General features: G+C 73.7%; 197 protein-coding genes, 4 pseudogenes and 1 riboswitch (1 of these 202 only partly in view). Of the genes and pseudogenes, 107 read left to right on the forward strand and 94 right to left on the reverse strand.

The annotated features are described in order from the left end of the window. Positions 1-92: 92 nt before the first annotated feature. The gene (locus ACIGO8_RS27065) at positions 93-446 is read right to left on the reverse strand and encodes an ArsR/SmtB family transcription factor (protein ID WP_399735855.1); all 354 of its coding nucleotides are present in this window, start codon (positions 444-446) and stop codon (positions 93-95) included. 150 nt (positions 447-596) lie between these two features. Between ACIGO8_RS27065 and ACIGO8_RS27070 the strand changes: the two genes are divergently transcribed. From ACIGO8_RS27070 to ACIGO8_RS27090, 5 genes are all read left to right on the forward strand, one after another. Continuing rightward, a complete protein-coding gene (locus ACIGO8_RS27070; RefSeq protein ID WP_399735858.1) occupies positions 597-1,682 on the forward strand; it encodes an NADH:flavin oxidoreductase/NADH oxidase in 1,086 nt (361 codons plus the stop codon). 109 nt (positions 1,683-1,791) lie between these two features. Then, on the forward strand, positions 1,792-2,880 hold the full coding sequence (locus ACIGO8_RS27075; RefSeq protein WP_399735861.1) for a WD40/YVTN/BNR-like repeat-containing protein: 1,089 nt from the start codon (positions 1,792-1,794) through the stop codon (positions 2,878-2,880). 57 nt (positions 2,881-2,937) lie between these two features. Further along, positions 2,938-3,615, forward strand: a complete 678-nt coding sequence (locus tag ACIGO8_RS27080; RefSeq protein WP_399735864.1) for a uracil-DNA glycosylase — start codon at positions 2,938-2,940, stop codon at positions 3,613-3,615. Next, entirely contained in the window at positions 3,612-4,601 is a 990-nt protein-coding gene (locus tag ACIGO8_RS27085; protein WP_399735867.1) for an N-acetylglucosamine kinase, read from the forward strand. Before ACIGO8_RS27080 ends, ACIGO8_RS27085 begins: the two co-directional genes overlap by 4 nt. A 98-nt stretch (positions 4,602-4,699) precedes the next feature. Then, the gene (locus tag ACIGO8_RS27090) at positions 4,700-5,617 is read left to right on the forward strand and encodes a hypothetical protein (protein WP_399735869.1); all 918 of its coding nucleotides are present in this window, start codon (positions 4,700-4,702) and stop codon (positions 5,615-5,617) included. Positions 5,618-5,741: 124 nt separating this feature from the next. Here the strand turns inward: ACIGO8_RS27090 and ACIGO8_RS27095 are convergent, their stop codons facing one another. Beyond that, positions 5,742-6,788: a lactonase family protein gene (locus ACIGO8_RS27095; protein ID WP_399736408.1), complete on the reverse strand. Its 1,047-nt coding sequence runs from the start codon at positions 6,786-6,788 to the stop codon at positions 5,742-5,744. A gap of 139 nt (positions 6,789-6,927) precedes the next feature. Then, entirely contained in the window at positions 6,928-8,496 is a 1,569-nt protein-coding gene (locus ACIGO8_RS27100; RefSeq protein WP_399736410.1) for an FUSC family protein, read from the reverse strand. Between the two features lie 291 nt (positions 8,497-8,787). On the opposite strand from ACIGO8_RS27100, the gene ACIGO8_RS27105 reads away from it, so the two are divergent. The 3 genes from ACIGO8_RS27105 to ACIGO8_RS27115 all read left to right on the forward strand — a co-directional run bounded on the left by ACIGO8_RS27105 (position 8,788) and on the right by ACIGO8_RS27115 (position 10,558). Next, entirely contained in the window at positions 8,788-9,261 is a 474-nt protein-coding gene (locus tag ACIGO8_RS27105; RefSeq protein ID WP_399735871.1) for an Lrp/AsnC family transcriptional regulator, read from the forward strand. A gap of 149 nt (positions 9,262-9,410) precedes the next feature. Beyond that, positions 9,411-10,037, forward strand: coding sequence for a DinB family protein (locus ACIGO8_RS27110; RefSeq protein WP_399735874.1), 627 nt, complete (start codon positions 9,411-9,413; stop codon positions 10,035-10,037). A 68-nt stretch (positions 10,038-10,105) separates the two neighbouring features. Further along, a complete protein-coding gene (locus ACIGO8_RS27115; RefSeq protein ID WP_399735876.1) occupies positions 10,106-10,558 on the forward strand; it encodes an SRPBCC family protein in 453 nt (150 codons plus the stop codon). Positions 10,559-10,592: 34 nt separating this feature from the next. Here ACIGO8_RS27115 and ACIGO8_RS27120 read toward each other — a convergent pair whose 3' ends face one another. Then, positions 10,593-12,653 carry a SpoIIE family protein phosphatase gene (locus tag ACIGO8_RS27120; RefSeq protein ID WP_399735879.1) on the reverse strand — a complete coding sequence of 687 codons (2,061 nt, stop codon included), beginning with the start codon at positions 12,651-12,653 and terminating at the stop codon, positions 10,593-10,595. 363 nt (positions 12,654-13,016) lie between these two features. After that, on the reverse strand, positions 13,017-13,727 hold the full coding sequence (locus ACIGO8_RS27125; RefSeq protein ID WP_399735882.1) for a VC0807 family protein: 711 nt from the start codon (positions 13,725-13,727) through the stop codon (positions 13,017-13,019). Positions 13,728-14,171: 444 nt separating this feature from the next. Here ACIGO8_RS27125 and ACIGO8_RS27130 point away from each other — a divergent pair, with 444 nt between their 5' ends. From ACIGO8_RS27130 to ACIGO8_RS27150, 5 genes are all read left to right on the forward strand, one after another. Continuing rightward, a complete protein-coding gene (locus ACIGO8_RS27130) occupies positions 14,172-16,136 on the forward strand; it encodes an amino acid transporter (protein ID WP_399735885.1) in 1,965 nt (654 codons plus the stop codon). Positions 16,137-16,169: 33 nt separating this feature from the next. Then, complete coding sequence (locus ACIGO8_RS27135) at positions 16,170-16,961, forward strand: SGNH/GDSL hydrolase family protein (RefSeq protein ID WP_399735888.1); 792 nt, start codon at positions 16,170-16,172, stop codon at positions 16,959-16,961. An 80-nt stretch (positions 16,962-17,041) separates the two neighbouring features. Further along, entirely contained in the window at positions 17,042-18,028 is a 987-nt protein-coding gene (locus ACIGO8_RS27140) for a glutathione S-transferase family protein (protein ID WP_399735890.1), read from the forward strand. A 257-nt stretch (positions 18,029-18,285) separates the two neighbouring features. Continuing rightward, the gene (gene abc-f / locus ACIGO8_RS27145; protein WP_399735892.1) at positions 18,286-19,941 is read left to right on the forward strand and encodes a ribosomal protection-like ABC-F family protein; all 1,656 of its coding nucleotides are present in this window, start codon (positions 18,286-18,288) and stop codon (positions 19,939-19,941) included. Positions 19,942-20,126: 185 nt separating this feature from the next. Further along, a complete protein-coding gene (locus ACIGO8_RS27150) occupies positions 20,127-21,317 on the forward strand; it encodes an exo-alpha-sialidase (protein ID WP_399736412.1) in 1,191 nt (396 codons plus the stop codon). Between the two features lie 68 nt (positions 21,318-21,385). Here the strand turns inward: ACIGO8_RS27150 and ACIGO8_RS27155 are convergent, their stop codons facing one another. From ACIGO8_RS27155 to ACIGO8_RS27165, 3 genes are all read right to left on the reverse strand, one after another. Continuing rightward, positions 21,386-22,429, reverse strand: a complete 1,044-nt coding sequence (locus ACIGO8_RS27155; protein WP_399735894.1) for a M4 family metallopeptidase — start codon at positions 22,427-22,429, stop codon at positions 21,386-21,388. 159 nt (positions 22,430-22,588) lie between these two features. Next, on the reverse strand, positions 22,589-23,911 hold the full coding sequence (locus ACIGO8_RS27160; RefSeq protein ID WP_399735897.1) for a glycoside hydrolase family 6 protein: 1,323 nt from the start codon (positions 23,909-23,911) through the stop codon (positions 22,589-22,591). A gap of 116 nt (positions 23,912-24,027) precedes the next feature. Beyond that, entirely contained in the window at positions 24,028-24,915 is an 888-nt protein-coding gene (locus tag ACIGO8_RS27165; protein ID WP_399735900.1) for a glycosyltransferase family 2 protein, read from the reverse strand. Between the two features lie 407 nt (positions 24,916-25,322). On the opposite strand from ACIGO8_RS27165, the gene ACIGO8_RS27170 reads away from it, so the two are divergent. The 8 genes from ACIGO8_RS27170 (at position 25,323) to ACIGO8_RS27205 (ending at position 37,134) form a co-directional block, all read left to right on the forward strand. Then, entirely contained in the window at positions 25,323-26,738 is a 1,416-nt protein-coding gene (locus tag ACIGO8_RS27170) for a sugar transferase (protein ID WP_399735903.1), read from the forward strand. A gap of 40 nt (positions 26,739-26,778) precedes the next feature. Next, the gene (locus tag ACIGO8_RS27175; RefSeq protein WP_399735905.1) at positions 26,779-27,888 is read left to right on the forward strand and encodes a Gfo/Idh/MocA family protein; all 1,110 of its coding nucleotides are present in this window, start codon (positions 26,779-26,781) and stop codon (positions 27,886-27,888) included. Further along, on the forward strand, positions 27,885-30,080 hold the full coding sequence (locus ACIGO8_RS27180; RefSeq protein ID WP_399735907.1) for an aminotransferase class I/II-fold pyridoxal phosphate-dependent enzyme: 2,196 nt from the start codon (positions 27,885-27,887) through the stop codon (positions 30,078-30,080). The genes ACIGO8_RS27175 and ACIGO8_RS27180 overlap by 4 nt, the downstream gene beginning before the upstream one ends. Next, the gene (locus tag ACIGO8_RS27185) at positions 30,077-30,886 is read left to right on the forward strand and encodes an acetyltransferase (protein ID WP_399735910.1); all 810 of its coding nucleotides are present in this window, start codon (positions 30,077-30,079) and stop codon (positions 30,884-30,886) included. The genes ACIGO8_RS27180 and ACIGO8_RS27185 overlap by 4 nt, the downstream gene beginning before the upstream one ends. Beyond that, a complete protein-coding gene (locus ACIGO8_RS27190; RefSeq protein ID WP_399735913.1) occupies positions 30,886-32,001 on the forward strand; it encodes a DegT/DnrJ/EryC1/StrS family aminotransferase in 1,116 nt (371 codons plus the stop codon). Before ACIGO8_RS27185 ends, ACIGO8_RS27190 begins: the two co-directional genes overlap by 1 nt. A 58-nt stretch (positions 32,002-32,059) precedes the next feature. Further along, on the forward strand, positions 32,060-35,314 hold the full coding sequence (locus ACIGO8_RS27195; protein WP_399735916.1) for a DUF4082 domain-containing protein: 3,255 nt from the start codon (positions 32,060-32,062) through the stop codon (positions 35,312-35,314). 47 nt (positions 35,315-35,361) lie between these two features. Beyond that, positions 35,362-36,408 (forward strand): glycosyltransferase family 2 protein, encoded by a 1,047-nt coding sequence (locus ACIGO8_RS27200; protein ID WP_399735917.1) that lies wholly within the window; start codon positions 35,362-35,364, stop codon positions 36,406-36,408. Positions 36,409-36,525: 117 nt separating this feature from the next. Continuing rightward, the gene (locus ACIGO8_RS27205) at positions 36,526-37,134 is read left to right on the forward strand and encodes an acyltransferase (RefSeq protein ID WP_399735919.1); all 609 of its coding nucleotides are present in this window, start codon (positions 36,526-36,528) and stop codon (positions 37,132-37,134) included. Here the strand turns inward: ACIGO8_RS27205 and ACIGO8_RS27210 are convergent. Next, entirely contained in the window at positions 37,109-37,768 is a 660-nt protein-coding gene (locus ACIGO8_RS27210) for a hypothetical protein (RefSeq protein ID WP_399735922.1), read from the reverse strand. The genes ACIGO8_RS27205 and ACIGO8_RS27210 overlap by 26 nt on opposite strands. Before the next feature lie 56 nt (positions 37,769-37,824). Here ACIGO8_RS27210 and ACIGO8_RS27215 point away from each other — a divergent pair, with 56 nt between their 5' ends. After that, positions 37,825-39,870, forward strand: a complete 2,046-nt coding sequence (locus ACIGO8_RS27215; RefSeq protein WP_399735925.1) for an O-antigen ligase family protein — start codon at positions 37,825-37,827, stop codon at positions 39,868-39,870. Further along, a complete protein-coding gene (locus tag ACIGO8_RS27220) occupies positions 39,870-40,829 on the forward strand; it encodes a glycosyltransferase family 2 protein (protein ID WP_399735928.1) in 960 nt (319 codons plus the stop codon). Before ACIGO8_RS27215 ends, ACIGO8_RS27220 begins: the two co-directional genes overlap by 1 nt. On the opposite strand, the gene ACIGO8_RS27225 is transcribed toward ACIGO8_RS27220, so the two are convergent. The 9 genes from ACIGO8_RS27225 to ACIGO8_RS27265 form a co-directional block, all read right to left on the reverse strand. Beyond that, positions 40,793-41,611, reverse strand: a complete 819-nt coding sequence (locus tag ACIGO8_RS27225) for a glycosyltransferase family 2 protein (RefSeq protein WP_399735929.1) — start codon at positions 41,609-41,611, stop codon at positions 40,793-40,795. The two genes, ACIGO8_RS27220 and ACIGO8_RS27225, sit on opposite strands and share 37 nt — an antisense overlap. Then, on the reverse strand, positions 41,611-42,273 hold the full coding sequence (locus tag ACIGO8_RS27230; protein WP_399735932.1) for a class I SAM-dependent methyltransferase: 663 nt from the start codon (positions 42,271-42,273) through the stop codon (positions 41,611-41,613). Before ACIGO8_RS27230 ends, ACIGO8_RS27225 begins: the two co-directional genes overlap by 1 nt. Before the next feature lie 133 nt (positions 42,274-42,406). Next, complete coding sequence (locus ACIGO8_RS27235) at positions 42,407-43,489, reverse strand: hypothetical protein (protein WP_399735935.1); 1,083 nt, start codon at positions 43,487-43,489, stop codon at positions 42,407-42,409. 1 nt (position 43,490) lies between these two features. Next, entirely contained in the window at positions 43,491-45,119 is a 1,629-nt protein-coding gene (locus tag ACIGO8_RS27240) for an oligosaccharide flippase family protein (RefSeq protein ID WP_399735938.1), read from the reverse strand. A 14-nt stretch (positions 45,120-45,133) separates the two neighbouring features. Continuing rightward, positions 45,134-46,006, reverse strand: coding sequence for a chain length determinant protein (locus ACIGO8_RS27245; RefSeq protein ID WP_399735941.1), 873 nt, complete (start codon positions 46,004-46,006; stop codon positions 45,134-45,136). 112 nt (positions 46,007-46,118) lie between these two features. Then, the gene (gene wecB / locus ACIGO8_RS27250) at positions 46,119-47,222 is read right to left on the reverse strand and encodes a non-hydrolyzing UDP-N-acetylglucosamine 2-epimerase (RefSeq protein ID WP_399736414.1); all 1,104 of its coding nucleotides are present in this window, start codon (positions 47,220-47,222) and stop codon (positions 46,119-46,121) included. 5 nt (positions 47,223-47,227) lie between these two features. Further along, positions 47,228-48,484 carry a nucleotide sugar dehydrogenase gene (locus ACIGO8_RS27255; protein ID WP_399735943.1) on the reverse strand — a complete coding sequence of 419 codons (1,257 nt, stop codon included), beginning with the start codon at positions 48,482-48,484 and terminating at the stop codon, positions 47,228-47,230. Beyond that, positions 48,484-49,266: a WecB/TagA/CpsF family glycosyltransferase gene (locus tag ACIGO8_RS27260; protein ID WP_399735946.1), complete on the reverse strand. Its 783-nt coding sequence runs from the start codon at positions 49,264-49,266 to the stop codon at positions 48,484-48,486. Before ACIGO8_RS27260 ends, ACIGO8_RS27255 begins: the two co-directional genes overlap by 1 nt. Then, positions 49,263-50,456 (reverse strand): hypothetical protein, encoded by a 1,194-nt coding sequence (locus tag ACIGO8_RS27265; RefSeq protein WP_399735949.1) that lies wholly within the window; start codon positions 50,454-50,456, stop codon positions 49,263-49,265. Before ACIGO8_RS27265 ends, ACIGO8_RS27260 begins: the two co-directional genes overlap by 4 nt. Positions 50,457-51,049: 593 nt before the next feature. Here ACIGO8_RS27265 and ACIGO8_RS27270 point away from each other — a divergent pair. Together ACIGO8_RS27270 and ACIGO8_RS27275 are read left to right on the forward strand one after the other, a co-directional pair. Beyond that, positions 51,050-52,309, forward strand: a complete 1,260-nt coding sequence (locus ACIGO8_RS27270) for an MFS transporter (RefSeq protein ID WP_399735952.1) — start codon at positions 51,050-51,052, stop codon at positions 52,307-52,309. Next, complete coding sequence (locus ACIGO8_RS27275) at positions 52,306-53,355, forward strand: TolB-like translocation protein (protein ID WP_399735954.1); 1,050 nt, start codon at positions 52,306-52,308, stop codon at positions 53,353-53,355. The genes ACIGO8_RS27270 and ACIGO8_RS27275 overlap by 4 nt, the downstream gene beginning before the upstream one ends. 48 nt (positions 53,356-53,403) lie before the next feature. Here the strand turns inward: ACIGO8_RS27275 and ACIGO8_RS27280 are convergent, their stop codons facing one another. From ACIGO8_RS27280 to ACIGO8_RS27325, 10 genes and pseudogenes are all read right to left on the reverse strand, one after another. Next, a complete protein-coding gene (locus tag ACIGO8_RS27280) occupies positions 53,404-54,108 on the reverse strand; it encodes a helix-turn-helix domain-containing protein (protein WP_399735957.1) in 705 nt (234 codons plus the stop codon). Between the two features lie 60 nt (positions 54,109-54,168). Further along, entirely contained in the window at positions 54,169-55,593 is a 1,425-nt protein-coding gene (locus ACIGO8_RS27285) for a nucleobase:cation symporter-2 family protein (protein WP_399735959.1), read from the reverse strand. Between the two features lie 351 nt (positions 55,594-55,944). Further along, positions 55,945-57,975, reverse strand: coding sequence for an alpha/beta fold hydrolase (locus tag ACIGO8_RS27290; protein WP_399735962.1), 2,031 nt, complete (start codon positions 57,973-57,975; stop codon positions 55,945-55,947). Continuing rightward, a pseudogene (locus ACIGO8_RS27295) lies at positions 57,948-59,733 on the reverse strand (N-acetylglutaminylglutamine amidotransferase). The gene ACIGO8_RS27290 and the pseudogene ACIGO8_RS27295 overlap by 28 nt, the downstream one beginning before the upstream one ends. Before the next feature lie 358 nt (positions 59,734-60,091). Next, entirely contained in the window at positions 60,092-61,231 is a 1,140-nt protein-coding gene (locus tag ACIGO8_RS27300) for a glutamate--cysteine ligase (RefSeq protein WP_399735965.1), read from the reverse strand. A 172-nt stretch (positions 61,232-61,403) separates the two neighbouring features. Continuing rightward, complete coding sequence (locus tag ACIGO8_RS27305; protein WP_399735968.1) at positions 61,404-62,624, reverse strand: amidohydrolase; 1,221 nt, start codon at positions 62,622-62,624, stop codon at positions 61,404-61,406. Positions 62,625-62,829: 205 nt separating this feature from the next. After that, positions 62,830-63,375: a hypothetical protein gene (locus ACIGO8_RS27310; protein WP_399735970.1), complete on the reverse strand. Its 546-nt coding sequence runs from the start codon at positions 63,373-63,375 to the stop codon at positions 62,830-62,832. Next, the gene (locus ACIGO8_RS27315; protein WP_399735973.1) at positions 63,372-64,025 is read right to left on the reverse strand and encodes a hypothetical protein; all 654 of its coding nucleotides are present in this window, start codon (positions 64,023-64,025) and stop codon (positions 63,372-63,374) included. Before ACIGO8_RS27315 ends, ACIGO8_RS27310 begins: the two co-directional genes overlap by 4 nt. Before the next feature lie 25 nt (positions 64,026-64,050). Then, positions 64,051-64,422: a hypothetical protein gene (locus tag ACIGO8_RS27320; RefSeq protein ID WP_399735974.1), complete on the reverse strand. Its 372-nt coding sequence runs from the start codon at positions 64,420-64,422 to the stop codon at positions 64,051-64,053. A gap of 225 nt (positions 64,423-64,647) precedes the next feature. Next, the gene (locus ACIGO8_RS27325) at positions 64,648-65,208 is read right to left on the reverse strand and encodes a hemerythrin domain-containing protein (protein WP_399735976.1); all 561 of its coding nucleotides are present in this window, start codon (positions 65,206-65,208) and stop codon (positions 64,648-64,650) included. A 190-nt stretch (positions 65,209-65,398) separates the two neighbouring features. Between ACIGO8_RS27325 and ACIGO8_RS27330 the strand changes: the two genes are divergently transcribed. Beyond that, on the forward strand, positions 65,399-65,917 hold the full coding sequence (locus tag ACIGO8_RS27330) for a hypothetical protein (RefSeq protein WP_399735979.1): 519 nt from the start codon (positions 65,399-65,401) through the stop codon (positions 65,915-65,917). A 334-nt stretch (positions 65,918-66,251) separates the two neighbouring features. Further along, the gene (locus ACIGO8_RS27335; RefSeq protein WP_399735981.1) at positions 66,252-68,492 is read left to right on the forward strand and encodes a sulfatase-like hydrolase/transferase; all 2,241 of its coding nucleotides are present in this window, start codon (positions 66,252-66,254) and stop codon (positions 68,490-68,492) included. A 79-nt stretch (positions 68,493-68,571) separates the two neighbouring features. Here ACIGO8_RS27335 and ACIGO8_RS27340 read toward each other — a convergent pair whose 3' ends face one another. The 5 genes from ACIGO8_RS27340 to ACIGO8_RS27360 all read right to left on the reverse strand — a co-directional run bounded on the left by ACIGO8_RS27340 (position 68,572) and on the right by ACIGO8_RS27360 (position 74,819). After that, complete coding sequence (locus tag ACIGO8_RS27340; protein WP_399735983.1) at positions 68,572-69,471, reverse strand: formylglycine-generating enzyme family protein; 900 nt, start codon at positions 69,469-69,471, stop codon at positions 68,572-68,574. Between the two features lie 81 nt (positions 69,472-69,552). Next, entirely contained in the window at positions 69,553-70,962 is a 1,410-nt protein-coding gene (locus ACIGO8_RS27345; RefSeq protein ID WP_399735986.1) for a sulfatase, read from the reverse strand. Positions 70,963-71,294: 332 nt separating this feature from the next. Beyond that, positions 71,295-72,539: an MFS transporter gene (locus tag ACIGO8_RS27350; protein ID WP_399735989.1), complete on the reverse strand. Its 1,245-nt coding sequence runs from the start codon at positions 72,537-72,539 to the stop codon at positions 71,295-71,297. Positions 72,540-72,726: 187 nt separating this feature from the next. Next, positions 72,727-73,908, reverse strand: coding sequence for a hypothetical protein (locus ACIGO8_RS27355; RefSeq protein ID WP_399735992.1), 1,182 nt, complete (start codon positions 73,906-73,908; stop codon positions 72,727-72,729). Between the two features lie 320 nt (positions 73,909-74,228). Continuing rightward, positions 74,229-74,819: an isochorismatase family protein gene (locus tag ACIGO8_RS27360; RefSeq protein ID WP_399735994.1), complete on the reverse strand. Its 591-nt coding sequence runs from the start codon at positions 74,817-74,819 to the stop codon at positions 74,229-74,231. A gap of 159 nt (positions 74,820-74,978) precedes the next feature. Here ACIGO8_RS27360 and ACIGO8_RS27365 point away from each other — a divergent pair, with 159 nt between their 5' ends. Continuing rightward, positions 74,979-75,965: a GlxA family transcriptional regulator gene (locus ACIGO8_RS27365; protein WP_399735997.1), complete on the forward strand. Its 987-nt coding sequence runs from the start codon at positions 74,979-74,981 to the stop codon at positions 75,963-75,965. Between the two features lie 156 nt (positions 75,966-76,121). On the opposite strand, the gene ACIGO8_RS27370 is transcribed toward ACIGO8_RS27365, so the two are convergent. Continuing rightward, on the reverse strand, positions 76,122-76,538 hold the full coding sequence (locus tag ACIGO8_RS27370) for a YjbQ family protein (protein WP_399735999.1): 417 nt from the start codon (positions 76,536-76,538) through the stop codon (positions 76,122-76,124). Between the two features lie 92 nt (positions 76,539-76,630). Here ACIGO8_RS27370 and ACIGO8_RS27375 point away from each other — a divergent pair, with 92 nt between their 5' ends. The 6 genes from ACIGO8_RS27375 to ACIGO8_RS27400 all read left to right on the forward strand — a co-directional run bounded on the left by ACIGO8_RS27375 (position 76,631) and on the right by ACIGO8_RS27400 (position 82,154). After that, positions 76,631-76,714, forward strand: coding sequence for a putative leader peptide (locus ACIGO8_RS27375; RefSeq protein ID WP_399736417.1), 84 nt, complete (start codon positions 76,631-76,633; stop codon positions 76,712-76,714). An 89-nt stretch (positions 76,715-76,803) separates the two neighbouring features. Further along, entirely contained in the window at positions 76,804-77,664 is an 861-nt protein-coding gene (locus ACIGO8_RS27380; protein WP_399736002.1) for an ABC transporter permease, read from the forward strand. Beyond that, positions 77,637-78,590, forward strand: coding sequence for an ABC transporter ATP-binding protein (locus tag ACIGO8_RS27385; RefSeq protein WP_399736005.1), 954 nt, complete (start codon positions 77,637-77,639; stop codon positions 78,588-78,590). The genes ACIGO8_RS27380 and ACIGO8_RS27385 overlap by 28 nt, the downstream gene beginning before the upstream one ends. Positions 78,591-78,623: 33 nt before the next feature. Continuing rightward, on the forward strand, positions 78,624-79,664 hold the full coding sequence (locus ACIGO8_RS27390; RefSeq protein WP_399736007.1) for an ABC transporter substrate-binding protein: 1,041 nt from the start codon (positions 78,624-78,626) through the stop codon (positions 79,662-79,664). Beyond that, positions 79,664-80,890: an LLM class flavin-dependent oxidoreductase gene (locus ACIGO8_RS27395; RefSeq protein WP_399736010.1), complete on the forward strand. Its 1,227-nt coding sequence runs from the start codon at positions 79,664-79,666 to the stop codon at positions 80,888-80,890. Before ACIGO8_RS27390 ends, ACIGO8_RS27395 begins: the two co-directional genes overlap by 1 nt. Before the next feature lie 106 nt (positions 80,891-80,996). After that, positions 80,997-82,154: an NAD(P)-binding domain-containing protein gene (locus tag ACIGO8_RS27400; protein ID WP_399736013.1), complete on the forward strand. Its 1,158-nt coding sequence runs from the start codon at positions 80,997-80,999 to the stop codon at positions 82,152-82,154. On the opposite strand, the gene mltG is transcribed toward ACIGO8_RS27400, so the two are convergent. Both mltG and ACIGO8_RS27410 read right to left on the reverse strand, forming a co-directional pair. Next, entirely contained in the window at positions 82,111-82,989 is an 879-nt protein-coding gene (gene mltG, locus ACIGO8_RS27405; protein ID WP_399736015.1) for an endolytic transglycosylase MltG, read from the reverse strand. The genes ACIGO8_RS27400 and mltG overlap by 44 nt on opposite strands. A gap of 306 nt (positions 82,990-83,295) precedes the next feature. Further along, the gene (locus ACIGO8_RS27410; protein ID WP_399736019.1) at positions 83,296-85,131 is read right to left on the reverse strand and encodes an ABC transporter ATP-binding protein; all 1,836 of its coding nucleotides are present in this window, start codon (positions 85,129-85,131) and stop codon (positions 83,296-83,298) included. A 92-nt stretch (positions 85,132-85,223) separates the two neighbouring features. Between ACIGO8_RS27410 and ACIGO8_RS27415 the strand changes: the two genes are divergently transcribed. Together ACIGO8_RS27415 and ACIGO8_RS27420 are read left to right on the forward strand one after the other, a co-directional pair. After that, positions 85,224-85,691 carry a MarR family winged helix-turn-helix transcriptional regulator gene (locus tag ACIGO8_RS27415; RefSeq protein WP_399736023.1) on the forward strand — a complete coding sequence of 156 codons (468 nt, stop codon included), beginning with the start codon at positions 85,224-85,226 and terminating at the stop codon, positions 85,689-85,691. A 51-nt stretch (positions 85,692-85,742) separates the two neighbouring features. Further along, positions 85,743-88,667, forward strand: a complete 2,925-nt coding sequence (locus ACIGO8_RS27420; RefSeq protein ID WP_399736025.1) for an FAD-binding and (Fe-S)-binding domain-containing protein — start codon at positions 85,743-85,745, stop codon at positions 88,665-88,667. A 73-nt stretch (positions 88,668-88,740) separates the two neighbouring features. Here ACIGO8_RS27420 and ACIGO8_RS27425 read toward each other — a convergent pair whose 3' ends face one another. Continuing rightward, positions 88,741-89,592, reverse strand: coding sequence for an RCC1 domain-containing protein (locus ACIGO8_RS27425; RefSeq protein WP_399736028.1), 852 nt, complete (start codon positions 89,590-89,592; stop codon positions 88,741-88,743). 226 nt (positions 89,593-89,818) lie between these two features. Between ACIGO8_RS27425 and ACIGO8_RS27430 the strand changes: the two genes are divergently transcribed. Then, a complete protein-coding gene (locus ACIGO8_RS27430) occupies positions 89,819-91,264 on the forward strand; it encodes a Gfo/Idh/MocA family protein (RefSeq protein ID WP_399736031.1) in 1,446 nt (481 codons plus the stop codon). Positions 91,265-91,373: 109 nt separating this feature from the next. Here the strand turns inward: ACIGO8_RS27430 and ACIGO8_RS27435 are convergent, their stop codons facing one another. Continuing rightward, entirely contained in the window at positions 91,374-92,981 is a 1,608-nt protein-coding gene (locus ACIGO8_RS27435) for a peptide-N4-asparagine amidase (protein ID WP_399736034.1), read from the reverse strand. Positions 92,982-93,174: 193 nt separating this feature from the next. On the opposite strand from ACIGO8_RS27435, the gene ACIGO8_RS27440 reads away from it, so the two are divergent. After that, a complete protein-coding gene (locus ACIGO8_RS27440) occupies positions 93,175-95,052 on the forward strand; it encodes an ABC transporter transmembrane domain-containing protein (RefSeq protein ID WP_399736036.1) in 1,878 nt (625 codons plus the stop codon). Further along, positions 95,049-96,830 (forward strand): ABC transporter ATP-binding protein, encoded by a 1,782-nt coding sequence (locus ACIGO8_RS27445; protein ID WP_399736039.1) that lies wholly within the window; start codon positions 95,049-95,051, stop codon positions 96,828-96,830. Before ACIGO8_RS27440 ends, ACIGO8_RS27445 begins: the two co-directional genes overlap by 4 nt. 108 nt (positions 96,831-96,938) lie before the next feature. Here ACIGO8_RS27445 and ACIGO8_RS27450 read toward each other — a convergent pair whose 3' ends face one another. After that, positions 96,939-97,730, reverse strand: a complete 792-nt coding sequence (locus ACIGO8_RS27450) for a metal-dependent hydrolase (RefSeq protein WP_399736042.1) — start codon at positions 97,728-97,730, stop codon at positions 96,939-96,941. Between the two features lie 96 nt (positions 97,731-97,826). Here ACIGO8_RS27450 and ACIGO8_RS27455 point away from each other — a divergent pair, with 96 nt between their 5' ends. Then, on the forward strand, positions 97,827-100,400 hold the full coding sequence (locus tag ACIGO8_RS27455) for a DEAD/DEAH box helicase (RefSeq protein WP_399736045.1): 2,574 nt from the start codon (positions 97,827-97,829) through the stop codon (positions 100,398-100,400). Between the two features lie 23 nt (positions 100,401-100,423). Continuing rightward, positions 100,424-101,287: an acyl-CoA thioesterase gene (locus tag ACIGO8_RS27460; RefSeq protein WP_399736047.1), complete on the forward strand. Its 864-nt coding sequence runs from the start codon at positions 100,424-100,426 to the stop codon at positions 101,285-101,287. Positions 101,288-101,365: 78 nt separating this feature from the next. On the opposite strand, the gene ACIGO8_RS27465 is transcribed toward ACIGO8_RS27460, so the two are convergent. Then, on the reverse strand, positions 101,366-101,584 hold the full coding sequence (locus ACIGO8_RS27465) for a DUF6011 domain-containing protein (protein ID WP_399736050.1): 219 nt from the start codon (positions 101,582-101,584) through the stop codon (positions 101,366-101,368). Positions 101,585-101,619: 35 nt separating this feature from the next. Between ACIGO8_RS27465 and ACIGO8_RS27470 the strand changes: the two genes are divergently transcribed. Both ACIGO8_RS27470 and ACIGO8_RS27475 read left to right on the forward strand, forming a co-directional pair. Next, a complete protein-coding gene (locus ACIGO8_RS27470; protein WP_399736053.1) occupies positions 101,620-102,102 on the forward strand; it encodes a glutathione peroxidase in 483 nt (160 codons plus the stop codon). Further along, positions 102,095-102,901: a putative protein N(5)-glutamine methyltransferase gene (locus ACIGO8_RS27475; RefSeq protein ID WP_399736056.1), complete on the forward strand. Its 807-nt coding sequence runs from the start codon at positions 102,095-102,097 to the stop codon at positions 102,899-102,901. The genes ACIGO8_RS27470 and ACIGO8_RS27475 overlap by 8 nt, the downstream gene beginning before the upstream one ends. A gap of 66 nt (positions 102,902-102,967) precedes the next feature. Here ACIGO8_RS27475 and ACIGO8_RS27480 read toward each other — a convergent pair whose 3' ends face one another. From ACIGO8_RS27480 to ACIGO8_RS27490, 3 genes are all read right to left on the reverse strand, one after another. Continuing rightward, complete coding sequence (locus tag ACIGO8_RS27480; protein ID WP_399736059.1) at positions 102,968-104,086, reverse strand: Kelch repeat-containing protein; 1,119 nt, start codon at positions 104,084-104,086, stop codon at positions 102,968-102,970. Positions 104,087-104,322: 236 nt separating this feature from the next. After that, a complete protein-coding gene (locus tag ACIGO8_RS27485) occupies positions 104,323-105,633 on the reverse strand; it encodes a hypothetical protein (RefSeq protein ID WP_399736062.1) in 1,311 nt (436 codons plus the stop codon). Positions 105,634-105,714: 81 nt separating this feature from the next. Next, positions 105,715-107,097 carry a cytochrome P450 gene (locus ACIGO8_RS27490; RefSeq protein ID WP_399736065.1) on the reverse strand — a complete coding sequence of 461 codons (1,383 nt, stop codon included), beginning with the start codon at positions 107,095-107,097 and terminating at the stop codon, positions 105,715-105,717. Positions 107,098-107,223: 126 nt separating this feature from the next. Here ACIGO8_RS27490 and ACIGO8_RS27495 point away from each other — a divergent pair, with 126 nt between their 5' ends. Continuing rightward, positions 107,224-107,691, forward strand: coding sequence for a VOC family protein (locus ACIGO8_RS27495; protein WP_399736067.1), 468 nt, complete (start codon positions 107,224-107,226; stop codon positions 107,689-107,691). 55 nt (positions 107,692-107,746) lie between these two features. Here the strand turns inward: ACIGO8_RS27495 and ACIGO8_RS27500 are convergent, their stop codons facing one another. Continuing rightward, a complete protein-coding gene (locus ACIGO8_RS27500; RefSeq protein ID WP_399736070.1) occupies positions 107,747-108,973 on the reverse strand; it encodes an acyl-CoA dehydrogenase family protein in 1,227 nt (408 codons plus the stop codon). A gap of 174 nt (positions 108,974-109,147) precedes the next feature. Here ACIGO8_RS27500 and ACIGO8_RS27505 point away from each other — a divergent pair, with 174 nt between their 5' ends. After that, positions 109,148-109,798, forward strand: coding sequence for a TetR family transcriptional regulator (locus tag ACIGO8_RS27505; RefSeq protein ID WP_399736073.1), 651 nt, complete (start codon positions 109,148-109,150; stop codon positions 109,796-109,798). Positions 109,799-109,947: 149 nt separating this feature from the next. On the opposite strand, the gene def is transcribed toward ACIGO8_RS27505, so the two are convergent. Continuing rightward, a complete protein-coding gene (def, locus tag ACIGO8_RS27510) occupies positions 109,948-110,508 on the reverse strand; it encodes a peptide deformylase (RefSeq protein WP_399736075.1) in 561 nt (186 codons plus the stop codon). A 114-nt stretch (positions 110,509-110,622) separates the two neighbouring features. Between def and ACIGO8_RS27515 the strand changes: the two genes are divergently transcribed. The 5 genes from ACIGO8_RS27515 to ACIGO8_RS27535 all read left to right on the forward strand — a co-directional run bounded on the left by ACIGO8_RS27515 (position 110,623) and on the right by ACIGO8_RS27535 (position 115,289). Beyond that, positions 110,623-111,864, forward strand: a complete 1,242-nt coding sequence (locus ACIGO8_RS27515) for a MurT ligase domain-containing protein (protein WP_399736078.1) — start codon at positions 110,623-110,625, stop codon at positions 111,862-111,864. Between the two features lie 31 nt (positions 111,865-111,895). Further along, a complete protein-coding gene (locus ACIGO8_RS27520; protein WP_399736081.1) occupies positions 111,896-112,624 on the forward strand; it encodes a type 1 glutamine amidotransferase in 729 nt (242 codons plus the stop codon). Positions 112,625-112,885: 261 nt separating this feature from the next. Continuing rightward, positions 112,886-113,914: a 6-phosphofructokinase gene (locus ACIGO8_RS27525; RefSeq protein ID WP_399736084.1), complete on the forward strand. Its 1,029-nt coding sequence runs from the start codon at positions 112,886-112,888 to the stop codon at positions 113,912-113,914. 116 nt (positions 113,915-114,030) lie between these two features. Continuing rightward, the gene (locus ACIGO8_RS27530; protein WP_399736087.1) at positions 114,031-114,981 is read left to right on the forward strand and encodes a cytochrome c oxidase assembly protein; all 951 of its coding nucleotides are present in this window, start codon (positions 114,031-114,033) and stop codon (positions 114,979-114,981) included. 98 nt (positions 114,982-115,079) lie between these two features. After that, positions 115,080-115,289 (forward strand): hypothetical protein, encoded by a 210-nt coding sequence (locus tag ACIGO8_RS27535; protein WP_399736439.1) that lies wholly within the window; start codon positions 115,080-115,082, stop codon positions 115,287-115,289. A gap of 54 nt (positions 115,290-115,343) precedes the next feature. Here ACIGO8_RS27535 and ACIGO8_RS27540 read toward each other — a convergent pair whose 3' ends face one another. Then, positions 115,344-116,345, reverse strand: coding sequence for a DUF3048 domain-containing protein (locus ACIGO8_RS27540; protein WP_399736090.1), 1,002 nt, complete (start codon positions 116,343-116,345; stop codon positions 115,344-115,346). Positions 116,346-116,420: 75 nt separating this feature from the next. Between ACIGO8_RS27540 and ACIGO8_RS27545 the strand changes: the two genes are divergently transcribed. Both ACIGO8_RS27545 and ACIGO8_RS27550 read left to right on the forward strand, forming a co-directional pair. Beyond that, the gene (locus ACIGO8_RS27545; RefSeq protein ID WP_399736093.1) at positions 116,421-117,134 is read left to right on the forward strand and encodes a lysophospholipid acyltransferase family protein; all 714 of its coding nucleotides are present in this window, start codon (positions 116,421-116,423) and stop codon (positions 117,132-117,134) included. A 64-nt stretch (positions 117,135-117,198) separates the two neighbouring features. Further along, positions 117,199-118,230 carry an NAD-dependent epimerase/dehydratase family protein gene (locus tag ACIGO8_RS27550; RefSeq protein WP_399736096.1) on the forward strand — a complete coding sequence of 344 codons (1,032 nt, stop codon included), beginning with the start codon at positions 117,199-117,201 and terminating at the stop codon, positions 118,228-118,230. Positions 118,231-118,282: 52 nt separating this feature from the next. Here the strand turns inward: ACIGO8_RS27550 and ACIGO8_RS27555 are convergent, their stop codons facing one another. From ACIGO8_RS27555 to ACIGO8_RS27590, 8 genes are all read right to left on the reverse strand, one after another. Beyond that, entirely contained in the window at positions 118,283-119,878 is a 1,596-nt protein-coding gene (locus ACIGO8_RS27555; RefSeq protein WP_399736099.1) for an alpha/beta hydrolase, read from the reverse strand. Between the two features lie 139 nt (positions 119,879-120,017). Continuing rightward, positions 120,018-120,764, reverse strand: a complete 747-nt coding sequence (locus ACIGO8_RS27560) for an urease accessory protein UreD (protein WP_399736101.1) — start codon at positions 120,762-120,764, stop codon at positions 120,018-120,020. Beyond that, positions 120,761-121,438 carry an urease accessory protein UreG gene (gene ureG, locus ACIGO8_RS27565; RefSeq protein WP_399736104.1) on the reverse strand — a complete coding sequence of 226 codons (678 nt, stop codon included), beginning with the start codon at positions 121,436-121,438 and terminating at the stop codon, positions 120,761-120,763. The genes ACIGO8_RS27560 and ureG overlap by 4 nt, the downstream gene beginning before the upstream one ends. 18 nt (positions 121,439-121,456) lie before the next feature. Next, positions 121,457-122,131, reverse strand: coding sequence for an urease accessory protein UreF (locus ACIGO8_RS27570; protein ID WP_399736107.1), 675 nt, complete (start codon positions 122,129-122,131; stop codon positions 121,457-121,459). Positions 122,132-122,177: 46 nt separating this feature from the next. Continuing rightward, positions 122,178-123,899: an urease subunit alpha gene (locus tag ACIGO8_RS27575; RefSeq protein ID WP_399736110.1), complete on the reverse strand. Its 1,722-nt coding sequence runs from the start codon at positions 123,897-123,899 to the stop codon at positions 122,178-122,180. Continuing rightward, on the reverse strand, positions 123,892-124,227 hold the full coding sequence (locus ACIGO8_RS27580; RefSeq protein WP_399736113.1) for an urease subunit beta: 336 nt from the start codon (positions 124,225-124,227) through the stop codon (positions 123,892-123,894). The genes ACIGO8_RS27575 and ACIGO8_RS27580 overlap by 8 nt, the downstream gene beginning before the upstream one ends. A gap of 14 nt (positions 124,228-124,241) precedes the next feature. Then, on the reverse strand, positions 124,242-124,544 hold the full coding sequence (locus tag ACIGO8_RS27585; RefSeq protein WP_399736116.1) for an urease subunit gamma: 303 nt from the start codon (positions 124,542-124,544) through the stop codon (positions 124,242-124,244). A 166-nt stretch (positions 124,545-124,710) separates the two neighbouring features. Further along, entirely contained in the window at positions 124,711-124,995 is a 285-nt protein-coding gene (locus tag ACIGO8_RS27590; RefSeq protein WP_399736119.1) for a type II toxin-antitoxin system Phd/YefM family antitoxin, read from the reverse strand. 55 nt (positions 124,996-125,050) lie between these two features. Here ACIGO8_RS27590 and ACIGO8_RS27595 point away from each other — a divergent pair, with 55 nt between their 5' ends. The 3 genes from ACIGO8_RS27595 (at position 125,051) to ACIGO8_RS27605 (ending at position 126,986) form a co-directional block, all read left to right on the forward strand. Beyond that, positions 125,051-125,680, forward strand: coding sequence for an ATP-dependent Clp protease proteolytic subunit (locus ACIGO8_RS27595; RefSeq protein ID WP_399736122.1), 630 nt, complete (start codon positions 125,051-125,053; stop codon positions 125,678-125,680). Positions 125,681-125,687: 7 nt separating this feature from the next. Beyond that, a complete protein-coding gene (locus ACIGO8_RS27600) occupies positions 125,688-125,993 on the forward strand; it encodes a hypothetical protein (protein ID WP_399736124.1) in 306 nt (101 codons plus the stop codon). A gap of 328 nt (positions 125,994-126,321) precedes the next feature. Further along, a riboswitch (cyclic di-AMP (ydaO/yuaA leader) is annotated at positions 126,322-126,506 on the forward strand. A gap of 3 nt (positions 126,507-126,509) precedes the next feature. Then, a complete protein-coding gene (locus tag ACIGO8_RS27605) occupies positions 126,510-126,986 on the forward strand; it encodes a C40 family peptidase (protein WP_399736127.1) in 477 nt (158 codons plus the stop codon). Positions 126,987-127,098: 112 nt separating this feature from the next. Here ACIGO8_RS27605 and ACIGO8_RS27610 read toward each other — a convergent pair whose 3' ends face one another. Then, positions 127,099-127,533 (reverse strand): ATP-binding protein, encoded by a 435-nt coding sequence (locus ACIGO8_RS27610; RefSeq protein ID WP_399736129.1) that lies wholly within the window; start codon positions 127,531-127,533, stop codon positions 127,099-127,101. A 193-nt stretch (positions 127,534-127,726) separates the two neighbouring features. Here ACIGO8_RS27610 and ACIGO8_RS27615 point away from each other — a divergent pair, with 193 nt between their 5' ends. Further along, positions 127,727-128,134, forward strand: a complete 408-nt coding sequence (locus tag ACIGO8_RS27615; protein ID WP_399736132.1) for a VOC family protein — start codon at positions 127,727-127,729, stop codon at positions 128,132-128,134. Positions 128,135-128,174: 40 nt separating this feature from the next. Further along, positions 128,175-128,417, forward strand: a complete 243-nt coding sequence (locus ACIGO8_RS27620; protein WP_399736135.1) for a hypothetical protein — start codon at positions 128,175-128,177, stop codon at positions 128,415-128,417. On the opposite strand, the gene ACIGO8_RS27625 is transcribed toward ACIGO8_RS27620, so the two are convergent. The 3 genes from ACIGO8_RS27625 to ACIGO8_RS27635 all read right to left on the reverse strand — a co-directional run bounded on the left by ACIGO8_RS27625 (position 128,405) and on the right by ACIGO8_RS27635 (position 131,307). Next, positions 128,405-129,205: a DUF817 domain-containing protein gene (locus tag ACIGO8_RS27625; RefSeq protein ID WP_399736138.1), complete on the reverse strand. Its 801-nt coding sequence runs from the start codon at positions 129,203-129,205 to the stop codon at positions 128,405-128,407. The two genes, ACIGO8_RS27620 and ACIGO8_RS27625, sit on opposite strands and share 13 nt — an antisense overlap. 147 nt (positions 129,206-129,352) lie before the next feature. Beyond that, on the reverse strand, positions 129,353-129,967 hold the full coding sequence (locus tag ACIGO8_RS27630) for a hypothetical protein (RefSeq protein WP_399736141.1): 615 nt from the start codon (positions 129,965-129,967) through the stop codon (positions 129,353-129,355). 101 nt (positions 129,968-130,068) lie between these two features. Then, entirely contained in the window at positions 130,069-131,307 is a 1,239-nt protein-coding gene (locus tag ACIGO8_RS27635; protein ID WP_399736144.1) for an 8-amino-7-oxononanoate synthase, read from the reverse strand. Positions 131,308-131,449: 142 nt separating this feature from the next. Between ACIGO8_RS27635 and bioB the strand changes: the two genes are divergently transcribed. From bioB to mug, 11 genes are all read left to right on the forward strand, one after another. Further along, on the forward strand, positions 131,450-132,730 hold the full coding sequence (bioB, locus tag ACIGO8_RS27640) for a biotin synthase BioB (protein WP_399736147.1): 1,281 nt from the start codon (positions 131,450-131,452) through the stop codon (positions 132,728-132,730). Continuing rightward, positions 132,723-134,003 (forward strand): adenosylmethionine--8-amino-7-oxononanoate transaminase, encoded by a 1,281-nt coding sequence (locus tag ACIGO8_RS27645; RefSeq protein WP_399736150.1) that lies wholly within the window; start codon positions 132,723-132,725, stop codon positions 134,001-134,003. Before bioB ends, ACIGO8_RS27645 begins: the two co-directional genes overlap by 8 nt. A gap of 761 nt (positions 134,004-134,764) precedes the next feature. Beyond that, complete coding sequence (gene bioD / locus ACIGO8_RS27650) at positions 134,765-135,481, forward strand: dethiobiotin synthase (RefSeq protein ID WP_399736153.1); 717 nt, start codon at positions 134,765-134,767, stop codon at positions 135,479-135,481. 18 nt (positions 135,482-135,499) lie between these two features. Continuing rightward, on the forward strand, positions 135,500-135,844 hold the full coding sequence (locus ACIGO8_RS27655) for a VOC family protein (protein WP_399736156.1): 345 nt from the start codon (positions 135,500-135,502) through the stop codon (positions 135,842-135,844). A 40-nt stretch (positions 135,845-135,884) separates the two neighbouring features. Further along, on the forward strand, positions 135,885-136,772 hold the full coding sequence (locus ACIGO8_RS27660) for a TIGR03621 family F420-dependent LLM class oxidoreductase (protein WP_399736158.1): 888 nt from the start codon (positions 135,885-135,887) through the stop codon (positions 136,770-136,772). 43 nt (positions 136,773-136,815) lie between these two features. Beyond that, positions 136,816-137,244 (forward strand): GNAT family N-acetyltransferase, encoded by a 429-nt coding sequence (locus ACIGO8_RS27665; RefSeq protein WP_399736161.1) that lies wholly within the window; start codon positions 136,816-136,818, stop codon positions 137,242-137,244. A gap of 277 nt (positions 137,245-137,521) precedes the next feature. Continuing rightward, positions 137,522-138,862: a hemolysin family protein gene (locus ACIGO8_RS27670; RefSeq protein WP_399736164.1), complete on the forward strand. Its 1,341-nt coding sequence runs from the start codon at positions 137,522-137,524 to the stop codon at positions 138,860-138,862. Continuing rightward, a complete protein-coding gene (locus tag ACIGO8_RS27675) occupies positions 138,859-139,875 on the forward strand; it encodes a hemolysin family protein (RefSeq protein WP_399736167.1) in 1,017 nt (338 codons plus the stop codon). The genes ACIGO8_RS27670 and ACIGO8_RS27675 overlap by 4 nt, the downstream gene beginning before the upstream one ends. Positions 139,876-139,960: 85 nt before the next feature. After that, positions 139,961-140,743 carry an SGNH/GDSL hydrolase family protein gene (locus tag ACIGO8_RS27680; protein WP_399736170.1) on the forward strand — a complete coding sequence of 261 codons (783 nt, stop codon included), beginning with the start codon at positions 139,961-139,963 and terminating at the stop codon, positions 140,741-140,743. A gap of 242 nt (positions 140,744-140,985) precedes the next feature. Next, entirely contained in the window at positions 140,986-142,428 is a 1,443-nt protein-coding gene (purB, locus tag ACIGO8_RS27685) for an adenylosuccinate lyase (RefSeq protein WP_399736173.1), read from the forward strand. Further along, positions 142,425-142,997, forward strand: coding sequence for a G/U mismatch-specific DNA glycosylase (gene mug / locus ACIGO8_RS27690; protein WP_399736419.1), 573 nt, complete (start codon positions 142,425-142,427; stop codon positions 142,995-142,997). The genes purB and mug overlap by 4 nt, the downstream gene beginning before the upstream one ends. Positions 142,998-143,011: 14 nt before the next feature. On the opposite strand, the gene ACIGO8_RS27695 is transcribed toward mug, so the two are convergent. Next, the gene (locus ACIGO8_RS27695) at positions 143,012-143,449 is read right to left on the reverse strand and encodes a hypothetical protein (RefSeq protein WP_399736177.1); all 438 of its coding nucleotides are present in this window, start codon (positions 143,447-143,449) and stop codon (positions 143,012-143,014) included. A 175-nt stretch (positions 143,450-143,624) separates the two neighbouring features. On the opposite strand from ACIGO8_RS27695, the gene ACIGO8_RS27700 reads away from it, so the two are divergent. Then, the gene (locus tag ACIGO8_RS27700) at positions 143,625-144,782 is read left to right on the forward strand and encodes an ROK family transcriptional regulator (protein WP_399736180.1); all 1,158 of its coding nucleotides are present in this window, start codon (positions 143,625-143,627) and stop codon (positions 144,780-144,782) included. 165 nt (positions 144,783-144,947) lie between these two features. On the opposite strand, the gene ACIGO8_RS27705 is transcribed toward ACIGO8_RS27700, so the two are convergent. After that, complete coding sequence (locus ACIGO8_RS27705; protein ID WP_399736183.1) at positions 144,948-145,688, reverse strand: GntR family transcriptional regulator; 741 nt, start codon at positions 145,686-145,688, stop codon at positions 144,948-144,950. 260 nt (positions 145,689-145,948) lie between these two features. Next, a complete protein-coding gene (sigJ, locus tag ACIGO8_RS27710; RefSeq protein ID WP_399736186.1) occupies positions 145,949-146,845 on the reverse strand; it encodes an RNA polymerase sigma factor SigJ in 897 nt (298 codons plus the stop codon). Positions 146,846-146,971: 126 nt separating this feature from the next. Here sigJ and ACIGO8_RS27715 point away from each other — a divergent pair, with 126 nt between their 5' ends. Continuing rightward, on the forward strand, positions 146,972-147,808 hold the full coding sequence (locus ACIGO8_RS27715; protein WP_399736189.1) for an alpha/beta fold hydrolase: 837 nt from the start codon (positions 146,972-146,974) through the stop codon (positions 147,806-147,808). 195 nt (positions 147,809-148,003) lie between these two features. Here the strand turns inward: ACIGO8_RS27715 and ACIGO8_RS27720 are convergent. Continuing rightward, positions 148,004-148,795, reverse strand: a pseudogene (locus ACIGO8_RS27720) (EamA family transporter); the annotation flags it as partial. 200 nt (positions 148,796-148,995) lie between these two features. Between ACIGO8_RS27720 and ACIGO8_RS27725 the strand changes: the two are divergent. Further along, positions 148,996-149,640, forward strand: coding sequence for a response regulator (locus tag ACIGO8_RS27725; RefSeq protein WP_399736421.1), 645 nt, complete (start codon positions 148,996-148,998; stop codon positions 149,638-149,640). 76 nt (positions 149,641-149,716) lie between these two features. Here the strand turns inward: ACIGO8_RS27725 and ACIGO8_RS27730 are convergent, their stop codons facing one another. The 4 genes and pseudogenes from ACIGO8_RS27730 to ACIGO8_RS27745 all read right to left on the reverse strand — a co-directional run bounded on the left by ACIGO8_RS27730 (position 149,717) and on the right by ACIGO8_RS27745 (position 153,230). Continuing rightward, complete coding sequence (locus ACIGO8_RS27730) at positions 149,717-150,388, reverse strand: sensor histidine kinase (RefSeq protein ID WP_399736423.1); 672 nt, start codon at positions 150,386-150,388, stop codon at positions 149,717-149,719. 100 nt (positions 150,389-150,488) lie between these two features. Continuing rightward, positions 150,489-151,103 (reverse strand): annotated as a pseudogene (locus ACIGO8_RS27735) (sensor domain-containing protein); the annotation flags it as partial. After that, positions 151,096-152,472, reverse strand: a complete 1,377-nt coding sequence (locus tag ACIGO8_RS27740; RefSeq protein WP_399736192.1) for an FtsX-like permease family protein — start codon at positions 152,470-152,472, stop codon at positions 151,096-151,098. The pseudogene ACIGO8_RS27735 and the gene ACIGO8_RS27740, both read right to left, overlap by 8 nt. A gap of 5 nt (positions 152,473-152,477) precedes the next feature. Then, entirely contained in the window at positions 152,478-153,230 is a 753-nt protein-coding gene (locus ACIGO8_RS27745; protein ID WP_399736195.1) for an ABC transporter ATP-binding protein, read from the reverse strand. 166 nt (positions 153,231-153,396) lie between these two features. On the opposite strand from ACIGO8_RS27745, the gene ACIGO8_RS27750 reads away from it, so the two are divergent. The 5 genes and pseudogenes from ACIGO8_RS27750 to ACIGO8_RS27770 all read left to right on the forward strand — a co-directional run bounded on the left by ACIGO8_RS27750 (position 153,397) and on the right by ACIGO8_RS27770 (position 162,445). Further along, positions 153,397-154,812 carry a PLP-dependent aminotransferase family protein gene (locus tag ACIGO8_RS27750; RefSeq protein WP_399736197.1) on the forward strand — a complete coding sequence of 472 codons (1,416 nt, stop codon included), beginning with the start codon at positions 153,397-153,399 and terminating at the stop codon, positions 154,810-154,812. Positions 154,813-155,085: 273 nt separating this feature from the next. Beyond that, positions 155,086-156,684, forward strand: a complete 1,599-nt coding sequence (locus ACIGO8_RS27755; protein WP_399736200.1) for an alkaline phosphatase D family protein — start codon at positions 155,086-155,088, stop codon at positions 156,682-156,684. A 118-nt stretch (positions 156,685-156,802) separates the two neighbouring features. Then, a pseudogene (locus ACIGO8_RS27760) lies at positions 156,803-158,184 on the forward strand (SWIM zinc finger family protein); the annotation flags it as partial. 66 nt (positions 158,185-158,250) lie between these two features. Beyond that, a complete protein-coding gene (locus ACIGO8_RS27765) occupies positions 158,251-160,929 on the forward strand; it encodes a DUF6493 family protein (protein ID WP_399736426.1) in 2,679 nt (892 codons plus the stop codon). A gap of 76 nt (positions 160,930-161,005) precedes the next feature. After that, a complete protein-coding gene (locus tag ACIGO8_RS27770) occupies positions 161,006-162,445 on the forward strand; it encodes a GNAT family N-acetyltransferase (RefSeq protein ID WP_399736202.1) in 1,440 nt (479 codons plus the stop codon). A gap of 211 nt (positions 162,446-162,656) precedes the next feature. Here the strand turns inward: ACIGO8_RS27770 and ACIGO8_RS27775 are convergent, their stop codons facing one another. Further along, complete coding sequence (locus tag ACIGO8_RS27775; RefSeq protein WP_399736205.1) at positions 162,657-163,862, reverse strand: trans-sulfuration enzyme family protein; 1,206 nt, start codon at positions 163,860-163,862, stop codon at positions 162,657-162,659. A gap of 60 nt (positions 163,863-163,922) precedes the next feature. Between ACIGO8_RS27775 and ACIGO8_RS27780 the strand changes: the two genes are divergently transcribed. From ACIGO8_RS27780 to ACIGO8_RS27790, 3 genes are all read left to right on the forward strand, one after another. Next, positions 163,923-164,420, forward strand: a complete 498-nt coding sequence (locus ACIGO8_RS27780; protein ID WP_399736208.1) for an Lrp/AsnC family transcriptional regulator — start codon at positions 163,923-163,925, stop codon at positions 164,418-164,420. Between the two features lie 49 nt (positions 164,421-164,469). Beyond that, on the forward strand, positions 164,470-166,188 hold the full coding sequence (locus ACIGO8_RS27785) for a DUF885 domain-containing protein (protein WP_399736211.1): 1,719 nt from the start codon (positions 164,470-164,472) through the stop codon (positions 166,186-166,188). Positions 166,189-166,309: 121 nt separating this feature from the next. Next, positions 166,310-166,759, forward strand: a complete 450-nt coding sequence (locus tag ACIGO8_RS27790) for an Lrp/AsnC family transcriptional regulator (RefSeq protein WP_399736214.1) — start codon at positions 166,310-166,312, stop codon at positions 166,757-166,759. Here the strand turns inward: ACIGO8_RS27790 and ACIGO8_RS27795 are convergent. Genes ACIGO8_RS27795 through ACIGO8_RS27805 form a run of 3 tightly spaced genes read right to left on the reverse strand, consistent with a single transcriptional unit; the run spans position 166,749 to position 171,778 of the window. Beyond that, positions 166,749-169,925: an AAA family ATPase gene (locus tag ACIGO8_RS27795; RefSeq protein ID WP_399736217.1), complete on the reverse strand. Its 3,177-nt coding sequence runs from the start codon at positions 169,923-169,925 to the stop codon at positions 166,749-166,751. The two genes, ACIGO8_RS27790 and ACIGO8_RS27795, sit on opposite strands and share 11 nt — an antisense overlap. Then, on the reverse strand, positions 169,922-171,097 hold the full coding sequence (locus ACIGO8_RS27800; RefSeq protein ID WP_399736219.1) for an exonuclease SbcCD subunit D: 1,176 nt from the start codon (positions 171,095-171,097) through the stop codon (positions 169,922-169,924). Before ACIGO8_RS27800 ends, ACIGO8_RS27795 begins: the two co-directional genes overlap by 4 nt. 54 nt (positions 171,098-171,151) lie before the next feature. Next, the gene (locus ACIGO8_RS27805; protein ID WP_399736222.1) at positions 171,152-171,778 is read right to left on the reverse strand and encodes a YigZ family protein; all 627 of its coding nucleotides are present in this window, start codon (positions 171,776-171,778) and stop codon (positions 171,152-171,154) included. Between the two features lie 112 nt (positions 171,779-171,890). Here ACIGO8_RS27805 and ACIGO8_RS27810 point away from each other — a divergent pair, with 112 nt between their 5' ends. Further along, positions 171,891-172,334 (forward strand): CoA-binding protein, encoded by a 444-nt coding sequence (locus ACIGO8_RS27810; protein WP_399736225.1) that lies wholly within the window; start codon positions 171,891-171,893, stop codon positions 172,332-172,334. A 79-nt stretch (positions 172,335-172,413) separates the two neighbouring features. Here ACIGO8_RS27810 and ACIGO8_RS27815 read toward each other — a convergent pair whose 3' ends face one another. Both ACIGO8_RS27815 and ACIGO8_RS27820 read right to left on the reverse strand, forming a co-directional pair. Beyond that, positions 172,414-172,986, reverse strand: a complete 573-nt coding sequence (locus ACIGO8_RS27815; protein ID WP_399736228.1) for a YbaK/EbsC family protein — start codon at positions 172,984-172,986, stop codon at positions 172,414-172,416. 43 nt (positions 172,987-173,029) lie between these two features. Further along, complete coding sequence (locus ACIGO8_RS27820; RefSeq protein WP_399736231.1) at positions 173,030-173,602, reverse strand: helix-turn-helix domain-containing protein; 573 nt, start codon at positions 173,600-173,602, stop codon at positions 173,030-173,032. Positions 173,603-173,706: 104 nt separating this feature from the next. On the opposite strand from ACIGO8_RS27820, the gene ACIGO8_RS27825 reads away from it, so the two are divergent. Next, the gene (locus ACIGO8_RS27825) at positions 173,707-174,576 is read left to right on the forward strand and encodes an EamA family transporter (RefSeq protein WP_399736429.1); all 870 of its coding nucleotides are present in this window, start codon (positions 173,707-173,709) and stop codon (positions 174,574-174,576) included. Between the two features lie 50 nt (positions 174,577-174,626). Here ACIGO8_RS27825 and ACIGO8_RS27830 read toward each other — a convergent pair whose 3' ends face one another. Next, positions 174,627-175,394 carry an acyltransferase gene (locus ACIGO8_RS27830; protein ID WP_399736234.1) on the reverse strand — a complete coding sequence of 256 codons (768 nt, stop codon included), beginning with the start codon at positions 175,392-175,394 and terminating at the stop codon, positions 174,627-174,629. Positions 175,395-175,516: 122 nt separating this feature from the next. Here ACIGO8_RS27830 and ACIGO8_RS27835 point away from each other — a divergent pair, with 122 nt between their 5' ends. Together ACIGO8_RS27835 and ACIGO8_RS27840 are read left to right on the forward strand one after the other, a co-directional pair. Continuing rightward, positions 175,517-176,059, forward strand: coding sequence for a gamma carbonic anhydrase family protein (locus ACIGO8_RS27835; protein WP_399736237.1), 543 nt, complete (start codon positions 175,517-175,519; stop codon positions 176,057-176,059). Between the two features lie 599 nt (positions 176,060-176,658). Next, the gene (locus tag ACIGO8_RS27840) at positions 176,659-177,600 is read left to right on the forward strand and encodes a RimK family alpha-L-glutamate ligase (RefSeq protein WP_399736239.1); all 942 of its coding nucleotides are present in this window, start codon (positions 176,659-176,661) and stop codon (positions 177,598-177,600) included. A gap of 70 nt (positions 177,601-177,670) precedes the next feature. Here the strand turns inward: ACIGO8_RS27840 and ACIGO8_RS27845 are convergent, their stop codons facing one another. Together ACIGO8_RS27845 and ACIGO8_RS27850 are read right to left on the reverse strand one after the other, a co-directional pair. Next, on the reverse strand, positions 177,671-178,354 hold the full coding sequence (locus tag ACIGO8_RS27845; RefSeq protein ID WP_399736242.1) for a DedA family protein: 684 nt from the start codon (positions 178,352-178,354) through the stop codon (positions 177,671-177,673). Between the two features lie 200 nt (positions 178,355-178,554). After that, positions 178,555-178,992, reverse strand: a complete 438-nt coding sequence (locus ACIGO8_RS27850; protein ID WP_399736431.1) for a DUF4442 domain-containing protein — start codon at positions 178,990-178,992, stop codon at positions 178,555-178,557. Between the two features lie 234 nt (positions 178,993-179,226). Here ACIGO8_RS27850 and ACIGO8_RS27855 point away from each other — a divergent pair, with 234 nt between their 5' ends. Both ACIGO8_RS27855 and ACIGO8_RS27860 read left to right on the forward strand, forming a co-directional pair. Next, complete coding sequence (locus tag ACIGO8_RS27855) at positions 179,227-180,303, forward strand: hypothetical protein (RefSeq protein ID WP_399736245.1); 1,077 nt, start codon at positions 179,227-179,229, stop codon at positions 180,301-180,303. Next, the gene (locus ACIGO8_RS27860) at positions 180,300-181,622 is read left to right on the forward strand and encodes an MFS transporter (protein ID WP_399736248.1); all 1,323 of its coding nucleotides are present in this window, start codon (positions 180,300-180,302) and stop codon (positions 181,620-181,622) included. Before ACIGO8_RS27855 ends, ACIGO8_RS27860 begins: the two co-directional genes overlap by 4 nt. Positions 181,623-181,726: 104 nt before the next feature. Here ACIGO8_RS27860 and ACIGO8_RS27865 read toward each other — a convergent pair whose 3' ends face one another. The 3 genes from ACIGO8_RS27865 to tuf all read right to left on the reverse strand — a co-directional run bounded on the left by ACIGO8_RS27865 (position 181,727) and on the right by tuf (position 184,888). After that, positions 181,727-182,572, reverse strand: coding sequence for a spermidine synthase (locus tag ACIGO8_RS27865; RefSeq protein ID WP_399736251.1), 846 nt, complete (start codon positions 182,570-182,572; stop codon positions 181,727-181,729). A gap of 4 nt (positions 182,573-182,576) precedes the next feature. Further along, positions 182,577-183,434 (reverse strand): patatin-like phospholipase family protein, encoded by an 858-nt coding sequence (locus ACIGO8_RS27870; RefSeq protein WP_399736254.1) that lies wholly within the window; start codon positions 183,432-183,434, stop codon positions 182,577-182,579. A 275-nt stretch (positions 183,435-183,709) separates the two neighbouring features. After that, positions 183,710-184,888 carry an elongation factor Tu gene (gene tuf, locus ACIGO8_RS27875; protein WP_399736257.1) on the reverse strand — a complete coding sequence of 393 codons (1,179 nt, stop codon included), beginning with the start codon at positions 184,886-184,888 and terminating at the stop codon, positions 183,710-183,712. 346 nt (positions 184,889-185,234) lie between these two features. Between tuf and ACIGO8_RS27880 the strand changes: the two genes are divergently transcribed. Then, positions 185,235-185,627, forward strand: a complete 393-nt coding sequence (locus ACIGO8_RS27880; protein ID WP_399736260.1) for a hypothetical protein — start codon at positions 185,235-185,237, stop codon at positions 185,625-185,627. Positions 185,628-185,631: 4 nt separating this feature from the next. Here ACIGO8_RS27880 and ACIGO8_RS27885 read toward each other — a convergent pair whose 3' ends face one another. Continuing rightward, the gene (locus tag ACIGO8_RS27885; RefSeq protein WP_399736262.1) at positions 185,632-186,351 is read right to left on the reverse strand and encodes a DNA alkylation repair protein; all 720 of its coding nucleotides are present in this window, start codon (positions 186,349-186,351) and stop codon (positions 185,632-185,634) included. Between the two features lie 160 nt (positions 186,352-186,511). On the opposite strand from ACIGO8_RS27885, the gene ACIGO8_RS27890 reads away from it, so the two are divergent. After that, positions 186,512-187,216: a TVP38/TMEM64 family protein gene (locus ACIGO8_RS27890; protein ID WP_399736265.1), complete on the forward strand. Its 705-nt coding sequence runs from the start codon at positions 186,512-186,514 to the stop codon at positions 187,214-187,216. Between the two features lie 179 nt (positions 187,217-187,395). Here the strand turns inward: ACIGO8_RS27890 and ACIGO8_RS27895 are convergent, their stop codons facing one another. After that, positions 187,396-188,565 (reverse strand): thiolase family protein, encoded by a 1,170-nt coding sequence (locus ACIGO8_RS27895; protein ID WP_399736267.1) that lies wholly within the window; start codon positions 188,563-188,565, stop codon positions 187,396-187,398. Between the two features lie 112 nt (positions 188,566-188,677). Here ACIGO8_RS27895 and ACIGO8_RS27900 point away from each other — a divergent pair, with 112 nt between their 5' ends. Next, entirely contained in the window at positions 188,678-189,139 is a 462-nt protein-coding gene (locus ACIGO8_RS27900) for a winged helix-turn-helix transcriptional regulator (RefSeq protein WP_399736270.1), read from the forward strand. Between the two features lie 111 nt (positions 189,140-189,250). After that, complete coding sequence (locus ACIGO8_RS27905; RefSeq protein ID WP_399736273.1) at positions 189,251-190,126, forward strand: undecaprenyl-diphosphate phosphatase; 876 nt, start codon at positions 189,251-189,253, stop codon at positions 190,124-190,126. Between the two features lie 23 nt (positions 190,127-190,149). On the opposite strand, the gene ACIGO8_RS27910 is transcribed toward ACIGO8_RS27905, so the two are convergent. Then, positions 190,150-191,649 carry a cryptochrome/photolyase family protein gene (locus tag ACIGO8_RS27910; RefSeq protein ID WP_399736276.1) on the reverse strand — a complete coding sequence of 500 codons (1,500 nt, stop codon included), beginning with the start codon at positions 191,647-191,649 and terminating at the stop codon, positions 190,150-190,152. A gap of 353 nt (positions 191,650-192,002) precedes the next feature. Here ACIGO8_RS27910 and ACIGO8_RS27915 point away from each other — a divergent pair, with 353 nt between their 5' ends. The 3 genes from ACIGO8_RS27915 to ACIGO8_RS27925 all read left to right on the forward strand — a co-directional run bounded on the left by ACIGO8_RS27915 (position 192,003) and on the right by ACIGO8_RS27925 (position 195,253). Then, positions 192,003-192,581, forward strand: a complete 579-nt coding sequence (locus tag ACIGO8_RS27915) for a fasciclin domain-containing protein (RefSeq protein ID WP_399736279.1) — start codon at positions 192,003-192,005, stop codon at positions 192,579-192,581. 142 nt (positions 192,582-192,723) lie between these two features. Beyond that, on the forward strand, positions 192,724-194,238 hold the full coding sequence (locus ACIGO8_RS27920; protein WP_399736282.1) for an SDR family oxidoreductase: 1,515 nt from the start codon (positions 192,724-192,726) through the stop codon (positions 194,236-194,238). Positions 194,239-194,332: 94 nt separating this feature from the next. Next, the gene (locus ACIGO8_RS27925) at positions 194,333-195,253 is read left to right on the forward strand and encodes an SDR family oxidoreductase (protein ID WP_399736284.1); all 921 of its coding nucleotides are present in this window, start codon (positions 194,333-194,335) and stop codon (positions 195,251-195,253) included. On the opposite strand, the gene ACIGO8_RS27930 is transcribed toward ACIGO8_RS27925, so the two are convergent. Beyond that, entirely contained in the window at positions 195,210-196,091 is an 882-nt protein-coding gene (locus ACIGO8_RS27930; protein ID WP_399736286.1) for an oxygenase MpaB family protein, read from the reverse strand. The genes ACIGO8_RS27925 and ACIGO8_RS27930 overlap by 44 nt on opposite strands. A gap of 216 nt (positions 196,092-196,307) precedes the next feature. Between ACIGO8_RS27930 and ACIGO8_RS27935 the strand changes: the two genes are divergently transcribed. The 6 genes from ACIGO8_RS27935 to ACIGO8_RS27960 all read left to right on the forward strand — a co-directional run bounded on the left by ACIGO8_RS27935 (position 196,308) and on the right by ACIGO8_RS27960 (position 202,893). Continuing rightward, positions 196,308-197,681 (forward strand): cryptochrome/photolyase family protein, encoded by a 1,374-nt coding sequence (locus tag ACIGO8_RS27935; RefSeq protein ID WP_399736289.1) that lies wholly within the window; start codon positions 196,308-196,310, stop codon positions 197,679-197,681. Between the two features lie 239 nt (positions 197,682-197,920). Continuing rightward, positions 197,921-198,583 carry a sigma-70 family RNA polymerase sigma factor gene (locus ACIGO8_RS27940; protein WP_399736292.1) on the forward strand — a complete coding sequence of 221 codons (663 nt, stop codon included), beginning with the start codon at positions 197,921-197,923 and terminating at the stop codon, positions 198,581-198,583. Between the two features lie 98 nt (positions 198,584-198,681). Beyond that, complete coding sequence (locus ACIGO8_RS27945; protein ID WP_399736294.1) at positions 198,682-199,938, forward strand: NAD(P)/FAD-dependent oxidoreductase; 1,257 nt, start codon at positions 198,682-198,684, stop codon at positions 199,936-199,938. Next, entirely contained in the window at positions 199,938-200,693 is a 756-nt protein-coding gene (locus ACIGO8_RS27950) for a DUF1365 domain-containing protein (protein ID WP_399736297.1), read from the forward strand. Before ACIGO8_RS27945 ends, ACIGO8_RS27950 begins: the two co-directional genes overlap by 1 nt. Then, positions 200,690-202,090, forward strand: a complete 1,401-nt coding sequence (locus tag ACIGO8_RS27955; RefSeq protein ID WP_399736300.1) for a class I SAM-dependent methyltransferase — start codon at positions 200,690-200,692, stop codon at positions 202,088-202,090. The genes ACIGO8_RS27950 and ACIGO8_RS27955 overlap by 4 nt, the downstream gene beginning before the upstream one ends. After that, positions 202,087-202,893 (forward strand): DUF1295 domain-containing protein, encoded by an 807-nt coding sequence (locus ACIGO8_RS27960; RefSeq protein ID WP_399736302.1) that lies wholly within the window; start codon positions 202,087-202,089, stop codon positions 202,891-202,893. The genes ACIGO8_RS27955 and ACIGO8_RS27960 overlap by 4 nt, the downstream gene beginning before the upstream one ends. A gap of 7 nt (positions 202,894-202,900) precedes the next feature. Here the strand turns inward: ACIGO8_RS27960 and ACIGO8_RS27965 are convergent, their stop codons facing one another. Together ACIGO8_RS27965 and ACIGO8_RS27970 are read right to left on the reverse strand one after the other, a co-directional pair. Next, positions 202,901-204,085 carry a MerR family transcriptional regulator gene (locus ACIGO8_RS27965; RefSeq protein WP_399736305.1) on the reverse strand — a complete coding sequence of 395 codons (1,185 nt, stop codon included), beginning with the start codon at positions 204,083-204,085 and terminating at the stop codon, positions 202,901-202,903. Between the two features lie 68 nt (positions 204,086-204,153). Continuing rightward, positions 204,154-204,591 carry an SRPBCC family protein gene (locus ACIGO8_RS27970; protein WP_399736307.1) on the reverse strand — a complete coding sequence of 146 codons (438 nt, stop codon included), beginning with the start codon at positions 204,589-204,591 and terminating at the stop codon, positions 204,154-204,156. A 144-nt stretch (positions 204,592-204,735) separates the two neighbouring features. Here ACIGO8_RS27970 and ACIGO8_RS27975 point away from each other — a divergent pair, with 144 nt between their 5' ends. After that, positions 204,736-205,173 (forward strand): nuclear transport factor 2 family protein, encoded by a 438-nt coding sequence (locus ACIGO8_RS27975; RefSeq protein ID WP_399736310.1) that lies wholly within the window; start codon positions 204,736-204,738, stop codon positions 205,171-205,173. 64 nt (positions 205,174-205,237) lie between these two features. Beyond that, positions 205,238-207,064 carry an apolipoprotein N-acyltransferase gene (gene lnt, locus ACIGO8_RS27980; RefSeq protein WP_399736313.1) on the forward strand — a complete coding sequence of 609 codons (1,827 nt, stop codon included), beginning with the start codon at positions 205,238-205,240 and terminating at the stop codon, positions 207,062-207,064. Positions 207,065-207,147: 83 nt separating this feature from the next. Here the strand turns inward: lnt and ACIGO8_RS27985 are convergent, their stop codons facing one another. Then, on the reverse strand, positions 207,148-208,053 hold the full coding sequence (locus ACIGO8_RS27985) for a Gfo/Idh/MocA family protein (RefSeq protein WP_399736315.1): 906 nt from the start codon (positions 208,051-208,053) through the stop codon (positions 207,148-207,150). A gap of 73 nt (positions 208,054-208,126) precedes the next feature. Continuing rightward, positions 208,127-209,338, reverse strand: a complete 1,212-nt coding sequence (locus tag ACIGO8_RS27990; RefSeq protein WP_399736317.1) for an FAD-dependent oxidoreductase — start codon at positions 209,336-209,338, stop codon at positions 208,127-208,129. Positions 209,339-209,449: 111 nt separating this feature from the next. Between ACIGO8_RS27990 and ACIGO8_RS27995 the strand changes: the two genes are divergently transcribed. The 3 genes from ACIGO8_RS27995 (at position 209,450) to ACIGO8_RS28005 (ending at position 211,318) form a co-directional block, all read left to right on the forward strand. Further along, on the forward strand, positions 209,450-210,064 hold the full coding sequence (locus tag ACIGO8_RS27995) for a TetR/AcrR family transcriptional regulator (protein WP_399736319.1): 615 nt from the start codon (positions 209,450-209,452) through the stop codon (positions 210,062-210,064). Between the two features lie 43 nt (positions 210,065-210,107). Continuing rightward, positions 210,108-210,644 carry a DinB family protein gene (locus ACIGO8_RS28000; protein WP_399736321.1) on the forward strand — a complete coding sequence of 179 codons (537 nt, stop codon included), beginning with the start codon at positions 210,108-210,110 and terminating at the stop codon, positions 210,642-210,644. Between the two features lie 194 nt (positions 210,645-210,838). Then, positions 210,839-211,318, forward strand: coding sequence for a hypothetical protein (locus ACIGO8_RS28005; RefSeq protein ID WP_399736323.1), 480 nt, complete (start codon positions 210,839-210,841; stop codon positions 211,316-211,318). Here the strand turns inward: ACIGO8_RS28005 and ACIGO8_RS28010 are convergent. From ACIGO8_RS28010 to ACIGO8_RS28040, 7 genes are all read right to left on the reverse strand, one after another. After that, a complete protein-coding gene (locus ACIGO8_RS28010) occupies positions 211,306-211,749 on the reverse strand; it encodes a hypothetical protein (RefSeq protein ID WP_399736434.1) in 444 nt (147 codons plus the stop codon). The two genes, ACIGO8_RS28005 and ACIGO8_RS28010, sit on opposite strands and share 13 nt — an antisense overlap. 125 nt (positions 211,750-211,874) lie before the next feature. Next, positions 211,875-212,558, reverse strand: a complete 684-nt coding sequence (ung, locus tag ACIGO8_RS28015) for a uracil-DNA glycosylase (protein WP_399736326.1) — start codon at positions 212,556-212,558, stop codon at positions 211,875-211,877. Between the two features lie 148 nt (positions 212,559-212,706). Further along, positions 212,707-214,287, reverse strand: coding sequence for an ABC transporter substrate-binding protein (locus tag ACIGO8_RS28020; protein ID WP_399736328.1), 1,581 nt, complete (start codon positions 214,285-214,287; stop codon positions 212,707-212,709). Between the two features lie 148 nt (positions 214,288-214,435). Continuing rightward, positions 214,436-215,203 carry an SDR family oxidoreductase gene (locus ACIGO8_RS28025; RefSeq protein WP_399736330.1) on the reverse strand — a complete coding sequence of 256 codons (768 nt, stop codon included), beginning with the start codon at positions 215,201-215,203 and terminating at the stop codon, positions 214,436-214,438. A gap of 38 nt (positions 215,204-215,241) precedes the next feature. Beyond that, on the reverse strand, positions 215,242-216,003 hold the full coding sequence (gene fabG / locus ACIGO8_RS28030) for a 3-oxoacyl-ACP reductase FabG (protein WP_399736332.1): 762 nt from the start codon (positions 216,001-216,003) through the stop codon (positions 215,242-215,244). A gap of 192 nt (positions 216,004-216,195) precedes the next feature. Continuing rightward, a complete protein-coding gene (locus ACIGO8_RS28035; protein WP_399736334.1) occupies positions 216,196-216,579 on the reverse strand; it encodes a DUF3037 domain-containing protein in 384 nt (127 codons plus the stop codon). Next, on the reverse strand, positions 216,576-217,436 hold the full coding sequence (locus ACIGO8_RS28040) for a HipA family kinase (RefSeq protein WP_399736336.1): 861 nt from the start codon (positions 217,434-217,436) through the stop codon (positions 216,576-216,578). Before ACIGO8_RS28040 ends, ACIGO8_RS28035 begins: the two co-directional genes overlap by 4 nt. A gap of 505 nt (positions 217,437-217,941) precedes the next feature. Here ACIGO8_RS28040 and ACIGO8_RS28045 point away from each other — a divergent pair. Together ACIGO8_RS28045 and ACIGO8_RS28050 are read left to right on the forward strand one after the other, a co-directional pair. Continuing rightward, on the forward strand, positions 217,942-219,741 hold the full coding sequence (locus ACIGO8_RS28045) for a DUF4157 domain-containing protein (protein WP_399736338.1): 1,800 nt from the start codon (positions 217,942-217,944) through the stop codon (positions 219,739-219,741). A 110-nt stretch (positions 219,742-219,851) separates the two neighbouring features. After that, positions 219,852-221,951, forward strand: coding sequence for a DUF4157 domain-containing protein (locus tag ACIGO8_RS28050; RefSeq protein ID WP_399736341.1), 2,100 nt, complete (start codon positions 219,852-219,854; stop codon positions 221,949-221,951). Between the two features lie 324 nt (positions 221,952-222,275). On the opposite strand, the gene ACIGO8_RS28055 is transcribed toward ACIGO8_RS28050, so the two are convergent. Then, a complete protein-coding gene (locus ACIGO8_RS28055) occupies positions 222,276-223,595 on the reverse strand; it encodes a hydrolytic protein (RefSeq protein WP_399736344.1) in 1,320 nt (439 codons plus the stop codon). A gap of 180 nt (positions 223,596-223,775) precedes the next feature. Here ACIGO8_RS28055 and ACIGO8_RS28060 point away from each other — a divergent pair, with 180 nt between their 5' ends. Both ACIGO8_RS28060 and ACIGO8_RS28065 read left to right on the forward strand, forming a co-directional pair. Next, positions 223,776-224,465: a response regulator transcription factor gene (locus ACIGO8_RS28060; protein ID WP_399736347.1), complete on the forward strand. Its 690-nt coding sequence runs from the start codon at positions 223,776-223,778 to the stop codon at positions 224,463-224,465. A gap of 229 nt (positions 224,466-224,694) precedes the next feature. Further along, on the forward strand, positions 224,695-226,830 hold the 5' portion of the coding sequence (locus tag ACIGO8_RS28065; RefSeq protein WP_399736350.1) for a hypothetical protein. Its footprint extends 1,014 nt past the window's final position; the window shows 2,136 of its 3,150 coding nt (coding positions 1-2,136); the start codon lies at positions 224,695-224,697; its stop codon lies beyond the right edge, outside the window.

Raw genomic sequence — 226,830 nt, forward strand, 5'->3', positions numbered from 1 at the left:
GTGTGCGGTGAAGCCTAGACACCTCCACCACACCGGAGGTCTTCGCCATGATCAAGACCCGCGACTGTCAACAACGCTCGTGATCAATACACCTAGGGCGCGCCGAGGCGGTCGGCCTGGGCCTCGGCCGCGGCGAGGACGCCGTCGAGGAGACCGGGGAAGAGCGCGTCGAGGTCGTCGCGGCGGAGCATGTTCAGCTTGGCGGTGCCCCGGTAGAGCTGCCGCACGACGCCGCTCTCGCGCAGTACGCGGAAGTGGTGCGTACTGGTCGACTTGGTCACCGGCAGGTCGAAGTACGAGCAGCTGAAGGCGTCCGCGCCGCCGCGGGCCATGGCGCGCACGATGCGCAGCCGTACCGGGTCCGAGAGCGCGTGCAGCACGGCTTCGAGGCGGATCTCCTCGCGCGCGGGGTGGTCCAGGACCCGGGCGTTGGTCGCGGTCGTCACGGCGGCGGCTCCACGGCTCTCGGGGATGATGCGCACCATTGTACGAGAAGCCTCGTAGTTTGACAGTCGCCGTACTACGATGGGTATCGTACGAGTGCCCCGGCAGCCAGCCCCCGGCAGCACCTGTCACGCCGAAAAACGGAGTCCGCCATGAGCGCCGCCCTGTTCGAGCCCCTCACCCTCCGGTCCGTCACCTTCCCCCACCGCGTCTGGATGGCACCGATGTGCCAGTACTCGGCGGAGCCGACGGGACCGGGCGCGGGCGCGGCGCGCGACTGGCACTTCGCGCACTACGCGGCCCGCGCGACCGGTGGGGCCGGACTGATCCTCCTGGAGGCGACCGCCGTCGCGCCCGAGGGCCGGATCAGCCCGTACGACCTCGGCATCTGGGACGACGCGCACATCGAGGGGCTGCGCCGGATCACCGGCTTCCTGACCGCGCACGGCACCGTGCCGGGCATCCAGATCGGCCATGCCGGCCGCAAGGCCGCCACCCGGCGCCCCTGGGAGGGCAGCGGGCCCGTCGACCCCGACTCCGGGCTGTCCTGGCAGCCGGTCGGTCCCAGCCCGGTCGCCTACGACGAGCGGCACGTCGAGCCGGCCGAGCTGACGGTCGAGCAGATCCGTGAGATCACGGGGCAGTTCGTGGACGCGGCGCGGCGGGCCCTCGCGGCCGGCTTCCGGGTCCTGGAGGTGCACGGCGCCCACGGCTACCTGCTCGGCCAGTTCCTCTCCCCGTACAGCAACCGGCGCACCGACGCGTACGGCGGCTCGTTCGAGAACCGTACGCGCCTGGCCCTGGAGGTCGTCGACGCCGTGCGCGCCGTGTGGCCCGAGGAACTGCCCCTCTTCTTCCGCGTCTCGGCCACCGACTGGCTCGAGGAGCAGGGCTGGACGGCGGACGAGACCGTGCGCCTGGCCGCCCTGCTGCGCGCGCACGGCGTCGACCTGCTCGACGTGTCCACCGGCGGCAACGGCGGCCCCGCCCGCATCCCGGTGGGCCCGGGCTATCAGGTGCCCTTCGCCGCCCGCGTGCGCGAGGAGACCGGGCTGCCCGTGGCGGCCGTGGGTCTGATCACCGAGAGCGAGCAGGCCGAGAAGATCGTCGCGAACGGCGAGGCGGACGCCGTCCTGCTCGGCCGCGAGCTGCTGCGCGACCCGTCCTGGCCGCGCCGCGCGGCCCGCGAACTGGGCGCCGAGGTCGCCGTCCCGCCCCAGTACGCGCGCGCCCACTGAGCCCGCAACACGCCTCCCACCTGCGGCGCAGCCGCCTCCGGGGGCCGTTGTCAGTGGTCGGGTGCAGACTGGCCCGTATCTGAGACAACGGCGTCCTGGAGGTGTCGGCATGACCGACGTGCTACTGACCGTGGGCACCCGCAAGGGTCTGTTCGTCGGCCGCGGGCGAGACGGCCGGTGGGAGTTCGACGACGAGCCGTACTTCAACGCGCAGGCGATCTATTCGGTCGCGATCGACCGGCGTCGGACCACGCCCAGGATCCTCGTCGGCGGGGACAGTTCGCACTGGGGGCCCTCGGTCTTCCACTCCGACGACCTGGGCCGGACCTGGACGGAGCCGAGCAGACCGGCGGTCCGGTTCCCGCAGGACACCGGCGCCTCCCTGGAGCGGGTCTGGCAGCTGCACCCGGCGCCCGCGCACTCCCCCGACGTCGTGTACGCGGGGACGGAGCCGGCCGCGCTCTTCCGGTCCACCGACGGCGGCGAGTCCTTCGAGCTGGTGCGCCCGCTGTGGGAGCACCCGACGCGCGACCGGTGGGTGCCCGGCGGTGGTGGCGAGGCGGTGCACACCGTCGTCACCGACGCCCGCGACCCGGACACGGTGGCGGTCGCCGTGTCGACCGCGGGCGTCTTCCGCTCGCGCGACGGCGGCGCGAGCTGGGCGCCCGCCAATCAGGGCGTGTCGGCGGTCTTCCTGCCCGACCCGAACCCGGAGTTCGGGCAGTGCGTGCACAAGGTCGCCCAGGACGCCGGCGACCTCGACCGGCTCTATCTGCAGAACCACTGGGGCGTCTTCCGCAGCGACGACGGAGGCGGCCGGTGGACCGACATCGGTGACGGGCTGCCCTCCGACTTCGGCTTCGCCGTCGCCGCCCACCCGCACCGGCCGGACACCGCCTACCTCTTCCCGCTCAACGCCGACTCCGACCGTGTGCCCGCCGGCCGGCGCTGCCGCGTCTACCGGACCACCGACGCGGGCGCCAGCTGGGAGCCGCTCTCCAAGGGGCTTCCCGAGGGCGACCATTACGGCACGGTGCTGCGGGACGCGCTGTGCACGGACGACGGCGACCCGGCCGGCGTCTACTTCGGCAACCGCAACGGCGAGGTGTACGCGAGCGCGGACGACGGGGACAGCTGGCAGCTGCTCGCCGAGCACCTGCCGGACGTGCTGTGCGTCAGAGCGGCGGTGATCGGCTGAAGCCGGGCGGGCCCGCGGCCGGACGGGAGTGCCGCGGTGCGCCAGTAGAGTGACGGCGTGGCAGCACGACCGTTGAACGAAATCGTCGAGGCCGGGTGGGCGCACGCGCTCGCGCCGGTGGCCGAACGCATCGCCGCGATGGGCGACTTCCTCCGGCAGGAGATCGCCGCCGGGCGGACCTACCTGCCGGCGGGAGCGAACGTCCTGCGGGCGTTCCAGCAGCCCTTCGACGAGGTGCGGGTCCTCATCGTCGGCCAGGACCCCTATCCGACGCCCGGCCACGCCGTGGGCCTGAGCTTCTCCGTGGCGCCGGACGTGCGTCCGCTGCCGCCGAGCCTGGAGAACATCTTCCGGGAGATGAACACCGACCTGGGCCTCCCGCGGCCCTCGAACGGCGATCTGACGCCGTGGACCCGGCAGGGCGTCCTGCTGCTCAACAGGGCGCTCACCACGGCGCCGCGCCGGCCGGGCGCGCACCGGGACAAGGGCTGGGAGGCCGTCACGGAGCAGGCGATCCGGGCGCTCGCCGCGCGCGGCAAGCCGCTGGTGTCCGTGCTGTGGGGCCGGGACGCCCGCAATCTGCGGCCGCTGCTCGGCAATCTGCCGGCCATCGAGTCCTCGCATCCCTCGCCCATGTCCGCCGACCGCGGCTTCTTCGGCTCCCGGCCGTTCAGCCGCACCAACGAACTGCTGCTGCGCCAGGGCGCCCAGCCCGTGGACTGGCAGCTGCCGTGACGGCCGCGCCCGGACGGGACCTCGTCGTCGGTGTCGACTCCGGCGGCTCGGGCCTGCGGATCGCGCTCGCGCGGGCCGAGGACGGCCGGGTCCTGGAGACGGTCACCTCGCGCGAGCCGGTGCCGACCGGCGCCGGCGGGATCGACGCCGGGCACCTGCTGGAGCGGCTGCTGCCCGCGGTCGACGCGATGGCGCACGACGGCCGGGACCGGGGCGGCGAGCGGATCGTCGCGGTCGCCGTGGGCGCGGCCGGGATGGCGACGCTCGGCGACCGGTTGCGGGCCGAGCTGCCCGGCGGGCTCGAACGGGCCTGGGGCGTACGGCGGCTCGCGCTGGCGGCCGACGCCGTCACCGCGTACGCCGGAGCGCTCGGTCAGCGGCCGGGCGTGGTCGTCGCGGGCGGCACCGGTCTGATCGCGCTCGGCACCGACCTGTCCGGCTGGCGCCGGGCGGACGGCTGGGGCCATCTGCTCGGCGACTGCGGCAGCGGCGCCTGGATCGGCCGGGCGGGCCTGGAGGCCGCGATGCGGGCGTACGACGGGCGGCGCGGCGGCTCGGCGCCCTTGCTCGCGCGCGCCGAGGAACTCTTCGGCCCCGCGGCCGGGTTGCCGGCGGCGCTCTACCCGCGCACCGACCGGCCGGCGGTCCTCGCCTCGTTCGCGCCGGAGGTGGCCGGCCGTGCCGTCGCCGGCGACCCGGTGGCGGCGGACATCCTGCGGCGGGCGGCCCGCCATGTCGCGGAGGCCGCCGCGGCCGCCTGTCCCACCGGCGCCCCGGCCGAAGTGGCGCTGACCGGCGGCCTGTTCGCGATGGGCGAGCCGCTGCTCGGGCCGCTGCGCGAGGAACTCGCCCTGCTGCTGCCGGACGCACGGGAGGTGCCGGCGGCGGGAGATCCGACGGCCGGGGCGGTGGCGATCGCGGTCGCGCTCGCGCAGGAAGGGCTCCGTCTGCCGGAGGATCCCCGCCTGCTCCAAGTCACCAGGTAAACGGCGGTTCCCGGCCAGTTCGGACATAGCGGGGCAGACGTCGCTCGACCGCACCTCAGCGCACGGGACGGCGGGCGAAACCAGTAGCATGCGGCGCCATGAGCTCCCCCACTGGGCCCACTCCCGGCCTGCCCGTACGAATGCCGCGACCCCGACAGTCCGGACGGCACCGTCGCCCTGAACCCGTGGTGGCGCCCGAGGGCGCGGCGGCACTGGTTCTCGCCGTCCCCGGCGTGCCGTCGGCCGCCATACGCTCGCTGGCCGAAGAGGTCGTGAGCATCGCCCGCTCCGAGCTGCCCGGCCTGGAGGCCGTGATCGGCTGGCTGGACGGCGACGACGCCGAGTACCCGACCCTCACGTCGGTGCTGACGCGGGCCTCGGCCCTGCGCACCGAGCGGTACGAGATCGCCGTGGCCGCGGGCCGCGAGGTCGCCGCCCCGGAGGGTCCGGCGGCAGTCGTGGTCCCGCTGCTCGCGGGTCCCGACAGCGCGCTGACCCGGCAGATCCGCCAGGCCGTCATGGACGCCGGCAACAACGCCGAGCTGACCGACGTGCTCGGCCCGCACCCGCTGCTCGCCGAGGCGCTGCACGTGCGGCTCTCCGAGGCCGGTCTGGCCCGTGCCGACCGCGCCCGGCTGTTCACGGTCGCCACGGCGGCCGACGGCATCATCCTGGCCACGGTCGGCGGCGAGGAGGCGGTGCAGGCCGCCGGGATCACCGGCATGCTGCTGGCGGCCCGGCTCGCGGTGCCGGTGATGGCCGCGGCGCTGGACCAGGAGGGTTCGATCACCGCGATCGCCGAGCAGCTGCGCGGCGCGGGTTCGGAGCAGCTGGCGCTCGCCCCGTACCTGATCGGTCCCGAGCTGGCCGAGGGGCTGCTGGACGCGGCGGCGAAGGAGGCGGGCTGCGCGGCGGCCGAGGCGCTGGGCGCGTACCCGGCGATCGGCCGGCTGGTGCTCTCGCAGTACATGGCGGCGCTCGGCATCGCCCCGCAGCAGGGTTCGCCGGTGCACTGAGTGCGCCGAGGTCGTCTCGACCGCGTGACCGTGACGGGAAGGGCCCGCACCGGAGGAATCCGGTGCGGGCCCTTCCCGTACACGGTCCCGTACACGTCACACGCCTCGTGCGTCGGGCGCGCGGTCAGCCGAAGACGACGCAGGAGGCGGCCGGTGCCGGGATCGCGCCGACGCGCTCGGGCAGGCCGGTCGCCGGGTCGAGCGAGAACCAGGTGACGTCGCCGGAGCGCTCGTTCGCCGCGTAGAGGTGCCGCCCGGTGGGGCCGAGGGCGAGGTCGCGCGGCCAGTGGCCGCCGCAGGGCACCGAGGCGGTCAGCCGGGCCGTGGCGCCGGACGCGTCGAGGGCGAGGACGGCGAGGGTGTCGCCGCCGCGTACGGCGGCCCACAGGAAACGCCCGCCGGGGTCGGCGACGATCTCGGACGGGTACTGCGGGCCGGTGGCGCCGTCGGGCACGACGGGCGTCTCGCCGAGCGGCGTGAGGACGCCGCCGGCGGCGTCCCAGCGGCACACGGTGAGCGTGGGCTCCAGCTCGTTGAGGACGTAGGCGTGGGTGCCGGCCGGGTGGAAGGCGAGGTGGCGCGGTCCGGTGCCGGGCCGCAGCGCGGTCGTCGCGTGCGGGCTCAGGGCGCCCGTGGCGGGATCGAGGGCGGTGACGGTCACGGAGTCGGTGCCGAGGTCGACGGCGAGGACCCAGCGGCCGCTCGGGTCGGGCAGGACCTGGTGGGCGTGCGGGGCGCTCTGGCGGTCGGCGACGGGACCGGAGCCCTCGTGGCGCACCCGGCCGGAGACGGCGCCGGGCCCGCCGTCGGCGGTGAGGGACACGGCGGTGACGCTGCCGGAGGTGTAGTTCGCGGTGAGGACGTGCCCGGCGACGACGGCGAGGTGGGTGGGACCGGCCGCGTCGAGGGCCACGGGCGGGCCGAGCGGGCGGGGCGCGGGGCCGGTGACGTCGAAGGCGGCGACGGCGCCCTGCTCGGTCTCGGAGACGGCGTAGAGGACGGCTCCGCCGCCGTGACCGCCGAGCGCGAGGAAGGAGGGATCGGCGACCGCGTCGCTCGACCCGGTGACGGTGAGCGCGCCGCTCGCCGGGTCCAGCTCGGCGGTCATCACTCCTCGGCCGCCCGCCGACGTGAACGAGCCGACGAACGCCCGCGTCCGTGTGCCATCCACAGTGCTCACAGCGCCTCCCCTGTCCGGTGACCGGGCCGGCCCGGCGGACCGGCCGTTCTCCGGGCCGACGTTAGCAGGCGCGGTCTAGACCAGGTGAGACTCCGGGAGCTCCATGGAGAGGCGGGGAGACCCGGAGAGGTCAGGCGGCGGGCGCGAGCGGCGCGCGCGGAGAGGTGCGCAGCGGCGTCGCCAGGGCGACGAGGGCCTGCTCCAGGCTGTGCAGATGGGTCAGGGCCGCCTCTGCGCCCGGGTGGTGGGAGGGAAGGTCGTGCGGCAGGTCCGGCGTGGCGGCGGGCTGCGGCACGGCCGCGGTGTCCGCCACGGCTCCGAGGTCCGGCGCGGCCGGCTGCGGGCGGCGCGGCGGGACGGCGGCCGGGACCAGGGCGTGCACGGCGGCCTCGACGCGCCAGGCGGCCGCCACGAGGCGGGCGTCGTGCGAGGCGTCGGGATCGGCGGCGACGGCGGCCAGGCCGCGGATCTCGCGGGCGCAGTCGTCGAGCAGCGCGAGCACCCGGCGGGCCCGGGCCTTGCGGGCGCGCAGCGGGCTGAGCGGGTGGACCAGCGGAGCCAGGGTGAGGCGCGCGCGGGCCAGGAGCAGGTCGAGGTCGGCGGCGTGCCGGGCCGGATCGGCCTCGGGGGCGCCGGCGAGGCGCCGGGCGGCCGCGGTGGTGCAGGCGTGCACGCAGGTCACGGCCCGCTGGATCCAGGCGTTGGTGGCCGCGTGGGTGGTGATCGGCAGCAGGGCGACGCCGACGGCCGCGCCGAGGGCGCCGGCCGCGGTCTCCTCGAAGCGGAGCAGCAGCAGGCCGGGGTGCAGGACGCCCATGAGCCCGTACAGCAGTCCCGCCATGACGGTCACGAAGAACATCATCCAGCTGTACGAGAGCGGCGCGGTGTAGAAGATGCCGAAGACGCAGACGGCGACGAGGGCGGCCGTCGGGGCCGGGGCGCCGCCGAGCGGCAGGGCGACGAACAGTCCGGCGGCGATGCCGGTGACGGTGCCGACCACCCGGCGAAAGCCCCGGACGAGCGTCTCGCCGCGCGAGGCGGTGTTGACGAAGATCCACCAGGCGGTGCCGACGGCCCAGTACCAGCGCTCGTGGGACACGATCTGGCCGGCGGCGAGCGCGATGGCACAGGCGGCGGTGGCCTGGAAGGCCTGCCGGGTGGTGGGCCGGTGCAGGCCGGTGCCGGGCAGCGGCTCGGGGGCGGCGGGCGGCGGCACCCGCCGCTCGACGCACCAGAGGACGAAGCGGACCGTGCCGACCGTGCCCAGGGCGAGCAGCACGGCGGCGTACAGCTCGGGCAGCTGGGCCGGCAGCGCGTGCAGGAACTGGGTGACGAAGAACTGCATGAAGGCGAAGATGCCGAGGGCGTGGCCGCGCGGTCCCCAGCGCCGCGCGTACACGCCGGCGAACACGACGAGCAGCCAGGCGGCGTCGCGCAGCGCGGGCGCGCCGTGCAGGGCGGTCGCGAGCGCGAGGACGGGGAAGCCGGCGAGCGGCAGCAGGGCGGTGGTGACCGCCTGGCGGCGCACGGTGGGGTCGCCGACGGTGAAGAGCGCGAGGAGCGCGGCGAGGCCGGCCGTGATGGAGGCGGTCAGCGAGAGCCCGGCCAGCTCGGCCACGGCGACGGAGAGGCCGACGCCGAGGACGGCGCGGCTCGCGATCCGCAGCCGCACCTTGCCCGGGTCGGGCGCGACGCACATGCGCCGCAGGATGCCGGTCGTCACCGCAAGGCTCTTCTTCACGACGGTCACTCCGCCCCCGCTGTCGTACACACACCCTCTTCGTCGTCGTACGCCGTCCGGACATGGCGATGGCGCCGCGGGTCCGGATCCCGGCCACCTCGCCGGTCCGGCGCGTGCGCGGCGCCATCTGTCCAACTCTGTTCAAGAGGAAAGCACTCTTCCACCCACTGGCTCAACCGACGACCGATGAGCTGGGCCATTGGTACAGTGGATGACAGGAAGGCCCAGCCAGAAGGAGGCCAACGGACCATGGCGGTGGACGAGCTCGACACCCGCATCCTCCGGCTCCTCATCGAGCAGCCGCGGACCAGCGTGCGCGAGTACGCGCGGATCCTGGGCGTGGCCCGGGGCACCGTGCAGGCGCGGATCGACCGGCTCGAACGGGACGGGGTGATCACGGCCACCGGCCCCGTCCTGTCCCCCGCCGCCCTCGGGCACCCGGTGCTCGCGTTCGTGCACATCGAGGTGACCCAGGGCCATCTGGACGAGGTCGGCGACGCGCTCGCCACCGTCCCGGAGATCGTGGAAGCGTTCTCGATCACCGGCGGCGGCGACCTGCTGACGCGAGTGGTAGCGCGGGACGCGGGGCATCTGGAGGACGTGATCCAGCGCCTGATCCAGCTGCCCGGGGTGGTCCGCACCCGGACCGAGATCGCGCTCCGCGAGCGGGTCCCGCACCGGCTGCTGCCGCTGGTCGAGGCGGTGGGACGCGGCGCGGGCTGAGGCGGGACCTGGACGGGCGGGACTCCGTGGCCGGCGGCGGGCCGCGGGACGGGCGACCGCTGCCGCCGGGTCGGGCGAAATCCCGTGGCCGGGGCGGGAGTTCTGTGCAAGGGTGCGGGGCGCACCGATCCTCTGGCCTGGAGCGTCTCATGCCCCTTCCGTCCCGCCTCGTCCCTCTCCTCGAGCAGTTCGACTTCGCGCGCGAGCGACTGGTGAACCGGCTCACCGGACCCGTGGTGAACAGCGGAAACGGCACGGACGTCCCCGTCGGACCGATGACCGACGAGGAGTACCGGTGGGAGCCGGTGCCGGGCTGCTGGTCGGTACGGCGTCACGAGGACGGGCCGGGCCCGCGCGCCACGCTCCTGGTCGGAGCCGGCGACTGGGGCCGGGACACGACGCCTCCGCCGCACCCGGACCCGGCGCCGTTCACGACGATCGCCTGGCGCCTGAACCACCTCGTCGAGATGTTCGCGCTGCGCACCGAGTACACGACGGGCGACCGTCGGCTCACCCGGGACGACGTTCCGGGTCGTGGTGACGCCGCCTCGGCCGTCGCCGACCTCGAGGAGGCGACGCACGGCTGGCGCAAGACGCTGCTCGCGGTCACCGACGCCGACCTGGACACGGTGGGCCTGAGCACCTACCCGTACGGCAGCGACGCCGAGAACCCGTTCCTCGACATCGTCTGGTGGATGAACCAGGAGCTGCTCCACCACGGCGCGGAGATCGCCCTGCTCAGGGACCTGTACCGGGCGCGCGGCGAAGGCCGCTGACGCTGCGGGGCGACGGTCCCGCGTGGGAAAATGGGACATGTCCATCCTCGCGCACGCAAGGAGGCGACATGTCCAGGATCAACGCCTCCGTCGACATCTCCCGTCGCCCGGAGGAGGTCTTCCGTTATCTGACGAACCCCGAGCACCTGCCGGAGTGGCAGAAGAGTGCGGTCAGGGTCCGCCGGATCAGCGGGGCGCCGGGCCAGGCCGGGGAGAAGGTCAGGGTGACCCGGCACATGGGGCGGCGTGATTTCGACACGGACGTGGAGCTCACCAAGGTGGACCCGCCGCGCAGCTGGCACGTGCACGGCACCGAGGGGCCCGTCCGTCCCGACCTCGAGGGCACCGTCGAGCCGCTCGACGGCGGCCGGCGCTCGCGGGTGACGTTCTCGCTCGACTTCGAGGGCCATGGGATGGGGAAGGTGCTCGTCCCGCTGGTCGTCAAGCCGGGCATCCGCAAGGAGATGGCCCGCGACGAGCAGACCCTGAAGGAGATTCTCGAGCGCGGCGCCACCGGCTGACGTCGGTCCCTGCCCTGCTCCCTCCCTCGGGGCGTCAGTCCTTCTTCGTACGGGCGATCAGCATCGCCACGTCGTCCTGCGCCGGGCCCTCGGGGAGCCCGGCCAGGACCTCGTCGCACAGCTCGTCCAGCGGCCGGTCCATGTTCCGCAGTGCCCGGGCGAGCCGGGCCATGCCCTGGTCGAGATCGCGGTCCCGGGACTCGATGAGGCCGTCGGTGTAGAGGACGAGCAGCCCACCGGCCGGGAGCGCGACCTCCTCGGTGCCGAACGCGTGGGCTCCGGTGCCCAGCGGCGTGCCGGGCGGGCCGTCGAGGAAGCTGATGTCTCCGTCGGGCGTGACGACGGCGGGCGGCGGGTGCCCCGCCCGGGCGATGGTCCACACCTCCGTGGCCGGGTCGTGCACCGCGTACACGCAGGTGGCCATCTCGTCCTCGCCCAGGTCGGCGATGACGGCGTCCAGGGAGCTCAGCATGCGCTCGGGTGCGATGTCGTGTCGGGCCAGGGTGCGGACGGCGGTGCGCAGCTGCCCCATGACGGCCGCCGCGTGGATGCCGTGGCCCATGACGTCACCGATGACCAGGCCGGTGCGGCCGCCCGGCAGTGCGACCACGTCGAACCAGTCGCCGCCGACGTCGTGGTCGCTGGCCGGCAGATAGCGGCCGGTGAGCTCCAGGCCGGTGACATCGGGCAGGGCGTTGTTGGTGAGGCTGCGCTGGAGGGTGCGGGCGGCCTGCCGCTGGGTGGTGTAGAGGCGCGCGTTGTCGATGTTGAGCGCGGCGCGGGACACCACGTCGTTGATCAGGACCCGGTCCTCCTCGTCGAAGGGTTCGCGGGTGCGCAGCCGGGTCACCGAGACCGTACCGAGCACCTTGCCGCGGGCGACCAGCGGGATCAGCCGGGCCGAGCCGATGCGGGTGGCGAGATAGCGACGCAGGGCCTCGAGCCGCGGGTCGCGGATGAGGGCGGGGATGTCGCCGACGGTCAGGTCCATGGCGCGGGCCTCGGTGATGACCTCCTCGTACACCGAGTCCAGCGGGATCTGGAAGGTCTGGCCGACGGCGAGGAGGGCGGTGGGCGCGGTCGGGTCGGGGAAGCGGACGGCGAGGCGGCGCAGCACGCCGCGGGTGGCGGCGGTGGACTCGTCGGGGTCGAGGACGGATTCGAGGAGCTGGACGTCGGCGGAGTCGGCGAGCTGGGGCACCAGGAAGCTCGCCACCTCCTCCGCGGTCTGCCGCAGGTCGAGGGTGGTGCCGATGCGTTCGCCGGCCTCGGCGAGGAGGGCGAAGCGGTGCCGGGCGCGTTCGACCTCGATGTGGGCCTGCTGGCTCTCGGTGATGTCGATGAGGGAGGCGATGATGCCGAGAGGGCGGCCGCCGTGGTCGAGGAGCGGTGCGTAGGAGTTGGACCAGATGTGGTCGTGGTCGGGGTCGGCGGGCGTACGGCCGGCCCGGCGGGCGTCGACGACGGCGACGCCCGTGTCGAGGACGCGCCGCATGAGGGCTTCGAGGGCGCCGGCGTTGACGCCGGGCACGACCTCGGTGAGGCGTCGGCCCACGTGGGCGGAGGGCGGCATGCCGTTCATCCGGGCGAGGGCGTCGTTGACGCGGACGAAGCGCAGGTCGGGGCCGAGGGTGGCGAGGCCGATCGGCGACTGGGTGAAGAGGGACTCGAGGGCGGCGAGCGAGTCGCGCATCTTCAGGACCTGCGAGGTCTCGAAGGCGATCAGCATGGCGCCGGGCCGGCCCTCCGGATCGGCGGCGGGCACGATCCACATCTCCATGGCGATGGAGTGGCCGTCGCGGTGCCGGACGGGCAGGGTGCCGACGACGGTCTCGCCGGCCTGGACCTGGCGGGTCAGGCGTTCGGCCAGCTCCCGGTTGGCGTCGGGCACGAGGAGCGGGGTGGCGAGCCGGCCGATGACGTCCTCGGCGCGGTGTCCGAGCAGGTCCTGCGCGGCCAGCGACCACTCGACGATGCGGCCGTGCGCGTCCTCGCGCCACAGCGCGATCGGCAACAGGTCGTTGAGCACGCCCGCGTAACCGACGGCCGCCCGGGGCGGCTGCGGAACCCTGCTCGGCGACTGGTGAGTGTCCAACGCATCGACCTACGCATCGGCCGGGCCCCGTGGGGCGAAATCCCGCGATTCCTATCGAATCACCCTATATGAGACGTCAGGGGTGGGCGCTGCGCGGATCGGCCGGGCGTGAACTTCCGAGGGCGGCGATACGGGCCCGAGGGCGCCCGTACGGGCCCGGCGGCGCCGGTACGGACGTGCGGGCAGGGCGTACGGGACGTGTGGGGCGGCCGCGTGGGGCCGGGCGCGGAGGCCGGGCCGGCGCGGGCGGCCGGGCGCGGCGAGGGGCCGGGCGCGGCAAGGGGCCGGGCGCGGCAAGGGGCCGGGCGCGGCAAGGGGCCGGCGGCCCGGGCTTCCGGAAAGCCGGCCCCTCGCCCGCGCGGGTCAGGCCTTCGCGCCGGCCGCCGCGGCCGTGGCGGCCGCCTCCGCGGCCCTGGCCTCGCCTTCCGCGCGGGAGCGCTTGGCGGTGCGGACGGTCCACAGGACGAGCAGGCCGAGCGTGCCGTAGATGAGGAACGGGTTCACGACCACCATCGTGTCGGTGGACAGCACGTAGGAGAGCACGATGCGGACGGCGGCCTCGACGAGGTAGGCGGTGCCCCAGACGATCGTCATGAGGCGCATGACGGCCCGGAAGCCCTCGAGGTGCCACAGGCCGTTCCACCAGGCGTGGCTCTCGGGCGTGCCGTCGGTGGAGAAGCGCCGGCCGAAGTAGAACATGAGCGGCTTGGGCGCCAGCAGGGTGCCGAGACACAGGATGCCGAAGAGGCCGGTCACGGCCGAGTCCTTGACGAGCAGGGCCCGGGTGGAGTGGGCGCCGACGAGCGAGACGACGGCCGTGAGGGCGAGCAGGAAGAGCGTGACGACCGCGAACTCGTCCATCTTCCGGTGCCAGACGAGATGGATCACGGTGTCGAGAACCGGCCACGCGCCGCTGACGAGGAGCGCGGAGAACTCACTCCAGCCGCGGTCCTCGAGGGCCCCGTACGTGAGGATGGGCGCCACGACGTTCAGGCCGATGGTGAGCAGCCAGCCGATGGCGACGGCTGCGCCCGAGCGCGCCGGGGCGGCGGGTTGGGCGTGTGGTGCGGACATGGTTCCCCCTGAGGTGGTGCTGGTCGGTGCGGCATCGGCACGCTAGGCGCGGCGGAGCGGGCGTCACAAGGTGCATCCGACCAAAATGATCTTCAAGCTGTCCGGAGGGCGGAGCTCCGATTCTTTTCCGCCATGTCGGCGGGGCCGCCCGGAGGGACGCCCCGGACGGGACGGCGCACCGGTCGCGCGACCGGCCGCGGCGGGCGAACGGATTCGGCGGGCAAACGACTCGGCGGGCGAACGGATTCGGCCGGACGGCGCGGGTCGGCGCACCGGTCGCGGCCGGTGTGACGAGGGCAACGCCCGCAGGGGCGATCTTGACGCTTTCCTGACGGGCTCCGGACCGTCGCGGACGCGTGCCGTGCGTACGCTGACTCGGCCGCCGTCCGTGCGATGGCCGAAATCCGACTACCACGTCGCCCACCGGACAGCAGGAGTCTTTCCATGGCCACCCCGCCCGCCGACCGAACCAGCCGCCTGCGCGCATGGATGCTGGAGGGGCTGTCCGACATGGGCAAGGCGCGGTCCACCGCCACGGCCCCGCCCGAGGCCGCCGAGCCGGCGCCCGAGCACAAGGGCCAGCCCTGGTGGCGGGTCATGTGCCTCACCGGTGTCGACTACTTCTCGACCCTCGGCTACCAGCCGGGCATCGCCGCCCTCGCGGCCGGTCTGCTCTCTCCCGTCGCGACGGTCGTGCTCGTCGTCGTCACCCTGGGGGGCGCGCTGCCGGTCTACCGCCGGGTGGCGGAGGAGAGCCCGCACGGCGAGGGCTCGATCGCGATGCTCTCGCGGCTGCTCTCCTTCTGGCAGGGCAAGCTGTTCGTCCTGACCCTGCTGGGCTTCGCCGCGACGGACTTCCTGATCACGATCACGCTCTCGGCGGCGGACGCCTCCACCCACCTGGTGGAGAACCCGCACCTCGAGAACGCCCTTCACGACAAGCAGGTGCTGATCACGCTGATCCTGATCGCGCTGCTCGGCGCCGTCTTCCTGAAGGGCTTCCTGGAGGCCATCGGCGTCGCGGTCGCGCTGGTCGGCGCCTATCTGGCGCTGAACGCCGTCGTCGTCGTCACCGGTCTGTGGCACGTGGTCACCGAGGGCCATGTCGTCACCGACTGGTCCGCCGCCCTGACCACCGAGCACGGCAACGCCTTCGCGATGATCGGCGTCGCGCTCGTCGTCTTCCCGAAGCTGGCGCTCGGCCTGTCCGGATTCGAGACCGGCGTCGCCGTCATGCCGCACGTCAAGGGCGCCGAGGACGACACCGAGGCCCGGCCCGCCGGCCGGATCCGCGGCACGAAGAAGCTGCTGACCACCGCCGCGCTCGTCATGAGCGTCTTCCTCATCTGCACCAGCTTCATCACCACCGTGCTCATCCCGCACGAGGAGTTCGAGTCCGGCGGCAAGGCCAACGGCCGCGCGCTCGCCTACCTCGCCCACGAGTACCTCGGCAACACCTTCGGCACCGTCTACGACGTCTCCACGATCGCGATCCTGTGGTTCGCGGGCGCCTCCGCCATGGCCGGCCTGCTCAATCTGATGCCCCGCTATCTGCCCAAGTACGGCATGGCCCCGCACTGGGCCCGCGCCGTGCGCCCCATGGTCATCGTCTTCACGCTGGTCGCCTTCCTCGTGACCTGGCTCTTCGACGCGGACGTCGACGCGCAGGGCGGCGCGTACGCGACCGGTGTGCTGGTGCTGATCTGCTCCGCGGCCATCGCCGTGACCATCGCCGCCCGCAAGGCCGGGCAGCGCGGCTGGGCGATCGGCTTCGGCGTCATCTCGGCCGTCTTCCTCTACACCACGGTCGTCAACGTCATCGAGCGCCCGGACGGCGTGAAGATCGGTGCCTGCTTCATCGCCGGCATCATCCTCATCTCCCTCCTCTCCCGGCTCGGCCGCGCCTTCGAACTGCGCGTCACCCATGTCGACCTGGACGAGACGGCCGAACGCTTCGTCCGCGACATCGCGAGCCGCACACCGCGCTTCATCGCCAACGAGCCGGACCAGCGGGACGTCGCCGAGTACCGCGACAAGATCGAGCAGATCCGCACCGACAACGACCTGCCGACCACCGAGGACTTCGTCTTCGTCGAGGTGACGGTCACCGACCCGTCGGAGTTCGAGGCCGGACTGACCGTCCGCGGCGAGGTGCTGCACGACCGCTACCGCGTCCTCACGCTGGAGAGCTCCTCGGTCTCCAACGCGCTGGCGGCCCTGCTCCTGCACGCCCGCGACCTCACCGGCACCCGTCCGCACATCTACTTCGAGTGGACCGAGGGCAATCCCTTCGCCAACTTCGTCCGCTTCTTCCTCTTCGGCCAGGGCGAGGTCGCCCCGGTGACGCGCGAGGTGCTCCGCGAGGCGGAGCCCGACCGGGAGCGCCGTCCGCGCGTCCACGTCGGCTGACGCCCGCGCACCCACTCCCCTATAGTCAACAAAGTGAATAATGAACGAGGCTATCTTCGGTATGTCGCCCTCGGCGACAGCCAGACCGAAGGCGTCGGCGACGGCGACGACACCCGCGGACTGCGCGGCTGGGCCGACCGGTTCGCCGAACTGGCCGCCCGTACGAGTCCTGAGCTGCGCTACGCCAACCTGGCCGTACGAGGACGGCTCGCCGGCCAGGTGCGGGCCGAGCAGCTCGCGCCGGCCCTCGCGCTGGAGCCGGACCTCGCGACGGTCGTCGCCGGCGTGAACGACCTGCTGCGGCCCCGCTTCGACGCGGACGAGGTCGCCGGGCACCTCGCGGCGATGTTCGCCGCGCTCACCGCCGCCGGGGCCCGGGTCGTCACCCTCACCTTCCCCGACCTGACCAGGATGATCCCGGTCGCCCGCCCGGTCGCGCCCCGGATCGCCGCGCTCAACGCGCGCGTCCGGGAGGCGGCCCGCCCGTACGACGTGCTGGTCGTCGAGACCGGCCACCATCCGGTCGTGAACGATCCGCGGCTGTGGAGCCCCGACCGCCTGCACGCGGCTCCGCTCGGCCATGCCCGGATCGCCGCCGCCGTCGCCCACGCGCTCGGCCTGCCGGACTGCGACGACTCCTGGACCCGCCCGCTCCCGCCGCCCGGTACGCGCCCGGCGACCGGGCTGCGCGCGGCGGGCGTGGAGCTGGCCTGGGCGGCCGCCTTCCTCGGCCCCTGGCTGGGCCGCCGCCTGCGCGGCCGCTCCTCCGGGGACGCCCGTACGGCCAAGCGGCCCGCCCTGCTGCCGGTGGCGCCCTCCCGATGAGCCCGGCGGGTCTTCCCGATCCGGCCGGCGGGTCCTCCCGATCGGGCCGGATCGGCGAGAGACCGCCTACGCTCGGAGGCATGGCTGAGGACGGCGAGTTCGAGCGGGACCAGAACTACATCACGACGCGGATCACGGCCGACGGACGGGACGGATTTCCCGTCGAACCCGGGCGCTACCGGCTGATCGCCGCCCGCGCCTGCCCGTGGGCGAACCGGGCGGTGATCGTCCGGCGGCTGATGGGCCTGGAGGACGTGCTGTCGATGGGCATCGCCGGACCGCTGCACGACGAGCGCAGCTGGGCCTTCCACCTGGATCCCGGCGGCAGGGACCCGGTCCTCGGCATCGAGCGGCTGCAGGAGGCGTTCCTCGCACGGGATCCCGACTACGATCGCGGCATCACCGTGCCCGCGATCGTCGACGTCCCGACCGGCGAGGTGGTCACCAACGACTTCGCGCAGATGACGATCGACCTGGGCCACGAGTGGGCGGCCCACCAGCGCGACGGCGCACCGGACCTCTATCCCGAGAAGCTGCGCGACGAGATCGACGACGTGGCGGCGAAGGTCTTCCGGGACGTCAACAACGGCGTCTACAAGTGCGGCTTCGCCACCACGCAGAAGGCGTACGACGCGGCCTACGAGAGGCTGTGGGACCGTCTCGACCAGCTGGAGGAACGGCTGACGCACCGCCGTTACCTGGTCGGCGACACCCTCACCGAGGCCGACGTCCGGCTCTTCACCACCCTGGTCCGCTTCGACGCGGTCTACCACGGCCACTTCAAGTGCAACCGGCAGAAGCTGACCGAGCTGCCCGCGCTCTGGGCCTACGCGCGGGACCTGTTCCAGACGCCCGGCTTCGGCGACACCATCGACTTCGACCAGATCAAGGCGCACTACTACGTCGTGCACCACACCATCAACCCGACCGGCGTCGTCCCGAAGGGCCCGGACACCCGCGGCTGGCTCACGCCGCACGGGCGGGAGGCCCTCGGCGGGCGTCCGTTCGGCGACGGCACGCCGCCCGGGCCGCCGCCCGAGTCGGAGCGGGTCCCGCCGCCGGCCTGACCGCGGGGAGCAGGAACCGGCGCGGGACCGGCCCGCGGTCCGGTCCGTGCCGGACGGCCCGCGAAAAATCACGGGCGGGTCTCCGGGCTCCCTGTTACCGTCCCTCCCATGGGTTCGTACACGTATTACTTCTTCCGCTGATCCAGGCCACGGACACGGTCTGAACCGCCGGCGCGCCTTCGCGGCGCCGTCGTGCGGCGGGCTGCGGTGTCCGGGCACGTCCTGATCAGCCGAACCCACCCTCAGGGACCTTCACCATGCGCGAACGCGCCCAGCTCACGTTTCACCATGTCTCGCTGTCCTACGGCGAGCGTCAGATCCTCGACCAGGTCTCCTTCACCGTCCGGCCCGCGGAGCGCGCCGCCGTCGTCGGCGAGAACGGCTCCGGGAAGTCGACGCTGCTGCGCCTGATCGCCGGGGCCGAGGCCCCGGACGCCGGCGAGGTCACCGTCCGCTTCCCCGGTTCCGTCGCCCGGCTCGCCCAGACGCTGGGCGAGACCTACCCCGTCGGACCCGACGACACCGTCCAGGACGTGATCGACGCGGCGCTCCACGAACTGCGCTCCATGGCGGCGGAGTTGCGCGCCGCCGAGGAGGGCCTCGCGGACGCGGGCGCCGAACAGCTCGCCGCGTACGGCGCGTTGCTGGACCGCTTCGAGGAACGCGGCGGCTACCGCGCCGACGCCGACATGGCCGCCGCGCTGCACGGCCTCGGCCTGGCCTCCGTCCCGTACGACCGCCGGATCGGCACGCTGTCGGGCGGTGAGCAGTCGCGGCTCGCGCTGGCCTGCGTCCTGGCCTCCGGGGCCGAGCTGCTGCTGCTCGACGAGCCGACCAACCACCTCGACCGCGGCGCCGTCCGCTGGCTCCAAGGGCGGCTGCGCGCCCACCGCGGCACCGTCGTCGTGGTCACCCACGACCGGACGTTCCTGGAGGCGGTGGCCACCACGATCCTGGAGGTCGACCGGGACACCCGCTCCGTCGCCCGCTACGGCGACGGCTGGTCCGGATACCGTACGGCCAAGGCGGCCGCCCGCCGCCGGCAGGCGCAGGAACACCAGGAGTGGCGGGACGAACTGGCCCGCACCGAGGAGCTGGTGACCGGTGCCGCGCAACGGCTCGCCGCCACCGGACGCGATCCGGGCCAGGGCTTCGGCAAGCACCGGCGCTCCAGCGAGAGCAAGCTGTCCGGGCAGGTCAGGGCGGCCCGTGTCCGGCTCGACGAGCTCCGCGCCCGACCCGTACCGCCGCCGCCGGAACCGCTGCGTTTCCACGCCCGGTTCGCCGCCGACGCAGGAGCGGACGAGCACGGGGAAACGGGAAGGGAGACGGCGCCGGGCGCGGACGTCGCCGAGCTGAGCGCGGTGGCCGTCGGCGACCGGCTGGCCGTGGACGGGCTGCGCGTCGGGCCCGGCGGGCGGCTGCTGGTCTGCGGCCCGAACGGCGCCGGCAAGACCACGCTGCTCAGGGTGCTGGCCGGTGAACTCGTGCCGGACGCGGGCACCGTGAACCTTCCGGCCCGGATCGGCCACCTCCGTCAGGAGCTTCCGGCGGTCGCCGCTCCGGAACCGCTGCTCACCGCCTACGCCCAGGGCCGCCCCGGCCCGCCCGAGGAGCACGCGGAGGAGCTGCTCGGTCTCGGCCTGTTCCGCGAGGAGGACCTGACGGTCCCGGTGCGGGCCCTGTCCGTGGGCCAGCGGCGGCGCCTGGAGCTGGCCCGTCTGGTCACCCGGCCCGTCGACCTCCTCGTCCTCGACGAGCCGACGAACCACCTGGCCCTGTCGCTGGTCGAGGAGCTGGAGGCGGCGCTCGCCGTCTACGCGGGCGCGGTGGTCGCCGTCTCCCACGACCACCGCTTCCAGGAGGCCTTCGGCGGCGCCCGCCTGGAGCTGCGCGGCGGACGCGCCGTGTGACCCCTGCCGCACCGTCTCTTCGCCCGCCGGCTCCCGCCCGTTGACGGTGTGTTGGGTGCGGCGCCGCTCCACCGATGTGCGGTGGGCGTATGGGCGGCGGGCGACAGGGACGACAGGGACGGCACGGCCGGGGGACGCGGGGGACGCGGGTGGCGGCGGTGGCCGTCGCGGGCGCGGTGGTGGGCATGGCCGTCGCCGTGGCGGGCGACGCGCCACGCGACCCCGGGCGCCCGCACCGGCCCGGCCTCGCGCAGGGCGGATGCCGGTCCTCCGTGCCGTACGCCTCGGGCACCGGCGGCTACGCCGCGTACCGCATCCCGGCCGTCGTCCGCACCCCGGCCGGCACGCTGCTCGCCTTCGCCGAGGGACGGGTGCACGGCACCGGCGACTCCGGCGCGGTGGACGTGGTCCTGCGGCGTTCCGCCGACGGCGGCTGCACCTGGGGCCCGCCGCTGGTGGTCGCGGCGGGACACGGGGACACCCGCGGCAATCCGGCGCCGGTGGTCGATCCGCGCAGCGGTGACGTCGTCCTGCTCACCACGGGCAACGACGGCGCCGTGACCGAGGGCGCGATACTCCGGGGCGAGGTCCCGGCCGCCCGCGGCCGGCGGGTGTTCGCCCAGCGCGGCACGGACGACGGACGGTCCTTCTCCGCGCCCCGGGACATCACGTCCTCGGTGACGAAGGACGGCTGGCGCTGGTACGCGACCGGGCCCGGGCATGCCCTCGCCCTCGCCCACGGCCGGTACGCGGGCCGGCTGGTCGTCCCCGCCGACCACTCGGCCGCTCCCCCGCCCGGCTCCTTGGACACCGGCCGCGAGCCGCGCTACTACGGCGCGCACGCGCTGCTCAGCGACGACGGCGGGCGAAGCTGGCGGATCGGTTCCACGGACGAGGCGTACGACGGTGTCGTCAACGCCAACGAGACCGCCGCGGCCGAACTCCCCGACGGCCGGATCTGGTTCAGCACCCGCGACCAGCACGGCACCGGCCCGGGCCACCGCGCCGACAGCCGCTCCGACGACGGCGGCGCCACCCTCGACCGTCCCTACGCGCCGCAGCCGGCCCTGGCCGAGGTGCCGATCGTGCAGGGCAGCGCGCTGTACGTGCCGGGGCGGCCCGGGCTGCTGCTGTTCTCGGCGCCGTCCGTGCCCACCGCCCGCACCGCGCCCGCCCTGTGGACCAGCACGGACGGCGGCCGCACGATGACCCGCGCGCTCACCCTCTCGGGCCGCCCCGCCGCCTATTCGGACCTGGTCCGGGTGGACGAGGAGACGATCGGCGTGCTGTACGAGACGGGTGCGCGCGGCCCGTACGAGACGATCGCCTTCCGCCGCGTGCCCCTCGCCTCGCTCATGCCCCGGGCAGGGCGGTGAGGACGCGCGGAGCGCCACGGCCCCGCGGGCGTGCCGCGGGGCGTGGGGCCGTGGGGCGGCCGGAGGCGTCAGATCCCGGGGATCTGGCGGGCCTGGAAGGCGGCGCGGACGGCGTCCGCCGCGCCCTGGCCGTACATCCGCTGGGCGGTCGCGATCGTGGTCTTCGCCGCGTCCGAGAAGGAGGTGCCGGGCGCGAAGCCGAACTGGGCGTTCACGATGATCCGGTCGGCGGTCCGGGCGCCGAGGGCGCCGCGGATGTCCCACAGGGCGCGGGACCAGATCTCGCCGTCCGCGTGGACCTCGCCGACCCGGTCCGCGTAGACCTTGTCGCCGTCGACCCGCCGCAGGCAGTGCGGGGCGGCGCTGTACGGGACGGAGTCCCAGTCGGCGACGCAGGCGGCGTCGGTCCTGACCGGCCAGCCGTAGCGGTGAGCGGCGTTGCCGCCGACCTCGACGGCCAGGTAGTCGCCGAAGGCCTCGCCTATGGCGCCGGCCTCGGGCGAGGTGCCGAAGCCGGGCACCTGCGCCTCGTGCACGGCGTGCCCGTACTCGTGCACGATCACCTCGGCGTCCTCGGCGTCGTCGACGCCGCCCTTGCCGAAGCGGATCTCGTCCTTCTTGTCGGTGAAGAAGGAGTTGTCCGCGCCCCACTGGTCGATCCGGACGGGCTGCGGCCGGTTGTTGGCGCCGGGCAGTTCGCTGCCGAAGCCGAGGCTCTGCAGGTACTCCTGGGCCTCGTTCACCCAGAAGTACGCCATGACCTGCTCGAACTGGTCGTCGTGCCGGTCGTAGGCGCCGGCCGAGGCGGTCTTCGCCGAGGCGCCGGTGTCGGACCTGACGTAGGCCCAGCGGCCGGACAGGCCGCCGGCGCCGTCGAGGTTGCGGAGCGTGACGGTGGCGTAGGCGGAGGCGGGCACCGCGGCGGCGGCGTCCTTGGCGTCCACGAGCGACTGGTCGCCCGAGGACTGCACGGGGTTGACCATGAAGATGCGGGCCTGCGGTCCGGCGGCCACGGGGGCCTGCCCGGAGGCCGAGGCCGCGCCGGCCGCGGCGATCAGCGCCGCGGTGGCGGTGGCCGCGGCTGTCAGGCCGCGGGATGTGCGGCGAGCCATCAACGTCCTCCCGGTGAGGGATGCGAGGGGGTGGGGGGTGGCGTGGTGCGGGCGTGATCATCGCGCAGCGCCGGGCCCCGCGTCGAGAGCCGGGAGCGAACCGGTCCGAGCGGACCGGTCGGGCCGGGCCCGCCGAGCGGGCCGGGCGGGGCCGGTGGCTCAGGGCAGCAGGGCCGGTTCGGCGTTCCGGGCGAGGGTGTGGGCCAGGGCCGGCCACCAGCCGCCGGCGGGCGGGTCGACGACGCCGTACTCCGGGTCGACGGGGCCGCCGGTGCCGCGGGTGCAGCTGCCGTCGGACTCGCCGATCGTCTTCACGTACAGATAGGCGTCGACGAGCGGGTCGCCGGTGTCGGCGGTCGGGCGCGGGCCCATGCCGCGGCCGGGCGGGTTGCACCAGGTCTCGGGATCGCCGTAGGTGCCGGGCGCGGGCTGCCAGGGGCCGCGGCCGTTGCGGCTGGTGTCGATCACGAAGTGGTGCAGTGCGGTGGCGGCGGGGCTGCCGACGGCCTGGTCGTACCAGGCGTCGGTCCAGTGCCAGGTGGACGGGTCGCCGGCGGAGACCGCGTTGCCGGGCCGGCCGTCGTTCGGGGCGGCGGCGGAGTAGTACTGGTTGGCGCACCAGTCGGTGTGGCCGCGTGCCCAGTCGGGCCCCTCGGTGGCGAACCAGACGCACTTGGACACCCAGGTGCCGTAGCGGGTGAGCTGGTCGGTGGGCTGGAAGTTGGAGACGTTGAGGGCGAAGCCGTCGGCGCGGGCGGCGCCGGCGTCGATCAGGCGCTGCGCGATGTCGCCGACCGCCCGCCACTGGCTGTTGCCCGCGTCGAGGTAGACCGCGGTGCCGGGCCGCCGCTTGAGCGTCGTGACGGCGAAGTCGAGATCGGCGAGCCGGGCGGTGCTCAGCTCGCCGGTCGGGTCGGCCGAGCCGGCGCAGTCCTTGGGCAGCAGGGCGAGTCCGTCGGGCTCGACGAGGACGACCGCCGGGCGGTCGCCGACGCCGTCGGCGAGGGCGGAGACCCAGGCCCGGTACGCGGCGGAGGAGGCGGCCCCGCCGCTGGAGTAGAGCCCGCAGTCCCGGCCGGGCACGTTGTACGCGACGAGCACGGGCACCTGCCCGGCGGCGGCCGCCCGGTCCACGAGCCCTCCGGCCTCGGCCCGGACCTGCTCGGGAGTGCCGCCGGTGAACCAGGCGGCCTGCGGCAGCGCGGCGAGCCGCCGCATGTACGCGGCGTTCTCGGTGTCGCCGGCCTCGGCGTCGGCGACCGCCTGGCGGGCCGCGCCGCCGGCCGGGTCCACGTAGAACCGGGTCTCGGGCGTGAGGACGCGGCCTGCCGGACCTGCGGCCGGCTCGTCGGCCACCGCCGCCGGCGTGCCGGCGAGCCAGCCGGCGCACACGGCGAGCGCCGTCGCGAGCGCGGCGGCGCGTCGGCCCCGTGTCCGGTGTGCCGTCCGGCGTGTCGTCCGCTGTGTCGTCCGGTGCGTCATGCGAGGCCCTCCCGTGGCGTGATCATGTGCAGCGTAGGCGGCGGTGATCACCGACGGGCGGGAACGGGAGATCTCCCGTCGACCCGCGCTCGGGTCCCGGCGGCTGCGGCCCGCGCTCAGTCCCGGCGGCTGCTCTCGTCCCGGAGCCAGGTGGCGTAGTCGCCCGCCGCGACGGCCTTCCGGGCGCCGCGGCGGGCCGCGAGGGCGGCGGTGAGGAAGACGAGCAGGGCGGGCAGCAGGGTCGGGTCGGCGCGCAGCAGGGCGCGGAGGTCGCCGAGGCCGGTGCGGGCGGAGGGCGGCGCGGCCGGCGACTCGGCGGCGGCCTCGCGCTGGTGGTCCTCGAGTTGGGCCGTCGAGGTGGCCGCGCGGACGCGCCGGCGGATCAGGTCGGCCCAGGTGCGGGGCGGGCGGACGACGACGCGGGCGGCCGGGACGACGGCGCGTTCGGCCGGGGCGAAGGCGAGCGAGGCGGCCAGGTCGTCGGCCATCAGCGGCGGCAGGGCGGCGATCCGGGCGTGGCCCTCGCCGGACAGGGCGATCACACCGCGTCCGAACAGGCCCTCGCGTACGGCGGGCAGCCGCTGCCAGACCCGGTAGTAGGCGCGGACCGGCCAGGAGCAGCCGGTCATCGGCAGCTCGCGCTCGGGCGCGGCGGCGAGCACGCCGCCGGGTCCGGACAGGGCCGCGGTCAGGGCGCGGACGTCGGCGGCGCCGAGCTCGACGTCGGCGTCCACGTAGATCCGCGGGAAGCCGTCGGTGTGGCGGTCGCCGAGGCGCAGGGCCTCGTGCTTGGAGGGCACGGGTGTCTCCACGACCCGCACGCGCGGGCCGCGGGCGGCGGCGACGGCGGCGGTGTCGTCCGTACAGCCGTTGCACACCACGAGGATGTCGAACTCTCGCTCGGCGCCGCTGTCCGGGGAGGCTTCCAGGAGACCGTCCAGGAGGCGGCCGAGGGTGCGTTCCTCGTTGTGCGCGGGAATCACGATGCTGGGACCGTCGGGCATGCGGCCAGTATGACCAACCCGTCCGACTCTTACAGTTCCTTCAACTATCGGTAGGAGTTTCACACAACTCCTGGCTGGCCTGCCCCAGTTGGTCTAGATTGAGCGTCGCCGAACCCGCTCGGTCGCGAACACCTCGTGTCCCGGGCGGTTTCTGCGTCCTGTGCGGACCCGGTCGTGGCTGGGGAGACTTGCGACCTCGGTCCGCGCGTTCAGTCAGGCGGAAGAGCCGCGTACCCTCGTCGACCGTCGCCGCCCTTCCCCTGCCCGTGAGTCGTGCGCTCATGGGCGAACCGGGGGACGGGCAGCGGGGGTTGTGCGGGGTGCGCGCGAAGCGCCCTTGGGGGGAATGGATGACCGTCCTGCCGGTCACGCATGAGCGGCACCGTGTCGAATCCACACACGTCGACGTGCCTCGCCCGTGGTGGCGAAGGAGACATCAACTCGTCCTGCTGGCCGCGGACGCCGCCGCGGCCGGTGCCGCCGCGCTGCTCGTGCAGCGGGCGGGCGGTCACTGGCCGGTGGTCCTCGGACTGCCGCCGGCCTGGGTGGCCGTGCTGTACGCCCATCGCGCCCATGCGCGCGGCGCGCTCGGCTCCGGGACGGAGGTCTACCGGCGGGTGCTGCGCGCGGCGCTGGTCCTGCCGGCCCTGGCCGCGGTCCTCGGCTGGGGCCTCGCGGAGGACACCGAGCTGGTCCACGGCATGGTCCTGGGCGTGCCGCCGGCCGCCGCGCTGTCCCTGACCGCGCGGTTCGTCCTGCGGCGCCGGCTGCGCCGCCGCTGGGCGCTGGGCATCGGCCGGACGACCGCGGTCCTGGTGGGGCCCTCGGCGGCGGTGGCCGAGCTGCTCGGTGTGCTGCTGCGGGACGCGCGGCCCGGTGCCCCGGCGGCGGCCGTGTTCCAGGGCATGGACATCGCCGGTGTGTGCCTGACCGATCCTGTGAACGCGCAGGCCGTGGACGCCTTCGGCGTGCCGGTGCTCGGCGGCGTCGACGAGGTGCCGGACGTGCTGCGCGGTTTCGGCGGCTCGTCGGCGCTGGTGGTGCTGCCCGCGCCGGAGATCGACGCGCCGCTGCTGCGCCGGCTCTCCTGGAGCACGGCCGCGGCCGGCGCGGACTTCCTGCTCGCGCCGGCGTTCGGTGACGTGGCGCCGGAGCGCCTGGAGGTCCGGCCGGTCGGCGGCGTCCCGCTGATCCACGTGCGGGCGCCCCGGCTCTCGCGGGTCGCGCGAATCCCGAAGGAGCTGGCCGAGCGGCTGATCGCCGCGGTGCTGCTGGTGCTGCTGTCCCCGCTGATGTGCGCGGTGGCGCTGACGGTACGGCTCGGCAGCCGGGGCCCGGCGCTCTTCCGGCAGGTCCGGGTGGGACTGCACGGCAAGCAGTTCACGATGCTGAAGTTCCGGACGATGCTGCAGGACGCCGAGGCCCGCCGGGCGGAGCTCGCGCACGCCAACCACAACAGCGACGGGCTGCTGTTCAAGGTCCGCGACGACCCGCGGGTCACCCGGGTCGGCGCCACCCTGCGCCGTCTGTCGCTGGACGAACTCCCGCAGCTCTTCAACGTGCTGAGCGGCCGGATGTCGCTGATCGGGCCGCGGCCGCCGCTGCCCGAGGAGGTCGCCGGCTACAGCAACGAGGTCCGCCGCCGGCTGCTCGTCAAGCCCGGGCTCACCGGCCTGTGGCAGGTCAGCGGCCGCTCCGACCTGCCGTGGGAGGAAGCCGTGCGGCTCGACCTGGCGTACGTGGACAACTGGTCGCTCGGCCTGGACGCGGTGATCCTGCTCCGCACCGGTCCGGCCGTCCTGCGCGGAACGGGGGCGTACTGAGATGCCCGCCGAGACACCGACCGACATGGAGGGGAACACCGTGAACGACGCCGACCGACCCGACGAGCGGCTGGGAGTCGCCGTCATAGGCGCCGGCTACTGGGGCCCCAATCTCGTGCGCAACTTCCAGGCCAGCGACCGGTTCCGGCTGCGCTGGCTGTGCGACCTGGACGTCACGCGCGCCCAGCGGGTCCTCGGCGGCTACTCCACCGTGCAGGCCACCGCCGACTACGCGGCGGTGCTCGCCGATCCCGAGGTGCGGGCGGTCGCCGTCGCCACACCGGCCGGCACCCACCTGGACGTGGCGCTCGCCGCGCTGCGCGCCGGCAAGCACGTGCTGGTCGAGAAGCCGCTGGCCACCACCTACGCCGACGGGGCGCGGCTGGTCGCCGAGGCCGAGGAGCGCGGCCTGACCCTGATGTGCGACCACACCTACTGCTACACCCCGGCCGTGGCGAAGATCCGCGAGCTGGTGCACGAGGGCGCGCTCGGCGACATCCACTACGTGGACTCGGTGCGGATCAACCTCGGTCTGGTGCAGAAGGACATCGACGTGCTGTGGGACCTGGCGCCCCACGACCTGTCGATCCTGGACTTCATCCTGCCCGAGCACGTGGAGCCGGTGGCGGTGGCCGCGCACGGCGCGGACCCGATCGGCGCGGGCCAGGACTGCATCACGTACCTCACGCTCCAGCTGAACACGGGCGCCATCGCGCACGTGCACGTCAACTGGCTGTCGCCGACGAAGGTCCGCACCACCATGGTCGGCGGCGCCAAGCGCACCCTGGTCTGGGACGACCTGAACCCGGCGCAGCGGGTCGCGGTCTTCGACCGGGGCGTGGACCTGGCGACGAAGCAGGAGCTGGGCGCGGACGAGCGCCGGGAGGCCCTCATCTCGTACCGCAGCGGCGACATGGTCGCGCCGGCGATCGGCGAGAAGGAGGCGCTGCGCAGCATGGTCGACGAGTTCGCGGCGGCGATCACGGAGGGGCGGGCGCCGCTGACCGACGGGCGGGCGGGCCTGAGGGTCCTGGACATTCTGGAGGCGGCCTCGCGGAGCCTGGAGTTCCGTGGCGCGGTCGTCGGCCTGCGGACCGGCGCCGACCGGTCCCTGAAGCACGCGAACGAGGCACTGGGAGAACGGCGTTGAGCGACATTCGGGGCAAGCGGATCCTGGTCACCGGCGGCGCCGGCACCATCGGCTCCCATGTGACGGACCTCCTGGTGGAGGGAGGTGCGCGCGAGGTGGTCGTGCTCGACAACTTCGTGCGAGGCCGCCGGGCCAACCTCGCCCGGGCGACGGCGAGCGGGCTGGTCAGGCTCGTCGAGGGCGACATCCGGGACGCGGCGACCGTGCGCCGGGTGACGGCGGGCGCGGACCTCGTCTTCCATCTCGCGGCGATCCGCATCACCCAGTGCGCGGAGGAGCCGCGGCTCGCCAACGAGGTGATGGTCGACGGCACGTTCAACGTCCTGGAGGCCGCGGCGGCGGCCGGCGTAGGCAAGGTGATCGCCTCGTCCTCGGCGTCCGTCTACGGCCTGGCCGAGTCCTTCCCGACGACCGAGCGCCACCACCCGTACAACAACGACACGTTCTACGGCGCCGCCAAGGCCTTCAACGAGGGCATGCTGCGCAGCTTCCACGCCATGTACGGCCTGGACTACGTGGCCCTGCGCTACTTCAACGTCTACGGCCCGCGGATGGACATCCACGGCCTGTACACGGAGGTCCTGATCCGCTGGATGGAGCGGATCGAGGCGGGCGAGCCGCCGCTGATCCTCGGCGACGGCACCCAGACGATGGACTTCGTCGACGTCCGCGACATCGCCCGCGCCAACATCCTGGCGACCCGCGCGGACCTCACCGACGAGGTGTTCAACGTGGCGAGCGCCACCGAGACCTCGCTGCGCGAGCTCGCCGACGCGCTGCTCGACGTGATGGGCTCCGACCTGGAACCGGTGCACGGCCCGGCGCGCGCGGTCAACGGCGTGACCCGGCGGCTCGCCGACACCACGCTCGCCGAGCAGCGGCTCGGCTTCAAGGCCGAGATCGACCTGCGGACCGGTCTGAAGGACCTGGTCGACTGGTGGCGGGCGGAGAAGGGCGCGACGGCCACGGACGCCGAGCGGGCGGAGAAGGACGCGGCGGCCACCGACGCCGAGCGGGCGGAGAAGGACGCGCCGGCCACCGACGCCGAGCGGGCGCCCGCGCGGATCCCGGTCATGGTGCCGTGGCTCGGCGAGGAGGAGGCGACCGCGGCCGCCGAGGCCGTGCGCTCGGGCTGGGTCGCCCAGGGCCCGCGGGTCGCCGCCTTCGAGCAGGCCTTCGCGGAGCGGGTCGGCGCCCGGCACGGCGTGGCCGTCAGCTCCTGCACGACGGCGCTGCACCTGGCGCTCGTCGCGCTCGGCATCGGCCCCGGCGACGAGGTCGTGGTGCCGTCGCTGTCGTTCATCGCGACCGCCAACGCCGTACGGTACGTGGGCGCCGCCCCGGTCTTCGCGGACGTCGACCTGGCCACCGGCAATCTGACGGCGGCCGGCGTGGACGCGGTGCGCACCGCGCGCACCAAGGCCGTGCTCGTCGTCCACCAGGGCGGGGTGCCCGCGGACGTCGCCGCGCTGCGGGCCGCCTGCGACGGCTGGGGTCTGCCGCTGGTGGAGGACGCGGCCTGTGCGATCGGCTCGACCGTCGACGGCGGGTCCGTCGGGCGCGGCGCGCTGCTCGCGGCCTGGTCGTTCCATCCGCGCAAGCTGCTCACCACCGGCGAGGGCGGCATGGTCACCACCGACGACGCCGCGTGGGCGGCGCGGCTGCGCCGGCTGCGCGAGCACGGCATGAACGTGTCGGCGGCCGAGCGGCACGCGAGCGGCACGCCGGTCCTGGAGAGCTATCTGGAGACCGGGTTCAACTACCGGATGACCGACATCCAGGCGGCGGTGGGCCTCGCCCAGCTGGAGAAGCTGGACGCGCTGGTGGCCCGGCGCCGTGAACTGGCCGCGCGCTACGGCGCGTTGCTCGCCGACGTGCCCGGCCTGCGGCCGGTGGAGGACCCGGCGCACGGCACGAGCAACTTCCAGTCGTACTGGGTGCTGCTCGCCGAGGACTTCCCGGTCGGCCGCGACGAGCTGCTCGGCATCCTCGCCGAGGCCGGCGTCTCGGCCCGCCGCGGGATCATGGCGAGCCATCTGGAGCCCGCCTACGAGGGCCACCCGGCCGGGCCGCTTCCGGTGACCGAGCGGATCAGCCGGGACTCGCTGATCCTGCCGCTGTTCCACACCATGACCGAGGAGCAGCAGGACCGCGTGGTCGCCGTGCTGCGGGAAGCGGCGGCGCGCGGGTGACCGAGCTGGTGATCATCGGCGCCGGGGGCTTCGCGCGGGAGACCGCGCAGGCCGCCCGGGCCGCCGGCCTGCCGCTCGCGGGCCATCTCGACGACGATCCGGCGCTGCACGGCGCCGAGGTCGACGGCGTACCGGTGCTCGGCGGCACCGAGCGGGTGGCGGAGCTGCCGGACGCCTCCTTCGTGGTGTGCGTGGGCAGTCCGCGCGACTACGCCTCGCGCGCCCGGGTGGTGCGGCGGCTCGGCCTGCCGGCGCACCGCTACGCCACCGTGCTGCACCCGACCGCGGTGGTCTCGGCGAGTTCCGTGGTCGGTCCGGGCACGGTGCTGCTGGCGCACACCGTGCTGACCGCGTCGGTGCGGGTGGGCCGGCACGTCGCGGTGATGCCGCAGACCGTGCTCACCCACGACGACGAGGTCGCGGACTTCGCCACGCTCGCCTCCGGGGTGCGCCTCGGCGGCGGCGCCCGGATCGGCCGGGGCGCCTACCTCGGCGCGGGCGCGCTGGTCCGCGAGGGCACGGCGGTCGGCGCCTGGTCGCTGGTCGGGATGGGTTCCGTGGTCCTCGGCGACGTCCCGCCCGGCGAGGTGTGGGCCGGCGCGCCGGCCCGCCGGCTGCGCCGGGCCCCACGCACCGCGCTCGAGGAGCTGGAGCGGCTCGACTCTCCCGAACCCGTCGAGCGGCCCGAACCTCTCGACCCGCTCGAACCCGTCGAACCCGTCGACCGGCCCGACCGGCCCGGCCGACCCGAAGACACGTCCCACCAGGGGGACCGCCCGGTCCCGGCACGAGGAGTGAACGGCTGATGAACCAGATTCCCCTGGTCGATCTGAAGGCGGCCCACGCGGAGGTCGCCGAGGAGATACGCGCCGGCTTCGACCGGGTCCTCGCGAACACCGCGTTCATCGGCGGCGAGGAGGTCGCCGCCTTCGAGCGCGAGTACGCGGAGTTCGGCGGCGTGGCGCACTGCGTGGGCGTCGCCAACGGCACCGACGCCCTGGAGCTGGCCCTGCGGGCGAGCGGCGTCGGGGCGGGCGACGAGGTGGTGCTGCCCGCGAACACCTTCATCGCCACCGCCGGCGCCGTCGCCCGGACGGGAGCCCGTCCGGTCCTGGTCGACTGCGAGCCCGAGACCCTGCTGATCGATCCCCGGGCCGCACTGGCCGCGGTCGGCGAGGCCACGAAGGCCGTGGTGCCGGTGCACCTGTACGGGCAGAGCGCCGATGTCGCCGCGCTCGCCGAGGCGCTGCCCGGGCACGTGCGGATCGTGGAGGACGCGGCCCAGAGCCAGGGCGCGAGCCGGCACGGCCGTACGCCCGGCAGCGGCGGGATCGCCGCGACCAGCTTCTACCCGGGCAAGAACCTCGGCGCGTACGGCGACGCGGGCGCGGTCCTCACCGACGACGCCGAGGCCGCGGCCCTGGTCCGGGCCGTCGCCAACCACGGCGGCGTCCACAAGTACCGGCACGACGTGCCCGGTTTCAACAGCCGGCTCGACGGCCTCCAGGCCGTCGTGCTGCGGGCCAAGCTGCGGCGGCTCGCCGCCGGCAACGAGGCCCGGCGCGCCGCGGCGGCGCGCTACGACGAGCTGCTCGCCCCGCTCGCCGAGGCCGGCCGCGTGGTCCGCCCCACGACGGCCGACGGCAATGTGCACGTGTGGCACCTGTACGTGCTGCGGGTGCCGGACGCCGACCGTGACGCGCTGGTGGGCAAGCTGAACGCGGGCGGCATCGGGGCCGGGGTGCACTACCCGGAGCCGGTGCACCTGACGCCCGCGTACCGCTCCCTCGGTCACGCGCGCGGGGACTTCCCGCACGCCGAGCGGGCGGCCGGCGAGATCCTGTCGCTGCCGCTCTTCCCGCAGATCACCCACGACCAGCAGCGCCAGGTCGTGGACGCACTGGTGAACGCCCTGAACTAGGGCTCCCCCACCCCGGCCTCGCGGGCCGGGATCTGTACTGCCCGTGAAAGGTACAGCGATGCAGAACCACTTCCGCCGGGCCAGGGCTGCCGTGTTCGCCCTGGCCGCGGTGCTGACAGCGATCTTCCTGCCGCCGGCCGGCGAGGCGAGCGCCCTCGCCGATCCGTGCGGAGCGGGCAGCAATCCCGTCGTCTGCGAGAACTCCAAGCCGGGCACGCCCATGTCCGACTGGTTCGCGGGCAGCTCCTGGGGCGACATCGCCGGCTTCCCCACCAAGATGAGCCTCCAGGCCGGCGAGACCCTCCAGTTCAAGGTCCAGTCTCCGTCCGCGTACCACGTGCGGATCTACCGGCTCGGCTGGTACGGCGGTGACGGCGCGCGGCAGATCTCCACGGAGGCCCAGGCGGCCCAGACCTATCCGGCCACCTATCTCACCCAGCGCCCCAGCTGTGCGAAGGACCAGCCGACGGGCCTGATGGACTGCGGCAACTGGCCCACCACGGTGAGCTGGACGGTGCCGAGCGACGCGGTCTCGGGCCTGTACGTGGTCAACTTCGACCAGGCGGACGGCAACGGCCTCATGCCGTACCCGTTCGTGGTGCGCAACGACGCGAGCCGTTCCGAGATCGTGGTGCAGACCTCGGACCAGACCTGGCAGGCCTACAACGACTGGGGCGGGACCAACCTCTACGACGGGCAGGGCCCGGCGCCCGACGGGCGGGCGTACAAGGTCAGCTACAACCGTCCGATGGACATCGGCGGCGAGAACGGCATCTACGGCTCCGAGTACGAGATGATCTCCTGGCTGGAGCGCAACGGCTACGACCTGAGCTACGTCGCCGGTCTGGACACCGCCACCCGCGGCGCGGCCCTGCTCGCGAACCACAAGATGTTCATGTCGCAGGGGCACGACGAGTACTGGACGCAGGAGCAGTTCACCAATGTGCTGAACGCGCGCAAGGCGGGCCAGCACCAGACGTACTTCTCCGGCAACGAGGTCTTCTGGAAGACCCGGCTCGAGCCGAGCATCGACGGCAGCGGCACACCGAACCGGACCCTGGTCTGCTACAAGGAGACCAAGCTCAAGTTCCCGACCCCGAACGGTGTCCCGGACCCGAGCAACGTGTGGACGGGGACCTGGATGGACCCGGACAGCACCAAGGAGGGTGAGCCCTACCGGCCGCAGAACATCCTCACCGGCTCGTTGTTCCAGGTGAACGGTCCCCGCAACGACGCCATCACGGTGCCGGCCGCGTTCGCGCGGATGCGGCTGTGGCGCAACACCTCGGTCGCCGCCCTGACCGGCAGCCAGGTCGCCACCTTCCCGCAGGGCACCCTCGGCTACGAGTGGGACAGCGACGTCGAGAACGCCTCCCGGCCGGCCGGCCAGATCAGGCTCTCCTCCACCACCGTCGACGTCAACGACGGCAACTACCTGCTCGACTGGGGCAACTACTACGGCAACGGCACCGCGACCCACAGTCTCGTCGCCTTCCGTGACCAGACCTCGAACGCCCTGGTCTTCGGCACCGGCACCGTGCAGTGGTCCTGGGGCCTGACCAACGTGCCCACGGCCGACCCGAACGGCGGCGTGGTCACCGAGGACAAGCGGATGCAGCAGGCCACCGTGAACGTCCTGGCCGACATGGGCATCCAGCCCAAGACGCTGCAGTCCGGGCTGGTCACCGCCACCGCCTCCACCGACACCACCGGGCCGGCGGTCACCGTCACGAGCCCGGCCGCGAACGCCTCCGTCCCGGCCCTGCGCCAGATCACCGTCACCGGTACCGCCGCCGACACGGGCGGCGGCGTGGTCGCCCGGGTGGAGGTCTCCACCGACGGCGGCACCACCTGGAAGGCGGCCGAGGGCACGGGCTCGTGGAGCTACAAGTGGACGCCGATCGCCGAAGGACCGGTGCAGCTGAAGGTCCGGGCCGTCGACGACAGCGTGAACATCGGCGCGGTCACCACCGTCCCGCTCACCGTGGCCCAGCAGCAGTGCCCGTGCACGGTGTGGCCGGCGACGGCGGCCCCGGCCAAGCCGAACGGCGGTGACGGCAGCGCCGTCGAGCTGGGCGTGAAGGTGCGCAGCTCGGTGCCCGGCACCATCACCGGTGTCCGCTTCTACAAGTCGGCCGCCAACGTCGGCACGCACAAGGGCAGTCTGTGGTCGGCGACCGGCCAGCTCCTGGCGACCGGCACGTTCACCAACGAGACGGCGTCCGGCTGGCAGGAGCTGAAGTTCGCGAGCCCGGTCCCGGTGAAGGCCAACACCACCTACGTCGCCTCGTACTTCGCGCCGAACGGCGGTTACTCCTACGACGCCCACTACTTCACCGACAAGGCGGCCGGCCTCGCGCCGCTGACGGCCCTGCAGTCCGGCACCGACGGCGGCAACGGCGTCTACAAGTACGGTGCTGCCAGCGGCTTCCCCAACCAGGCGGCCGCGGGGAGCAACTACTGGGTGGACGCGATCCTGGAGACCGGCTCGGCCAGCACCGCGCCGCCGACCGTCACCGGCCGCACGCCGGCCGCGGGCGCGACCGGAGTGTCGATCACCGCCCCGCTGTCCGCCACCTTCAACCAGAGCATCGACAGCGGCACGCTGGTCTTCACCGTGAAGGGCCCCGGCGGCACCACCGTCCCGGGCCGGGCCACCCTCGACGGCGACGGCAAGACCGCCGCCTTCACCCTCAACAGCCAGCTGGCGCTCGGCACCACGTACACGGCGTCGGTGCAGGCCGCCGACCTGTGGGGCAACGCGATGGCCGATCCGGTCACCTGGACCTTCACGACCAGCTCCACTCCGCCGGCGACCGCCTGCCCGTGCACCCTGTGGAGCGCGGGAACCGTGCCGCTGAAGGCCGCGGAGACCGGTGACGGCAACTCCCTGGAGCTGGGCACCCGCTTCCAGACCGCGCTGGACGGCAAGGTCACCGGCATCACCTTCTACAAGGGCGCGACCAACACCGGCAGCCACACCGGCAGCCTGTGGACGGCCGACGGCACCCTGCTGGCCACCGGCACCTTCACCGGCGAGACCGCCACCGGCTGGCAGAAGCTGACCTTCGCCTCCCCGGTCACCGTCACCGCGGGCACCACCTACGTCGCCTCCTACCACGCGCCGAACGGCAACTACGCCTCGGATCCCGCGTACTTCGCGGGCACGCACCTGAACTACCCGCTGTCGGCGCCCGCCGACACGAGCGGCAGCGGCAACGGCCTCTACAAGTACGCCGCCTCGGCCGTCTTCCCGAACAGCTCCTACAACTCCACCAACTACTGGGTCGGACCGGTCTTCACGACGAACTGACCCGCCGACCGGCCGATCCGCCCGACCGAAAACGGGGAACGCACCACATGAGCTCTGTCAGCGTCGTGATCCCCTGCTACAAGTACGGCCACTTCCTGGCCGACTGCGTACGCAGCGTGCTCGACGAACAGCCCGGCCTCGACGTGCGGGTGCTGATCATCGACGACGCGTCGCCCGACGACTCGGCGGAGGCGGCCAGGAAGCTGGCCGCCTCCGACCCGAGGATCGAGGTGCGGGTCCACGAGACGAACAAGGGCCACATCGCCACGTACAACGAGGGCCTGCTGGAGTGGGCGGACGGCGACTACGTCGTGCTGCTGTCCGCCGACGACCGGCTGGTGCCCGGTGCGCTCGTGCGGGCCGTGGCCCTGCTCGACGCCCACCCGGAGGCGGGCTTCGCCTACGGCAGGCCGCTGCGGTTCCGGCACGGCGGGCCGCTGCCGGCGGCCCGCACCCGGAGCACCGGCTCGGTGGTCTATCCGGGCCACTGGTGGCTGGAGCGCCGCTTCCGCGAGGGCACCGGCTGCATCACCTCGCCCGAGGTGGTGGTCCGCACCAGCCTCCAGCGGAAGGTCGGCGGCTACGACCCGGAGCTGCCGCACGCCGGCGACATCGAGATGTGGATGCGGCTGGCCGCGCACGCGGACGTCGGCTATGTGCGCGGCGCGGACCAGGCGTTCTACCGGGTGCACGGCGGCAACATGTCCACCACGGACTTCGGCGGACAGCTCGACGACATCCGGCAGCGCCGGGCGGCCTTCACCGCGGTCCTCGACAAGTGCGGCGACCGGCTGCCGCAGGCCGACCGGCTGGCCCGCCTGGTGGACACCCGGCTGGCCCGCCAGGCGCTGCGGCGGGCCTACCGGGCGTACGACCGGGGCCGGACGGACGTGGTGCCGGTGGACGAGCTGGTGGCCTTCGCCCGCGACTGCCGGCCGGACGCCGAGACGCTGCCGGAGTTCCGGGCGCTGCGGCTGCGCCGGCGGATCGGCGCCCGTGCCATGCCGTACCTCCAGCCGCTCGTCCTGTCGGCGGTGGCCGAGCGGGGCCGCGAGTGGCTGTGGTGGCAGTCCTGGAAGCGCCGCGGACTGTAGCGGCCGCACCGGCCGGCCGCTCCGGTCAGCCGCCTCGGCGGGCCGCCGCGAGGCCGCCGCCCGGCCGCCTCCGGGCCGCCGCCTTGGTTGTTTTCTCTCCGAAAGAAAGGAACGTCAGTGAACTACCGGGTCCAGCCCACCGCCCAGGTCGACGAGCGGGCCGTCGTCGGCGCCGGCAGCAGCGTGTGGGAGCTCGCGCAGATCCGCGAGGACGCCCGCCTGGGCGAGAACTGCGTGGTGGGGCGCGGGGCGTACGTGGGTCCCGGCGTAACCGTCGGCGACAACTGCAAGCTGCAGAACTACGCCCTGGTGTACGAGCCGGCGGTGCTCGGCGACGGTGTCTTCATCGGCCCCTCGGCGGTCCTCACCAACGACCACCACCCGCGGGCCGTGGACCCGGACGGGAAGCTGAAGCGGGGCGGCGACTGGGAGCCGGTCGCCGTCCGGATCGGCGACGGCGCCGCGGTCGGCGCCCGCTCGGTGTGCGTCGCGCCGGTGACGATCGGCCGCTGGGCGCTGGTCGCGGCCGGTTCGGTGGTGACCGCCGACGTGCCGGACTTCGCCCTGGTGATGGGAGTCCCGGCCCGGCAGGCGGGCTGGGTCGGCCGGGCGGGTGTCCGGCTGTCCGCCCACTCCGAGCGGCCGGGCATGTGGGAGTGCCCGGAGACGGGCGAGCTGTACGAGGAGCGGGACGGGCGGCTCACGGAGTACGGTGCCGCGCACTGAGCCCGGAGGCGGACCGCCGGCGCCGGCGTGCCGTCGCCGCGCGCTCGGCCCACAACGCGCCCGTCACTCCGGCGAGGGTGCCCAGCGCGCCCACTCCGGCCACCGCGCGGGTCCGGTTGGGCGGCAGGGCGACGGTGCCGGGGCGGTTGACCAGGTCGACGGTGAGGAGGGTGGCGGCCGGCACCTTCTGTTCGGCCTGGAGGGCGGCGAGATGGCGGTCGTACACCTTGATGATCAGCTGCACCACACGGTCGGCCTCCTCGGGCGCGGTCTGCTCCGACTCGACCTGCAGGGTGGGGATCGAGTAGTACGGCGTGGCGCTGGTGCCGCTGTTGCGGGGCGTGATCCGGTAGGTGCCGTGCACGCCCGCCGCCGTCAACTCGGCCTGGCCGGCGGGCGACCGGAGCTGCTGGACGACCGCGTAGGAGACCATGGCGAGCGAGGGCTGGAGGTTGGTCAGCTGGTTGGGCTGGTTGTCGGTCCGCGGCGGCTTGACCACGAGCACGGCCGAGCTCAGATAGCGGGGAGCGGGCCGCAGCGCCGGGTAGCAGGCGGCGCCGGTCACGAGCACGGCGAGGACCAGGACGTACCAGCGGCGCAGCAGCACGCGGGCGAGTCCTTCGGGAGTCAGCACGTCTCTTTCCATCACGACCGATACTGGCAGCACCGAGGGGAACGGGGGGAGGGTTCGTGAGCATCGCCGAGATCTTCCGTGTGCTGGGCCGGCGGTGGTACGTGATGGTGCCGCTGACCCTGCTCAGCCTGCTGGCGGGCGGCTATCTCTACGCGACCGTGCCGGTGACCTACGAGTCGCAGAGCCAGCTGGCGCTGCTGAACTCCAGCAAGGTCGCCAAGCCGGCGCCCAGTTACGGCAACACCCTGGCGTACGCGAGCGGTTCGCTGATCGGCACCGCCGACGTGCTGATCCGCGCGCTGCAGTCGCCGGAGACGGCCCAGGTGCTGCGCGGTCACGGCGTCACCGACGAGTACGCGGTCGACTTCGCCGCCCAGGCGGAGGGGCCGCTGCTCACCCTGACGGTCAAGGGCGAGGACCGGGCGCGGGTGCTCGACGAGACCCGGAAGATCACCGACTTCGCGGGCGAGCAGCTCCAGACGCTGCAGCGGCAGGCCCGGGTGCCGGACGGCTACTACGTGCACTCGGCGCGGATCGTGCCGCCGCAGAAGCCGGTCTCGCAGCCCAAGTCCCGCTATCAGAAGGTGGCGGCCGTGGTGGTGTTCGGCGTCACCGGCGGCTTCCTGCTGTCCTTCGTGGTGGAGACCTGGTCGGCGGCCCGGCGCCGTGCCCGGGGCCTGCCCGGGCCGCTCGACGTCCCACCGGCGCCGCGGCCCGGTGCCGGCCGGCTGCGCACCCTGCTGACGCGGCCGCTGGACGCGACCGCCGTCCTGACCGGCTATCTGGCGCTCGCCCTGTTCCTGCCGTCGAACCTGGCGCTGCCCGCGCTCGGCGGCGCGGGCACGCCGGCGAACGTCTTCGCGCTGCTCGGCCTGTTCTGGTACCTGGCGACCTGGTGCGCCGGGCGGATCGCGCCGGCGCCCGGCACGCGCACGATGCGCACGGTGCTGCTCGTGCTGGCCGTCACGGTGCTGCTCTCGTACATCGCGAACCAGGACCGGATCAGCTCGCAGAAGGAGATCCTGGCGGCCGACCGGGGCCTGATCGTGCTCCTGGTGTGGGTGTCGCTGGTCGTCCTGACGACGGCCGGGATCCAGGACCGTGAGCGGCTCGACGTGCTGCTGCGGCGGCTCGTCGTGATGGGCTCGGTGGTGGCCGCGCTGGGCCTGTACGACTTCTTCACCGGCACCAACATCGCCGACTCGCTGCGCATCCCGGGTCTCAACTCCAGCACGGCGAGTGTCACGGTCATGGACCGCGGCTCCTTCACCCGGCCGCGCTCGCTCACCGCGCACCCGCTGGAGTTCAGCGGGATGCTGGCGATCCTGCTGCCGTTCGCGATCTGGCACGCCTTCGACCCGGCGCGGCGGCATCTGGGGAAGGTCAGGCGCTGGGCGCCGGTGGTGCTGCTCGGCGGCGGGCTGCCGCTGACGGTGTCGCGGACGTCGATCATCGGGATCGTGGTGGTCGCGCTGGTGATGGTGCCGCGCTGGAAGCCCGAGCGGCGCTGGACGGCGATCGGGATCCTCTTCGGCTCGGTGGCGGTGTTCAAGGTCCTGGTGCCCGGTCTGATCGGCACCATCACCGGACTGTTCTCGGGCAGCCTCAACAACGCGGACAGCAGCACCCAGGCCCGCACGGTCAAGTATCCGAAGATCTACGAGTACTTCGTGCAGGATCCGGTCTTCGGCCGGGGTTTCGGCACCTTCACGCCGGAGCGCTACTTCTTCACGGACAACCAGTACCTGCTCACGCTCGCCGAGCTGGGCGCCCTCGGCGTGGCCTGTCTGCTGCTCCTGGGCCTGGCCGGGGTGCACAACGGCGGCTCGATCCGGCGGCTGGCCCGCGACGAGCCGGACCGCGAGCTCGGCCAGGCGTTCTTCGCCTCGGCGACGGTCGCCCTGGTGATCAGCGCCACCTTCGACACCCTCGGCTTCCCGATGTTCGCCGGAGTGTTCTTCCTGCTCCTCGGCGCGGGCGGCAGCTGTCTGGGCTTCGTCCGGCGCGCGGCGGCCGGGCCGCCGCCGCCCGTGACGTCCGCGCCGGCGACGTCCGCGCCCGCCGCCCGTACACCCGACTCCCAGCGTCTCGTGGAGATCTGATGTTCCCTCAGTCCCCGACGCCGGGCGGCACCGTCGCCGTCGTCGTCGTCACCTGGAACAGCGCGGCCGTGCTGCCCGGCTTCCTCGCCTCCCTGCCGAAGGGCATGAAGGGCCTCGACTGGCGGCTGGTCGTCGCCGACAACGACTCCTCCGACGACACCGTCGCCGTGCTGCGCGAGCTGGCGCCCGAGGCCACCGTGGTCGAGACCGGCCGCAACGGCGGCTACTCCTTCGGGATCAACGCGGCCCTGCGTGCCGCCGGCGCCCGGGACGAGGGCTGTCGCGCCGTCCTCGTCTGCAATCCGGACGTCCGGATGAGCGAGGGCTGCGCCGCGCGGCTGGTCGACGGCCTCGGGGGCCCGCTGCCGGACGGCACCGCGGTCGGGATCTCGGTGCCGCTGCTGTACGAGGAGGACGGCGCCCTCGTCCACTCGCTGCGCCGCGAGCCGAGCCTCGGCCGGGCGCTCGGCGAGGCGGTGCTCGGCAATCGCCGGGCCGGCCGGTTCGCGCCCTTGGGCGAGCTGGTCACCGCACCGGCCGCCTACACGGCGCGGACGACGGCGGACTGGGCGACGGGCGCGCTGATGGCGCTGTCCCGGGAGTGCGTGGCGGCCTGCGGGCCGTGGGACGAGTCCTTCTTCCTCTACTCGGAGGAGACGGATTACTGCCTGCGGGCCCGCGACCTCGGGCTGCGCACCCGGCTCGAACCGGCGGCGCGGGCGACCCACTTGGGCGGCGACTCGCGGGTGTCGCCGCGCCTGTGGTCGCTGCTCGTCGTCAACCGGGTGCGGCTCTACCGGCGCCGCCACGGCCTGGCCGCCACGGCGGCCTTCCGCGCGGCGGTGCTGCTGCGCGAGCTGTCCCGGGCGGCGCTCGGCCGGGAACCGGCACGGGCGGCCGTGGCGGCGCTGCTCGGCCGGCCTCAGTCCTGGATCGCCGGGTCCCGCCAGGCGGTGTAGAAGCTGCCGGGGTTGACCAGATAGCGCACGGTGGGCCGGGCGAGGTGGGCGACGCGGTGCCCGCGGCCGTAGCGGCGGATCAGCTCCCAGTCCTCCCGGGGCAGCACCTCGGGCGTGCGCCGCAGCCGGCTGAAGCGCAGGGCGGGCACGCGCCGGGCGACGAAGGCGTTGGTGTCGAGGAAGGCCTGGTGCGCGGCCCTGCGCCGGTCGAACGGCACCGACAGGACGTCCATGTCGCTGCCGTCCGGCCGTACCCGCCGCAGTGCCGTGTAGACGGCGTCCGGGCCGCCCGAGGCCTCCAGGGCGGCCAGGGCCGCCTCGAGGTGGTCGGGCTCCCACAGGTTGTCGTCGTCGAGGAAGGCGACGTAGGCGGAGTCGGTCAGCCGGATGCCGACGTTGCGGACGACGCCGGCGACTCCGGTGTTGCGGGCCAGTGACACCGCGAACAGCCGTGGGTCCTGCGGGAGTTCGGGCAGACCCGCGCCGTCGTCGACGACGATGACGACCTGGTCGGTGACGGTCTGCGCCAGGGCCGAGCGCACGGCCCGCAGCAGCGGCTCGGGGCGCCGGTGGGTGGCGATGACGGTCGCGACCCGGGCCGCGGGCCGCCGCCCGAGGACCCGGGCGAGGCGGGCGGTCTCGGCGTCCTCGACCCGGCGCAGCCGCCGGGCGGTGGGCGCGAGCAGGACCTTGTTGCGCAGCTCGTACAGGACGAGCCAGCCGAACCGACGCTTGAGCAGCTCCCACGGTGCCCTGAGGACCCGGCGCGGCAGGCCGTTCATCAGGCCCGCGTACGGACGGCCGTGAGCGACTTGGTGAGTCCGGCCACCCGCTCGCTGAGGATCACGGACCGGGGGAAGAGGTAGCGCATCTCGGCGCGGGTGAGCAGCTCGATGTTGATGACCGCGTCCATGCCCTCCTCCGGGGTGCCGGGGCGGCTGTGGGTGAGCGGCCAGTGGCGTACGAGCTTGGCCTGGGCGGCGAGCGGCAGGAACTGGAAGCCGGGAGCGAGGAAGTGGGGCTCCACCGGGAAGTAGCGGTAGGGCGTCTGCACCCAGTGGCGCGGGGCCAGCTGCTCGATGGCGCTGACGAAGCGGCGCCGCTGGCTGGGGCCGCCGACGTGCTCGATGGTCGAGTTGGACACGACCAGGTCGAACTCGCCGAGCTTGGCCGGGATGTCGGGGTCGGTGACGTCGGCGACCTCGGCGGTGATCCAGTCGGGCAGCTCGGCCGGGTGCTCCTCCAGGTTCACCAGGTGCACGTGCCGGGGCCGCAGCGGGGAGCGCGTCCAGTGGGAGGCGGTGCCGCCGAGGTCGACGACGCGCATGCCGGCGATGCCGGGGAAGCAGGTGCGGAACCGCTCCCAGCGGGCCGCGCGGAACCGTTCGCCGAGCGAGTCGGGCGCGTCGACGAAACGATTGCGGAGGGCACGGATGCCGGACATCGCATCAACCACCTGGGGTTCGGAGAGAGGGTGGGGTCTGGCCCCAACCCTATGCGGAGCGTGGGCATTTATCAGCAGATCTGCCGATCTGATGAGGCCCTGACGTGCGGGTGCGCGGGCCGGCCCCGCGCGCTCACGGCTGGTCCGGGACGACGGGCGTGCCGTTCGCCATGCGGTTGCCGCGCCACACGTTGCCCCGGCCCGTCGGGTTCCAGTAGGCGACGGCGCCGTACTTGCCGCCGTTCGGGTGGTACTGCGGCGAGAACACGTTGTCGGTGACCTCGATGCCGCTGGAGTCCTTGCCGCCGGCGTAGAGCGCGTAGGCGCCGCCGGCCAGCCAGTTGTCGTCCACGAGCGTGTTGGTCACGGGCGCGCTGTCGGCGAAGAGGCCGACGGCCGCGGAGGCGCCCTGGTCGACGGGAGTCGGGTTGAGCAGCGTGTTGTGCCGGATGATCAGTCTGCCCTTGCCGCCGCCGTTGCTGATGACGGCGTTGGTGTGCTGCCACTGGCCGTCCAGGTTCTTGAACGGCTCGATGTCGTGGACGTAGTTGTCGTGGAGGTTGCCCTGGCCCATGGACAGGGCGTCGCCGAAGACGGAGACGTCGCAGAAGGCGACCTCGACCGAGCTGGTGCTCATGTTGGAGACGGCGTAGTCCGAGCCGCCGTTGTTCGGTCCCTTGCCGGGGACGGCGGTGATGGTGGTGTGCAGGACGCGCAGGCCGGAGTAGCCGGGGCGGAGGTTGATGCCCCACCAGTTGGTGGAGGTGATGCGGCTGTCGACGACGGTGACGTCGTTGGCGTAGATGTCGAGCGAGCCGGTGATGTCCCAGCCCTTGATGACGGTGCCGTCGGTGCGGATGGCCGCGTTGCCGGTGTTCTGCGGGGTGAGGGCGGCGGTCCTGGGCCCGGTGCTGCCGGCGTGGGGAAAGCCGCAGGCCGCGGGGCTCGCGCAGCCCTTGGGCGCGGCCTTCCCGCCGCCCTTCGCGCCGCCCTTCGCGCCGTCGGTGCCGCTCCCGCTCCCGGGCGAGGCGGTGGCGCCGGGCGTGGTGATGGCGCGGGAGTCGCAGAGCGCCGCGCCGCCCAGGCACAGCACCTGCTGGCCGAGTCCGGTGAAGGTGAACAGGGAGAAGAGCAGGACGGCGGCGAGCAGGGCCGCGCCGAGGGTCGTGCGGCGGCGGCCGCGGGCGGACGGGCCGGGTCGGTCCAGAGGACTCACCTCATCGTTCACGGGCCGGGGCGGCCGGCCGCTTCTGTGCCGGCACGGAGGGGAGGGCGGGCGTCCCGTCGGTGGCGGGCGCGTCGTCTCCCGTCGGCGCGCCGTCCGGGGCGGGCGCGCTGCCGGCCGCGGGCACGGCTGCCACTGCTGCCACGGCCGTCCCGGCGGTCGCCGGGTCCGGGCGGAGCCGGGCGAGCGCGCCGCGTACCAGTGTGCGGGTGGGCAGGGCGCACAGCCCGTACGCCACGAGGGCGAGGACACTCGTGGCGCACAGCGCGGCCAGGCCCTCCCCGAGGCGCGGGCGGAGGAGCAGGAGGACCGCGGCCATCACGGCGCCGCCGAGCACCGGCCGGACGCAGACCCGGGCGAGGGCACGGGTGGCGACGCCGCCGCGCCGCAGGGCGAGGAGGAAGGCGGGCAGGACGACGGCTCCGGCGACCACGACATGGCCGGCGGCGACGGTCTCGATGCCGCCGGCGCGGGCCGCGAGGATCAGTACGGGCACCAGGGCGGCCAGCCACAGGCCCTGAATGAGCAGGAGCGAGCGGCGGCGGCCGACGGCGACGAGGCAGTCGTACGTGAGCTCGGCGGCGATCCTGGCGAGGCCGAGGGCCATCAGCCAGGGCAGCGCCTCCGCGGCGGGCCGCCACCGGGCCCCGTACACCAGCTCGATCAGCGGCCCGGCGAGTGCGCCGAGCAGCACGCAGGCCGGGACGGTGGCGGTCATGAGGGCGCCGAGGGCGCGGGCGAAGCCGTCGGAGAGGGCCTTCGGCGAGTCGGCGAGCCGGGAGAAGCCGGCGAAGGAGACCCGGCGGGCCGTCTCGGAGATGACGCGGACCGGCCAGCCGGCCATGTTGAAGGCGAGCATGTAGAAGCCGAGGGCGACGTTGCCGAGGATCGCGCCGACGATCATCGCGTCGGCGTTGACGACGGCGAGGGCGAGCATGCTGGCGCCGGCGAGCGGCAGCCCGAACCGCAGCAGGGCCGCGGCCTGTGCGCGGTCCCAGCCGAAGCGCAGCATGCCGGGCGCGGCGAGGGCGCAGCCGGCGAGGGCGACCACGTTGCCGGCGACGGCTCCGCAGGCGAAGCTCATGGCGCCCCAGCCCTGGAGGGCGAGGACGAGGGTGACGGTGGTGCTGACGACGAAGTTGAGGGCGTCGATGACCATCCGGCGGCCCTGGCGGAACTCGCGGGTGAGGACGCCGGCGGGCACCTGCGAGAGGCCGTCGAGCACCAGGCACAGGCACATCACGCGCAGCACGGCGGTGGCCTCGCCGGAGCCGAGCAGCGCGGCGACGGCCGGGGCGGAGGCGAACAGCGCGAGATACAGCAGGCCGCTGGAGAGCGCGCTCAGGCTGAGCACGGTCGGCGCGAACCGGCGGACGTCGCCCTCCCAGCGGACGACGGCGAGGGTGACGCCGAGTTCGTTGGCGGAGAGCAGCACCATGAGGACGGTCTGGGCGACGCCGTACACGCCCCAGGCGGCGGGGTCGAGGACGTAGCGCACCAGGACGATGCCGGTGGCGAAGTTGCCGAGCCGCATCACCATGGTGTTGACGAGGCTCCAGCGGGTCGCCGAGCGGACCTTGGTCCCGAGGGACGCCTGGCCGTCGGCGCTTGCGGACTCCATCGAGGGGCTCCTCGTCACTTCACCCACGACGGCGGCCGCTTGGCGGGCCGCCGCTCGGAGACGGGCAGTACGGGCAGCTGGACGGTGGGCTGATCGGTGGGCGTTTCCTGGGGCTGCTCGTGGAGCTGCTCCGGGAACCGCTCCTGCGGCTGCTGGTGCGACTGCTCCGGCGAGTGCTCCTGCGGCTGCTCGTGGAGCTGCTCCGGAAACTGCTCCTGCGGCTTCCGGTGCGGCCGCCGCTCTTCGGCAGGCGCTTCGGGCAGGTCGTCGCCGGCCCGCTCCCGCCCTGCACGGCCGCGGCGGCGCGCCTCGGCGAAGAAGGTGGCCACCAGGCTGAGGACGACGCCGAGGCCCCCGGCCATGACCAGGTACTGCACCTTGGACTTGAGCTTGGCCTCCGGGTCCTGCGGCGGGACGATCGTGGTGATGCGGATCATGGAGTCCGCCGGCACCGACTGGTCCGCCTGGAGGTCCTTGAGGCGCTGGCCGGTGAACGCCATCAGCGTCTTGTTGCCCTGGAGGACCGCGTCCGGGTCGTCGCCGGTCACGGTGAGCCAGAGCAGCGGGCCCTGGGCGTTGTCCGCGATCTTGGCCTCGTACTTCAGGTCGAGCCCCTTGGCCTTCAGCTCCGCCTTCGACGCGTCGGAGTTCACGTTGCGGGCGAGGCTGTCGGCCATGCCGGTCAGCGAGGGCTCCATGCTGAGGAAGGGATTGCCGTCGGCGGCCGCGCCCTTGCGGGAGTTGAGCATGGCGACGGTGCTCTGCGACTCGTACGACACGGGCACGAGCAGCCACGCGCCCGCGGTGAGTCCGGCGGTGAGCAGCAGCCCGGGCACCAGGACGTACCACCGTCGGCACATGACCCGGAAGATCTCTGCGAGGTCCATGGCGTTCCCCCTTGCGCGCCCCGTCAGGCGGCTGCTCAACTGCCTTGCCGCAGATGAGGATAGGTGGGATCGCGTCAGGTTGTGAGCCCTTCGCGATCACCACGTTCTGCGGTCAGCGGTGGTCGGTCGGCCGCGGACGGCCGCTCGCCGTCCCGCCCTCCAGGAGGACGCGGGCGATGCGCTCACCGGCCCGTCCGTCCCACAGTTCGGGCCGGCGGGGCGGCGGCGGGTCGTCGAGGAGCCGCAGGGCGGTGGAGACGATCCGCTCCGGGTCACGGCCGGCCAGCACGTTGGTGCCCTGCTCGACGGTGATCGGGCGCTCGGTGTTGTCCCGGAGCGTCACGCACGGGACGCCGAGCGCGGTGGTCTCCTCCTGGACGCCGCCGGAGTCGGTGAGCACGATCCGGGCGCCGGCCTGGAGCGCGATGAAGTCCAGGTAGCCGGCGGGCGGAACGAGCCGGATCCCGCCCGGCACGCCGAGCGCGTCGAGTTTCTCGGCGGCCCTGGGATGCACGGGCAGCACGAGCGGCAGGTGGGCGGCGACCTCGCCGAGCGCCTTGAGGAGCCCGGCGAGGATCTCCGGGTCGTCGACGTTGGCGGGCCGGTGCAGCGTGACGAGTCCGTACGCGCCGGCGGCGACGCCGAGGTCGTCCAGGACGGGTGAGCGCTCCGCGCGCTCCAGGTTGGCGAAGAGGGTGTCGATCATGACGTTGCCGACGACGTGGATCTGGTCGTCGTGGTAGCCCTCGGCGCGCAGGTTGTCGGCGGCGTCGTCGGACGGCGCCAGCAGATAGTCGCTGATCCGGTCGGTGGCGACCCGGTTGACCTCCTCGGGCATGGACCAGTCGCGGCTGCGCAGTCCGGCCTCGACATGGGCGACGAGCGGGCCGGCCTTGGCGGCGACCAGGGCGCAGGCCAGCGTCGAGTTGACGTCGCCGACCACCACCACGAGGTCCGGGGCGAGTTCGTCGACGAGCGGCTCGAAGGCGGCCATCACCCGGCCGGTCTGGGTGGCGTGGCTGCCGGAGCCGACGCCGAGGAAGTGGTCGGGCGGCCGCAGGCCGAGGTCGCGGAAGAAGACGTCGTTCATGGCCGGGTCGTAGTGCTGTCCGGTGTGGACGAGGCCGACCTCGGCGCCTCGCGCCTCCAGGGCGTCCATGACCGGTTTGATCTTCATGTAGTTGGGTCGCGCGCCCGCGACGCAGATGATCCGCATGGGGGTCACAGCACCTCGATCCTGGGACCGCTCAGCCGGCGCCGGCAGTCGAGTACGTAAGCGGCGTGGGCCTCGACGAGTCCGTAGTCGAAGGCGTCGTGGTCGGTGAGCAGCACCACCGCGTCGGCGGCGGCGAGTTCCTCCTGGGTGAGCTCGACGCGTACGAGCCGGGTGTCGACCTGGTGGCCCTCGACGACGTGCGGGTCGGCGGCCCTGACCTCGGCGCCCATGTCGAGGAGGAGCTGGGAGATGCGCAGCGAGGGCGACTCGCGGGCGTCGCCGGTGTTCTTCTTGTAGGCGAGGCCCAGGAGCAGGATCTTCGAGCCGTTGACGGCCCGCTTGCGCGTGTTGAAGGCGTTGACCAGGCGCCGGGTGACGTAGTCGGGCATGTGGTTGTTGATGTCGTTGGCGAGTTCGACGAAGCGGAAGCTCTGGCCGAGTTCGCGCTGGACCCGCCAGGAGAGGTACGACGGGTCGATGGGCAGGCAGTGGCCGCCGACGCCGGGCCCGGGGGTGAAGCGCATGAAGCCGAAGGGCTTGCTGGAGGCGGCGTCGATGGCCTGCCACACGTCGATGTCGAGGTGGCGGGCGAACATCGCTATCTCGTTGACGAGGGCGATGTTGACGTGCCGGAAGGTGTTCTCCAGGAGCTTGGCCAGCTCGGCCTCCTTGGGCGAGCCGACCGGCACCGTGGTGTCGACCAGGCCGTCGTAGAAGTCCTGGACGGCCTTGAGCGAGGCGGCGTCCACGCCCGAGACGACCTTGGGCGTCTGCTCGAAGCCCCAGACCGGGTTGCCGGGGTCGATGCGCTCGGGGCTGTAGCCGAGGTGGAAGTCGGCTCCGGCGACGAGGCCGGAGCCCTCCTCGAGGAGCGGTCCGAACAGTTCCTGGGTGGTGCCGGGATAGGTGGTGGACTCCAGGATCACCGTCGCGCCGGGGCGCAGGTAGCGGGCCAGGGAGCGGGCCGACTCCTCGATGTAGCGCAGGTCCGGCGTGCCCTCGTGCAGCGGGGTCGGGACGGTGACGACGGCGACGTCGAAGCCGCCGCAGTCCCGTACCGAGTCGCTGGCCCGGTAGGTGCCGGCCTCGAGGGCGGCGCGGATGCGTTCGGCCGAGACGTCCTCGACGTACGACTCCCCCGCGGCGAGGCTCTTGACCCGCTCGGTGTCCACGTCGTAACCGATGACCTCGTGCCCGGTCTCGGCGGCCCGGATGGCGAGCGGCAGACCGACGTATCCCTGTCCGACGACGACGACGCGCATCAGGACTCCCCCCTGCTGATGGTGTTCGCGGCGCCGATCGACGGTGTACGGCGCAGCAGCTCCCGTCCCGTCATGAGGGCGAAGGAGACGTTGGTGGTGAGGTAGCGGCGGCCGAGGCGGCGCGGCTCCTGGAGGGCGCGGTAGAGCCATTCGAGGCCGAGCCGCTGCCAGCGCTCGGGGGCGCGGCGGGTGATTCCGGCGAGGATGTCGAAGGAGCCGCCGACGCCGTGGACGAGAGCCACCTTGCTGCGCTCGCCGTAACCGGCGGTGAAGATCTCCTTCTTCGGGGAGGTCATGCCGAGGAACAGCATGTCGGCGCCGCTGTCGGCGATGGCGTCGGCGACGGCGGCCTGCTCGCTGTCGTCGAAGTAGCCGTTGCGGCTTCCGGCGACGCGCAGGCCGGGGTGGCGGACGGCGACCTGGCGGAGCATCTTCTCCAGGACGTCCTGCCGGGCGCCGAGGAAGTAGACGGAGAGTCCTTCGCGTTCGGCCTCGCGGAGCAGGCGGGTGAACAGGTCGATGCCGGCGACGCGTTCGGGCAGCGGGCGGCGCAGCAGCCGGCCGGCCCAGACGACCGCCTGGCCGTCGGCGAGGACGAGGTCGCAGCCGGAGACGGCCCGGGCGAGGGCCGGGTCGCGGCGCATGTTGACCAGTTTGGCGGCGTTGACGACGCCTATCTCCAGGCGTTCGCCGGCGCGGACGGCGGCCAGGCAGCGGGTCACGGTCTGGTCCATGGTGAGCGCGTCGAGGGTGACGCCGAAGAGGTTCTGACGTGTCGTCATCTCGCGGCCTCCTCCTTCCCGGTGGTGACGTCGGAGCCCGCGTCGCGCAGCGAGCCGAGCCAGGCGAAGAGCATCCAGCCGAACTCGTACGGGCGGCACTCGCGGTCCACGGCGGCGGGGCGGAACAGCGAGTCGAGCGCTCCGAGGCGCAGGCCGGGCGCCACCCGGGTGGTGAGCCCGCGGGCGGCGCGCACGGCCTTCTTCGGGTCGCCTCGGTGGACCTTGCGCCAGGTGACGCCGAGGTCGTCGAGGATCATCGGCTCGGGCGCGCCGGCCCGGGCGAGCTCGGGGACCTCGGTCATCCAGCGCAGGCCGCGGCGGATCGGCTCGCCGAAGTCGGTGCCGCCGGCCTCGGCGAGGTCGAGGAGCGCGGTGGGGGCCATGGCGTGCTGGTGCACGCTGTAGACCGGATAGCCCTCGACGACGGTGCCGCGGCGGGCGTCGTAGTGCCACCACCACTGGCCGCCGTCACCCTGGAGGGCGCAGATGCGGGTGGCACAGGCGTCGGCCGCCTCCAGCGCCCGAGGGTCGCCGTCCCCGCTCGCGTGCGCGCGGGCGAGCGCCTGGAGCGGGTACGTCTGGTCGGCGAAGCAGCCGATGTGGTCGCGGTACCAGGGAGTGAGGCCGGGGCCGGTGGCGTGGGGGAAGAGCGGGCTGCCGGCGGTCCGGGCGCGCAGCAGCCGGTCGCGGGCGGCGGCCAGGCGCTGCTCCACGTCGACGGTGGCGCGGGCGGCGGCGAGCGCCGAGAGCACCCAGGCGGCCTCGACGGTGTACTGGGGCCGGCCGGGCACGTCCAGGGCGGCGACCCGGTCGAGCGCGTCGGCCAGCTTGGGCTGGCCGGTCTCGGCGGCGGCCCAGGCGACGAGGGCGGCGTCGCCGAGGTTGCGCACTCCGGGCAGCCGCTCGACGAGCAGTCCGGTGAACTCCTCGGCGGTGTGGCCGCCGAGGACCGCGCGCTGCCGGCCGGCGGGCAGGAAGCGGGCGCCGAGGGCGGTGATGGCGGCGTAGCGGATGCTGTGCCCGCGCTGTTCGAGGCTCCAGGTGCCGTCGGCGGCGGGGCGCGCGGCGCGGGTGAAGACGAAGCCGGTCCCGTCCGGCAGGAGCATGCGCGGCAGTCCGTGCTCGGCCACCGTGAGCAGCCGGGTGGCGAGGCCGTGGAGCGGTCGGTCCGCTCGGGCGAGCCCGGTCATCCGTGAACTGCGTGGACTGTCGGGTGTGTTGGCAGGACGATCGGACACACCCACCCCCCTCGGGTCGGTCGGTCCCGGGCCAGAGCGGCTGGCCCGGGTCGGCTGGCTAGTGGCACGCGTGCGATGAGAGTGCGGCGGACTGCGGTGGACGCCGCGGTGAAGCGTGGAACGGCGGCACGGGTCGTCCGGCGCCGGGGCAGGACGCAGCAGCGGCAGCCCGGAGGGATGCCACTCCCGTGCGTCGGCGCGGCTATCCGGCGGACTCCCGGTTCTCGGGCATGCCGGTGCGCGATCGGACCCGGGCCTGACGGACCCGGGCATGATGAGAAGGACAGTCGGCGACGAAGCGACGACGCTTCGGCCTCCTGCCGGTGAAACCCCCCACGACACCCCCAGCGCACAGCGCGAACGTTGTGCTCAACTCGCAGCGTACAACGGGAAGATAGGCGCACAACACGGTGACGATGAGGCCTTTCGCGGAATTGGTGGCAAGCAGTCGCTAAGCCGCACCGATCGCGCCCTTCCGACGGGGCCGCAGCGGTTACAGTGGGCGCGCGTTCACCCGCTCACGCCGGCAGCTGGAGTCCTTGACCGTGTATCTGGCCGATCGCTCACCGCAGCCCGGGACGTCCTCGGCGCCGGACCGCGTGCGCGGCACGGTGCGGGCGGTGTCCCCGACCGTGCTCGCGCTGGGCACGGTCAGTCTGGTCACGGACGTCTCGACGGAGATGGTGACGGCCGTCCTGCCGCTGTACCTGGTGATGGGGCTCGGGCTCAGCCCGCTGGGATTCGGTCTGCTCGACGGCGTGCAGAACGGGGTGAGCGCGCTGGTGCAGCTCACCGGCGGTCATCTGGCCGACCGGGTGCGCGGCCACAAGCTGGTGGCCGGGATCGGTTACGGCCTGTCGGCGCTGTGCAAGCCGCTGCTGCTCGTGCACGGTCTGGGCGCGCTGGGCGCGGCCCTCGCCCTGGACCGTACGGGCAAGGGACTGCGCACCGCCCCGCGCGACGCCCTGATCTCGCTGTCCGCGCCGCCGGAGCGGCAGGGCCGGGCGTTCGGTGTGCACCGGGCCATGGACACGACGGGCGCGCTGCTCGGCCCGATCGTCGCGTTCCTGATCCTGGGCGTGGCGGCGGGCGGTTACGACGCGGTGTTCGCGGTCAGCGGGTGCGTGGCGGCGCTCGGCGTGCTGGTCCTGCTCCTCTTCGTCCCGGGCGGGAAGAAGGCTCCGGCACGGCGGGCGGAGGCGGCGGAGCCGCGGGCGAGCCTGCGGGCGGCGTTCGGTCTCCTCGGCGGCCGGCGGCTGCGGATGCTGTTCGGCTGCGCGGTGCTGCTCGGTCTGACCACGGTGAGCGACGCGTTCGTGTATCTGCTGGTGCAACGCCGTACGGGGATCGACGAGCAGCTCTTCCCGCTGCTGCCGCTCGGCACGGCCGCGGTGTTCCTGCTTCTGGCGCTGCCGCTGGGGCGGCTCGCCGACCGGGTCGGGCGCCGGGCGGTGTTCCTCGCCGGGCACGCCGGGCTGCTGCTCGCGTACGGCCTGCTGCTGTGGGCGCCGGGCACGCCGGCCCTGCCGTATCTGGTGCTCGTGCTGCACGGCACGTTCTACGCGGCGACCGACGGGGTGCTGCCCGCGGCGGTCGCGGCCGTGGTGCCGGAGCGGCTGCGGGCCAGCGGCATCGCCCTGGTCGGCACCGGCCAGGCGCTGGCCCGCTTCTGCTGTTCGCTGGCCTTCGGCGCCGCCTGGGCCGCGTGGGGCGACGGTCCCGCGCTCGCCGCGGCGGCCGCCGGCCTCGCCTGCTGCGCGGTCGTCGCCGGCGCCGCCCTGCGTCCCTCGGGAGATCCGCGATGACCCTCACCCCGCTGCGCCGCGTCCTCGTCCTGCTCGCCGGGCTGCTGCTGCTCGGCGGCGTGGGCGCCTGGTCCGTCCTGTCGGCGGCCGACCGGGCCGCCGAGGAGAACAAGCCCCGGCCGGGCGGCCCGGCCTTCGCGAACGGGAAGGTGTCCCTGGACGAGCCGGGCCGGCTGGTCTTCCGCACCACGGCGGCCGGCCCGCACCGCGACCGGCTCGTCTCGGTCCCGGCGGACGGGGCGGCGGGCGCCACGCGCACCGCGTCGGACGTGTCCTGTCTGCGGTTCCACTCCGCCGCGGGCACGGGTGTGTGCCTGCAGGCCACCACGGTCCTGGGCCGTCCCGCGTACCGCGCGCAGATCCTGGACCGGGACCTGGCCACGCTGAAGTCCTTCCCGGTGGCGGGCATTCCGAGCCGCGCGCGGGTCTCGCCCAGCGGGCGGCTGGCCGCGTGGACGGTGTTCGTCAAGGGCGAGTCGTACGGCACGGCCTTCTTCTCCACCCGCACCTCGATCCTCGACACCCGCGGCTGGAAACTCTCCGCGAATCTCGAGGAGTTCCGGATCGTCCTGGACGGCAGGCCCTATCGGAACCAGGACGTCAATTTCTGGGGCGTCACCTTCGCGGCCGACGACGACACCTTCTACGCGACGCTCAGCACGGGCGACGACACCTATCTCGTCCGCGGTTCCCTCGCGGCCCGCAGCGTCACCACGCTGACCCGCAACGTCGAGTGCCCGTCCCTGTCTCCGGACGGGACCCGCGTCGCGTACAAGAAGCGTGTCCTCGGCAGGACGGCGCTGTGGCGCGAACACGTCCTGGACCTGCGCACGTTGAGGTCCACTCCGCTCGCGGAGCGGCGCAGCGTGGACGACCAGGCCGTCTGGCTCGACGACCGGACCCTCGCCTACGCCCTGCCGGCCGCCGATTCCCGCCCGGACACCGACGACGTCTGGACGGTCCCGGCCGACGGCACGGGCGCGCCCCGGCTCCTCCTGCAGGACGGCCTCGCGCCACCGGCGCCGCCGGCCGCGCGGGCGGAGTGAGGCGCGGTCCCCGGCTCAGGACGGCCTCCGCGCCCTTTCGGACGCGGCTCAGACCGGGTCCGGCGGCTCGTGGCCGACGAGGTGGAGGAAGCGGGCGGACAGGTCGTGCAGCCAGGCGGCCCGTTCCGTCGCGATCTCCTTCAGCCGGGTGTCGTCGCTGCGCGCCACCAGATGGCCCATGTAGCGCTCGTTGAAGCGGGCGTGTTCCTGGTGCAGGGTGCGCAGGGCCTGCGCCACGGTCCGCTCGCGCGCGCCGAGGAGGCGGGCGAGCGGGGTGGTGTACTGCTTCCATCGGCCCTCGACGGCCTGCCGGAGCAGGCCGTCGAGTTCGCCGGCGCGGCCGATGACGCGGAGCAGTTCCTCCGGTTCGAGGCCGAGGGCGTCGGCGAGGACGAGGGTCTGCCGGTCGGTGCCGTTCCAGCGGTGGTCGTTCTCGGCGCGGACGTAGTCGCGCACGTCCATGCCGACCCGCGGGGCCAGCCGTTCGGCGGTGAAACCCCGGGCCAGGCGGTGTTCGCGCAGGGATCGGGGCCGCAGGTCCATCAGGACCGGGACCGGGCACCACAGCGCGTCGGCCAGGGCGAAGAGCTCGGCCTCCGACGGCGCCACCGCCCCCGACTCCCAGCACATGAGGATCTCCACCGGGCGGTGCAGGCCCAACTGGGCCATGGCGGCGACGACTTGTTCGGGAGCCAGGCCGATGCGCAGACGTGCGGCCCGGGCCTGGGCGGGCGAGAAGGGAGGGTGGGTCACGTACGGATCACCTCGGTGGGCGCCTTCTCGGAGCGGCGGGCTCCGGGAAGCGGGAGCGGGTCAGCGGGCCGTGGCGGTCTGCGAACCTGTCCCGTCGTCGTACGTGGCCAGCCCGTCCCAGTCGATGTCCTGGCGTCGGCGGCGGCTCTCCAGCACATGGAAGAAGAGGTTCAGCAGGACGGCCGTCAGGGTGCCGAGGGTGATCCCGCTGCCCAGGACGGCCCGCACCTCGATGGGCATGCGCTCGAAGAAGGGCCCGACGGCCGTCGGGAGCATCGCGGCGCCGAGGCTGACCGCCAGGATGATCGCGTTGCGTTCCTCCCGCAGGTCGACCTTGGCGAGGATCTGGATGCCGACGGTGGCGACCATGCCGAACATGGCGACGGCCGCCGCGCCGAGCACCGGGTGGGGCACGGAGGCCACCACGGCGCCGGCCTTGGGCACCAGGCCGAGACCGATCATGAAGACACCGGCGGCGACCACGACGAAGCGGCTGGTGACGCGGGAGATGCGGACCAGGCCGATGTTCTCGGCGAACGCCACGTACGGGAAGGAGTTGAAGACGCCGCCGAGTACGGTGGCCAGGCCGTCGGCCCGCAGCGCGCGGCTGACCGTGTCGCCGTCGACGTCGCGCCCGGTGATCTCGCCCATGGCGTACACGTCGCCGGTCGTCTCCACGACGGTGATGAGCATGACGACGACCATCGCCAGCATGGGGAAGAGCGAGAAGTGCGGCAGGCCGTAGTGGAAGGGCGTGCTGACGCCCACCCAGTCGGCCTGGTCGACCGACCCGAACTCGGCGTCGCCGAGCAGCCAGGCGACGGCGGTCCCGCCGACCAGTCCGAGCAGGACCGCGATGCTGCGCAGGAACGGTCCGCCGAACCGCACCACCAGCAGGATGAACAGCAGCGTGCCGCCGGCGTACGCGAGTTGGGCGGGGTCTCCGTAGCGGGGACTGTCGAGGAGCGCGGCGCCGCCGCCGACGTCCTGGAGGGCGACCGGTATGAGGACGATGCCGATGACCGTGAGCAGGGTGCCCGTGACGATCGGCGGGAAGTACGCGGTCAGCCGCCCGGCGAAGGGCGCGAAGAGGAACACGGCGACGCCACCGGTGATGACGGCGCCGTAGACCACCAGGAGTCCGGCGGTGCCGCCGCCCGCGCCCTGGCCGATGGCGATCATCGGCGAGACGGCGGTGAAGGTCGCGCCCTGCACCAGCGGCAGCCGGGCTCCGACCCGCCAGAAGCCCCACGCCTGGATGATGGTGGCGATGCCGGCGGTGACCAGGTCGGCGTTGATGAGGTAGACGAGCTCCTGCCGCGTCAGGCCGAGGCTGTTGCCCAGGATCACGGGGACGAGCACCGCGCCGGCGTAGAACGCCAGGACGTGCTGGAATCCGTAGAGCGCGAGCGTGGGAAGCGGGAGGACCTCGTCGACCGGATGCCCGGCGTTCAGGGGTCGTCGGCGCGAGGACAGTGGTGCCATCTCTGCCTTGCCTTGAGGGTAGGTGAATGAGAGGAGGCGCGGCCGGGCCGCGCGGGAAAGCCTCGGAGGGAGCATCCGGGCGGCCGCGCGGATCGGGCGGTTCACCGGCTGGCGGCACGGGATTACCGGTGCGCGGCCAGGCGTCCAGACATGGAGGCAGGGGGGAGGCCGGGGCGAACGGGGCCCGGACCGGAGTCAGATCTTCCACGACGCCGGGTCGTCACGCAAGGCGAAGGGCCCCGTTCTTTAAGCAAAACCCCGAAGTAACTTACGAATCCATGGCCGATGGCGGCCCGAGGTGCGGATTTCGTTGGCAGACCTGAGGACGCGTCAGATGGATCATCGGCAGGTTCAGGCGAGGCGCTTCTCGATCCAGTCCGCCGCGGTCCGGCGGAAGAGGCGCCGGCTGTCGGCGCGGCGGAAGTCGTGGCCCTCGGCGTGCAGCAGGAGCAGTTCCGCCTCCTGACCGCGTTCCCGGGCGGCGCGCACGATCTGCTCGGACTCGCGCGGCGGGACGTTGGTGTCGTGGGCCCCGTGGACGGCGAGGAGGGGAACGCTCAGGGCGTCGACGCGGCTCATGGGCGAGAGCGCGCGCAGCAGCGCCCGGTCGCGTTCCGGGTGGCCGTACTTGTGGGCCGCCGACTCGGCCAGCCAGGGTTCCGTCGTGGCGAAGAAGGTCGTCAGGTCGGACATGCCGCAGACGGTGACGCCGGTGCGGAAGAGTCCGGGATGCCAGACGAGCGAGGCGAGCGTCAGGTAACCGCCGTACGAGTGGCCCATGACGGCCAGGCGCCGGATGTCGGCCAGGCCGGCCTCGACGACGTGGGCGACGCAGTCGGCGACGTCGTCGATGGCGGCGAAGCGCCCCTCGCCGAGGTCCGCGTCGCGGAAGGTGCGGCCCCAGCCGGACGAGCCGCGGACGTCGGGGGCGAAGACGTCCAGGCCGCGGCCGGTCAGCTCGTGGTACAGCGGGTCGAAGACCGGCCGTTCCTGCTCCTCGGGGCCGCCGTGCAAGTGGACCACGCAGGGCGCGGGTTCGCCGGGCGCGCGGCCGGGAGCGCGGTGGTACCAGCCGCCCAGGCGCAGCCCGTCGCGGGCCTTCGGCCGCATCGGGACCGGGCGCACCGGCGCGGGTCCGGGCGGCACCGTGTCGGCGTCCCGCGCGGTCCACGGCGTACGCAGCGCGGTCGACGCGTCGGCCAGGTGCCACACGCCCGGGCGGCGCTGCGATCCGGCCAGGGCGGCCACGAGACCGTGCGGACCGGCGGCGGCGACGCGGGTGACGACCTCGTGCTCGAGCTTCACCGTCCGGGGCGGCAGCGGCACCGTCTCCGGCTCGGGCAGGGCGAGGGTCTCCACCTCGCTGATCCCGGCCGCGTTCCAGACCAGGGCGGCGCGGCGGCCGTCCTCGACGAGCGCGAACAGCTCCAGGTCGTGGGCGGCCCTCCGGGCGATCTCGCGCAGACCGGTGCGTCGCCCCTCCTCGTCCAGGTCGACGGCGAGCAGGGCCGCGAACTCGGCGCCGTGGTCGCTGCGCAGCCACATCGTGCCGGCGTCGGCCGAGAAGCGGCCGATCCACGGGTCGCCGTCGGCGACCGGGAGCGTGCACGCCACGGCCTGGTCGGCGACCCGGACCACGACCGCCTCGCGGCCGCCGCGCGGCCCGCGCCGGAGCAGCGCGAGCCGGCCGTCGCGGCTGACGTCGCAGACGCGCAGCGTGGCCGCCGCGGACTCGTCGGCGAGCAGCACCGGCGGGCGGGTGCCGTCGGGATCGATCAGATAGGCGGAGAGGCGGTCGCGCACGGGCCCAGGGCCGTCGCCCCGGACCGGGCGGCCGTCCGCGCCGAGCAGGGTGGCGGGCCCGTCGCGCTCCGCCCCGGCCGGCGGCTCCTCCGGGCGCCGGACGGGATCGCCCGCCTCGTCGACCGGCTCGGCGACGGTGACGGCCAGCGCCGAACCGTCGCCGACCCAGCACCCGAGATAGGCGGACGTGCCGGGCTCCGCCCCGGCGAGGACCCTGCGGTCCGAGCCGTCGGGGCGGACGCACAGCACGCGGGTGTGTCCGCTGCCGCCGGGCGCGACGGTGTACGCGATCCACCGGCCGTCCGGCGACCAGGCGACCTCCGTGACGTGGTCGGGCGTGGTGTCGAGCGGCCAGGCCTGCTCGTCGTCGGCCCGTCCGACCCACAGCTGCGGCGAGCCGCCCCGGTCGCAGACGAACGCGATGCGCTCGCCGCCGGGGTCGGCGGAGGGATACCAGCAGGCGTGCGCCGTCTGCAGCGGCGGGGTGTCCTGGTGCCCCGCCCCGGCCGGCAGGGGCTGCGCCGCGGGCGCGCCCGGCCGGCGTTCTCCGGTCAGTCGATTCCGTGCGTCTGCAGCCATATCTCCAGCAACGCTACCTGCCACAGGGCGTTCTGCCCGCGGTGGGCGCGGTGGTCGTCGGGCGCCTCCAGGAGGGAGGCGACGTACTCCTCGCGGAACAGCCCGCGGGAGCGGGCGGCGGGAGCGGCCAGGGCGTCCCGGACGCGCTCCATGACGGGCGGGGCGAGGTGGTGGATCGCGGGCACGGGGAAGTAGCCCTTGGGCCGGTCGACCACGTCGCGCGGGAGGACCGTCCGCCCGATGTCCTTGAGGACGCCCTTGCCGCCCTGGGCGAGCTTCAGTTCGGGCGGGCAGGCGGCCGCGAGCTCGACGAGTTCGTGGTCGAGGAAGGGCACCCGGGCCTCCAGGCCCCAATCCATGGTCATGTTGTCGACCCGCTTCACGGGGTCGTCGACGAGCATCACATGGGTCTCGGTGCGCAGCGCCGCGTCGATGCCCGTCTCGGCGCCCGGCTGGGCCATGTGGGCCTCGATGTACTCCCGGGACACGTCGCGCAGCGGCAGCATCTCCGGTTGCAGGATCTTCTCCAGGTCCGCGTGACCGCGGTCGAAGTACACCTCGGCGTACCGGTCGGGCTGCTCGGCGCGCGAGGCCTGCGCGAGCCGCTGGTGCCAGTGGTAGCCGCCGAAGACCTCGTCGGCGCCCTGGCCGCTCTGGACGACGCTGACCTCCTTCGCGACCAGCTCCGACAGGAGGTGGAAGGCGACGACGTCATGGCTCGTCATGGGTTCGCTCATGGCGGCGACCGCCGCGTCCAGCGCGGTGGAGACCCGGTCGGACGGCACCATCAGCTGGTGGTGGTCGGTGCCGAAGCGCCGGGCGACGAGGTCGGAGTAGAAGAACTCGTCACCCTCCTCGCCGGCCTCCGTCTCGAAGCCGACGCTGAAGGTCGCGAGGTCCGCCTGTCCTTCCTCGGCCAGCAGGGCCACGATCAGGCTGGAGTCCAGGCCGCCGGAGAGGAGTACGCCGACGGGCACGTCGGCCACCATCCGGCGCCGTACGGCGGTGCGGAGCGCGTCCAGCACGGCGTCCCGCCACTCCTCGGCGCCCATGCCCGAGAACTCGGCGCGGCGCGCGTAGGAGGGCTGCCAGTAGGTGTGGTCGGCGTGGGTGCCGTCCGGTTCCACGACGCGGACGGTGGCCGGGGGCAGCTTGCGTATTCCGGCGAGGATCGTGCGCGGCGCGGGGACCGTGGACTGCCAGCTCATGTAGTGGTGGGCGGCGACCGGGTCGAGGGTCGTGTCGACTCCGCCGCCGGCGAGCAGGGCCGGCAGCGTGGAGGCGAACCGGAGCCGGCCGGCGGTCTCGGCGAGGTAGAGGGGCTTGATGCCGAGCCGGTCGCGGACCAGCACGAGCCGGCCGGTGCGGTGCTCCGCCAGCGCGACGGCGAACATGCCGACGAGCCGCGTGACGAAGTCGGTGCCCCACTGGCGGTACGCCTTGAGCACGACCTCGGTGTCCGAGGTGGTGGTGAAGGTGTGTCCGAGTCCCCGGAGCTCTTCCCTGAGGTCCTGGTAGTTGTAGATGCAGCCGTTGAAGACGCAGGTCAGACCCGGCCTCGGTGTCGGTCATGGGCTGGCTGCCGCGGTCGCTCAGATCGATGATCTTGAGCCGTCGGTGGCCCAGGGCGACGGCGCCCTTGACCCACAGGCCGCGTCCGTCGGGTCCTCTGGCCGCCAGCCGGTCGGCCATGCGCTCCACCGCCGCCAGGTCGGGACGGCTTCCGTCGAACCGCATCTCACCGGTCAGACCGCACACGGGACGTCACCTCCCTGGACGGTGGACCGCCCCGTACGGCTCGTACGGGACGTGGACTCGGCGGGGTGAAGGGGCAGACGGGAACGTTTTCGCATGGGCGTCCCTCCTCGGTCGGACGGTCGGTCGTCGTCGTGTCGGTGGTCGTCGTATCCGTGGTCGTCGTATCGGTGGTCGTCGTGCCGGTCGTAGTCAAGGCGACCGGTGCCGACGTGGCCGGGAGCGGGGCGGCCGGTGTCGAGGCGGCCGGGCTCCGGGGCCGCCGGACGCGCCGCGGTGGGCCGGGCGCGGGCGGGCCGGGCGCGGGCGGGCCGGCGCACGTCGGGCGGGCGCTGCGGGCTGTCGCCCGCGCCGGGCCGGTTCATCGCGCTCCCGCCGCCGCCCGCCCGTCGCGACGGGTCGTGCGGGCCTTCGCGGCGGGGCGCGGCTGCCGGGCGGCCGGCCGGGACCTGCCGCGGGTGTCCGCGAGGAGCTGGTCCACGCCCGCGAACAGGTCCTCCCGGGCGGCCGCGGCCCGCAGCCGCTCCGCGGCGCTGCCGCGCGCGAGGGCCTCCTCCGCCAGGGACCGTACGGCCGCCCAGTCCCCGTGCGCCTCCAGGACGGGACGCAGCCGGCGGAGCATCCCGCGCACCACGGCGGAGGCGGGCGTGGGGCGGCGGGTCACCGGGTCGACGAGGTCGCCCTCCAGTCCGGAGCGGGCCGCGCGCCAGGTCGCCGCGCGCAGCCAGGCGTGGTTCCCGTCGCAGGCCGGTTCCCCGGCCGCAAGCCGGGCGCGGGCATCGGCCACGAGCGCCCGGTAGAGCGCGGCGATCAGCACCACCGTCTCCACGCGCGGGCAGGCGTCGCAGACGCGCAGTTCGAGGGTGGGCAGATGGGCCGAGGGACGGACGTCGTAATAGATCATGCCGGGGTCGCTGATGACGCCCGAGCCGACGAGCTCGCCCACCACCCGGTCGTACTCCTCGGCGTCCGCGAAGCAGGCCGGCGGGCCGGCGGTGGGCCAGCGCTGCCAGACCATGGTGCGCCAGCTCGCGTACCCGGTGTCCGCGCCGAGCCAGTACGGCGAGCTCGCGGACAGCGCGAGGAGGACCGGCAGCCACGGTGCGACGACGCACATCGCGCGGACCGCGGTGTCCCGGTCGGGCACGTCCGCGTGCACGTGGACGCCGCAGATCAGCTGCTCGTCCGCGAGCCGGCGGTAGTCGCCGGTCATGCGCGCGTAGCGCGGATCGTCGTCGGCGGTGGGTACGGAGCCGAGCCGGGCGAGCGGGGCGGTGCCGGCGGCGACGACGGCCAGGCCTTCGGAGGCGGCCGCGCGGTCGAGCCGGGCGCGGGTGGTGGTCAGGTCGGCGAAGAGTCCGTCGAGGGTCTCGTGGACCTTGCTGTTGGACTCGACCACGGACTGGGGCAGCTCCCCGGTGAAGGTGTCGCCGTACCGTTCCACGGCACGCAACACCGCACCGGCGCGCGGCACCAACTGTCCGCTCTCGATGTCGATCACGTGAAACTCTTCTTCGACCCCGATGCGGACGGTCACCGTGACTCCCTGTGATCGGACGGCCTTCTCAGGTCGCGGGCCGCGCCTTCACGGCGGCGGCTCCTCGTGAACCACCGACTGCCCCGACTCGCGCCCGGCATGCCTCCGACCTCGCACGAAGGACGGGCCCGCGCCCTCACAGCCCTGCTCCGGCCTTGCGCCGGTGGCAGTCCCAGGCACGCTCCGCCACGCCCGCGCCGAGCAGGACGTCGGCGGCCGTACACGCGAGTGCCTCGGCCGCGTTCAGCATCACCCGGCGGGCTCGGGGGCTGCCGGCGGCCTCCGCGAAGCGGGGCGTGTGGTCGGACCCGTCGGGCCCGTCCGCGCCCATGACGGCGACGAAGGGATGGACGGCCGGGACCCGGGTGCTCACGTTGCCGATGTCCGAGGAGCCGAGGTAGATCCCGGGCGTCGGGTCGGTGAGCCGGATGCCGGTGCGCGCGAGGTGCCCGGCGAAGAGGTCCGAGAGCACGTCGTTGTCCCGGAAGTGTTCGTAGCGGCCGCCGACGTCCGTCACCTCGGCCTTGGTACGGGTGGCGAGCGCGACGCCCTCGGCGCAGGCGCGCAGCTCGTCCACAAGGTCCTCCAGCGCGCTGGTGGTCGCGCCGCGCAGCCCGAAGAGGCCCTCGGCGTAGGCGGGGACGATGTTGGTCGCCTCGCCGCCCTCGGAGACGATGCCCTGCACATGGGAGCCGGGCGGCAGCCGCCGGCTCAGGACGCCGAGGGTGTTGAACAGCTGGATCAGCGCGCCGAGGGCGTCGATGCCCTGGGTCGGGTTGCCGGTGGGGTGGGCGGCGCGCCCGTGGAAGCCGATCCGCACCTGCGCGCTGGCGGTCAGCGGCGCCCGGGCCCAGTCGTACACGCCCGGATGGAACATCAGGGCCGCGTCGACCCCGTCGAAGACGCCCGCCTCCACCATGGCGACCTTGCCGCCGCCGCGCTCCTCGGCGGGCGTTCCCACGGCCAGCACGGTGCCGGCGGTCTCCCCCAGCGCGGCCCGTACGGCGAGCGCCGCGCCGAGGCCCGCGGAGGCGATCAGGTTGTGTCCGCAGGCGTGCCCCAGGCCCGGCAGCGCGTCGTACTCCATCAGCAGGGCGACGCGGGGCCCGGTCCGCTCCCCGTCCTGATGGCTCGGGCCGGCCTCGGCGACGAAGGAGGTCGGCAGGCCGGCCACGCCCGTCCGTACGCGGAATCCGCCGCGCTCCAGTTCCGCGCTCAGGAGCCGGGCCGCCCGGTGCTCCTCGTACGCCGTCTCGGGCTCGCGGTGCAGGGTGAGGGCCACCTCCCACAAGCGGTCGGCGCGGGCGTCCACCTGCTGGCGGATCCGGGCGTAGCGGGACTCCAGGGACGATGACACGAGGGCCTCCTCGGGTCGGGGCCGGCTTGCCTGACTCCTCCGCGTCTTCCACTCCGGGCGCGTCCGACACCCGCCGCGCCCGCCCGCCGCCGGGCTCGCCGTGCCGGCCGGGCCCGCCGGGCAGGGTCCACGTCGTCGTGCGCCAGTCGCCGTCCGCCCTGGCATTCGCTCCGCCCTGGGCGTTCGTTCAGCCCTGGGCGTTCGTTCAGCCGGCCTCTTCGCCCAGGGTCGCCTCGACCTGCCTCAGGCGCCACTCCTCCAGTGTCCGCTGCTGGTCTCGGGCCCGCTCCAGCAGCGCGTCGAGCCGGGCGGGATCGAGGCGCTCGTGCGTGCCGGCGAGCCGGCGCAGGGTCTGCCATCCGGCCGCCTTGCCCTCCACACCCAGGCGCAGCGCCTCCAGCTCGACCACGGTGCTCAGCGGCGAGCGGCGCACCAGACGGCCGTTGCCCTTCAGCCGTCCCAGCTTCTCCGCCACCCAGCCCGCGCACACCTTGGAGCGGCGTACGGGGACGTCGAGGTCCCGCATGATGCCGACGAGCGTCGCTCGGTCCTGGGCGATGCCGGAGGCGACGGGCCCGAGCTCGCGGCCGAGGGCGGTGCCGCGTGCGAGACGTGCGAGATGGCCGGCCCGCAGGGTGCCCGCGGTGGCGCCGGCGAGGTGGTCGTTCAGATAGATCGTGAGCAGTTTCCGGTCGGCGCCGTGTGAGGGCGGGCGGTGCCCGGGTACGCGCGAGCGTCGTGGAGCGTTCATGTCCGGCCTCCTGGGGGATGTCCGTGCGGGTGCGAAGGGCTCACCGTCGTCGTGACGCGTACGAGGCAGGGCGCGCGGGGTGTGGAGGCGAAGCCGAACCGTACGGGCGGTTCCACCGCGCTGAGCGGGCCCAGGTCCCGCCCGCGCAGGATCGCGGTCGCCGCGGTGATCGGGCGCAGATCGCGGGCGCCGTACCACTCGTGGCGTCCGCCGCCGGCCGTCCCGCGGGTGCGCACGCCCAGGAGCAGACGGGAGAGCGGGTCCGTCACCGCCGTCCAGCCGGGCCGGGCGGCCAGCGCGCCGGGGACCGCGCGCAGCAGCACACCCGTGGGGCCGCGCCGTCCGACGGTGAACCGGAGGTCGAGCAGCGGGCCCGCGGTGACCGTCCACTCGTCGCCGGTGACGCGGGCGCGTACGGGTGCGACGCGGACGTCGTCGAAGGAGTAGGTGGCGCCGATGAAGTCCGCCGTCGTCTCGGTGGGGGCCAACAGCAGGCGGTGGCCGTCGCCTCGTTCGAGCATCACGTCGCTGAGCGGGCCGAAGGGAGAGCGGGGCCAGTGGCCGAGGACCAGGCGGGTGCCGGACGCCGTGCCGATGCCGGCGATCCAGCCGTCGAAGCGCAGGGGGCCGGCCCGCGCGGATCGGCGCATCAGGGTGCCCCCGTGCCGGTCCGGTTCATCCGTCCGCGGCCGGTCCGAGCCGGCCGCACCGGCGCCACGCCAGGAGCCATCCGGCCTGCATCGCCGCGTCCAGCAGATAGGTCGGACGGATCCGGCCCCTGGGCACGTACACCAGGTCGACGGCCAGCAGGGTCACGGCCGTCCCGAGGCCCGTGCGCCGGGCCTGCCGCACCGCGGGCGGGGCGGCCGAGGAGAACAGCATGCTCCATCCTGCCGTGGCCAGCAGTCCGGCCGTCGTGCGCTGGAGCCATTCGTAGCGGGGCTTGGGTCCGAAGACCCACTCGAAGCTGCGCAGGTGCAGCAGCGGCCAGCCGCCGCCGACCAGGTTGAACAGGCCCTGGGCCCGTGCCACCAGCACCGGGTTCATGTCCGTCTCCTCCCGCCGGGCCGCGCGGTGCCGGTGGCATGCCGGTGGGCAGACGCGCTGCTCCGGCGCACGCGACACCACGCAGCCGACTGCCCCGGCGGTCTGCCGCGAAACTCGCCCCGTGCCGAGGCGGCGGCCGGCCGAGACGGTGGCCGGCCGCCCACCGGAGCGCCCCGGCCCTCCGCGCCGGCCCCAGGGGCGGGCGCGGGATCGGGCGGTGACGCCTCAGCCCTTGCCGCGCCCGGTCATGGCGTCCCGCAGCCGGTCGACGAGACCCACGCCCGGCGCGAGCAGCTTGTTGGCCGGCGGCGTGTCGGGAGCGGACGGGTGCGGGCGGGTCGGCGCCATCTTCTTGGCCTGCCGGACCTTGTCGCCCAGTTCGTTCAGCATCTCGGCGGAACACGCCTGCCGCAGCTGGGGAAAGAGATTGTTCTCCTCGTCGGCGACGTGGGAACGGATTTCCTGCATGAGCTGCATCATCAGCCCGTCGAACTGCGGATCGTCGGCGGCGCAGCCCTCCAGCTCCTTCATCGTGCGCTCGGCCTCGGCGTGGTCCTCGAGTTCCTTGTCCGCGAGCGCGTCGCCCTGCGGGAGGTGCTTCCGGACGGCCGGGTAGAGATAGGACTCCTCGGCGACGGAATGACGCACCAGCTCCATGGTGATCTGGTCCGCGCATTCCTTGCGGCGCGGGTCACCGGAAGGCATTCCCTGCATCTTGGTGAAGAGCTGCTCCACTTCCTGATGGTCGTGGGTGAGCTCGGCGATGACGTCGCCACCGTGTCCCATGTTTCTCTCCTTTTTCCGTTCTCCGATACGGGCTTCCAATGAAGCGCGAGGAGCGGGAAAACGGCGGCAATGCCGGGTTGTCAGCGTGTCGCCGTCCTTTTGCGCGTGACCTGCGTCATTTCGGGACTTCAGGGGTGTGGGTTACGGTGCCGGGGATTTCGCTCCCTCTTCCCCGTACGGACGGTCAGCCGTGCCCGCAGACGACCTTCTCTCCCCGATCGTGGCGGCGACGACGCAGTGGCTCCTCGCGGCCTACCCGCCCGCCCCGGGTGCGCTGCAGCGCACCCGCGCGGAGGCGCAGGCGCGCCAGGCCGTGACGGTGGCGGCACTGCTGCGGTATCCCACGGAGCTGGACGCCGAGCTGGTGGCGTTCTCGGGGCCGGGCGGCGCGTCCCGGCTCGACTGGATCACCGGTGCGGACGCCACCGCGCCGGAGGAGACCGAGGCGTGGCGCTCCTGGGTGGACGAGGTCGTGACCAGCTGGGCCGCCTGCCTGCTGAGCTCCCCGGCCCTCGCCTCCCGCGCGGCCGACGCGGTCCTCGCGGCGCGCGGCGACAGCGCGCCCGTGGCGTTCCGGCGTCTGACCGATCCGACGGAGGAAGACCACCGCTCGGCTCCCTTCCTGCGCCATCCCGACGTCCTCGCGCCCATAGGCGATCTCCACGGTGCGCAGCTCCGGGACCACCTGGAGGCCGCGCTCCCGGCGTGACCGCCGGGCGGCTCCGAAGCCGCGCGGAGGTGCGGCGCCGCTCGTCCTCGCCGCTCCGGTCCGTCGCGGTGGACACCACCTCCGTCGCACCCGCGTCACGCTAGCGGCGGACCTCGGCGGCCACGGTCTCCCCGTCGCCCTGAACACCTCAACAGGCGGCTCCGACAACGGAGTTCCGGCTCCGTGTGCACAACGTGCGGCGCGCGACAGCGCCGTCACACGCTCTTCATGCCGTGTGCATGGTCCTGGTGCGGCTCTCCCGCCCATGATCGGCAGGGCGCCCCCCGCCACGCCCCGCCGCCACCCGCACCCTCACCCCGAGGAGCCGTCAGCCATGCCCAGCCGCCGTACCTTCCTTGCCGGTTCGACCGCCGCGCTCGGTCTGGCCGCCGTCAGCGACACCACCGCTGTGGCGGCGCACGCGCCGTCGTCGGTGACGCCCGCGGACGGCGCGGAGGCGTCGGCCGACCGGCCGCCCAACTTCGTCGTCGTCCTCGCCGACGACCTCGGCTACGGAGAGCTCGGCGCCTACGGCCAGAAGCTGATCAGCACCTCTCGCCTGGACCGGCTCGCCGCCGAGGGGCTCCGCTTCACCGACGCCTACTCCACCGCCGCCGTCTGCGCCCCGTCACGCTGCTCCCTGCTGACCGGGCTCCACACCGGCCACTCCACCGTCCGCGCCAACCCCTCCGCCGGCGGCCAGGGTTCGCTCACCGCAGACGACACGACCTTCGCCGAGGTGCTCCGGGCGCGCGGCTACCGCACCGCGCTGATCGGCAAGTGGGGCTTCGGACCGGAGGCCGCCGGCCAGGACAGTCACCCGGCCGCCCGGGGCTTCGAGGAGTTCTACGGCTACATCGACCACAGCCACGCCCACGAGTACTACCCCGCGTACCTCTGGCACAACGACGTCAAGGAGCCCATCCCGGCCAACGCCGGCGGTGTGAAAGCGGTGTACGCCCCGGACCTCCTGGAACAGCGCGCCCTGAAGTTCATCGGCGACCACGCCTCCGAGCCGTTCCTCCTCTTCCTCACGCCGAACGTCCCGCACGCCCCCAGCGACATCCCCGACTCCGGCGCCTACGCGGACCGGACCTGGACGGCCGCGAACAAGGGGCACGCGGCCCAGGTCACGTACTTCGACTCGCTCGTCGGCAAGGTCGTCGACCGGCTCCGGGAGCTCGGTCTGGCGCAGGACACCGTCGTCCTCGTCACCAGCGACAACGGCCCCCACGAGGAGGGCGGGGTGAACCCCGATCTGTTCGACGCGAACGGCCCGCTGCGGGGCTACAAGCGCAACCTGTACGAAGGCGGCGTGCGCGTCCCGCTCATCGCCTGGGGTCCCGGCCGGGTCCGGCCGGGCACCAGCGACCGTCCCACCTCCCTGACCGACGTGCTCCCCACCCTGGCCGAACTCGGCGGCGCTCCCTCTCCCACCGACGTCGACGGCCTGTCCGTCGCTCCCCTGCTCGCCGGCGGTGCCGACTCGGCACGCCACGGTCACCTGTACTGGTTCCGGGACGAGCGGGGCGTCACCAGCCGGGCGAACGCGCAGGACGGCGGGCGTGCCGGCTGGCTCGCCGAGGCGGTCCGCCGGGACGACTGGAAGGCCGTGCGCTTCGCCCCTGAGCGGGACCACGACCTCCCGGACGACCAGTGGCAGGTGGAGCTGTACGACCTGGCCACCGATCCCGGGGAGACCGGCGACCTCGCGACCCGGCACCCCGCGAAGGCGGCGGAGCTGGTGACGTTGATGCGCTCCTCCTGGAAGGACACGTATCCGCGCATCCCGTTCGGCACCGGTCTGGCCCTGCCCGCGCTGGCCGTCCCCGGACGGTCGTTCACCGTGACGGCCACGCTCCACAACGGCTCCTCCCGCCCGTGGACCGCGGCGGCGCTCGCCCTGCGCGCGCCCGACGGCTGGACCGTGACCGCCACCTCCTCGACCACCGCGGACCGGCTCGACGTCGGCGGCCGGCTCACCGCCTCCTGGCAGGTCACCCCGCCGGCGAGCGCCGCTCCCGCGCGGTCGTGGACGCTCACCGCGGAGGGCAGCGCCCTGGCTCCGGGCGGCCCGGTCCGCTATCCCGCGACGGGCACCGTCGCGACCCCGCCTCCTGCCCCCGCCCGTGACGCGTACCTCTCCGACCTCACCTGGATCAGCGCCGCCAACGGCTGGGGGCCTGTGGAACGCGACACCTCCAACGGCAAGAACGCCGCCGGCGACGGCCCGCCGATCTCCTTCGGCGGTACGACCTACCCGAAGGGCCTGGGTGTCCACGCTCCCAGCGACATCGCGTACCACCTCGGCGGTGTCGCGGTCCGATTCACGTCCCTGGTCGGTATCGACGACTTCTCCGCCAAGCAGAGCTCCCTCGGCGCCACCCGCGCCAAGGTCTACGGCGACGACCGCCTGCTGCTGACGACTCCCACCCTCACGGCCGCCACCGGCCCGGTCCAGGTCGATCTGGACGTACGCGGCATCCGCGTCCTCCGCCTGGTCGTCGAGGACGCGAACAACCGCACGTCCTTCGACCACACCTCCTGGGCCCTGGCCCACGTCACCGTGGGCTGACCTCCCGCGCCCGCATGTGAGAGGCCGCCTCGGAACACTCCGGGGCGGCCTCTTCCACCGTAACGACGGACGGACGGCGCTATGCGAGGTCGGCGGCCACCCGGAACCCGATGTTCCCGGTCGAACTGTCCGGTGTGTTGGAGCTGCGGGCGGCGACGCGGTAGCGGTTGCAGTAGGAGTCGTGGCACAGGTACGAGCCGCCGCGCATCGCCCGTGAACCGTCGTCGCCCGGGGTGAACCGGTCCGCGCACCACTCCCAGACGTTGCCGACCGTGTTGTAGAGACCGAAGCCGTTGGGGCGGAAGGACTTCACGGGGGCGGTTCCCACGTAGCCGTCGGCGGCGGTGTTGAGGTCCGGGAACTCGCCCTGCCAGATGTTGCACATGTGGCGGCCGCCGGGCGTGAGTTCGTCGCCCCACGGGTATCGGCGCTGCTCCAGGCCGCCGCGGGCCGCGTACTCCCACTCCGTCTCGCTCGGCAGGCGGGTGCCGGACCAGGCGCAGTAGGCCTGGGCGTCGTGCCAGGAGACGTGCACGACGGGATGGTTCTGCCGGTCGGTGACGTGGGAGCCGGGCCCCTCGGGGTGGCGCCAGTCGGCTCCCTCCACCGCGCGCCACCAGGGGACGGCCGCCACGGGCGGGGACACGGCGGCCACCTCCTCGCTCAGGAAGGCGCCGAAGGTGAAGGAGAAGCCGAAGCGCTCGGCGTCGGTGACGTGCCCGGTCGCCTTGACGAAGGTGGCGAACTGGGCGTTCGTCACGGTCGTGGCCGCGATCCGGAAGGGTGCGACCACGGCCTCGCGGACCGGTCCCTCGGCGTCCGCCGGAAAGCCCTCCGGGTCGTCGGTGCCCATGAGGTAGCGGCCTCCGGGCAGGGTGAGCAGCTGCCGGGCCACCCGGGAGGGCGGGGGCGCGGGGCGGGGCGGGGCGAGGGTGGGTACCGGGGCGCGGGTGTGACCTGGGGTGCAGCATTCGGGCATGACGGCTCCGTGGGAACGATGAGCGGCCGGCGCCCGTGCCGTGCGACACGGGTGCCGGCCGGTGGCTGTACGTGGTGCGGGTCAGGACACGCGGTCGGCGGCGAGCCGGGAGGCCAGGGCGGGGATGCCCAGCGCCTGTTCCTCGGCCGGAGTCGCCTGATACAGCTTGTTGGTCAGCTGGTACGGGTCGTTCGCCAGGTCGTAGTACTCGCGGAACGTCACCTGGCCGGTGCCGGTCACGGTGCCGCTCGCGTCGGTCGTCAGGTCGTAGTACTCGGTGTACTGCTTGTCCTTGGCCACGTACGAGGACCAGGTGGGCGTCCCGCCGGTGCCGGTGCCCTGCTTCCACCACTCCACCAGGAGGTGGTCGCGGCTGGCGGAGGAGAGCAGGGACGTGCCGTCCTGCGGGGCGCTCGGGGTGATGCCCGCCGCGTCGAGGAGGGTCGGCGCGATGTCGATGTTCGCGACGATGCGGTTGTCCACGGTCCCCGCGCCCAGGCCGCCGGCGGGCCAGGAGAGGTAGAACGGCACCTCGTGCGCCGGGCGGTAGGGCACCGACTTCGCGGTCCAGCCGTGGTCCGCCCAGCCGAAGCCGTTGTCGCCGATGTAGATGACGAGGGTGTTGTCCAGTTGCCCCAGCGCCTGGAGCTTGTCCTTGAAGGCCTGCACCGCGTCGTCGACGGAGAGCAGGGTGCGCAGCTGCTCGGCGCGGATCCGCCGGCCGTCGGCGAGGGTGCCGGTGGCGTTCTTGATGTACGCCGGCTTGTCGCTGCGGTCGTTCTCGGGAACGGAGGGGCGGCCGTTCCACTCCGGGACGACGGTGTCCGCGTACTTCGCCTCGGGGGTGCGCGGGCCGTGGGACGCGTAGGGCGTGACGTACGCGAACCAGGGGCGGGGGTCGGTGGCGGCCTTGGCGAGGAAGTTCAGTGTGCGGTTCTTGACGATGGTGGTGGTGTAGCCGTTGATCGTCTGGACGGTGCCGTTGACGTTCCACTGGGCGTCGACGTATCCGGGCTGGAGGAGGGCGAACTCCTCGAAGTGCGGCGGGTTGTCCGCCAGGGTCCAGGAGTTGAGGTACTTGCCGAACAGGCCGGTGCGGTAACCCGCCTGCTTGAGGTACTTCTGCACGGTGGTGCTCTGGTCCAGCGCGTGGGAGGCGCCGTTGTTGCGCACGCCGTGGTTGTGGGCGTGGCGGCCGGAGAACACGCTGGACCGGGACGGTGCGCACAGCGGGGTGGTGACGTGGCCGTTGGTGAACTTCACGCCTTGGTCGGCGAGCCAGGCGACGGTCTTGGGCAGGGCCCACTCGGTGTGCTTGGGCTGGTCGTCGGTGACGATCAGCAGGATGTTCGGCCGACCGGCGGCAGCGGCAGCGGCGGCGCCGGCTCCGGCGACCTGCGCGAAGGCGGGTACGGCGGTCGCGGCCGCCACTGCGGCGGCACCGCCGAGAAAGCCTCTTCGGCTCACCGGCGGGCGTCGGTTCTCGCTCATGATGTCCATTCCTCCTGGGTGCGTCTGCACATGGGGGCACGGCGGACGAACGGACGAGGGAGCAAGCCGTCGGCCGCGGTGCGAGCGGGGAAGAGACGGGAGTCAGGCGGGGGGCGCCAGGTGGGGATCCCGTACGGGGAGAGGGCGCGCTCAGCGCGCCGGGGGGACCGTACAGACCGTACACAGGGCGCTGGCCACGTGCCCCTGGTCGACGTGGCGGCGCGCAGTGAGGATTCCTGCTGCCATGACCACGACAGTAGGCGCCCCGGAGGCCGCCTTCCATAGACGGGAGATGAAATGGGCGGCTCGCCTTCGCCGCGCCCCCGCACGGTTCAGCTGACGCAGGTCTTCTCCCGGGCCGGCTCTGCTGCTGCGGGCGTGGGCCCGTCGACGAGGAGCGGTCGGGCCGCGACCAGGCCGGCCGCGGTTTCGGGGACGACGAGCGCGACGAGCAGCAGGAGGGGGATCTGCCAGGTGTCGGTGAGGGTGTGGAGGAGTCCGAGGCTGGCGGGGCCGGTGCCGGCGAGGAGGTAGCCGAAGGTCTGCGCCATGCCCGACAGGCGTGCGGCGACGGCCGGGTTGGGTGAGCGCAGGGTGAGGAGGGTCATGGCGAGGGGGAAGGCGCTGCCGGTGGCGAGGCCGAGGACGCACACCCACATCCACGCGAGCGAGGGCATGGTGAGGATCCCGGCGAGGCTGGTGATCTTGATGGCGGCCAGTGCGAGGACGAGGGGCTGCTGTTGTGGGAGGCGGGCGGCGATCACCGGCATGACGTAGCCCATGGGGATGCCGAGGGTGAGCATCACGGAGACCATCGCGCCGGCGGTGGTCTTGCTGTAGCCGTCGGCCTGCATGATCTCGGGCAGCCATGCGGCGAGCGCGTAGAACATGAGGGAGACGATCCCGAGGAAGGTGGCGACCGCCCACGCCAGCGGGGACCGCAGCAGGCTGCCTTCGTGGCGGGCCGCTGCGGGGCGCCGGGGACCGGAGCCGGAGCCGGGGCCGTGGTGGCGGGTGGCCAGGACGGCCCACAGTGCGGCACCGGCGGCGGCGGGCGCCGCCCAGACGGCCATGGCCGCTTGCCACCCGGCGAGGCGTCCGACGGGCACGGCCATGCCCGCGGCCACTGCGCCGCTGGACGCCATGAGGGTCATCGCCAGGCCGGTCGCCCGCCCGATCTGTTGGGCGAAGCGTTCCTTGACGACGGCGGGGACGAGGACGTTGCCGGTGGCGATCCCCGCGCCGGCGATGATCGTCCCGGCGAAGAGGGCGGTGGTGCAGGGCAGGCCGCGCAGGGTGATGCCGACGGCGATCAGCAGCAGCGCGCCGGTGATCGCGGGCTCGGTGCCGGTACGCCGTGCGAGCGCCGGCACCCATGCGGCGAACGCGCCGAGGCACAGCACGGGCAGGGTGGTCAGGATGCTGAGCTGCAGGCCGGTGAGGTGGCGGGTGTGCTGGATGTCGGTGAGCAGCGGGCCGGTGCACGTGATCGCGGCCCGAAGGTTCACGGTGAGCAGGATGAGGCCGAGCAGGACCCATATGCGGGTGGCGTGGCGTCTGGTCGTGGTGGTGGGCATAGCGGGTGTTCCCCCGGTGTGAAGCTGGTGGTGGCCCGGGTGCCTGGTCGCGGCACGGGCCGGAAACGAGGAGACGGCGCCCTCCGTCAGGGGGCCTTGCCCCGGGTGGGGTGGGCCGTGCGGAGGGCGCCGTCTCACGGGCCGTGTGCGGGCCGGCCGTCCCCGGCCCGCACACGGTGCCCTTGGGTCAGACGCTGACCGTGTCGTGGCCGAGGGGGCAGCCGCCGGTCTTGGCGGCGGTGCCGGTGAGGAACGCGGCGGCCGTCGCGGTGCCGCCGGTGTCGGAGGGGGCGGTGGCGGTGCCGCCGAGTTGGCCGAGGATCTCCTCGGACAGCAGGTCCTGCTTGCCCTTCAGGCTGGAGGCGACCTTCTGGTCCGCGGAGAACACCATCTCCGCGGCGATGTTGTCCTGGACGATGCGCGCGATGTTCTCCAGCGCCACGTTCACGGGATCGGTGACGGGCAGCTGGTCGCTGATGATGTCGATCAGGTGCGTCGCCGCGCGGTCGGGGTTCATGTGGGGGCGGATGATGATGGTGTTCTGGTTGTCGACCGACGTGGTCCACATGGAGAACACGGCTATGTAGACGTCGTTCCAGCGGGCGCCGAGCTGGTTCTTCCAGCGGGTCATGAGGGCGTTGACGGCGTCGATCTGGACCTTCGCGGCGTAGGACATGTTCGTGCGTATGTCGCCGTAGACGGCGCCGGTGGCGTCCTCGAACTGCTTCATCGTGAACGACCGGCTGTCGATCGCGCTGGAGCAGAAGTCGATCAGCGAGGTGAGGATCGCGCGGGAGGACTTCTCCAGCTTGTCGGGCAGGCCGGCGGGCTTGAGGGCGTTCCGGCCGCTGATCAGGACGTCGCGCCACTGCCTCAGCGGGTCGACCCAGGCGGTGGACTCGGGGCCGACCATGGCGACGGATTCGAGGTCGTGGGCGTCCATGTCGCCGGCCTTGAGGTGCCAGTCGGGGACGCGCTTGTTGAGGTAGCGGGCGAGGACGGAGAACGTGCCGAGCGGGGTGTGGGCGATCGACTTCGCCAGCTGGAAGATCTGGTCGATCGGCGCGGTCTGTTCGACCACGACGCCGTTCTCGACCAGGTAGTACGTGCCGCCCTCGGGGCCGTTGGTGACGACGATGACCGGGGAGAGCTTGTTCTGGAGTTCGTCCTTGAGGGACTTGTAGCGGGTTCTCATCCCGGCGTTGACGTTCAGGATCGCGGTGCGCGCCTCGGCCTTCGTCATGGCGGGGGCGGTGCCGTCGGTCGTGGGCGTGGTTTCGGCGGAGGCCGAGGTGGCGGTCGCGGTGGCGAGGAGAGTTCCGGCGCCGATCGCGGTCGCGGTGCCGATGAAGGTGCGGCGGGTGGTCATGGGTTTTCCCCTGGTGCTTCCGTGGGTGGGTCGGTCGTGAGCGGCCGTGGCGCACGGGCCGGCTTGGGGGGCGGCTGTGCGGTGGTGCCGTTGTGGGGGGAAGCAAGGCGCGGGGCCGTGGTGCGCCGGAGAGGGGGGCGCGGGTGCCGTGTGGGCGTGACGGTCCCGTGGTCTGGCCGGGGGTGTGCCAGAGCTGTGATGCGGGTGGGGGGTGGTGTGGGGGTGTCGCTGCCGGGCCCGGGCGTGCCGGGTGGGGTGGCACGCGGGGCAGGAGTGCGCGTTCTGGGGGCCGGGTCCGGCAGCGACGTTCGGGGGGTGGATCAGCCGAGGTCGGCGGTGGTGGGGACGACGACGCCCCACAGGTCGTCGATGGTGGCGAGCGCGCCGTGGTGCAGCTGCTCGGCGGAGACCTCCGCGACCGCGGACTTCAGGGTGCGGGTGGCGGTGGCGTCGGCGACGACGGTGGGCCGGTTGCCGCGCAGGAACGCGCCCTCGGCGGTGAACAGGACGCACATGTGGGACATGAACCCGGCGATGACGACGTCCTTGTTCCCGGCGGCGTCGACGAGGTCGCCGAGGTCGGTGTCGCGGAAGGCGTCGGGGACGGTCTTGACGACGGTGGCCTCGCCCTCGACGGGCGCGACGGCGGGGTGGATCTGGCCGATCTCGGCGCGGATGTCGTAGGGGGTGCCTTCGCCGCCGTCGTTGATGACGTGGATGACGGTGGCGCCGGCCTCGCGGGCCTTGGCGAGGAGGGTGGCGGCGGCGTCGAGCGCGGGCTGCCAGCCGTCGAGTTCCATGACGCCGCGGGTGTAGGTGTTCTGGTAGTCCACGAGGATGACGGTGGAGTTGGCGAGGGTGGCCGGGGTCTGGTCGAACTGGCTGAGCTCACGGAGCGTGGTGGACGGCATGGGTGTGCTTCTCCCGTGGGTGGTTCGAAGATCGGAGGTTTAACTCGGCACCGTGTGCGGCGAGTTACGTTCCCCACCGTAGAGGCTGGCTGAATCGAACCCCTGTCGGATAAGTTGCAGAAACCGACACGACACCTAACGGAATGGGGGATTCCGGACATGCTGGGGTCCAGACTCGTAGCGATCATGATCTTCGACGGCGTCGACCTCCTCGACGTCACCGGCCCACCAGAAGTCTTCGCCCTCCTGGGCCGTGACCTGAAGAAAGACCCCGGCTACCGAGTCCAACTCGCCGCGGAAACCCTCGACCCCGTCACCACCGGAGCAGGCGTCCGCCTCATACCGGACGTCGCATTCTCCGACATCGCCGAACGACGGATCGACACCCTCATCGTGCCCGGATCCGTCACCATCGACCGCGAACACCGCATACACCCAGTGATCGACCCCGCCGTGGTCGCCTGGGTCCGAAAGCTCGCCTACCGATCACGCCGCGTCGCCTCCGTCTGCGTCGGCGCGCACCTCCTCGCCGAGGCCGGACTCCTCGAAGGCAAGCGGGTCACCACCCACTGGTCGACCGCTCGGCAGCTCGCCACCCGCTACCCCGGCGTCGACGTCGACCCCGACCCGATCTTCATCCGGCAGGGCAACGTATGGACCGGCGCCGGCATCACCGCCTGCCTCGACCTCGCCCTGGCCCTCGTCGCCGAAGACTTCGGCGAACACGCCGCCATGGGCGTCGCCCGCCAGCTCGTCATGTACCTCAAGCGCCCCAGCGGACAGTCCCAGTTCTCCGTGCCGATCGAACCCGCCTACACCAGCCGCCGCATGGACGACCTCCGGCACTACGTCACCACGAACCTGCACCAGAAGATCACCATGACGGACCTCGCCGCCCACGCCCACATCGGCGAGCGCCAGCTCACCCGCATCTTCAAGGAAGAGACCGGCATGACCCCGGCCGCCTACGTCGAGACCGCGCGGATCGAGCTCGCCCGCAACCGCCTGGAAGCCACCGAGGAGACGCTCCCCCGGATCGCCACGGCGTGCGGGTTCGGCAGCACCGACACCCTCATGCGCGTCTTCCGCAAGCGTCTCGGGCTCACCCCCAGCGAGTACCGCCGCCGCTTCCGCCACGCCGGCTGAACGCGCGGTGCTCAGGCCGGGCGGGTGGCGATGAGGGCTTCGGTGCGGACGGTCTCGCCGACCACCGGCCGTCGGGCCAATGGTCGGCGAGCACCTGGCGCGGGTCCCGCTCGAAGTCGCCGCGGCGGTCACCCAGGACGATCCTGATCGGCCCGATCAGCCCAGGAAGCTGAGGCGCACCTGACGGTGCGGGTTGTCCTTGTTGGTGTCCACCAGGCAGACGGACTGCCAGGTGCCCAGTTCGAGCCGACCGCCGAGGACCGGGAGGGTCGCGTGCGGAGGGACCAGGGCGGGCAGGACGTGGTCGCGGCCGTGGCCCGGGGAGCCGTGGCGGTGCTGCCAGCGGTCGTCCGCCGGGAGCAGGTGGTGGAGGGCGGTGAGGAGGTCGCGGTCGCTGCCCGCGCCGGTCTCCAGGACGGCGAGGCCGGCGGTGGCGTGGGGCACGAAGAGGTTGAGCAGACCGTCGCGGCCCTCGGCGGTGCCGGCGAGGAAGTCCTCGCAGTGACGGGTGAGGTCGGTGACGGTCTCCGTGGAGCCGGTGGTCAGTTCGAGGATCGTGGTGCTGAAGGCCATGGGACCATCCTGCCGTCCACGCGGCGGGATTGCGCGTCCACGCTCCGAGACACCGTTGACCGGCCGCGGAAGCGCTCGCTACGGTTCGCGCCATGTTGCGTACAGCCCTGCTCACCACGCGCGGTCACATCGACCTGCTGCGGGTGGCCTCCGCCGCGTGTTCTCGCGGCCGCTGACGCCCTTCTCCTCTTCCTTCACGGCGTGCTGACGCCCTGACGCGCCCTGACGCGTATCCCTGTCACTCCCTCACCGGAGCTTTCTTCCCATGGCCCTTGGGCACGCACCGGCGCACTCTCCGCCGGACATTTCGCTTATTCCTGATCTGGTGTCGCTCGTCCCGGAGCGGCGCTCCCGGCGCCGTCCCGCCGTGCCGCGCTGGCTGCGGCGGGCCGTCGGGCCCGTGCTGCTGCTCGTCGCCTGGCAGGTGCTGAGCGCGACCGGGATCCTGTCCGGCGAGGTGCTCGCCTCGCCCGGCACGGTCGCCCGGGCCGCCGCCGAGCTCGTACGCGACGGGACGCTGCCGCACGCGATGCTGGTGTCGCTGCAGCGGGTCGCCGTGGGACTGCTGATCGGCGGAGCCGTCGGCGTCTCCCTCGCGCTGGTGTCGGGGCTGTCCCGGCTCGGCGAGGACCTGGTGGACGCGACCGTGCAGATGCTGCGGACGGTGCCCTGGGTCGGGCTGATCCCGCTGTTCATCATCTGGCTGGGCATCGGCGAGGCGCCGAAGGTGGCGCTGATCGCGCTCGGCGTGGCCTTCCACCTCTACCTCAACGTGTACGCCGGGATCCGCGGCGTCGACGCCCAGCTCGTCGAGGCCGGCGATTCGCTGGGCCTCGGCCGGTGGGGTCTCGTCCGGCACGTGGTGCTGCCCGGGGCGCTGCCGGGCGCGATGACCGGGCTGCGCTACTCCCTCGCGACGGCCTGGCTCGCGCTGGTCTTCGGCGAGTCCGTCAACGCGGACGCCGGCATCGGCTTCCTGATGAACCAGGCCCGTGAGTTCTTCCGCACCGACGTCATCGTCGTCTGCCTCGTCGTCTACGCCGTCCTCGGCCTGCTCGCCGACGCCGTCGTCCGCACTCTCGAAAGGCTGCTGCTGCAATGGCGACCGACCTTCACCGGGCAGTGACCGGCACCGCGACGGCCCCCGCGGCCGATCCCGCGCCCGGCACCGCGCCCCGCACCGCGACGGCCCCGGCGGCCGATCCCGCGGCCCGCACCGCGACCGCGCGTCCCGCCGCGAGCCCGGACCCGGCCCGTACTCCGGCCGGCACCGTGACCGTCCGTGGGCTGACCCGGTCCTTCGACGGGCGCGCCGTGGTCGACGGGCTCGATCTGACCCTTGAGGCCGGGCAGTTCACCGCCCTGCTCGGCCACAGCGGCTGCGGCAAGTCGACCCTGCTGCGGGTGCTCGCCGGCCTCGACCGGGAGATCAGCGGCACGGTCCTGGTGCCGAGGCGGCGGGCCGTCGCCTTCCAGGCGCCGCGCCTCATGCCCTGGAAGCGGGTGTGGCGCAACGTGCTGCTCGGCCTGCCCGGCCGGCCCGGCCGCGAGGTCGCCGAGCGAGCCCTGGCGGAGGTGGGGCTCGGGCACCGGGCGGGCGCCTGGCCGAAGACGCTCTCCGGCGGCGAGGCCCAACGCGCCTCGCTGGCACGGGCGTTGGTACGCGAGCCGGATCTGCTGCTGCTCGACGAGCCGTTCGGCGCGCTGGACGCCCTGACCCGGATCAAGGCCCAGCGGCTGGTCGGCGAGTTGTGGCGGCGGCGCGGCTGCACGGTGCTGCTCGTCACCCACGACGTCGACGAGGCGCTGCTCCTCGCGGACCGGGCGCTGGTGATGCGCGACGGCGTCATCGCGTACGACACGCCCGTCGTCCTCGACCGGCCCCGCTCCCCCGCCGATCCCGACCTCGCCGCCCTGCGCACCCGGCTGCTCACCGAGCTGGGCGTCCACGAGGACACCGCGCTCCCGCCCCAGCTCGCAACCGAGCTCGCACCCGAATCCGCACCCGCTCCCGAATCCGTACCCGTCCCGTCCGTCCCCCGCGCCGTCTGACCGGCCGAACTCAGCCAGGAGAACCACGTCACCGTGAGACTTCGCCTCCTCCGCCCCGCCGTCGCCCTGCTGCTCCCGCTCGCCGTCCTCGCCTCCGCCTGCTCCACCTCCTCCGCCGCCGACGACCGCTCCGACGGGCCCGCCGGGACGTCCGCGCTCGTGCTGCGCGTGGGCGACCAGAAGGGCGGTTACGAGTCGCTGCTGCGGGCCGCCGGCGAGCTCGACCACCTGCCGTACCGGGTCACCTGGTCGACCTTCACCTCCGGTCCGCCGCTGCTCGAAGCGGTCAACGCCGGCGCCGTCGACATCGGCGGCGTCGGCAACACACCGCCGGTCTTCGCCGCCGGCGCCGGCTCGAAGATCACGGTCGTCGGGGCGACCCACGGCGACCCGGCGGGCGAGGCGATCCTCGTCCCGAAGGACTCGGTCCTGCGCACGCCGGCCGATCTCAAGGGCCGTTCGATCGCCGTCGCGCAGGGCAGCTCCGCGCACTACCAGCTGATCGCCTCCCTGCGGAAGGCCGGTCTGCGGCTCTCCGACGTCAAGGTGAACCTGCTGCAGCCGGCCGACGCGCTCGCCGCGTTCACCAGCGGCAAGGTCGACGCGTGGGCGGTCTGGGACCCGTACACCTCACAGGTCCTCCAGAGCGGGAAGGGCCGGATCCTCACCGACGGACGCGGCGTCGTCAACGGGCTCGGCTTCCAGGTCGCCGCGCCGGCCGCGCTCGCCGACTCGAAGAAGGCGGCGGCGGTCGGCGACTTCCTCGACCGGCTGCGGCGCGCCCAGGACTGGGTGTTCCGGCACCCGGAGGCCTGGGCGAAGGTCTGGTCGAAGGAGACCGGGCTGCCCTACGAGGTGGCGCTCGCCGCGGTGAAGCGCAGCAACGGCACCCGTATCGCCGTCGCGCTCGATCCCGCGGCCGTCGCCTCCGAGCAGGCCATCGCCGACACCTTCGCCGAACTGCGCCTGATCCCGCGCACGTTCCGCTTCGCCGACTTCGTCGACACCCGCTTCAACAAGAACCTGCCGCCGTCCACCACCCCGGCGCGCTCCTACGGAAAGGGCACCTCCTGATGACCGTCCACCTCCACTGGTTCCTGCCGACCGGCGGCGACGGCCGCACCCTCGTCGACCGGCACGTGTACGGCGACGGCGGCATCGGCCGGTCCCGTACGGCGACCGGGGTGCGCCCGCCGGACATCGAGTACCTGGCCCAGATCGCCAAGGCGGCCGAGCAGCTGGGCTTCGAGGCCGTGCTGACGCCGACCGGCACGTGGTGCGAGGACGCCTGGCTGACGACGGCGGCGCTCGCGCAGCACACCGAACGCCTGAAGTTCCTGGTGGCGTTCCGGCCGGGCGTGCTGTCGCCCGTGCTCGCGGCGCAGATGGCGGCCACCTACCAGCGACTCACCCGTGGGCGGCTGCTGCTCAACGTGGTGACCGGCGGCGACTCGGCCGAGCAGCGGCGCTTCGGCGACTGGCTCGACCACGACCGGCGCTACGCCCGGACCGCCGAGTTCCTGAAGGTGGTGCGTGGCGTGTGGGGCGGGCAGCCGTACGACTTCGAGGGCGAGCACTACCAGGTGGAGGGCGGGCTCACGGCGCTGCCGCCGGACCCGCTGCCGGAGATCTTCTTCGGCGGGTCCTCCGCGGCGGCCGGTCCGGTGGCCGCCGAGCATGCGGACGTCTATCTGACCTGGGGCGAGCCGCCGTGGCAGGTCAAGGAGAAGATCGACTGGATCCGCCGGCTCGCGGAGGAGCGGGGCCGCACCGTCCGCTTCGGTATCCGTCTGCACACCATCTCGCGGGACTCGGCGCGCGAGGCGTGGGCGACGGCGGACCGGCTGCTCGCCGATCTCGATCCGGAGACGGTGGCGGCGGCCCAGACGGCGCTGGGCCGGAGCGAGTCGGTGGGCCAGCAGCGGATGCTGGCCCTGCACGCCGGCGGCACGCTGGACCGCGACCGGCTGGAGATCGCGCCGAACCTGTGGGCGGGAGTCGGTCTGGTACGGGGCGGGGCCGGCACCGCGCTGGTCGGCAGCCACACGGACGTGGCCGACCGGATCGAGGAGTATCACGACCTGGGTGTGGAGCACTTCGTGCTCTCCGGCTATCCGCACCTGGAGGAGGCGTACTGGTTCGGTGAGGGCGTGACGCCCGAGCTGGCGGCGCGCGGCCTGCTCGCCACCATCCCGCCGTCGCCGCTGCTCGGGGTCCCGGCGGCGAACGGCCGCCCGGCCTCGGCGCCGGGCGGGGCGCCGCTGCTGGTCGGGGGCGGCGGCATCGGGCCGCGCCCGTGACGTAGCGCCGCCCACCCGCCGGGCCCGCGCGCCGGCACGTGGCACCTCGCGGACGAGCCGTGGGCGGGCCGGGAAGATCCCGGACCCGCCCACGGTTGGTGGAATCGTGAACGATTTCGAGGTACACGAAGCACGTGAGGTGGCCGTCCGCGACCTGGACGTCGTGGTCATCGGCGCCGGGCAGGCGGGCCTGTCCGCGGCCTACCACCTGCGCCGCACCGGGTTCGAGCCCGACCGTGACTTCGTCGTCCTCGACCACGCCCCGCGCCCGGGCGGCGCGTGGCAGTTCCGCTGGCCCTCGCTCACGTACGGCAAGGTCCACGGCATGCACGCGCTGCCCGGCAAGGAGCTGACCGGCGCCGACCCGGCCCGGCCCTCCTCCGAGGTGATCGGCGGCTACTTCGCCGACTACGAGGAGACCTTCGACCTGCGCGTGCACCGGCCCGTGGACGTCACCGCGGTCCGCGAGGGCCCCGAGGGCAGGGACGGGCGGCTGCTCGTCGAGACCTCGGAGGGCGTCTACGCCACCCGCGCCGTGATCAACGCGACCGGCACCTGGGACCGCCCGTTCTGGCCGCGCTACCCGGGGCAGGAGACCTTCCGGGGCCGGCAGCTGCACACCGCCCGGTACCCCGGGCCCGAGGCCTTCGCCGGCAAGCGGGTGGTCGTGGTCGGCGGCGGCGCCTCCGGCACCCAGCACCTCATGGAGATCGCCGACGTCGCCGCCGGGACCACCTGGGTCACCCGCACCGAGCCCGTCTTCCGCGAGGGCCCGTTCGGCGAGGTCGAGGGCCGGGCCGCCGTCGCCCTGGTGGAGGAGCGGGTACGGCAGGGGCTGCCGCCGCGGAGCGTGGTGTCGGTCACCGGCCTTCCGCTCAACGACGCCGTCCGCGAGGCCCGCAAGCGCGGCATCCTCGACCGGCTGCCGATGTTCGACCGGATCACGCCGACCGGCGTGGCCTGGAACGACGGGCGGAGCGTCGAGGCGGACGTCATCCTGTGGGCGACCGGCTTCCGGGCCGCGATCGACCATCTGGCGCCGCTGCGGCTGCGCGAGCCGGGCGGCGGTGTCCGGCTGGAGGGGACCCGGGCCGTACGGGACCCGCGCGTCCATCTCGTCGGTTACGGCCCCTCGGCCTCGACCATCGGCGCCAACCGGGCCGGCCGGGCGGCGGTCGCCGAGATCCGCGCCCTGCTCGCGAGCCCGTCCGGCGATCCGCTCAGGAACTCCGCGAGCTCCCCGCGGCCCGCCGCTGTTCGTTGAACTCGGCCACGTTCGCCTGGTGTTCGGCGTAGTCGGTGGCGAAGCGGGTGTCGCCGGGCCGGACGGTGACGAAGTAGAGCCAGTCGCCCTTCGCCGGGTTCACGGCCGCCGACATCGCCTCGTCGCCCGGGTTGCCGATGGGTGACGGAGGCAGTCCCCGGCGCTCGTAGGTGTTGTAGGGACTGTCGATGCGGGTGTCCTGGTGGGTGGTGTCCACGGTGTCGCGGCCCAGGGCGTAGTTGATGGTCGAGTCCATCTGGAGCGGCATCCCCTGGGCGAGCCGGTTGTAGACGACCCTCGCCACCTTGCCCATGTCCTCCGCCCGGTCGGCCTCCGCCTGGACGATGCTGGCGACGATGACCAGCTGGTGGACGCTGAGACCGTGGCGTTTGGCGCCGTCCGCGACGCGCGCCGTGCCGAAGCGTTTTGCCGCCGTGTCGACCATGTAGCGGAGCAGTCCCTGCGCGGTGGTGGCCTTCTCGACGGGATAGGTGGCGGGGAAGAGATAACCCTCCGGGTTGCCGTCGGCCTCGGCCGGGAGGGCGAGTTTGGTGGCCGGGGCGTGGGCGGCCTTCCCGGTGGTGCCGGCGGGCAGTCCGAGGGAACGGTCCACGGCCGCGTACACCTCGCCGCCGCGCCAGCCCTCGGGGATGAGGAGCGTGCGCTGCTTCTCCACCACGGGAGGCGTGTCCGTCCCGCCGCCGAGCGGCAGCAGCGACACCGTGACCGCGGCGGCGAGAACGAGGACGCCGCCGACAATCACGACGAGCCGGCCGCGCCGGGTGAGCCGGGCGGGGCGCCGACGGTGTTCGGGCTGCCAGGTCCGATGCGTCATGGCCGCACGCTAACCCGGCGCGCTCCCGAAACCGCGGATCCGGACATCCCGGACACGCGGCGGCGCCGCCGGCCCCCGGGGACGGGAGACCGGCGGCGCCGGGCACTGCTGCCTGCGGGAGGGTCAGACGAGCCAGCCCAGGAAGTGGACGACGCCGGCGAGCAGGTGGGTGAGGACGTTCATGGTGGTGCGTTCTCCTTGTGCAGAGTGTGCTGTGGGACTGCGCGGTCGCGGTCTGCAGCCCGTCGCTCGCGCACCGTAATCATCTGCCGTCACAAGGGAGTTGGGCAACGAAAACGGGCACGATCACACGTTCTGGGGAACAACCGCTCCCGCGTTCGTGTGTTCGTCCCGCCGCACCAGGGCCGCATAGCGTCCGCCCAGGGCGAGCAGTTCCTCGTGGGTGCCGCGCTCGGCGATCCGGCCCGCCTCCAGGACGACGATCTGGTCGGCGTCGCGGACGGTGGAGAGCCGGTGGGCGATGGTGAGGGTGGTGCGGCCGGCGGAGAGCGCGTCGATGGCCTGTTGCACCGCGTGTTCGGTACGGGTGTCGAGCGCGCTGGTCGCCTCGTCGAGGATCAGCACGGGCGGGTCGCGCAGGATGGTGCGGGCGATCGCGAGGCGCTGCTTCTCGCCGCCCGAGAAGCGGTAGCCGCGCTCGCCGACGAGGGTGTCGTAGCCGTCGGGCAGCGAGGCGATGTGGTCGTGGATCTGGGCGGCGCGCGCGGCGGCCTCGATCTCCTCGTCGGTGGCGTCGGGCTTGGCGAAGCGCAGGTTGTCGGCGACGGAGGCGTGGAAGAGGTAGGTCTCCTGGGAGACCACGCCGACGGCCCGGGCGAGGCTGTCGAAGTCGAGGTCGCGCACGTCGACGCCGTCGAGCGTGACCCGGCCCTCGGTGACGTCGTAGAGCCGGGGCACCAGATAGCTGAGGGTGGACTTGCCCGAGCCGGTGGGCCCGACGACGGCCAGGCTGCCGCCGGCCGGGACGGTGAGGTCGACGCCGTCGAGGGTGGGGCGGCCCTCGCCCTCGGGGTCGTAGCGGAAGCCGACCTTCTCGAAGACGACCTCGCCGGAGACCTTCGCCAGGCGAACGGGCTCGGCGGGCTCGGTGATGTCGACGGGCAGGTCGAGGTACTCGAAGATGCGCTGGAAGAGGGCCATGGAGGTCTGGATCTGCACGCCGGTCGACAGCAGGCTGACGGCGGGCCGGAAGAGGCCCTGCTGGAGCGAGACGAAGGCGACGAGCGTGCCGAGCGAGATGGCGGGACCGCCGGCCTGAAGGGCGATGCCGGCCGCCCAGTAGAGCAGGGCGGGCATGGCGGCCATGACGATGCCGATGGTGGACATCCGCCACCGTCCGGCCATGGAGGAGCGCACTTCGAGGTCGACCAGGCGCTCGGACTCCTCGGCGAAGGACCGGGTGAGGGAGTCGGCACGGCCCATGGTGCGGCCGAGCAGGATGCCGCTCACGGAGAGCGACTCGGTGACGGTCGCCGCCATGGCGGCCATCTGCTTCTGGCGCCGGGTGGTGATCCGCTTGCGCTCGCGGCCGACGCGGCGGCTGATCCAGACGAAGACCGGCAGCAGGAGCAGCGAGACGAGGGTGAGCCGCCAGTCGAGGGCGAGCATGGCGACCACGGTGGCGACGACGGCCGTGAGGTTGGAGACCAGGGAGGTGGCGGTCGAGGTGACCGTGGCCTGCATGCCGCCGATGTCGTTCGCGATGCGCGACTGGACCTCGCCGGTGCGGGTGCGCGTGAAGAAGGCGAGCGGCATCCGCTGGAGCTGCGCGTAGACGGCGGTGCGCAGGTCGTGCATGACGCGCTGGCCGACGGTGGTGGAGATCAGGGTCTGCAGCACGCCGAAGACGCCGGAGGTGACGGCGGTGGCGATCATGCCGAGGACGAGCAGGGTGAGCAGCCCGGTGTCACCCTTCGGGATCGCGGTGTCCAGGACCTCGCGGAGGAGGAACGGCGAGGCCACCGAGACCAGCGACGAGGCGCCGACGAGCAGGCCGACGAGGGCGAGGCGGCCACGGTAGGGGCGGAACAGCCGCAGGATGCGCCGCAGCTGGGCGGGCTCCTCGGGGCGGCCGGGATCACGGGCGGATGGCGTCCAGGTGGACTCGTCGTGCGGGTGCATGGGCTCCTACGCGGGTTCGGGAGAGGCTCCGTCGGAGCATAGCTCATTGTTACCTATACTCACAATGAACAAGGTCCTGATATTGTTCCCGCATGAGCATCCCCGCCCCGGGCCCCGCGGGCACCCCTGATCCCGACGGTCTCCTCGCCGAGCAGCTGCTCCGCCTCACCCGCCGGCTGCACCGCATCCAGAAGCGGCACCTGGAGCCGGTCGGCATCACACCGGCACAGTCCCGGCTGCTGCGGACGGTCGCCCACTATCCGGATCCGCCGCGGATGGCCGACCTCGCGGCCCGGCTCGAGGTCGTGCCCCGCGCCGTGACCAGCCTCGTGGACGGTCTGGAGGCCTCCGGGCGGGTGCGCAGGGCGCCGGATCCCACCAACCGCCGGGTGGTGCGGATCGAGCTCACCGACGCCGGCCGCGACACGCTGAGGGAGCTGCGCAGCGCGCGCCGCGCCGCCGCAGAGGACATCCTGGCCCCACTGACCGTCGACCAGCGCGAGGTGCTCGGAGGTCTGCTGTCCGCTCTGGTCGACCGCGGTCCGGAGCGCGTCTGCTGAGACCGGGGCAGCGGGAGCGGCGGCACTCTCGCGCCGGAGGGGAGCCCTGGCATGCCCGTACTGGAGCCGAACCCGCGGGCCCTGCGCGCCGGTACGCCACGGCGGGCCGCGCCCGACCGGGTGCCCGACCTGCTGGCCCGGGGCACGCCGAAGCACCTGCGGGACGAGCTGATCGCCCTGCTCGGCCCGGACAAGGTGCTGTGGCGGATCTCCGACCTGGTGCGGTACGCCTCCGACGCGAGCCCCTACCGCTTCGTACCGCAGGTGGTGGTGACGGCCGAGGACGTCGACGACGTGTCCACCGTCCTGTCGTACGCCCGCGGCAAGGGCCGCGAGGTCGTGTTCCGCGCCGCGGGGACCAGCCTCAACGGGCAGGCGCAGGGCGAGGACATCCTGGTCGACGTCCGCCGCCACTGGGTCGGCGTCGAGGTCCTGGACGACGGCGCCCGCGCCCGGATCCGGCCCGGCACCACGGTCGTCCGGGCCAACGCGGCGCTCGCCCCGTACGGCCGGGTGCTCGGGCCCGACCCGGCCAGCGCCGTCGCCTGCACCATCGGCGGCGTGGTCGCCAACAACGCCTCCGGGATGACCGCGGGCACCACCCGCAACGCCTACCGCACGGTCGCCTCCCTCACCTTCGTGCTGCCGGGCGGGACCGTCGTCGACACCGCCGACCCGGCCGCCGACGACGAACTGGCCCGCGCGGAACCTCGGCTGTGCGCCGGGCTGATGGCCCTGAAGGCGGACATCGAGGCCGACCCGGAGCTGACGGCCCGGATCCGCGCCAAGTACCGGATCAAGAACACCAACGGCTACCGGCTGGACGCCTTCCTCGACGGCGCCACGCCGGTGGAGATCCTGCGCGGCCTGATGGTGGGCTCCGAGGGCACCTTCGGCTTCATCTCCGAGGTCGTGTTCGACACGCTCCCGCTGGACCGCGAGGTCGCCACGGCCCTGCTCTTCTTCCCCTCGCTGCCGGCCGCCGCGGCCGCCGTGCCGCACTTCACCGAGGCCGGCGCCCTGGCCGTCGAGCTGATGGACGGCAACACCCTGCGCGCCTCGGTCCGGGTGCCCGGCGTGCCCGCCGACTGGGCGGAGCTGCCCCGGGAGACGGCAGCGCTGCTCGTGGAGTTCCGCGCGCCGGACGAGGCCGCCCTGCGCGCGTACGAGGAGGCGGCGGCCCGGGTCCTGGAGCGGCTCGACACGGTCGCCCCGGTCGCCTCCGTCCGCAACGCCTTCACCCGCGACCCGGGCACGATCGCCGGCTACTGGAAGGCCCGAAGGGCCTTCGTGACGGCGGTCGGCGGCTCGCGGCCCTCCGGTACGACGCTGATCACCGAGGACTTCGCGGTGCCGCCGGCGCGGCTCGCCGAGGCCTGCGCGGAACTGCTCGACCTCCAGGCCCGGCACGGCTTCGACGCGGCGGTGGCCGGTCACGCCGCGCACGGCAACCTCCACTTCCTGCTCGCCTTCGACGCCGCCGACCCGAACGACGTGGAGCGCTACGCGGCGTTCATGGACGAGTTCTGCAAGCTGACGGTGGAACGCTTCGACGGCTCGCTGAAGGCCGAGCACGCCACCGGCCGCAACATCGCGCCCTTCCTGGAGCTGGAGTGGGGCCCGAAGGCGACCGAGCTGATGTGGCGGACCAAGGAGCTCATCGATCCCGACGGCGTGCTCGCGCCCCGGATCGTCCTCGACCGCGACCCGCAGGCCCATCTGCGCTGCCTGAAGACCATTCCGACCGTGGAGCCGATCGCCGACCCGTGCATCGAGTGCGGCTTCTGCGAACCCACCTGCCCCAGCGGCGACCTGACGACCACACCGCGCCAGCGGATCGTGCTGCGCCGGGAGATGATGCGCCAGGCCGACGGCTCGCGGGTCGAGACCGGCCTCCTCGCGGCCTACGGCTACGACGCCGTCGACACCTGCGCCGGGGACTCCACCTGCGCCCTCGCCTGCCCGGTCGGCATCGACACCGGCGCCCTGATGAAGGAGTTCCGCCACCGGCGGCACACTCCGCACGAGGAGCGGATCGCCGCGCTCGCCGCCCGCCACTTCCGCGCCGTGGAGGCCTCCGCGCGGCTCGCGGTCGGCGCCGGGGCGCGGCTCGGCGACCGCTTCCTGGAGCGGGCGACCGCCCTCGCGCGCCGGGCCGTGCGCCCCGACCGCGTCCCCGAATGGCTGCCCCAGATCCCCGGCGCCCAGGCCCGCCGGCTGCCGCGCACCCACCGGCCGGCCGCCGTCGCCGTCTACTACCCGTCCTGCGTCAACCGCATCTTCGGCAATCCGGACGGCTTCGAGGGGCCCTCGCTGCCGGAGGCGGTGGTGGCGCTCTCGGCCAGGGCCGGGCGGCCGGTGTGGATCCCGGACGACGTGGCGGGCACCTGCTGCGCGACGATCTGGCACTCCAAGGGCTACGCGCACGGCAACGAGCTGATGGCCAACAGGATCGTGGCGGCGGCCTGGGGCTGGACCGCCGGAGGCCGGCTGCCGCTGGTCGTCGACGCGTCCTCCTGCACGCTGGGCCTGGCGCACGAGGTGGTGCCGTACCTCACCGACGACAACCGGGAGCTGCACGCCGAGCTGACCGTGGTCGACTCGCTGGTGTGGGCGGCCGACGAGCTGCTGCCCCGGCTCGAGGTGCACCGGCGGGTGGACACGGCGGTGGTCCATCCGACCTGCTCCATGCGGCACCTGGGCGTCGAGGACCGGCTGACCGCGCTGGCCGGGGCCTGCGCGGCGGAGGTCGCGGTGCCGGTGGACGCGGGCTGCTGCGCCTTCGCGGGCGACCGGGGCATGCTGCATCCGGAACTGACGGCCTCGGCGACGGCGCGCGAGGCGGCGGAGGTCACCGCCCGGCCGTACGACGCGCATCTGTCGGCCAACCGGATGTGCGAGGTCGGCATGGACCGCGCCACCGGCCGCACCTACTACTCGGCGCTGCTCGCACTGGAGCGCGCGACCCGCCCCTGAGGACGGGAATCGGAACGAGGTCGCGGGGCCAGGGAAGGGCGGCGTGTCCGTCTGTCTCGCGCGGCCCGGGGACTCACGGAAGCCGGATTCCGGACCAGTCGTCGACTTCGCATTGTCCGTCGGCGTTGTTGCCCGCGGCCACGACCGTGCCGTCGGCACGCAGGCCGAGGGTGTGCGTGGAACCGCCCGCCACGGCGACGATGTCGCGCCAATCCCCGACGTCGCACTGCCCGTGGCTGTTGTCTCCCGCCGCGAGGACCCGTCCGGACGCGGTGACCCCGACGGTGTGACAGCTGCCCGCGCTGAGCGCCACCACGTCTTCCCACTCATCGACCTCGCACGCCCCGGTCGCCCGGTCTCCGGTCGCCACCGCCCGCCCGTCGGCTGTGAGGCCGACGGTATGGAGATACCCGGCCGATACGGCGGTCAGGTCACGCCATCCTTCGACGGCGCACTGCCGTCGTCGGTTGTTCCCCGTGGCCAGCGCGGAACCGTCCGACCGGACGCCGACCGAGTGCCAGTCACCACACGAGAGGACGACCATCTCGCGCCAGGACTCCACGTCACACTGTCCCTCTGCACCGCGGCCGGCCGCCAGCACCCGGCCACCGGCGAGCAGCCCGAGCGTGTGGCGCCAGCCCGCGGCCACGGCCGTGACGCCTCGCCATCCGGTGACCTCACCTTGCCCGTAGCCGTTCCACCCCGTTGCCAGCACCGTGCCGTCCGACCGGAGTCCCACCGTGTGACACCTGCCGGTGTTCGTCGCGGTGTGGACGTTGCCGACGGCCACCGCGGCGACGTCCTCCCATCCCTCGACGCGACATTCTCCGGCTGCGGTATTGCCCGTGGCGAGAACGGTTCCGTCCCCGCGCAGCCCGACGGAATGACGCCTTCCGGCGGCCAGCACCGATGAGCCGACGAACATTCCGCCTCCTTGCGCTCGGCGCGATGTCACGACAGGGGATGCCACCTTACGTCGGCCTGGCATCGGGGCGGGTCCCTCAGCCGTCGCCGGCGGAACCGGAACACAAGAGTCCAACCACCGTTGCCCACAAGTCCAAACGGCGCCCTTGCGCATCAGGAGCATCAGCGGCCAAGGTCCTGTCCGGGATTCATGAACCCACCCTGCACACCACGCAACCGGAGGTTCCATGAACGACAGCACTCCCCCGCGCCCCAGCCGCCGCTCCGTGCTCAGGACGACCGGTGCGGCGGGCGCCGGGCTCGGACTCGGCGCCTTCGGTACGGGCTCCGCCGAGGCCGCCACCGGGCCCGGAGCCGCCGGGTCCGAAGCCGCCGGATTCCAGGCCGCCGCAGCGGAGTCGGCCGTTCCCGCGACGCCGCCCCGCCGCGGCGCCACCATGGCCGGGGTGCCCTTCGCACCGCGCTCCACCGTCCGCGTCGCCCTGGTCGGCCTCGGCAACCGCGGCGGCAGCATGATCGACCTCTATCTGGCCCTGCCCGGCGTCCGGGTGGTCGCCGTCTGCGACCCGGTGAAGGCCAAGGCCGAGAGCGCCGCCGCCAAGGTCGTCGCCGCCGGGCAGCCCGCGCCCGCCGTCTACGCGAGCGGCGAGGAGGACTATCTGAAGCTGTACGAGCGCGGGGACGTCGACTTCGTCCATGTGGCCACGCCCTGGGACCTGCACTTCGAGATGGCGAAGCAGGCGATGCTGCACGGCAAGCACGTCGGCGTCGAGTGCCCGGTCGCGCTGCGCCTGGACCACCTCTGGGAGCTCGTCGACCTCTCCGAGCAGACCCGGCGGCACTGCATGCAGCTGGAGAACTGCTGTTACGGACGCAACGAGATGCGCGTCCTGCGGATGGCGCACGCCGGCAAGTTCGGGCAGCTCCTGCACGGCGCGGGGGCGTACGACCACGACCTGCGCGCGCTGATGTTCTCGCCGACCTACTACGAGGGTCCCTGGCGCCGCCTCTGGCACACCCGGCTGCGCGGCGACCTCTACCCGAACCACGGCTTCGGCCCGGTCGCCAACTACATGGACGTGAACCGCGGCGACCGGGTCGTCAGCATCAGCAGCTTCGGTACGCCCGCGCTCGGCCTCGCCGAGTACCGTGCCGCCCACATGCCGAAGGGCGACCCGAGCTGGAAGGAGTCGTACATCGAGAGCGACCGGACGATCAGTCTGGTGCAGACGGCGAAGGGCCGGGTGATCCGGCTGGAGCACGACGTGTCGACGCCGCATCCCTACAGCCGGATCAACAGCCTCGGCGGCACCCGCGGCGTCTTCGAGGACTATCCGGCCCGGATCTATCTGGAGCCGGACCACCAGGACGACCGGTGGGGCGACTTCGGCGCGTACGCCGAGGAGTTCGACCACTGGCTGTGGAAGGAGCACGCCAACCCGCCCGGCGGCCACGGCGGCATGGACTACCTCATGGTCTACCGGCTCACCCAGTGCCTGCGGCTCGGCCTGGTGCCCGACTTCGACGTGTACGACGCGGCGACGTGGACCTCTCCGGTGCCGCTGAGCCACGCCTCGATCAAGGCCGGCGGCGCTCCGCAGCCGATTCCGGACTTCACGCGCGGTGAGTGGCGCAAGGCCCGCTCCGGCGTGGACTCGGCCAAGCCGGAGTGAGCCCGGAGTGAGCCCGGAGTGAGCCGCCGGTGTGCCCGCGGGCGGGTGAGGGTCACGGTCTTCGTGACCGTGACCCTCACCGTGGACCGTCGCCGTCACCGGATCCGGTTCAGCAGCGCCGCAGGTCCTCGACCAGCGTGCCCTGGACGGTCTTCAACACGTGGTCGTAGCAGCCGTCGGAGCCGTAACGGCGGTAGCGCTCGGTGCTGGTGCCCACCGCGTGCCGCTGGTCGCGCGGGACGCCGAGGGTGAAGGCGGCGTCGCCGGTGTACGTGTCGTCGAGCCGGGACCAGGACAGCCGCTTGCCGTCGCGGACGACCGAGGCCGAGGCCCGGTCGCCGACGGTGAGGACGGTCCGCAGCCGGTTGCCCGCGTCGATGCTGATCTCGCCGTCCATGGTGTACGAGCGGTGGGTGCGGGTGGCGGTGCGGCCGACGGTCACCGTCTCGTCGTCGGTCCACCAGGCGCTGAGCGCGTCCGGGTTCTCCTCGGCGCCCCAGCGGTGGGTGGAGCGGTGGTCGACGGTGCGGGTGACGGTGGTGGAGACCCGGCCGTGCGAGGTGTTCAGGTGGCCGGCGACGGTGAGCGTGTGTCCGCCGGAGGTCTCCAGGCGGTCCGGCGATCCTGCCGTGTACACGGCGGAGTTGCGGAGCTCGCCCACCTCGTGCCGGTCGAGGCCGCCGGTGACCACGGCGCGGCCCTCGTCCTGCCAGAGCAGCACGTTGGTGGGCACGCTCCAGCCGCTCTGCCCGGCCGGGACTCCGGCCACGGAGACCTCGACCCGGTGCGCGCGGCCGTCGTTGAGGAGCGCCGCGAAGGGCGTCAGGTCGTAGACGACGGGCTGGACGTCGAAGGCGCGCGGGGCGGGAGTGACGTACCAGAGGAAGGGATTGGACCAGCCGCCGGTCCACACGTGCGGGAAGGGCGCGGCGATGCCCGCGAGCTTCCCGTCGACGGAGATCTGGACCTCGCGGTAGGGCCCGTCGGCGGCCTTGCACGAGTAGGGCGCGGCGTCGGGCACGGTCAGGTACCAGAACTCCTCGCAGCCGCCGCCCGATCCGGTGGCGTACATCTCGGCCAGGATCCGCTCGGTGTTGCGCGGGGTGGTGAGCGATCCGCCGGTGAGCGGCAGCACGCGGTCGGGAGTGCCGGCGGCGGGCTTCACCTTGCCGTGGGCGGTGTGGAAGGTGAGGGTGACGCGGACGTCGATGACGCCGGTGTAGGTGCCGTCGACAACGTTGCCGATGAGCATCTCGACCGGCTGCGGGCGGCTGAACGTGTCGCGGTAGCGCGTGACGTCCTTCTCGACGGACCAGGTGATGCCGTCCGGCGAGGGCTCGGGCGTGGAGGTGCGCAGGACCTCGACGCCGCCGACGGTGAGGTAGCCGAGCCGGTCGTACTGACGGCCCTTCACCTTTCCTTCGAGGCGCAGGACCACCTTGTTCCAGTCGCCGGGGCCGCACTCCTCGGGCGGGGCGTAGCCGCCCTTGTACGGGGTGAAGTCGCGGAACTGCGTCTCGGCGAGGGTCACTTCGCAGGTGCGGGTGCCGGGGACGGATATCGGCGGCGCGGCGGTGACCGGGTCGTGCCAGTCGGTGCCGAACTCGGCCGGCGGGGTGACGGGGGCCTCGTCCGCGTGGGCCGCCGGCGCGGACAGGAGCAGACCGGCGGCGAGGGTGAGGCCGCCGAGCACGCTCATGATCTTCCGTTGTCTCATGGGCCGTGAGTGAAGCGCGGGAGCCCGGGCGCGGTCCAGAGGGCGTGGGTCCGCCTTGGCGCGATCTGTCGGGAGTTGCCGGAAAATCGTTTGCCGACGGGTGCCGGGCGGAGCGAACCTTGACCGGTTCGAGACATCGAGGGACCGATGCTCCGTGCCCGTGGGCGCGGCGGTCGAAGGCGCTTGGGGCACCATGCAGATTCGCGATCTACCGTACGCCGACCCCGGAGTCCCGGACGTCCGCTCGGGCGCCGCGTTCCTGCGCTGGCTCGGCCGCCGGCAGCTCGGCGGCCAGGTGCGCTGTCTGCTGTGGGGACTGCTGCTCCAACTGGGCATCGCCGGGCTGCCGGTGGGCATCGGCATCGCCGTGCAGGCGGTGGTGGACCGCGACGGCGGCCGGCTCGTCCTGGGCGGCGCGGTGTGCGCGGTGCTCGGTCTGGCCGTCGCGACCGGCTCCATGATGGTCCACCGGGTGAGCGTGACCAACTGGATCACCGCCGCCGCCCGGGTCCAGCAGCTGCTGTCCCGTAAGACCGCCGAACTGGGCTCCGTCCTCACCCGGCGGGTCGCGGCGGGCGAGGTCGTCGCCGTCTCCACGAGCGATGTGGAGAAGATCGGCTGGTTCGTGGAGGCCCTCTCGCGCTTCGCGGCCGCCGCCGTGAGCCTGGTCGTCGTCTGTGCCGGACTCGTGCTCTACCAGCCGGAGCTCGGCCTGGTGGTCGCCGTTGGCGTGCCCGTCGTCGCGCTCGCCTCGCTGCCGCTGCTGCCCCGCGCCACCCGCCGGGCCGACGAGCAGCGCGCGAAGGCGGGCCGGGCCACCGAACTGGCCTCCGACACCGTCGCCGGGCTGCGGGTGCTGCGCGGCATCGGCGGCGAGGAGCTGTTCCTCGGCCGCTATCGGGCCGCGTCCCAGGAGGTGCGCGGGGCGGCCGTGCGCAGCGCCCGGATGTGGGCGCTGATCGACGCGATCCAGGCGCTGCTGCCGGGCCTTCTGATGCTGGTCGTCGTGGTGTACGGGGCGCGGCTCGCGCTCGACGGGCGGATCGCGGTCGGCGAACTGGTCACCGTGTACGGCGCGGTGGCGCTCACCCATCACGCGCTGCGCACGTTCGCCGAGATCGCCATGGCCTACTCCTTCTCGCGGCCGTCCGCGCGGCGCGCCGCCCGGGTCCTGGCCCTGACCCGTACGACGACGGCGCCCGCTTCCGGCGCTCCCGAGGAGCTGCCGGGCGGCGACCTGTACGACCCGGTGACCGGCGTCCTCGCGCCGGCCGGCCGGCTCACGGCCGTGGTGTGCGGCGACCCGGACGCGGCCGGCCGGCTCGCGGACCGGCTCGGCGGCCATCCGGCGGAGCCGGACGAGGACCACTCCTCGGTGCTGCTGGGCGGCGTCGCTCTCGACGGGACGCCGCTGGACACGGCGCGCAGGGCCGTCCTCGTCCAGGACAAGGACCCGGTGCTGCTGTCGGGCACGCTCGGAGAGCTGCTCGACGTGCCGTCGTCCGGCCGGGTCACGGCAGCCGAGGCCCTGGAGGCGGCGCAGTGCGGAGACGTCCTGGACGCGCTCGCGCAGGCCTCGGTGGACACCGGCGGCGACCCGATGCGGACCACGGTCACCGAGCGGGGCCGGTCGCTGTCCGGCGGCCAGCGCCAGCGGCTGGCCCTCGCCCGCTCGCTGGTGACCGACCCGGAGGTGCTCGTCCTGGACGAGCCGACCTCCGCGGTCGACTCGCACACCGAGGCCCGGGTGGCGGCCGGGATCAGACGGCTGCGGACCGGCCGGACCACCGTCGTCCTCGCCTCCTCGCCGCTGCTGCTCGACCTCGCCGACCGGGTGGTCCTGGTCCACGAGGGCACGGCCGTCGCGGTCGGCACCCATCGCGAGCTGCTCGCCGGCGAGCCCCGCTACCGGGCCGTGGTGACGCGCGAGACCGACGAGGAGCAGGCGGTCGAGGCCGGCCTGAAGGAGATGGAGGGCCTGGAGGACCGGCTGCGAGGCGGGCTCGACGACGAGTTGAAGGACGAGCTGAACGGCGAGCTGAAGGACCAGCTGGAAGGAGAGTCGGCATGATCGGCCTGGCGCCGCCCGCGTACGACCCGGCGGCACCGACGTCGGCGACGACGCTGCCCGTCGGCACCGCCACGACGGTGCGGTCCTACGTCCGGGGCCTGATGCGCCGCCACCGGCGCGCGTTCACGGTGCTGATCGTGGTCAACGCCGTCGCCGTGACGGCCTCCATGGCGGGCCCCTATCTGCTGGGCTCGGTCGTCGAGGACCTGACCGACGGCGCCCGTGAGCTCCGTCTGGAGCGCACGGCCGCGCTGTTCGCGGTGGCGCTGCTCCTGCAGACCGTGTTCGTCCGCCTGGTGCGGCTGCGCGGCGCGATGCTCGGCGAGGAGATGCTGGCCGATCTGCGCGAGGACTTCCTGGTCCGCGCGGTGGCGCTGCCGCCGGGTGTCCTGGAGCGGGCCGGCACCGGCGACCTGCTGTCCCGGATCACCACCGACATCGACCGACTGGCCAACGCGATGCGCGAGGCCGTGCCGCAGCTCGCCATCGGCGTGGTGTGGGCGGGGCTGCTGATCGGCGGCCTCACGGTGACGGCGCCGCCACTGGCGCTCGCGCTGCTGATCGCCGCGCCGCTGCTCGTGGTCGGCTGCCGCTGGTACTTCCGGCGGGCGCCGTCCGCGTACCGCTCGGAGGCGGCCGGTTACGCGGCGGTGGCCGCGGCCCTCGCGGAGACGGTGGACGCGGGCCGCACGGTCGAGGCGCACCGTCTCGGCGCCCGCCGGATCGCCCTGTCGGACCGGCGCGTGCGGGAATGGACGCGGTGGGAGCGCTACACACTCTTCCTGCGCTCGGTGCTGTTCCCGGTGATCGACCTGACCCATGTCGTCGTCCTGGTCGCCGTGCTGATGATCGGCGGCGCCTTCGTCCTCCAGGGCTGGATGGACGTGGGCGGGCTGACCACCGGCGCGCTCCTCGCCCAGATGCTGGTCGACCCGATCGGGATCATCCTCCGCTGGTACGACGAGCTCCAGGTCGCGCAGGTGTCCCTGGCCCGGCTGGTGGGCATCCGCGAGATCGAGCCGGAGGCGGGCGACGCGGAGGTGCGGCCGGAGGGGCGGGCGGTGCGGGCCGACGAGGTGCGCTTCGGCTACCGCGAGGGCCTGGACGTGCTGCACCGGGTGTCGCTGGACGTCGCCCCGGGCACCCGGCTCGCCCTGGTCGGTCCCTCGGGCGCCGGCAAGTCGACGCTCGGCCGGCTGCTGGCCGGGATCTACGCGCCGCGGGCCGGTTCGGTCACGCTCGGCGCGGCGGAGCTGGCCCGGATGCCGGCCGAGCGGGTCCGCGAGCACGTGGCCCTGGTCAATCAGGAGCACCACGTCTTCGTCGGCTCGCTCCGCGACAACCTGCTGCTGGCCCGGGCGGACGCCGAGGACGGCGAGCTGTGGTCGGCGCTGGCGGCGGTCGACGCCGACCGCTGGGCGCGGGCCCTGGACGACGGCCTGGACACCGAGGTCGGCTCCGGCGGCCTGGCGCTCACGCCGGCGCAGGCCCAGCAGGTGGCCCTCGCCCGGCTCGTGCTCGCCGACCCGCACACGCTGGTCCTGGACGAGGCGACCTCGCTGCTCGACCCGCGCGCCGCCCGGCATCTGGAACGCTCGCTGTCCCGCGTCCTCGACGGCCGCACGGTCGTCGCGATCGCCCACCGGCTGCACACCGCCCACGACGCCGACCTGATCGCCGTCGTCGAGGGCGGCCGGATCAGCGAGCTGGGCAGCCACGACGACCTGGTGGCGGCGGACGGCGCCTACGCGGCCCTGTGGCGCTCCTGGCACGGCTAGCCGCACGGCTCCGGGCAGAGCCGTACGGCTGAAGGCGCGGCGTACGGCTGAGGGCGGGCCTACGGCTTCGGGTGGTGCGGCTCCTACGTCGACGAGACGACGAGACGACTAGAGGAAGCCGAGCGCCGTGGCTCCGCCGACGCCGCCGAGCAGCATGAAGACCGGCATGAGCACCTTCAGCTCGACCCAGCTGCCGGCGCGGAAGCGCAGGCCCTTCGGCGGGCCGACCGGGTACCAGCGCTTGCGGCCCACCGGGATCGGCCACAGGATCGGGCAGCCGGAGACGGTCAGGGCGTCGCCGACGTCGTGGACGAGCGCGCCGAGGACGACGGGCAGGCCGAGCCAGAGATACTCCTGGCCGGGCCCGGTGAAGAGCCAGTCCGAGCCGTTGCCCGGCTGGTCGAGCACACCGGCCAGGATCCAGGCGCTGGTGGCGCCGAGCAGCCAGACCAGGACGTCGCTGGACATCCGCGCGGCCCGCCACAGCAGGCCCTCGACGGCGAGCACGAGGTGGACGAAGAGGATCGTGAGCACCGCCCAGCGGCCGCCGGTGACGGCGGCGACCGAGCAGCCGGCGCCGATCAGGACCGCCCACAGCCAGGTGTGGGTGAGGGTGCGGTGGCCGCCGGACCGCCGCGGGTCGGCGGCGGAGCGGGTCGCCTTGTAGACGGCGTACGACACCTTGTCGACGACCTCGCACAGGCCCCGGGAGATCGGACCGAAGGCCCGCGAGATGGTGGCCGACTTGTGGTCGAGGTCGGGCGCGAGGGCCGCGCCCGCGCAGATGAGCGCGCCGACGACGAGAACCGGCCACGGCATCGGGTGGTCGAAGGCCGCCGCTGCCGCCCCCACTCCCAGCCAGGCCGCCGCTCCGGACAGCGAGTGCGCCGGTCCCATCATGGTCGTTCCCCGCCCCGTTCCTCATGCGCCGGCGCCCAGTTGACGGCCGGTCGGTGGACCGGCCGCGCGGCCGGTCGACGGGCCAGCCTATCGTTCGTGATCTTCGTTCCGATGGCCGGTTCCCTCATCCGCGCGGAATCCAGGCAAGATGGGGACGTGACCCTTATCGATCAGCTGCCGCCGACCGCCGACCCCGATGCCCTCTTCGAGGCCTTCTCCTCATGGGCCGAGGAGCGGGGCATCACGCTCTACCCGGCCCAGGAGGAGGCGCTGATCGAGGTGGTCTCCGGGGCCAACGTGATCCTTTCGACCCCGACCGGCTCGGGAAAGTCGCTGGTCGCGGCGGGTGCGCACTTCACGGCGCTGGCCAATGACCAGGTCACCTTCTACACGGCGCCGATCAAGGCGCTGGTGTCGGAGAAGTTCTTCGACCTGTGCAAGATCTTCGGCACGGAGAACGTCGGCATGCTGACCGGCGACGCCTCCGTGAACGCGGACGCGCCGGTGATCTGCTGCACGGCCGAGGTCCTCGCCTCCATCGCGCTGCGCGACGGCAAGGACGCCGACATCGGCCAGGTCGTCATGGACGAGTTCCACTTCTACGCGGAACAGGACCGCGGCTGGGCCTGGCAGATCCCGCTCCTGGAACTGCCGCAGGCGCAGTTCGTCCTCATGTCGGCCACGCTCGGCGACGTGTCGATGTTCGAGAAGGACCTGACCCGGCGCACCGGCCGGCCCACCGCGGTGGTCCGCTCGGCGACCCGGCCGGTGCCGCTGTCGTACGAGTACCGGCTGACGCCCATCACGGACACGCTGACCGAGCTCCTGGAGACCAAGCAGGCGCCGGTCTACATCGTCCACTTCACCCAGGCGCAGGCGGTCGAGCGGGCGCAGTCGCTGATGAGCATCAACATGTGCTCCCGCGAGGAGAAGGACGCCATCGCCGAGATGATCGGCAACTTCCGCTTCACCACGAAGTTCGGCAAGAACCTCTCCCGTTACGTCCGGCACGGCATCGGCGTGCACCACGCCGGCATGCTGCCGAAGTACCGGCGCCTGGTGGAGAAGCTGGCGCAGGCGGGTCTGCTCAAGGTCATCTGCGGCACGGACACCCTCGGCGTCGGCGTGAACGTGCCGATCCGCACGGTGCTCTTCACGGCCCTGACGAAGTACGACGGCAACCGGGTGCGCACGCTGCGGGCGCGGGAGTTCCACCAGATCGCGGGCCGGGCCGGCCGGGCCGGTTTCGACACCGCCGGTTTCGTGGTGGCGCAGGCGCCCGAGCACGTCATCGAGAACGAGAAGGCGCTCGCCAAGGCCGGCGACGACCCGAAGAAGCGCCGCAAGGTGGTCCGCAAGAAGGCCCCGGAGGGCTTCGTCGGCTGGACGGAGAACACCTTCGAGAAGCTGATCGCCTCCGAGCCGGAGCCGCTGACCTCCCGCTTCCGGGTCACCCACACCATGCTGCTGTCGGTGATCGCCCGCCCCGGCAACGCCTTCGAGGCCATGCGCAAGCTCCTGGAGGACAACCACGAGCCGCGCAAGAACCAGCTCCGCCACATCCGTCGGGCCATCGCGATCTACCGCTCGCTGCTCGACGGCGGCGTCGTGGAGCAGCTGGACACCCCGGACGCCGAGGGCCGCCACATCCGCCTGACCGTCGACCTCCAGCAGGACTTCGCGCTCAACCAGCCGCTGTCGACCTTCGCGCTCGCCGCCTTCGACCTGCTCGACCAGCAGTCGCCGTCGTACGCCCTCGACATGGTCTCGGTGGTCGAGTCGACGCTCGACGACCCGCGCCAGATCCTGGCCGCCCAGCAGAACAAGGCGCGCGGCGAGGCGGTCGGCGCGATGAAGGCCGACGGCGTCGAGTACGAGGAGCGGATGGAGCGGCTCCAGGAGATCACGTACCCGAAGCCGCTCGAGGAGCTGCTCTGGCACGCGTACAACGTCTACCGGAAGTCGCACCCGTGGGTCGGCGACCATCCGGTGTCGCCGAAGTCGGTCATCCGCGACATGTACGAACGGGCGCTGTCCTTCACCGAGTTCACCTCCTTCTACGAGCTGGCGCGCACCGAGGGCATCGTGCTGCGCTATCTGGCGGGCGCGTACAAGGCGCTCGACCACACCATCCCGGACGACCTGAAGACCGAGGACCTGGAGGACCTGATCGCCTGGCTGGGCGAGATGGTCCGCCAGGTCGACTCCTCGCTGCTGGACGAGTGGGAGCAGCTGGCCAACCCGGAGGTCGAGACCGCGGAGGAGGCGCAGGAGCGCGCCGACCAGGTCCGGCCGGTCACCGCGAACGCCCGGGCCTTCCGGGTGCTGGTGCGCAACGCGATGTTCCGCCGGGTGGAGCTGGCGGCCCTGGACAAGGTCGACGAGCTCGGCGAGATGGACGCGGAGTCCGGCTGGGACGCGGACGCGTGGGGCGAGGCGATGGACGCGTACTGGGACGAGTACGACGACCTCGGTACGGGCCCGGACGCGCGCGGCCCGAAGCTGCTCGCCATCGAGGAGGACCCGGCGCACGGGCTCTGGCGCGTCCGCCAGACCTTCGCCGACCCGAACGGCGACCATGACTGGGGCATCAGCGCGGAGGTGGACCTCGCGGCCTCCGACGAGGAGGGCCGCGCGGTGGTGCGCGTGACGTCGGTCGGACAGCTGTAGACGACCCGGAGAAGGAGCACGAGGTGACCAACCCCGCCGAGAGTCTGGTGGATCTGCTCGACCTGGAGCGGATCGAGGTGAACATCTTCCGCGGCCGCAGCCCGCAGGAGTCGCTCCAGCGGGTCTTCGGCGGGCAGGTCGCCGGCCAGGCCCTGGTGGCGGCCGGGCGGACCGTGGCCGACGAGCGCCCGGTGCACTCGCTGCACGCCTATTTCCTGCGTCCCGGGCGGCCGGGCGTGCCGATCGTCTACCAGGTGGAGCGGGTGCGCGACGGGCGGTCCTTCACCACGCGCCGGGTCACCGCGGTGCAGGAGGGCCGGACGATCTTCAATCTGACGGCCTCCTTCCACCTGCCCGAGGAGGGCGCCTTCGAGCACCAGCTGCCGCCCCGGCACCTCACCGACCCCGAGAGCCTGCCACGGCTCGCGGACGAGATCCGCGACCACCTCGGGGCGCTGCCGGAGGCCCTGGAGCGGATGGCGCGCCGCCAGCCCTTCGACATCCGGTACGTGGACCGGCTGCGCTGGACGAAGGACGAGGTCGAGGGCGCGGACCCGCGCAGCGCGGTGTGGATGCGGGCGGTGGGACCGCTGGGCGACGACCCGCTGGTGCACACCTGCGCCCTCACGTACGCCTCGGACATGACCCTCCTCGACGCGGTGCGCATCCCGGTCGAGCCGCTGTGGGGCCCGCGCGGCTTCGACATGGCGTCCCTGGACCACGCGATGTGGTTCCACCGCCCGTTCCGCGCGGACGAGTGGTTCCTCTACGACCAGGAGTCCCCGATCGCCACGGGCGGCCGCGGCCTGGCCCGCGGCCGGATCTACGACCGCGAGGGCCGCCTCCTGGTCTCGGTCGTCCAGGAGGGCCTCTTCCGCAAGCTCTAGGGACAGGCGGTCCGCCCAGGGCTCCTCCGGAGCCGGGAAAACGTGCCTCGCCTCACCAGAGCCATGAGGAACGTCCTCTCAGACGCCGGGCAGCGGGTCCTGGACGACCTCGTGGCGGCGGGTGCGGATGGTCGGGCCCGAGGGGTGGAGCTTGGCGTCGCAGGAGGGGCCGAGGCCGGTGCGGCGGGATTCCGTGCCGGTCAGCGGGCGCCCGCACAGGCGGCACCACACCCGGGCCGGCGGCGCCTCCTCGGGCCCGGCGGAATCGATCTCGATTGCCAGTGGTTCGTCTCCCATGTTGAGATCAAACCTCATTCCCCCAAGGAGCCCCCATGAGCCTCTACGAGATTCCGCTGACGACCCTCACCGGCGACCCGATCTCCCTCGCCGACTTCCGCGACCGCGCCGTGCTGGTCGTGAACGTCGCCTCGAAGTGCGGTCTGACCCCGCAGTACGCCGGTCTGGAGCGGCTGCAGAAGGAGTACGGCGAGCGCGGCTTCACCGTGCTCGGTGTGCCGTGCAACCAGTTCGCGGGCCAGGAGCCGGGCAGCGCGGAGGAGATCCAGACCTTCTGCTCGGCGACGTACGGCGTGAGCTTCCCGCTCCTGGAGAAGACCGACGTCAACGGCGCCGGCCGGCACCCGCTGTACGCCGAGCTGACCAAGGTCGCGGACGCCGACGGCGAGGCCGGCGACATCCAGTGGAACTTCGAGAAGTTCCTGATCGGCCGGGACGGCGCGGTCACCCGCTTCCGTCCGCGCACCGAGCCCGAGGCCCCCGAGGTCGTCGCGGCGATCGAGGCGCAGCTTGTCTGAGCCGGGGGTGGTGGAGCGGTTGCGGGCCGCGGGCTGCGTCTTCGCCGAGGAGGAGGCGGAGCTGCTGCGCGCGGCGGCGACCGGTCCGGTCGAGCTCGACGCGCTGGTCGAGCGGCGGGTTGCGGGGCTTCCGCTGGAGCACGTGGTGGGCTGGGCCGATTTCGCGGGGCTGCGGATCGAGGTGGACGAGGGCGTCTTCGTGCCGCGCCGGCGTACGGAGTTCCTGATCGGCCGGGCGGTCGGCCTGGCCCGGCCGGGCGCGGTGTGCGTGGACCTGTGCTGCGGCTCGGGCGCGGCGGCGGCCGTGCTGCTGGCCTCCGTCGAGGGCGCGGAGGTGCACGCCTCCGACATCGAGCCGGCCGCGGTGCGCTGCGCCCGGCGGAACGTGGAGCCGCGCGGCGGCCGGGTGTACGAGGGCGACCTCTTCGACCCGTTGCCGCCCGAGCTGCGCGGCCGCGTCGACGTCCTGGTCGCGAACGTCCCGTACGTACCGAGCGGCGACGTGGCCCTGCTGCCGCCCGAGGCCCGCGACCACGAGCCGCTGGTCGCCTTGGACGGCGGCGCGGACGGACTCGACGTGCTGCGCCGGGTCGCGGCCGACGCCGTGGACTGGCTGGCCCCGGGCGGCCGCCTCCTGGTGGAGACCAGCGAACGCCAGGCCGCCGCGGCGGTGACGGCGGTCACGGCCCACGGCCTGGCGGCGGAGATCGTCGAGGACGAGGAGTGGTACGCGACGGTGCTCGTGGCGACACGGACCGGACGGGACATTCCGGGCGCGGCCGCGAGCGCGTCTCGTTGACGGGTGGGTCCGTCGGCCTGACGGGGCTGTCCGGTCTCCGGCTTCGCCGGCGGGCCGCGACCGTCCTCAGTCGTCCGACGGGGCCGGCGGCGGGTCCAGGGCTTCCAGCGTGCCGGTAGGAGCGCCGCCCGCGGCCAGGCCGCCCACGGCGTAGACGCAGGTGCCCGTCTGGCCCGGTGGGCAGACGGTGGTCGCCGCGCCCAGGGCGAGGCGGGGCGTCGGCATCGCCGGGAGCGTGGTCCAGACGTTGGAGGCAGGGTTGTACGACTCGACGGTGCCGGTCGCCCCGGGTGCCGAGCCGCCCACCGCGTACACGCAGGTGCCGGCCTGTCCGACCGGGCAGGGCGCGGCGGCCGCGGCCAGGTCCGAGCGGGGTCCGGGAAGCGCGGTCACCGGGCTCCAGGCGTTGGTGGCGGGGTTGTAGGACTCGACCGTGGCCACGTTCGCGGTGCCGTTGTTACCGCCCGTCGCGTAGACGCAGGTGCCGCTCTGCCCGGCCGGGCAGGGCGCCGTCGCGGCGGCCAGGAAGATCCGGGGCGCGCTCAGCGGGGGCAGCGTGCTCCAGGCGTTGGTGACGGGGTTGTACGACTCGACCGTGGCCACGTTCGCGGTGCCGGTGTTGCCGCCGATCGCGTAGACGCAGGTCCCCGCCTGCCCCAGCGGACAGGGCCCGGCCGTCGATGCCAGGGCCGCCCGCGGCGTCGGCATCGCCGGGAGCGAGCTCCAGGCGTTGGTGGCGGGGTTGTACGACTCGACCGTCGCCACGGTCGCGTCGGCGGTGTTCAGGCCGCCCACGGAGTAGACACAGGTTCCGGACTGCCCCACGGGGCAGGGCGCGGCGGCCGCGGCCAGGCGGCGCCGGGGTACGGACAAGGGGCTCACCGTCGACCAGGCGTTGGTGAGCCGGTTGTACGACTCGGTCGTGCCCGTACTGGTGCCGCCACTGTTGCCGCCCACCGAGTAGACGCACGTGCCGGTCTGCCCCACCGGGCAGGGCGCGGCGGCCGCGGCCAGGCCCCAGCGGACGGTGGGCGTCGACGGCAGGGTGGTCCAGACCGTCCCGTTGGTGGCCGCCGCCGGCAGGACGCCGAGCAGGACGACGGTCAAGGCCAGCGCGGCGGTCACGGTCGGCAGCGGCGCGAACCGGTGGGCGGCGGACCGGGCGCGGCCGCGCCCGGTCCTCATCCGCAGGAGAGATGCGATTCGTCGTGACAACACCGGCCTCCTCGTGCTCGGCCGGCGCCTCCGGCCGGTCCATGGCCTCAGCGGAACCGCACCGCGAGTCCTACGCAGGCCAGGTGGGCCGGATGAACCGCACCTCGACCGACGCGGGTGAATCCCGTCACTCCGATGGCGCGGACGGTGCCGCCGGGCGGAGTGCGGGCCCCTAGACGGGCGGCGAACAACAGCCCGGACGCGACCTAGGGTTTCGCGGGCGGCTTCTGGAGTTCCGACAGGGATCTCTGGTGGGTTCCGCTGGCCGCGTAGGCCAGTCCGTAGCGTTCCTTCATCCGGTGCGTCTCCGACGCGGTGGGGCGGCGCTCCAGCGCCTCCCGGGTGCCCACGACGGCCACGAGATCCGGTCCGAAGGGTGACTCCGACACCACCTCGTGCAGGACCCACCACAGGGTGACGTAGTGCTGGGCACGGGTGTGCTCCAGGACCGCCGTGCTGTGTTCGATGCGCGACTGGAAGCGGAAGGTGTTCACGGGGCTTCCGCCGGTGATCCACTCGGGGGCCTTCGCGGCGGAGCCGTACCGGAACTCCTTGTCCCATGAACTGGCGCCGGACCGGGTGTAGTCGTCGATGAGCTTCGCCCGGTCCTTTCTCAGGTAGGCGACGTTCGCGGTGGCGGTCAGCACCTCGTAGGCGCGTTCCTTCGGGAACTCGACGATCTTGTGGGTCACGATGTCCGCGCCCGGCTCCAGCGTCGGGGCCGGGCCCGAGCGCCCGACGAACGAGCCCTGGGCGAGCAGCTCGTGGCCGTAGGGCGGGATGTCGGTGTAGCACAGCAGGTCCCGCTGGCCGGTGTTGAGGTCCTGCAGCCAGTCCCGGTCCTGGCGGGGCCGTGACACGTACCAGGACGGCCGCGCACTCACCTGGTAGAGGGAGCCGAGGACGTACACCGCCACGTCACCCGTGTTGCGCGTCCGCAGGCGCAGCGGGAGGCTGACCGACCCGTTCGGCCGCACCGTCGGGGTGCCGAACTCCACCGTCGTCGCGACCAGGGCCTTGGCGGTGTACGGCTGATAGACCTGCGTGTACATGAAGTTGGCGACCGCGAGGACTCCCGCGAGGCCCACACCCGCGGCGAAGCCCTTGGGATGCGGGATGCTGCTCCAGACTCCCGCCCGGTAGAGCCGGAGCAGCGCCCAACAGGAGCAGGGCAGCAGGATCAGGAAGAAGGCGTAAGGAGTGAAGGCGCCGTCGAGGTGGAGGACGAGCAGGACCACGTTGGTCAGGACGCAGATCAGCAGGCCGACGACGACGAGCGCGCCGGAGTACTTCGCCGGCCGGGGCCGGGCGAGGTTGAAGAGGGCACCGACGGCGACCACCTCGAGGATCGCCGCCGTGAGGAGGACGACGCCGCCGATGCGGCCCGCGTAGGTCAGCGCGTCGGTCACGTCCGACGCGCCGAACAGCGCCAGCTCGACGGCCGTCGCCCCGAGGGTCCCGGCGATCAGGACCCAGGGGACGAGTTGCTTCCACGATGTCCGCTGCGACTCGGGCATGCCAGGACGATGCACCGCCGGCTCGGCCGTGGCCCAGCCGCCCCACCGTGCCGTCCGGGTGACGCGGTGGGGCCGGCCGGTCTAGACGTTACGGCGCCGCAGGCGGCAGCGGGCCGGACCCAGGGCCTGGAGGGTGATGGCGGAGCCGAGCGGGACATGGGTGTCGACGGCCTCCAGCTCGTGGTCGCGCAGGATCATCGCGAGCGCGATCACGGACTCCAGCATCGAGAAGTGCTGGCCGATGCAGGCGCGCGGACCGCCGCCGAAGGGGAACCAGGCGTAGCGCGGGCGGGCGGCCTCGGCCTCGGGTGTGAAGCGGTCCGGGTCGAAACGCTCCGGGTCGTCCCAGTAGCGGGGGTGCCGGTGGGTGACCCACGGGGAGACGATCACGTCGGCGCCCGCGGGGATGGCGTAGCCGCCGATCTCGGTGGCCTCGACGGCCCGGCGGCCGATGGCCGGGGCGGCCGGGAAGAGCCGCATGGCCTCCTTGAGGACCTGGGTGAGGTACGGCAGGGCGTCGAGATCCGCGGCGGTCGGCGTACGGCCGGCGAGGACCCGGTCGAGTTCCTCATGGACCCGCTTCTGCGCCTCCGGGTGGCGGGCGAGGAGGTGGAGGGAGAAGGCGAGCGAGGTGGCGGTCGTCTCGTGGCCGGCGAGCAGGAACACCAGGACCTGTTCGCGCAGTTCGGCCGCGTCGAAGCCGCGGCCCTCGGCGCCGTGCTCGTCGCCGCCGGCGGCGACGAGCAGGGTCAGCAGGTCCCGGCCCTCGCTCCCGGCGCCGGCCGCCTGCCGCTCGGCGATGATCCGGTCGCAGACCGCGTACAGCTCCTCGTGGGCCGCCGCGGCCAGCCGGTTGCCGGGCGTGGGCCAGTGGCGCGGGAACTTGCGGGGCGAGTAGCCGCGGCGGGAGACGTAGGCGCCGAGGACGGGGAAGCAGCGCTCGACGATGCCGACGGCGGCCTCCACGTCGGTGCCGAAGAGGATGCGGGCGACGGCCCGCAGGGCGAGTCCGGTCATCTCGTGGACGACGTCGACGGTCTCCTCGCCGCGCTCGCGCCAGCCGTCGGTGAGCCGGGTGACCTCGGTGGCGACGGCGGAGGCGTAGGTCTCGACGCTGCGGCGGGTGAACAGCGGCTGGACCAGGCGCCGTTGCCGCAGGTAGTCGCCGTCCTGGCTGGTGAGAAGGCCGTTGCCGAAGGACTCGCGGATCTCCTGGTAGAAGGCGTTTTCCTTACGGAAGTTGGCGGCGTCGCCGGCCAGGACCTGCTGGGCGCCCTCGGCGGAGAAGACGCAGTGCACGACGGCGCGCGCCCCGGGCGGTCCCGCGGTGATGCGGACGACGTCGCCGTGGTCGCGGCGGGCCTTGAGGAAGGTGCCGAGCGAGTCGTTCTTGAGGTCGAGCAGTGAGCCGAGCAGCGGGATGCCGGTGAGTTCGGGTGTCGCCTGTGCGGTGGTCGTCGCCATCGTGCCGTTCCCCCTCGGTGCGCTTCGGTGGCGCGTCGATTCTGCCCGAGCGGGTGACCGGCCGGTAGGCGGCGCGTCGGATGTGCGGCAGGGGTCGTTGTCAGTGGCGTCTGGGACGCTTCCGGCATGGACGCACCCGAGTTGACCCTTCAGCTGACCATCGACTGTGCCGACGCGCGGCGCCTGGTCGTCTTCTGGGCCGAGGCCCTGCGCTACGTGCCGGAGCCGCCGCCCGAGGGTCACCCGAGCTGGAACGCGTACTGGCGGGCGATCGGCGTCCCCGAGGACGAGTTGGCGGACGGCGCGGGCGAGCTCCCGGAGTCGATCGTCGACCCGAAGGGCGTCGGCCCCCGCGTCTGGTTCCAGCAGGTCCCCGAGCCCAAGACGGTCAAGAACCGGCTCCACCTCGACCTGAAGGTCGGCGGCGGCCGCACCACCCCGCTCCCCCTCCGCCGCGAACGCGTCGACGCCGAGGTGACCCGCCTGACCGCCCTCGGCGCCTCCGTGCTCTACAGAATGGACCAGCCCGACGGTATGGAGTACTACGCGGTGGTCCTCCAGGACCCGGAGGGCAACGAGTTCTGCGTGGTGTGACGACCTGGCCGGGGCCCGGGGGAAGCCCCGGGGCCCCGGGGCGCCAGGGGGGCGGTCAGCGGATGGGGATGCCGGAGAGGGTGCGGGCGATGACCAGGCGCTGGATTTCGCTGGTGCCCTCGAAGATGGTGTAGATCGCGGCGTCGCGGTGCATCCGCTCGACCGGGTACTCGCGGGTGTAGCCGTTGCCGCCGAGGATCTGGATGGCCTGCGCGGTGACCTTCTTGGCCACCTCGCTCGCGTACAGCTTGGACATCGAGCCCTCGGCGGAGGTGAAGGGCCTGCCCGCGGTCGCCATCCAGGAGGCGCGCCAGACCAGGAGGCGGGCGGCGTCGATCTGGGTGCGCATGTCGGCGAGCTGGAAGGCGACGCCCTGGTTGTCGATGATGGGCCGGCCGAACTGCTCGCGGGTCTTGGCGTAGTCGAGGGCGACCTCGTACGCGGCGCGGGCGGTGCCGACGGCCATCGCGCCGACGGCCGGGCGGGAGGCCTCGAAGGTGGCCATGGCCGCGTTCTTCACGCGCTCGCCGCCGTTCTTGGCGCGCTCACGGGCGCGGGCGAGGCGCTCGTCGAGCTTCTCCTTGCCGCCGAGGAGGCAGTGGCCGGGGACCCGAACGTTCTCGAGGACGACCTCGGCGGTGTGGGAGGCGCGGATGCCGTGCTTCTGGAACTTCTGTCCCTGGGAGAGGCCGGGAGTGTTCGGCGGCACGATGAAGGAGGCGTGGCCCTTGGAGCCGAGCTCCGGGTCGACGACGGCGACGACGACGTGGACGTTGGCGATGCCGCCGTTGGTCGCCCAGGTCTTGGTGCCGTTGATCACCCACTCGTCCTTGGCCTCGTCGTAGACGGCGCGGGTGCGCATGGAGGCCACGTCGGAGCCGGCGTCGGGCTCGGAGGAGCAGAAGGCGGCGACCTTCACGTCGGCGGCGTCGCCGTACATCTGCGGGACCCAGGTGCCGATCTGCTCCTCGGTGCCGTTGGCGAGGACGCCGACGGCGGCCAGGCCGGTCCCGACGATCGACAGGGCGATGCCGGCGTCGCCCCAGAAGAGCTCCTCCATGGTCATCGGGATGCCGAGGCCGGTCGGGTCGAAGAACTGCTGGGCGTAGAAGTCGAGGGAGTAGATTCCGAGCTTGGCCGCTTCCTGGATGATGGGCCAGGGGGTCTCCTCACGCTCGTCCCACTCGGCCGCCGCGGGGCGCATCACGTCGGCGGCGAAGCCGTGGAGCCAGTCGCGCACCTGCTTCTGGTCGTCGTTGAGTTCGAGCGTGAACTCGGCCATGGTCCCTCCCAGACTGCTGTTACTTGCGGTAACAGCAGTCTGTTACCGACGGGTAGATGCTGTCAACCAGCAACGGAGCCCTTCCCGCTGACCACCGCCGGACGGCACCGGGTGCCGCTCGGGTGTTACGTTGCGGACAGCCTCAGGAATTCGTACGGGCGGGGAGAGACGCTTATGGACACCACACACCGGACCACCACCGACCAGCAGAAGCCGGCCGACCAGCGGCGCCGTGAACTGCTGGAGGCGGCGGACCGCGTGGTGCTGCGGGACGGCCCCAAGGCCTCCATGAACGCGATCGCCGCCGAGGCCGGGATCACCAAGCCCATCCTCTACCGCCACTTCGGCGACAAGGGCGGCCTCTACCGCGCCCTCGCCACCCGGCACACCGACGCGCTGCTCTCGGCGCTGCGGGCCGCGCTCGACGCGCCGTCCGACCGGCGCCGGCGGGTCGAGTCGACCCTCGACACCTATCTGGCCTCCATCGAGGCCATGCCGCAGGTCTACCGCTTCCTCATGCACCCCGCCGAGGAGCCCCACCAGTCCGAGCAGGGCTTCGACGTCGGCCGCCACTCCGCGCCGCTGCTGCGGCGCATGGGCGAGGAGCTCGGCCAGGTCATCGCCGAGCGCGTCGACCTCGGCCCCGGCAGCGAGGCCCAGGCCCGGATCTGGGGCCACGGCATCGTCGGCATGATGCACGCCGCGGGCGACTGGTGGCTCGGCGAACGGCCCTGCTCCCGCGCGGAGTTGGTCCGCAGCCTGGCGGACCTGTTGTGGGGCCGCCTGGCCCAGGCGGGCGACCGCGCGGACGGCCCCGGATTCTGAGAAAGGCCGAGGAGGCCGGAGGCCCGGAGGCGGCCCCGAGCTCCGAGGAGGCCCGGGGGCCCGAAGGCGGCCCGAGCCCCGAGGGCGGCTGGCGCTCCGAGGGCGGCCCGGTCTCCGAGCAGACGCCCGGTCCCTCACCTCCGTCCGCCTCAGCTCTCCAGCGCCTCCACGCCCGCTCCCCACGGCTGCTTCCGGATCGTGCGCAGGAGCTTGCGGCGGGCGCGGCCCGTCACGTGGTCCGCGTAGACGGTGCCCTCGAGGTGGTCGCACTCGTGCTGGAGGCAGCGGGCGAAGAAGCCGGTGCCCTCGATGCGGACCGGCGTGCCGTCGAGGCGGACGCCCTCGACGACCGTCCGGTCGAAGCGGGGCGTCGGCGCCTCCGGGCCCGGCAGCGACAGGCAGCCCTCCGGGCCGCGGATCACGTCGCCGTCGGCCGCCACGAGCCGCGGGTTCACCACGTGGCCCAGGTGCCGCACGTCCTCGTCGTCCGGGCAGTCGTAGACGAACACCCGCAACCCCACGCCCACCTGGTTCGCGGCGAGGCCGACGCCGTTCGCCGCGTACATCGTGGCGAACATGTCCTCGACGAGCCGGGCGAGCTCCGGTCCGAAGTCGGTGACGGGTTCGCACGGGGTGTGCAGCACCGGGTCGCCGAGCAGGGTCATCGCTCGGACGTGGCCGGAACTGCCGGGGATCAACCGGTTTCGCATGGGCGCAAGGGTACGTTCAGGGGGCAGCGGCTCCCGTCGGCGGTGCCGCGGTTCGGGCTCCTGGCCGGATCTCGATAGGCTGAGCCCGGACCGACGCAAGGAGGAACAAGGACGATGTCAGGCAGCAACTCGGAGCCGCTGTCGGCGCGCGCCAAGCTGGCCGTGACGGCCGGCAAGGCCGCCGCCGCCGTTTCGCGGGCAGCGGGACGCGGCAGCGGATCGGTGATCGGCGGCCGCGTCGCCCTCAAGCTCGACCCCGATCTGCTGGGGGCGCTCGCGCAGCATCTGGACGTCGTGCTCGTGTCGGCGACCAACGGCAAGACCACCACGACCCGTCTGATCGCCGAGGCGCTGCGCGCCAGCGGCCCCGTCGTGTCGAACGCGCTCGGCGCCAACATGCCCGCGGGCATCACCTCCGCCCTGGCCGGCGGCTCGGACGCCCGCTACGGCGTCATCGAGGTCGACGAGAAGTACCTGGCCGGCGTCGCCCGGGACACCACTCCCAAGGCCATCGCGCTGCTCAACCTCTCCCGCGACCAGCTCGACCGCGCGGCCGAGACCCGGATGCTGGCCGAGAAGTGGCGCGAGGGCCTCAACGGCACCAAGGCCGTGGTCATCGCCAACGCCGACGACCCGCTGATCGTCTGGGCCGCCTCCTCCTCGCCGAACGTGGTGTGGGTCGCCGTGGGCCAGGAGTGGAAGGACGACGCCTGGTCGTGCCCCTCCTGCGGCGGTGTGCTGCAGCGTCCGGGCGACGACTGGTTCTGCGGCGAGTGCGGCTTCCGCCGTCCCGCGCCGAGCTGGGCCCTCAACGGAGACCACGTGCTCGACCCGCACGGCTCCGCCTGGCCGATCCACCTCCAGCTGCCCGGCCGCGCCAACAAGGCCAACGCCGCCACCTCGGCCGCCGTCGCCGCGGTCTTCGGCGTGCCGCCGCAGGTCGCGCTGGAGCGCATGTATCAGGTGCAGGCCGTCGCCGGCCGCTACGACGTCGTCTCCTTCCAGGGCCGTGAGCTGCGGCTGCTGCTCGCCAAGAACCCGGCGGGCTGGCTCGAGACGTTCAGCCTGATCGACCAGCCGCCGACGCCGGTGATCCTCTCCGTGAACGCCCGCGGCGCCGACGGCACGGACACCTCGTGGCTGTGGGACGTGGACTACGGGCGCCTCGCCGGCCACCCGATCATGGTGATCGGCGACCGCAAGCTGGACCTCGCGGTCCGCCTGGAGGTCGCGGGCGTGGACTTCCGCGTGTGCGAGTCGCTCGACGAGGCCGTCACGGTGGCGCCGCCCGGCCAGATCGAGCTGATCGCCAACTACACCGCCTTCCAGGACGTCCGCCGCCGCGTCGGCAACTGACCCGACACGACCTCGCAGAAGGACTTGCAGCATGAGTGACAGCAGCCTGCGTCTGGTCTGGGTCTACCCGGACCTGCTCAGCACCTACGGCGACCAGGGCAACGTCCTCGTCGTCGAGCGCCGTGCCCGCCAGCGCGGCCTCAGCGTCGAGCGCGTCGACGTGCGCAGCGACCAGCCGATCCCGACCTCCGGCGACATCTATCTGATCGGTGGCGGCGAGGACCGGCCGCAGCGGCTCGCGGCCGAGCGGCTCGGCCGGGACGGCGGCCTGAACCGGGCCGCCGCCAACGGCGCGATCATCTTCTCGGTGTGCGCCGGCTACCAGATCCTGGGCCACGAGTTCGTCAACGACGTCGGCGAGCGCCAGCCGGGCCTCGGCCTGCTCGACGTGACCACGGTCCGCGGCGAGGGCGCCCGCTGCGTCGGCGACGTGCTCGCCGACATCGACCCGCAGCTGGGCCTGCCCCAGCTCACCGGGTTCGAGAACCACCAGGGCGTCACCCACCTCGGTCCGACCGCCCGCCCGTTCGCCCGGACCGTGTTCGGCAACGGCAACGGCAGCGGCGACGGCACCGAGGGCGCGTACAACGACACGGTCTTCGGCACCTACATGCACGGCCCCGTCATGGCGCGCAACCCGCAGATCGCGGACCTGCTCCTGAAGCTGGCCCTCGACGTGAACGCGCTGCCGCCGACGGACGACCGCTGGTACGAGGCGCTGCGCGCCGAGCGCATCGCCGCCGCCACGCAGCCCGCCTGACACCGACCGCACGTCCGACGTCGACGGCACGTCTGACACCGACCGCGCGTCCGACACCGACGGCACGTCTGACATCGGCGGCCGGCCTGGCATCGACTGCACGTCTGAGCACGCCTGCGCACATTGGATTCGTAAGTAAATACGGTGTCCAATCTGCGGACATCCGGTTCGGCCCCGCCACCCGGCACCGATAGGGTGGCGGGGATCCAGCCGGACGACGTGGTCCGGGAGTCGGCCCACGTTGCAAAGGTTTTTCGGGCTATGCGCATTGGTGTGCTCACCTCCGGCGGAGACTGCCCCGGTCTGAACGCCGTCATCCGGTCCGTCGTGCACCGCGCCGTCGTCGACCACGGCGACGAGGTCATCGGCTTCCACGACGGATGGAAGGGCCTCCTGGAGGCCGACTACCGCAAGCTGGACCTCGACGCGGTCGGCGGCATCCTCGCCCGCGGCGGCACCATCCTCGGTTCCTCCCGGGTCCAGCCGGCCCATCTGGTCGACGGCGTCGAGCGCGCCCGCGGCCATGTCGCCGACCTCGGCATCGACGCGATCATCCCGATCGGCGGCGAGGGCACCCTGAAGGCGGCGAACCTGCTCTCCGAGGCCGGGCTGCCGATCGTCGGCGTCCCGAAGACCATCGACAACGACATCGCCTCGACCGACGTCACCTTCGGCTTCGACACCGCCGTCACCGTGGCCACCGAGGCCCTCGACCGGCTGAAGACCACCGCCGAGTCCCACCAGCGCGTCCTGATCGTCGAGGTCATGGGCCGGCACACCGGCTGGATCGCGCTGCACTCCGGCATGGCGGCCGGCGCGCACGCCATCGTGGTGCCCGAGCGGCCCTTCGACATCGACGAGCTGACCGCCCGGGTCGGCGCCCGATTCGAGGACGGCAAGCGCTTCGCGATCGTCGTGGTCGCCGAGGGCGCGAAGCCGCGCGAGGACGGCTCGATGGAGTTCAAGACCGCCGGCACCGACATCTACGGCCACGAGCGCTTCACCGGCGTGGCCAACCAGCTGTCGGTCGAGCTGGAGCGGCGCCTCGGCAAGGAGGCCCGCCCGGTGATCCTGGGCCACGTCCAGCGCGGCGGCACCCCGACCGCGTACGACCGCGTCCTCGCGACCCGCTTCGGCTGGCACGCGGTGGAGGCGGCGCACCGCGGCGACTTCGGCATGATGACCTCCCTGCGCGGCACCGACATCGAGCTGGTGCCGCTGGCGAAGGCCGTGGAGACCCTGAAGACCGTCCCGACCGAGCGCTACACCGAGGCGGAGAACGTGCTCTGAGCACCCGGTGAGCGCCGTGCGCGCGCCACGAACCGCCCCCGGTCGCGATCGCGGCCGGGGGCGGTTCTAGTCTGGTGCGGACAACAAGCGCGAATCGGGCTCCAGGAGTAGACACGATGGATCACAGCGGGCACGGCATGACCACGGATATGCCGCCGTTCACGCTGGGGCGGGCCCTGGAGTTCTCTCCCGACCTGTTCTTCCTGCTCGGCTCGCTGGCCGCGCTCGGCCTGTACGGGTGGGGCGTGGCGCGGCTGCGGCGACGCGGCGACGCCTGGCCGGTGAGCCGGACGGTCTTCTTCGCGCTGGGCGTGCTGAGCATCGCACTTGTGATGTGCACCAAGCTCAACGACTACGGCATGGTCATGTTCAGCGTGCACATGGTGCAGCACATGGTGATCTCCATGCTGTCGCCGATCCTGCTGCTGCTCGGCGCGCCGGTGACGCTGGCGCTGCGGGCGCTTCCGGTGGCGGGCCGCGGCTCGACGGGGCCGCGCGAGCTGCTGCTCAAGCTGCTGCACAGCCGCTACATGCGGATCGTGACGCATCCGGCGTTCACGATCCCGATGTTCATCGCCAGCCTCTACGGGCTGTACTTCACGCCGCTGTTCGACTTCCTGATGGAGTCGACGGCCGGCCACATCGCGATGATGATCCACTTCCTGATGGTGGGTCTGGTCTTCTTCTGGCCGATCATGGGCGTCGACCCGGGTCCGCACCGGCCGGGCTATGTGATGCGGATGCTGGAGCTGTTCGCCGGCATGCCGTTCCACGCCTTCTTCGGCATCGCGCTGATGATGGCGAGCGAGCCGATGGTGAAGGTGTACGAGAACCCGCCGGCCTCGCTGGGCATCGACGCGCTCGCCGACCAGCACGCGGCGGGCGGCATCGCCTGGGCGTTCAGCGAGATCCCGTCGGTGCTGGTGCTGATCGCGCTGGTCTACCAGTGGTACCACTCCGAGCAGCGGCAGGCGGTCCGCAAGGACCGGGCCGCGGACCGGGACGGCGACAAGGAGCTGGAGGCGTACAACGCGTACCTCGCCTCGCTCCAGGCGCGCGGCCGGTAGGTCTCGTAGCGCTCCGTCACCGGCGCACAACGGGAGCGTCCGAGGGCTGGCGCACGCCCCTCCTCCGGGGTCACGATGGCGGGGAGGAGGGCGGAGCGATGATGTCCGGTCCTACGAAGACGATGGGCGCGATCACCTTCGCGGCCCTGGTCCTGACCACCGCGTACACGGTGGCGCTCGGCAGCAGCGGCTGGCTGTGGTTCGGCTGGGTGGTGCTGGGTGTGGCGACCATCGGCATGGCGGCGGCGGACAGCGGTGAGGCGCACGCGCCGCCGCGCCGCCACGGCAGACCGAAGCCCCAGCCCTGAGCCGCAGAGGCCCGAGCCCGAGCCCGACGCCCGTAAAAACCCGCGCCGGGCCCCTCACCCGTCGCCCGTGAGCAGCACCCACACCTGCCCCGGCGCGAAGTTCAGCGGCGCGCCGTTCGGCGTGGTGAACGTCGTCCCGCCGGCGGCGTCCGGCCGGCTCCAGCGGGCCTCGTAGGACCGCCCGTCGCGCAGCACCTGGGCCGTACCGCTGCCCGTCGTCACGGTGTACGGCGAGACGGCGCCGAGGAAGTCGTGGAAGCGGGAGGACCGCACCTGCACGTGCTGCACCACGACGGTGGCCGGTCGCAGCGGCCCGTCGGAGCGGCCGTCCATGGTCACCCGCCAGGCGTGTTCGGCGGGCGTCCAGGTGAAGGTGTAGCGGGCGGCCGGGAAGCGCACCGTGCGGCTGTTGGCCGGCGTGCCGTCCGCCGGGGCGGGGCCGAAGCGGAATCCGATGTCCTTGGCGTGGCCGGCCCCGGGCGCGGTGGCGAGGGCCCGGGCGGGCAGCAGGTAGAGGTTGTGCGGGGCGGCCCGGTGGGCGTCGCGGCGGAAGGCGCCGGGCCGGCTGCTCTCGCTGACCAGATGGAGCGGGGCGGCCCGCAGCAGCGGGTCGAGGGCGCTCTGGACGCCGGAGTAGGCGAGGACGGGGCGGTCGAACTGGCGCAGCAGCGCGAGGTCGGACTCGCGGGCGCTGCGGACCGGGCCGACGCGGTCGGGGAGCCGGGAGGAGTAGACGGCCATGAGCCGGGTCTGGCCGGATTCGACCTGCTCGACGTAGACGAGGTCGGCCGCGGGCAGGCCGGTGTGGGGCCGGGCGGGCGGCACGTTGTCGATCTTGACGGCGAGGACGGGACCCGGCCGGGCGGGCAGGCCGGTGAACGGCGAGACGCCCGCGGGGGGCGTGGCGGGCGGCGAGGTGGCGGGCGCGGGCGTCGGCGACGGCTCCGACGGGCCCGAGCCGGAGCAGCCGTACAGACCGGCGGCCGTCACCGCGCACAGCACCGCTGTGGCGGTGGCGGCTGCGCCGGGACGCCGGTGCCCGCGCGCGCCTGTCATGTGTCCCGCTTTCCACCCACCAGTGGACCACGGGCGCGGCCTTGGTTACAAAGGAGAACGAAGAGGGGGTTGCCGGTGTTCTACCACGTGTTGAAGTACGTGCTCCTCGGGCCGCTTCTCAGGCTGCTGTTCCGGCCGCGGGTGGAGGGTCTGGAGCACGTTCCCGAGGAGGGCGCGGCGATCGTCGCGGGCAATCACCTGTCCTTCTCCGACCATTTCCTGATGCCGGTGGTGCTGAGCCGGCGGATCACCTTCCTCGCCAAGCAGGAGTACTTCACGGGGCCGGGCCTGAAGGGCCGGCTGACGGCGGCGTTCTTCCGCAGCGCCGGCCAGATCCCGGTGGACCGCTCGGGCAAGGAGGCGGGGCAGGCGGCGATCCGCGAGGGGCTCGGTGTGTTGGCGAAGGGCGAGCTGCTCGGGATCTACCCGGAGGGCACGCGGTCGCACGACGGCCGTCTCTACAAGGGCAAGGTGGGCGTCGCGGTGATGGCGCTGACGGCGGGTGTGAAGGTGGTGCCGTGCGCGATGGTGGGGACCTTCGAGATCCAGCCGCCCGGGCGGGTGCTGCCGAGGATCCGGCGGGTCACCATCCGGTTCGGCGAGCCGCTGGACTTCTCGCGTTACGCGGGGCTGGAGGGCGAGAAGGCGGCGATCCGGGCCGTCACCGACGAGATCATGTACGAGATCCTCGCGCTGTCCGGGCAGGAGTACGTGGACGAGTACGCGGCCACGGTGAAGGCGGCTCAGACCGCCGAGCGGCCGCAGAAGTTCCCGCGGAAGGAACGCTGAGGGCGAATCCGCGTACGGCGAAAGGCCCTGGGCCGCCCGGCCGCCGGCCCGTAGCGTCCCGTCCATGACCAAGGGAAACGCGTTCGTGCTGGGAGCGACGGGACAGGTGGGACGGGCGGCCGTGCGGGCGCTCGTCGCGGACGGCTGGGAGGTGACCGCCGCCTCGCGCCGGGGCGGCCGGGACGAGAGGTGGCCGGCGGAGGTCCGGTCGGTGGCGGTGGACCGGGACGAGGACGGCGCGCTGGCGCGGGCGCTCGGCGCGGGCACGGACGTGCTGGTGGACATCGTCGCCTACGACGCCGGTCACGGGCGGCAGTTGACGGGCCTCGCGGACCGGATCGGGTCGGCGGTGGTGATCTCCAGCGGCGCGGTGTACCAGGACGACCAGGGCCGGAACTTCGACACCCAGGACGAGCCGGACGGCTTCCCGCGCTATCCGGTGCCGATCCCGGAGACCCTGCAGACGGTCGCGCCGGGCCCGCGCACGTACGGCACGCGCAAGGTGGCCCTGGAGCTGGAGCTGCTGAAGGCCGACGAGAAGCTGCCGACGACCGTGCTGCGGGCGGGTGCGATCCACGGCACGCACTGTCCGGGGCCGCGTGAACTGTGGTTCGTCAAGCGCGCGCTAGACGGCCGGCCGGTGCGGGTGCTGGCGGAGGGCGGCCGCTCCCGTTTCCACCCGGTGCACGTGGACAACATCGCCGAGCTGATCCGGCTCGCGGCGGCGGCCCCGGGCCCGCGGGTGCTCAACGCCGGTGACCCGCAGGCGCCGACGGTCGCGGAGATCGGGGCGGCGATCGACGCGGTGATGGGCGTGAAGAGCGAGACCGTCCTCATCGAGGGCGCGCCGGTCGGCACGGTGGGTCTGACGCCGTGGACCGCTGCGCATCCGGTGGTCTACGACATGTCGGCGGCGGAGCGGGAGCTGGGCTACCGGCCGGTGGTGGGCTACGAGGAGTCGCTGCCGGAGACGGTGGAGTGGCTTGCGGCGCGGGTGACCGGGCGGGAGTGGCGGGAGGTCTTCCCGAACCTGGCCAAGTACCAGGTGGACTTCTTCGACTACGCGGCCGAGGACGCCTGGCTCGCCGCCCGGTGACACGGCGGGGCGGCCGCCGGATGCGGCGACCGCCCCTGACGTGGCGCGGGTGTTACGGCTGGGGCGTGGCGTGCGGCTCGCACGTCACGTCCTGGCTGTCCACCTTGCCGGTGAGCAGGTACGTCTCGACCTTCGGGTTGATGCAGGAGTTCACCAGGCCGGTGACGCCGTGCGAACCCGCGTTCTTCTCGGTGATGAGACGCGAGCCCTTGAAGCGCTTGTGCAGCTCGACCGCGCCGGCGTACGGCGTCGCCGCGTCACGCTCGGACTGGACGATGAGCACCGGCGGCAGGCCCTTGCCCGTCTTCACCTCGGTCGGCCGCTGGCGCGGCGCGGACCAGGTGGCGCAGGGCAGGTTCATCCAGGCGTTGGCCCAGGTCATGAACGGGTACTGCTCGTGGAGGCGGGAGTTGTCCCGGTCCCACTTCTTCCAGCTGGTCGGCCAGGGCGCGTCGGCGCACTCGACGGCGGTGTAGACCGCGTTGCCGTTCTCCGCGGAGATGTTGCCGGCCGTGTCGGTGAGGTCGGCGGCGGCGGCGTCGATCAGCGGCTGCGGGTCACCCGCGGCGTAGGCGCTCCAGGCCTCCGCGACCGGGATCCAGGAGGAGTCGTAGTACGGGGCGCTCTGGAAGAAGCCGATGAGCTCGGCCGGACCGACCTTGCCGCCGAGCGGCTCCTTCTTGGCGGCGGCGCGCAGGGTGACCCACTGCTGCTGCACCTCGTCGTAGGTCTTGCCGAGGTGGAAGGTGGCGTCGTTCTGGGCGACCCAGTTCATCCAGTCCTTGAGGCGGCCCTCGAAGGCGATGTCCTGTTCCAGGTTGGCCTGGTACCAGATGTTGCTCTTGGCCGGGTTGACCACGCTGTCGACCACCATGCGGCGGACGTGGTTCGGGTAGAGCGTGCCGTAGACGGCGCCGAGGTAGGTGCCGTAGGAGACGCCGACGAAGTTGAGCTTCTTCTCGCCGAGCGCGGCCCGGATGACGTCGAGGTCACGGGCGGTGTTGCGCGTCGTCATGTAGGGCAGCATGTCGCCGCTCTTCTCGGCGCAGCCCTTGGCGTACTCGGCGGCCAGCTTGCGCTGGGCGAGCTTGTCGGCCTCGCTGTCGGGCACCGGGTCGAGCTTGGGGCCCTTGACGAACTCGGTCGGGTCGACACAGGAGATGGGCGCCGAGTGGCCCACGCCGCGCGGGTCGAAGCCGACGAAGTCGTAGGCCTTGGCGGCGTTCGCCCAGATCTTGTTCTTGGTGGTGACCCGGCGCGGGAAGCGCATACCGGAGCCGCCGGGGCCGCCCGGGTTGTAGAGCAGCGCGCCCTGGCGCTCGGCCGGGGTGCCGGTGGCACCGATCCGGTCGACGGCGATCTTGATCTGCTTGCCGTTGGGCTTCGCGTAGTCGACCGGGACGCTGACCCAGCCGCACTGGATGGGCTTCTCGAGGCCCCAGTCGGCCGGGCAGTCCTGCCAGTCGATGCCCGCCTTGGCGGCGCGGGCGGCGGCGACGGTGGCGCCGAAGGCCTCGTCGTCGCGGTCGTGGGCGCTCTGGGCGCTGGCCGTGGGCGCGGCCAGCGCGCCGGCTATGAGCGTGGCCGTGACCAGCGTGCCGGCAGAGCCGAACACTGCGGTACGTCTCAAGTGGTTCCTCCCCCTCATGGGCGCCACCACCGTGGCAGCGCCGTGGTCGTGGGTGTCCGGGGGATCCTTTCGTCAATGGGGCCCCTGGTGAAAGGGCGTACGCCTGATTCTTTGCCGAACCAATAACCGGTGACCGGTGTACCGCTGAGCGGAACGCTCAACGGCCTCCGGTGAGCAGGCCGAGCGCCTCGTCGAGGACCCGGCGCAGGCTGAGCGCGTCGGGTGCGACGGCGGTGACGAGGGCGGCGGGTCCGGCGAGCGGGGCGATCGCGGCATAGCTGCCGAGAAGTCGCGTATCGACCGGTTTGTCGTCGAAGTCCGGGTCGACGACCAGGAGTTGCCCGGTGGCGCGCCCGCCGTCGAGGACCGCGGGACCGTCCCAGCCGGCGGGAGCGCCGGGGCCGTACGCGAGTTCCTGGTCGAACAGCAGACGGCCGGCCCGGCGCACGGTGAGCCGGGAGGTGAGGGTGCCGGGCCGCTCGGCATGGCGGCCGAGGACCTGTTCCTCCCGGAGAACGAGGCGCGCGGTGGGCGCGAGCGTGACGGTGGTGCGCATCCGCAGGTCGGATCCGGCGGCGGACACCAGCTGTTCGGGCAGCCAGCGCAGTTCCGCGTCCGCGCCGACGCCGAGCTCGATGTCGTACGTGGCGGGAGCGGCGTCGCTGCCGGGCAGGGCGACGGTCGCGGCGGCCGAGTCGACCAGGAGCCGCGCCCCGTCCCGTACCTCCGCGGTCAGGGCGAGCCGGTCACCGCCGAGCGGCGCGCTCATCGCGCCGACGACGGTGACCCGGGTGTACGGGCCGGACGCGCGGGTGCGGCGCAGGGCCAGCGGTCCGTCGCTCTCCAGGACGGGCAGGGTCCCGTCCGCCGCGGCGACGATCCGGGCGGTGGCGGTGAGGCTCATGCGGTCCAGGCCGTGAGCTGTGCGCGGACCCAGTCGGCGACGGGGCCGACGCCCTGCTCGGAGCGCAGCGAGGTGAAGGCGACGGGCAGGTCGCCGCGCTGCTCCTTGGCGTCGCGGGCCATCCGCTCCAGGTCGGAGCCGACGTACGGGGCGAGGTCGGTCTTGTTGACGACGAGCAGGTCGGCGCCGGAGACGCCGGGGCCGCCCTTGCGCGGGATGTCGTCGCCGCCGGCGACGTCGATGACGAAGATCTGGGCGTCGACGAGGCCCTTGGAGAAGGTGGCGGTGAGGTTGTCGCCGCCGGACTCGACGAGCACGAGGTCGAGCGGGCCGACCGTGTCCTCCAGGTCCTCGACGGCTTCGAGGTTGGCGGAGATGTCGTCACGGATCGCGGTGTGCGGGCAGGCGCCGGTCTCGACGGCGGAGATCCGCTCGGGCGGCAGGACGGCTTCGCGGAGCAGGAACTCGGCGTCCTCGCGGGTGTAGATGTCGTTGGTGACGACGGCGAGGGAGAGGGTGTCGCGCAGTGCGCGGCAGAGGGCGGCGACGGTGGCGGTCTTGCCGGAGCCGACGGGGCCGCCGAGGCCGATGCGCAGGGCGCGGCGGCTGCCGTCGGGCCGGTGGGCGTCGGCGGAGACGGCGGTGCCGTGGTCGTGGTCGAGGCCGAGGTGCATGGGGGGACTCCTTGCGGGTCAGGAGGCGAAGAGGCGGACGGGCCAGGCGGCGTGCTGTTCGGCGGTGAGGTCAAGCAGCGGGGCCGAGGCCGCGGGCAGGGCGTCCAGGCCCTCGACGGCCGCGACCGCGGCGCGTTCGGCGGCCCGGTGGGCGACCTCGTCCAGGTCGGGGGCGAGGCGGGCGAGGACGGCGGTGGCATGGAACGGGTCGAGGCCGAGGAGGCGTACGACGGCGGTGGCGGGGCCGCTGACCGTCTCGTACGCGACGCAGGCGGCGGCGTCCTCGGCGCCGAGCCCGGCCGCGCGGGCGGCGGTGCCGAGCACGACCGGCTGGTGGGCGCCGCGCGGGAACGCGGCGGCCAGCCGGTCGAGTTCGGGTCCGGGCCAGGCGGCGCGGGCGGCCCGCATCATCTGGCGGCCGAGTCTGCGGGCGGCGGCGCGCAGGGCGGGCGAGGGAGTACGGGCGTCGGCGGCCTCGTCGAGGGCGTACGGGTCGGCGCCGAGCGCGGCCGCGGCGGCGAGGGCCGCCGCGGTGAGGCCGGTGGTGTGCAGCCGGCCTCGGCAGAAGGCCTCCAGGCCGGCGGCGTCGTGGAGCCGGCCGGCCTTGACGGCGGCCTCGGCGCCGCCCGAGTGGGCGTGCCCGCCGGCGGGGAAGCGCCCGTCGGCGAGCACGAGGAGAGCGGAACGGTTCATCGTGGGGTTCGGTCGCTCGGGTTCCAGGGGTTCGGATGCCAGTGGGTCAGAAGAGGAAGTAGCGCTGGGCCATGGGCAGTTCGGCGGCGGGTGCCGGTTCGACCGGGTCGCCGTCGATGCTCACCGAGAAGGTGTCGGCGTCGACCTCGACCCGCGGCAGGGCGTCGTTCTCCCGCATGTCGGCCTTGGTGACCCGGCGGGTCGAGCCGATGGCGGTGAACTCCTTGTGCAGTCCCAGCTTGTGGGGCAGGTCGTCCTCGATGGCCGCCTCGGCCACGAAGTTGACGGAGCCGGCCGCTGCGGCGCGGCCGAGCGCGCCGAACATCGGCCGCGGCAGGACGGGTTGCGGGGTGGGAATGGAGGCGTTGGCGTCGCCCATCTGCGCGTAGGCGATCTGCCCGCCCTTGACGACGACGAGCGGCTTGACGCCGAAGAAGGCGGGCTCCCACAGCACCAGGTCGGCGAGCTTGCCGGGTTCGACGGAGCCGATGAGGTGGCCCATGCCCTGGGCGACGGCCGGGTTGATCGTGTACTTGGCGACGTAGCGCCGGACCCGGTGGTTGTCGGCGGCGCCGTCGCCGGGCAGCGCGCCGCGCCGCTTCTTCATCACGTGGGCGGTCTGCCAGGTGCGCATGATCACCTCGCCGATGCGGCCCATGGCCTGCGAGTCGGAGGAGATGATCGAGATGGCGCCGAGGTCGTGCAGCACGTCCTCGGCGGCGATGGTCGAGGGCCGGATGCGGGACTCGGCGAAGGCGAGGTCCTCGGGGACGGCCGGGTTGAGGTGGTGGCAGACCATCAGCATGTCGAGGTGTTCCTCGATGGTGTTGACGGTGTGCGGCCGGGTCGGGTTGGTCGAGCTGGGCAGCACGTGCGGCTCGGAGACCACGGTGATGATGTCGGGCGCGTGCCCGCCGCCCGCCCCCTCGGTGTGGTACGCGTGGATGGTGCGGCCCGCGATGGCGGCGAGGGTGTCGCCGACGAAACCGGCCTCGTTGAGGGTGTCGGTGTGGATGGCCAGCTGGGCGCCGGTCTCCTCGCAGACGTCGAGGCAGGCGTCGATGACGGCGGGAGTGGCGCCCCAGTCCTCGTGGATCTTGAAGCCGAGGGCGCCGCCGCGCAGTTGGGAGCGCATGGCGTCGCGGGACGTCGTGTTGCCCTTGCCGAGCAGGCCGATGTTGACCGGGAAGGTGTCCAGCGCCTCGAACATCCGGGCCATGTGCCAGGGGCCGGGCGTGATGGTGGTGGCCTTGGTGCCCTCGGCGGGGCCGGTGCCACCGCCGACGAGGGTGGTCACGCCGGTGGCGAGGGCCTGTTCGACGACGGTCGGCGAGATGAAGTGGACATGGGTGTCGACGGCTCCGGCGGTGACGATCCGGCCGTTGCCGACGATCACCTCGGTCTCGGGGCCGATGACCAGGCCGGGGTGGACGCCGTCCATGGTGTCGGGGTTGCCGGCCTTGCCGAGCGCGGTGATCCGGCCGTCGCGGATGCCGATGTCGGCCTTGACGACACCCCAGTGGTCGATGACGACGGCACCGGTGATGACGGTGTCCGGGGCGCCTTCCGCGCGGGTGGTGCGGGACTGGCCCATGGACTCGCGGATGACCTTGCCGCCACCGAACACGGCTTCCTCGCCGGCCAGGCCGGGACCGCCGGAGCGGTCCTCCTCGATCTCGACGAGCAGATCGGTGTCGGCGAGCCGGATCCGGTCGCCGGTGGTGGGGCCGAACAGGTCGGCGTAGACGGCGCGGTGCAGCTCAGGCACGGTCGCCTCCGTTCCGGTCGGTGTCCAGCGGGCCGGCGGTCTCGCCGCGCAGGCCCGGCACGACGCGGCGGCCGGCGATCGGCACCAGTTCGACCTCGACCGGGACGCCGGGCTCGAAGCGCACGGCGGTGCCGGCGGCGATGTGGAGGCGCAGTCCGCGGGCGGCGGCGCGGTCGAAGTCGAGACCGGGGTTGGCCTCGGCGAAGTGGTAGTGGGAGCCGACCTGGACGGGCCGGTCGGCGGCGTTGAGGACGGTGAGGCGGGTGACGGGGCGGCCCTCGTTCAGGGCCACGGGCGCCTCGGCGTACAGGATCTCTCCGGGGATCATCTACCGGCCCGCCCTCAGATGATGGGGTCGTGGACGGTGACGAGCTTGGTCCCGTCGGGGAAGGTGGCCTCGACCTGCACGTCGTGGATCATCTCGGGGATGCCGTCCATGACGTCGTCGCGGGTGAGCACCTTGCGCCCGGAGGCCATGAGTTCGGAGACGGTCCGGCCGTCCCGGGCGCCTTCGAGGACATGGGCGGTGATGAGGGCGACGGACTCGGGGTGGTTGAGCTTCACTCCGCGCGCCCTGCGCTTCTCGGCCACGTCGGCCGCGACATGGATGAGCAGGCGTTCCTGCTCGTGGGGGCTGAGTTGCACGCTTCCACCTCACGTTCGTCCGCCGGGCGGTTCCCCCGGACAGCAGCGGACCCTATAGGCCTTCAACACTCTGTTGACCTGGCCTGATGGGTCGCCGCGCCAGACATTGCACGTTAGGGCGAAAGTTTTTCCGGCTCGTTAACTCGGCCTTTGCATGCGCATGGCATCAGTCCGTGGACGTGCCCGGCGGGCGGTGATGGGCGGCGATGCCGAAGCGGCGCTGTTCACCCGCAGCGGACGAGGCGTCGCGCACGGCGCTCAGCGAGCTGATCACCCGCTCCTCCGCCGGCCCCTGCGCGGCCTCGAGTTTCTCCAGGTCAGCGGCGGAGACCAGGGCGACGAGCGGCTTTCCGTGGCGGGTGACGACCACGCGTTCATTGCCGTAGACGACGCGGTTGATCAGATCCGCGAGCTCTGCCCGCGCTTGCGTCACCGGAATCTCATAGGCCATGCTCCCATCTTACGGGCTGTACGTCCTGTACATTTTTTACAGATGGAGGAGCGCCATGCGCAGCGCCATGCGATACGTCCTTCCGGAGTTCACCGAGCGCACCAGCTCCGGGACCCGCACCCTCGACCCGTACTCCAAGCTGCTCGAGGAGCGGATCGTCATGCTGGGCGCGCCCGTCGATGACACCTCGGCCAACGACGTCATCGCCCAGTTCCTGCACCTCGATCACGCCGCGCCGGAGCGGGTGATCAGCCTCTACATCAACTCGCCCGGCGGCTCCGTCAGCGCCATGACCTCGGTCTACGACACGATGCGCACCGTCTCCTGCGAGGTGGAGACCATCTGCCTCGGCCAGGCCGTCGGGCCGGCCGCGGTCCTGCTCGCGGCGGGCTCTCCGGGTCGGCGGCTGGCGCTGCCCGGCGCGCGGATCGTCCTTCAGCAGCCCGCGCTCGACGAGCCGTTGCGGGGCCAGCCCAGCGATCTCGACCTGCACGCGCGGGAATTGCTGCGGCAGCGCGAGCTGGTCGCCGGGCTGCTCGCCGCGCACACGGGGCAGGGCCGCGAGCGGGTCGACGCCGACATCGACCGGACCACCGTGCTCGACGCGGCGAGCGCACGGGAGTACGGCCTGGTGGACCAGGTGGTGCGCAGCCGCCGCGCCGGCTCCGGCCTCGCGGAGGGGTGAGCCGGCCGTGGTCCCGGAGTTGCCGCCGCTGCCGGCCCTGACGCGCGCCGAGGGCGAGCTGGTCGACGCCTACCTCGAAGTCGTCGACCTGCTCGGCAGGATCAATCCATCCAGGACGTCGCATACCTATGGGGCTCTGAGGGCGGCTCAGGCCCTGGTGGGGCGCGCGAGTGCCCTGCGGGACGCCCTGACGCTCATGCATGTGCGCGGCGAGAGCGAGGTGCACGCGGACACATTGGCCCGTGCGCTGCGGGTGTTGGACGGGGAGCGGCGCTCGGGACGGGTCACCGTGCCGGGGGAACACGTGAGTTGACACGGCGGCGTGTCGTGTCGAGGTCCACTCGGGGCACGGCGGACGCAGAACGGCTCCACCGTTCGGCGTAGTCGACGTATCGACATGGATCTCAGGGAAGTTGCACCACCGGTGTACACATCTGGCGGAATCGAACGCTTCTGCGCAGGTGAAGGGCTCGTAGCCCAAACCTCGGAAGATCGCCAAACCTGACTGTCCACTCGTTCGGATCAGTCGTGAGGAGCCTCACATATCGCCGTTTCAGCTCGGTTTCGGGCGGTGGTGTGGGTCAAGATCCCTCACGACGACAAGCCCCCGCCACCCGAGGCGGGGCGGCCCGGGCGGACGCCGAGTCCTGCCGCCGTTCCGGACGTCTGGTCGACAGGAGTGGATCGGCAGGAGTGGAGGACCCGAGCAACACGGGACGGCCCCTCGTGGGCCCGTTCCTCGGGGTGAAGCCGCAGCCGCGGCCGGGCATTCTTCGCCTGCCCGAACCCGACAGGTCATCCTTCACAGGCGGCTGACGAAGGGTTGCGCATGACTGCGCAGATGCATGTCCCGTCCCTGCTGTCCCGGGCCGGAGCCGTCTCGGCCCTGACCCTCGCCGCCGTCGGCGGCACCCTGCTCGCGCCAGGAGCGGCGCCGGAGGCCCAGGCCGCGCCCTCCTACGCCGACCGGGCGCTGAGCGTCGCCGCGTCGAAGAAGGGCGCGCCCTACAAGTACGGAGCCAGCGGCCCCAGCAGGTTCGACTGCTCGGGCCTCACCGTCTACTCGTACAAGAAGGTGGGCAAGTCGCTGCCCCGTACGGCCCAGCAGCAGTACAACAAGACCCGGCACGTCCCGGCCTCCGGCCGGCAGAAGGGGGACCTGGTCTTCTTCCATTCCGGCGGAAGGGTCTACCACGTCGGGATCTACGCGGGTAACAACAAGATCTGGCACTCCCCCAAGACCGGTTCCTGGGTGAAGCTCGACCGGATCTGGACCTCGAAGGTCCTGTACGGCCGCGTGCGCTGACGCGGCCGCCCGTCCCCGGCCGGACGACGGCCCGGGGACGGCACGGCGCGGGAGGAGGCGCCCGGCGGCGCCACCGGCCCCCTCCTCCCGCCCGCCCGGCCTTCCGAGAGCCTCAGGAGGGCGTCAGCGCCGGCGCCCAGGGCAGGCTGATCCAGACCGTCTTGCCGCCGTCCGCCGTGGGCTGCACCGACAGCCTGCCGCCCGCCTCGGCGGCCAGATACCGGATGATCACCATGCCGCGCCCGTTGTCCTGCTGCACGGCCGCCGGCAGCCGCTGCGGCCAGCGCGGATGGCTGTCGGTGACACCGATGTGCAGCTGCTCGTCGCGCTCCAGACGCAGCTCGACCGTGAAGGTCGGCGACTGGCCGAAGGTGTGCTGCACGGCGTTGGTCGCCAGCTCGGACACGATCAGCCGGACCGCGTCCGCGGTGTCGGTCAGCTCGTCAAGACCCCAGGAGCCGAGCGTGTCGGCGACGTACCGGCGGGCGACGGAGACCGAAGCGGGATCGCTCGGCAGCGTGACGGTTGCTTCCTGCTGGTCTGCCATGGCGACGCTGTCCCTTTCCCACCGGGCCCCGCCCGGATTGCGCTTCGCGTCAGAGTGTCACCGATCGTGCCGCGCCGGGCGGCGATCCACCAGATATACGGATATCTGTCGTCCGAAGCGGTGAACCCTGCGACGGGCGAGCGGATACCGACTCGGCGCGCCTGCACGGCCCTTGAGCGGGCACACGGGTCCTATGACCGTTCCCAAGACCGGAATTCTCGTTCTCGACAGCAGCGATCCCGAGCCCCTCGCCCGCTTCTACGCCGCCCTGCTCGGCGGGACCGTCGAACCCGCCCCGGGCGACCCCGACCTCCTCCTGGTGCCCTCCCCCACCGGCATCGCCCTCGCCATCCACCGCGACCACGGCCAGGCACCGCCCAGCTGGCCCCGGCCGGAGGACTCCCAGCAGGCCCACCTGCGGATCCTGGTCGCTCCCGAGGCCCTCGACGAGGCCGAACGGGAGGCGATCTCGCTCGGCGCCCGGCCGGTCGCGGCCGAACTCAACGGCACCCGGCTCGACCGGCGCTCCGACGTGCGGCGCTGCACCGACCCGGCCGGGCATCCCTTCGTGATCGCCGCCTCGCCCGGCGTTTCGCGCTGAGACGACCGGGCAACCGCCGTACGACACGTGGAGGACGATCATGAGCCAGCACGAACGCCGGCGCACCCTGCCCCCGGACCGGCCGCCGCGCACCACCCCGGCCGAGGCCGAGGAGCCCGCCCGCAAGCGCCGCGGCGACCGCGCCCGCGACGCCCACGGCATGGACGCCAAGAGCCAGTCACCCGGCCTGGGCCGCGAGGAGCAGCGCCGCCCGCACGAGGCCGGGAACGAGGCCGCGGGAGCCGGGGAGGGCGGGGAGGACGCGGAAGGTCACGACGGCTGACGGTGGCCCGCCCGGCGGGCGGCCGCCGCCATGACGAAGGTGATGCTGATCAGCAGCGACCAGGCGCCGAACTTCTCCACGCCCACCGGCTGCCAGCCGTGCAGCTGGTACGGATAGCGCCAGGCGCCCACGTAGGTGGCGAGGTTCTCCGCCACCCACAGGAAGAAGCCGATCAGGACGAACGACAGTGCCAGCGGCATCCGCAGGCGGGCCCCGCGCACCGTGAACCGCACCGAGGTGCCCGCGGTGACGGCCACCAGCAAGGCCGCCAGCGGCCAGCGCGCGTCCGGCAGCCAGTGGTGGGTGAAGAAGTTGACGTAGATGGCCGCGGCCACCACCGCGGTCGTCCGGGGCCGGTAGCGGACCACCTCCAGGTCGAAGAGGTGCCAGGCCCGGCAGACGTAACTGCCGACGGCCGCGTAGAGGAAGCCGCCGTAGAGCGGGACGCCGGCGAACTTCAGCACGGCCGGCTCCGGATAGCTCCATGAGCCGAGGGACACCTTCACCAGCTCGAAGGCCAGACCGATGACGTGGCAGACGGCGATGACGGCGATGTCCCGCCCGCTCTCCCAGCCGCGCAGCCAGAAGACCAGGGTGAGCAGCACGCCGTAGGCGACGAGCAGGTCGTAGCGGGCCACCGGAAGCCCGGGCAGCAGGGTGGACGCCGCCACTCCCGAGAGCAGCGCGATCGCGAAGGCGCAGGCTCGGGTCTGCGTCCAGGCGAAGTCGAGCAGCCGACGGCAGGAGGAGGTCAGGAGGGTGGTGAAGGGTGCGCTGGATTCGAACATGGTGAGCTGGAGGACGAGCCCGCACCCGTGCACGGTTGCGGCGGCTCGCTCGGCGCACCACCGCAGGGCGGCGCGCCGGGCACCACGAGCACGACGCATGCGCAGGCCGCGACGAGTGCGACGGCTGCCATGAAAGTGCTGAGGCTGCTACGAGACGAAGCCGATCACGCCGAAGCCGGGGCGTGCCTCGGCGTGGCGGAGCCAGCCGATGACGTCCATGACCGCGTCGACGACCTCGGGCTCGAGCGGCGGGGCGTGCCCGTCCCGCTTCGTCTGCTCGAACTGCTCGAGCGCCGCCAGGCACTGCTCGTGCGTCCACTCGCCGCAGTACGGCAGGTCGTACGCCCTCGGTATGCCCGCGGGCATACCGCCGGAGTAGCCGAACTCGGCCACCGACACGGCGGTGATCCGCAGCGCCGTGAGGCCCTCGTCGACGACCTCCAGCCAGTCGCCGCGGAACGGGCTGAAGCTGGAGTTGTCCAGGAAGCCGCCGGTCAGCGCGCACAACCGCTTGTAGGCGTAGCCGTACTGGAAGGCGTGCTGCTCGCTCGCGTCGAAGGGGCCGCCGTGCACCACGGCGCGCAGGGCCTCGTACGCGGTGGGCGCGCCGTCCTTGATCTGCGAGGAGAACCAGTCGTCGTCCCGGGCCAGGTCGTCGCCGAACCGGTCGCGGATGACCTCGAGGAGTTGTTCGTCGCCCGAACCGGCGAGGGCGCGGGTGGCCTTGGGGTCGAGCAGGTACACGCTCAGGGAAGAACTCATGCGATCAACGTAGCGGCCGCCACTGACAGTCGGGCCGGAGGTGCGGCGCGCGCGGGCCGGGCGCCCGGACCGCACGAGCCGCGGGCGCGCCGGCCGGACCGTCAGCCCGCGGTGGCGCCGGGCGGCGCCGTCCGGACGATGGTCGTCACCGCCCGCTCGATCTCCGCGTCCGTCAGGTCCGCGCGGGCGGTGAGCCGGAGGCGCGAGATGCCGTCCGGGACCGACGGCGGCCGGAAGCAGCCGACGCCGAGGCCGAGTTCGCGGCAGTCCGCGGCCCAGCGCAGCGCCTCGGCCGGGCCGGGCGCGTGCACCGACACCACGGCCGCGTCGGGACGGGCGGCGGTGAACCCGGCGTCCGTCAGCCGGGCGTGGAGGGTGGCGGCCACGGTACGGGCGCGGGCCGCGAGGGCCGGCTCGGCGGCGATCAGGCGCAGGCTCGCGAGTGCGCCGCCCGCGGCGGCCGGGGCGAGTCCGGTGTCGAAGATGAACGTACGGGCCGCGTTGACCAGGTGCTCGATCACCCGGGCCGGGCCGAGCACCGCGCCGCCCTGACTGCCCAGCGACTTGGAGAGCGTCAGGGTCGCCACGACGTCCGGGTCGCCCGCGAGGCCCGCCGCGTGCAGGGCGCCGCGCCCGCCGTCGCCGAGGACGCCGAAGCCGTGGGCGTCGTCGACGACCAGGCCCGCGCCGTGGGCCCGGCAGGCCGCCGCGAGGGCGGTGAGCGGTGCCCGGTCGCCGTCCACGGAGAAGACGGAATCGCTGACCACCAGGGCCCGGCGGCCCGGATGCGCGGCGAGGGTCTTGGCGACCGCGTCCGGATCGGCGTGCGGCACCACCGCCGTCTCGGCCCGCGCGAGCCGGCAGCCGTCGACGATCGAGGCGTGGTTGGCGGCGTCGGAGACGATCAGTCCGTCGCGGGCGGACAGCGCGGTGAGGGCCGCCAGGTTCGCGGTGTAGCCGGAGGAGAACACGAGCGCGGCCTCGAAGCCGCAGAACTCGGCGAGTTCGCGCTCCAGGCGCGCGTGCAGCCGGGTGGAGCCGGTCACCAGCCGCGAGCCGGTGGAGCCCGCGCCCCAGCGGCGGGCCGCCTCGGCCGCCGCCTCGGTGATGGCGGGGCGCCGGGTGAGGCCGAGGTAGTCGTTGCCCGCCAGGTCCAGGAGGTCCGACTCGGCCGCGCGGGGCCGCAGCGTCCGCACCAGGCCCGCCCGCGCGCGCTGCCGCGCGGCGTCCTCGGTCCAGTCGAAGGCGGCCCGGAGCGGGCCCGTGCCCTGCGCGGGCGCGGCCGGGAGCGGGCCCGTGCCCTCGCCTGCGTCCAGCGGGTCCTCGGCGTACGGCGGCATGACGGATCCTTTTGTAGGCAGCGCACAGACCCTAACCGGCCGCGGCCGAGGTCAGAGTGTGGCCATACACACACCTCAAACGGGGTCGTTTGTTCAGTTCCTCCTTGGCCGCAGGGTGTGCCGTAGGCAAGGATCAGCGGTTATGGACCTGCTGAACACGCTGGTGGAGAAGGGGCTGCGGCGCGAGTCGCCGACCCGTGAAGAAGCGCTCGCCGTGCTGGCGACCTCCGACGACGACCTGCTCGATGTGGTGACCGCGGCCGGCAAGGTGCGCCGCCACTGGTTCGGGCGACGGGTGAAGCTCAACTATCTCGTCAATCTGAAGTCCGGTCTGTGCCCCGAGGACTGCTCCTACTGTTCGCAGCGGCTCGGCTCGACCGCCGGCATCCTCAAGTACACCTGGCTCAAGCCCGACGAGGCCTCGGCCGCGGCGGCCGCCGGCGTGGCGGGCGGCGCCAAGCGCGTCTGCCTGGTCGCGAGCGGCCGCGGTCCGACGGACCGGGACGTCGAGCGGGTGGGCAAGACCATCGAGGCCATCAAGGAGCAGAACGAGGGCGTGGAGGTCTGCGCCTGCCTCGGTCTGCTCTCCGACGGCCAGGCGGAACGGCTGAAGGAGGCCGGCGCCGACGCGTACAACCACAACCTCAACACCTCCGAGGGCACGTACGGCGAGATCACCACCACCCACACCTACGCGGACCGCGTGGACACGGTGGAGAAGGCCCACGCGGCCGGCCTGTCCGCCTGCTCGGGCCTGATCGCGGGCATGGGCGAGACCGACGAGGACCTGGTCGACGTGGTGTTCGCGCTGCGCGAGCTCGACTCGGACTCGGTGCCGGTCAACTTCCTCATCCCGTTCGAGGGCACGCCGCTGGCGAAGGAGTGGAACCTCACGCCGCAGCGCTGCCTGCGGATCCTCGCCATGGTGCGGTTCGTCTGCCCGGACGTGGAGGTCCGGATCGCGGGCGGCCGCGAGGTGCACCTGCGCACGATGCAGCCGCTGGCGCTGCACATCGCCAACTCGATCTTCCTCGGCGACTACCTCACCAGTGAGGGCCAGGCCGGTCAGGCCGACCTGGAGATGATCGCCGACGCGGGCTTCGAGGTGGAGGGCGCGGGCACGACCACGCTGCCGGCCCACCGCGCGGACGCGGCGGCCGCGGCCGCCGCGGCGGGCGGCGGATGCGGCTCCTCGGCGGCGGCCGGCTGCGGCTCGCACGCGGAGGCGGGCGGCGGATGCGGCTCCCACGCGGAGGCGGGCGGCGGATGCGGTCCGTGCGGCGCGGTGCCCGAGCCGGCTGCCGCGACGGCGACGGCGACGGCGCCCGAGCCGGCCTCGGTGCCGGCCGCGTCCGAGGCCAGGACGGACCTGGTGGCCGTACGCCGCCGCGGCGCCGGCACGGACCTCGCCCCCAATGCGTAACGACGAACTCCTCGCCCTGGACCGGGCGCACGTCTGGCATCCCTACGGCCCGATGCCCGGCCGCGAGGAACCGCTGGTCGTCGCGTCCGCGTCCGGCGTACGGCTCCGGCTCGCCGAACCCGTCGACGGACAAAGCGAGTTGATCGACGGCATGTCCTCGTGGTGGTCGGCCGTCCACGGCTACAACCACCCTGTGCTCAACGAGGCGGTACGCGGCCAGCTCGACCGGATGAGCCACGTCATGTTCGGCGGGCTCACCCACGAGCCGGCCGTCCGGCTCGCCGCCCGGCTCGTGGAGATCACGCCCGAGCCGCTGCGGCACGTCTTCCTCAGCGACTCCGGCTCGGTCTCGGTCGAGGTCGCCGCGAAGATGTGCCTCCAGTACTGGCGGTCCGTCGGCCGGCCCGGCAAGCAGCGGCTGCTGACCTGGCGGGGCGGCTACCACGGCGACACCTGGCAGCCGATGTCCGTCTGCGACCCGCGGGGCGGCATGCACGAACTGTGGTCGGGCGTGCTCCAGCGGCAGGTCTTCGTGGACGCGCCGCCGACGGAGTACGAGGAGTCGTACGCGGAGCTGCTGCGCGAGGCGATCGGGCGACACGCGGACGAGCTGGCCGCGGTCGTCGTCGAGCCGGTGGTGCAGGGCGCGGGCGGCATGCGCTTCCACAGCCCCGAGTATCTGCGGGTGCTGCGGGAGGCGTGCGACGCGCACGACGTGCTGCTGGTCTTCGACGAGATCGCGACGGGGTTCGGGCGGACGGGCGCGCTGTTCGCCGCCGACCACGCCGGGGTCTCGCCGGACGTGATGTGCGTCGGCAAGGCGCTCACCGGCGGCTACGTCTCCATGGCGGCGACGCTGTGCACGAGCAAGGTGGCAGACGGCATCTCGCGCGGCGAGGTGCCCGTCCTCGCCCACGGGCCGACCTTCATGGGCAACCCGCTGGCCTCCGCGGTCGCGCTCGCCTCGATCGACCTGCTCCTCGGGCAGGACTGGCAGGTCGAGATCAAGCGCATCGAGACGGGCCTGCGGGAGGGGCTGGCGCCGGTCGCCGGGATTCCGGGCGTCCACGACGTCCGCGTCCTCGGGGCGATCGGCGTCGTCCAGCTCGACCACCCGGTGGACGTACGGGCGGCGACGCGGGCGGCGGTGCGCAACGGGGTGTGGCTGCGGCCGTTCCGCGACCTCATCTACACGATGCCGCCGTTCGTGACGGGCGACGAGGACGTGTCCCGCATCTGCGGCGCCCTCCAAGAAGCCGCCTCAGCGGGCTGACGCCCCGCGCGCGTGGCGGACGGTGCCCACCCGGGCCTCGCCCGGCCCGAGGCGCCCCCGCCAGGCCGGCGGCCCCTCCGTTGTGGGCGGCCGTCCGCCGGGGCAGTGTCAGCTGGGGACCGCGCCGGCGGATACGGGCCCCGGCCCGCTGGGCCTGCGCCCCCGTTGCGGGCCTGCGCCCGCCGGGACGGTGCCCGGCCCCGCTACCCCCGTTGTGGGCATTCGTTCCGCTGGGGCGGAACGGGTGGGCACAACGGACGGCGCCCCCTGCCGGGCCTAGGCTCCCGCGCCCTGACCCGCACCCGGAGCGCGCCGTGCTGTTGGTGCGGGCTCAGGCGCAGGTGCGGAACGCGCCCGCAAGGGCGCCGTCCCGTGTGCCCACCCGTCCCGCCCCAGCGGGACGAATGCCCACACGGAGGTGGACCGGGGGCGCCGCGCAAGCAGGCGCCACCCGCACGGGGCGACGAGGGCGCCGTGTCAGCGGGCGCAGCCCACACGGAGGTGGACCGGAAGTGCCGGCCCGAAGGGTGGGCACCGCCCGGAGGGTGGGCCGGGGGCGCCGGCCCCGAAAGGTGGGCGCCGCCCGGAGGGAGGGGGCGAAGAGGGCAGTCCGCACGGGGCGCGGGCGCCGGCCCGAAAGGTGGGCGCCCCCGGCGGGATGACCGCCCGCACCGGGCCCCGGGCTCGGGGAGGGGCGAAGAAGGCACCGCCCGCGTCGGCGCGGGCAGCAGGATGTTCACGTAGTGGAAGGAAGCAGCACCATGACCGTCATCGTCATCAGCGGCACCGGCACCGAGATCGGCAAGACCGTCACCACCGCCGCCCTCGCCGCCGTCGCCACCGCCGCCGGGCGGACCGTCGCCGTGCTCAAGCCCGCGCAGACGGGCGTCGGGCCCGAGGAGGCGGGCGACGCGGACGAGGTCCTGCGGCTGTCGGGCGCGGCGACCGGGACAGAACTGGCCCGGTTCCCCGAGCCGTTGGCGCCGGCGACCGCGGCCCGGCGGGCCGGCCTCGCGCCGGTGGGCCCGGCCGAGGTCGCGGAGGCGGCGCGCAAGCTGGCGGCCACCCACGACCTGGTCCTCGTGGAGGGCGCCGGCGGCCTGCTCGTACGGTTCGACGAGGAGGGCGGCACGCTCGCGGACGCCGCCCGGCTGCTCGACGCGCCGGTGCTCGTCGTCACCCCCGCCGGCCTCGGGACGCTGAACTCGACCGCCCTGACGGCGGAGGCCCTGCGAGCCCGCGGCATCGAGCAGCTCGGCGTGGTGGTCGGCAGCTGGCCGGCCGAGCCGGACCTGGCCGCGCGGTGCAATCTGACGGACCTTCCGGAGTCGGCGGGCGCACCGCTGCTCGGCGTCATTCCGGAGGGCACGGGCGCGCTGGCGCCCGAGGAGTTCCGGGCGGCGGCGCCCACGTGGCTGGCGCCGGTGCTCGGCGGCGTCTGGGACGCGGCGGCGTTCACCGCGACGGCGGGTGCCTGAACTCCGTACGCTGGACGCATGCGTGCTCGTGTTCAGGAGATCGTGTTCGACTGCGCCGACCCGGCCGCCCTGGTGCGGTTCTGGGCGGTGCTCCTCGGCGGGGAGCCGGTGGACCGGAGCCCTGACTGGTCGTACGTCGACCCGCCGGGTTTCGTGCGGCTCGCCTTCCAGCGGGTGCCGGAGGGCAAGACGGTGAAGAACCGTGTGCATCTGGACGTGGAGGCGGGCGATGTGACGGCGGCGGCCGAGGAGTCGCTGGCGTGGGGCGCGCGCAGGTCGGGCGGCCCGGTGACGGACGCGCAGGGTTCGTTCCAGGTGATGCTCGACCCGGAGGGCAACGAGTTCTGCTTCGTGTCCGGCTGACCGGGCCTGCCGGGTCAGGTCGACGAGGAGGGGATTTCCCGTGGCGTTACCGTTCCGATTCGCCGTCAACATGCTCAGCCCCGGCACCGGTGGCGAGTGGCGGGCCCGCTGCCGCCGTGCCGAGGAGCTGGGCTTCGACCTGATCCTGGTCGCGGACCATCTCGGCATGCCCGCGCCGTTCCCGTCGCTGGTGGCCGCGGCGGAGGCGACCACGCGGCCGCGGGTGGGCACCTTCGTGCTCAACGCGGGTTTCTGGAATCCGGTGTTGCTGGCCCGCGAGGTGGCGACCACGGCGGCCCTGACCGACGGCAGGCTCGAGCTCGGCCTCGGCACGGGTTATGTGCGGGCCGAGCACGAGCAGGCGGGCATCCCGTTCCTGCCGCCACGCGAACGGGTCTCCCATCTGACGCGTACGGTCGAGGAGTTGGCCGGGACGCTGAAGGAGAACGGCGTCCCGCTGCTCGTGGGCGGCAACGGCAACCGGGTGCTGCGGCTCGCCGCGCGGCACGCCGACGTCACGGCGTTCTCGGGCGGCCGGTTCGACGGCGGCGCGCCGGTGCTGCTCACGGCCGACGAGCTGGCCGCGCGGGTCGAGGCGTACGCGGGTTTCGAGCGCGAGGCCGACCGCCGTGCGCCCGCGGAGCGCAATCTGCTGCTCCAGCGGGTGATCCTGACGGACGACCGGTCCGCGGCGCTGGCGGAGTTCCTCCCGCTGGTGCCGTATCTGACCGAGGAACAGGTGCTGGAGCTGCCCGTGCTCGCGGTGGGCACGGTGCGGGAGATCGCGGACCGGCTGGTCGCCCTGCGCGAGCGCTGCGGCTTCTCGTACATCACGGTGCTCGACGGCGCGATGGAGGCGTTCGGGCCGGTGATCGCGGAGCTGCGCGCGAGGGCGGGCCGCCCGGACGGCGCCGCGTCTGAGGAGTGAAACGTGGTCGACGGGCCGGGTCGCGCGGTGGTGGGATGCCCGCATGGATGATCTTCGGATACGGGCCGCGGCGGCGGCCGACATCGATGCCGTGCTCGCCTTCTGGAAGGCGGCGGCCGAGGGGACCAGTATCAGTGACGACCCGGCCGGCGTGGCCCGTCTCGTCGCGCGCGACCCGGAGGCGCTGCTGCTCGCGGAGCGCGCGACGGGCGAGCTGGTCGGAACGGTGATCGCCGGCTTCGACGGCTGGCGCTGCCATCTGTACCGGCTGGCCGTCCACCCGGAGCACCGTCGGCGCGGGATCGGTGGCGCGCTGCTCGCCGCGGCCGAGGAGCGTTTCGTACGGCTCGGCGGGCGGCGCGCGGACGCGATGGTCCTGGACCGCAACGAGCTGGGGCGGGCGGCGTGGCGGGCGGCGGAGTACGGACCGGAGGAGCAGTGGACGCGCTGGGTGAAGCCGCTCGCCGGCTGACCCGCCGAGCCCCCGAGCCCCCGAGCCGCTGACCCGCCGACCCGCCGAGCCCAAGCCTCGGAACCGACGAGCCCGGGCCGACGATCCCGGGCCGACGAGCCGCTTTGCCGATCCTTTACCATGGTCTGCAGAATCGATCAGCTACCGAAAGGTGTGAGCGTCCGCCCATGGGCGAGCCTCCCAGTACACCCCGTTCCCCCCGTCCCGCCCACCGACACCGCGCGGTCCTCCCTGCCCTGAGTGATCATGGGACTCACCGAGGGACGGAGGTGAACCGATGACCGAGGTGCTGCTGCTCCTGGTGGCCCTGCTGCTCTCCGTCGCGTGCGGCGCGTTCGTCGCGGCCGAGTTCTCGCTCACCACCGTCGAGCGCGGCGAGCTCGAGGCCGCCGTCGAGCGGGGCGAGCGCGGCGCGGCCGGCGCCCTGAAGGCCGTCAAGTCGCTCACCTTCCAGCTCTCCGGCGCCCAGCTCGGCATCACCGTCACCAACCTGGTCGTCGGCATGCTCTCCGAGCCCTCGATCGCCAAGCTGCTCGCGGGTCCGGTCGAGGCCCTGGGCCTGTCTCCGGCGGTCGCCTCCTCGGTGGCCCTGGTCCTCGGCACCGCCCTGTCGACCGTCGTCCTGATGGTCGTCGGCGAGCTGGTCCCCAAGAACTGGGCCATCTCCTCGCCGCTGGCGGTCGCCAAGGTGGTGGGAACGCCGCAGCGAATCTTCACCGCCGCGTTCAAGCCGCTGATCAGCCACCTCAACAACACCGCCAACCGGGTCCTGCACCGGCTCGGCATGGAGCCCACCGAGGAGCTGGCCTCCGCCCGCTCCCCGCAGGAGCTGGTCGCGCTCGCCCGCCACTCCGCCAAGGAGGGCGCGCTGGAGCCGGACACCGCCGAGCTGTTCGTACGGACGCTCAACCTGGCCGAGCTGACCGCCGAGAACGTCATGACGCCGCGCGTCCAGGTGACCGCCCTCGAGGTGCAGGCCACCGCCGAGGACGTCGCCAACGCGACCCGCGCGACCGGCCTCAGCCGCTTCCCCGTCTACCGCGGCAACCTCGACTCGGTCGTCGGCATCGCGCACATCAAGGACGTGCTCGCGATACCGGCCGAGGAGCGGCCCCGCCGCCGGATCGGCGACATGCTGCGCGAGCCGCTGCTGGTGCCCGAGAGCCTGACCGTGGACCGGCTGCTCGACCGGCTCTCCGGCCGCCAGACGATGGCCGTCGTCATCGACGAGTACGGCGGCACGGCGGGTGTCGCGACGCTGGAGGACATCGTGGAGGAGGTCGTCGGCGAGGTGCGCGACGAGCACGACCCGCACGAGACGCCGGACCTGGCCCCGGCGGGCGAGGACGCCGACGGCCGCGAACTGTGGTCCGCGGACGGCGCGGCCCGCACCGACCAGCTGCGTACGGTCGGTCTGCGGGTGCCGGAGGGTCCGTACGAGACCCTGGCGGGCGTGATCGCGACCGAGCTCGGCCGGATCCCGCTCGCCGGCGACAGCGTGGAGCTGGCCGGCTGGCGGCTCGACGTGGTGGACGACTCCGGACGGCGGGCGGCGCGGGTGCTGATGCACGCCCCGCCGGCCGACTCCGACGCGACGGACGGGGAGGCCGGCCGATGACCGCGGTCCAGTTGCTGATCGGCCTGCTGACGCTGGTCGTCAACGCCTTCTTCGTCGGCGCGGAGTTCGCGCTGATCTCGGTGCGCCGCAGCCAGATCGAGCCGCTGGCGGAGTCCGGCGACCGGCGGGCGCGCAGCGTCGTGTGGGGCCTGGAGCACGTCTCGGCGATGCTCGCGGCCGCCCAGCTCGGCATCACGCTGTGCACCCTGGTGCTCGGCATCGTGGCCGAGCCGGCCATCGCCCATCTGCTGGAGCCGGTGTTCGACGCCGTCGGCGTGCCGCACGGCCTGGTGCACCCGATCTCGTTCGTGATCGCGCTGACGGTCGCGACGTATCTGCACATGCTGCTCGGCGAGATGGTGCCGAAGAACATCGCCCTGGCCGAGCCGACGCGCACGGCGCTGCTGCTCGGCCCGCCGCTGGTGGCGCTCGCCCGCGCCCTGAAGCCGGTGATCTTCGCGATCAACGCCTTCGCCAACGGGATCCTGAAGCTGCTGCGGGTGGAGGCGAAGGGCGAGGTCGCGGCGACGTTCTCGGACGACGAGCTGGCCCGTATGGTCACCGACGCCGGAGACGCGGGACTCCTCGACGACCGGGCGGCCGAGCGCCTGCACGACGCCCTGGAGCTGGGCCGGCGCCCGGTGCGGGACGTCGTGATGCCGGTGGGCAAGGTCGTGTACGCGCAGGTGGGCACGACGCCGGAGGAACTGGAGGCGCTGGCGGCCCGGTCCGGGTTCTCCCGCTTCCCGGTGGTCGACTCCGGCAAACGGATCCTGGGCTACCTCCACGTGAAGGACGCCCTGGACGTCACTCCGCGCGACCTGCCCTTCCCGGTGTCGGCGATGCGTCCGATCGCCCGCGTGCGGGCGGCGACGCCGATGGACGACGTCCTGACGGCGATGCGCCGCAGCCGGGCCCACCTGGCGGCGGTCGTCGACGAGGACGGCAAGCCGGCCGGCCTGGTCACGATGGAAGACGTCCTCCGCGAACTGGTGGGCCGCCCGGCGCCCTGACCGGAGCCCCGGCGGCGCCCGACCGGACGGCCGGGTCGGGCGCCGGCCGGGGGCGGGGCATACCGCGCGGTATGATCGCGGGGTCATGGAGATCAATGCCGCGTACACCAGTTTCGTCGCCGTGGGCGACAGCTTCACCGAAGGCATGTCGGATCTGCTGCCGGACGGCTCGTATCGGGGCTGGGCCGATGTGCTGGCGGGTCGGCTCGCCGCGCGTGCGCCCGGTTTCCGCTACGCGAACCTGGCCGTGCGGGGCAAGCTGATCGGCCAGATCGTCGAGGAGCAGGTGGACGCGGCCGCGGCGATGAAGGCCGATGTCGTGACGCTGGTCGGCGGGCTCAACGACACCCTGCGGCCCACGTGCGACATGGGCCGGGTGAAGGCCCTGCTCGGCGAGGCCGTCGAGCGGCTGGCGCCGGCCTGCGGGCAGCTGGTCCTGATGCGCAGCCCCGGCCGCAACGGGCCCGTCCTGGAGCGTTTCCGGCCCCGCATGGAGGAGCTCTTCGCGTACGTGGACGAGCTCGCCGACCGGCACGGCGCGCTGGTGGTCGACCTGTACGGCGCCCCGGCGCTCGCCGACCCGCGGATGTGGGACGTGGACCGGCTCCACCTCACCGCCGAAGGGCACCGCCGGGTGGCCGAGGCGGTGTGGCAGACCCTGGGCCTGGAGGCCGAGGACGACTGGCGGGCTCCGCTCGCGCCGGGCCCGCGCCCGCGCTGGGCCTCCCGCCGCGTCGCGGACGCCCGCTTCGCCCGCGAACACCTGGCGCCCTGGATCGCCCGCCGGCTCACCGGCCGCTCCTCCGGCGACGGCCGCCCGCCCAAGCGCGCCGAACTCCTCCCGTACGAGCTGCCGGAGACCGGCTGACCGGACGGCGGGCGGAGTCCGGCCCGCTGGCGCACCACCGCCGGTGCGGAGGCGGTAACGCGCGACCGGCCGCCGGGCCCGCGGCACGTCGGGCGTGGCGGCGCACCGCCGGGCGGAGGCCGGGCGCCGCGACCGGCCGCCGGGCCTCCGCCCGGCACGTCGGACGTGACGGCCGTCTCGTAGCAAGCTCCAGCCGGGACCGTGGCGCTGGCCTGCAGAAAGCGCCAGTAGAATCTGGACACGTGACTGCTGTGACTGCCAAGCCCCGCATCCCCAACGTCCTGGCCGGCCGCTACGCCTCCGCGGAGCTCGCCGTCCTCTGGTCCCCCGAGCAGAAGGTGAAGCTGGAGCGCCAGCTGTGGCTCGCCGTGCTGCGTGCCCAGAAGGACCTCGGGATCGAGGTTCCGGACGCGGCGCTCGCCGATTACGAGCGCGTGCTCGACCAGGTCGACCTCGGCTCGATCGCCGAGCGCGAGAAGGTCACCCGGCACGACGTCAAGGCCCGCATCGAGGAGTTCAACGCCCTCGCCGGCCACGAGCACGTCCACAAGGGCATGACCTCGCGCGACCTCACCGAGAACGTCGAGCAGCTCCAGATCCGGCTCTCCCTGGAGCTGATGCGGGACCGTACGGTCGCCGTCCTCGCCCGCCTGGGCAAGCTGTCCGCCGAGTACGCGGAGCTGGTCATGGCCGGCCGCTCCCACAACGTCGCCGCCCAGGCCACCACGCTCGGCAAGCGGTTCGCGACCGCCGCCGACGAGCTGCTCGTGGCGTACGCGCGCCTAGAGGACCTCCTCGGCCGCTACCCGCTGCGCGGCATCAAGGGCCCGGTCGGCACCGCGCAGGACATGCTCGACCTGCTCGGCGGCGACGCCTCGAAGCTGGCGGAGCTGGAGCAGCGGATCGCCGGGCACCTCGGCTTCGCCCACGCCTTCACCTCGGTCGGCCAGGTCTACCCGCGCTCGCTCGACTACGACGTGGTCACCACCCTCGTCCAGCTGGCCGCCGCCCCCTCCTCGATCGCCAAGACGATCCGCCTGATGGCGGGCCACGAGCTGGTCACCGAGGGCTTCAAGCCCGGCCAGGTCGGCTCCTCCGCGATGCCGCACAAGATGAACACCCGCTCCTGCGAGCGCGTCAACGGCCTGATGGTCATCCTGCGCGGCTATGCGTCGATGACCGGCGAGCTGGCCGGCGACCAGTGGAACGAGGGCGACGTGTCCTGCTCGGTGGTCCGCCGGGTCGCGCTGCCGGACGCGTTCTTCGCGTTCGACGGTCTCCTGGAGACCTTCCTCACCGTGCTCGACGAGTTCGGCGCCTTCCCGGCCGTCGTCGCCCGCGAGCTCGACCGCTACCTGCCGTTCCTGGCCACCACCAAGGTCCTCATGGGCGCGGTCCGCGCCGGTGTCGGCCGCGAGGTCGCCCACGAGGCCATCAAGGAGAACGCGGTGGCCTCCGCCCTCGCGATGCGCGAGCAGGGCGCCGAGCGCAACGAGCTCCTGGACAAGCTGGCCGCCGACGCCCGCATCCCGCTGGACCGGGCGCAGCTGGACGCGCTGATGGCCGACAAGCTGTCCTTCACCGGTGCGGCCGCCGACCAGGTCGGCGTGCTCGTCTCCCGTATCGAGGAGATCGCCAAGCAGCACCCGGAGGCCGCCGGCTACACCCCCGGGTCGATCCTCTGACCGGCACCACCCGGTTCTCCGCGCAGGAGCTCCAGGCCGCTCGCGACCGCCTCGTTCCCGATGTGGTCGCGAGCGGCCTTTCGGTCCTCTTCTGCGGGATCAATCCGGGCCTGATGACGGCGGCGACCGGCTTCCACTTCGCCCGCCCGGGCAACCGGTTCTGGCCGGTGCTGCATCTCTCCGGCTTCACGCCGCGCCGGCTCGCGCCGGCGGAGCAGGACGAGCTCCTGTCGTACGGTCTCGGCATCACCAACGTGGTCGCGCGGGCGACCGCGCGCGCCGACGAGCTGACCGCCGAGGAGTACCGGGAGGGCGGCCGGATCCTCGCCGAGAAGGTGGAGCGGCTCGCACCGCGCTGGCTGGCGATAGCCGGCGTCACCGCGTACCGCACGGCCTTCGGTGAGAAGCACGCGCAGATCGGCCCGCAGGAGCGGACGATCGGGACGACTCGCATCTGGGCCCTGCCCAGCCCGAGCGGTCTGAACGCGCACTGGACGGCGGGGACGATGGCGGAGGAGTTCGCCCGGCTGCGCGAGGCGGCGGGCGTCCCGGACCGGCGCACCGCCTAGGCCGCTCTCTCGGATCAGGGCGGGTCGACGGTGGTGACGATCGCGAGGAGCTGGAAGGGCAGCTCCTTGTCCCACTGGGACACGCCCAGGCCGATCCAGCGGTCGCCGGCCCGCCACAGGTGGAGGTCGGGTGTGTGGTTGCTGAGGACGCCCCAGGGCTCGGGTATGTCCTCGCCGGACATGCCACGGTCGAAGACCGACCAGAGGCTGAAGACCTGCGGCGGGCCCCAGCGCGCGTCGAGCAGCACGCTCAGTCCGTCGCGTTCCGCTTCGTACTGCTCCTCGACGGCTAAGGAACGGGTGCCGTCGTCCTCCCAGAAGTCCTCGCTCGTGGCGAGCTCGACGACGTGATAGCCAGGGCCGCTGTCGCGGTGCCCGGAACGCTCCGGACGCTCCGGGAAGGCCTGGTCCATCAGCTCGTCGATCGTCGCGAGGTGCTGTGCCCTGTCCATGGATCCAGTAAAGCGCGCGGCACTGACAGTTGGCGGCCCGTCAGACCGTGGCCGGGCTCGGCCCCGTGCCCGGCCGTACGCCCGGGCCGCGTGCCCGGGCCGGGTGGCGCTCGCCGGGCCACCGTCCATTGAGTAACATCCGGCCAAAGACGCGCACGAGCTGGGAGGACACACGGTGGGGCGGCTGACCGGCGGGGACCCGTCGCTGCTGCGGCGGATCAACTCCGCGGTGGTACTCCATGCGCTGCGGAGTTCCGACGCGCTCACCCTCACGGATCTGACCCGCGTCACGGGCCTTTCCCGGCCGACGGTCGAGGGCGTGACCGAGGGCCTGATCGAGGGCGGTCTGGTCGTCGAGGCGGCGCCCGAGGAGGGCGAGGCGAGGCGGCAGGGCCGCCCGGCCAGGAGGTTCCGCTTCCGCGCGGAGGCCGGACACCTGCTGGGCATCGAGATCGGACCGCACCGGGTCGCCGCGCTGATCTCCGGCCTGGACGGGCGGATCATCGGCGCCGGTTCGCGCGAGGTCGCGGAGACGGCACCGGAGGACGAGCGGCTCGACCGGGTGCGGACCGTGGTGGCCGACGTGCTGCGCAGGACCGGCGTGCCCCGGTCGAACCTGCGGGCGGTCGGCGTCGGCACGCCCGGGATCGTGGAGGCGGACGGGACGGTGCGCCTCGGCACGGCGCTGCCGGGCTGGACGGGCCTCGCGCTCGGCGAGCGGCTGCGCCGCTCCTTCCGCTGCCCCGTGATCGTGGAGAACGACGCCAACGCGGCGGCGGTCGCGGAGCACTGGAAGGGCGCCGCCACCGATTCCGACGACGTCGTCTTCGTCCTCGCCGGTCTGAGCCCGGGCGCCGGTTCGCTGATCGGCGGCCGGCTGCACCGCGGTTACGGCGGGGCGGCCGGCGAGATCGGGGCGCTGCACCTGCTCGGCCGGGGCGTCACGCCGGAGCATCTGCTGTCCACGACCGACGAGCCGTTGCACCCGCTGGACGAGCAGGCGGTCGCGGAGGTGTTCGCGCTGGCCCGGCAGGGGCACGCGGGGGCCGAGGCCGCGGTGGAGCGTTTCATCCAGCGGCTGGTGCACGACGTGGCGGCGCTGGTGCTCGCGCTGGATCCGGAGCTGGTGGTGATCGGCGGCTGGGCGGCCGGCCTGGACGGGGTGCTGCAGCCGCTGCGCGAGGAGCTGGCCCGGTTCTGTCTGCGGCCGCCGCGGGTGGTCCTGTCGATGCTGGGCGAGGCGGCGGTGGGCACGGGCGCGCTGCGGCTGGCGCTCGACCACGTGGAGGAGCAGCTGTTCGCGGTGGACGGCACGGTGACCGCGCGCCGCTGACGCGGTGTCGGTACGGCGCGGATGCGTACGGCGCGGATGCGGCGAGGACGTACGGGACCGGCCCCGGGGGAGCGCCCGGGGCCGGTCTCGTCAGTCGCTTCTCGTAGCTCGCGGCTCTCGGCTCGCGTCTCGTGCCGCGTGTCGGGTGTCGGGTGTGGCGTGGTGTCAGGAGGCCATGGCCAGGTCGCCGGAGTCGCCGAAGGTGAGTTTGCAGGTGTCGGCGCGGTACGTCGCGACGGAGACGGCGGCGGTGCCGCCCTCGGCGAGGTAGCGGGTGGTGACGACGAGGACCGGGGCGCCGGGCAGGCGGTCGAGTTCCTTGGCGTCGTCGGCGCGGGCGGAGCCGAGTTCGACGGAGCGGTCCTGGCCTTCGAGGGCGAGCCGCCGCAGTTCGGCGAGCACGGCGCGGGCGCGGACGGGTCCGTCGGCGGCGCCGGCCTCGGGCAGGCCGGGCACGGAGCCGGACGGCACGTAGAGCAGTTCGGCGGCGACGGGCTGGCCTTCGGTGACGCGGAGCCGGCGCACGACGTGGACGGTCTCGCCGGGCTCGGTCTCGAGGAGGCGGGCGACGGCGGCGGGTGCGGTGGCGAGGGTGGAGTCCACGGACTGCCAGCTGTCCTCGCCGGCGTCGGGCCAGGCGTGCTGGGTGGTGGAGACGTCGACGCCGACGCGCGGCGGGGCGACGGTGGTGCCGACGCCGCGGCGGCGCTGCAGCCGGCCTTCGAGCTCCAGCTGCTCCAGGGCCTGCCGGAGGGTGGCGCGTGCGACGCCGAAGCGGGCGGCGAGTTCGCGCTCGTTGGGCAGGATCTCCCCGACCGCGAAGTCCGAGTCGAGGGCTTCGCCGATCACGGTCTTCAGGTGCCAGTACTTCGGCTCCGGAACTGTCTCCAGCTGCGTGGTCCCCACCCTGATCCTCCGCACATTCGCCGTGTCCCGCGGCGTTTTCCGCGCCCTTGTTTATTAAAGGTTCCTGCACTAACTCTGCGACCATAAGGCGCGGCCCACCCTTGGTCAAGACCAATCCTCCGTCCGAGGTCCCTGAATGTGACCCTCTGGCCTGGATCGTTCACAGGACGTTCGCGTCGGCGTGAGGCCGGCGCAGCAAAAACGCCCCGCCTCCCATGAGGGAGGCGGGGGCGAGGGCGGGGGCTCGGGAGGGATTCGCCTCAGAGGGCGCGGGCGAGGCCCTGGAGCTTGTCGGGGTTGCGCACGATGTACACGCACGCGATCCGGCCGTCGCGGACGTCGATCTGGAAGACGGAGTCGACCTTTCCGTCGACGAGGGCGATCAGCGCCGGGCCGCCGTTGATCTCCTCGATGCGGTAGCCGAAGACCTCCCGGGCGCCTTCGGCGACGGCCACCAGGAAGCGGCCGATCTTGTCGGCGGTCTCCATGACCCGCAGCGGCGCCTTGGACTTGCCGCCGCTGTCGCCGACGAGCCGGACGTCGGGCGCGAGCATGGCGAGCAGCCCTTCGAGGTCGCCTTCGGCGGCCGCGGCGAGGAACCGCTCGGTGAGGTCGCGGCGTTGGGCGGGATCGACGTCGTAGCGCGGGCGGCCTTCGTCGACGTGCTTGCGGGCCCGGCCGGCCAGCTGGCGGACGGCGGCCTCGCTGCGGTCGAGGGTGGCGGCGATCTCGGCGAAGGGGAAGCCGAAGGCCTCGCGGAGCACGAACACGGCGCGCTCCAGCGGCGAGAGGGACTCCAGGACGACGAGGAGGGCCAGCGAGACGGAGTCGGCGAGCAGCGCGCGTTCGGCGGTGTCGGGCACGGAGGGCCCGAAGTCGGTGACGATCGGCTCGGGCAGCCAGGGGCCGACGTAGGACTCGCGCCGGGACCGGACCTGGCGGAGCCGGTCGACGGCGAGCCGGGTGGTGATCCGTACGAGGTAGGCGCGGGGCTCGCGGACGTCGCCGCGGTCGGCGGCGGACCAGCGCAGCCACGCCTCCTGCACGACGTCCTCGGCGTCGGCGGCGCGTCCGAGCATGCGGTAGGCGACGCCGGTGAGCAGGGCCCGGTGCTCTTCGAACAGGTCGGTGGGGTCGGTCAGCGTCTCGGTCGGCACTCCCCCATCCCAGCCCACGCGTTCCTCCGTGTCCAGTTGTGTCCTGAGGTCTTGAACTCGACCCTACCCGCCGGTAATTCTTGCTGACAGGGTGTCTCGGAAGTGTCCGTTCGACAGGGAGCAGCCATGCCCGCACAGATCTCGTTCGCCGTGGAGTCCACCGACGGGCCGCGCACGGTCACCGTCGCGTACGAGCGGCGGGGCCGGGGCGAACCGCTGCTGCTGCTCCACGGGATCGGCCACCTGTGGCAGGCCTGGGAGCCCGTGTTGGACGTCCTCGCCACCGAGCGGGACGTCATCGCCGTGGACCTGCCGGGATTCGGCGCCTCCCCGTCGCTGCCCGCGCCCCTCGCGTACGACCTGAGCACGGTGGTGCCGGTGCTGAACGCGTTCTGCGTCGAACTCGGCGTCGAGCGGCCGCACGTGGCCGGAAACTCGCTCGGCGGTCTGCTCGCCCTGGAGCTCGGGCGCGCGAAGCAGGTGCGCTCGGTCACGGCGCTGTCGCCCGCCGGCTTCTGGACGGAGAGCGAGCGGCGCTACGCGTTCACGACGTTGCGCGCGATGCGGGGCGCCGCGCTCGCGCTGCCCGTCCCGGTGATCGAGCGGCTCTCCCGCAGCGCGGCCGGCCGCACCGTCCTCACCAGCACCATCTACGCCCGCCCCGGCCGCCTCTCACCCGAGTCGGCGGTCGCCGAGACCATGTCCCTGCGCGCCGCCACCGGCTTCCACCAGACCCTCGCGGCCGGCCGGTCGGTGCTCTTCACGAACGACGTCCCGGCCGTGCCCGTGACCATCGCCTGGGGCAGCCGGGACCGGCTGCTGCTGCGCCGCCAGGGCGTCCGTGCCAAGCACGCCATCCCCGGCGCCCGTCTGGTCCGGCTGCCCGGCTGCGGTCACGTTCCCATGAACGACGACCCGGCGCTGGTTGCCCGGGTGATCCTGGACGGCAGCGCCGCCGCCTGAACCCGCGCCGCGCGGAACCGCGTTGTCTGATCCGGCGTTTCCTGAGGCGGCGTTTCCCGTGCTGATGCTTCCTGAGCCCGCGGCGGCGCCGGCCGAGGCCGCCCTGCCGCCGTCACGCCCGAACAGGCCCGTGCCCAGGGCGGCGCCGCCGCCCACCAGGAGGCTGCCGACGGCCTGCGGCAGGCCGAAGGCGCCGTGCGCGACCGCGGCCGCGGTCAGCGCGGCGGCCACCGGGATGGCGCCGGTGAAGAGCGTGGCCCGTTCCATGCCGATGCGCTGGACGCCCATGTAGAAGAGGACGAAACCGACGACGGTCGCGAGCGCGGCCTGCCACACCAGGGCGCCCGCCTCCACCGCCGTCGGCATCCGCAGGACGGCGGTCCCGTGCGCCAGGAGGCCCAGCGCCGCCGACTCGACGGCGGCGACCGCGCACACCACCGCGGTCAGCAGCTTGGGGCCGAGCGTGCGCAGCACCGGCACCGCGAGCACGGTGAACCCGACCTCGCCCGCGAGCGCCGCCACCGACCAGCCGAGACCGGCCGCGTCGGTACGGCCCCAGCCCTGCACGGTGAAGGCACCCGCGACGACGAGCCCCGCCCCGTACAGCACCGGCCGGCTGGGCCTGCGGCCCTCGGTCAGCGGCACCAGGACCGCCACCACGACCGGGGCGCAGCCGACGAGGACGCCGGGTACGGCGGGCTCGGCGCTGCGTTCGGCCGCGAGGATCGCGAGGTTGAAGCCGACCATGCCGACGGCCGCCAGCAGGGCGATCCGCAGCCAGTGACGGACGGTCAGGGCGCGCAGCGGCCCGAGCGCGCCACGGCGGCCGAGCAGGGGCAGCAGGAGCAGGCAGGCGGCGCCGTAACGCAGGGCCTGGCCGCCCGCGTACGGGTAGTCGCCGAGCAGGCTGTTGGCGGTGAAGGAGGCGCCGACGAGGGCGTAGGCGACGGTCACGAGGAGTGCGCCGCGCAGGGAGTTCGCGTTCATGCCACCGACGCTAGGAACCGGACGGCCCCGCTTCGAGATCCACTTGGACGGCGTCTTCGGGGACCACTTCGCCGGGCGGGCGCTCTCGTGCCGGGGCGCGCGGCAGGGCGTCTCGGCCGCGGAATCCGTGCGGAGGCGGCGTGCTCCGCGCGCCGTGATCAAATGGCGTCGTGACCGACAGGAACGGCAGGACGACGCGCGTGGTGCTGGCGGAGGACTCCGTCGTGCTGCGGGACGGCATGGTCGAACTCCTGGGAGCCCGCGGATGCCAGGTGGTGGCCACCGCCGGGACGGCACCCGAGCTGCTCGCCGCCGTGGCCGAGCACCGCCCCGACGTGGCCGTCGTCGACATCCGGATGCCGCCCACCCACACCGACGAGGGCATCCGCGCCGCCGTCGAGATACGCGCGAGGACACCCGAGGTCGGCATCCTCGTCTTCTCCCAGCACGTCGAGACCACCTGGGCCGCCCGGCTGCTCGCGGACGGCGCGGGAGGCGTCGGCTACCTGCTGAAGGAACGCGTCGCCCGTACCGCCGAGTTCGTGGACGCCCTGCACCGCGTCGCCGACGGCGGCACGGCCCTCGACCCGGAGGTGGTCACCCGGCTGATGCGGGGCGGACAGCGCAGCCGGGTGGACACCCTGACGGCCCGTGAGCGCGAGGTGCTCGAGCTGATGGCGCAGGGCCACTCCAACCGCTCCGTCGCCCGGCTGCTCGTGGTCTCCGAGCGGGCGGTGGAGAAGCACGTGGCGGCCGTCTTCGGCAAGTTCGGGCTGCGGGCGACGGACACCGACAACCGTCGGGTGAAGGCCGTGCTCACGTATCTGGCGGAGAGCTCCGGCTGACCCTCCGGCGACGGGCCCGGTCGGCTTCTTCACGGGCTCTGCCGGAAGCGGGCCCGTCGCGTTCGGGCGCGGGCCTTCACAGGCGGGACGGCAGCTCGGCGGTGATCACGGTGGGGCCGCCGCGCGGGCTGTCGACGCCCAGGACGCCGTCCACGGCCGCGAGCCGCTCGGCCAGGCCGGTCAGGCCCGTCCCGCTGCCGGCGCCCGTCCCGCTGCCGGCGCCGGTGCCGGTGCCGGTGCCGCACGCCGCACCTCCGACGCCGTCGTCGCGCACGGTCATCCGGACCCGGCCGTCGGACGCGGAGGTCACCGTGAGCTCGGCGGAGCGGGCACCGCTGTGCTTGGCGACGTTGGTGAGCAGCTCGGCGGCACAGAAGTAGAGGGCCTGCTCGACGGCCTGGGCGGGGCGTTCCGGCAGGTCGAGCCGGACGGCGACCGGCACGGGCGAGGCGGCGGCCAGGCCCGGCAGCGCCTCACCGAGGCCGCCGTCCAGGGCTACCGGGTGAATGCCGCGGGTGAGGCGCCGCAGCTCCGTGATGGTGTCGTCGGTCTGCCCGCGGGCCCGGCCCAGCAGGCTCCGCAGCCGTGCGACGTCCGGGCCGGCGGCGGGCTCGAGCGCGTCCTCGGCCAACGAGAGGGTGATGGCGAGGGCGACGAGGCGGGCCTGGGTGCCGTCGTGGAGATCCCGCTCCAGGCGGCGGAGGCGGTCGGTGTTGCCGGCGAGCAGGGTGGCGCGGGCCGTCTCCAGCTGCCGTACGCGCTGCTGCCCGCGAGACGCCGGCCGGGCCCAGCAGGAGCCGGGCGAGACGCCGGTTCACGTCGCTGAGCGCCCGGACCGCACGGGGCACCGCGGCCGCGAGCAGCAGACCGAGCGGGACGGCGGCCACGTCCCACGTGACCGGCCGGGGGCCCTGCTCCAGCAGACGCACCCAGACCGGAAAGCCGATCAGCCAGCCGCAGCCGACGGGGAGCACGACCGCGGACACGAATCCGAGCACGCCGAGCGGCAGCCGCAGCACCAGGTAGCACAGCGCCCGCCACGCCACCACGTCGGTCAGGACGGCCCGCCCCCGGGCGATCGCCCCCGTCGGCCGCGGCAACGCGGCCGGCGCCTCGACGACCTCGCCGAGCGTCCGGCCCACCAGCCACCGGTGCATCGCCCCGAGCGCCCGCGCCCCGAGCAGCCCGGCGACGACGGCCGGCAGCCCGAGCACGGTGAGCGAGAGCAGCGCCCCGGCATACACGACGCCCAGGGCGTAGGCGCCACCCACCAGCGCCGGCACCAGCCCGACCACGGCGAACAGCCACTCGCCGCCCCGCACCGCCCCGTGCCCTCGCCGCCCGTCCACGGCCGCTCCCCACCGCCGCGTCGCGCCCCGGGGCCCCGGCGAAGGCCGCCGGGAGTCGGGACGCGGCGGTGTCGGCGCGTCCGGCCGGCGCGGATCGGGGCGGTGGTCAGTCACGGGCGCCGCCCACCAGGTGGGCCGCCGGACCGCGGGTCGCGTAGAGGCCCGTGGCCAGGATGGCGGGAGCGGTCAGGACGGTCGCGCCCGCGGCGAGCCAGGCGCACGCGGCCGGCGGGACGTGCGGGACGGCGGAGCCGGTCAGGGCGGTGCTGAAGGCGGCGGCCGCCGCGCCGGCGACACTCGCGCCGAGGAGGACGCCGACCACCGACGTCAGGGCCGCCTCCGTCGTGAGCATGCGCATCAGCTGCGACCGGGTGGCACCGACCAGCCGTAGCAGCGCGAACTCGCGGCGCCGGTCGGCGGTCACGGCGACCAGCGTGTTCACGGTGGAGACGGCGGCGAAGCAGACGAGCAGCGCCAACTCGGCCTCACGCAGCCAGACGTCGGTGGCGGAGGTGACGCTCGTCGTTCCGGCGCGCGCGGTGTGCTCGGCGGTGGACGTCATGATGATCATGGTGCCTGACAGGCCGACGAGGAGGGCGACCGGCACCACGGCCGACGACAGCCTCCGCGCGTACCCGCGCAGATGGGCGTCGGCCAGCCAGCCCGCGCCGGGCGCCGCCGCGCGGACCGGAGCGCCCACGACGGCCGTCACCAGCCGCGCCACCAGCGGCCCGACCAGGGCGACGCCGACCAGCAGCACCAACGAGCCGAGCAGCGCCGCCTGCCCGGCCTTGTCCGCCTGGGCCGACGGCCGCGTCGCGGCCAGCCGCAGCAGCAGACCGCCGCCCACCAGCACGCCGGCCCCGGCGATCAGGCGAGCCGCGCCGGTCCGCCCGTGCTCGGTCGCGCTCGCGGTGAGCGCGACGGCCGGCGCGATCCGGGAGATCCGGCGGGCCGCGACGGCCGCGGCCGTCAGGCCGACGGCGAGCACCGCGGCCAGGGCGATCAGCATCGGCAGCGGCGTGGCCGGGACCCGGAGGTCGGGTGCCGCCATCCCGCGCCGTTGCAGGGCGCTGAGGAAGCGTTGGGCCCCCGCCCACCCCGCGAGCCAGCCGGGCGCGGTGACGAGCAGGATGGTCGCCACGACCTGGCCGCGGACGAGGCGCCGGGCCTGGCGGGGCGTCGCGGCGACGGTGCGCAGCAGGGCCAGTTCGCGGTGCTGCTGCCGGAGCGCGAAGCCCAGGGTGTTGACCACCACGAAGAAGGCGACCAGCACGGCGATCTCGCCGAAGGCCGCGGCGATCACCACGAGCCCGGGCCCGGTGACCTCCGCCCGCCCGGAGGGAGCCGTGGGCGCGGTGAGGTCCGCGGCGAGCAGGGAGCCGAACAGCGTCACCGTGGCGACGGCGAGGAAGAGCGCGACGGCGAGACCGGCGAAGGCTGCCGGGCGTCGCCGCATCTGTCCGAGGGCGATGGGGACCACGGCGCTCACCCGCCCAGCCGGCTGAGGCGTTCGCCGACCTGGGCGGCGGTGGGGCGCTCGAGTTCGTCGACGATCACGCCGTCGGCGAGCAGCAGGACCCGGTCCGCGTATCCGGCGGCGACCGGATCGTGGGTGACCATCGCGCAGGTCTGGCCGTCGCGGTCGACGCCGGCCCGCAGCAGGGTGAGGATCTCGTGACCGGTGGCCCGGTCGAGCGCGCCGGTCGGCTCGTCGGCGAACAGCACCTGGGGGCGGGAGACGAGGGCGCGGGCGATCGCCACCCGCTGCTGCTGGCCGCCGGACAGCTGCCCGGGCCGGTGCCGTTCACGGCCTGCGAGGCCGACCCGGGCGAGCGCGTCGAGGACGCGACCGCGGTCGGGCCGGGCGCCGGACAGCCGGCCGGGCAGCTCGACGTTCTGCGCGACGGTCATGGCCGGCATGAGGTTGAACGCCTGGAAGACGAACCCGACGCGACTGCGCCGGAGTTCCGCGAGCCGCCGCTCGGGCAGCCGGGACACCTCGGTGTCGCCCCACCAGACGGCGCCGCGGGTGGGCCGGTCCATTCCGGCGAGGCAGTGCAGCAGGGTCGTCTTCCCCGAGCCGGAGGGGCCCATCACGGCGGTGAAGGTCCCGGGCGCGAGGGTCACCGTCACTCCCCTCAACGCCCGCACGGCGGCGGTGCCGCGCCCGTACGCACGGTGCAGGTCCTCCGCCCGCGCCGCGGCTTCGGTGTTCACGTTCCACGTCGTCTCGATCATGTCCTCATCCTCGGCGGGCAGGACCGCGGAATCGATCGTGCGGGCCCCCGGACCGGAGGTTCGGGAAACCGAACCCGGTAGGCTCCACGCCCGACGTGAGGCCGTCGGGACGGGCGGGCGTACGGACGTGGTGACGGACGGCCGCAGGGCCGGGAAACGGGGGCGCATGGGCGGGCATCCGGCCTGGGAGCTGCTGCTTCCCGCGGCGGCGGCGCCGGCGCGGCAGCGGGGCCGGTCGCTCCAGGAGGCGCTGCGGGACGCGGTGCGCGCGGGCCGTCTCGCGCCCGGGACCCGGCTGCCGTCGAGCCGTGCGCTCGCCGCCGACCTGGGCGTCTCGCGGGGCCTGGTGACCGAGGCGTACGAGCAGTTGACGGCCGAGGGCTATCTGCGCAGCGACCGCGGCTCGGGCACATGGGTGGGCGGGGCGGCGCGCGCCGCCGCGCCGGGCGTACGGGACCTGGCGCCGCGCACGCCGGGCGTGCGGGTGGACTTCCACCCCGGGACGCCCGATCTCTCGCTGTTCCCGAGGTCCGCGTGGGGCGCCGCCCAGCGCGCGGTCCTCGCCGAGCTGGCGCACCGGCGGCTCGGCTATCCCGATCCGCGCGGGCTTCCGGAGCTGCGGGGCGCGCTCGCCGCGCTGCTCGCGCGCCGGCGCGGAGTGGTGGCCGATCCGGAGCGCCTGGTGGTGTGTTCGGGTGTGGCGCAGGCGGCGACGCTGCTCGGTCTCGCGCTGCGGGCGCGCGGCCTGGAGACGGTGGGCGTCGAGGATCCGGGAAGTCCCGAGCACGGCCGGCTGTTCGCGGCGACCGGCCTGGAGACGGTGTGGCTGCCGGTCGACGCGGAAGGGCTGCTGCCCGGGCCGCTGGCCGCGTCCGGGGTGCGGGCGGTGGTGACGACGCCGTCGCACCAGTTCCCGTCGGGCATCGCGTACTCGGCGCGGCGGCGGGCCGCACTGCTCGACTGGGCGCGCTCGGTGGACGGCTTCGTCATGGAGGACGACTACGACGGGGACTTCCGTTACGACCGGGCGCCGGTCGGCGCGCTCCAGGGCCTCGATCCGGAGCGGGTCGCCTACGCGGGCTCGGTGAGCAAGTCGCTCGCTCCCGGGCTCCGGCTCGGCTGGATGCTGGTGCCGGAGGCGCTGCTCGACGAGGTCGTGGAGCGCAAGCGGACGATGGACCTCGGCAACCCGGCCCTCGACCAGGCGGTCCTCGCCCGCTTCGTGACCGGCGGCGCCTACGACCGGCAGCTGCGCCGCTGCCAGCGCGCCTACCGCGAGCGGCGCGACGCCCTGGTCGCGGCCCTGGAGCGGCACTTCCCCGGCACGGAGGTCACCGGGATCGCCGCCGGACTGCACGTCATCGCGCACGTGCCCGCCGATTACGGCCCCACGGCCCGCTTCCTGGACCGGGCGCGGGCGGCGGGCGTGGCCGTGCGTCCGCTGGAGGACTACGGCACGGCCCGGCCGTCCGACGCCGTGGTCCGCCTGGTGATCGGCTACGCGCATCTGTCGCCGTCGGACATCGCCTTGGGCGTGGGGCTGGTGGCGCGCGCCTACGAGCGGGAGGCGGGCACGGGCTGAGCGGGTTGAGCGGCTGAGCGGGCGGGCGCGCCCGGGGCCGCGGGGCGGGCGGGCCGGATGGGGTGGTACGGAGCGGACGGGTCGGGTGCGGACCTCGTGCAGGTCTCGCGCGGGACGCCAACCGGCTTTCCGGCCCGGGCCGTTGTTCACGTGAGGTTCGGCTGGGCGCCGTTCGGGAGCGTTAGGCATGGGGCGCGGCCGCTCGCGCGCGGCCGCGCCCGGTCCCTCCGCCTTCCCGTCTTCCCGTCTTCCCGTCGCCTTGGAGGCGCTTCGATGTCCCAGCTCGTCACCGGCTCGTCTCCCGACCGCCGTACGGTCCTGCGCGGTTCGCTCGCCGCGTCCGCCGCCGCCCTCGCGGTGGGCGGCGGAGCGGCGTTCGCGAGCCCGGCGTTCGCCCTGTCGGGGCGTCCGTCGGCCGCGTGGGGTGTGCAGACCGGTGACGTGACCGCGCACTCCGGTCTGGTGTGGGTCCGCTCGGACCGGCCGGCCCGGATGATCGTGGAGACCGCGTCGAGCGAATCGTTCCGCCGTGTCCGGCACCATCACGGGCCGCTGCTGGGCCCCGGCACGGACTTCACCGGCACCACCGCGCTGCGCGGCCTGCCGCCCGGCGAGCAGATCCACTACCGGGTCACGCTCGCCGACCCGGACGACCCGCGCCGCACCGGCGAGCCGGTCACGGGCACCTTCCGCACCGCGCCCGCGCGGCGCCGGGACGGTGCGCGGTTCCTGTGGTCGGGCGACATCGCGGGCCAGGGCTGGGGCATCAACCCGGACATCGGCGGCTTCCGCGCGTACGAGGAGATGCGCCGGCTCGACCCGGACTTCTTCCTGTGCAGCGGTGACACGATCTACGCGGACGGTGTCATCCAGCCCAGCGTGACGCTGCCCGACGGCCGGATCTGGCGGAACGTCACCACACCGGAGAAGTCGAAGGTGGCCGAGACGCTGGACGAGTACCGCGGCAACTTCCGCTACAACCTGCTGGACCACAACGTGCGCGCCTTCAACGCCCAGGTGCCCACGATCGTCCAGTGGGACGACCACGAGGTCCGCAACAACTGGTATCCGGGCCAGATCCTGGACGACGCCCGCTACACCGAGAAGAGCGTCGACGTCCTCGCGGCCCGCGCCTCCCGCGCGTACGCGGAGTACTTCCCGGTCTCCACGCTGCGCGCGCCGGCCGACGGCACCCGCGCCGAGGGCCGGATGCACCGGGTGGTGCGCCACGGCCCGCTGCTCGACGTGTTCGTGCTGGACATGCGCTCGTACCGCAACGCCAACTCGCCCGGCCGGCAGGCCGACGACACCACCGGCATCCTCGGCGCGGAGCAGCTGGACTGGCTGAAGCGGGAGCTGAGCCGGTCGCGCGCGGCGTGGAAGGTGCTCGCGGCCGACATGCCGCTGGGGCTCGTGGTCACCGACGGCGCGACCGACTTCGAGGCGGTCGCACAGGGCGACCCGGGCGCGCCGCTGGGGCGTGAGCTGCAGATCGCCGAGCTGCTGCGGTTCATCAAGCACCGGCGCATCACGGGCACCTTGTGGCTCACGGCCGACGTGCACTACACCTCGGCGCAGCACTACGCGCCGGAGCGCGCGGCCTTCCAGGACTTCGCGCCCTTCTGGGAGTTCGTGTCCGGTCCCCTGGCGGCGGGCGGCTTCCCGGCGAACAAGCTGGACGGCACCTTCGGCCCCGAGCGGGTGTTCGTGCGGGCGCCGGAGCGGGCGAACCTGTCGCCGATGGAGAGCCCGCAGTACTTCGGCGAGGTCGACATCGACGGCGACAGCGGCGAACTGACGGTCCGGCTGCGCGCTGAGGGCGGTGTCGTGCTGTTCAGCAAGGTGCTCCAGCCGGGGCGCGTCGGACAGTAGCGGCGGCCTGCGGCTTTCCCGCCCGCGACCGGGTGGGAACTCGGCGGCCGAGGGCGGGAAGGCGCAGGCCAGAGGCGGTCCGGGCCGATTGTCAGTGCCGGGTCCTACGGTCGTTTGCATGACGCGATCCGTACAGGCGCTCGCCTACGCACGCCCGTCCGCCCTCGAGCCGTCAGGCTCCGGGCGGCTGCTCGGTCTGGAGACGGCCGGCGGTCTCACGCCGCGCGGCGCCGAGGCCCACCCTCGGTTCTTCTCCGGCTTCCTCAGCTCGCCGCGGATCGCCGCGCGCGGACTGCTCGCCGTCGCCGACGTGGCGGCGGCGCGCTATCACCAGCGGATACGGCCGGGTTCGCTGGACCCGGTCGTGACCGGGAACGGCGACCGACTGCGTTTCGAGTCCTTCTCGGGATGCGGCGGGGTGTACGCGCGGCTCGACGTGCTGAGCGCGGGTCTCGAGGGAGCGGAGACCGGTCACGGCACCACCAATGTGGACGTCAACAACCCGCTTCGGGAAGCGCTTTCGCGGCTCACCGGCGACGACCCGCTGCATCTGCGGGTGGGGCCGGAGGAGTTGGCGGTGACGACCCTGGACGGCCCGGTCGTGGAGAAGAAGGTGCCGCTGCCGGACCGCTGGCTGCGCGGCTTCGCCGAGGCGCAGGTCTCCTCCGCCGGCTTCGACCTGCGCGCCGAGCTGACCGGGGCGGAGGCGGTCCGGTTCCTGCGTTCGCTGCCGCGGACGCCGGCGCGGGGTCGGGGCCCGCTGTGGGTGGTGCAGTCGGGCCGGACGCTGCGGCCGACCACGCGGCCGGTCGCGGGCGCGGTGTGCCTTGCGGGGCCCGACCGGCTGGTGGCGCTGGAGCGGGTGCTGCGGCACGCGACGGCGCTGCGGGTGTACGGGCCGGTGCCGGACGGCCGGCCCGCGCCGAGCGCCTGGGAGCTGGAGCTGCCGGGGATGCGGCTGACGCTGACGCTGTCCCCGGATCCGGCGCGCGGTTTCTCCGGCGAGGGCGGCGTCCTGGAGGCGCTGGCCACGGCGGAGGCGGCGGAGGACGCGGAGCTGGTCTCGGTGCTGCTGGCCTGGGAGCCGCGGATCGATCTGGCGGATCTGGCCGAGCAGTCGGGCCTGACGGTGGACCGGGTGCGGGCGGCGCTCACCCGGCTGGGCACGGCGGGGCGGGTGGGCTACGACGTGGCCGAGGCGGCCTACTTCCACCGGGAGCTGCCGTACGACGCGGACCGCGCCGAGCGGCACAACCCGCGCCTGGTCGCGGCGAGGGAGCTGCTTGCGCGGGGCTCCGTCGCTCTGGACGGCGCGCCGGAGTCGGCGGTTGTGGTGGTGTCGGGTGAACGGCGCTATCAGGTACGGGAGTCGGACGGCGGGCGGCTGAGCTGCACGTGCGCGTGGTGGGCGGAGTACCGGGGCCGGCGTGGCCCGTGCAAGCACGCGCTGGCGGTGCGGATGGCTCGGCGCGGTGCCGTGCTGGAGCAGGCGGGGGCCGCGTGATGGCGGGGACGAGGACGAGGACGAGGACGGGAACGGGGACGGGTATGGGGACGACGGGGGCTGTGGGGACGGCGACCGCGGTGGAGGAGCTGCTGCGGGCGGTCCGCGCGGGCCGGCATGCCGAGGTGCCGGCGCTGGTGGGCCGGCTGGACGCGGACGCGCGGAAGGCGGCGCTGCCGGAGCTGAAGGAGCTGCGCAAGGAGGTGCGCGGCTGGAGCTGGGAGCGGTGGTCCGCGCAGCGGGAGGCGCAGCGCGCGCTGCGGGTGGCCGGGGCCGGGTGCCACACCGGCGCCGCGGCGGCGGCCGCGTGGATCGGCTCCCGCGACCTGACCGGCCGGGGCGAGAGCACGGTCGACGGCGTCCTCGCGGTGCTGGCCGGCCGGGAGGCGGCCTGGCTCGCCGACGTGGCGCAGCGGCTCGCCGAGCGGCCGTCCGTCGCGGACGACGAGTACCGCCTGGTGCACACGCTGGTGGTGCGTTCCGGCTGCGCGGTGCCGACGACGGAGGCGTATCTGCGCGGCTGGACCCGCGAGGTGACGGACCACCGGCTGGTGGAACGGCTGCGTGCCGACCCGCAGACGCCGCTGCTGATGCCGTACGTGATCGCGCTGACCGAGACACCGGACCGGCTCACCTGGTCGGTGGGTCCGGAGGCGCCCACGCACTGGCCGACGGCGCTGAAGACGCTCGCCGACGAGGGCGTGCTGGACCGGGCCGTGCTCGTCGAGGGCTGTGTGGCCAGGCTGCTGCGCGGCGGGCGGGCCCGTGACCTGCGTTTCCCGCTGGCCCTGCTCCAGCTGCTCGGGACCACGGACGAGGAGCGGCGCGGGCGGATCCCGGACTGGCTCGGGATGGCGGCGGACGGGCCGTCGCCGGTGGCCGGCTACGCGCAGGAGGTGCTGGCGGAGCTGGCGCAGGACGGCGGGCTCGCGGTGCGGGAGCTCGCGGAGATGTCCGGCGCGGTCCTGTTCCGCAGCGAGAAGAAGCTGGTGAAGGCGCAGTTGACGCTGCTCGGCAAGGTGCTGCGGCAGGACCCCGGTGCGGCGGAGGAGCTGTTGCCGGTGGTCACGGACGCCTTCGGGCACGAGGACACGGCGCTCCAGGAGCGGGCGCTGAAGCTGGTGGGCCGGCATTTGAAGGACGTGACCGACGAGCGGGTGCGGGAGGAGCTGGCGGGCGCGGCCGAGCTGCTGAGCCCGGTGCACCGGGCCGCCGCGGCGGAGGTGTTCGGCCGGGCCGTGGGCGGTGACGACGTTCCCTACGAGGAGGTGCTGCCGCCCGTGCCGGAGCCGCGGCCGCTGGCACCGGCCGCGGAGACGGTCGCGGAGCTGCTGGAGGACCTGGTCGCGCTCGCGCGGAACCCGTACGAGTCCGTCGAGGAGTTCGAGCGGGCCCTGGACGGTGTCGTACGGCACGCGTACCGGGACCGCGAGGCGCTGGCTGCGGCGGTGCGGGAGGCGTTCACGGGGACGTACTGGCTGGAGAGCCGGGATCACGTGTCCAGGGGCTCGGAAGGCGTCCTCACCGTGCTCGCCGCCCTGGTCGGCGCGGTGAAGCCGTCGCACCTCGACAGCGTCCGCAGAAGGCCCGCCGGCACGCAGGGCTGTGCGCACGAGGCGCTGAGCAGAGTGATCGACGCCCGCTCCTGGGAGGCCGCATGGCTGGTGGCCACGGCGGCTCCGGTGCCGTTCCTGCTCGCCACGCCCACGCTGCACACCGGGTCCCTCGATCCGCTGGTGCTGGTGGAGCGGCTGCGGGAGTACCGGGATGCCGGGGTCGAACCGCTGCCGATGGACCTCGCGCAGGCGTTGCTGCGGGTGCGCAAGGCGGGTCCGACGTCCGCGGAGGCCGCCGTGCGCGCGGCCCGGCTCGGCACGCGCGCCGGGACCCGGCTCGCGAACTGGCTGGCAGCCGGCGCCTCGCTCGCGCCGGAGCTGCTGTTGACGGCCAGGAGCGGCGACAGCCGGTCGCGGACGTGGGGGCTCGCGGACCGGCTGGTGCTCACGGCCCGCGAGCACCGGACGATCGGCGAGGAGTTCCCGCCCGTGTTCCACTGGCTCGGCGCCGCGACGTCGGAGATCACCCGCGGGTGCAACGGCTATCACTGGTCGGGCCTGCGGCCGCTGTGGCCGGGCGTGCTGCCCGACGACCGGGAGGCGCTGGCGGCCTGGCTGCTGACGCCGCTGGCCGTCGGCGTCCAGTGGGAGGAGCGGGGCGCCGCCTGGGGGCTGACGCCACTGGCCGAGGCCGACGGGCCGGTCGGACCGGCCGTGCACCTGGCGCTGGCGCTCGGGCTCGGCAGCCGGCACGCGGAGGACCGGCTGACCGCGGTGGACGCGCTGCTGGTGCTCGCGGCCCGGGGCGATCTGAACGCGGGGCTGCTCGGTGGCCGGCTCACGGAGCTGGTGGGCGACGGGACCGTGAAGCCCAACCGGCTCGCGGACGCGGCTCGTACGGCCGCCGCGACCGGGGCGTACGCGACGGTCCGCGAAGTGCTCCTGGCGTCGCTGCCGGGGCTGCTCGGCGCGGCGAAGCCGGCCCACGCGCTCGGGGACCTGGTGGCGGTGGCGGCCGAGTGCGTGGAGCGGGCCGGTGCCGGGCGCGGGAAGATACCGGGGCTCGCGGAGGTGGCGGCGCGGGCGGGTTCCTCGCAGCTGGTGGTCCAGGCGCGGCGGCTGGCGAACGCGCTCGAACAGCGGGCCGATCAGGACGCGCCACAAGCTGTCGAAATCGGTCACTAAGCTCCCAGATCGGCGCTTAACCCGCCAGTCACACATCGTTCGTGATCACGCAACACCGCTGGGTCACAGTGAGGTCATGACCTCTGTGACGCATGCGAAGAACACCCGCCGCGCCCACCACTGGCGCCACGACCTGATCGAGCTGGCCGCGATGTTCACCGCCGTGGTGGTGGCGGACGTCGTCGCCAAGACCGTGGCCAAGGGGCCGGACGGTCCCTACCTGCTGGTGTTCTCGGCGATCGCGCTGATCGCCACCGCGGCCTTCCACACCTGGTGGGCCCGGCGGCGCGGTCATGCTCCGCCCGCCGACGATCCCGGCGGCAGCGGGGCCCGCGCCCCGCTGCCGCCGGCCGTCGTTCCGGCCCCGGCCCCCACCCCCGTAGGGGACTCCGCCGGAACGGCCCTGTGGCGGATGCGGACCACGGTCCGCGACGCCCCGGGCAGCCTGGCCGCGCTGTGCACGGTGCTCGCCCGCCACGGCGTCGACATCCTGACCCTGCAGACCCATCCGCTCGCCGACGGCACGGTCGACGAGTTCCTGCTCCGCGCGCCCGCCGGCCTCGAGACCGGCGTGCTCACCCGGGCGATCGCCGCGGCCGGCGGCAGCGACACCTGGACCGAGCGGGCCGACGCCCACGACCTCGTCGACACGCCGACCCGGCTGCTCGGCCTCGCCACCCGCACCGCGCTCGACGCGGCCGAACTCCCGCTCGCCCTGCGCCAGCTGCTCGGCCGGTGCACCATCCGCTCCGTGCCGCCGGTCTCCCTCAGCGGCCGGCCCACCGGCGACATCGCGCCCGTCGAAGGCGTCCTGGAGGAGACGGTCCTGCGGCTGCGCGACCCGAACGGCGGGACGATCGTGGTCGAGCGGCCCTATCTGCCCTTCACGCCCACCGAGTTCGCCCGCGCCCGGGCCCTCGTCGAGCTCGACGCCCGGCTCGGCCCGCGCCTGCCGCGCGGCCGCGACGTGCTCACCCTGCCCGAAGGCAACGAGATCAGCGTCCGCCGCGCCGACCAGCGCGACCTGGCCGCCGCGCGGGCCATGCACGACCGCTGCTCGCCGCGCACCCTGAGCCTGCGCTACCACGGCCCCGTCGGCGACGCCGGCCGCTACCTCGACCACCTCCTGAGCCCGCGCTTCGGCCGCACGCTCGCCGTGCAGACCGCCTCCGGCCGGGTCGTCGCCCTCGGCCACCTGCTGTGGGACGGCGACGAGACCGAGGTCGCCCTCCTGGTCGAGGACGACTGGCAGCGGCGCGGCATCGGCTCCGAACTGCTCGGCCGGCTGGTGGCGCTGGCGGAGGAGGCCGGCTGCGAGAGCGTCTACGCGGTGACGCAGTCCTCCAACACCGGCATGGTGGCGGCGATGCGGGCGCTGAACCTGCCGCTCGACTACCAGATCGAGGAGGGCACGCTCGTCATCACCGCCCGCCTGACCACCCGCCCGCCCACGCCGGCCGACGCGGACCGGAACGCCCACCGGCCCGAAGCCGACCGCCACGGCGCCGACCGATAGGCCGCGCGGCCGTAGCCCCGGCCGTACGGCCCGTCCCGCCGGCGACCCGTCGCGGGTCGGCCGCGCGGCCGACCGGCCACGTCACCGGGCCGAGGCACCGGGCCGAGGTCACCGGGCCGCCCGGCCGGTCACGGCGCCCGGCCGGTCACGGCGCCCGGCCCGGGTACGCGGCCGGTGACCCGGCCCGGCACGGGCCCCGGCGCCGGCGCCGTTACGCCCGTACCGCCCGCTCCCGGAGGGTCGCCTCCGCCGGGGCCGCGTCGAGGGCCTGGGACAGGTCCTGCCACAGGTCCTCGACGTCCTCCAGGCCGACCGACATCCTCAGGAGCCGGTCGCTGATGCCGCCCGACCGGCGGTCCGCCGCGTCCACGATGCGGTGGCTGATCGAGGCCGGGTGCTGGATCAGCGTGTCGACGCTGCCGAGGCTGACGGCCGGCGTGATGAGGCGGACGCCCGCGATCACGTCGTGCGGGTCGCCGTGCACCTCGAAGGAGACCATCGCCCCGCCGATCCGCGGGTAGTGCACCCGCGCGATCCGCGGGTCGGCGGCGAGGCGGCGGACCAGCTCCGCCGCGGTCGCCGAGGCCGCCCGGACCCGCACCGGCAGCGTCGACAGGCCGCGCAGCAGCAGATAGCCGGCCAGCGGGTGGAGCACGCCGCCGGTCGCGAACCGCACCTGGCGCAGGCCGCGGGCGAACTCCTCGTCGCAGGCGACGACGCCGCCCATCACGTCGCCGTGGCCGCCCAGGTACTTGGTGGCGCTGTGCAGCACGATCCGGGCGCCCAGCTCGGCGGGCCGCTGGAGCACCGGCGTCGCGAAGGTGTTGTCGACGAGCAGCGGCACCGTTCCGCAGGCGTGGGCGAGCGCCCGTATGTCGACCTCGGCGAGGGTCGGGTTGGCGGGCGACTCGACCATGACGAGGCCGGTGTCGGGCCGCAGGGCGTCGGCGACGCCGGCCGGGTCGGTCCAGGTGACCTCGGTGCCGAGCAGCCCGGCGGTCAGCAGGTGGTCGCTGCATCCGTAGAGCGGCCGGACCGCCACGACGTGGCGCAGGCCCAGGCTCGCCCGGCTGAGCAGGACGGCGCTGAGGGCGGCCATGCCGCTGGCGAACGCGACGGCGGCCTCCGTTCCCTCCAGGCGGGCGAGGGCGGTCTCGAAGCGGCCGGTGGTGGGGTTGTCCAGGCGGGCGTAGACGGGCGGGCCGTCGGGCCGGGCGCCGGTGGTGGCGAACTCGTCGATCCGGGCGGCCTCCGCCCGGGTGTCGTACGAGGGATAGGTGGTGGACAGGTCGAGCGGCGGCGCGTGCAGGCCCAGCTCGGCGAGGTCGTCACGGCCGGCGTGCACGGCCTCGGTGGCCAGCGCCCGGGTGCGGGCGACGGAGGCGGCGGAGGCGAAGGCGTCCATGGGGATGTCCATGGGCGGCACTGTGAACGTTTACCGGCCCGTAGCGGGAAATCGCCGTGCTACGTTCGACCGATGGCCGATTCTGTCGTACTGGACGCGGTCGATCTGCACATTCTTCGCCTCCTGCAGAACGACGCCCGGACCACCTACCGTGAGCTCGCCGCCGAGGTCGGAGTAGCTCCCTCCACCTGCCTGGACCGGGTGGCCCGGCTGCGCCGCACCGGGGTCGTCCTCGGACACCGGCTACAGCTGAATCCGGCCAAACTCGGCCGCGGACTCGAAGCGCTGCTCCTCGTCCAGGTCCGGCCCCATCGGCGAGAACTCATCGGTCCGTTCGTGGAGCGGGTGCGGGCGCTGCCGGAGTCCCGGGCGCTGTTCCATCTCACCGGCCCCGACGACTACTTGGTGCACGTGGCCGTCGCGGACCCGGCCGACCTGCAGCGACTCGTCCTGGACGAGTTCACCTCGCGGCGCGAGGTGGCGCGGGTGGAAACCCGGCTGATCTTCCAGCAGTGGGAGTGCGGGCCGCTGCTGCCGCCGGTGCCGAGCGCGCACTTGTCAGCCGACTGAGATCGCCCGAGGGTGACGGGGAGCGCGTGCACGGGCGAGGATGAGCCCCATGCCAGAGACTTCCAGCATCGCGCTTCCCCGCCAGGTCGCCGACGACTACGTCGACGCGCTCATCGAACTCGACCCGATCACCGGTACGTTCCTGGGAGTCCACGAGAGCGCCGGCCGCCTTCCCGACTTCTCGCCCGCCGGCCAGGAGGCCCTCGCCGATCTGGCCCGGCGCACCCTCGTCCTGCTCGACACGGCCGAGCGGGCGCCCGGCGCCGAGGACGAGGCGGAGCGGCGCTGCGCCCGGCTGCTGCGGGAGCGGCTGTCCGCGCAGCTGCTCATGCACGAGGCGGACGAGGGCCTGTGCACGGTGAGCAATCTGCGCTCGCCGGCGCACAGCGTCCGGCTGTCCTTCACCATGCTGCCCACCGCGACGGTGGAGGACTGGACGGCGGTCGCGGCCCGGCTGCGGGCGGTGCCGGCGGCCCTGGAGGGCTACCGGGCCTCGCTCGCGCTCGGTCTGGAGCGCGGCATGCGGGGCGGTCCGCGGGCCACCGGCACCTTCGTCGGGCAGCTCACCGAGTGGGCGGGCGCGGGCGGCACGGGTCCGGACGGGGCGGTGCGGGGCTGGTTCGCCGGTTTCGCCGACGGCGGTGAGGCCGGGGTGCCCGACGCGCTGCGCGCGGAGCTGGCGGAGGCGGGCGCGGGCGCGGACCGGGCCGTGGTGGAGCTGCGGGACTGGATGCGGGACGTGTACGCCCCGGCGGTGGCCGACGCGCCCGACACGGTGGGCCGCGAGCGCTACCGCCGCTGGTCGCGCTTCTTCAACGGTACGGACCTGGACCTCGACCAGGCGTACGCGTACGGCTGGTCCGAATACCACCGGCTGCTCGCCGAGATGCGGCGCGAGGCCGAGCGGATCCTGCCCGGCGCGGGGCCGTGGGAGGCGCTGGCCCATCTGGACGTGCACGGCACCCACATCGAGGGTGTCGAGGAGGTCCAGGCGTGGCTGCAGCAGCTGATGGACGAGGCGATCAAGTCGCTGGACGGCACCCACTTCGAACTCGCCGAGCGCGTGCGGCAGGTGGAGTCGCGGATCGCGCCGCCGGGCGGGGCGGCCGCGCCGTACTACACCGGTCCGTCCGAGGACTTCTCGCGGCCCGGCCGCACCTGGCTGCCGGTGGACGGGCAGAACCGCTTCCCGGTGTACGACCTGGTGTCCACCTGGTACCACGAGGGCGTCCCGGGCCACCACCTGCAGATCGCGCAGTGGGTGCACGTGGCCGACCGGCTCTCCCGCTACCAGGCCACCATCGGCAAGGTCAGCGCCAACACCGAGGGCTGGGCGCTCTACGCGGAGCGGCTGATGGACGAGCTGGGTTTCCTCAGCGACCCGGAGCGGCGGCTCGGCTATCTGGACGGGCAGATGATGCGGGCCTGTCGGGTGATCGTCGACATCGGCATGCACGTGGGCCTGGAGATCCCGGCGGACTCGCCCTTCCACCCGGGCGAGCGGTGGACTCCGGAGCTGGCGCAGGAGTTCTTCCAGCGGCACAGCAGCCGCCCGCCGGCCTTCGTGGAGAGCGAGATGACCCGCTATCTGTCGATGCCAGGGCAGGCCATCGGCTACAAGCTGGGCGAGCGCGCCTGGCTCCTGGGCCGCGCCAACGCCCGGGCGAGGCACGGCGAGGCGTTCGACGCGAAGGCGTGGCACATGGCGGCGCTGTCGCAGGGGCCGCTGGGCCTGGACGACCTCGTGGACGAGATCTCGCGCCTGTGAGGGTCGGGGCGTCCGTCGCGGGCCCGTTCGTGCGGTTTCCGTCCGCTTTCGTCCGGTCCGGAGCGTGGGAAACCCCGGGAGCCGCTTGAACTCCCGGGGTTTTCCCTGCATGGTCACGCCCATGACCAGCGGATACACCCCGGACGCCACGGACTGGCGGATTCTCGAGGCCCTTCAGGAACAGGGGCGGGCCAGCTTCGCCGAGCTCGCGCGGGCCGTGTCCATGTCGGCGTCGGCCGTCACCGAGCGGGTGCGGCGCCTGGAGGAGACCGGAGTGATCGCCGGCTACACGGCGGTCGTCGACCAGGAGCGGCTCGGCATGCCGATCCTCGCCTTCGTCCGGCTGCGCTATCCGCACGGCAACTACAAGCCGTTCCACGACCTCGTCGCGGCGACGCCGGAGGTCCTGGAGGCGCATCACGTCACCGGCGACGACTGCTTCGTCCTGAAGGTCGCCGCCCGGTCGATGAAGCACCTGGAGGAGATCTCCGGGAAGATCGGCGCGCTCGGGTCCGTCACGACGAGCGTCGTCTACTCCTCGCCGCTCCCCCGGCGGCCGATCAGCCGCTGAGCGCGTCGCCTCCGGTACGGAGCCGGACCGCGGAGCCGTGCCGGGCCTTCACCACCTCCAGCTGGACCGGTATGCGGCGGCGCAGGTCGCCGACGTGGCTGACGATGCCCACGCTGCGGTCGCGCTCGCGCAGCGAGTCGAGGACGTCCAGGACCTCGTCCAGGGTCTGGTCGTCGAGACTGCCGAAGCCCTCGTCGATGAAGAGGGTGTCGAGCCGGACGCCGCCGGCCTCGTCGGTGACGACGTCGGCGAGGCCGAGGGCGAGCGCGAGCGAGGCGAAGAACGTCTCGCCGCCGGAGAGGGTCGCGGTGTCGCGCTCGTTGCCGGTCCAGGCGTCGACCACGTGCAGGCCGAGGCCGGCCCGGCGGCCGCCGCTGCGGGCGTCGGAGTGGACGAGCGTGTAGCGGCCGGAGGACATCCGCTGGAGGCGGGCGGTGGCCGCGGCGGCGACCTGTTCGAGGCGGGCTGCGAGCACGTACGACTCCAGGCGCATCTTGCGCTCGTTGTCCGCCGAGGTGCCGGCGGTGAGGCCGGCGAGCCGGGCGATCCGCTCGTACTCCTCGCGCAGCGGGCCGAGGCGGCGCACCTCGGCGTCGGCCTGCCGGGAGAGGCGGTCGAGCGCGCCGGTCCGCTCGCGTACGGCGGCGAGCGCGGTGTCGGCGTCGCGCAGCGCCCGGTCGGCGGCGGTGTACGCGGTCTCGGCGGCCGCCGGGTCGGCGGGCGGCAGTTCGGCGGCGGCCGCGGTGGCGGCCTCGCCCAGCCGGTCGGCGACGGCCGCGGCCTCGGCCTGCCAGGCGTCGACCCGCTGCTGGAGCGTGCGGCGGGCCGTCTCGTCGAGGAGGGCGTCGGCCGCGGCGTCCGGGGTGTCGAAGCCCGCCTTGAAGGCGGCGTGGGCGAGCCGGTCGTCGGCCTCCTTCAGGCCGTGCGCGGCGGTCTCGGCGGCCCGCACGGTCTCGGCGGCCTCGACCAGCAGGCCGATCCGCCGCTCCAGGAGCGTGGCGTGGGCGGCGACGCTGCCGGACTCGCTCCGGTACCGGGCCAGTTCGGCCTCGAGGCCGGCCTGCTCCTGCTCCAAGGCCTCCCGCCGCGAGGTCCGCGCGGCCACCCGCCGCTCCGCCTCCCGCTGGGCCAGCCCGCGCTCCTCGAACTCCCGCTCGGCCCGCGCGAGGGCCTCTCGCCGGGCATGCGTCTGCCCGGCCAGCGCGTGTGCCTCGCCGTGCTCCCGGGCCAAGGCCTCGACCTCACGGACGAGTGCGGCGACGGTGGGCTCCGTCAGGTCCTCGCCCGGGCCGCCGGAGGCGGCACTGGCCGTCCCGGCCGCCGCGGACTCCTCGCCCGACGCCGCGCCGGCGCCGGTGGCGGCCTCGCGGGTCGCGGCCTCGCCGGTGGCGGGCTCGCGGGTCGCGGCCTCGCCGGTCGCGGGCTCGCGGGTGGCGGCCTCGCGGCGGGCGGCCTGCCAGGCCTCCGTGGTGGTGGCGACCGCGGTTTCGGCCGTGCCGCGGGCGGCGTCGGCGCGGGTGTAGGCCGCGTAGGCGGCGTCTTCGGCGGTGCGGTCGACGTGGTCGGCGGTGGGGCGGGCCGGGTCGGGGTGGGCGGCGGAGCCGCAGACCTGGCAGGGCGCGCCGGGCTCGAGGGCGGCGGCGAGTTCGGCGGCGATGCCGCGCAGGCGGCGGGACTTGACGTCGAGCCAGTGCTCGTGGGCCGCGTTGCGGCGCTCGCGGGCGTCGGTCAGGCGGTCGCGGGCGGCGGCGAGCTCGGCGGCCAGTTCGTCGCGGCGGCGGGCGGCGGCGAGCCGGCGGCGGGCCGGTTCGAGGCGTCCGGCGAGCTGTTCGGCGCGGGCGGTGGCCTCCTGAGCGGCCTCGACGCGCTGCTGGAGCGCGGCACGGTGGGCGTCCCAGCCGGCCAGCCATGCGGCGGCGTCCTGGAGAAAGTCCTCGTCGGCGCGGGCCTCCCGGTCGAGGGCGGCACGCTCGGCGGCGATGTCGGCGCTGCGCTGCTCGGCCCGGCGGGCGGACTCCAGGGCGCCGAGTTCCTCGCGAAGGCGCCGCTCCGTGGTGGAGAGCTGTTCGGCGCCGGCTTCGGCGAGGTCGGGCGGCAGCACGGCCCGGGCACGGTCGCGGGCGGCGCTCGCGGCGCGGTGGGCGCGCTCGGCGTGCTCGCGCAGCGCGAGCGCGGGCGCGACGCGGTCGGCCTTGAGGGAGCGGTCGAGGGCGCTCTGCCATGCGTCGCGGGCCGGGCGGCGGGCGGCCAGCTCCTCGCGGCGCCGGACCGCGTCGGCGTGCCGGGCCTGCCGGTCGGCGAGCTCCCGTGCGGCGTCGAGGGCGGCGCGGGCGGCGGCCTGGCGCCGTTCGGCGGCGGCCAGCCGCAGGTGGGCGATGTCGAGGGCCTCGCGGGCCTCGCTGCGGGCGAGCGCGGCCCGGGTCTGGACGGCGTCGGCGAGGCCGGGTTCGCCGGGCCGCTCCTCGACGGGCGCGGCGCCGGGCGACGCGGGCCCGGCGGCCTGGGCCATCCGGTGCGCGAGCGCGAGGAGCCGCTCGTCGCCCTCGACCACCTCGCGCTCGGCGGTCCGCCGCAGCTCGGCGAGCCGGTCCTCGACGGCCGCGAAGCGGCGGGTGTCGAAGAGCCGGCCGAGGAGCTTGCCGCGCGCCTCCGCGTCGGCGCGCAGGAAGCGGGCGAAGTCGCCCTGGGGCAGGAGCACGACCTGGCAGAACTGGTCCCGGCTCATGCCGAGGAGCTGAGTGATCTCCTCGCCGATCTCCTGGTGCGAGCGGCTGAGCGCGCGCCACTCGCCCGCCTCGGCGTCGTACTGGCGCAGCCAGCTCTGCGCCTTCTCCGTGGTGAAGCCGGCGCCGCGCTTCTTGGGGCGCTGCTGGGCGGGGCGGCGGGTGATCTCCAGGCGCCGCTCGCCCACGGTGAGGTCGAGGGTGACCTCGGTGTACGTGCCGGCGGCGGCGTGGTCGCTGCGCAGCGAGGTGCCGGGGCTCTGGCGGGCGCCGGGGACGGAGCCGTACAGCGCGAAGCAGACGGCGTCGAGGACGGAGGTCTTGCCGGCGCCGGTGGGGCCGTGGAGGAGGAAGAGGCCGGCCGACGACAGGGTGTCGAAGTCGATCTCCTGGGAGGTGCCGAAGGGCCCGAAGGCGCTGATGGCGAGGCGGTGGAGTCTCATCGGCCGGCCTCGCGCTCGTGTTCGGCGGTGTCGATCCGTACGTCGTCGAAGGCGCCGTGCAGGACGGCGCGCTCGGCGTGGTCGGGTCCGGTGCCGCCGCGGACGTGGGCCACGAAGTCCTCCGCGATCTGCCGGTCGCCGCGGCCGCGCAGCCGGCTGGCGTAGGAGACGTCCGGGTCGCCGTCGGTGCGCTCGGGGTCGAAGACCAGGTGGAGGGTGTGCGGGAAGCGCTCGGTGAGCCGGGCCATGGGGTCGGCGGGGCGGGCGGGGTCGGTGAGGGTGGCCTCGACCCAGGCGTCCTCGTGGCGGGCGAGGGCCGGGTCGGCGAGCAGGTCGTCGAGCCGGCCGCGGATCCGGGCGAGCGGCCGGGGCACGGGGCAGTCGATCCGCTCGGCGGAGCCGATCGCGCCGTCGGGGCCGAGGTCGACGAGCCACATGGTCTTGCGGTGGTCGGTCTCGGAGAAGGAGTAGGCGAGCGGGGAGCCGGAGTAGCGGACGCGTGGCGTGATCGTCTGGCTGCCGTGGAGGTGGCCGAGGGCCACGTAGTCGACGCCGTCGAAGACGCCGGCGGGCACGGCGGCGACGCCGCCGACGGTGATGTCGCGCTCGCTGTCGCTGGCTTCGCCGCCGGCGACGAAGGCGTGGGCGAGAACGACGGAGCGGGTGCCGGCGGGCCGGGTCGCGAGGTCGGCGCGGACGCGGTCCATGGCGGCGGCGAGCACGGCTTCGTGGCCGGCCTTCTCGGCGCCGAACTGCTCGCGGACGAGGGCGGGTTCCAGATAGGGCAGGCCGTAGAGGGCGACGTCGCCGTGGGCGTCGGCTAGGACGACCGGCGTGCCGACGCCGGCCGGGTCGGTGCGCAGGTGGATGCCGGCGCGCCCGATGAGGCCCGCGCCGACGCCGAGGCGGCGGGCGGAGTCGTGGTTGCCGGAGATCATGACGGTGGGCACGCCGGCGTCGGCGAGCCGGTGCAGGGCGGTGTCGAACAGCTCGACGGCGGTGAGCGGCGGCACGGCCCGGTCGTAGACGTCGCCGGCCACCAGGACCGCGTCGACCTCGCGCTCGCGCACGGTCGCCACCAGGTGGTCGAGGAACGCGGCCTGGGCGTCGAGCAGGGCGACCCGGTGGAACGACCGTCCCAGGTGCCAGTCCGACGTGTGCAGGAGCCTCATGATCCCTGAGCGTATCGGTGGGGTACGACAACGCCGGTCGCCGGCGGCGCGGCCTCACGCATCGCCGTACGCCTCTCCGCCCAGTTCGAAGGTGGCCTCGCCCGCGGTGGCGTCGGCGAGCCAGGCGGTGAAGTCCGTCACGTCGGCGTCGGGCAGCCCGATCTCGATGGTGACGGCGGCCCCGTAGGTGACCTCGCGCACGGTCCGGCCGGTGGACCGCAGGTCGTTCTGCAGCTTGCCGGCGCGCTGGTGGTCGACGGTGAGGGTGGCGAGGCGGTAGCGGCGGCGGGTGACGGTGCCGAGCGCGTCCAGGGCCTCGCCGACGGCTCCGCCGTACGCGCGGATGAGGCCGCCGGCGCCGAGCTTCACGCCGCCGTAGTAGCGGGTGACGACGGCGGCGACGTACCGCATCTCGCGGCGCAGCAGCATCTGGAGCATGGGCACGCCGGCGGTGCCGCCGGGTTCTCCGTCGTCGGAGGCCTTCTGGACGGAGGCGTCGGCGCCGACGACGTACGCGAAGCAGTTGTGGGTGGCGGTGGGGTGCTCGCGGCGGACGCGGGCGACGAAGGCCTGCGCCTCCTCCTCGGTGGCGACCGGCGCCAGGGCGCAGAGGAAGCGCGATCGGTTGACCTCGGTCTCGTGGACGCCCTCGCCGGCGAGCGTGCGGTACTGCTCCTGCATCCCGACAGCCTAAGCGCCCGCGGGAATGACCGAGGGTCAACGATCGTTCACCCGTGCGACCGGGTGTTGCACCGGAGCAGCGAAGGCCCCGAGCCAGGGAAGGCAGCGTCAGATGAGCGTCGAGACCAGATCCGCCGGGAACGGTTCCGCCGGGACGGAGGCGGAGACCGTCCGCAGGATCCTCACGGAGAGCGGCGACACCTGGGCGGTGGTGGGCCTGTCCACCAACCGGGCCCGGGCGGCCTACGGGGTGGCGGCCACCCTGCAGCGCTTCGGCAAGCGGGTCGTGCCGGTCCACCCGAAGGCGGAGACGGTGCACGGCGAGCAGGGTTACGCCACGCTGGCGGACATCCCGTTCCCGGTGGACGTGGTCGACGTGTTCGTGAACAGCGAGCTCGCGGGCGCGGTGGCCGACGAGGCGGTCGCGGTCGGCGCGAAGGCGGTGTGGTTCCAGCTGGACGTGATCGACGACGAGGCGTACGAGCGGACCCGGGCGGCCGGTCTGGACATGGTGATGGACCGGTGCCCGGCGATCGAGATACCGAAGCTGGGCTGAGGCTCCGGCCGCGGTTCGGGGCTTACGGCCGGGGCTCGGGCTCGTACAGCCGGGGGCGGGGCTACGGCTGGGGCCGGGGCTACGGCTGGGGCTCGGCTTCGAGGCCGAGACCCTCGAGGACGACGGCGCCGGGCAGCTCGGCGAAGGCCTTGCCGGGCACGATGAGCTTGCCGCGCCGCCGTCCGCTGCCGACGAGCACCCACGCGGTGTCGACGACGGTGGCGTCCACCAGGACCGGCCAGTCGCCGGGCAGGCCGACGGGCGTGATCCCGCCGTACTCCATGCCGGTGTCGCCGGTCGCGGTGTCCACGGGCGCGAAGCGGACCTTGCGCGCGCCGAGTGCTCTGCGGACGGCTCCGTTGACGTCGACCCGGGTGGCCGAGCGGACCACGCAGGCGGCCAGGGTGGTCGTCTCACCGCGCCTGCCGGCGACGATCACGCAGTTCGCCGACGCGTCGAGCAGGTCCTGTCCGTGGTGGCGGACGAAGTCGGCGGTGTCGGCGATGGCCGGGTCCGTGTCGACGTACAGGATCTGATCGGCCGGTACGGTGCCGCGCCAGGCGCGGACGGCCGCGGCGACCGGCTCGGTGAGCAGGTCCAGGCACTCGGGTGCGGGGCGGGCTTCGTCGAAGTCTCCGAGGGGTGCGCGCATGTCCGCACGCTAACAAGTCCTCGCCGGGCGGCGGGCGTTCGTCTCAGCGTACGGGCGGGATGGAGACGGCCATGGTCATCTCCACCGTCTCCTCGCCGTCGTTGCGGTAGGCGTGCGGCACGTTGCTCTCGAAGACGGCGGAGTGGCCGGCCGGGAGCAGGTGCTCCGTGCCGTCCACGACGAGGGTGAGCGTGCCGGCCGTGACGTTGAGGAGCTCGGTGGTGCCGTCGGGATGCGGGTCGGAGGCGCTGCCGTCGCCCGGCATGAGGGTCCAGTGCCACAGCTCCAGGGGCCCGCGGGCCTCGGTGCCGGCGAGGAGCGTGGTGTGGCTCCCGGTGGAGGTGGACCACATGCGCACCGCCTGCTCCGGCGGCACGAGGCGGACGTGCGGACCCTGCTCGTAGTCGAGGAGGGTGGTGATCGAGACGCCGAGCGCGTCGGCCAGCTTGACGGTGGTGCCGACGCTGGGATTGGTGCGGGCCTGCTCGATCTGGATGATCATGCCGCGGCTGACCCCGGCCCGGGCGGCCAGCGCGTCCAGGGTGAAGCCGCGCTCGTTGCGCCAGCGCTTCAGGTTCCGGGCGAGCGACTGGGTGAGCTGGTCGAGGTCCGACACATTCCGTCCAATATTTTGAATGACAGAGTTCAACAGGTTGTACTACCGTGTGGTGCACCCGAATGTTCACTGCACTGTACTGCGAGGCACCACCGATGACGGCACTGACGGCGGCGTTCGCCCTGGCCACCAGTCTCCTGTGGGGCCTCGCCGACTTCGGCGGCGGACTGCTCACCCGCCGCTTCCCCGCGCTGACCGTCGTGGTCGTCTCCCAGAGCATCGCCGTCGTCGTCCTCGGCGGCGTCGTCCTCGCCACCGGCGCGCTCGGTGAGGCCGGGCCCCGGCTCTGGTACGCGGTCGCGGCCGGCGTCGTCGGGCCCGCGGCCATGCTCGCCTTCTACCGGGCGCTCGCGCTCGGCCCGATGGGCGTGGTCTCCCCGCTCGGCTCGCTGGGCGTGGTCGTGCCCGTCGGCGTCGGCCTGCTCCTGGGCGACCGGCCGGGGCTGCTGCAGTTCGCCGGGATCGGCGTCGCGGTCGTCGGCGTCGTCCTCGCGGGCGGCCCGGAACTGCGGGGCGCGCCGGTGCAGCGGCAGGCGGTGCTCCTCACCCTCGTCGCGGCCTTCGGCTTCGGCGCGGTGATGGCGCTGATCTCGGAGGCCTCGACGACCGTCACGGGACTCTTCCTCGCGCTCTTCGTACAGCGCGTCACCAATGTCGCGGTGGGCGGCGCCGCGCTGTGGTTCTCGGTACGGCGCGGCGGGCGCGCACTGCCGGCGGACGGCGGCGGGATGCGGGCGGTCGCCCTGGCGGTCCCGGCGCTGGCCTTCGTGGGCCTCGCCGACGTCGCCGCCAACGGCACCTACGCGCTGGCCGCGCAGCGCGGGCCGGTGACCGTCGCCGCGGTCCTCGCGAGCCTCTACCCGGTGGTGACGGCCCTCGCCGCGCGCGGCGTCCTCAAGGAACGCCTGCGGGCGGTGCAGGCGGCGGGCGCGGGCCTCGCCCTGGTGGGCACGGTCCTGCTGGCCACGGGCTGAGCCACCCGAGCCGGCGGCCGGCGGATCCGGCCTCGCGCTCTGAACCCGGACTAGCGCTCCAGGTTCGCCAGTTCGTCGAGTTCGTCGAGACCGAGCTCCGCGAGGGCGGCCAGCTGGGCGGGCGTGATGCCGGCCGGGATGGGGCGCGGGGCGGGCGTGCGCAGCGGCGGCTGCCAGCCGGTCTCCGGGTCGTAGGAGCGGACCACCTTCGCCGGCGCGCCCGCGACCACCGCGTGGTCGGGCACCTCACCGCGTACGACGGCGCCGGCGGCCACGACGACGTTCCGGCCGAGCCGGGCGCCGGGCAGGATCACCGCGCCCGTGCCGAGCCAGCAGCCGGGGCCTATGACGACCGGAGCGGAGCGCGGCCACTGCCGGCCGACGGGCACGTCGGGGTCGTCGTAGCTGTGGTTGGTCGAGGTGATGTAGACGTACGGCCCGCAGTAGGTGTCCGAGCCGATGGTGATCGGCGCGTCCGCGATGACATGGCTGCCGCGGCCGAGGACGACGCCGTCGCCGAGGGTCAGCACGGTGTCCGTGCCGAGGTCGAGGTCCGGCAGCATGCCGGCGGTCAGCGTGACCTGCTCGGCGACGATGCAGCAGGCCCCGATCTCGATCCACCGCTCGCCGAAGACCGTGCCCTGCGGGAAGGCGAGCCGGGTGCCCTCGCCGAGCGCGCGGAAGCGCAGCCGCCCCGGGTGCTCGGCGGTGACGGCGCCCGCCTGCTGGATCCGGCGCCAGCCGCCCTGCAGGGCGCGCGCGACGAGACGGCGCCGCCAGGCGGTCAGCGAGGAGAACCTGTTTCTGTTCCGGGGCACCCGGACACCGTAGTGGGCGGCGTCGTCGCTGATCAGTGCGGTGCGCTGTGATGTCCGTCATGGGGCCGGACTAGTGTTCCGCCCAAGGCGCGAACCGACGGACGACACAGCAGGAGCGAAGGATGACAGAAGTGCCTGGAGCGTTGATCAAGGGCGTGGGCGGCAAGGAGCCGGTGGTCGATCCCACGGCGTTCACCGCGCCGACCTCGGTGGTGCTCGGCGAGGTCACGATCGGGCCGCGCGCCAGCGTCTGGTACCACGCGGTGCTGCGGGCGGACTGCGGTCCGATCGAGCTCGGCGAGGACGCGAACGTGCAGGACAACTGCACGGTCCACGTCGACCCGGGCTTCCCGGTGTCGATCGGCGCGCGGGTGACCGTCGGCCACAACGCCACCGTGCACGGCTGCACGATCGAGGACGACGTCCTGGTCGGCATGGGCGCGACGATCCTCAACGGCGCCCGCATCGGCGCCGGTTCGCTGATCGCCGCGCAGGCCCTCGTCCCGCAGGGCATGGAGGTGCCGCCCGGCTCCCTGGTCGCGGGCGTCCCGGCGAAGGTCCGCCGTCCCCTGACGGAGGAGGAGCAGGCGGGCATCCGGCTGAACGCCGAGATGTACCTGCACCTGGCCAAGGGCCACGCGGAGGCGTTCGCGGACGGCGAATAGCCTTCGTACTGCTCGATCTGGCACGGATCTGGCACGAGCCCTGGCGCCGACATCTGGCCTGTACGTTCGCCCGCCGGGCCCTTGACCTCACCACCAAGGGCCCGCTGGCCCTGCTGACCGACTACCAGAATGTGTGCGGATCCTCGGCGTGAAGCCCGGATCGGCGTGACGTTGAGAGCCGGAAGGCATGGCGAAATATAGCTCTGCGTGACGTGAGTAACGTTCCGCCACGACAGCGGCTCCCTCATCACGTCGCCATCGCCGCGGCCCGGCTGCACCGACGGAGTATCGGTGGTTCAGTGGAATCAGGGGGCCTGTATCCACTTCGCGAGCCGAGGAGGTCGGGCGATGTCTGAGTTCAGGCTGGGCGATCGAATTGATGAGAGCGCGGAATTCGTCAACACTCCACCCCCTGTGGTCTTCAAGACCCAACCGACCGGTTACGTTCGGCTGAAGAGCCCTGAGGAACTCCGGGCATGGGAAGAGGCGGTGCGCCTGACCACGGGCCTTGAGATAGACGCTGACAGTCTCGCAGGCCACGTCTGCGAATCTGGTTGCGAAGTCAACCTCACAAGTCGCAGCGACAGGTGTGACTTGGCATGATTCTGGCCGTCTCCTACCGTGAGGACTTGCATGCGGTCGCGGTACAGCACGCGGTGCGCAGTCGAGGTCATGACTTTCACATCGTGGAGTGCGACACCATCGGTGGACGAGTGGCTCTCTCGTGGCATTCGCACGGAAAGACCTGCGCCCCGGGAAGGGCAACCCTGGTGACGTCCGAAGGCGCGACCGTGGATCCGGAGGAGGCGAGCCGTCTGTGGTGGCGGCGGGCCAGGGCCGATCAGGAGATCAGCGAGCGGGTGAGTAGTGACCACCAGCGCAGTCTGATCAACAACGACTGCCGCGGCGCGCTCGCCGGCGTCCTCGCCGCCGCCTTCCACGGAGATTGGATTTCATCCCCTGAAGCAACCGACCGCTCCTCGGACAAGGTGTATCAACTGGCGGTAGCAAAGGAGGCAGGGTTCCGGGTGCCACAAACCCTGGTCTCGCAGTCACGAAAGGATGTCATCGCCTTTACCAAGGAAGTCGGACGAGTCATTGTCAAACCCGTGGTCGGCGCCGTTGGACCTTCGCTCTACACAAGCTGGGTGGATGGACCGGAGTCGATCCCTGAAGGGTCGTTCGAGGTCTGCCCTGCCACCTACCAGGAGTACATCGAGGGCAATCGACACGTGAGGCTCAACTGTTTCGGCGACCACATGTACGGGGCGCTCATCGCGACAGAAGCGCTTGACTGGCGCCCCGACCTCAATGTGCCCATTTCAGCTTGGCCCGTTCCTGAGTACGTGAGCAGGCAGGTCAAAGAAGTGCTGCGTCGCTTGGGACTTCGCATGGGTGTGGTGGATCTGAAACTCACACCGGAGGGCGAGCCGGTATGGCTTGAAGTGAACCCACAGGGCCAGTTCCTTTTCCTGGAACCACTCACCGGCCAGCCACTGACCGAGCTCTTCGCTGATTTCCTGCTGTCCGCGGCGGCCTAGTTGACCCGTTGATACGCGCATCAACCGCGCCTGCTCCGGATTCTGGGCCCGGCGGCCGTCGGGCCGGGAACTAGTCTGCGGCGGCCGTCGCCTCCGCCGCGGCCGGGCGCTCGGCCGCCGCGGCGTCGGCGGCCTTGCGCTCCGCCGCTGCCGTGGCCTTCTTCGCACGGTTCTTGAGGATCAGCATCGAGGCGAGGCCGATGAGGACCGCGAGCAGCAGGCCGAGCCAGGAGAAGCGCTTGAGCCAGGCCTCGGCGACGATGCCGACCGAGTAGATGACGGCGGTGGTGCCGCCGGCCCAGAGGATGCCGCCGAAGACGTTGGCGATGAGGAACTTCCAGTACGGCATGCGCAGCACGCCCGCCAGCGGGCCGGCGAAGATCCGCAGCAGGGCGACGAAGCGGCCGAAGAAGACCGCCCACATGCCCCACTTCTGGAAGGAGCCCTCGGCGAGGCCGATGTTGGCCTCGCTGAAGTGCTTGGGGAACCTCTTCCCGAGCTTGGCCAGCAGCGGCCGGCCTCCCTTGCGGCCGATCGCGTAGCCGATCGAGTCGCCGATGACGGCTCCGGCGCTGGCGCAGGTACCCAGGACGTACGGGTTGATCTCGCCGTGCTGCGACGCCAGCAGCGCCGAGCTGACGAGGACGATCTCGCCGGGCAGCGGGATGCCCAGGCTCTCCAGGCCGATCACCACCCCGACGAGAGCGTAGACGGCGACCGCGGGAATCGTCTCCAGCCACTCCTGGACGTGCACGCGGGTTCCTCTCCCGTATCGGCGACCGAACTCAGGCAGCCTACCCGGGCGAGCGGACCGGGCGCGGCGGCCGGGACGGCGCACCCGGTCCCGCGGCACCTGCCGCGCGCACCTGTCGCGCACATCAGGGCCGGAACCGGTCGCACCGGTTCCGGCCCTGGTCGGCGGCCGGGCCGCCCGTCGGCAGGCACCCGTCGGCGTCAGGAGTTCGGGCGCAGGGTCCAGACGACGGTCATCTCGCCGGTGACGGCCCCGTCCTCGCGCGTGATCTCGATGCGCACCGGGAACTCCGGGCGCAGGCCCGCGTCGAGGTCGGCGACGACCTCGGCGGCCGGGCGGCCCAGAGTGGCGGTGGCGGTGACCACGCCCATGGCGAGCTTCTTGTAGCCGATCTCGGCCTTGACGGCGAGCGGCACGGCGCGGCCGAGCTGGTCGCCGAAGGCGGCCAGGACGATGGCGCCGCTGGCGGACTCGGCGAGGGTGAACATGGCGCCGGCGTGCGGGCCGCCCACGTGGTTGTGGTAGTCGGCCTGGTCCGGCAGGCGCACGACGGCGCGCTCGGCGGTGGTCTCCAGGAACTCCAGGTTGAGGGTCCTGGCCATGGGCACCGTGGCGGCGAGCATCTCGCCGACGGTCATCTGGTCTGCGCTCATGAGCCGTGATGTTACCCACGGGTAGCAGTCTTCGCCATCCCCGTACCTGAGCCGAAGGGCGCCGCGGGCGTCGAGACCGGGAGAGCGCGCGCAGGCCCGAGGTACGAGGGCCGAGCACGGTCGACCGTCGACACCCACCGAAGGCGCCCGGAGGCGAACCGAGCCCGATGAGGGGGCGGCCGTAGCCCGGCACCTCCCGCACCTCTATCGTTACTCGCCATGTGGCCAGGACAGCAGCCGCCCGGGGGCGAGCAGAACCCGCAGGACCAGAGTCAGAACCCGTACGCGCAGCCGGGCCCGCCGCCCGGTTACGGGCAGCCGAACCCGTACCAGCAGCAGCCTGGTTACGGACAGCCGGGACAGCCCGGGCAGCCGGGGATGCCCGGCCAGCCCAACCCGTACGCGACGCCCAACCCGTACCAGCAGCCGACCGTGCCGCAGCCGCAGTACGTGATGCCGGGTCCGGCGCAGCCGGGCGGCGGTGACGGCGGCAAGAAGAAGCAGACGACGCTGGTCGCGATCGTCGCCGCCGTGGCCGTGCTGGCCGCCGCCGGCGTCGCCGGTTATCTGGTGCTCGGCAAGAACGACGACAAGAACGACCAGGCCGACGACCCGAAGCCGGCCAGCTCGGCCCCGTCCTCGCCCGCCACCTCCTCGGCCCCGCCGCTGGACAACCCGCGCGACGACACCGCCCACCAGCCGACGATCCCCGGCTGGAAGGTCGTCTACAACCCCAAGTACGGCACGCTGTTCGACGTACCGCCGGAGTGGGAGGTCTCGAAGCCCGGCTACATCACCTACTTCGACGACGAGAAGAAGGGCGGCCCCGTCGTCACGATGTCCTCGCCCGCGCACCTCAAGGCCAACTGGTGCGCGCTGGACACCGACAAGAACGGCACCGCGGAGACCTGGGGCCTGAGCACGGCGGGCACCAAGGGCGGCCAGGGCGCCAAGGACACCGCCGAGGCGGCCTTCAACGAGGCCGGCAACTGGGTGTGGGCCGGCTACGCCCAGCACATGCCCAAGGGCACCATCAAGATCACCAAGGCGGTGCCGTACACCACCAAGGCCGGTCTGCAGGGCAGCATGGCGACCGCCGTGGCCCCGGGCATCAAGAAGCGCAACAAGTGCGAGTCGGACGGCAAGTCCGTCGCCTTCTCCTTCAAGAACTCCAAGGGCGACTTCTCCTCCTTCGTGCTGTACGCGGCCAAGGGCGTGAAGGACGAACTGCCGGACGACACCATCAAGCAGATCGTCTCCACCGTGCGCCTGGCTCCCGAGACCCCGGAGTCGTGAGCCGCTTCCGTGTCCCGCTGGTGCCCGCGCCGCTGCCCGACTGGGCCGGCCGGAACTACCTGCTGCTGACCGCCGCCGCGATCGTCACCAACCTGGGCACCCACGGTGCCCTGATCGCGGCGGCGTTCGCCGTCATCCAGTCCGGTGGCGACGGCGGCGACGTGGGCCTGGTGGCGATGGCGCGCACGCTGCCGCTCGTGCTGTTCCTGCTCGTCGGCGGCGCGATCGCCGACCGGGTGCCGCGCCACCGGGTGATGGTCGCGTCCAACGCGCTCAACTGCGTGTCGCAGGCGGTGTTCGCGGTCCTCGTCCTCACCGGCGAGGCCCGGCTGTGGCACATGATGCTGCTGACCGCGCTGTGCGGCACCGGGCAGGCGTTCTTCAACCCGGCCGCCGAGGGCATGCTGATGTCCAGCGTCGAGGGCGAGCAGGTCAGTCGCGCCTTCGCGCTCTTCCGGATGGCGATGCACGGCGCCGGGATCGGCGGCGCGGCGCTCGGCGGCGCGCTCATCGCGGCCGTCGGCCCGGGCTGGGTGCTCGCCGTCGACGCCGCCGCCTTCGCCGTGGCGGGCGCGCTGCGCGCCTTCCTCGACGTCCGGCACATCGCCGCACGCGCGCCCGGCGGCGGACTGCTCGCCGATCTGCGCGAGGGCTGGGACGAGTTCGTCGGGCGCTCGTGGCTCTGGTCGATCGTGGCCCAGTTCTCCATCGTGGTCGCGCTGGTCGGTGCGGCCGAGTCCGTCTACGGCCCGCTGGTCGCCCGCGACGAACTGGGCGGCGCCCGACCCTGGGGCCTGGCGCTCGCCGCGTTCGGCGTGGGCACGCTGTCCGGCGCCGTCCTGATGGCCCGGTGGAAGCCGCGCCGGCTGCTCCTCGTGGGCACCCTGTGCGTCTTCCCGATCGCCCTGCCTTCGGCGGCGCTCGCCGTGCCGCTCGACGTGGCCGGTCTGTCGACGGCGATGTTCGTCAGCGGCGTCGCCATCGAGGTCTTCGGTGTGTCGTGGATGACCGCGCTGCACCAGGAGATTCCCGAGGAGAAGCTGTCACGGGTCTCGGCCTACGACTGGTTCGGCTCGACCGCGATGCTGCCGCTGTCGACGGCGCTGGCCGGCCCGGCGGAGAGCGTCTTCGGCCGGAGCAACGCGCTGTGGGGCTCGGCGGCGCTGATCGTCGTGGTCACCGCGCTGGTCCTGCTGGTGCCGGACGTACGGAATCTGACGCGCCGTACGAAGCAGGTGACGGGCGCCCCGGCCCCGGGCCCCGCCACGCCGGTCACGACGCCCACGGCGGCGCCCGGGACGCGCGGCGACGCCGCCTGACCTGCCGCCTCCGGCCGGAGCACGCGCCGACCGAAACACGCGTCGGCCGACACACGCGCCGGCCACGCGGCGCACCGCGGACGGCGTGCCGCGCGGCGGATGGTTCAGCCGATGCCGAAGGCGCCGTCCGGCGGTTCGGGCGACGGGACGGCGTCCGCGTCCCGTACCGGCCGGGCGTCGCCCATGAGCCGGGTCAGGGCCTCGCCCCACTCCACCCGGGCCGGGAACGCGTCGGCGGCCGTGCGGCGGGCCAGGGGCGCGGTGTCGATCGCGCGGCCGGAGGCGACGAGCACGGTGTTGCCGAACCGGCGGCCGCGCAGCACCGCCGGTTCGGCGATCAGGGCGAGCTCGGGGAAGACGGCGGCGAAGGTGGCGAGTTGGGAGCGGAGGAAGGTGAAGGGCGCGCCGTCGGCGAGGTTCGCCACGTACGTGCCGCCCGGCCGCAGCACGCGCCGGGCCTGCCGGGCGTACTCGACCGAGGTGAGGTGCGCCGGCACCCGCGAGCCGCCGAACACGTCGGCGATCAGCAGGTCCGCGGAGTCGTCCGGCGCGGCCTCCAGCCACTCCCGGGCGTCCGCGCCGTGCACCTCGATCCCGGAGCCGTCGGGCAGCGGCAGGTGCTCGGCGACGAGGGCGAGCAGGCCCCGGTCGGCCTCGGCGACGTGCTGCCGGGAGCCGGGCCGGGTGGCCGCGACGTAACGGGGCAGGGTGAGGGCCCCGCCGCCGAGGTGCAGCACGTCGAGCGGGGCGCCCTCGTCGGCGAGGTGGTCGACGACATGGGCGAGCCGCTGGGCGTACTCGAACTCCAGGTGGGTCGGGTCGTCGAGGTCGACGTACGACTGGGGCGCGCCGTCGACGGTGAGCAGCCAGCCCCGCTCGGTGTCCACGTCGGGCATGAGCCGCGCGGTGCCGTGGTCGACGTCGCGGATGACCGGAATCTGCTCGTTCACGTGCTCATTGTGCCCACAGGGCGGCGACGGCCCGCGCGTGGGCGGCGGCCTGGGCCCGTCCGGCGCTGGCGGCGGGGCCGCGGCGGGACGGGTCGAGCGGGTTGCGGCCGAAGGCCCGCCTGGACTCCGCGTCCGGGGTGATGAGCTCCACCGTCGCGCCGGCGGCGGCGAGCGCGGCGGCCTGGCGGGCGGGCGAGTGGATCACCTTGCTGCCGGCGGCGCTGGGCGCGATGACGACGACGCTCCGGTAGCCGGCGGCGAGGTGGGCGTTGGCGGTGGAGTATATGCCGCCGTCGAGGAGCCGGCGGCCGGCGAGCTCGACGACGGGCCAGACGCCGGGGATGGCGCAGCTGGCGGTGACGGCGTCGGTGAGCGGGACGCCGGCGTCCTTGTCGTACGCGACGAGCTCGCCGCTGTCGGCGTCGACGGCGGTGACGAGGAGCCGCCGCTCGGGCCACTCGACGGCCGGCCCCAGCCGGCCCGCGATCACCTCGCGGCGGGCCTCGGGCGTCACCGTGTCGGCGGCGGTGGCGAGCCGGCCGAGCTTCCGCCCGTACTGCTCGGCCGACTTCGAGCCGAGCACGGCCAGCGCGTACCTGACGATCTGCCCGAACCGCAGCCGTGCGGCCGACTCGCCCTCGGGCGCGCCGAGCTGGCTGTCGTACAGCGCGTCGAGCGGGAACGTCCCCGACGCGACCTGCGCCCCGACGACGGCCCCGGCGGAGCTGCCGAGGACCAGATCGGCGCTCGTCAGGTCCGTGCCCGCCTCGGCGAGCCCTCGCAGTATCCCGATCTCCCACCCGGCTCCGGTGACTCCGCCCGCGCCGAGTACCAGTGCCGTACGCATCGCTGTGTCGGTCATGATCCGAGTCTGGCGGAGGGTGGTGGGCCGGTGCGGGGCGGGGTGGCGGAACGAGCTGCTCCGGTACGGGAGTCGACGCGAAGGCGGCCGGCGGGCCGACCTGGTCGGCGGTCGGGGCCGGCGAACCGGCCTCGTCAGCGGGCGGCGGGCCAGCCCCTCGACGGTCGGGGGCCGGCCCGCCTCGCACGCGACGGGCCGGCCCCGTCAGCAGCCGTCGGGTCAGTGGTGCGCGGTCCGCTGACGTCCGCGGGCCGGCCCCGTCTGCGGCCCTCGGGTCAGTGGACCTCCGTCACCGTGCCCGCGCCGACCGTGCGGCCGCCCTCACGGATCGCGAAGCCGAGGCCCGGCTCCAGCGGGACGTCGCGACCGAGCTCCACGGTCATGGTGACCGTCTCGCCGGGCCGGGCCACGCCCTGCTCGCCGAGGTCGACGGCGCCGACGACGTCGGCGGTGCGCAGATAGAACTGCGGCCGGTAGCCCGTCGCCACCGGTGTGGTGCGGCCGCCCTCGCGGGCGGACAGCACGTACACCCGCGCCGTGAAGCGGCGGCGCGGCACGACGCTGCCGGGCCGCGCCACCACCTGCCCGCGCCGGACGGCGCCGCGCGGCACTCCCCGCAGGAGCAGCGCGACGTTGTCGCCGGCCTGGGCCGACTCCATCGGGCGGCCGAAGGTCTCGACCCCGGTGACGACGGTCTCCGTGTCCGCGCCGAGCACCTCGACCCGGTCGCCGACCCGGACGGTCCCGCGCTCGATCGCGCCCGTGACGACCGTGCCCCGTCCGGTGATGGTGAGCACGCTCTCGACGGGCATGAGGAACGGCGCCTCCACGTAACGCACCGGCAGCGGCACGTACGTGTCGACGGCGTCGAGCAGCGCCTCGACGGACGCGGTCCAGCGCGGGTCGCCCTCGAGGGCGCGCAGCCCCGAGACCCGGACGACGGGCACGGCGTCGCCGCCGTAGCCGTGCGCGGTGAGCAGTTCCCGTACCTCCAGCTCGACCAGGTCGGTCAGCTCGTCGTCCGCGCCGTCCGCCTTGTTGAGGGCGACGACGACGTGGTCGACGCCGACCTGGCGGGCGAGCAGGACGTGCTCGGCGGTCTGCGGCATGATCCCGTCGAGCGCGGAGACGACGAGGATCGCCCCGTCCAGCAGCGCGGCGCCGGTGACCATGTTCTTGATGTAGTCGGCGTGGCCCGGCATGTCGACGTGGGCGTAGTGACGGGTGTCGGTCTCGTACTCGACGTGCGCCGCGTTGATGGTGATGCCCCGGCGCGCCTCCTCGGGAGCGCGGTCGATCCGGTCGTAGGGCACGTAGGTGGTGGGGCCGCCGGTGCCGCGCTCGCTGAGGACCTTGGTGATGGCGGCGGTGAGGGTGGTCTTGCCGTGGTCGACGTGGCCCATGGTGCCGATGTTGAGATGCGGCTTGGTGCGCGCGTACGCCTGCTTGGGCATGGCTGAATCGCTCGTTTCGGTGCTCGAAGCGTGTGCGGGGACCCCTGGGCCGAACCGACCCTCCCCCTGTGGGGTCCGCCGGACGATCCGGGAAGGGTCAGCTTCGGTCGCCGCCGAGCGCCACGCAGACGGCAGCCTTCGGCGCGTCCGCGACTGCGGACGGCGCTGCGAGGAAGGCGTACCGGGACATGCCTCGAATCATGACCGCTCGGCCCTGCCGAGTCGACCGAATTTCGGTGCGGGCAGAGGTACTTCGGACCGCACGGGGCCCCGTCGGTGCCCTGTGCCGGTGTGTAGCCTGTCGGACTGTCGAGAGAGCGGGGCCTCGGGAGGTGGCTGACGGGCCGTGATCGAGCTGCCCGAAGGGTCGTGGTGGGACTGGGACATCGTTTCCTGGGACCCCGGGCAGTTGCGTCTGGGCGCCGGTCACGACATCGCGTACGCCCACGGCCTGGAGCTGGTGTTCAGCGACCCGCTCTTCGTCACGTGTCCCGCCGCCTTTCAGGACCCGGCGTTTCGCGCGCCGACACCGGCCGAGGTCGGGCTCGTCGCACGGCAGGTCGGTGAGACGCCTCCCGTGCTGGTCGCCTTCGAGGCCGACGCGGGCGGGCCGAGTCCCGCCTCAGGGCTGGTCGCGGCCAGGCGGCTCCGCATCGTGCGGGGAATCGTGTTCCGGTACTGGCGCGAGGATCTGGCGGCGGGGGAACGTCTGGCTCCCTGGGTGAGGCCTCCCGACTGACTGTCTAGGACGGGGTCAGGTTCTTGAGGGCCTCGCGGGTCGAGAGGGGGGAGAGGGTGGCGGTGTGCCGGGTGACGAAGGCGTGGACCTCGGACGGGGAGGTCTTGGCGTACTCGCGCAGGCTCCAGCCGATCGCCTTGCGGATGAAGAAGTCCGGGTGGCCGGAGCGCAGCAGGCAGTAGGAGAAGAGGCGTTCGGCGTCGGTGGCGGACTTGAAGCGGAGCTGGTGGAGGAGGGCGGTGCGGGCGACCCAGAGGTCGTCGTCGGCGATCCACTCGTCCATGCGGGCGGCGAGCGCCGGGTCCGCCGCGACGAGGCCGCCGACGACGTGGGCGGCGAGGTGGTCGACGGTGTCCCACCAGGAGACGGTGGTGACGAGGGTGCGGGCGACCGGGAGGAAGGCGGAGGAGCAGCGCCTCACGTGGCGGCGCAGGTAGTCGACGGCGAAGTAGTGGTACTCGCGCTCGGGCAGGGCGAAACAGCGCAGCGCGATCGCCGTGCAGTCGGCCTCGTCGGGGACCGGGAGGCCTTCGAGGACGGTACGGGACAGGGCGCGGCGCTCGGTGGTGCGCACCCCGAGGAAGGGGGCGACGCCCTTCATGTACGCGACCATCTCCTGCGCCCGGAAGGGGTCGCCGGCGGCGGGATACGCGTCGGTGAGCCGGGCGAGCACGGTGTCGGCGAGGCTGCTGTCGGGCACGGCGACGGGGACGGCTGCGGTCACGGGCCCACTGTAGGCGCGGAGGCGTGAGGCCGGGGCCCGGGCGGCCCGGGCGGGGCCGGCGGCGCGGGCGAGCGCGCTGGGCGGGCGGGCGCCGGAGGCTGGGGCGGGAGCGTGGTGCAGCGGGCGGCGATCACGCGGCCGGGTCGGTTAGTCTCCCCGAATGCTCCTCTCGCCCAAGGCCCGGCTGGCGTATCTCGCTCTGATCCTGCTCTCCGCGGGCTCGGCGGTGCTGCTCTTCCAGCCGCAGCGGCTGCTCGCGACGGGCTGGCCGCCGCAGATGAGCGGCGCGGGCGCGGTGGTCGTGTTCGGGCTCGCGTACGGGATCTGCACAGCGGCCCTGGTGCCGCGGCCGATCCTGAACCTCGCCGCCGGCGCGCTGTTCGGCGCCCCGGCCGGTTTCGCGGCGGCCCTCGGCGGCACGGTCCTGGGCGCGGGTCTGTCGTTCGCGCTGGGCCGGGCGCTGGGCCAGGAGGCGCTGCGTCCGTATGTCCGGGGCCGCTGGCTGAAGGCGGCGGACGGCCAGCTGAGCCGGCACGGCTTCCGCTCGATGCTGGCGATCCGCCTCTTCCCGGGAATGCCGTTCGTGGTGGCCAACTACGCGGCCGCCGTCTCCCGGATGAAGTGCCTGCCGTTCCTCCTGGCGACCGGTCTCGGCTCGGTGCCGAACACGGTCGCCTACGTGATCGCGGGCAGCGAGGCCACCTCGCCGACCTCGCCCGCGTTCCTGGTCTCGGCGGGGTTCATCGTCGTGTCGGCCGCGCTGGCCGCCGTGGTCGGCTGGCGCAAGCGGCACCATCTCCGCAGGCCGCAGGAGGAGGGCGAGGACGCGAAGACGGTGCCCGAGCGCGAGCGCGTCAGCGCGTGAACGCGTGAGGGCCGGGCTCGGCGGACCCTGTGCTCCGCGCCCGGCGCCTCGAGCTCTGCGCCTCGAGCTCTGCGCCTCGAGCTCTGCGCCGTGATCTGCGCGCCGTGATCTGCGCGCCGGACCGCTGAGGTCGGACCGCTGAGGTCGGACCGGCCCGGCCCTCCGCGCCGCACCCGCCGCTACAGCGCCTCCACGATCATGGCGTTCGCCAGACCGCCCGCCTCGCACATCGCCTGCAGTCCGTAGCGCCCGCCCCGCGCCCGCAGCGCGTGCACCAGGGTCGTCGTCAGGCGGGTGCCGCTGGCGCCGAGCGGGTGGCCGAGGGCGATCGCGCCGCCGTGGACGTTGACCTTGGCGGGGTCGGCGCCGGTCTCCTGCTGCCAGGCGAGGACCACGCTCGCGAAGGCCTCGTTGATCTCGAAGAGGTCGATGTCGTCGAGTCCGAGTCCGGCCCGGCGCAGCACCTTCTCGGTGGCGGGGATGACACCGGTCAGCATGAGCAGCGGGTCGGAGCCGGTGACGGCGAAGGAGTGCAGCCGGGCGAGCGGGCGCAGACCGAGCGCGCGGGCGGTGTCGGCGGCCAGGACGAGGACGGCGGAGGCTCCGTCGTTGATCGGGCTGCTGTTGCCCGCGGTGACCGACCAGTCGATCTGCGGGAAGCGCTCGGCGAAGCCGGGGTCCTCGAAGGAGGGCCGGAGCCCGGCGAGGATCTCGGGCGTGGTGGCGGGCCGCACCGACTCGTCGCGGCGCACCTCCCCGTACGGGACGACCTGGTCGTCGAAGAGTCCGTCGGCCCAGCTGCGCGCGGCCTTGACGTGCGAGGCGGCGGCGAACTCGTCCATCGCCGCGCGGCCGAGGGACCACTTGGCGGCGATGAGCTCGGCGCTGATGCCCTGCGGCACCAGGCCTTCCGGGTAGCGCGCGGCCACGCCGGGGCCGAAGGGGTCGGCGCCGGGCGGCACGTTGGACCACATGGGGACGCGGCTCATGGACTCGACGCCGCAGGCCACGGCGACGTCGTACGCGCCCGACATGACGCCCTGGGCGGCGAAGTGCACGGCCTGCTGCGAGGAGCCGCACTGCCGGTCGACGGTGGTGGCGGGCACGCTCTCGGGCAGTCCGGCGCCCAGCCAGGCGTAGCGGGTGGTGTTCATGGCCTGCTCGCCGACCTGGTCGACGGTGCCGCCGATGACGTCGTCGACGAGGGCCGGGTCGATGCCGGCGCGGTCGACGAGGGCGCGCAGGGTGTGCGAGAGGAGGGCGACGGGATGGACGTCGGCGAGGGCTCCGCCGGGCTTGCCCTTCCCTATGGGCGTACGGACTGCTTCGACGATGACGGCGTCACGCATGGCACGGCTCCCGAGAGGAGAGTTGGAAAACTGGACCAACACTTGTGAGTAACATAGCCCAGTGAGTTTGATTCTCAAACCCACTCCGGCCGGTCTGGCTTACGCTGGGGCCATGAAGGCCGCGCCCCGCCCCTGCTCGATCGCCGACACGCTCACCCTCGTCGGGGAGAAGTACTCCCTGCTCGTCCTGCGCGAGGTCTCCCTGGGCGTCCACCGCTTCGACCGCATCGCGCGCAACACGGGCGCCCCGCGCGACATCCTCACCGCGCGCCTCAAGCGGCTGGTGGAGGCCGGGATCCTGGAGAAGGTGGCGTACAGCGAGCGGCCCAAGCGCTACGAGTACCGGTCGACCGACGCCGGCAAGGAGCTCGGTCCGGTCCTCATGAGCCTGATGGCCTGGGGCGACCGCCACCTCAACCCGGACGACCCGCCGGTGGTCCTGGAGCACAGCTGCGGCGAGGTGCTGCGCCCGCGCACGGTCTGCGCGAGCTGCGGCGGCGAGGCGGACCGCGAGAGCCTCACGACGCACGTGCGGGCGCCGGGCTGGACGCGGACGGGCCCCGTCGAGGACTGAGAAGGGCCCCGGACCCTGCGGACGCCCTGCGGACGATCTTGTCACTTCGGGACGGTACGCTGCGCACCGACCATATGACCGCACACGTACATCCGGGACGGCCCTGGCCCCATGAGTTGGTTCGAATCGTTCATCCTCGGACTCGTCCAGGGGCTTACGGAGTTCCTTCCCATCTCCTCCAGCGCGCATCTGCGGCTCACCGCCGCGTTCGCCGGCTGGGAGGACCCGGGTGCCGCCTTCACGGCCATCACGCAGATCGGCACCGAGGCCGCCGTCCTCATCTACTTCCGCAAGGACATCGCGCGGATCGTCTCCGCCTGGTTCCGTTCGCTCGTCGACAAGTCGATGCGCTCGGACCACGACGCGAAGATGGGCTGGCTGGTCATCGTCGGCTCGATCCCGATCGGTGTCCTCGGCGTCACGTTCAAGGACCAGATCGAGGGCCCGTTCCGCGATCTGCGGCTGACCGCCACCACGCTCGTCGTCATGGGCATCGTGCTCGGCGTCGCCGACCGGCTCGCCGCGCGTGACGAGGCCGGTGGCCGGCACCGCGCGGTGCGCGAGCGCAAGTCGCTGCGGGAGCTCGGCGTGCGCGACGGCCTCATCTACGGCGTCTGCCAGGCCATGGCGCTGATCCCGGGCGTCTCCCGGTCCGGCGCCACCATCTCCGGCGGCCTGCTCATGGGCTACACCCGCGAGGCCGCGGCCCGCTACTCCTTCCTGCTCGCCATCCCCGCCGTGCTCGCCTCCGGCGTGTTCGAACTGAAGGACGCGACCGAGGGCGGCCATGTCTCCTGGGGTCCGACGATCTTCGCCACGGTCATCGCCTTCGGCGTCGGTTACGCGGTGATCGCCTGGTTCATGAAGTTCATCACCACCAAGAGCTTCATGCCCTTCGTGATCTACCGGATCGCCCTCGGCATCCTGCTCTTCGTCCTGGTCGGCGCCGACGTGCTCAGCCCGCACGCGGGAGAGTCAGCCGGCTGACGTCACGAGTCCGCCGGCTGACGTCACGGCGGCCCGTCACCGCGCCGCCGTTCCTGCTCCAGCAGGGCGGGCAGGTCCCCAAGGCGGTCGAGGCCGCGCACCGCCCGGGACATCCGGGCGTTGCGGCCGAGCGCGCCGCGGTGGCGGTGCAGGAAGTTCCAGTAGCCCGCGGTGAACGGGCACGCCTCCTCCCCCACCCGCCGGTCCGGGCGGTACGGACACGGTCCGCACAGGTCGCTCATCCGGGAGAGGTAGGCGCCGCCCGACGTGTACGGCTTCGTCGTCATCCTGCCGCCGTCCGCGTACTGCGACATGCCCACGACGTTGGGCAGCATCACCCAGTCGTATCCGTCGACGAAGCACCGGTGGAACCAATCGGTCACGGCGGCCGGGTCCCACCCGCGCTGGAGCGCATGGCTGCCGAGCACCATCAGCCGCGGCACGTGGTGCGTCCAGCCGGTGTCCCGGACCTGCCGCAGCACCGTCGCGAGGCAGCGGGCCGACACGGCGTCCGCGTCGAGTTCGCTCCACCAGTCGGGCAGGGCGGCGGTGTGCCGGAGGGCGTTGGACGTCCGGTAGTCCTCGCCGAAGTACCAGTAGAGCTGCCAGACGTACTCGCGCCATCCGGCGATCTGCCGGACGAAACCCTCCACCGAGTTCAGCGGTGCCTCGCCCGCCCGGTACGCCGCCTGCGCCGCCTCCACGCACTCGGCCGGGCCGAGCAGGCCCAGGTTCAGGGAGGACGACAGCAGGCTGTGGCTCATGGTGCCGTCGTCGGCGAGGATCGCGTCCTCATGGGCGCCGAAACCGGCCAGCCGGTGACGCACGAAGCGGCGCAGCGCGGCGCGTGCCTCCCTGCGGTCGGCGGGGAACAGCCGCGGACCGTCCCGGCCGACGAAGGAGACGGCGCCCTCGCGCTCCCACCGGTCGAGGTCCCGGCGGACCTCCTCGTCGACGGCGTCCTCGCGAGGACGGTAGGGAGCGTCGGCGCCCAGTGTCGCGGCCCCTCGCGGCGGCGGTTCCCGGTTGCCGTGGTCGAGGTTCCAGGTGCCGCCGGCCGGCCCGCCGCCCTCCATCAGCAGGTCGTGGTCGCGTCGGACGTCGCGGTAGAAGGCCTCCATGCGCAGTTCTCGTCGCCCGCGCGCCCAGGCGGCGAAGTCCTCCGTGGCGACGAGGAAGCCACGGGGCGGCAGGACGGTGACGTGCTCCAGGGACCGTACGAACGCCAGCGCCGCCCGGGACGTCGGATGGTGGACCGTCACCGGCTCCTCGCCCACCGCCTGCCGCAGGCCCTCCCGGTAGGTCTCGGCCCGTACGTACGTCACCCGGTCGCCGAGTTCGGCGGCGCGGTGCCGCATCGCCGAGAGGACCAGATGGGCCTTGGCCCGGTGGAAGCGCCGGCGGCGGAAGACGGCTCGCGACTCGATCATCACCACGCGGGCGTCACGGGAGGGCCCGCCGCCGTCCGGAGTGAGGAAGGCGGGTCCCAGCTGGTCACCGAAGAGCCAGTGCGTGGTCGTCATGGCGGTCCCGGTCCGTTTGGTTTGCGCGGCTCGGTTCACCTCCGCGCGGGTGCGCCCGTCGCACCCACGCCTTCTTCGCCGCGCGGGCCCGCCCCGGATGCGGTGGCCCCGAGGCGGCGGGAAGCGGGCGACGCGGCGCCTCACGGCAGGCAGGCGCCCCCGCCGGCCGGGCCGGGCAAAGGCGAGGAAAGGTGAGGAAAGGTGAGGAAAAAGTGCCGCCGGTCTCATCCGGAGGGCCGCTCGGGCCGGAAGGTCCAGGTGAGAGCACAACCGATCCACGCACCACCGATCCACGGCAGAGCACCGATCCACGGCCGGGGCCCCTCGGCGCCGGCCGGCGGGAGGAGCACGACATGAACCCCACATCCACCCGGCGCCGCCTCTCGGTCACCCTGGCCGCCTCGGCCCTCGCGGTCTCGTTCGGTGCCCTCGCCCCACAGGCCTCGGCCGACGACGGCGCCGCCCCGTTCGGACCGGGCTGTGCCTCGGTGCCGAAGGAGGGCGCCGGCTCGTTCGCCGGCATGGCCGACGACCCGGTGGCGACCGCCGCGTCGCACAACCCGGCCCTGTCGACGCTGACGGCCGCCGTGCAGAAGGCGGGCCTGGCCGACACCTTGAACAACGCGAAGGACATCACGGTCTTCGCTCCGACGAACGAGGCCTTCGCCAAGATCCCGAAGGCGGATCTGGACAAGGTCCTGGCCGACAAGGACCTTCTCACCGAGGTCCTCACCTACCACGTGGTCGACGAGCCCGTGCACAAGGCGGACCTCGCCGACGGTTCCTTCAAGACCCTGCAGGGCGGCACTCTGACCACCGCCGGTTCAGGGGACACGTACAAGGTGAACGGCACGGCCTCCGTCGTCTGCGGCGACGTCCGCACGTCCAACGCGACCGTCCACGTCGTCGACACCGTGCTCATGCCCCGGTGAGGAAGGCGGCGGGTGCACGCGCGGCGGGGCGGCAGCGACGGGGAGCTGCCGCCGGCCCGTTCCCGCATCCGCGGGCACCCGCCGCGACGAAGATCCGGCGTAGGGCCTGTACATCACGGCGATCGGTGGAACGGATCAGCGTATGAACTCTCCCCACCCCACCGGAGGCACCCGGTGCCTCGTCACCGGCGCGAGCGGCTACATCGGAGGCCGCCTCGTGCCCGAGCTCCTCGACGGCGGTCACCAGGTGCGCTGCCTCGCCCGGCATCCGGACAAGCTCCGCGACTTCCCGTGGGTCGACCGCGTGGAGACGGTGCGCGGTGACGTCACGGACGGCGCGAGCCTCCGCGCGGCGCTCGACGGCGTCGACGTCGCCTACTACCTCGTCCACTCCATGAGCTCGACGGCGGACTTCGAGGCCAGGGACCGCCTGGCCGCCCGTACCTTCGCCGCCGAGGCGCGGTCCGCCGGAGTGCGGCGGATCGTCTATCTGGGCGGCCTGACGCCGCGCGGGGTGCCGGAGGAGGAGCTCTCGCCGCACCTGCGGTCCCGCACCGAGGTGGGCCGCATCCTCCTCGACTCGGGCGTCCCCACCACCGTGCTGCGGGCCGCCGTCGTCATCGGTTCGGGATCGGCCTCCTTCGAGATGCTGCGGTACCTGACGGAGCGGCTGCCGGTCATGGTCACGCCCAGCTGGGTGGGCAGCAGGGTCCAGCCCGTCGCCGTCCGCGACGTGCTGCGCTATCTGGTGGGAAGCGCCGGCATGCCCGCGGACGTCAACCGGACCTTCGACGTCGGCGGTCCCGACGTGCTCACCTACCGGGAGATGATGGTGCGGTACGCCGAGGTCGCCGGGCTCCGCAGGCGCCTCATCGTCCCCGTGCCCGTCCTCACGCCGCGGCTGTCGAGCCACTGGATCGGTCTGGTCACACCGGTGCCGGCCTCCCTGGCCAAGCCCCTCACCGAGTCGCTCCGGCACGAGGTGGTGTGCGGCGAGCACGACATCGCCCGGTACGTTCCCGACGGCCCCGGACGACCCGTCCCGTTCGGGGAGTCGCTCCGTCTCGCCCTGCGCCGGGTGCGCGACGCCCAGGTCACGACCCGCTGGTCCTCCGCCTCGCCGCCCGGCGCGCCGAGCGACCCGCTGCCGACCGACCCGGACTGGGCGGGCGGCAGCCTCTACACCGACGAACGCGCCCGCGAGGTCGACGCGGATCCGGCGGTGCTGTGGCGGGTCATCGAGGGCATCGGCGGCGAGAACGGCTGGTACTCCTTCCCGCTGGCCTGGGCCGTCCGCGGCTGGGCCGACCGGCTCGCCGGCGGCGTGGGCCTGCGGCGCGGCCGGCGCGACGCCGCCCGCCTGCGGGTCGGCGACGCGCTCGACTTCTGGCGCGTGGAGGAGATCGAGCGCGGACGCCTGCTCCGTCTGCGGGCCGAGATGCGGCTGCCCGGCCTCGCGTGGCTGGAGATGGCCGTCGAACGGAACGCGGCGGGCCGTACGTCCTACCGGCAGCGGGCGCTGTTTCATCCGAAGGGCCTCGCGGGCCAGGCGTACTGGTGGAGCGTCTCGCCGTTCCACGCCGTGGTCTTCGGCGGCATGGCCCGGAACATCGCCCGGACCGCCGAGGCGGAGAGCGGGCGGCGGGACACATCGTGAACCGGCGGTGATCACCGCCGCGGGGAGTGCGGAGCGCGCCCACGCGCCCGTCGCCTCCCCGTGGCGGACCCCTCGACACAAGGAGGCTGCGGCCATGAGCCGTTCATGGGACCCGCGGGGACGCACCGCGGTCGTCACGGGCGCCGCCCGGGGGCTGGGCGCCGGACTGGCGCGCCGGCTGGCCGGCCGGGGGCTGGACGTGGCCCTGCTCGGGCGGGAGGCCGCCACCCTGGAGGCGGTCGCCACGACCCTCGGCACCCGGACCCACGTCGTCGAGGTGGACGTCACCGACGACGCCGCCCTGCGCCGGGCGGCGGACGAGGTGACCCGGCACCTCGGCCCTCCGTCGGTCGTCGTCGCCAACGCCGGTGTCGCCGAGGGCGGCCCCTTCGCGACCTCCGATCCGGACACCTGGCGCCGGGTCGTCGAGGTCAACCTGGTCGGAAGCGCCGCGACCGCGCGGTCCTTCCTGCCCGGACTGCGGGCCACCCGCGGCTACTTCCTGCAGATCGCCTCGACCGCCGCCTTCGGCGCGGCCCCCATGATGAGCGCCTACTGCGCCTCCAAGGCCGGCGCCGAGGCCTTCGCGCGCTCCCTGCGCGCCGAAGTGGCCTCCGTGGGCGTCGCCGTGGGCGTGGCCTATCTGCACTGGACGGACACCGACATGATCCGCGACGTCGACCGCCACACGGTCCTGCGGGAGCTGCGCGGGCACATGCCCGCGCCCGCGCGGCGGGTCTATCCGGTGGACCGGGTCGCCGACTGGATCGGCCGGGGGATCGAGCGCCGCTCGCCCTCCGTGTACGCGCCTCCGTGGCTCCGGCTCGCCCAGGCCGGACGCCCGTTCTTCCCGCTCGCCGTCGATCTGCTGTCGCGCCGTGAACTGCCGCGCCTCATGGAGGCGTACGCGTTCGAGCAGACCGGACTGCTCGGCCACGGCGGTCGTATCGAGGAGGCGTCGCTCGACGCCGTCACCCGGCACCGGCCCGGCGGCGGGCCGGCGGCGGGGGCATGACCCAGCGGATCAGCGCGGTGACGGCGAGGCCGCCGCGCCGCGCGAACGGCAGGAGCAGCCGGACGCTCCGCGGCAGGCTGAGGAACTCCCGCGCCCAGGAGGGCAGGAGGTCCACGGCCGCGGCCGCGAGCAGGGCGTAGGGAACACGGGCCGGCCACGGCAGCGGCGGCGTCGCCAGCAGATAGCGGGCGGTGGCGGCCGACTCGTCCGTGGCCGCCAGCTCGGGGCGCCGCCGGTCCAGCGCCTCGTCGAGCGCGGCTTCGGTCACGGGCGGCCGCTGGACGCCCAGCCGCCGGGCGACCGACGCCATGTCCTCGACGTAGGCGTCCCGCTGGGCCTGGGTGAGCGGGCTCCGGCCGTACTCCTGGTACGCCCGCAGGAAGCAGAAGGCCTCGGCGATGTGCACCCAGGCCAGCAGTGCCGGGTCCGAGGCCCGGTAGGGCACCCCGCCGGGCGTCGTCCCGGAGACCCGCGCGTGCACCCGGCGCACCCGCTCGACCGCCCGCTCCGCGTCCTCGGCCGGCCCGAACGTCGTCTCCGCCAGGAAGGTGCTGGTGCGCTGGAGGCGTCCCCACGGGTCGCCGCGGAATCCCGAGTGCGCCCATACGGCGGCCATGGCGACCGGGTGGAGGGACTGCAGGAGGAGCGCCGCGAGCCCTCCGACGTACATCGAGGCGTCCGCGTGCACCACCCGGACCGGCCGGTCCGGAGCGAACCAGCGGGGGCCGGGCGTGCCGTGGATCCGGTCGCGCTTGCGATGGGCCGTGGGGCCTGCCACCCGCAGCAGCAGTGCCTCCCCCGCCCTTCCGCGCAGCCTGTCGATCAGTACGAGGGACACGGGGACCGCCTCCTCGACGCACCTACCCTCCGGGCCCCGCGGCCATGCCGCCGCCGGCCCGTCCTCGGTGCGGGGCCGCCGTGGCCTCCGGCCCGGCGAAAGCGGCCGCCGCGCGCGCATCCGGCGGGCGGGGCGACGGGGAAACGCGGAGGTAGGAATGTGAGACCAGTACGCCGGCGGCGCGCTCGCGGCCGGCGGCCGAGCAGGGAGGACGCGATGACCGTCGCCGTCGTTCTGTACACCTCCGACCTCCGGGTGCACGACCATCCGCCGCTGAGGGCCGCGCTCCAAGGGGCGCAGGAGGTGGTGCCGCTGTTCGTGCGGGATCCGGCCGTGGACCGGGCGGGCTTCGCGGCACCCAACCGGCTGGCCTTCCTCGCGGACTGCCTCGTGGACCTCGACCGTGCGCTCGGGGAGCGGGGCGGCCGGCTCGTGGTGCGCGAGGGCGACACGGTCGCGGAGGTGAGGGCGGTGGTGCGGCAGACCGAGGCCGACGAGGTCCACGTGTCGGGCGGTGTGACGGCCTTCGCGCGGGCGCGGGAGGAGCAGCTGCGCACGGTGCTGGAGGAGGACGGCTGCCGGCTGTACGTGCACGACGGGGTGGTGGACGTCGTACCGCCCGGTGAGGTCACCCCGCAGGGCTCGGACCACTTCGCGGTGTTCACGCCGTACCACCGGCGCTGGGCCGGCGTGCCGCTGCGCACACCGATGGCCGCCCCCAAGGTGGTGCGCGTGCCGACGGGCGTGCGCTCGGAGCGGCTGCCGCGGCGCTCCGGGATCGCGGACGTGTCGCCGGGTCTCGCCGTCGGAGGGGAGCGCGAGGGGCGCGAGCGGCTCGCCTCCTGGCTGGCGGCGCACGGCGACGCGTACGAGCAGCGCCACGACGACCTGGCGGGCGACGCCACGTCGCGCCTCTCGCCGTACCTTCACTTCGGGGCCGTCTCCGCCGTGGAGGCCGTGACCCGGGCCAGGAAGCGCGGTGGCGCCGGAGCGGACGCCTTCGTGCGCCAGTTGTGCTGGCGCGACTTCCACCGTCAGGTGCTCGCCGCCCGGCCCCGGGCGGCGGGCGAGGACTACCGTCCCCGGCACGACCGCTGGCGCCGGGGCGCCGAGGCCGAGGCCGACCTCGCGGCGTGGCGCGAGGGGCGGACCGGCTATCCGGTCGTGGACGCGGCGATGCGGCAGCTCGCCCACGAGGGCTGGATGCACAACCGCGGCCGGCTGCTCACCGCCTCCTTCCTCGCCAAGACGCTGTACGTCGACTGGCGGGAGGGCGCCCGCCACTTCCTGGACCTGCTGGTGGACGGCGACGTGGCGAACAACCAGCTGAACTGGCAGTGGGTGGCCGGGACGGGGACGGACAGCCGCCCCAACCGTGTCCTCAATCCCGTGCTCCAGGGCAAGCGGTACGACCCGGACGGCGCCTACGTCCGGCGCTGGGTGCCGGAGCTCGCCGGCCTCGACGGGCCGGCCGTCCACGAGCCGTGGCGGCTCACCGGCCTCGACCGGGCCGCGTACGACTACCCGGACCCGGTGGTCGAGCTCTCGGAGGGGCTGGAGCGCTTCCGCCGGGGCCGGGGCACCTCCTGAACGGAGCCGTGCCGCCGCGCACGGCCCGGGAAACCGATGCACTCCGGGCTCGATATCGATGCGCAAACGATGCGAGTTGAGGCGGAGGTGGCTTCCGCCGGAACGTGAGGACACGGAATCGCCGAGGTTCCGCCGTACCGCCGCTCCGAGACCGGCGGTCGCACGCCCGGCACGTCCCCGGTGGTCAGCCGGGCACGTCCCCGGTGGACACCGCGCCACCGCCCGGAGGAGGAACCGTCATGACCGCGCACCGGATGACCGGCCACCTCGCCGCCCCCGAGGCCCACCTCGCCGCCCCCGCGGCCCCACCCGTCCACCGCGGCGCCCACGCCCACGGCGCGCCGCGCGACGCGGCGGCCGACGACGACCGCATCGCCCGAGGGCTGGTCCAGGGCGACGAGCGCTGTCTGGACGCGGCGTACCACCGCTGGGGACGGCTCGTGCACACGCTCTCGGCCCGCGCCCTGGGCGACGCCCGCGAGGCGGAGGACGTCACCCAGCAGGTGTTCGCCGCCGCCTGGCGCGGCCGCGCGAACTTCCGTCCCGACCGGGGAACCCTGCCGGCGTGGCTGACCGGCATCACCCGCCGGAAGATCGCCGACTCGCTGACCGCCCGCACCCGGCGCACCGAGCTCACCGCGGCCCTCGGCGCCTCCCTGGAGCACACCGGCGGCTCCCACGAAGGCCCCGAGCAGATCCTCGACCGGCTCGTCGTCACCGAGGAGCTGGCCCGGCTGCCCCGCGTCCAGCGCGACGTCCTGGAACTCGCCTACTTCGCCGACCTGACCCAGACGCAGATCGCCGACCGCACCGGCATGCCGCTCGGCACGGTCAAGAGCCACGCCCGCCGCGGCCTCCAGCGGATGCGCCACAGCCTGGACCGCGCCGCGACCGGCGCGTGATCCGACCCGGCCGGCGGCCCGAGCGCCCCGGCCGACCGACGACGGAACACCGGCCGCCACCTCGCCCGGCGGCGGCCGTCACACGACGGGTGGGAACGATGAACGGACGCGGTATCGCCGTGGTGGGGGCCGGAGTGGCGGGACTCACCGCCGCACACCTCCTGAACCGCGCGCACGACGTGGTGCTGTACGAGGCCGAAGGCCGGCTCGGAGGCCACGCCCACACCCATGGGCTGCCGGCCGCCGGAGGCGGGACGCTCCGCGTGGACACCGGCTTCATCGTCCACAACGAGCGCACCTATCCCCACCTCCTGCGGCTCTTCCGCGAACTCGGCGTGGCCACCCAGGACGCGGAGATGAGCATGTCCGTCCGCTGCGACGGCTGCGGCCTCGAATACGCCGGAGCGCGCGGGATCCGCGGCCTCCTCGGCGGCGGCAACGCCCTGCGCGGCCGGCACCTGCGTACGCTCGCCGACGTCCCGCGCTTCCACCGCGCGGCGCGCCGCCTGCTGTCCGCCGGCGACACGGACGCGACCTTCGGCGACTTCCTGCGCGCCCACCGCTTCCCGGCCCACTTCGTGAGCCACTTCGCCGTCCCGCTCGTCTCCGCCGTCTGGTCCTGCGCCCCGGACACCGCGCTCCACTACCCGGCCGGATATCTGTTCCGCTTCCTCGACCACCACGGGCTGCTGTCGGTGACCGGCTCTCCGCAGTGGAAGACCGTCGTCGGCGGCTCGGCGACCTATGTCGAACGCCTCGCGAAGAGCCTCTCCTCGGTGCGGACCACGACGCCCGTGCGCGCCGTGGTGCGGGGCGCCGGGCGGGCGACCGTCGTCACCGCCGACGGCGAGTCGGCCGAGCACGCCGCCGTGGTGATCGCGGTCCATCCCGACCAGGCCCTGCGGCTCCTGGCCGACCCCACCGAGGAGGAGCGGCGTGTCCTCGGCGCCTTCACCTACTCCCGCAACGACACGGTCCTGCACCGCGACACCAGCCTGCTGCCGCGCTCGCCGCACGCGCGGGCCTCGTGGAACTACCGGCTGCCGTCCTGCACCGCCCGCCCGGGAACGGTCCAGGTCAGCTACGACATGAACCGGCTCCAGCGGCTCGCCGCCCACGAGCCCCACATCGTCACCCTCAATGCCGGCGACCGCGTCGACGAGTCGACCGTCCTGGCCCGCATGACGTACGAACACCCCGTCTACACGCCGCGGTCCGTGGCCGCCCAGCGTCTCCTGCCCGCCCTCCGCAGTTCCGTCACCGCCTACGCCGGCGCCTACCACGGCTGGGGATTCCACGAGGACGGCTGCCGCTCCGGCGTCGACGCCGCCCGCCACCTGGGGGTGACGTGGTGATGACCGGCCTGGCCCCGCCGCCCGTTCCCGCCCTGTACGCCACCGAGATCGCCCACACCCGCGTCACGCCCGTCCGCCACGCGCTGCGCCACCGCACCTATCTGTGGCTGGTCGACCTCGACGACCTGCCCGTCCTGCCGCGGCCGCTGCGGCCGCTCGCCCGCTTCGACCCGCGCGACCACTTCGACGGGACCGCTCCCTCGCTGCGGGCCGGCCTCGACGCGCACCTGGCGGCGCACGGCGTACGGAACGCGGACGGGCGGGTGCTGATGCTCGCTCACGCACGCGTCCTCGGTCACGTCTTCAACCCGCTCACCCTGTACTGGTGCCACGACCGTCGCGGGCGGCTCGTGTGCGTGGTCGCCGAGGTGCACAACACCTACGGCGGACGCCACTGCTATCTGCTGCGCCCCGACGCGCGAGGCCGGGTCGAGACCGCGAAGGAGTTCTACGTCTCGCCGTTCCTCGACGTCGCGGGCACCTACCGGATGCGGCTGCCGCTCCCGGGCGAGCGCCTCGACCTGACCGTCCAGGTCCGCCTCCCGGACGGGACCCGGCCCCTGACGGCCACGGTCCGCGGCACCCGCAGCCCCGCCGGACCGGGCGCCCTGCTCGCCGCCGCCCTCCGCCGTCCCTGGTCCACCGCCGCCGTCTCCCTCGGCATCCGCCGCCACGGCATCCACCTCTACCTCAAGGGGCTCCGCGTCCGGCCCCGGCCGCCCCGTCACTCCCCCGCCCAGGAAGGCACGTCGTGACTCTCCCTCCTCCTCCCGGCGCGCCGTCCGCCGCCCGTCCCGGCCGGCTTCCCGGCCCCCTTCCCGGCCGTCCTGCCGCGGACCCGGACCGCTGGCCCGACGTCGCCCGCCCGCCGCGCGCCTCCGCCCTGCGCACCGCCGTCGCCCGTCGCCTCGTGGAGCGTGCCCTCGGCCGGCTGCCGCTGCGGATACGGTCCGGCGCGGGCGCCGTCCCCGCACCCGGCCGGTCCGGCGCCGACGACGCCGTACCGACCCTCACGCTCCACGACCCGGACGCCTTCCACCGCCGGATCGGCGCCGACGGGCTCATCGGCTTCGGCGAGTCGTACATGGCCGGCGAATGGGACGCCGACGACCTCGTCGCGGTCCTGACCGTCCTCGCGCGGCACGTCGACGAACTCGTCCCCGCGCCGCTGCACCGGTTCCGGGGCCTGTGGGTCCGGCGCAGGCCCCGGGCCGACCGCAACACTCCCGACGGGGCGCGCGAGAACATCCACCGCCATTACGACCTCTCCAACGAGCTGTTCGCCCTCTTCCTCGATCCCGGCCTCAGCTACTCGTCGGCGATCTTCGATCCGCTCCCGGCGGAGCCCGTGCTCCTTCCCGACGCACGCTTCACCGCGGCCCAGCACCGCAAGATCGACCGGCTCCTCGACCTGGCCGGGACCGGGCCGGGCACCGCGCTCCTGGAGATCGGCACCGGCTGGGGCGAACTCGCGATCCGCGCCGCCGCCCGGGGCGCCCGCGTCCGCACCGTCACCCTCTCCGAGGAGCAGCTCGTCCTCGCACGCCGGCGCGTGGCGCAGGCCGGCCTGGCCGACCGCGTCTCCGTCGAGCTCCTCGACTACCGTGACGTGCGCGGCCGTTACGACGCCGTGGTGAGCGTCGAGATGATCGAGGCCGTCGGCGCCGAGTTCTGGCCCGACTACTTCACCGCGTTGCGCCGCCTGCTCGCGCCCGGCGGCCGCGTCGCCCTCCAGGCCATCACCATGCCGCACGAGCGGATGCTCGCCACCGCCCGCACGCACACCTGGATCAGCAAGTACGTCTTCCCCGGCGGCCTGATCCCCTCGCCCGACGCCCTCGCCCGCGAGAGCGCCGCCGCGGGCCTGCGCATCCGTGACGACACCGGCTACGGCGACCACTACGCCGAGACCCTCCGCCAGTGGCGCACCCGCTTCCTCGCCCGGGAGGCCGCCGTCGACGCGCTGGGCTTCGACCACGTCTTCCGGCGGATGTGGGAGTTCTACCTCGCCTGGTCCGAGGCCGGCTTCCGCTCCCACTACCTCGACGTCCGCCAACTCCTGCTGACCGCCGACGACCACCGCGAGCCCACGGTCCCCGCCCCGACCGCCGCCCACGCCGGGCAGACCGGACAGAGCGGGGAGGCGACGTGAGCGCCGTCGACGCCGGCACCCTCGGCCTCGTCCTTGCGGCCTCGGCGGCCACCGCGTTCGCCGTCATGCTGGCCGCCTTCGTGACCGGCACCGTCAAGGGGCTGCACCGGATCGTGGACGTCGCCTGGGGAGCCGCCTTCGCGGCCGTGGCCGTCGTGGCCTGCTGCCTCTCCGCCGGCCACGGCGACGACCTGCGCCGGGCCGCCGTCACGCTGGCCACCGTGGTCTGGGGACTGCGGCTCGCGACCCACATCGCGCGCCGCGGACGAGGCCACGGGGAGGACCCGCGCTACGCCCGGATGCTCGCCCGCGCCCGCGGCAACCCCACGCTGTACGCGCTGCGGAAGATCTACCTCCTCCAGGGGGCCCTGGTGTGGCTCGTCTCGCTCCCCGTCCAGGTCGCCGTACTGCTGCCCGGTCCGCCGGACGCGACCGTGTGGCTGGGCCTCGCCGTGTGGGCGGCGGGCCTCGCCTTCGAGGCGGTGGGAGACCATCAGCTCGCCCGGTTCAAGGCGGATCCGGCGAACCGGGGCCGCGTCATGGACCGGGGGCTGTGGAGCTGGACGCGCCATCCCAACTACTTCGGCGACTTCCTCGTCTGGTGGGGCCTCTATCTGACGGCCTGTGCCACCTGGCAGACCGCCCTGCTCACGCTCGTGTCGCCGCTCGTGATGACCGGGCTCCTCGTCTGGGGCAGCGGCAAGCGGCTCCTGGAGGCCCACATGGCCGGCCGTCCCGGTTACGCGGCCTACCAGGCGCGCACCAGCGGCTTCGTCCCCCGGCCGCCCCGCCGGACGGCCTGAGGCCGCGTCACTCCCCCGCGGCTCCGGCCGGCCGCCCGTACAGCCGGGAGATGACGTCGAGCGCCTCCCGCAGCCCGGTGGGACGCACCGTGCCGGAGGCCGGCGGCCGGCCGAGCCAGCCGGGGCCCGCGAGCAGGACCAGCGGGGCCGTGCGGGCTCCGCGCACCCCGAACGCCGTTCCCGCGACGTGCCGGGCGAGAGCGTGGTTCGCGGTGGACCTCGCCTGCGACCAGAGCGCGACGGCGGCCGGCCCCGACCGGCGCACCGCCGCGTCGAGGGCCTCCGCCGGCACCGCCGCGCCGAACATCCTGGTCGGCAGGCCCCGCTCGGCCAGTCCCGCCGCGAGTGCCTCGAGCGGCAGCGTGTGCTGCTCACCCGGGACGCACGCCAGCACGACCGGAGCGGCCGCGGAAGCCGCCGCCGGGCCGGTCACGGCGGCCCGGCGCAGCGCCGTGGAGACGTGCCAGGAGAGCAGGTGCTCCACCTCGACGTAGCGGTCGCCGGAGGACTCCCAGGTACGGCCCACGGCGTGCAGGGTCGGGACCATGATCTCCTGCCAGGCGGTGACCAGGCCGTGCTCGGCCAGCACCTCCTGGAGCAGCCCTTCCATGGCGGGTCCGTCCAGGCGCACGGCGGCGCGGGCCAGCCCGCGGGCCTCCTGCCGTACGTCGCCCAGCGGCAGGAGGCCGCCGGGTCCGGCCCGGCGGGTCTTGCGGGCGGCCGGGGCCGTCGGCGGCGCGAGCGCGTCCGGCGCGGTTTCGGCAGCGGCCGGCGCGGTCTCAGACGTGGCCGGCGCGGTGTCGGTGTCGCTTTCGGTCTCGGTGTCGGTTCCGGTCTCGGTGTCGGTTCCGGTTTCGGTTTCTGTTCCGGTTCCGGTTTCGGTTTCGGCCCGAGCGTCGTCGGACGAGACCGCGGGGGCTGCGGGACCGGCCGCGGGAGCCGTCGCTGCCGCCGACCGCCGCGCCTGACGGGCGGCCCTGGCGGCCTCGGCGGGCGGGACGCCCGAGGCCGTGAGGCGGCACATCTCGTCGAGCATCGCGATGTCCGCCGAGGTCCATCGCCGGTGGCGTCCGTCGGCGCGTACGGCCGGGCCGATGCCGTACCGCTGGTCCCAGGAACGGACCGTGGTCGGGGAGACGCCCAGACGCCGGGCGACGGCGCCGGTCGTGATCCCGTGATCCGTGTCGGACATGTCACCACCCTACGAGACCGGACGATGCGAAAACGATGCGAAAGGAAGCCGGTGCCCGACCCGGCGGATCACGCGTGGTGTGCCTCGGCGGCGCGCGGCAGCCGGGCGGCCACCGCGTCGCCCAGCCGCTCGAACTCGGCGCGCAGGAAGGGCTCGGCCAGGCGGGCGAAGCCCTTGAACGCCAGCGACGCCCGGTAGGTGAGCCGGGTGGCCGTTCCCTCGTCGGTGAAGCGGAGATCGTCGGTCGCGTACACCGTCCGGTTCTCGCCGACGAACACCAGCCGCGCGGGCTCGCGCACGGCGAGCTGGTACTCGAGCTCGGTCTCACGGCCCCGGAACCGTGACGTGTTGCGCCACACGGCGCCCGGCCGCACCGGCCCGTCGTCGAGCCGTACGCAGCGCACGGTGCCCGGATCCCACTCCTCGGCGCGCGCGAAGTCCTCCAGATAGGCCACGAACTCGGCCAGCGGACGGCGTACCACCATGACGCGCTCCACACTGATCACCGTACGGTCCTCCTCCTGCGTTCCACCGGGTCCGCGAACCGTCCCCGGTTCCTTTGCTTCCGGCCGGAGGGCCGCGGCGGATGCACCCGGACCCGCCGCTGCACGGCTCTTGGCCCCGCGGCCGCGCTGCCCGACACTGAGGCGATGACGCAGCGCGTGGATCTCGCGACCGTGATGGACCGGCTCGCCGTCGACGACCTGGTCACGGGTTACGCCGTGGCCGTGGACGACGCCGACTGGCCCGGTTACCGGGCGCTGTTCACCCCGGACGGGCGCGCCGACTACCGCGGCTCGGGCGGCATCGAGGGCCCGGCCGCCGCGGTCGCCGACTGGCTCGCCGAGACCATGCGGCTCTTTCCCGTACGCCAGCACCTCATCGTCAACCGTCGGGTCCGCATCGAGGACCTGGGCGGCTATCCGGGCGACGCCGCGACCGTGCGCGCCGACTACGTGAACCCGATGCGCTTCGCGTCGGGCGAGGACTTCGTGTGCGGCGGGCGGTACGCGTTCGCCATGCGGCGGACGGACGGCGGGTGGCGGCTGCGCTCGGTGGTGGTCGAGGAGAAGTGGCGTCGGATGTGAGTGTCGTGGGCACGCCCGCGGGGCCGTGCGCGCGCACACTGGAGGCGAGACCTGGAGGCGCGGCATGCGGATCCCGTTCGCCCGTCGTACGGCCGCGGCGGCGGCCCCCGACACCGAGCCGCCCGACGCCGCCGAGCCCGCGCCCGGATCCGGCGCGTCCGGCGAGCCGGGGTCCGGGTCAGGGTCCGGTGGATCCGCTGTCGGGGCTCCCGCCGTCGTACGCGACCGGGCGCCGGCCTCGTACGACGCACGCCGCGCACGCCCCGGACGCGCCGAACGCCTCGGCCGTTCCCTCCTCGCCGTCGTCCTCGGCGCCCTGCCCGCGCTCGCGTTCCCCGCTCCCGGACTGTGGTGGTGGGCGTACCTCTCGCTCGTTCCCTGGCTGCTGCTGATCCGCACGGCGCCGGACGCGCGCCGGGCCGGCCTGGACGGCTGGCTCGGCGGCGCCGGCTTCATGCTGGCCGTGCACCACTGGCTGCTGCCGAGCCTGCACGTCTTCCTGCTGGTCCTGGCCGCGCTGCTCGGTCTGCTGTGGCTGCCGTGGGGCCGGCTGGTGTGGTCGCTGCTCGGCGGCACGCCGTCCGCGCGCCGGGCGGCCGCCGCGCTGCTGGTCGTGCCCTCGGGCTGGCTGCTCGTCGAACTCGTCCGCTCCTGGCAGGGCCTGGGCGGCCCGTGGGGCCTGCTCGGGGCGAGCCAGTGGCAGGTGCCGCCCGCGCTGCGGCTTGCGTCGGTCGGCGGGGTCTGGCTGGTGAGCCTGCTGGTGGTGGCGGTGAACACGGCCGTCGCGCTGCTGCTCGCGGTTCCGCCGGCGCGCCGTACCGCCGTCGCGGGCCTGACCGGTGGCGCGGTGGTCGCGGGCCTGGCCTGGTGGGGCGCGGGTCCGGCGGACGCCTCGGGCACGGTACGGATCGCGGTGGTCCAGCCCGGCGTGCTCGACGGGCCGGGCGGCGCGGACCGGCGGTTCGCCCGCGCGGAGGAACTGACCCGCACGCTCGTGGGGCAGCGGCTCGACCTGGTGGTGTGGGGCGAGAGCAGCGTGGGCGCGGACCTGGGCGCCCGGCCCGACCTGGCGGCCCGGCTGACCGTGCTCGCCCGGGCCGTCGACGCCCCGGTCCTGGTGAACGTGGACGCCCGCCGCTCGGACCGGGCCGGCATCTACAAGAGCGCGATCCTCGTCGGCCGCCAGGGCCCGACGGGCGAGCGCTACGACAAGATGCGGCTCGTCCCGTTCGGTGAGTACGTGCCGGCGCGGGCCGTGCTCGGCTGGGCGACCTCGGTCGGCAAGGCGGCGGGCGAGGACCGCCGGCGGGGCACGGCGCCGGTGGTGATGTCCCTGTCCGACGGCCCGGTCGCCGCTGCGGCGGGCCGCGACGCGGCGCCGTCCGAGGCGGCCCGCCGGGACGCAGCCGCCCGCCGGGACGGGCCCGGCGCCGCACTCGCGGACCTCGCCCGGCCGCGGATCGGGCCGCTCGTCTGTTTCGAGACGGCCTTTCCGGACATGAGCCGCGCGCTGGTGCGCGGCGGGGCCGACGTCCTCGTCGCCCAGTCCTCGACGTCGACCTTCCAGGACAGCTGGGCGCCGGCGCAGCACGCCTCGCTCGGCGCGCTGCGGGCGGCGGAGACCGGGCGGCCGATGGTGCACGCGACGCTGACCGGGATCAGCGCCGCCTACGCGCCCGACGGGCGGCGGGTCGGACCGGTGATCGGCACGGGCAGCGGCGCCGCCGCCGTCTACGAGCTGCCGCTGTCGCACGGCACGACGGTGTACGCCGGCGTCGGCGACTGGCCGGTGTACGGGGCGGTCGCCGTGGTCGCGCTGACGGCGGCGGCGGCCGGGGCGGGCCGGTTCGGCGGGCAGCGGTTCGAAGGCCCGCGCAGCCCGCGGCCCTGAGCCCGCGGTTCGGACGCCCGCGGCTCTGAGCCCGCAGTTCGGAAGCCGGCGGTTCGGAAGCCCGCGGGCCGCCGGCCCGCGGTTCAGGAGGCCTGGGCGAGGGCCTCGCGCACCACGCGCTCGCACAGCTCGTGGGTCAGCAGCGCGTCCCGGGCGCTGAGCTCCCGTCCTTCGCGTACGGCCTGGAGGAAGGCCAGGACCGCCTGCTCGATGCCGCGCTGGCGGGCCACCGGCACCCAGTCGCCACGCCGGCGGATGCTCGGCTGGCCCTTGTGGTCGATGACGTCGGCGAGGTTGACGACCTGGCGCTTGGTGTCCTGACCGGAGACCTCCAGGATCTCCTCGGTGGAGCCGTTCAGACGGTTCATCATGCCGATCGCGGTGAAGCCGTCGCCGGACAGCTGGAGCACCACGTGGTGCATCAGGCCGTCGCGGATCCTGGCCCGTACGTCGGTGTGCTCGACCTCGCCGGGGAGCAGGAAGCGCAGGGTGTCGACGACGTGGATGAAGTCGTCGAGGACGAGGGTGCGCGGGTCCTCCGGAAGTCCGATCCGGTTCTTCTGCAGGAGGATCAGTTCGCGCGGGTGGTCCAGGCACTGGGCGTAGCCGGGGGCCAGCCGCCGGTTGAAGCCGACGGTGAGGCCGACGCCGCGCCGCTCGGCGAGTTCCACGAGACGCTCGGAGTCGGCGTACTCGTACGCGAGCGGCTTGTCGACGTACGTGGGCACGCCGGCCTCCAGGAGCCGGGTGGTGATCTCGGCGTGTGCGGAGGTCGGTGCGTGCACGAAGGCGGCGTCGAGCCCGGCGGAGAGCAGCGAGTCGAGGTCGTGGTGCCGCTGGCGGGCGGACAGGTGGAGGCTGTCGCCGACCAGCTCGAGGGTGGCGGGCGTGCGGGTCTGCAGGTGGAGTTCGACTCCGGGAAGGGTGGACAGCACGGGCAGGTACGCCTTGCGCGCGATGTCGCCGAGTCCGATGCAGCCGACCTTCACGGTCTCCTCCTGTGCTCGTGGTGCGCTCGTGGTGCCCGCGTGGCACTGGGCGCCGTACGGGCGTTCGCGCCGGTCAGCTTACGCGGGGCGCACCGTCGTCGACCGGCGGCCTCCAGTCGGCGATGCCGTCGAAGCCGCGCAGGACGAGGCCGGGGCCGAAGCGGGAGACGGCGGTGACGGCGGCGTCCCGCAGGGCGACCGCGGGGCGGGCGGAGAGCAGGGCGAGGCGGCCGGTGCGGGCGGCCTTGCGGACGAGGGCCGTGGTGCGCGGCAGCCGGTCGGCCGTGTAGGCGGCGAGCGCGGCCGGCACGGCCGGGCCGCCGGAGCCGCCGGGGCCGGCGGGGCCGCCGGCGTGGTGGGCGAGGACGATCGCGTCCTCGATGGCCTGGTTGCCGCCCTGGCCGAGGGTGGGCTGCATGGCGTGGGCGGCGTCGCCGAGGAGGGCGGTGCGGCCGACGTGGAAGGCGGGCAGCGGGTCGATCAGGTGGTGGACGTCGTGGCGCAGGATCGTGGTCTCCTCGGCGGCGTCGAGGATCGCGGGCACCGGGTGGTGCCAGTCGCCGAACAGACGCAGGAGCTCGGCCTTCTCGCCGTGCGGGGCGCGGGCTCCGGCGGGCGCGGCGGCCATGGCGTACGCGTAGACCCGGCCGTCCTTGAGGGGCTGGCTGCCCCAGAGGCGGGCGGGACCCCAGGTCTCGTGCGGGGCGAAGGGCGCCTCGGGCGCGGGGATGACGGTGCGCCAGGTGGTGAAGCCGGAGTAGCGGGGGCCGGGATGGCCGGGGAAGAGGGCGGCGCGGGCGGCGGAGCGGATGCCGTCGGCGGCGACGAGGAGTTCGGCCTCGGTCTCGCCGTCCGGGGTGATCAGCCGGGCGGGGCGGCGGGCGTCGCCGGGGTCCGTGAGTGCGGCGGGTGCGGCGGTGCGGACGGCGCCGTCCGGCAGGGCGGAGGTGAGCAGGTCGACGAGGGTGGCGCGGTGGAGCAGGACGAGGGGCCCGCCGAAGCGGGCGGCGGCGGCCTGGGCGTCGGTACGGGCGAGCCAGCGGCCGTCCGGGCGGCGCATGCCGCCGTCGCCCTGCCAGGCGGCGAGTTCGCGGACGGGCTCGCCGAGGCCGATCCGGTCCAGGGCGCGCAGGGCGTTGGGCGCGAGGGCGATCCCGGCGCCGACGGGCGCGAGGCCGGCGGCGCGTTCGAGGACGGTGACGTCCCAGCCCTGCCGGGACAGGGCGACGGCGGCGGTGAGGCCGCCGATGCCGGCTCCGACGACGACGGCGCGGTGCTGTTCCATGGCTCCCCCTCGGGGCATCGCGAGAGCCGAACTACAGGTGTAGTAGCCCGACCCCCCGACCGTACTACAGCCGTAGTGCCGGTGGTAGTCGCGGCTCGGTAGGTTGTCCTCATGACCGCAGCACCGGCCCCCGACGCCCCGGCCCCCGACGTCTCTCCCAGCCGCGCCGAGCGCATCGGTGACGCCGCCCTCGACCTGCTCGTGGAACGCGGGATGCGCGGCCTCACCCACCGGGCCGTCGACGAACGGGCCGGGCTCCCCCAGGGCTCCACCTCCAACCACGCCCGCACCCGTCAGGCGCTCCTGGAGACCGCCGTCCGGCGCCAGGTCCAGCGCGAGGCGGCGGTGCTCACCCCGCACGAACTGCCCGCGGCCGACGCCGGGCCCGAGGCCCTGACCGACGCGCTCGCGCTGGCCCTGCACCGCTATCTGACGGACCACCGGGCGCTGCTCGTCTCCCGCTACGAACTCGCCCTCGAGGCCACCCGCCGCCCCGAACTGCGCACCTTCTTCGACACCTCCGGAGCCGTCTTCCACGGCCCGCTGATCGCGATGATGAGCGCCGCCGGCTCACCGGCGCCGCGGCGGCACGCGCTCTCCCTCATCGCCTGGTGCGAGGGCCTGATGTTCTCCTGCGCGGCCGGCTCCTTCCACGCCGCCGTCCCGAGCCGGGCGGAACTGCGCACCGGCTTCGACGAGTTGCTGCGCGGGATGCTGGGAGGCTGACCGGACACCCGTCCCCTGGCAGCGGACGGGATCTTCGGCGAGGATGCCGGTCATGACTGCCGAACGCATCGAAAGCACCCCGCGGGTCGAACCCGGCACCCTCACCGGCGAGCGCGCGGCCCTGGAGGAGTGGCTCGACTACCACCGGGCCACCCTGGCGACGAAGTGCGCGGGGCTCGACGACGCCCAGCTGCGCACGGCCTCCGCCCCGCCGTCCGACCTCAACCTGCTCGGCCTCGTCCGGCACATGGCCGAGGTCGAGCGCGGCTGGTTCCGGAGGGTCCTCGCGGGCGAGGACGCGCCGTGGATCTACTCCACCGAGGAGAACCGGGACCGGGACATCCAGGTTTCCGACGAGGACACCTGGGAGGAGGCCTACGCCACCTGGCAGGGCGAGATCGCCCGGGCCAGGGAGGCCGCCGCCGGGCGCGGGCTCGACGAGCTGGGCGCCGGCAAGCACCGCTCGGGCGAGACGTTCAACCTGCGGTGGATCTACCTCCACATGATCGAGGAGTACGCGCGCCACAACGGCCACGCCGACCTCATCCGCGAACGCATCGACGGCGCCACCGGCGACTGAGCCGGGGCCCGGGCCCGGGCTCAGCAGACTCGGGCCCGGTCCGGGCCCAGGCCGGGTCCGAGGCCGGGCGCCCGGGCCCGGGCCGGGTGCTCCTCGCCGGTCCGGGTCAGCCCGCGCCGTCATGATCACTCGTGCGGGGCATTCCCCGCGAGTAGGGGCGCGCTCGAGGCCCTGCGACCAGCAGAGTTGCGCGGGTGCATGGAACCAGAACCACAGTGACGCTGCTCGCCGGCGTGGCGATGGCGGCCCTCGCGGGCTGTGTCGCCGTCGAGGCGCCGCCCGCGGCTCCCGCGCCCGTCACCAGCGGCCCGGCGGCCGGACCCGCCGGCCAGGACGTGGCGCCCCAGATCGTTGAGGGCCCGGCCCGCGAGGCCCTGGAGGCGGCGATGCCGGGCCCCGCGACGCCCGAGCCCCGCTCGTCCGTCGCGCGGCACGAGACCGCCCGGTCCGGCCCGGTGCGCCCGCACCGCACCGAGAAACCGCGGCCCTCGTCCGTACCGAAGAAGCAGCAACAGCAGCGGCGACGGCCGGCCGTACCGCCCGGCGTCCCCGAGATGCCCCGCACCCGGGCCGAGGTGTGCGCCCTGGGCCAGTCCTACGGAGGGTGGAGCCCGGACAGTCCCCAGGCCCGGCTCTGCCGCAGCGGCTACGGTCCGCCGGCCTACGGGCGCTGACCCCGGAGCCGTAGCTCCAGACGCTCGATCGCGGCCCGCACCCCGTTGCCGTAGCCGTCGTCGTCCAGGACCTCGGAGGCGGTGCGGGCCCGGTCCAGGTGGACGCGGGCCGCGTCGGGGCGGGCCAGCTTCACGTAGTCGGCGGCCAGGTTGAGGTGCAGCGAGGGATACAGGGCGCGCAGGGCCGCGGTCGAGTCGTGGCGGGCGAGCCGGTCGTCGTCGAGTTCGCCGGCGGCCGTCAGGGCCCGCAGGTCCCAGGCCAGCTCCGTGTCGGGATCGTCCTGGGCGTCCGCCATGTAGTGGGCGAGGGTGCAGCGGTGCAGCGGGTCGCCGTCCGGCCCGAGCTGTTCCCAGATCGCGCCGAAGCGGTTGCGGGCCTCCTCACGGTCGCCGCCGTGGAGCAGCATCATCGCCTGCCCGATCCTGGTCATGACGGCGTCGTCCGACACCTGCTGCCCGGTCACTACGGCCTCCACGCTGTCGCTCCGGCCCTCCCACCGCGTACGGAAGTGCCGGATCCGACGCTAACCGGCGCCGCGCCGGATCCGGGCGAGGCTCAGCCGAGGTCGGGGATGCGCCAGTCGATCGGCTCGTGGCCCTGGGCGGCGACGGCCTTGTCGATCTGGGTGAAGGGGTGGGAGCCGAAGAACTTCTTCGCCGACAGCGGCGAGGGGTGGGCACCCTTCACCACCACGTGCCGGGACTCGTCGATGAGCGGCAGCTTCTTCTGCGCGTAGTTGCCCCACAGCACGAAGACGGCCGGGTCGGGACGGGAGGCGACGGCCTTGATCACCGCGTCGGTGAACTTCTCCCAGCCCTTGCCCTTGTGCGAGTTCGCCTCGCCGGCCCGCACCGTGAGCACCGCGTTGAGCAGCAGGACGCCCTGCTCGGCCCACGGCATCAGATAGCCGTTGTCCGGGATCGGGTGCCCGAGCTCGGCCTGCATCTCCTTGTAGATGTTGCGCAGGGACGGCGGGGTCTTCACGCCGGGCCGGACGGAGAAGCACAGGCCGTGGCCCTGGCCCTCGCCGTGGTACGGGTCCTGGCCGAGGACCAGGACCTTCACCCGGTCGAAGGGCGTGGCGGCGAGGGCGGCGAAGACCTCCTCGCGCGGCGGGTAGACCGGCCCCTTGGCCCGCTCCTCCTCGACGAACTCGGTGAGCTGCTTGAAGTAGGGCTTCTGCAGCTCCTCGCCGAGGACGCCGCGCCAGGACTCGGGCAGCATGTCGGTGTCGGTCACGTCAACAACCTCCGGTGGGCGTTCTATGTACTCCGAACGAGAACCTACCGGTGCCCACTGACAACGACGCCGCCGCCCGGGTCACTGTCCGGACGGCGGCGTCGAGGCGGGCGCGGCCGGCAGCCGGTGCGGCTGCCGGCGGGTGCGGCTACCAGCTGGTGCGGCGGCTGAGCTCCCACATCTGCATGACGGTCTGCGGGTCGAGCGCCCGCTCGCCGCCGGCGATGTCCTCGCTCGCGGCGATGTAGAGCTTGCCCTGCCACAGCGGCAGCAGGCGGACGTCCTGCACCATGATCTCCTGGGCCTCGGTGAACTCGTCCGTGACGGCCGCGCGGTCGCTCTCGCGCCGGGACTTCGGAAGGAGCTCGCCGGTGATCCGGGGGCTGACGTAGGGCGTGCCGAGGACGTTCTCCTTGCCCACGAACGGGGCGATGAAGTTGTCCGGGTCCGGGAAGTCGGGGAACCAGCCGCGGCCGAAGACCGGGTACTGGCCCTTCTGGTAGCCCGCCTGGAACTCCTTCCACGGCTTGCCGTGCAGGGTCACCTCGAACAGCCCGGACTCCTCCAGCTGCCGCTTGAGTTCGGCGAACTCGGACGCGGTGGCGGAGCCGTAGCGGTCGGTGGTGTACCAGAAGTCCAGCTTGACGGCCTCGGTGATGCCGGCGGCGCGCAGGATCTGCTTGGCCTTCTTGGCGTCGGGCGAGCCGAAGCGGTCGTAGAACTTGGTGGTGTGGCCCGCGATGCCCTTGGGCACCATGGAGTACAGCGGCTCGGCGGTGCCCTGGTAGACCTTGCTGACCAGTTCGTCGCGGTCGACGAGCTGGGCGATGGCCCTGCGGACGGCCGGCTTGGCGACGGAGTCGTCCTTGCTGTTGAAGACGAGGTAGCGGATGTCGGCGCCGGTGGACTCGACGAGCTGGAGGCCCTTGTTCTCCGGCTTGTCGGACTGGAGCTCGACGACCTCGGGCGCGGTCAGACCGCGGTAGGTGGCGTCGATCTCCTTCTTCTTCAGCGCGGCGACCATCGGCTCGGACTCCTTGAAGTACCGGATGGTCACGCCGCCGTTCTTGCGGTCGGCGAAGCCCTTGTAGCTGGGGTTGCGGGTGAGCTCGGCCTTGTCGCCCTCGGCGTAGGAGTCGAGGACGTACGGGCCGGAGCCGACCAGCTTGCCGTCCTCGCGGAGCTTGTCCGCCGGGTACTCGGCCGGGTCGACGAGGGACATGGCCGGGGTCGCGAGGACGAAGGGGAAGGTCGCGTCCGGCTTGTTGAGCCGGAAGACGACCGTCTGCGGGTCGACGACCTCGATCTTGTCGAGCGAGCCCAGCATGCCGTTGGGGCCGCCCTCGACGTCGATGGTGCGGATCCGCTCGATCGAGTACTTGACGGCCTCGGCGTCCAGCTTGTGGCCGTTGGAGAAGGTGAGGCCGTCGTGGATCTGGCACTCGAAGACCCGGCTGGAGGAGCCCTGCTTGAAGGCGCAGTCGGCGGCGTCGGGCTGCGGGCTCGTGGTTCCGGTCGGGAAACTCACGAGGGTCTGGAAGACATTCCGGAAAAGCTCCCAGGAATTGTCCCAGGCGGCCGCCGGATCGAGCGTCGAGGGAGCACTCGTCGTCCCCACGACGATTCTCTGTTCAGCTGCGGATTCACCGTCCGAAAACACACTGCATCCGGACAGGAGGGATATGGACGCAAGGGCTGCAGCGGCCTGCAGACTGGTCCGGTTGAACACGTGCACGCTCCTCGTTCGGCCTGGGGTCGGCCGACGATACCGCAGCGCCCCGCCAGGTCAATCGTCCCCCCTGACGGGGCACTCAAGGCATTCCGCGTATAACCGGGGCCAAACCGGTCAGGAATTCAGCCGAGTGTCCGGATATCGGTCACCCGACACCGGCGTTCAGGAAAATACCGCCGTCGACGACCAGGGTCTGGCCGGTGATCCAGTCCGACTGGGACGAGGTGAGGAAGGCCGCGGCGCCGCCGATGTCGGCCGGCTCGCCGAGCCGGCCGAGCGGGTAGGGCGCGGCCGCCTCGGCCTCCCGGCCCTCGTAGAGGGCCGCGGCGAACTTCGTCTTCACGACGGCCGGGGCGATGGCGTTGACCCGGACCGTCGGCGCGAATTCGTGCGCCAGCTGAAGGGTCAGATTGATCATGGCCGCCTTGCTCATTCCGTACGCGCCGATGAACGGCGACGGGGAGAGTCCGGCGACCGAGGCGATGTTCACGATCGCCCCGCCGTGCTCCTTCTGCCACGCCCGGTAGGTCTGCTGGGCGAAGCCGAGGGCCGAGACGACATTGGTCTCGAAGACCTTGCGGGCGACGTTGAGGTCGAGTTCGGCGATCGGGCCGAAGACCGGGTTGGTGCCCGCGTTGTTGACCAGGTAGTCGACCCGGCCGAAGGCCTCCATGGTGGCCTCGACCGCGGTGGCCTGGTGGGCCTCGTCGTGCGCCTTGCCGGGCACCGCGATGACCCGGTCGGCGCCGAGCCGCTCCACGGCCTCCTTGAGGGCCTCCTCGCCGCGCCCGGTGATGCAGACCCGGTCGCCGCGGGCGACGAGGGCCTCGGCGACGCCGTAGCCGATGCCCCGGCTGGCGCCGGTGACGAGGGCGACCTTGCCCGAGAGCTCGGGCAGTTCCTTCGCGCTCATGCGCGTACTCCTCTTCCCTGATCCGTCCGTGGCCGAGGTCAGTTGAGCGGGCCGCCGGCCACGTACAGCACCTGACCGGAGACGAAGCCGGCCTCGTCGCCCGTGAAGAAGGCGATGGCGTTGGCGATGTCCTCGGGCCGGCCGACGCGCTGGACCGGGATCATGGAGGCGGCGGCGGTCTGGAACTCCTCGAAGCCCATGCCGACCCGCTCGGCGGTCTGCGCGGTCATGTCGGTGACGATGAAGCCGGGGGCGACGGCGTTGGCGGTGATGCCGAACTTTCCGAGCTCCTTGGCCAGGGTCTTGGTGAAGCCCTGGAGGCCGGCCTTGACGGCGGAGTAGTTGGCCTGGCCCCGGTTGCCGAGCGCGGAGGAGGACGAGAGCGAGACGATCCGGCCGAAGCCCGCGTCGACCATGTGCTTCTGGCAGGCCTTGGCCATCAGGAACGCGCCCTTGAGGTGCACGTTCATCACGGTGTCCCAGTCGGACTCGGACATCTTGAAGAGCAGGTTGTCGCGGAGCACGCCGGCGTTGTTGACGAGGATCGTCGGCGCGCCGAGCTCGGCGGCGACGCGGGCGACCGCGGCCTCCACCTGGGCGCTGTCGGAGACGTCGCAGCCGACGGCGATCGCGCGGCCGCCGGCGGCGGTGATCTTCTCGACGGTGTCCTTGCAGGCCGCCTCGTCGAGGTCGAGTACGGCGACGGCGCGGCCCTCGGCCGCGAGCCGGATCGCGGTGGCGGCTCCGATGCCCCGCGCGGCGCCCGTGACGACGGCTACCCGCTGCTCGGTGGTGGACATGCTTGTTCTCCTCGCCCTTGGATCGTCCCTGGATGCGGTCCCTACCCGGCGGCCCACTCGCTCTCCCGGAGGTGAGCGACCGCTTAGTATCGCCCGCAGGACGAGACGCTAGAAGCCCTGGCACCCGGTGTCAACGGCCCACCGGGTGCACCGGATCACTCCGTCTCGCGCAGGAGGCCCGATCGGCGCGGATCAGCGCACGAGGAGGTCGAGCAGACGTTCCACCTCGGCCTCGGGATCGGCGGTCAGACCGGTGTGCACCGGGCCCGGCTGCACCACCGTCGAGCGGGGCGCGATCAGCCAGCGGAAGCGCCGTCCGGCGTCGTCGCGGGCCGCCTGGCCGGCCGCCTCGCCGCCGGTGCAGACTCCCTCGACCGCGTGCAGCGCGGCCCGTACGCCACGGACGTCGGCGGCCGGGTCGAGCGCGGCCAGCTTGGCCTCGTCCAGGTGGGTGCGGGCGGCCACGAAGGAGCGGGCGCGGCAGTAGACGACCACGCCGGCGTTGAAGCACTCGCCGCGCTCGACCCGGGGCACGACGCGCAGCAGCGCGTACTCGAAGACATCGCGGTCGGTCACGTGGTGCTGTCCTTCTGCGTGGTGCGCTGCTCGGCGGCGTGCGGGCGGGGTGCGAGGCGTTCGGCGAGCCAGCCCGGGGGCTGCTGGGGACGTCGCTCGGTACGCGGGCCGAGGGTGATCCGCTCGTGGATGCCCGCGGCACGCGGCAGCAGCGCCTCGACGTAGGCCGCGCGCAGCTCGTCGGTGCTCGCGAAGCCGGGCTCGTCGACCAGCCACTCGTCGGGCACCTCGGCGGCGACCTCGGTCAGCAGTTCCCGGGTCACGAGCGGCGCGAGCTCGGCGGCCGCGGCGGCGACGTCCGGCGAGAACGGGGCCAGGGCGTGGTCGGAGGCGTCGTACGGCTTGGCGGCGGACGCCTGGGCGCCGGGCCAGTTGTGGTGCCAGATCATGGTGGCGCCGTGGTCGATCAGCCACAGGTCGCCGTGCCACACCAGCATGTTGGGGTTGCGCCAGGACCGGTCGACGTTGTTGATCAGCGCGTCGAACCAGACGACCCGGCCGGCCTCCTTCGGGTCGACCTCGTAGGCGAGCGGGTCGAAGCCGAGCGAGCCGGGCAGGAAGTCCATCCCGAGGTTCAGCCCGCCGCTCGCCTTGAGCAGCTCCTGCACCTCCTGGTCGGGCTCGGACAGCCCGATCACCGGATCGAGTTGAATGGTCACCAGTTCCGGCACCCGCAGCCCGAGCCGCCGCGCGAGCTGCCCGCACACCACCTCGGCGACCAGCGTCTTGCGCCCCTGTCCGGCGCCGGTGAACTTCATGACGTACGTGCCGAGATCGTCGGCCTCGACGATCCCGGGGAGCGAGCCGCCTTCACGCAAGGGCGTGACATAGCGGGTCGCTACGACCTCTTGCAACACTTTCCCGGGTCACCCATCTCTTCAGCCTCAAAAATCCAGGGACGACGTCGCCGGAGCGTGGAGGCCGGGACCACAGGTCGATGTGCCGGGAGAAGCCGGGGACCTTCGGCCGACGGACCGGTCACCCGCTTCCCCGGCAGACCGTCGACGGCGCCGCGCCCCTTGCTGCCGGCTTCCAGCATGGAGTGAGCATAGTAACCGAGGGTGATCGCCGGACCCCGGGCGCGGCGGCCGGACGACGAGGCGGTCCTCGGTCCGGCGCCGCGGGCAGCGCCGGTGGACCCGGGACTGCCCTCGGGTACCTGTGTGCGGCCACCGGGGCCGAGGTAGGCATCAGGGCGAGTGGCGGCGAGGTCGGTCCGGAGGAGGTCTGGTGCACGCGAAAGCCAGGGGTCGGGGCGGGGCGCCCGGCGAACGGGCGGCCGGGGACGAACGGGCGGGCCGGGCCCGGGCTCAGGGCCAGGCGGACAGGGCGGTCGGGTCTGCCGTGCCAGGGCCGGGTGTCGTGTCCCTCGGCCAGGCCGGTGCGCTGCAGGCGGCCATCGGGAACGCGGCCGTGGCACGGGCGGTGCAGCGCGAGCGGCACCCGCACGACGCGGGCCGCGGCCACGGCCAGACCCCGGGGCACGGCCAGGACTCCGTGTCCCGTTCCCTCGTCCCCGAGGTGCTCCGGCGGCCCGGGCGGCCGCTCGCCGAGCCGCTGCGGCGGGAGATGGAGGACCGGCTCGGCGCGGACTTCTCCGACGTACGCGTGCACACGGGAGCGACGGCCCAGCGGTCCGCGGCCGAGATCGGGGCCCGGGCCTACACCTCCGGCAGCGATGTGGTCATCGGTTCCGGCGGCGCCGACAAGCACACCCTGGCGCACGAGTTGACGCATGTCGTCCAGCAGCGCAGCGGGCCCGTCTCCGCCACGGACAACGGGTCCGGGCTCGCACTCTCCGACCCGTCGGACGCCTTCGAACGGGCGGCGGAGGCGAACGCGCGGCGGGTGATGTCCGGCCCGCCGGTCCCACGGGCCGCGGAGCGGCGGGAGCCCACGGCCGCGGAACCGGGGCGGCCCGGTCGGGCGGGCGACGGCGCGCCCGTCCAGCGCATGCTGGGCTTCGAGACCGAGGTCAGCCTGCCCGTGCAGGATTCGGCAGGGCACAACTACCCGGGTGACACCGACCTGGCCCGGAGCACGAAGGAGGACTTCAAGGTCGTCTCCGACAAGCGGCTCCTGGGGGCGGGCAGGAAGGGCACGTACTCGAACATCGAGTTCGTGACCGGGGCGGTGAAGGTGGTCGGCCCGCAGAGCGAGTCCGGCCGGGAGCGGCTGGTCCGGCTGGTCGACGAGATCCGGCGGGTCCGTGAGGGGTTCTACGCCGCCACGGACCGGACACCGCTGGCGGGCATGCCGCTGGACCTGCAGATCCTTCCGGCAGGAGCGGACGCCCGGGTCGCGCCGGGCGTGGGCTATCCCGAGGAGGCGGGCTCGCCCGGCAACGGGGACGGACTGTTCGTGCACTACTCGGTCGGTGTCCCGCTGCGGGGCATGCCGCTGTTCTTCGGCCACCTGCGTCAGGCCGCGCCCGACGTGCCGGGGGCGCCGAGCCGCCGGGCTCGGTTCCGGCTCTCCCAGGCGGAGCACTTCGCCGACGACATCGTGAAGCTGTACGAGGAGAACAAGGAGCAGTACGCCTCGAAGAAGCGCAAGCGTGAGGTGGAGACGGACGAACTCAACGGTTACGCCCAGCTGTTCTTCATGCAGATCGCGGCGGTGGCCGACTACCTCGCGGAGGCCGAGGACTCGGGCCAGATCAAGAACCTGACCGCCGTCCTCTCCCGGTCCCGGCTCTCGGACGTGCGCGCCCTGCTCGCCGAGGAGTTCCGCCACTTCCTGACGGGCACGGCCGAGGAGGTCGTGGACCTCCTGGCCACGTACCAGGAGAAACCGGGGCAGGGTGACCGCGAACTCGAGTTCCGGGAACAGGCGACCCGGCAGATCGACGGGGACCCGGTGTCGCTCATCGACTTCGCCCGGTCGGCGATCCACGGGGACACCCAGGTGGACCAGCAGAGTGTGTTCGGCGGCATGAACCAGATCGCCCCGCACAAGGAGGCGGGCTCGACGATGGTGCCGTTCGAGATCCGCACGATGGGCTCCAACAAGAAGACGTGGGACGAGTTGAAGGCGGAGCTGGACGGACTCGCCCGGTGGGCCGAGGAGGCGTATCAGCACGACCGGGGCCAGGGCAATCCGGCCAGCCGGGCCCGCGGCGGCGCCGGCGGCGGATCCGGCAGCGGTTCCGGCGGCGCCTGACCGACGGCCTCCTCCGTCTTCCCCCGGCTCTGCCCGAACGGGCATGGCCGGGAGGTCGGGCCGCTGGTAGGCAGGAGGGCGTCCCACCGCGTCTCCCGGGAGGCAGACCCATGCGCAGCCCCGCTCACCGCAAGGCCTCGGCCGATGCCGTCAAGGACGGCCCGGCCCGGTCCCGGCAGCCCGGCCGGACCGAGGAGCGGCCCGCTGCCGCGCCTCCCGTCACGAACCCGGCGGCGGGCACTCTTCCGGCGCTCCAGCGGGCCGTCGGCAACGCGGCGGTGACCCGCATGCTCGCCGCCGGCCGCGCCGCCGCGTCCCCGGGTGAGGCTCAGGACGAGGCGGCACCGGTGCGGCGTTCCGCGGCGCACCAGGTGCTCCGGTCGCCGGGACGGCCGCTCGACGCGTCCGTGCGCACGGAGATGGAGGACCGGCTCGGAGCCGACTTCGGCGACGTACGGGTGCACACCGACCCGGTCGCCCAGCGCTCCGCCGACGAGCTGGGCGCCCGCGCGTACACCTCGGGGAACCACGTGGTGCTCACCGACGGCGGGAAGGACAAGCACACCCTCGCCCATGAGCTGACGCATGTGATCCAGCAACGGCAGGGACCGGTGGCGGGGACGGACACGGGCCACGGGCTGCGGGTCAGCGACCCCGGCGACAGGTTCGAGCGGGCGGCCGAGGCGAACGCGCGGCGGGTGATGTCCGGACCGGCCGGCCGGCACGCCACGGACGAGCACGATCACGGCTCCCCGGCCGGGACCGGGCCGGCGCCCGGGACCGGAGGCGTCGTCCAGCGCAAGGGTCCGGAGGAGCTGGGCACCTCACTGCCGGCCCTGGCCGAGCCGACGCGTGGCGGAGGCCTGTTCGGGCGGGTCAAGGCGTCGCTGAACCGATCCCAGCCGACCGCGAGCGGCCCGCTCGTGACCCGGGTGCGCGACGGCATCAAGGCGTACGACGAGGATCCCAACCGGGACGCGATGCACTGCCTGATGGCGCTGACGCAGCTCCAGCACCTGATCGCCCCGGAGGTGGAGGACGCGAGCGGCCCGAACGCGGAGTTCCTGACCGCGGCCCTGACCGCCGTCGAGAACGAACTCCGGATCGTGCGCGGCCAGATCAGCCGGGACGACAGCCTGCCGGACGCCGCCCGGGAGCCCTTCCGCGCGATGACGGACCAGGGCATGCTCTGGCAGCGCGAGGAGTGGGCCGACAGCGCGGCCGCGTTCAGGATGCGCGGGCCGAGCTACTTCCGCGAGCTGTCCGAGCTCAACCTGGCCGGCTTGAACAAGGAGGTCGCCCCGAAGAAGGACGAGGCCTGGGTCACCGACGTACGGACCAAGCTGGGGACGGCGCTGCGGCAGAGCGTGCTCGCCCACTACACGGCCAGGGAGCGGGCCGAGCAGATGCTCGCCCAGGGGCACATGAAGTCCAAGACCGAGCTGCTCCGGGCGAATCCCGACGCGCCGAACAACTCGGAGGCGTACGACAAGCACGTCCTGGCCAACGAGGGCTTCGTCTTCTTCTTCCTGGAGTACCCGGGCAGCCCGTTCCGCGAGACCCGGTTCGGCGGCTCGGAGCCGGCCCGCATCGAGATCCCGTTGGCCGGCTCCCCGCTGATGACCCAGGGCTGGCTGATGCTCAGCGACTTCGCCCAGCGCGAGTACCCGACGGTGCGGGCGCAGCCCTCCGACCGGGCGCGGACGCAGAGCCGGCTGGGCACCCGGGAGGACCAGTTCTCGCCGGAGTTCACGCTGCCGGTCCGGAAGTTCGACGTCGGGGCGACGGCCGCCGCCGACAGGATGGACCACACGCGGATGATGGACGAGATGGAGAACGAGTCGGACCCGGAGCGTCGTGGACAGATCCCGTTCGTGATGACGCAGGCGCTGGCGGACGAGTTCAGCACCATGACGTACGGGGACGGGGCGCACGCCCAGGTCCACGAGGAGCGGCTGCGGTCCAACACGCTGATGGGCGCGGACATCGTGCCCGGCCTCGTGGAGCGGGGGATCGTGGAGATCCTGCGGCTGGAGCCGGTCAATCCGGAGCTCGCCGCCCGGCTCAAGGCCATGTCCGGCGAGGAGCTGATGAGGTATCTGCTCAAGGACCTGCTGCGGCCTCAGGCGATGCTGCCGAACACGGTCGACCTCGGCTCGGCCAGGGTCGTGCTGCGTTCGGGGCAGCAGCTGCCGGTGCCGGTGTCCTGACGGGAGCGGCAGGTCCGGCAGACCTGGCGGGCCTGGCAGGTCAGGCGGGCCTGGCAGGTCAGGCGGGCCTTGCGGGTCTGGCGGGCCTGGCGGGCCTGACAGGTCCGACCTGACGGGCCGGTGGGGGTGATCCGGTCTTCCTGCCCCGCCGGTCGGACGCGAAACGGCGGACCGAAGTCCGCCGCTTTGCCCCATTTCGCGTGAGAACGCATGTCCGCAAATCGGACAGCTTCTCGTCACCCTGGGGTGTCACCTTCCGGACAGCGCGTCACCGCGCGGCTTGCACGCCCACGGATGTCACCGAAGATGGTCCGTACCACCGGCTCACCTGAGGTCGCTGAGCACTCCGCTCACGTTCAGGACCTCGTGGCACTTCTGCGCCTGCCGCCCGGTGGCGGGGGTGCCCGGCGTCGCGCAGGTCACCTGGATGGTCACGGTCTGGTTCTCGACGATCCTGATGGGGGTGACCCAGTGGTAGTCCTGGTTGCGGAAGGTCTCCAGTGCGATCGTCGTGATCTTCCGGTCGCCGAAGGCGATGGTCATCACGCCCTCGTCGCCCTGGAAGTTGGCGACAACGATGTCCGTGATGTCGAACGCCTTGTCCTTCGGCACGGTGTAGGTACCGGTCTCGGTCCGGCCGCCGGAGGTCTCCAGGTCGATCGTGGTCGAGCCCTGCTGCCCGCCGCCGCCCGAGCCGCCGCCGGGCCCCGTGCCCTCGCCGGAACCGTTTCCGCCCGTGCCCTTCCGGGTGCCGCCGGGCTGCTTGCCGTCGCCGGTCCCCGCGGAGGGCGGTGCGCTCGGCTCGGCACTGGGGACCGGCCGCTTCTGGACGAGCTCGTCAGCGGCCTCCTCGGCGGTGCTGCGCACCGCCGGGCGCACCAGCGCGAACCAGGCGATCAGCAGCGCGAGCAGCGCCGCCAGGACCACGAGCAGCCACCTCGGGAAGATCGGGATCTGGACGAACTCCGCGTCCAGCGGCGGCCGGACCGGGTTCGGGTCCTCAGCCTCCTCGGCGTCCCGCTCCTCGGTCACGTCCAGGGTGAAGGGCCATGTGACCGGCGTTCCGAACCAGACCGGCCGGCCCGTCCGGACGCGCAGCCCCACCTCGGCGGACTCCCCGGGCTCGAGCGCCTGGGCGGTGGGCCGGAAGTCGAACTTCAGCTCCTCGCCGGGCTGTCCCGCCGCGAAGCCCAGCCGTACGGGCGCGTTGCCCTCGTTGCGCACCGCGAGCCGGTAGCGGCCGCGGAGCCAGCCGCGGCGGCGTCGCGGGGCGACGGCGGTGCGCAGTTCCCGGAACTCCTCGATGCGGACCACGGTCTCGGGGACCCGCACCGCCTCGGGGTGCTCGGTGGGCAGCACGCGTACGGCGAGGGGCATGTCGCCGGCCCGTACCTGCGAGGAGCGCGGCGGCGCGAGCCGGATCGTCACCGTCTCGGAGGTGCCCGGATACAGGGAGACCCGCTCGGGTTCCACCGTCGTCCAGGCGGCGCAGTCGCCGACCACCTCCAGGCCGTACGCCTCGACGATGTCGCCGTCGTTGCGCACGGTCAGGCTGGTGATCGCGGTGCCGCCCGGCGTCACCGACACCCGCGGGATGTCGAGCGCGGGCGTGCCAGGGCTGGAAGAGGCTGCTGGGGACGTCACCCCTCGACGCTATCGGCGGCGCCGCGGACGCCGCGACGGACCGGAGGGCAAGGCACCGGGCAACGGTGCTGCCCCGTCAGGCAGTTGGCCGCGTGAGCCGATCGGGCTCACCGGAACTCTCCTGCCCCTTTCCGCATCTTCCACTCCCCCTCGCCCGTCTTCACGAAATAGGGAAAGCACATGACACAGGGTCAGCAGAACGACATCACCTTCTCGTCCGGCACCGTCCCGCCGCCCCGATCGGGGCGGCGGGTCTCGGTGGCGGTGTACGCCGCCGATCCGGTGCTGCACGTCGGGGTGGTCCATCAGCTGCGCCAGCGCCCCGAGATAGAACTCGTCGACGAGGGGCACGCGGAGGGTGCGCGGGTGTCGCTGGTGACCGTGGACACCGTGGACGACGAGACCGTGGCGCTGCTGCGGCGGCTTCGGCAGGACTCGCGTACCTCCACCGGCCTGGTGGTCGGCACCTTCGAGTCCGGTGACGCCCTGCAGCGGGCCATCGAGTGCGGGGTCACGGCGGTGCTGCGGCGCGCCGAGGCGGACCAGGACCGGCTGTTACGGCTGGTGCTCGCGATGGCGAAGGGCGAGGGGGTGCTGCCGGGTGACCTCGTCGCCCGCCTGATGCACCACGTCGGCGGCCTGCAGCGCGCGGCGCTCGACCCGCACGCCTCGTCGCTCTCCACGCTCACCGCGCGCGAGGCGGACATGCTGCGGCTGGTGTCGGAGGGCCTGGACACCGCGGAGATCGCGCGGAAGACCTCGTACTCCGAACGGACCGTCAAGAACGTGCTGCACGAGGTGATCACGCGGCTGCAGCTGCGCAACCGCACGCACGCGGTCGGCTTCGCCCTGCGCAACGGCCTGATCTGAGCGACACCCAGGCCGGCCGCGGGGCGGCCGGCTGCCCGAAAGCGCAGGGCGCGCTTCCCTCGGGTGCGGCCCCGTGGCCCTGCCCGAGGGGCCCGCGGCCCGGCATGGTGGCCTGGTGGCACGTGGAGTCGTACGTCGAGTCGTAGGTGGAGTCGTACGTGCGGTTCACGTCAGTCGTACGCCGCGTCGTACGCGGACGGAAACGCACCGGACTGTGAGGTGGACCCTGATGAGCACGGGTGGCTCCGGTGGCCGGCGGTACCGCTGGGGAAGGGTCGCGGCACCGCTGCTGCTGTTGGTCCCTCTCCTCGCGGTGACAGCGGCCTCCGCCCCGGACGAGGCCCAGGCGGGCCCTCGGGCGGCCGCGGCCGGTGAGGGCCGGATCGCCTTCGCCGGTACCCGGCACCGCAGCATCGGCCGGGTCGCCACGGGCACCTCCAGCACGCCCCTGTTCGGACCGGGCCCGACCCATGAGGACGTGCAGCCCGCCGCGCTCGGCGACCAGTTGGTGTTCGCGAGCCGCCGCGACGAGCGGACCCCGCAGATCTATCTGCGGACCGCCGACGGCGCGGTGCACCGGCTGACCCGCGGTCTCGACGCGGCGAACCCCCGGCTGACCCCGGACGGCCGCGCGGTCGTCTTCGACGCGGCCCGGCCCGACGGCGGGCAGCGCGACATCTGGCGCATCGGGACGGACGGCGCCGGGCTCACCCGGCTGACCCGGACGCCGGCGAACGAGGTGCACCCCACGGTCTCGCCGGAGGGCGGGCGCCTCGCGTACGTGAGCGACGCCGACCCGGTGGCCGGCCGGCAGGTGTACGTGCGCGCGCTGGACGGCGGCGCCGCCAGGCTGGTCAGCGACCCCGCCGACGGCACCGCCTCCGAGCCGGTCTGGAACCCGGTGGACGACGCGGAGAACCGGGATGTCGTCGCGTACACCGCGACCGGCCCCGACGGCCCCCGGCTGAAGTGGACCGACGGGGTCGACAAGGGGCAGCTCCTGTCGGGCGCGGCGGCGCGGTGGCGCACCCATGGGGCAGCCTGGCTGCCCGACGGGGACGGTCTGCTGTTCCTCAGCCCGGACCGCACCTGCGACTGCGAGGGCGACTGGAACCACGTCTTCCGCGTGGACGCGCACGCGGAGGCCACTCCGAAGGTGGAGCTGAGCGAGGACCGGGAGGTCAGCGAGGTCACCTGGCTCGGGCCGATGACCGGCGGCGGCACGGTCGTCGAGCGCACCACGGCGGCCGGGCCGCACGTGGTCACCCTGCAGGACGCCCGGCCGGACGGCGCCGATCCGCGCGACCTCGGCCTGACGATCCTCAAGGAGGACCCGGCCGCGGACACCAACACCGATCCGGCCAAGGACCCGCTGTTCCAGCCGGCGGACGGCTCCGATCCGTGGACCGAGCGGCAGAACTACACCCCCGACGGCCGGCGGATCGTCGTCACCCGCTTCGAGGACGCCCCCGAGGGGCGGATCGAGCGGATCTGGAGGGTGGACGCGGACGGCGCGAACGCGGCGCCGCTGCCGCTCGCCGGGCGCGGCCCCGGTGACCGGGACACCGACCCGACGTTCTCGCCGGACGGGCGGCTCCTGGCCTTCACCCGCACCTCGCCCGGCGGGGGCGGCGGGGCCGCCGGGCCCAGCCGCATCCTGATCGCGGACGTCACCACGGGCGCGATCCGCGGCGAGATCGTCCCGCCGGCAGGTGAGCCGCGAGGTGGTGACGCCCAGCCGACCTGGTCCTCCGACGGCACCGCCCTGGCCTTCACCCGCAACCTGGTGATCAACGGCAACGGCGGCAACAAGCACGTCTGGACCGTGCGCGCGGACCGTCTCGACCAGCAGCGCGACCTGAGCGCCGCGATCTGCCCGGGTGACTGTGAGGTCATCGACGACAGCCCGGCGTTCTCGCCGGACGGCACCACCATCGCCCTCAACCGGAAGAGCGGCGGCGGCCGCCTCGACGAACGCAACGGCATCGTCCTCACCTCCCTCACCGGCGACACCTGCCGGGTGCTGCTGCCCCAGGCAGCGCGTGACGTGCCGGGCGCCTGCACGCGTGAACTGCCGGAGAACCCGGGCCCGTTCCAGCCCCGGGACGCCGCCTGGACGTCCGACGCCAAGAGCCTGTTCGTCAGCGTCAGGCCGCATCGGGCACCCAACAGCCCGGAGAAGCTGAAGCGGGTGGACGTCGCCACCGGCGAACTCACCGCGATCACCACCGACCTGCCCGGCCGCCAGAAGGAACCCGCCGTCCAGCAGTCCGTCGACCTCGCGGTCGAGGCACCCGCGACGACGACGCCGGTGACCGAGGGCGAGACCGGGACCGTCCAGGTGAACGTCGTCAACCGCGGCCCG

The sequence above is a fragment of the Streptomyces sp. NPDC053493 genome, from assembly GCF_044544825.1.
Classification (GTDB): domain Bacteria; phylum Actinomycetota; class Actinomycetes; order Streptomycetales; family Streptomycetaceae; genus Streptomyces.

Excerpts from the sequence above, each read along its gene's own strand:
- ACIGO8_RS27505 (WP_399736073.1), top strand. The coding sequence starts at position 109,148 with ATGGACACCACACACCGGACCACCACCGACCAGCAGAAGCCGGCCGAC.
- ACIGO8_RS27975 (WP_399736310.1), top strand. The coding sequence starts at position 204,736 with ATGACGCAGCGCGTGGATCTCGCGACCGTGATGGACCGGCTCGCCGTC.
- ACIGO8_RS27580 (WP_399736113.1), bottom strand. The coding sequence starts at position 124,227 with ATGATCCCCGGAGAGATCCTGTACGCCGAGGCGCCCGTGGCCCTGAAC.
- ACIGO8_RS27445 (WP_399736039.1), top strand. The coding sequence starts at position 95,049 with ATGATCGGCCTGGCGCCGCCCGCGTACGACCCGGCGGCACCGACGTCG.
- ACIGO8_RS27915 (WP_399736279.1), top strand. The coding sequence starts at position 192,003 with ATGAACCCCACATCCACCCGGCGCCGCCTCTCGGTCACCCTGGCCGCC.
- ACIGO8_RS27345 (WP_399735986.1), bottom strand. The coding sequence starts at position 70,962 with ATGAGCGAGAACCGACGCCCGCCGGTGAGCCGAAGAGGCTTTCTCGGC.
- ACIGO8_RS27495 (WP_399736067.1), top strand. The coding sequence starts at position 107,224 with ATGGACGCACCCGAGTTGACCCTTCAGCTGACCATCGACTGTGCCGAC.
- ACIGO8_RS27485 (WP_399736062.1), bottom strand. The coding sequence starts at position 105,633 with ATGCCCGAGTCGCAGCGGACATCGTGGAAGCAACTCGTCCCCTGGGTC.
- ACIGO8_RS27490 (WP_399736065.1), bottom strand. The coding sequence starts at position 107,097 with ATGGCGACGACCACCGCACAGGCGACACCCGAACTCACCGGCATCCCG.
- ACIGO8_RS27200 (WP_399735917.1), top strand. The coding sequence starts at position 35,362 with ATGAGCTCTGTCAGCGTCGTGATCCCCTGCTACAAGTACGGCCACTTC.
- ACIGO8_RS28010 (WP_399736434.1), bottom strand. The coding sequence starts at position 211,749 with ATGACCAGGATCGGGCAGGCGATGATGCTGCTCCACGGCGGCGACCGT.
- ACIGO8_RS27275 (WP_399735954.1), top strand. The coding sequence starts at position 52,306 with ATGACCCTCACCCCGCTGCGCCGCGTCCTCGTCCTGCTCGCCGGGCTG.
- ACIGO8_RS27355 (WP_399735992.1), bottom strand. The coding sequence starts at position 73,908 with ATGACCACCCGCCGCACCTTCATCGGCACCGCGACCGCGATCGGCGCC.
- ACIGO8_RS27800 (WP_399736219.1), bottom strand. The coding sequence starts at position 171,097 with ATGAGGCTCCTGCACACGTCGGACTGGCACCTGGGACGGTCGTTCCAC.
- ACIGO8_RS27240 (WP_399735938.1), bottom strand. The coding sequence starts at position 45,119 with ATGGAGTCCGCAAGCGCCGACGGCCAGGCGTCCCTCGGGACCAAGGTC.
- ACIGO8_RS27900 (WP_399736270.1), top strand. The coding sequence starts at position 188,678 with ATGAAGGCCGCGCCCCGCCCCTGCTCGATCGCCGACACGCTCACCCTC.
- ACIGO8_RS27715 (WP_399736189.1), top strand. The coding sequence starts at position 146,972 with ATGCCCGCACAGATCTCGTTCGCCGTGGAGTCCACCGACGGGCCGCGC.
- ACIGO8_RS27365 (WP_399735997.1), top strand. The coding sequence starts at position 74,979 with ATGCTGGGGTCCAGACTCGTAGCGATCATGATCTTCGACGGCGTCGAC.
- ACIGO8_RS27100 (WP_399736410.1), bottom strand. The coding sequence starts at position 8,496 with ATGTGCGTCGCGCCCGACCCGGGCAAGGTGCGGCTGCGGATCGCGAGC.
- ACIGO8_RS27465 (WP_399736050.1), bottom strand. The coding sequence starts at position 101,584 with ATGGGAGACGAACCACTGGCAATCGAGATCGATTCCGCCGGGCCCGAG.
- ACIGO8_RS27070 (WP_399735858.1), top strand. The coding sequence starts at position 597 with ATGAGCGCCGCCCTGTTCGAGCCCCTCACCCTCCGGTCCGTCACCTTC.
- ACIGO8_RS27945 (WP_399736294.1), top strand. The coding sequence starts at position 198,682 with ATGAACGGACGCGGTATCGCCGTGGTGGGGGCCGGAGTGGCGGGACTC.
- abc-f (WP_399735892.1), top strand. The coding sequence starts at position 18,286 with ATGCGCGAACGCGCCCAGCTCACGTTTCACCATGTCTCGCTGTCCTAC.
- ACIGO8_RS27550 (WP_399736096.1), top strand. The coding sequence starts at position 117,199 with ATGACCAAGGGAAACGCGTTCGTGCTGGGAGCGACGGGACAGGTGGGA.
- ACIGO8_RS27905 (WP_399736273.1), top strand. The coding sequence starts at position 189,251 with ATGAGTTGGTTCGAATCGTTCATCCTCGGACTCGTCCAGGGGCTTACG.
- ACIGO8_RS27075 (WP_399735861.1), top strand. The coding sequence starts at position 1,792 with ATGACCGACGTGCTACTGACCGTGGGCACCCGCAAGGGTCTGTTCGTC.
- ACIGO8_RS27695 (WP_399736177.1), bottom strand. The coding sequence starts at position 143,449 with ATGGACAGGGCACAGCACCTCGCGACGATCGACGAGCTGATGGACCAG.
- ACIGO8_RS27655 (WP_399736156.1), top strand. The coding sequence starts at position 135,500 with ATGCGTGCTCGTGTTCAGGAGATCGTGTTCGACTGCGCCGACCCGGCC.
- ACIGO8_RS27850 (WP_399736431.1), bottom strand. The coding sequence starts at position 178,992 with ATGACCGTCGGCGAGATGCTCGCCGCCACGGTGCCCATGGCCAGGACC.
- ACIGO8_RS27090 (WP_399735869.1), top strand. The coding sequence starts at position 4,700 with ATGAGCTCCCCCACTGGGCCCACTCCCGGCCTGCCCGTACGAATGCCG.
- ACIGO8_RS27115 (WP_399735876.1), top strand. The coding sequence starts at position 10,106 with ATGTCCAGGATCAACGCCTCCGTCGACATCTCCCGTCGCCCGGAGGAG.
- ACIGO8_RS27645 (WP_399736150.1), top strand. The coding sequence starts at position 132,723 with ATGCGTAACGACGAACTCCTCGCCCTGGACCGGGCGCACGTCTGGCAT.
- ACIGO8_RS27420 (WP_399736025.1), top strand. The coding sequence starts at position 85,743 with ATGCCCGTACTGGAGCCGAACCCGCGGGCCCTGCGCGCCGGTACGCCA.
- ACIGO8_RS27940 (WP_399736292.1), top strand. The coding sequence starts at position 197,921 with ATGACCGCGCACCGGATGACCGGCCACCTCGCCGCCCCCGAGGCCCAC.
- ACIGO8_RS27775 (WP_399736205.1), bottom strand. The coding sequence starts at position 163,862 with ATGGACATCCCCATGGACGCCTTCGCCTCCGCCGCCTCCGTCGCCCGC.
- ACIGO8_RS27225 (WP_399735929.1), bottom strand. The coding sequence starts at position 41,611 with ATGAACGGCCTGCCGCGCCGGGTCCTCAGGGCACCGTGGGAGCTGCTC.
- ACIGO8_RS27375 (WP_399736417.1), top strand. The coding sequence starts at position 76,631 with ATGTTGCGTACAGCCCTGCTCACCACGCGCGGTCACATCGACCTGCTG.
- ACIGO8_RS27155 (WP_399735894.1), bottom strand. The coding sequence starts at position 22,429 with ATGGCTCGCCGCACATCCCGCGGCCTGACAGCCGCGGCCACCGCCACC.
- ACIGO8_RS27950 (WP_399736297.1), top strand. The coding sequence starts at position 199,938 with ATGACCGGCCTGGCCCCGCCGCCCGTTCCCGCCCTGTACGCCACCGAG.
- ACIGO8_RS27515 (WP_399736078.1), top strand. The coding sequence starts at position 110,623 with ATGTCAGGCAGCAACTCGGAGCCGCTGTCGGCGCGCGCCAAGCTGGCC.
- ACIGO8_RS27835 (WP_399736237.1), top strand. The coding sequence starts at position 175,517 with ATGACAGAAGTGCCTGGAGCGTTGATCAAGGGCGTGGGCGGCAAGGAG.
- ACIGO8_RS27245 (WP_399735941.1), bottom strand. The coding sequence starts at position 46,006 with ATGGACCTCGCAGAGATCTTCCGGGTCATGTGCCGACGGTGGTACGTC.
- ACIGO8_RS27990 (WP_399736317.1), bottom strand. The coding sequence starts at position 209,338 with ATGGAACAGCACCGCGCCGTCGTCGTCGGAGCCGGCATCGGCGGCCTC.
- ACIGO8_RS27605 (WP_399736127.1), top strand. The coding sequence starts at position 126,510 with ATGACTGCGCAGATGCATGTCCCGTCCCTGCTGTCCCGGGCCGGAGCC.
- ACIGO8_RS27625 (WP_399736138.1), bottom strand. The coding sequence starts at position 129,205 with ATGTTCGAATCCAGCGCACCCTTCACCACCCTCCTGACCTCCTCCTGC.
- ACIGO8_RS27105 (WP_399735871.1), top strand. The coding sequence starts at position 8,788 with ATGGCGGTGGACGAGCTCGACACCCGCATCCTCCGGCTCCTCATCGAG.
- ACIGO8_RS27675 (WP_399736167.1), top strand. The coding sequence starts at position 138,859 with ATGACCGCGGTCCAGTTGCTGATCGGCCTGCTGACGCTGGTCGTCAAC.
- ureG (WP_399736104.1), bottom strand. The coding sequence starts at position 121,438 with ATGCACCTCGGCCTCGACCACGACCACGGCACCGCCGTCTCCGCCGAC.
- ACIGO8_RS27635 (WP_399736144.1), bottom strand. The coding sequence starts at position 131,307 with ATGCCGCCGTACGCCGAGGACCCGCTGGACGCAGGCGAGGGCACGGGC.
- ACIGO8_RS27630 (WP_399736141.1), bottom strand. The coding sequence starts at position 129,967 with ATGAGTTCTTCCCTGAGCGTGTACCTGCTCGACCCCAAGGCCACCCGC.
- ACIGO8_RS27770 (WP_399736202.1), top strand. The coding sequence starts at position 161,006 with ATGACCTCTGTGACGCATGCGAAGAACACCCGCCGCGCCCACCACTGG.
- ACIGO8_RS27560 (WP_399736101.1), bottom strand. The coding sequence starts at position 120,764 with ATGAGCCTCACCGCCACCGCCCGGATCGTCGCCGCGGCGGACGGGACC.
- ACIGO8_RS27415 (WP_399736023.1), top strand. The coding sequence starts at position 85,224 with ATGAGCATCCCCGCCCCGGGCCCCGCGGGCACCCCTGATCCCGACGGT.
- ACIGO8_RS27440 (WP_399736036.1), top strand. The coding sequence starts at position 93,175 with ATGCAGATTCGCGATCTACCGTACGCCGACCCCGGAGTCCCGGACGTC.
- ACIGO8_RS27290 (WP_399735962.1), bottom strand. The coding sequence starts at position 57,975 with ATGGCTGCAGACGCACGGAATCGACTGACCGGAGAACGCCGGCCGGGC.
- ACIGO8_RS27150 (WP_399736412.1), top strand. The coding sequence starts at position 20,127 with ATGGCCGTCGCCGTGGCGGGCGACGCGCCACGCGACCCCGGGCGCCCG.
- ACIGO8_RS27620 (WP_399736135.1), top strand. The coding sequence starts at position 128,175 with ATGAGCCAGCACGAACGCCGGCGCACCCTGCCCCCGGACCGGCCGCCG.
- ACIGO8_RS27965 (WP_399736305.1), bottom strand. The coding sequence starts at position 204,085 with ATGTCCGACACGGATCACGGGATCACGACCGGCGCCGTCGCCCGGCGT.
- ACIGO8_RS28025 (WP_399736330.1), bottom strand. The coding sequence starts at position 215,203 with ATGAGCGCGAAGGAACTGCCCGAGCTCTCGGGCAAGGTCGCCCTCGTC.
- ACIGO8_RS27350 (WP_399735989.1), bottom strand. The coding sequence starts at position 72,539 with ATGCCCACCACCACGACCAGACGCCACGCCACCCGCATATGGGTCCTG.
- ACIGO8_RS27590 (WP_399736119.1), bottom strand. The coding sequence starts at position 124,995 with ATGGCCTATGAGATTCCGGTGACGCAAGCGCGGGCAGAGCTCGCGGAT.
- ACIGO8_RS28050 (WP_399736341.1), top strand. The coding sequence starts at position 219,852 with ATGCGCAGCCCCGCTCACCGCAAGGCCTCGGCCGATGCCGTCAAGGAC.
- ACIGO8_RS27340 (WP_399735983.1), bottom strand. The coding sequence starts at position 69,471 with ATGCCCGAATGCTGCACCCCAGGTCACACCCGCGCCCCGGTACCCACC.
- ACIGO8_RS27500 (WP_399736070.1), bottom strand. The coding sequence starts at position 108,973 with ATGGCCGAGTTCACGCTCGAACTCAACGACGACCAGAAGCAGGTGCGC.
- ACIGO8_RS27160 (WP_399735897.1), bottom strand. The coding sequence starts at position 23,911 with ATGACGCACCGGACGACACAGCGGACGACACGCCGGACGGCACACCGG.
- ACIGO8_RS27320 (WP_399735974.1), bottom strand. The coding sequence starts at position 64,422 with ATGAACCCGGTGCTGGTGGCACGGGCCCAGGGCCTGTTCAACCTGGTC.
- ACIGO8_RS28000 (WP_399736321.1), top strand. The coding sequence starts at position 210,108 with ATGCCGGTCATGACTGCCGAACGCATCGAAAGCACCCCGCGGGTCGAA.
- ACIGO8_RS27435 (WP_399736034.1), bottom strand. The coding sequence starts at position 92,981 with ATGAGACAACGGAAGATCATGAGCGTGCTCGGCGGCCTCACCCTCGCC.
- ACIGO8_RS27265 (WP_399735949.1), bottom strand. The coding sequence starts at position 50,456 with ATGACCGGGCTCGCCCGAGCGGACCGACCGCTCCACGGCCTCGCCACC.
- ACIGO8_RS27610 (WP_399736129.1), bottom strand. The coding sequence starts at position 127,533 with ATGGCAGACCAGCAGGAAGCAACCGTCACGCTGCCGAGCGATCCCGCT.
- lnt (WP_399736313.1), top strand. The coding sequence starts at position 205,238 with ATGCGGATCCCGTTCGCCCGTCGTACGGCCGCGGCGGCGGCCCCCGAC.
- ACIGO8_RS27840 (WP_399736239.1), top strand. The coding sequence starts at position 176,659 with ATGATTCTGGCCGTCTCCTACCGTGAGGACTTGCATGCGGTCGCGGTA.
- ACIGO8_RS27755 (WP_399736200.1), top strand. The coding sequence starts at position 155,086 with ATGTCCCAGCTCGTCACCGGCTCGTCTCCCGACCGCCGTACGGTCCTG.
- ACIGO8_RS27260 (WP_399735946.1), bottom strand. The coding sequence starts at position 49,266 with ATGACGACACGTCAGAACCTCTTCGGCGTCACCCTCGACGCGCTCACC.
- ACIGO8_RS27230 (WP_399735932.1), bottom strand. The coding sequence starts at position 42,273 with ATGTCCGGCATCCGTGCCCTCCGCAATCGTTTCGTCGACGCGCCCGAC.
- fabG (WP_399736332.1), bottom strand. The coding sequence starts at position 216,003 with ATGTCCACCACCGAGCAGCGGGTAGCCGTCGTCACGGGCGCCGCGCGG.
- ACIGO8_RS27595 (WP_399736122.1), top strand. The coding sequence starts at position 125,051 with ATGCGCAGCGCCATGCGATACGTCCTTCCGGAGTTCACCGAGCGCACC.
- ACIGO8_RS27920 (WP_399736282.1), top strand. The coding sequence starts at position 192,724 with ATGAACTCTCCCCACCCCACCGGAGGCACCCGGTGCCTCGTCACCGGC.
- ACIGO8_RS27810 (WP_399736225.1), top strand. The coding sequence starts at position 171,891 with ATGAGCGTCGAGACCAGATCCGCCGGGAACGGTTCCGCCGGGACGGAG.
- ACIGO8_RS27680 (WP_399736170.1), top strand. The coding sequence starts at position 139,961 with ATGGAGATCAATGCCGCGTACACCAGTTTCGTCGCCGTGGGCGACAGC.
- def (WP_399736075.1), bottom strand. The coding sequence starts at position 110,508 with ATGCGAAACCGGTTGATCCCCGGCAGTTCCGGCCACGTCCGAGCGATG.
- ACIGO8_RS27520 (WP_399736081.1), top strand. The coding sequence starts at position 111,896 with ATGAGTGACAGCAGCCTGCGTCTGGTCTGGGTCTACCCGGACCTGCTC.
- ACIGO8_RS27220 (WP_399735928.1), top strand. The coding sequence starts at position 39,870 with ATGTTCCCTCAGTCCCCGACGCCGGGCGGCACCGTCGCCGTCGTCGTC.
- ACIGO8_RS27750 (WP_399736197.1), top strand. The coding sequence starts at position 153,397 with ATGGGCGGGCATCCGGCCTGGGAGCTGCTGCTTCCCGCGGCGGCGGCG.
- ACIGO8_RS27790 (WP_399736214.1), top strand. The coding sequence starts at position 166,310 with ATGACCAGCGGATACACCCCGGACGCCACGGACTGGCGGATTCTCGAG.
- ACIGO8_RS27360 (WP_399735994.1), bottom strand. The coding sequence starts at position 74,819 with ATGCCGTCCACCACGCTCCGTGAGCTCAGCCAGTTCGACCAGACCCCG.
- ACIGO8_RS27430 (WP_399736031.1), top strand. The coding sequence starts at position 89,819 with ATGAACGACAGCACTCCCCCGCGCCCCAGCCGCCGCTCCGTGCTCAGG.
- ACIGO8_RS27870 (WP_399736254.1), bottom strand. The coding sequence starts at position 183,434 with ATGACCGACACAGCGATGCGTACGGCACTGGTACTCGGCGCGGGCGGA.
- ACIGO8_RS27380 (WP_399736002.1), top strand. The coding sequence starts at position 76,804 with ATGGCCCTTGGGCACGCACCGGCGCACTCTCCGCCGGACATTTCGCTT.
- ACIGO8_RS27665 (WP_399736161.1), top strand. The coding sequence starts at position 136,816 with ATGGATGATCTTCGGATACGGGCCGCGGCGGCGGCCGACATCGATGCC.
- ACIGO8_RS27670 (WP_399736164.1), top strand. The coding sequence starts at position 137,522 with ATGACCGAGGTGCTGCTGCTCCTGGTGGCCCTGCTGCTCTCCGTCGCG.
- ACIGO8_RS27470 (WP_399736053.1), top strand. The coding sequence starts at position 101,620 with ATGAGCCTCTACGAGATTCCGCTGACGACCCTCACCGGCGACCCGATC.
- ACIGO8_RS27110 (WP_399735874.1), top strand. The coding sequence starts at position 9,411 with ATGCCCCTTCCGTCCCGCCTCGTCCCTCTCCTCGAGCAGTTCGACTTC.
- ACIGO8_RS27450 (WP_399736042.1), bottom strand. The coding sequence starts at position 97,730 with ATGATGGGACCGGCGCACTCGCTGTCCGGAGCGGCGGCCTGGCTGGGA.
- ACIGO8_RS27425 (WP_399736028.1), bottom strand. The coding sequence starts at position 89,592 with ATGTTCGTCGGCTCATCGGTGCTGGCCGCCGGAAGGCGTCATTCCGTC.
- ACIGO8_RS27615 (WP_399736132.1), top strand. The coding sequence starts at position 127,727 with ATGACCGTTCCCAAGACCGGAATTCTCGTTCTCGACAGCAGCGATCCC.
- ACIGO8_RS27890 (WP_399736265.1), top strand. The coding sequence starts at position 186,512 with ATGCTCCTCTCGCCCAAGGCCCGGCTGGCGTATCTCGCTCTGATCCTG.
- ACIGO8_RS27935 (WP_399736289.1), top strand. The coding sequence starts at position 196,308 with ATGACCGTCGCCGTCGTTCTGTACACCTCCGACCTCCGGGTGCACGAC.
- ACIGO8_RS27315 (WP_399735973.1), bottom strand. The coding sequence starts at position 64,025 with ATGCGCCGATCCGCGCGGGCCGGCCCCCTGCGCTTCGACGGCTGGATC.
- ACIGO8_RS27530 (WP_399736087.1), top strand. The coding sequence starts at position 114,031 with ATGGATCACAGCGGGCACGGCATGACCACGGATATGCCGCCGTTCACG.
- ACIGO8_RS27855 (WP_399736245.1), top strand. The coding sequence starts at position 179,227 with ATGTGGCCAGGACAGCAGCCGCCCGGGGGCGAGCAGAACCCGCAGGAC.
- ACIGO8_RS27535 (WP_399736439.1), top strand. The coding sequence starts at position 115,080 with ATGATGTCCGGTCCTACGAAGACGATGGGCGCGATCACCTTCGCGGCC.
- ACIGO8_RS27130 (WP_399735885.1), top strand. The coding sequence starts at position 14,172 with ATGGCCACCCCGCCCGCCGACCGAACCAGCCGCCTGCGCGCATGGATG.
- ACIGO8_RS27125 (WP_399735882.1), bottom strand. The coding sequence starts at position 13,727 with ATGTCCGCACCACACGCCCAACCCGCCGCCCCGGCGCGCTCGGGCGCA.
- ACIGO8_RS27325 (WP_399735976.1), bottom strand. The coding sequence starts at position 65,208 with ATGGGACACGGTGGCGACGTCATCGCCGAGCTCACCCACGACCATCAG.
- ACIGO8_RS27785 (WP_399736211.1), top strand. The coding sequence starts at position 164,470 with ATGCCAGAGACTTCCAGCATCGCGCTTCCCCGCCAGGTCGCCGACGAC.
- ACIGO8_RS27745 (WP_399736195.1), bottom strand. The coding sequence starts at position 153,230 with ATGATCGAGACGACGTGGAACGTGAACACCGAAGCCGCGGCGCGGGCG.
- ACIGO8_RS27195 (WP_399735916.1), top strand. The coding sequence starts at position 32,060 with ATGCAGAACCACTTCCGCCGGGCCAGGGCTGCCGTGTTCGCCCTGGCC.
- ACIGO8_RS27370 (WP_399735999.1), bottom strand. The coding sequence starts at position 76,538 with ATGGCCTTCAGCACCACGATCCTCGAACTGACCACCGGCTCCACGGAG.
- ACIGO8_RS27140 (WP_399735890.1), top strand. The coding sequence starts at position 17,042 with ATGGCTGAGGACGGCGAGTTCGAGCGGGACCAGAACTACATCACGACG.
- wecB (WP_399736414.1), bottom strand. The coding sequence starts at position 47,222 with ATGCGGATCATCTGCGTCGCGGGCGCGCGACCCAACTACATGAAGATC.
- ACIGO8_RS27570 (WP_399736107.1), bottom strand. The coding sequence starts at position 122,131 with ATGAACCGTTCCGCTCTCCTCGTGCTCGCCGACGGGCGCTTCCCCGCC.
- ACIGO8_RS27795 (WP_399736217.1), bottom strand. The coding sequence starts at position 169,925 with ATGAGACTCCACCGCCTCGCCATCAGCGCCTTCGGGCCCTTCGGCACC.
- mltG (WP_399736015.1), bottom strand. The coding sequence starts at position 82,989 with ATGACGCATCGGACCTGGCAGCCCGAACACCGTCGGCGCCCCGCCCGG.
- ACIGO8_RS27895 (WP_399736267.1), bottom strand. The coding sequence starts at position 188,565 with ATGCGTGACGCCGTCATCGTCGAAGCAGTCCGTACGCCCATAGGGAAG.
- ACIGO8_RS27410 (WP_399736019.1), bottom strand. The coding sequence starts at position 85,131 with ATGCACCCGCACGACGAGTCCACCTGGACGCCATCCGCCCGTGATCCC.
- bioD (WP_399736153.1), top strand. The coding sequence starts at position 134,765 with ATGACCGTCATCGTCATCAGCGGCACCGGCACCGAGATCGGCAAGACC.
- ACIGO8_RS27995 (WP_399736319.1), top strand. The coding sequence starts at position 209,450 with ATGACCGCAGCACCGGCCCCCGACGCCCCGGCCCCCGACGTCTCTCCC.
- ACIGO8_RS27335 (WP_399735981.1), top strand. The coding sequence starts at position 66,252 with ATGCCCAGCCGCCGTACCTTCCTTGCCGGTTCGACCGCCGCGCTCGGT.
- ACIGO8_RS27525 (WP_399736084.1), top strand. The coding sequence starts at position 112,886 with ATGCGCATTGGTGTGCTCACCTCCGGCGGAGACTGCCCCGGTCTGAAC.
- ACIGO8_RS27190 (WP_399735913.1), top strand. The coding sequence starts at position 30,886 with ATGAACCAGATTCCCCTGGTCGATCTGAAGGCGGCCCACGCGGAGGTC.
- ACIGO8_RS27285 (WP_399735959.1), bottom strand. The coding sequence starts at position 55,593 with ATGGCACCACTGTCCTCGCGCCGACGACCCCTGAACGCCGGGCATCCG.
- ACIGO8_RS27385 (WP_399736005.1), top strand. The coding sequence starts at position 77,637 with ATGGCGACCGACCTTCACCGGGCAGTGACCGGCACCGCGACGGCCCCC.
- ACIGO8_RS27555 (WP_399736099.1), bottom strand. The coding sequence starts at position 119,878 with ATGAGGGGGAGGAACCACTTGAGACGTACCGCAGTGTTCGGCTCTGCC.
- ACIGO8_RS27780 (WP_399736208.1), top strand. The coding sequence starts at position 163,923 with ATGGCCGATTCTGTCGTACTGGACGCGGTCGATCTGCACATTCTTCGC.
- ACIGO8_RS27925 (WP_399736284.1), top strand. The coding sequence starts at position 194,333 with ATGAGCCGTTCATGGGACCCGCGGGGACGCACCGCGGTCGTCACGGGC.
- bioB (WP_399736147.1), top strand. The coding sequence starts at position 131,450 with ATGGACCTGCTGAACACGCTGGTGGAGAAGGGGCTGCGGCGCGAGTCG.
- ACIGO8_RS27910 (WP_399736276.1), bottom strand. The coding sequence starts at position 191,649 with ATGACGACCACGCACTGGCTCTTCGGTGACCAGCTGGGACCCGCCTTC.
- ACIGO8_RS27165 (WP_399735900.1), bottom strand. The coding sequence starts at position 24,915 with ATGCCCGACGGTCCCAGCATCGTGATTCCCGCGCACAACGAGGAACGC.
- ACIGO8_RS27540 (WP_399736090.1), bottom strand. The coding sequence starts at position 116,345 with ATGACAGGCGCGCGCGGGCACCGGCGTCCCGGCGCAGCCGCCACCGCC.
- ACIGO8_RS27805 (WP_399736222.1), bottom strand. The coding sequence starts at position 171,778 with ATGCAGGAGCAGTACCGCACGCTCGCCGGCGAGGGCGTCCACGAGACC.
- ACIGO8_RS27480 (WP_399736059.1), bottom strand. The coding sequence starts at position 104,086 with ATGAGGACCGGGCGCGGCCGCGCCCGGTCCGCCGCCCACCGGTTCGCG.
- ACIGO8_RS27815 (WP_399736228.1), bottom strand. The coding sequence starts at position 172,986 with ATGCGCGCACCCCTCGGAGACTTCGACGAAGCCCGCCCCGCACCCGAG.
- ACIGO8_RS27310 (WP_399735970.1), bottom strand. The coding sequence starts at position 63,375 with ATGAACGCTCCACGACGCTCGCGCGTACCCGGGCACCGCCCGCCCTCA.
- ACIGO8_RS28060 (WP_399736347.1), top strand. The coding sequence starts at position 223,776 with ATGACACAGGGTCAGCAGAACGACATCACCTTCTCGTCCGGCACCGTC.
- tuf (WP_399736257.1), bottom strand. The coding sequence starts at position 184,888 with ATGCCCAAGCAGGCGTACGCGCGCACCAAGCCGCATCTCAACATCGGC.
- ACIGO8_RS27395 (WP_399736010.1), top strand. The coding sequence starts at position 79,664 with ATGACCGTCCACCTCCACTGGTTCCTGCCGACCGGCGGCGACGGCCGC.
- ACIGO8_RS27255 (WP_399735943.1), bottom strand. The coding sequence starts at position 48,484 with ATGCGCGTCGTCGTCGTCGGACAGGGATACGTCGGTCTGCCGCTCGCC.